Origin of the sequence: Methylomonas sp. MS20 (assembly GCF_050275925.1) — a bacterium.
Lineage (GTDB): Bacteria > Pseudomonadota > Gammaproteobacteria > Methylococcales > Methylomonadaceae > Methylomonas > Methylomonas koyamae_A.
On record NZ_CP189962.1, the window covers coordinates 4882070 to 5112755 of the forward strand.

General features: G+C 57.6%; 216 protein-coding genes, 2 tRNA genes, 2 other RNA genes and 1 riboswitch (2 of these 221 cut by a window edge). Of the genes, 109 read left to right on the top strand and 111 right to left on the bottom strand.

What is annotated here, in order from left to right; genetic code table 11:
* The 5 genes in view from tldD to ACQE3D_RS21705 are tightly spaced (at most 53 nt apart) and all read right to left on the bottom strand, a layout consistent with a single transcriptional unit that may run on beyond the window.
* Window positions 1-931, bottom strand: the 5' portion of a protein-coding gene (gene tldD / locus ACQE3D_RS21685) for a metalloprotease TldD (protein ID WP_313730489.1). It extends 509 nt beyond the left edge of the window; 931 of the gene's 1440 nt are visible here — the first part of the coding sequence; its start codon is at window positions 929-931; its stop codon lies beyond the left edge, outside the window.
* A gap of 39 nt (window positions 932-970) precedes the next feature.
* The gene (locus tag ACQE3D_RS21690) at window positions 971-1435 is read right to left on the bottom strand and encodes a hypothetical protein (RefSeq protein ID WP_064031489.1); all 465 of its coding nucleotides are present in this window, start codon (window positions 1433-1435) and stop codon (window positions 971-973) included.
* 4 nt (window positions 1436-1439) lie between these two features.
* On the bottom strand, window positions 1440-2306 hold the full coding sequence (locus ACQE3D_RS21695; protein ID WP_313730488.1) for a 23S rRNA (adenine(2030)-N(6))-methyltransferase RlmJ: 867 nt from the start codon (window positions 2304-2306) through the stop codon (window positions 1440-1442).
* A 53-nt stretch (window positions 2307-2359) separates the two neighbouring features.
* Window positions 2360-2710 (bottom strand): DMT family protein, encoded by a 351-nt coding sequence (locus tag ACQE3D_RS21700; protein ID WP_071158755.1) that lies wholly within the window; start codon window positions 2708-2710, stop codon window positions 2360-2362.
* Complete coding sequence (locus ACQE3D_RS21705) at window positions 2707-3957, bottom strand: multifunctional CCA addition/repair protein (protein WP_313730487.1); 1251 nt, start codon at window positions 3955-3957, stop codon at window positions 2707-2709. Before ACQE3D_RS21705 ends, ACQE3D_RS21700 begins: the two co-directional genes overlap by 4 nt.
* Before the next feature lie 242 nt (window positions 3958-4199).
* On the opposite strand from ACQE3D_RS21705, the gene pqqA reads away from it, so the two are divergent.
* The 7 genes from pqqA to pqqE all read left to right on the top strand — a co-directional run bounded on the left by pqqA (window position 4200) and on the right by pqqE (window position 8466).
* Complete coding sequence (gene pqqA, locus ACQE3D_RS21710) at window positions 4200-4274, top strand: pyrroloquinoline quinone precursor peptide PqqA (protein WP_054760176.1); 75 nt, start codon at window positions 4200-4202, stop codon at window positions 4272-4274.
* Between the two features lie 106 nt (window positions 4275-4380).
* Entirely contained in the window at window positions 4381-5292 is a 912-nt protein-coding gene (pqqB, locus tag ACQE3D_RS21715) for a pyrroloquinoline quinone biosynthesis protein PqqB (protein WP_313730486.1), read from the top strand.
* Between the two features lie 12 nt (window positions 5293-5304).
* Entirely contained in the window at window positions 5305-6033 is a 729-nt protein-coding gene (gene pqqC / locus ACQE3D_RS21720; RefSeq protein WP_071158761.1) for a pyrroloquinoline-quinone synthase PqqC, read from the top strand.
* Window positions 6033-6590 (top strand): Uma2 family endonuclease, encoded by a 558-nt coding sequence (locus tag ACQE3D_RS21725; protein ID WP_313730485.1) that lies wholly within the window; start codon window positions 6033-6035, stop codon window positions 6588-6590. Before pqqC ends, ACQE3D_RS21725 begins: the two co-directional genes overlap by 1 nt.
* Before the next feature lie 9 nt (window positions 6591-6599).
* On the top strand, window positions 6600-7076 hold the full coding sequence (locus ACQE3D_RS21730; protein WP_071158765.1) for a Uma2 family endonuclease: 477 nt from the start codon (window positions 6600-6602) through the stop codon (window positions 7074-7076).
* Window positions 7077-7085: 9 nt separating this feature from the next.
* A complete protein-coding gene (gene pqqD / locus ACQE3D_RS21735) occupies window positions 7086-7358 on the top strand; it encodes a pyrroloquinoline quinone biosynthesis peptide chaperone PqqD (protein WP_313730484.1) in 273 nt (90 codons plus the stop codon).
* Window positions 7336-8466 (top strand): pyrroloquinoline quinone biosynthesis protein PqqE, encoded by a 1131-nt coding sequence (pqqE, locus tag ACQE3D_RS21740; RefSeq protein ID WP_313730483.1) that lies wholly within the window; start codon window positions 7336-7338, stop codon window positions 8464-8466. Before pqqD ends, pqqE begins: the two co-directional genes overlap by 23 nt.
* A gap of 18 nt (window positions 8467-8484) precedes the next feature.
* Here pqqE and ppa read toward each other — a convergent pair whose 3' ends face one another.
* Entirely contained in the window at window positions 8485-9030 is a 546-nt protein-coding gene (ppa, locus tag ACQE3D_RS21745; protein ID WP_064031479.1) for an inorganic diphosphatase, read from the bottom strand.
* A 70-nt stretch (window positions 9031-9100) separates the two neighbouring features.
* Between ppa and ACQE3D_RS21750 the strand changes: the two genes are divergently transcribed.
* The 6 genes from ACQE3D_RS21750 (at window position 9101) to ACQE3D_RS21775 (ending at window position 17688) form a co-directional block, all read left to right on the top strand.
* On the top strand, window positions 9101-9916 hold the full coding sequence (locus ACQE3D_RS21750) for a DUF2797 domain-containing protein (RefSeq protein WP_313730482.1): 816 nt from the start codon (window positions 9101-9103) through the stop codon (window positions 9914-9916).
* A gap of 467 nt (window positions 9917-10383) precedes the next feature.
* On the top strand, window positions 10384-10827 hold the full coding sequence (locus ACQE3D_RS21755) for a hypothetical protein (RefSeq protein ID WP_313730481.1): 444 nt from the start codon (window positions 10384-10386) through the stop codon (window positions 10825-10827).
* 468 nt (window positions 10828-11295) lie between these two features.
* Window positions 11296-15141 carry a CHAT domain-containing protein gene (locus ACQE3D_RS21760; protein ID WP_313730480.1) on the top strand — a complete coding sequence of 1282 codons (3846 nt, stop codon included), beginning with the start codon at window positions 11296-11298 and terminating at the stop codon, window positions 15139-15141.
* 462 nt (window positions 15142-15603) lie between these two features.
* A complete protein-coding gene (locus ACQE3D_RS21765) occupies window positions 15604-15951 on the top strand; it encodes a hypothetical protein (RefSeq protein ID WP_313730479.1) in 348 nt (115 codons plus the stop codon).
* Window positions 15952-16362: 411 nt separating this feature from the next.
* Window positions 16363-16515 carry a hypothetical protein gene (locus ACQE3D_RS21770; RefSeq protein ID WP_175463718.1) on the top strand — a complete coding sequence of 51 codons (153 nt, stop codon included), beginning with the start codon at window positions 16363-16365 and terminating at the stop codon, window positions 16513-16515.
* Between the two features lie 36 nt (window positions 16516-16551).
* Window positions 16552-17688, top strand: coding sequence for a SpoIIE family protein phosphatase (locus ACQE3D_RS21775; protein WP_313730478.1), 1137 nt, complete (start codon window positions 16552-16554; stop codon window positions 17686-17688).
* 19 nt (window positions 17689-17707) lie between these two features.
* On the opposite strand, the gene ACQE3D_RS21780 is transcribed toward ACQE3D_RS21775, so the two are convergent.
* The 6 genes from ACQE3D_RS21780 to ACQE3D_RS21805 form a co-directional block, all read right to left on the bottom strand.
* Window positions 17708-18931, bottom strand: coding sequence for a heme biosynthesis HemY N-terminal domain-containing protein (locus ACQE3D_RS21780; protein ID WP_064023972.1), 1224 nt, complete (start codon window positions 18929-18931; stop codon window positions 17708-17710).
* A gap of 12 nt (window positions 18932-18943) precedes the next feature.
* Window positions 18944-20113 carry a uroporphyrinogen-III C-methyltransferase gene (locus ACQE3D_RS21785; RefSeq protein ID WP_168028113.1) on the bottom strand — a complete coding sequence of 390 codons (1170 nt, stop codon included), beginning with the start codon at window positions 20111-20113 and terminating at the stop codon, window positions 18944-18946.
* The gene (locus tag ACQE3D_RS21790; protein WP_313730477.1) at window positions 20097-20879 is read right to left on the bottom strand and encodes a uroporphyrinogen-III synthase; all 783 of its coding nucleotides are present in this window, start codon (window positions 20877-20879) and stop codon (window positions 20097-20099) included. The genes ACQE3D_RS21785 and ACQE3D_RS21790 overlap by 17 nt, the downstream gene beginning before the upstream one ends.
* The gene (gene hemC, locus ACQE3D_RS21795) at window positions 20876-21802 is read right to left on the bottom strand and encodes a hydroxymethylbilane synthase (RefSeq protein ID WP_313730476.1); all 927 of its coding nucleotides are present in this window, start codon (window positions 21800-21802) and stop codon (window positions 20876-20878) included. The genes ACQE3D_RS21790 and hemC overlap by 4 nt, the downstream gene beginning before the upstream one ends.
* A gap of 167 nt (window positions 21803-21969) precedes the next feature.
* A complete protein-coding gene (locus tag ACQE3D_RS21800; RefSeq protein ID WP_313730475.1) occupies window positions 21970-22689 on the bottom strand; it encodes a pentapeptide repeat-containing protein in 720 nt (239 codons plus the stop codon).
* Window positions 22690-23117: 428 nt separating this feature from the next.
* Window positions 23118-23321 (bottom strand): hypothetical protein, encoded by a 204-nt coding sequence (locus tag ACQE3D_RS21805; RefSeq protein WP_064023976.1) that lies wholly within the window; start codon window positions 23319-23321, stop codon window positions 23118-23120.
* A 532-nt stretch (window positions 23322-23853) separates the two neighbouring features.
* Here ACQE3D_RS21805 and ACQE3D_RS21810 point away from each other — a divergent pair.
* On the top strand, window positions 23854-24537 hold the full coding sequence (locus ACQE3D_RS21810; RefSeq protein ID WP_313730474.1) for a hypothetical protein: 684 nt from the start codon (window positions 23854-23856) through the stop codon (window positions 24535-24537).
* Window positions 24538-24676: 139 nt separating this feature from the next.
* Window positions 24677-27775: an efflux RND transporter permease subunit gene (locus ACQE3D_RS21815; RefSeq protein ID WP_313730473.1), complete on the top strand. Its 3099-nt coding sequence runs from the start codon at window positions 24677-24679 to the stop codon at window positions 27773-27775.
* A 41-nt stretch (window positions 27776-27816) separates the two neighbouring features.
* On the opposite strand, the gene ACQE3D_RS21820 is transcribed toward ACQE3D_RS21815, so the two are convergent.
* On the bottom strand, window positions 27817-28146 hold the full coding sequence (locus ACQE3D_RS21820) for a hypothetical protein (RefSeq protein ID WP_217631690.1): 330 nt from the start codon (window positions 28144-28146) through the stop codon (window positions 27817-27819).
* Window positions 28147-28402: 256 nt separating this feature from the next.
* Here ACQE3D_RS21820 and ACQE3D_RS21825 point away from each other — a divergent pair, with 256 nt between their 5' ends.
* Window positions 28403-28774 (top strand): hypothetical protein, encoded by a 372-nt coding sequence (locus ACQE3D_RS21825; RefSeq protein ID WP_071158798.1) that lies wholly within the window; start codon window positions 28403-28405, stop codon window positions 28772-28774.
* A 90-nt stretch (window positions 28775-28864) separates the two neighbouring features.
* Here ACQE3D_RS21825 and ACQE3D_RS21830 read toward each other — a convergent pair whose 3' ends face one another.
* From ACQE3D_RS21830 to ACQE3D_RS21870, 9 genes are all read right to left on the bottom strand, one after another.
* Window positions 28865-29341 (bottom strand): NifB/NifX family molybdenum-iron cluster-binding protein, encoded by a 477-nt coding sequence (locus ACQE3D_RS21830; protein WP_064024409.1) that lies wholly within the window; start codon window positions 29339-29341, stop codon window positions 28865-28867.
* A 292-nt stretch (window positions 29342-29633) separates the two neighbouring features.
* On the bottom strand, window positions 29634-29987 hold the full coding sequence (locus ACQE3D_RS21835; protein ID WP_197471687.1) for a hypothetical protein: 354 nt from the start codon (window positions 29985-29987) through the stop codon (window positions 29634-29636).
* Between the two features lie 1177 nt (window positions 29988-31164).
* Window positions 31165-32055 carry a hypothetical protein gene (locus tag ACQE3D_RS21840; protein WP_139306275.1) on the bottom strand — a complete coding sequence of 297 codons (891 nt, stop codon included), beginning with the start codon at window positions 32053-32055 and terminating at the stop codon, window positions 31165-31167.
* Between the two features lie 521 nt (window positions 32056-32576).
* Window positions 32577-33332, bottom strand: coding sequence for a hypothetical protein (locus ACQE3D_RS21845; protein WP_313730472.1), 756 nt, complete (start codon window positions 33330-33332; stop codon window positions 32577-32579).
* A 236-nt stretch (window positions 33333-33568) separates the two neighbouring features.
* Window positions 33569-34504 carry a flagellar motor protein MotB gene (motB, locus tag ACQE3D_RS21850; RefSeq protein WP_064030895.1) on the bottom strand — a complete coding sequence of 312 codons (936 nt, stop codon included), beginning with the start codon at window positions 34502-34504 and terminating at the stop codon, window positions 33569-33571.
* Window positions 34505-34517: 13 nt separating this feature from the next.
* Window positions 34518-35363, bottom strand: a complete 846-nt coding sequence (gene motA, locus ACQE3D_RS21855) for a flagellar motor stator protein MotA (RefSeq protein WP_064030896.1) — start codon at window positions 35361-35363, stop codon at window positions 34518-34520.
* 70 nt (window positions 35364-35433) lie between these two features.
* On the bottom strand, window positions 35434-38112 hold the full coding sequence (locus tag ACQE3D_RS21860; protein WP_313730471.1) for an MMPL family transporter: 2679 nt from the start codon (window positions 38110-38112) through the stop codon (window positions 35434-35436).
* Between the two features lie 2 nt (window positions 38113-38114).
* Window positions 38115-39098 carry a calcium/sodium antiporter gene (locus ACQE3D_RS21865; protein WP_313730470.1) on the bottom strand — a complete coding sequence of 328 codons (984 nt, stop codon included), beginning with the start codon at window positions 39096-39098 and terminating at the stop codon, window positions 38115-38117.
* Window positions 39099-39143: 45 nt separating this feature from the next.
* A complete protein-coding gene (locus ACQE3D_RS21870; protein ID WP_313730469.1) occupies window positions 39144-39971 on the bottom strand; it encodes an undecaprenyl-diphosphate phosphatase in 828 nt (275 codons plus the stop codon).
* A gap of 281 nt (window positions 39972-40252) precedes the next feature.
* Between ACQE3D_RS21870 and ACQE3D_RS21875 the strand changes: the two genes are divergently transcribed.
* From ACQE3D_RS21875 to ACQE3D_RS21885, 3 genes are all read left to right on the top strand, one after another.
* Window positions 40253-41833 (top strand): AAA family ATPase, encoded by a 1581-nt coding sequence (locus tag ACQE3D_RS21875; RefSeq protein WP_313730468.1) that lies wholly within the window; start codon window positions 40253-40255, stop codon window positions 41831-41833.
* Complete coding sequence (locus tag ACQE3D_RS21880; RefSeq protein WP_064030901.1) at window positions 41830-42819, top strand: zinc-dependent alcohol dehydrogenase family protein; 990 nt, start codon at window positions 41830-41832, stop codon at window positions 42817-42819. The genes ACQE3D_RS21875 and ACQE3D_RS21880 overlap by 4 nt, the downstream gene beginning before the upstream one ends.
* 187 nt (window positions 42820-43006) lie before the next feature.
* Window positions 43007-43441: a hypothetical protein gene (locus tag ACQE3D_RS21885; RefSeq protein ID WP_071158810.1), complete on the top strand. Its 435-nt coding sequence runs from the start codon at window positions 43007-43009 to the stop codon at window positions 43439-43441.
* 397 nt (window positions 43442-43838) lie between these two features.
* Here ACQE3D_RS21885 and ACQE3D_RS21890 read toward each other — a convergent pair whose 3' ends face one another.
* The 3 genes from ACQE3D_RS21890 to nikR all read right to left on the bottom strand — a co-directional run bounded on the left by ACQE3D_RS21890 (window position 43839) and on the right by nikR (window position 48085).
* Window positions 43839-46049, bottom strand: coding sequence for a TonB-dependent receptor (locus ACQE3D_RS21890; RefSeq protein WP_071158812.1), 2211 nt, complete (start codon window positions 46047-46049; stop codon window positions 43839-43841).
* 108 nt (window positions 46050-46157) lie between these two features.
* Window positions 46158-47444, bottom strand: a complete 1287-nt coding sequence (locus tag ACQE3D_RS21895; RefSeq protein ID WP_313730467.1) for a HupE/UreJ family protein — start codon at window positions 47442-47444, stop codon at window positions 46158-46160.
* 173 nt (window positions 47445-47617) lie between these two features.
* Complete coding sequence (gene nikR, locus ACQE3D_RS21900; RefSeq protein WP_313730466.1) at window positions 47618-48085, bottom strand: nickel-responsive transcriptional regulator NikR; 468 nt, start codon at window positions 48083-48085, stop codon at window positions 47618-47620.
* 111 nt (window positions 48086-48196) lie between these two features.
* On the opposite strand from nikR, the gene ACQE3D_RS21905 reads away from it, so the two are divergent.
* The 5 genes from ACQE3D_RS21905 to ACQE3D_RS21925 all read left to right on the top strand — a co-directional run bounded on the left by ACQE3D_RS21905 (window position 48197) and on the right by ACQE3D_RS21925 (window position 50799).
* Entirely contained in the window at window positions 48197-48775 is a 579-nt protein-coding gene (locus ACQE3D_RS21905; RefSeq protein ID WP_313730465.1) for a hypothetical protein, read from the top strand.
* Window positions 48776-48791: 16 nt separating this feature from the next.
* Window positions 48792-49196, top strand: a complete 405-nt coding sequence (locus tag ACQE3D_RS21910) for a hypothetical protein (protein ID WP_313730464.1) — start codon at window positions 48792-48794, stop codon at window positions 49194-49196.
* Between the two features lie 19 nt (window positions 49197-49215).
* Window positions 49216-49599: a copper resistance CopC family protein gene (locus ACQE3D_RS21915; RefSeq protein ID WP_313730463.1), complete on the top strand. Its 384-nt coding sequence runs from the start codon at window positions 49216-49218 to the stop codon at window positions 49597-49599.
* Window positions 49596-50216, top strand: coding sequence for a hypothetical protein (locus ACQE3D_RS21920; protein WP_313730462.1), 621 nt, complete (start codon window positions 49596-49598; stop codon window positions 50214-50216). The genes ACQE3D_RS21915 and ACQE3D_RS21920 overlap by 4 nt, the downstream gene beginning before the upstream one ends.
* Window positions 50217-50307: 91 nt before the next feature.
* Window positions 50308-50799, top strand: coding sequence for a hypothetical protein (locus ACQE3D_RS21925; RefSeq protein ID WP_313730461.1), 492 nt, complete (start codon window positions 50308-50310; stop codon window positions 50797-50799).
* 190 nt (window positions 50800-50989) lie between these two features.
* On the opposite strand, the gene ACQE3D_RS21930 is transcribed toward ACQE3D_RS21925, so the two are convergent.
* From ACQE3D_RS21930 to katG, 3 genes are all read right to left on the bottom strand, one after another.
* Complete coding sequence (locus ACQE3D_RS21930) at window positions 50990-51358, bottom strand: hypothetical protein (protein WP_064030911.1); 369 nt, start codon at window positions 51356-51358, stop codon at window positions 50990-50992.
* A gap of 135 nt (window positions 51359-51493) precedes the next feature.
* Window positions 51494-52054 (bottom strand): HupE/UreJ family protein, encoded by a 561-nt coding sequence (locus tag ACQE3D_RS21935; RefSeq protein WP_313730460.1) that lies wholly within the window; start codon window positions 52052-52054, stop codon window positions 51494-51496.
* A 761-nt stretch (window positions 52055-52815) separates the two neighbouring features.
* Window positions 52816-55038: a catalase/peroxidase HPI gene (gene katG / locus ACQE3D_RS21940; RefSeq protein WP_313730459.1), complete on the bottom strand. Its 2223-nt coding sequence runs from the start codon at window positions 55036-55038 to the stop codon at window positions 52816-52818.
* A gap of 374 nt (window positions 55039-55412) precedes the next feature.
* On the opposite strand from katG, the gene ACQE3D_RS21945 reads away from it, so the two are divergent.
* Window positions 55413-56288, top strand: coding sequence for a LysR substrate-binding domain-containing protein (locus ACQE3D_RS21945; RefSeq protein WP_064030914.1), 876 nt, complete (start codon window positions 55413-55415; stop codon window positions 56286-56288).
* Between the two features lie 212 nt (window positions 56289-56500).
* Here the strand turns inward: ACQE3D_RS21945 and ACQE3D_RS21950 are convergent, their stop codons facing one another.
* From ACQE3D_RS21950 to ACQE3D_RS21975, 6 genes are all read right to left on the bottom strand, one after another.
* Window positions 56501-56797, bottom strand: coding sequence for a type II toxin-antitoxin system RelE/ParE family toxin (locus ACQE3D_RS21950; RefSeq protein ID WP_313730458.1), 297 nt, complete (start codon window positions 56795-56797; stop codon window positions 56501-56503).
* A complete protein-coding gene (locus ACQE3D_RS21955; RefSeq protein WP_168028170.1) occupies window positions 56791-56979 on the bottom strand; it encodes a hypothetical protein in 189 nt (62 codons plus the stop codon). The genes ACQE3D_RS21950 and ACQE3D_RS21955 overlap by 7 nt, the downstream gene beginning before the upstream one ends.
* 206 nt (window positions 56980-57185) lie before the next feature.
* Window positions 57186-59522, bottom strand: coding sequence for a TonB-dependent receptor family protein (locus ACQE3D_RS21960; protein ID WP_313730457.1), 2337 nt, complete (start codon window positions 59520-59522; stop codon window positions 57186-57188).
* Window positions 59523-59629: 107 nt separating this feature from the next.
* Window positions 59630-60955 carry a sensor histidine kinase gene (locus tag ACQE3D_RS21965; protein ID WP_313730456.1) on the bottom strand — a complete coding sequence of 442 codons (1326 nt, stop codon included), beginning with the start codon at window positions 60953-60955 and terminating at the stop codon, window positions 59630-59632.
* On the bottom strand, window positions 60952-61617 hold the full coding sequence (locus tag ACQE3D_RS21970) for a response regulator transcription factor (RefSeq protein ID WP_071158834.1): 666 nt from the start codon (window positions 61615-61617) through the stop codon (window positions 60952-60954). The genes ACQE3D_RS21965 and ACQE3D_RS21970 overlap by 4 nt, the downstream gene beginning before the upstream one ends.
* A 57-nt stretch (window positions 61618-61674) precedes the next feature.
* The gene (locus tag ACQE3D_RS21975) at window positions 61675-62076 is read right to left on the bottom strand and encodes a hypothetical protein (RefSeq protein WP_064030919.1); all 402 of its coding nucleotides are present in this window, start codon (window positions 62074-62076) and stop codon (window positions 61675-61677) included.
* Window positions 62077-62186: 110 nt separating this feature from the next.
* On the opposite strand from ACQE3D_RS21975, the gene ACQE3D_RS21980 reads away from it, so the two are divergent.
* From ACQE3D_RS21980 to ACQE3D_RS21995, 4 genes are all read left to right on the top strand, one after another.
* Entirely contained in the window at window positions 62187-63587 is a 1401-nt protein-coding gene (locus ACQE3D_RS21980) for a 3'-5' exonuclease family protein (protein WP_313730455.1), read from the top strand.
* A gap of 108 nt (window positions 63588-63695) precedes the next feature.
* The gene (gene lexA, locus ACQE3D_RS21985) at window positions 63696-64322 is read left to right on the top strand and encodes a transcriptional repressor LexA (RefSeq protein WP_071158838.1); all 627 of its coding nucleotides are present in this window, start codon (window positions 63696-63698) and stop codon (window positions 64320-64322) included.
* 14 nt (window positions 64323-64336) lie between these two features.
* Window positions 64337-64486, top strand: coding sequence for a hypothetical protein (locus ACQE3D_RS21990; RefSeq protein ID WP_157197959.1), 150 nt, complete (start codon window positions 64337-64339; stop codon window positions 64484-64486).
* A 22-nt stretch (window positions 64487-64508) separates the two neighbouring features.
* Window positions 64509-64841 carry an NGG1p interacting factor NIF3 gene (locus tag ACQE3D_RS21995; RefSeq protein ID WP_313730454.1) on the top strand — a complete coding sequence of 111 codons (333 nt, stop codon included), beginning with the start codon at window positions 64509-64511 and terminating at the stop codon, window positions 64839-64841.
* Between the two features lie 597 nt (window positions 64842-65438).
* Here ACQE3D_RS21995 and ACQE3D_RS22000 read toward each other — a convergent pair.
* The 4 genes from ACQE3D_RS22000 to ACQE3D_RS22015 form a co-directional block, all read right to left on the bottom strand.
* Window positions 65439-65978 carry a hypothetical protein gene (locus ACQE3D_RS22000; protein WP_313730453.1) on the bottom strand — a complete coding sequence of 180 codons (540 nt, stop codon included), beginning with the start codon at window positions 65976-65978 and terminating at the stop codon, window positions 65439-65441.
* Between the two features lie 108 nt (window positions 65979-66086).
* The gene (locus ACQE3D_RS22005; RefSeq protein WP_313730452.1) at window positions 66087-66929 is read right to left on the bottom strand and encodes an endonuclease/exonuclease/phosphatase family protein; all 843 of its coding nucleotides are present in this window, start codon (window positions 66927-66929) and stop codon (window positions 66087-66089) included.
* 30 nt (window positions 66930-66959) lie between these two features.
* Window positions 66960-67172, bottom strand: a complete 213-nt coding sequence (locus tag ACQE3D_RS22010; protein WP_313730451.1) for a DUF6447 family protein — start codon at window positions 67170-67172, stop codon at window positions 66960-66962.
* 125 nt (window positions 67173-67297) lie between these two features.
* The gene (locus ACQE3D_RS22015; RefSeq protein WP_313730450.1) at window positions 67298-68458 is read right to left on the bottom strand and encodes a PilT/PilU family type 4a pilus ATPase; all 1161 of its coding nucleotides are present in this window, start codon (window positions 68456-68458) and stop codon (window positions 67298-67300) included.
* A 118-nt stretch (window positions 68459-68576) separates the two neighbouring features.
* Between ACQE3D_RS22015 and ACQE3D_RS22020 the strand changes: the two genes are divergently transcribed.
* From ACQE3D_RS22020 to ACQE3D_RS22035, 4 genes are read left to right on the top strand one after another with little or no spacing between them, the layout of a single operon-like run.
* Window positions 68577-69620, top strand: coding sequence for a tRNA (5-methylaminomethyl-2-thiouridylate)-methyltransferase (locus ACQE3D_RS22020; RefSeq protein ID WP_427551283.1), 1044 nt, complete (start codon window positions 68577-68579; stop codon window positions 69618-69620).
* A complete protein-coding gene (locus tag ACQE3D_RS22025) occupies window positions 69617-69841 on the top strand; it encodes a sulfurtransferase TusA family protein (RefSeq protein WP_281021539.1) in 225 nt (74 codons plus the stop codon). Before ACQE3D_RS22020 ends, ACQE3D_RS22025 begins: the two co-directional genes overlap by 4 nt.
* 45 nt (window positions 69842-69886) lie before the next feature.
* The gene (gene argJ / locus ACQE3D_RS22030; RefSeq protein ID WP_313730448.1) at window positions 69887-71101 is read left to right on the top strand and encodes a bifunctional glutamate N-acetyltransferase/amino-acid acetyltransferase ArgJ; all 1215 of its coding nucleotides are present in this window, start codon (window positions 69887-69889) and stop codon (window positions 71099-71101) included.
* 1 nt (window position 71102) lies between these two features.
* Window positions 71103-72059 (top strand): Nudix family hydrolase, encoded by a 957-nt coding sequence (locus tag ACQE3D_RS22035; protein WP_313730447.1) that lies wholly within the window; start codon window positions 71103-71105, stop codon window positions 72057-72059.
* Here ACQE3D_RS22035 and yacG read toward each other — a convergent pair.
* The 7 genes from yacG to thiC form a co-directional block, all read right to left on the bottom strand.
* Window positions 72044-72247: a DNA gyrase inhibitor YacG gene (yacG, locus tag ACQE3D_RS22040; RefSeq protein ID WP_064030930.1), complete on the bottom strand. Its 204-nt coding sequence runs from the start codon at window positions 72245-72247 to the stop codon at window positions 72044-72046. The genes ACQE3D_RS22035 and yacG overlap by 16 nt on opposite strands.
* Complete coding sequence (zapD, locus tag ACQE3D_RS22045) at window positions 72247-73017, bottom strand: cell division protein ZapD (RefSeq protein ID WP_082885650.1); 771 nt, start codon at window positions 73015-73017, stop codon at window positions 72247-72249. The genes yacG and zapD overlap by 1 nt, the downstream gene beginning before the upstream one ends.
* A complete protein-coding gene (gene coaE, locus ACQE3D_RS22050; RefSeq protein WP_313730446.1) occupies window positions 73014-73625 on the bottom strand; it encodes a dephospho-CoA kinase in 612 nt (203 codons plus the stop codon). The genes zapD and coaE overlap by 4 nt, the downstream gene beginning before the upstream one ends.
* Window positions 73625-74491, bottom strand: a complete 867-nt coding sequence (locus tag ACQE3D_RS22055; protein WP_313730445.1) for a prepilin peptidase — start codon at window positions 74489-74491, stop codon at window positions 73625-73627. Before ACQE3D_RS22055 ends, coaE begins: the two co-directional genes overlap by 1 nt.
* Window positions 74492-74539: 48 nt before the next feature.
* Window positions 74540-75757, bottom strand: coding sequence for a type II secretion system F family protein (locus ACQE3D_RS22060; protein WP_313730444.1), 1218 nt, complete (start codon window positions 75755-75757; stop codon window positions 74540-74542).
* Window positions 75758-75759: 2 nt separating this feature from the next.
* A complete protein-coding gene (pilB, locus tag ACQE3D_RS22065) occupies window positions 75760-77475 on the bottom strand; it encodes a type IV-A pilus assembly ATPase PilB (protein WP_313730443.1) in 1716 nt (571 codons plus the stop codon).
* 148 nt (window positions 77476-77623) lie between these two features.
* Complete coding sequence (gene thiC / locus ACQE3D_RS22070) at window positions 77624-79492, bottom strand: phosphomethylpyrimidine synthase ThiC (RefSeq protein WP_071158861.1); 1869 nt, start codon at window positions 79490-79492, stop codon at window positions 77624-77626.
* Between the two features lie 36 nt (window positions 79493-79528).
* Window positions 79529-79637: riboswitch (TPP riboswitch) on the bottom strand.
* A gap of 132 nt (window positions 79638-79769) precedes the next feature.
* Between thiC and recD the strand changes: the two genes are divergently transcribed.
* Both recD and ACQE3D_RS22080 read left to right on the top strand, forming a co-directional pair.
* Complete coding sequence (recD, locus tag ACQE3D_RS22075; protein WP_313730442.1) at window positions 79770-81404, top strand: exodeoxyribonuclease V subunit alpha; 1635 nt, start codon at window positions 79770-79772, stop codon at window positions 81402-81404.
* The gene (locus ACQE3D_RS22080; RefSeq protein ID WP_313730441.1) at window positions 81401-81820 is read left to right on the top strand and encodes a hypothetical protein; all 420 of its coding nucleotides are present in this window, start codon (window positions 81401-81403) and stop codon (window positions 81818-81820) included. Before recD ends, ACQE3D_RS22080 begins: the two co-directional genes overlap by 4 nt.
* 111 nt (window positions 81821-81931) lie before the next feature.
* Here the strand turns inward: ACQE3D_RS22080 and ispB are convergent, their stop codons facing one another.
* Window positions 81932-82936: an octaprenyl diphosphate synthase gene (gene ispB, locus ACQE3D_RS22085; protein ID WP_313730440.1), complete on the bottom strand. Its 1005-nt coding sequence runs from the start codon at window positions 82934-82936 to the stop codon at window positions 81932-81934.
* Between the two features lie 209 nt (window positions 82937-83145).
* Here ispB and rplU point away from each other — a divergent pair, with 209 nt between their 5' ends.
* From rplU to proB, 4 genes are all read left to right on the top strand, one after another.
* Window positions 83146-83457 (top strand): 50S ribosomal protein L21, encoded by a 312-nt coding sequence (gene rplU, locus ACQE3D_RS22090; protein WP_064030963.1) that lies wholly within the window; start codon window positions 83146-83148, stop codon window positions 83455-83457.
* 19 nt (window positions 83458-83476) lie between these two features.
* Window positions 83477-83734, top strand: coding sequence for a 50S ribosomal protein L27 (gene rpmA / locus ACQE3D_RS22095; RefSeq protein WP_064030940.1), 258 nt, complete (start codon window positions 83477-83479; stop codon window positions 83732-83734).
* An 82-nt stretch (window positions 83735-83816) separates the two neighbouring features.
* Window positions 83817-84863 (top strand): Obg family GTPase CgtA, encoded by a 1047-nt coding sequence (cgtA, locus tag ACQE3D_RS22100; RefSeq protein ID WP_313730439.1) that lies wholly within the window; start codon window positions 83817-83819, stop codon window positions 84861-84863.
* On the top strand, window positions 84850-85971 hold the full coding sequence (gene proB / locus ACQE3D_RS22105) for a glutamate 5-kinase (RefSeq protein ID WP_313730438.1): 1122 nt from the start codon (window positions 84850-84852) through the stop codon (window positions 85969-85971). Before cgtA ends, proB begins: the two co-directional genes overlap by 14 nt.
* Window positions 85972-85988: 17 nt before the next feature.
* Here proB and apbC read toward each other — a convergent pair whose 3' ends face one another.
* The gene (apbC, locus tag ACQE3D_RS22110) at window positions 85989-87077 is read right to left on the bottom strand and encodes an iron-sulfur cluster carrier protein ApbC (RefSeq protein WP_313730437.1); all 1089 of its coding nucleotides are present in this window, start codon (window positions 87075-87077) and stop codon (window positions 85989-85991) included.
* A gap of 224 nt (window positions 87078-87301) precedes the next feature.
* Here apbC and ACQE3D_RS22115 point away from each other — a divergent pair, with 224 nt between their 5' ends.
* A complete protein-coding gene (locus ACQE3D_RS22115; protein WP_313730436.1) occupies window positions 87302-88591 on the top strand; it encodes a L,D-transpeptidase family protein in 1290 nt (429 codons plus the stop codon).
* 7 nt (window positions 88592-88598) lie between these two features.
* Here ACQE3D_RS22115 and ACQE3D_RS22120 read toward each other — a convergent pair whose 3' ends face one another.
* The 4 genes from ACQE3D_RS22120 to ACQE3D_RS22135 all read right to left on the bottom strand — a co-directional run bounded on the left by ACQE3D_RS22120 (window position 88599) and on the right by ACQE3D_RS22135 (window position 92387).
* Window positions 88599-90869 (bottom strand): EAL domain-containing protein, encoded by a 2271-nt coding sequence (locus ACQE3D_RS22120; RefSeq protein ID WP_064030945.1) that lies wholly within the window; start codon window positions 90867-90869, stop codon window positions 88599-88601.
* Window positions 90866-91204 (bottom strand): hypothetical protein, encoded by a 339-nt coding sequence (locus ACQE3D_RS22125; RefSeq protein WP_064030946.1) that lies wholly within the window; start codon window positions 91202-91204, stop codon window positions 90866-90868. Before ACQE3D_RS22125 ends, ACQE3D_RS22120 begins: the two co-directional genes overlap by 4 nt.
* Before the next feature lie 263 nt (window positions 91205-91467).
* Window positions 91468-91731, bottom strand: coding sequence for a hypothetical protein (locus ACQE3D_RS22130; RefSeq protein WP_064030947.1), 264 nt, complete (start codon window positions 91729-91731; stop codon window positions 91468-91470).
* Window positions 91732-91988: 257 nt separating this feature from the next.
* Window positions 91989-92387, bottom strand: coding sequence for a hypothetical protein (locus ACQE3D_RS22135; RefSeq protein ID WP_064030948.1), 399 nt, complete (start codon window positions 92385-92387; stop codon window positions 91989-91991).
* A gap of 225 nt (window positions 92388-92612) precedes the next feature.
* Here ACQE3D_RS22135 and metG point away from each other — a divergent pair, with 225 nt between their 5' ends.
* The 3 genes from metG to ACQE3D_RS22150 all read left to right on the top strand — a co-directional run bounded on the left by metG (window position 92613) and on the right by ACQE3D_RS22150 (window position 95502).
* Window positions 92613-94673 carry a methionine--tRNA ligase gene (gene metG / locus ACQE3D_RS22140; RefSeq protein ID WP_313730435.1) on the top strand — a complete coding sequence of 687 codons (2061 nt, stop codon included), beginning with the start codon at window positions 92613-92615 and terminating at the stop codon, window positions 94671-94673.
* On the top strand, window positions 94639-95241 hold the full coding sequence (locus ACQE3D_RS22145) for an RnfABCDGE type electron transport complex subunit B (protein WP_313730434.1): 603 nt from the start codon (window positions 94639-94641) through the stop codon (window positions 95239-95241). The genes metG and ACQE3D_RS22145 overlap by 35 nt, the downstream gene beginning before the upstream one ends.
* Before the next feature lie 184 nt (window positions 95242-95425).
* Window positions 95426-95502: transfer RNA gene (locus ACQE3D_RS22150), tRNA-Arg, on the top strand.
* Between the two features lie 331 nt (window positions 95503-95833).
* Here the strand turns inward: ACQE3D_RS22150 and rsgA are convergent.
* Together rsgA and ACQE3D_RS22160 are read right to left on the bottom strand one after the other, a co-directional pair.
* Window positions 95834-96733, bottom strand: coding sequence for a ribosome small subunit-dependent GTPase A (gene rsgA, locus ACQE3D_RS22155; RefSeq protein ID WP_313730433.1), 900 nt, complete (start codon window positions 96731-96733; stop codon window positions 95834-95836).
* Entirely contained in the window at window positions 96733-97983 is a 1251-nt protein-coding gene (locus tag ACQE3D_RS22160) for a M48 family metallopeptidase (protein WP_281021561.1), read from the bottom strand. The genes rsgA and ACQE3D_RS22160 overlap by 1 nt, the downstream gene beginning before the upstream one ends.
* A gap of 93 nt (window positions 97984-98076) precedes the next feature.
* Here ACQE3D_RS22160 and orn point away from each other — a divergent pair, with 93 nt between their 5' ends.
* From orn to ACQE3D_RS22190, 6 genes are all read left to right on the top strand, one after another.
* Window positions 98077-98622, top strand: a complete 546-nt coding sequence (orn, locus tag ACQE3D_RS22165) for an oligoribonuclease (RefSeq protein WP_313730432.1) — start codon at window positions 98077-98079, stop codon at window positions 98620-98622.
* A gap of 125 nt (window positions 98623-98747) precedes the next feature.
* Window positions 98748-100019, top strand: coding sequence for a serine--tRNA ligase (gene serS, locus ACQE3D_RS22170; RefSeq protein WP_313730431.1), 1272 nt, complete (start codon window positions 98748-98750; stop codon window positions 100017-100019).
* A gap of 192 nt (window positions 100020-100211) precedes the next feature.
* Entirely contained in the window at window positions 100212-100601 is a 390-nt protein-coding gene (locus ACQE3D_RS22175) for a group I truncated hemoglobin (RefSeq protein ID WP_064030956.1), read from the top strand.
* 149 nt (window positions 100602-100750) lie between these two features.
* Window positions 100751-102946 (top strand): bifunctional 23S rRNA (guanine(2069)-N(7))-methyltransferase RlmK/23S rRNA (guanine(2445)-N(2))-methyltransferase RlmL, encoded by a 2196-nt coding sequence (rlmKL, locus tag ACQE3D_RS22180; RefSeq protein ID WP_313730430.1) that lies wholly within the window; start codon window positions 100751-100753, stop codon window positions 102944-102946.
* Window positions 102943-103215, top strand: coding sequence for an acylphosphatase (gene yccX, locus ACQE3D_RS22185; RefSeq protein ID WP_064030954.1), 273 nt, complete (start codon window positions 102943-102945; stop codon window positions 103213-103215). Before rlmKL ends, yccX begins: the two co-directional genes overlap by 4 nt.
* 200 nt (window positions 103216-103415) lie before the next feature.
* Window positions 103416-103634, top strand: coding sequence for a GNAT family N-acetyltransferase (locus ACQE3D_RS22190; RefSeq protein ID WP_409521125.1), 219 nt, complete (start codon window positions 103416-103418; stop codon window positions 103632-103634).
* Window positions 103635-103800: 166 nt separating this feature from the next.
* Here the strand turns inward: ACQE3D_RS22190 and ACQE3D_RS22195 are convergent, their stop codons facing one another.
* Entirely contained in the window at window positions 103801-104382 is a 582-nt protein-coding gene (locus tag ACQE3D_RS22195; protein WP_313730429.1) for a TetR/AcrR family transcriptional regulator, read from the bottom strand.
* 162 nt (window positions 104383-104544) lie between these two features.
* Between ACQE3D_RS22195 and ACQE3D_RS22200 the strand changes: the two genes are divergently transcribed.
* From ACQE3D_RS22200 to ACQE3D_RS22210, 3 genes are all read left to right on the top strand, one after another.
* Window positions 104545-104961: a 4-oxalocrotonate tautomerase gene (locus tag ACQE3D_RS22200; RefSeq protein WP_313730428.1), complete on the top strand. Its 417-nt coding sequence runs from the start codon at window positions 104545-104547 to the stop codon at window positions 104959-104961.
* A 150-nt stretch (window positions 104962-105111) separates the two neighbouring features.
* Window positions 105112-105600: a cupin domain-containing protein gene (locus ACQE3D_RS22205; RefSeq protein ID WP_313730427.1), complete on the top strand. Its 489-nt coding sequence runs from the start codon at window positions 105112-105114 to the stop codon at window positions 105598-105600.
* A gap of 51 nt (window positions 105601-105651) precedes the next feature.
* Window positions 105652-106068 carry a GlcG/HbpS family heme-binding protein gene (locus ACQE3D_RS22210; protein WP_313730426.1) on the top strand — a complete coding sequence of 139 codons (417 nt, stop codon included), beginning with the start codon at window positions 105652-105654 and terminating at the stop codon, window positions 106066-106068.
* Between the two features lie 120 nt (window positions 106069-106188).
* On the opposite strand, the gene ACQE3D_RS22215 is transcribed toward ACQE3D_RS22210, so the two are convergent.
* Complete coding sequence (locus tag ACQE3D_RS22215; protein ID WP_313730425.1) at window positions 106189-107187, bottom strand: IS5 family transposase; 999 nt, start codon at window positions 107185-107187, stop codon at window positions 106189-106191.
* 391 nt (window positions 107188-107578) lie between these two features.
* On the opposite strand from ACQE3D_RS22215, the gene ACQE3D_RS22220 reads away from it, so the two are divergent.
* Complete coding sequence (locus tag ACQE3D_RS22220; RefSeq protein WP_427550980.1) at window positions 107579-108040, top strand: helix-turn-helix domain-containing protein; 462 nt, start codon at window positions 107579-107581, stop codon at window positions 108038-108040.
* A complete protein-coding gene (locus ACQE3D_RS22225; protein ID WP_313728407.1) occupies window positions 107959-108555 on the top strand; it encodes an IS630 family transposase in 597 nt (198 codons plus the stop codon). The genes ACQE3D_RS22220 and ACQE3D_RS22225 overlap by 82 nt, the downstream gene beginning before the upstream one ends.
* Window positions 108556-108994: 439 nt before the next feature.
* Here the strand turns inward: ACQE3D_RS22225 and ACQE3D_RS22230 are convergent, their stop codons facing one another.
* From ACQE3D_RS22230 to ACQE3D_RS22240, 3 genes are all read right to left on the bottom strand, one after another.
* Window positions 108995-110962, bottom strand: a complete 1968-nt coding sequence (locus ACQE3D_RS22230) for a methyl-accepting chemotaxis protein (protein WP_313730424.1) — start codon at window positions 110960-110962, stop codon at window positions 108995-108997.
* A 56-nt stretch (window positions 110963-111018) separates the two neighbouring features.
* The gene (locus ACQE3D_RS22235) at window positions 111019-112668 is read right to left on the bottom strand and encodes a methyl-accepting chemotaxis protein (protein ID WP_281021567.1); all 1650 of its coding nucleotides are present in this window, start codon (window positions 112666-112668) and stop codon (window positions 111019-111021) included.
* A gap of 361 nt (window positions 112669-113029) precedes the next feature.
* On the bottom strand, window positions 113030-113560 hold the full coding sequence (locus ACQE3D_RS22240) for a hypothetical protein (protein WP_313730423.1): 531 nt from the start codon (window positions 113558-113560) through the stop codon (window positions 113030-113032).
* 171 nt (window positions 113561-113731) lie between these two features.
* Here ACQE3D_RS22240 and ACQE3D_RS22245 point away from each other — a divergent pair, with 171 nt between their 5' ends.
* The 10 genes from ACQE3D_RS22245 (at window position 113732) to ACQE3D_RS22290 (ending at window position 122340) form a co-directional block, all read left to right on the top strand.
* Window positions 113732-114214: a YajQ family cyclic di-GMP-binding protein gene (locus tag ACQE3D_RS22245; RefSeq protein WP_064030771.1), complete on the top strand. Its 483-nt coding sequence runs from the start codon at window positions 113732-113734 to the stop codon at window positions 114212-114214.
* Between the two features lie 7 nt (window positions 114215-114221).
* Window positions 114222-114890 carry a TlpA disulfide reductase family protein gene (locus tag ACQE3D_RS22250; protein WP_313730422.1) on the top strand — a complete coding sequence of 223 codons (669 nt, stop codon included), beginning with the start codon at window positions 114222-114224 and terminating at the stop codon, window positions 114888-114890.
* 53 nt (window positions 114891-114943) lie between these two features.
* Window positions 114944-116419, top strand: coding sequence for a helicase HerA-like domain-containing protein (locus ACQE3D_RS22255; protein ID WP_313730421.1), 1476 nt, complete (start codon window positions 114944-114946; stop codon window positions 116417-116419).
* Window positions 116420-116500: 81 nt separating this feature from the next.
* Window positions 116501-116875, top strand: a complete 375-nt coding sequence (locus tag ACQE3D_RS22260; protein WP_064030748.1) for a VOC family protein — start codon at window positions 116501-116503, stop codon at window positions 116873-116875.
* 18 nt (window positions 116876-116893) lie between these two features.
* Entirely contained in the window at window positions 116894-117580 is a 687-nt protein-coding gene (locus ACQE3D_RS22265; RefSeq protein ID WP_313730420.1) for a helix-turn-helix transcriptional regulator, read from the top strand.
* A 116-nt stretch (window positions 117581-117696) separates the two neighbouring features.
* Entirely contained in the window at window positions 117697-118938 is a 1242-nt protein-coding gene (locus ACQE3D_RS22270) for an AAA family ATPase (RefSeq protein ID WP_313730419.1), read from the top strand.
* 1 nt (window position 118939) lies between these two features.
* A complete protein-coding gene (locus ACQE3D_RS22275; protein ID WP_313730418.1) occupies window positions 118940-119545 on the top strand; it encodes an RloB family protein in 606 nt (201 codons plus the stop codon).
* A 22-nt stretch (window positions 119546-119567) separates the two neighbouring features.
* Window positions 119568-120989: a phosphomannomutase gene (locus ACQE3D_RS22280; protein WP_313730417.1), complete on the top strand. Its 1422-nt coding sequence runs from the start codon at window positions 119568-119570 to the stop codon at window positions 120987-120989.
* Between the two features lie 63 nt (window positions 120990-121052).
* Complete coding sequence (locus ACQE3D_RS22285) at window positions 121053-121496, top strand: hypothetical protein (RefSeq protein WP_313730416.1); 444 nt, start codon at window positions 121053-121055, stop codon at window positions 121494-121496.
* A 244-nt stretch (window positions 121497-121740) separates the two neighbouring features.
* Window positions 121741-122340: a hypothetical protein gene (locus ACQE3D_RS22290; RefSeq protein WP_313730415.1), complete on the top strand. Its 600-nt coding sequence runs from the start codon at window positions 121741-121743 to the stop codon at window positions 122338-122340.
* Between the two features lie 49 nt (window positions 122341-122389).
* On the opposite strand, the gene cysN is transcribed toward ACQE3D_RS22290, so the two are convergent.
* The 8 genes from cysN to cysD form a co-directional block, all read right to left on the bottom strand.
* On the bottom strand, window positions 122390-124015 hold the full coding sequence (gene cysN, locus ACQE3D_RS22295) for a sulfate adenylyltransferase subunit CysN (RefSeq protein WP_313730414.1): 1626 nt from the start codon (window positions 124013-124015) through the stop codon (window positions 122390-122392).
* A 37-nt stretch (window positions 124016-124052) separates the two neighbouring features.
* A complete protein-coding gene (locus ACQE3D_RS22300) occupies window positions 124053-124430 on the bottom strand; it encodes a type II toxin-antitoxin system death-on-curing family toxin (protein WP_313730413.1) in 378 nt (125 codons plus the stop codon).
* Between the two features lie 3 nt (window positions 124431-124433).
* Window positions 124434-124637 carry a DUF2281 domain-containing protein gene (locus ACQE3D_RS22305; protein ID WP_313730412.1) on the bottom strand — a complete coding sequence of 68 codons (204 nt, stop codon included), beginning with the start codon at window positions 124635-124637 and terminating at the stop codon, window positions 124434-124436.
* Between the two features lie 231 nt (window positions 124638-124868).
* Window positions 124869-125396, bottom strand: a complete 528-nt coding sequence (locus tag ACQE3D_RS22310) for a hypothetical protein (protein WP_313730411.1) — start codon at window positions 125394-125396, stop codon at window positions 124869-124871.
* Window positions 125393-126469 carry an AAA family ATPase gene (locus ACQE3D_RS22315; protein WP_313730410.1) on the bottom strand — a complete coding sequence of 359 codons (1077 nt, stop codon included), beginning with the start codon at window positions 126467-126469 and terminating at the stop codon, window positions 125393-125395. Before ACQE3D_RS22315 ends, ACQE3D_RS22310 begins: the two co-directional genes overlap by 4 nt.
* Window positions 126470-126502: 33 nt before the next feature.
* The gene (locus ACQE3D_RS22320) at window positions 126503-126841 is read right to left on the bottom strand and encodes a type II toxin-antitoxin system HicB family antitoxin (protein ID WP_313730409.1); all 339 of its coding nucleotides are present in this window, start codon (window positions 126839-126841) and stop codon (window positions 126503-126505) included.
* The gene (locus tag ACQE3D_RS22325; protein WP_313730408.1) at window positions 126828-127163 is read right to left on the bottom strand and encodes a type II toxin-antitoxin system HicA family toxin; all 336 of its coding nucleotides are present in this window, start codon (window positions 127161-127163) and stop codon (window positions 126828-126830) included. The genes ACQE3D_RS22320 and ACQE3D_RS22325 overlap by 14 nt, the downstream gene beginning before the upstream one ends.
* Window positions 127114-128022, bottom strand: a complete 909-nt coding sequence (cysD, locus tag ACQE3D_RS22330; RefSeq protein ID WP_313730407.1) for a sulfate adenylyltransferase subunit CysD — start codon at window positions 128020-128022, stop codon at window positions 127114-127116. The genes ACQE3D_RS22325 and cysD overlap by 50 nt, the downstream gene beginning before the upstream one ends.
* Before the next feature lie 86 nt (window positions 128023-128108).
* On the opposite strand from cysD, the gene ACQE3D_RS22335 reads away from it, so the two are divergent.
* Both ACQE3D_RS22335 and ACQE3D_RS22340 read left to right on the top strand, forming a co-directional pair.
* Window positions 128109-128522 (top strand): hypothetical protein, encoded by a 414-nt coding sequence (locus ACQE3D_RS22335; protein WP_313730406.1) that lies wholly within the window; start codon window positions 128109-128111, stop codon window positions 128520-128522.
* Window positions 128523-128646: 124 nt separating this feature from the next.
* Window positions 128647-130005, top strand: coding sequence for a UDP-N-acetylglucosamine-peptide N-acetylglucosaminyltransferase (locus ACQE3D_RS22340; RefSeq protein ID WP_064030757.1), 1359 nt, complete (start codon window positions 128647-128649; stop codon window positions 130003-130005).
* Between the two features lie 111 nt (window positions 130006-130116).
* On the opposite strand, the gene trxC is transcribed toward ACQE3D_RS22340, so the two are convergent.
* Genes trxC through ACQE3D_RS22360 form a run of 4 tightly spaced genes read right to left on the bottom strand, consistent with a single transcriptional unit; the run spans window position 130117 to window position 132776 of the window.
* Window positions 130117-130554 (bottom strand): thioredoxin TrxC, encoded by a 438-nt coding sequence (trxC, locus tag ACQE3D_RS22345; protein WP_313730405.1) that lies wholly within the window; start codon window positions 130552-130554, stop codon window positions 130117-130119.
* A 21-nt stretch (window positions 130555-130575) separates the two neighbouring features.
* Window positions 130576-131520, bottom strand: a complete 945-nt coding sequence (locus tag ACQE3D_RS22350) for a zinc metalloprotease HtpX (protein ID WP_313730404.1) — start codon at window positions 131518-131520, stop codon at window positions 130576-130578.
* Window positions 131521-131522: 2 nt separating this feature from the next.
* The gene (locus ACQE3D_RS22355) at window positions 131523-131828 is read right to left on the bottom strand and encodes a chaperone modulator CbpM (RefSeq protein ID WP_064030760.1); all 306 of its coding nucleotides are present in this window, start codon (window positions 131826-131828) and stop codon (window positions 131523-131525) included.
* Window positions 131829-131831: 3 nt separating this feature from the next.
* Complete coding sequence (locus ACQE3D_RS22360; RefSeq protein ID WP_064030761.1) at window positions 131832-132776, bottom strand: DnaJ C-terminal domain-containing protein; 945 nt, start codon at window positions 132774-132776, stop codon at window positions 131832-131834.
* A gap of 465 nt (window positions 132777-133241) precedes the next feature.
* On the opposite strand from ACQE3D_RS22360, the gene ssrA reads away from it, so the two are divergent.
* From ssrA to ACQE3D_RS22395, 7 genes are all read left to right on the top strand, one after another.
* Window positions 133242-133622, top strand: a transfer-messenger RNA (tmRNA) gene (gene ssrA / locus ACQE3D_RS22365).
* A 175-nt stretch (window positions 133623-133797) separates the two neighbouring features.
* Window positions 133798-133950: a Fic family protein gene (locus ACQE3D_RS22370; protein WP_396642746.1), complete on the top strand. Its 153-nt coding sequence runs from the start codon at window positions 133798-133800 to the stop codon at window positions 133948-133950.
* A 124-nt stretch (window positions 133951-134074) separates the two neighbouring features.
* Window positions 134075-135112 carry a 23S rRNA (adenine(2503)-C(2))-methyltransferase RlmN gene (gene rlmN, locus ACQE3D_RS22375; RefSeq protein ID WP_168028264.1) on the top strand — a complete coding sequence of 346 codons (1038 nt, stop codon included), beginning with the start codon at window positions 134075-134077 and terminating at the stop codon, window positions 135110-135112.
* Window positions 135113-135250: 138 nt separating this feature from the next.
* A complete protein-coding gene (locus ACQE3D_RS22380) occupies window positions 135251-136591 on the top strand; it encodes a peptide MFS transporter (protein ID WP_313730403.1) in 1341 nt (446 codons plus the stop codon).
* Between the two features lie 124 nt (window positions 136592-136715).
* A complete protein-coding gene (locus ACQE3D_RS22385; protein ID WP_313730402.1) occupies window positions 136716-137042 on the top strand; it encodes a hypothetical protein in 327 nt (108 codons plus the stop codon).
* Between the two features lie 136 nt (window positions 137043-137178).
* A complete protein-coding gene (locus tag ACQE3D_RS22390) occupies window positions 137179-137700 on the top strand; it encodes a hypothetical protein (protein ID WP_313730401.1) in 522 nt (173 codons plus the stop codon).
* Window positions 137701-137720: 20 nt separating this feature from the next.
* Window positions 137721-139010 carry an MFS transporter gene (locus ACQE3D_RS22395; protein WP_313730400.1) on the top strand — a complete coding sequence of 430 codons (1290 nt, stop codon included), beginning with the start codon at window positions 137721-137723 and terminating at the stop codon, window positions 139008-139010.
* Between the two features lie 44 nt (window positions 139011-139054).
* Here the strand turns inward: ACQE3D_RS22395 and ACQE3D_RS22400 are convergent, their stop codons facing one another.
* The 5 genes from ACQE3D_RS22400 to ffs form a co-directional block, all read right to left on the bottom strand.
* Window positions 139055-139393 (bottom strand): histidine triad nucleotide-binding protein, encoded by a 339-nt coding sequence (locus ACQE3D_RS22400; protein ID WP_064030767.1) that lies wholly within the window; start codon window positions 139391-139393, stop codon window positions 139055-139057.
* Between the two features lie 8 nt (window positions 139394-139401).
* The gene (gene recR, locus ACQE3D_RS22405; protein WP_168028270.1) at window positions 139402-139998 is read right to left on the bottom strand and encodes a recombination mediator RecR; all 597 of its coding nucleotides are present in this window, start codon (window positions 139996-139998) and stop codon (window positions 139402-139404) included.
* Between the two features lie 3 nt (window positions 139999-140001).
* On the bottom strand, window positions 140002-140325 hold the full coding sequence (locus tag ACQE3D_RS22410) for a YbaB/EbfC family nucleoid-associated protein (RefSeq protein ID WP_064030769.1): 324 nt from the start codon (window positions 140323-140325) through the stop codon (window positions 140002-140004).
* Between the two features lie 13 nt (window positions 140326-140338).
* Window positions 140339-141994 carry a DNA polymerase III subunit gamma/tau gene (gene dnaX, locus ACQE3D_RS22415; protein ID WP_427551291.1) on the bottom strand — a complete coding sequence of 552 codons (1656 nt, stop codon included), beginning with the start codon at window positions 141992-141994 and terminating at the stop codon, window positions 140339-140341.
* Window positions 141995-142027: 33 nt separating this feature from the next.
* Window positions 142028-142124, bottom strand: an RNA gene (gene ffs / locus ACQE3D_RS22420) — signal recognition particle sRNA small type.
* Between the two features lie 190 nt (window positions 142125-142314).
* Here ffs and ACQE3D_RS22425 point away from each other — a divergent pair.
* Window positions 142315-143421, top strand: coding sequence for a two-component system response regulator (locus ACQE3D_RS22425; RefSeq protein ID WP_313730398.1), 1107 nt, complete (start codon window positions 142315-142317; stop codon window positions 143419-143421).
* A 35-nt stretch (window positions 143422-143456) separates the two neighbouring features.
* Window positions 143457-148187: a PAS domain S-box protein gene (locus ACQE3D_RS22430; RefSeq protein ID WP_313730397.1), complete on the top strand. Its 4731-nt coding sequence runs from the start codon at window positions 143457-143459 to the stop codon at window positions 148185-148187.
* A gap of 242 nt (window positions 148188-148429) precedes the next feature.
* Here ACQE3D_RS22430 and sppA read toward each other — a convergent pair whose 3' ends face one another.
* The 3 genes from sppA to rluC are packed head-to-tail and all read right to left on the bottom strand — an operon-like array spanning window position 148430 to window position 151001.
* Entirely contained in the window at window positions 148430-149398 is a 969-nt protein-coding gene (gene sppA / locus ACQE3D_RS22435; protein WP_313730396.1) for a signal peptide peptidase SppA, read from the bottom strand.
* Window positions 149399-149410: 12 nt separating this feature from the next.
* A complete protein-coding gene (locus ACQE3D_RS22440; protein WP_313730395.1) occupies window positions 149411-150058 on the bottom strand; it encodes an HAD family hydrolase in 648 nt (215 codons plus the stop codon).
* Window positions 150042-151001 carry a 23S rRNA pseudouridine(955/2504/2580) synthase RluC gene (rluC, locus tag ACQE3D_RS22445; protein WP_313730394.1) on the bottom strand — a complete coding sequence of 320 codons (960 nt, stop codon included), beginning with the start codon at window positions 150999-151001 and terminating at the stop codon, window positions 150042-150044. The genes ACQE3D_RS22440 and rluC overlap by 17 nt, the downstream gene beginning before the upstream one ends.
* A gap of 413 nt (window positions 151002-151414) precedes the next feature.
* On the opposite strand from rluC, the gene ACQE3D_RS22450 reads away from it, so the two are divergent.
* Window positions 151415-153583 carry an Rne/Rng family ribonuclease gene (locus tag ACQE3D_RS22450; protein ID WP_064024912.1) on the top strand — a complete coding sequence of 723 codons (2169 nt, stop codon included), beginning with the start codon at window positions 151415-151417 and terminating at the stop codon, window positions 153581-153583.
* Between the two features lie 84 nt (window positions 153584-153667).
* Here ACQE3D_RS22450 and ACQE3D_RS22455 read toward each other — a convergent pair whose 3' ends face one another.
* Both ACQE3D_RS22455 and ACQE3D_RS22460 read right to left on the bottom strand, forming a co-directional pair.
* The gene (locus tag ACQE3D_RS22455) at window positions 153668-154552 is read right to left on the bottom strand and encodes a carbon-nitrogen hydrolase (RefSeq protein WP_313730393.1); all 885 of its coding nucleotides are present in this window, start codon (window positions 154550-154552) and stop codon (window positions 153668-153670) included.
* A gap of 71 nt (window positions 154553-154623) precedes the next feature.
* Window positions 154624-155658, bottom strand: coding sequence for an agmatine deiminase family protein (locus ACQE3D_RS22460; RefSeq protein ID WP_313730392.1), 1035 nt, complete (start codon window positions 155656-155658; stop codon window positions 154624-154626).
* 677 nt (window positions 155659-156335) lie between these two features.
* Between ACQE3D_RS22460 and ACQE3D_RS22465 the strand changes: the two genes are divergently transcribed.
* The 5 genes from ACQE3D_RS22465 (at window position 156336) to ACQE3D_RS22485 (ending at window position 164273) form a co-directional block, all read left to right on the top strand.
* Window positions 156336-158372, top strand: coding sequence for a TonB-dependent receptor plug domain-containing protein (locus tag ACQE3D_RS22465; protein WP_313730391.1), 2037 nt, complete (start codon window positions 156336-156338; stop codon window positions 158370-158372).
* A 36-nt stretch (window positions 158373-158408) separates the two neighbouring features.
* Window positions 158409-159500: a lipocalin family protein gene (locus tag ACQE3D_RS22470; protein ID WP_064024917.1), complete on the top strand. Its 1092-nt coding sequence runs from the start codon at window positions 158409-158411 to the stop codon at window positions 159498-159500.
* A 180-nt stretch (window positions 159501-159680) separates the two neighbouring features.
* Window positions 159681-160331, top strand: coding sequence for a YfiR family protein (locus ACQE3D_RS22475; RefSeq protein WP_082885330.1), 651 nt, complete (start codon window positions 159681-159683; stop codon window positions 160329-160331).
* A gap of 4 nt (window positions 160332-160335) precedes the next feature.
* A complete protein-coding gene (locus ACQE3D_RS22480; protein ID WP_313730390.1) occupies window positions 160336-163356 on the top strand; it encodes a response regulator in 3021 nt (1006 codons plus the stop codon).
* A complete protein-coding gene (locus ACQE3D_RS22485; RefSeq protein ID WP_064024921.1) occupies window positions 163353-164273 on the top strand; it encodes a diguanylate cyclase domain-containing protein in 921 nt (306 codons plus the stop codon). Before ACQE3D_RS22480 ends, ACQE3D_RS22485 begins: the two co-directional genes overlap by 4 nt.
* A 6-nt stretch (window positions 164274-164279) precedes the next feature.
* On the opposite strand, the gene ACQE3D_RS22490 is transcribed toward ACQE3D_RS22485, so the two are convergent.
* The 6 genes from ACQE3D_RS22490 to ACQE3D_RS22515 all read right to left on the bottom strand — a co-directional run bounded on the left by ACQE3D_RS22490 (window position 164280) and on the right by ACQE3D_RS22515 (window position 173667).
* Window positions 164280-165128, bottom strand: coding sequence for a VPLPA-CTERM sorting domain-containing protein (locus tag ACQE3D_RS22490; RefSeq protein WP_313730389.1), 849 nt, complete (start codon window positions 165126-165128; stop codon window positions 164280-164282).
* A gap of 248 nt (window positions 165129-165376) precedes the next feature.
* A complete protein-coding gene (locus tag ACQE3D_RS22495; RefSeq protein ID WP_313730388.1) occupies window positions 165377-167407 on the bottom strand; it encodes a methyl-accepting chemotaxis protein in 2031 nt (676 codons plus the stop codon).
* Between the two features lie 135 nt (window positions 167408-167542).
* Window positions 167543-169330: a sigma-54-dependent Fis family transcriptional regulator gene (locus tag ACQE3D_RS22500; protein WP_313730387.1), complete on the bottom strand. Its 1788-nt coding sequence runs from the start codon at window positions 169328-169330 to the stop codon at window positions 167543-167545.
* Between the two features lie 97 nt (window positions 169331-169427).
* Window positions 169428-172094: a hybrid sensor histidine kinase/response regulator gene (locus ACQE3D_RS22505; protein ID WP_313730386.1), complete on the bottom strand. Its 2667-nt coding sequence runs from the start codon at window positions 172092-172094 to the stop codon at window positions 169428-169430.
* Window positions 172073-172537, bottom strand: coding sequence for a hypothetical protein (locus tag ACQE3D_RS22510; RefSeq protein WP_313730385.1), 465 nt, complete (start codon window positions 172535-172537; stop codon window positions 172073-172075). Before ACQE3D_RS22510 ends, ACQE3D_RS22505 begins: the two co-directional genes overlap by 22 nt.
* Window positions 172534-173667 carry a hypothetical protein gene (locus ACQE3D_RS22515; RefSeq protein WP_064024933.1) on the bottom strand — a complete coding sequence of 378 codons (1134 nt, stop codon included), beginning with the start codon at window positions 173665-173667 and terminating at the stop codon, window positions 172534-172536. Before ACQE3D_RS22515 ends, ACQE3D_RS22510 begins: the two co-directional genes overlap by 4 nt.
* Before the next feature lie 770 nt (window positions 173668-174437).
* Here ACQE3D_RS22515 and ACQE3D_RS22520 point away from each other — a divergent pair.
* Together ACQE3D_RS22520 and ACQE3D_RS22525 are read left to right on the top strand one after the other, a co-directional pair.
* A complete protein-coding gene (locus tag ACQE3D_RS22520) occupies window positions 174438-174617 on the top strand; it encodes a hypothetical protein (protein ID WP_168028295.1) in 180 nt (59 codons plus the stop codon).
* 50 nt (window positions 174618-174667) lie between these two features.
* Window positions 174668-174829 (top strand): hypothetical protein, encoded by a 162-nt coding sequence (locus ACQE3D_RS22525; RefSeq protein WP_157197825.1) that lies wholly within the window; start codon window positions 174668-174670, stop codon window positions 174827-174829.
* Window positions 174830-174932: 103 nt separating this feature from the next.
* On the opposite strand, the gene ACQE3D_RS22530 is transcribed toward ACQE3D_RS22525, so the two are convergent.
* The 5 genes from ACQE3D_RS22530 to ACQE3D_RS22550 form a co-directional block, all read right to left on the bottom strand.
* A complete protein-coding gene (locus ACQE3D_RS22530) occupies window positions 174933-175064 on the bottom strand; it encodes a hypothetical protein (protein WP_313730384.1) in 132 nt (43 codons plus the stop codon).
* A 331-nt stretch (window positions 175065-175395) separates the two neighbouring features.
* Entirely contained in the window at window positions 175396-176289 is an 894-nt protein-coding gene (locus ACQE3D_RS22535; protein WP_313730383.1) for a formylglycine-generating enzyme family protein, read from the bottom strand.
* 254 nt (window positions 176290-176543) lie between these two features.
* Complete coding sequence (locus ACQE3D_RS22540) at window positions 176544-179549, bottom strand: formylglycine-generating enzyme family protein (protein WP_313730382.1); 3006 nt, start codon at window positions 179547-179549, stop codon at window positions 176544-176546.
* The gene (locus ACQE3D_RS22545) at window positions 179546-180505 is read right to left on the bottom strand and encodes an AAA family ATPase (protein ID WP_313730381.1); all 960 of its coding nucleotides are present in this window, start codon (window positions 180503-180505) and stop codon (window positions 179546-179548) included. The genes ACQE3D_RS22540 and ACQE3D_RS22545 overlap by 4 nt, the downstream gene beginning before the upstream one ends.
* Before the next feature lie 29 nt (window positions 180506-180534).
* Window positions 180535-181872 carry a TIR domain-containing protein gene (locus tag ACQE3D_RS22550; RefSeq protein ID WP_313730380.1) on the bottom strand — a complete coding sequence of 446 codons (1338 nt, stop codon included), beginning with the start codon at window positions 181870-181872 and terminating at the stop codon, window positions 180535-180537.
* Between the two features lie 345 nt (window positions 181873-182217).
* On the opposite strand from ACQE3D_RS22550, the gene ACQE3D_RS22555 reads away from it, so the two are divergent.
* A complete protein-coding gene (locus ACQE3D_RS22555; RefSeq protein ID WP_313730379.1) occupies window positions 182218-182649 on the top strand; it encodes a hypothetical protein in 432 nt (143 codons plus the stop codon).
* 218 nt (window positions 182650-182867) lie between these two features.
* On the opposite strand, the gene ACQE3D_RS22560 is transcribed toward ACQE3D_RS22555, so the two are convergent.
* From ACQE3D_RS22560 to ACQE3D_RS22570, 3 genes are all read right to left on the bottom strand, one after another.
* A complete protein-coding gene (locus ACQE3D_RS22560) occupies window positions 182868-184721 on the bottom strand; it encodes a hypothetical protein (protein WP_313730378.1) in 1854 nt (617 codons plus the stop codon).
* A 47-nt stretch (window positions 184722-184768) separates the two neighbouring features.
* Window positions 184769-185203 (bottom strand): putative lipoprotein, encoded by a 435-nt coding sequence (locus ACQE3D_RS22565; RefSeq protein ID WP_064026690.1) that lies wholly within the window; start codon window positions 185201-185203, stop codon window positions 184769-184771.
* Between the two features lie 286 nt (window positions 185204-185489).
* Window positions 185490-187877, bottom strand: coding sequence for a TonB-dependent receptor plug domain-containing protein (locus ACQE3D_RS22570; protein WP_313730377.1), 2388 nt, complete (start codon window positions 187875-187877; stop codon window positions 185490-185492).
* Between the two features lie 601 nt (window positions 187878-188478).
* Between ACQE3D_RS22570 and ACQE3D_RS22575 the strand changes: the two genes are divergently transcribed.
* Both ACQE3D_RS22575 and ACQE3D_RS22580 read left to right on the top strand, forming a co-directional pair.
* Window positions 188479-189246 carry an exodeoxyribonuclease III gene (locus ACQE3D_RS22575; RefSeq protein WP_313730376.1) on the top strand — a complete coding sequence of 256 codons (768 nt, stop codon included), beginning with the start codon at window positions 188479-188481 and terminating at the stop codon, window positions 189244-189246.
* Window positions 189247-189299: 53 nt separating this feature from the next.
* Entirely contained in the window at window positions 189300-189848 is a 549-nt protein-coding gene (locus tag ACQE3D_RS22580) for a uracil-DNA glycosylase family protein (RefSeq protein ID WP_409521131.1), read from the top strand.
* Here ACQE3D_RS22580 and leuA read toward each other — a convergent pair.
* Window positions 189829-191490 (bottom strand): 2-isopropylmalate synthase, encoded by a 1662-nt coding sequence (gene leuA, locus ACQE3D_RS22585; protein ID WP_313730374.1) that lies wholly within the window; start codon window positions 191488-191490, stop codon window positions 189829-189831. The two genes, ACQE3D_RS22580 and leuA, sit on opposite strands and share 20 nt — an antisense overlap.
* A 159-nt stretch (window positions 191491-191649) precedes the next feature.
* Here leuA and ACQE3D_RS22590 point away from each other — a divergent pair, with 159 nt between their 5' ends.
* Window positions 191650-192123, top strand: coding sequence for an Lrp/AsnC family transcriptional regulator (locus ACQE3D_RS22590; RefSeq protein ID WP_313730373.1), 474 nt, complete (start codon window positions 191650-191652; stop codon window positions 192121-192123).
* Between the two features lie 17 nt (window positions 192124-192140).
* On the opposite strand, the gene ACQE3D_RS22595 is transcribed toward ACQE3D_RS22590, so the two are convergent.
* The 3 genes from ACQE3D_RS22595 to rluD are packed head-to-tail and all read right to left on the bottom strand — an operon-like array spanning window position 192141 to window position 194669.
* Complete coding sequence (locus ACQE3D_RS22595; RefSeq protein ID WP_064030968.1) at window positions 192141-193013, bottom strand: ZIP family metal transporter; 873 nt, start codon at window positions 193011-193013, stop codon at window positions 192141-192143.
* A complete protein-coding gene (gene pgeF / locus ACQE3D_RS22600) occupies window positions 193010-193738 on the bottom strand; it encodes a peptidoglycan editing factor PgeF (RefSeq protein WP_313730372.1) in 729 nt (242 codons plus the stop codon). The genes ACQE3D_RS22595 and pgeF overlap by 4 nt, the downstream gene beginning before the upstream one ends.
* Window positions 193719-194669 carry a 23S rRNA pseudouridine(1911/1915/1917) synthase RluD gene (gene rluD, locus ACQE3D_RS22605; protein ID WP_064030970.1) on the bottom strand — a complete coding sequence of 317 codons (951 nt, stop codon included), beginning with the start codon at window positions 194667-194669 and terminating at the stop codon, window positions 193719-193721. The genes pgeF and rluD overlap by 20 nt, the downstream gene beginning before the upstream one ends.
* Window positions 194670-194751: 82 nt before the next feature.
* On the opposite strand from rluD, the gene ACQE3D_RS22610 reads away from it, so the two are divergent.
* The 3 genes from ACQE3D_RS22610 to ACQE3D_RS22620 all read left to right on the top strand — a co-directional run bounded on the left by ACQE3D_RS22610 (window position 194752) and on the right by ACQE3D_RS22620 (window position 197583).
* Window positions 194752-195594: an outer membrane protein assembly factor BamD gene (locus ACQE3D_RS22610; RefSeq protein ID WP_313730371.1), complete on the top strand. Its 843-nt coding sequence runs from the start codon at window positions 194752-194754 to the stop codon at window positions 195592-195594.
* A gap of 4 nt (window positions 195595-195598) precedes the next feature.
* Window positions 195599-196819 carry a hypothetical protein gene (locus ACQE3D_RS22615; RefSeq protein ID WP_313730370.1) on the top strand — a complete coding sequence of 407 codons (1221 nt, stop codon included), beginning with the start codon at window positions 195599-195601 and terminating at the stop codon, window positions 196817-196819.
* Between the two features lie 209 nt (window positions 196820-197028).
* Window positions 197029-197583: a DUF2058 domain-containing protein gene (locus tag ACQE3D_RS22620; protein ID WP_071159014.1), complete on the top strand. Its 555-nt coding sequence runs from the start codon at window positions 197029-197031 to the stop codon at window positions 197581-197583.
* Between the two features lie 4 nt (window positions 197584-197587).
* On the opposite strand, the gene ACQE3D_RS22625 is transcribed toward ACQE3D_RS22620, so the two are convergent.
* Window positions 197588-198553, bottom strand: coding sequence for a helix-turn-helix transcriptional regulator (locus ACQE3D_RS22625; protein WP_313730369.1), 966 nt, complete (start codon window positions 198551-198553; stop codon window positions 197588-197590).
* Window positions 198554-198816: 263 nt separating this feature from the next.
* On the opposite strand from ACQE3D_RS22625, the gene ACQE3D_RS22630 reads away from it, so the two are divergent.
* Entirely contained in the window at window positions 198817-200796 is a 1980-nt protein-coding gene (locus ACQE3D_RS22630; protein ID WP_313730368.1) for a TonB-dependent receptor, read from the top strand.
* 113 nt (window positions 200797-200909) lie between these two features.
* On the top strand, window positions 200910-202130 hold the full coding sequence (locus tag ACQE3D_RS22635) for an amidohydrolase family protein (RefSeq protein WP_313730367.1): 1221 nt from the start codon (window positions 200910-200912) through the stop codon (window positions 202128-202130).
* A gap of 2 nt (window positions 202131-202132) precedes the next feature.
* Here ACQE3D_RS22635 and trmB read toward each other — a convergent pair whose 3' ends face one another.
* The 3 genes from trmB to ACQE3D_RS22650 form a co-directional block, all read right to left on the bottom strand.
* Complete coding sequence (gene trmB, locus ACQE3D_RS22640) at window positions 202133-202822, bottom strand: tRNA (guanosine(46)-N7)-methyltransferase TrmB (RefSeq protein WP_313730366.1); 690 nt, start codon at window positions 202820-202822, stop codon at window positions 202133-202135.
* 144 nt (window positions 202823-202966) lie between these two features.
* Window positions 202967-203290, bottom strand: coding sequence for a hypothetical protein (locus ACQE3D_RS22645; RefSeq protein WP_168028322.1), 324 nt, complete (start codon window positions 203288-203290; stop codon window positions 202967-202969).
* Window positions 203291-203372: 82 nt separating this feature from the next.
* Entirely contained in the window at window positions 203373-204470 is a 1098-nt protein-coding gene (locus ACQE3D_RS22650; protein WP_313730365.1) for an AI-2E family transporter, read from the bottom strand.
* 135 nt (window positions 204471-204605) lie between these two features.
* On the opposite strand from ACQE3D_RS22650, the gene moaB reads away from it, so the two are divergent.
* From moaB to ACQE3D_RS22730, 16 genes are all read left to right on the top strand, one after another.
* Complete coding sequence (moaB, locus tag ACQE3D_RS22655; RefSeq protein WP_427501036.1) at window positions 204606-205160, top strand: molybdenum cofactor biosynthesis protein B; 555 nt, start codon at window positions 204606-204608, stop codon at window positions 205158-205160.
* A complete protein-coding gene (locus ACQE3D_RS22660; RefSeq protein ID WP_313730363.1) occupies window positions 205157-205537 on the top strand; it encodes a DUF423 domain-containing protein in 381 nt (126 codons plus the stop codon). The genes moaB and ACQE3D_RS22660 overlap by 4 nt, the downstream gene beginning before the upstream one ends.
* Complete coding sequence (locus ACQE3D_RS22665) at window positions 205530-206075, top strand: phosphate-starvation-inducible PsiE family protein (protein WP_313730362.1); 546 nt, start codon at window positions 205530-205532, stop codon at window positions 206073-206075. The genes ACQE3D_RS22660 and ACQE3D_RS22665 overlap by 8 nt, the downstream gene beginning before the upstream one ends.
* A gap of 2 nt (window positions 206076-206077) precedes the next feature.
* On the top strand, window positions 206078-208714 hold the full coding sequence (gene pepN / locus ACQE3D_RS22670) for an aminopeptidase N (protein ID WP_313730361.1): 2637 nt from the start codon (window positions 206078-206080) through the stop codon (window positions 208712-208714).
* A 48-nt stretch (window positions 208715-208762) separates the two neighbouring features.
* Window positions 208763-209356: an imidazoleglycerol-phosphate dehydratase HisB gene (gene hisB, locus ACQE3D_RS22675; RefSeq protein ID WP_064029236.1), complete on the top strand. Its 594-nt coding sequence runs from the start codon at window positions 208763-208765 to the stop codon at window positions 209354-209356.
* A 46-nt stretch (window positions 209357-209402) separates the two neighbouring features.
* The gene (gene hisH / locus ACQE3D_RS22680) at window positions 209403-210044 is read left to right on the top strand and encodes an imidazole glycerol phosphate synthase subunit HisH (protein WP_064029234.1); all 642 of its coding nucleotides are present in this window, start codon (window positions 209403-209405) and stop codon (window positions 210042-210044) included.
* A 54-nt stretch (window positions 210045-210098) separates the two neighbouring features.
* Window positions 210099-210845: a 1-(5-phosphoribosyl)-5-[(5-phosphoribosylamino)methylideneamino]imidazole-4-carboxamide isomerase gene (gene hisA / locus ACQE3D_RS22685; protein WP_064029231.1), complete on the top strand. Its 747-nt coding sequence runs from the start codon at window positions 210099-210101 to the stop codon at window positions 210843-210845.
* A 10-nt stretch (window positions 210846-210855) separates the two neighbouring features.
* Window positions 210856-211629, top strand: coding sequence for an imidazole glycerol phosphate synthase subunit HisF (gene hisF / locus ACQE3D_RS22690; protein WP_313730360.1), 774 nt, complete (start codon window positions 210856-210858; stop codon window positions 211627-211629).
* A complete protein-coding gene (gene hisI, locus ACQE3D_RS22695) occupies window positions 211626-212012 on the top strand; it encodes a phosphoribosyl-AMP cyclohydrolase (protein ID WP_313730359.1) in 387 nt (128 codons plus the stop codon). The genes hisF and hisI overlap by 4 nt, the downstream gene beginning before the upstream one ends.
* Window positions 212013-212022: 10 nt before the next feature.
* Window positions 212023-212098: transfer RNA gene (locus ACQE3D_RS22700), tRNA-Thr, on the top strand.
* 131 nt (window positions 212099-212229) lie between these two features.
* Complete coding sequence (locus ACQE3D_RS22705) at window positions 212230-214398, top strand: type I restriction-modification system subunit M (protein WP_313730358.1); 2169 nt, start codon at window positions 212230-212232, stop codon at window positions 214396-214398.
* Window positions 214399-214403: 5 nt separating this feature from the next.
* On the top strand, window positions 214404-215420 hold the full coding sequence (locus ACQE3D_RS22710) for a virulence RhuM family protein (RefSeq protein WP_313730357.1): 1017 nt from the start codon (window positions 214404-214406) through the stop codon (window positions 215418-215420).
* Entirely contained in the window at window positions 215417-216853 is a 1437-nt protein-coding gene (locus ACQE3D_RS22715) for a restriction endonuclease subunit S (RefSeq protein WP_313730356.1), read from the top strand. The genes ACQE3D_RS22710 and ACQE3D_RS22715 overlap by 4 nt, the downstream gene beginning before the upstream one ends.
* Window positions 216850-217245, top strand: coding sequence for a type VII toxin-antitoxin system MntA family adenylyltransferase antitoxin (gene mntA / locus ACQE3D_RS22720; RefSeq protein ID WP_313730355.1), 396 nt, complete (start codon window positions 216850-216852; stop codon window positions 217243-217245). The genes ACQE3D_RS22715 and mntA overlap by 4 nt, the downstream gene beginning before the upstream one ends.
* Window positions 217235-217657, top strand: coding sequence for a type VII toxin-antitoxin system HepT family RNase toxin (gene hepT, locus ACQE3D_RS22725; protein ID WP_313730354.1), 423 nt, complete (start codon window positions 217235-217237; stop codon window positions 217655-217657). Before mntA ends, hepT begins: the two co-directional genes overlap by 11 nt.
* 8 nt (window positions 217658-217665) lie before the next feature.
* The gene (locus ACQE3D_RS22730; protein WP_313730353.1) at window positions 217666-220752 is read left to right on the top strand and encodes a type I restriction endonuclease subunit R; all 3087 of its coding nucleotides are present in this window, start codon (window positions 217666-217668) and stop codon (window positions 220750-220752) included.
* A gap of 198 nt (window positions 220753-220950) precedes the next feature.
* On the opposite strand, the gene ACQE3D_RS22735 is transcribed toward ACQE3D_RS22730, so the two are convergent.
* The 6 genes from ACQE3D_RS22735 to ACQE3D_RS22760 form a co-directional block, all read right to left on the bottom strand.
* Window positions 220951-221850 (bottom strand): phosphoribosylaminoimidazolesuccinocarboxamide synthase, encoded by a 900-nt coding sequence (locus ACQE3D_RS22735; RefSeq protein ID WP_071159031.1) that lies wholly within the window; start codon window positions 221848-221850, stop codon window positions 220951-220953.
* Between the two features lie 203 nt (window positions 221851-222053).
* A complete protein-coding gene (locus tag ACQE3D_RS22740; RefSeq protein WP_168028338.1) occupies window positions 222054-222215 on the bottom strand; it encodes a hypothetical protein in 162 nt (53 codons plus the stop codon).
* A 236-nt stretch (window positions 222216-222451) separates the two neighbouring features.
* Complete coding sequence (locus ACQE3D_RS22745) at window positions 222452-223015, bottom strand: IMPACT family protein (protein ID WP_313730352.1); 564 nt, start codon at window positions 223013-223015, stop codon at window positions 222452-222454.
* Between the two features lies 1 nt (window position 223016).
* Window positions 223017-223760 (bottom strand): ABC transporter ATP-binding protein, encoded by a 744-nt coding sequence (locus tag ACQE3D_RS22750; RefSeq protein WP_313730351.1) that lies wholly within the window; start codon window positions 223758-223760, stop codon window positions 223017-223019.
* Window positions 223757-224515, bottom strand: coding sequence for an ABC transporter permease (locus ACQE3D_RS22755; protein ID WP_313730350.1), 759 nt, complete (start codon window positions 224513-224515; stop codon window positions 223757-223759). The genes ACQE3D_RS22750 and ACQE3D_RS22755 overlap by 4 nt, the downstream gene beginning before the upstream one ends.
* A 2-nt stretch (window positions 224516-224517) precedes the next feature.
* Window positions 224518-225483, bottom strand: coding sequence for an ABC transporter substrate-binding protein (locus tag ACQE3D_RS22760; RefSeq protein ID WP_313730349.1), 966 nt, complete (start codon window positions 225481-225483; stop codon window positions 224518-224520).
* Window positions 225484-225676: 193 nt separating this feature from the next.
* On the opposite strand from ACQE3D_RS22760, the gene ACQE3D_RS22765 reads away from it, so the two are divergent.
* Window positions 225677-226819, top strand: a complete 1143-nt coding sequence (locus tag ACQE3D_RS22765) for a hypothetical protein (RefSeq protein ID WP_313730348.1) — start codon at window positions 225677-225679, stop codon at window positions 226817-226819.
* Here ACQE3D_RS22765 and ACQE3D_RS22770 read toward each other — a convergent pair.
* The 3 genes in view from ACQE3D_RS22770 to ACQE3D_RS22780 are tightly spaced (at most 30 nt apart) and all read right to left on the bottom strand, a layout consistent with a single transcriptional unit that may run on beyond the window.
* Window positions 226812-230093, bottom strand: a complete 3282-nt coding sequence (locus ACQE3D_RS22770; RefSeq protein ID WP_313730347.1) for an EAL domain-containing protein — start codon at window positions 230091-230093, stop codon at window positions 226812-226814. The genes ACQE3D_RS22765 and ACQE3D_RS22770 overlap by 8 nt on opposite strands.
* 30 nt (window positions 230094-230123) lie before the next feature.
* Window positions 230124-230597, bottom strand: coding sequence for a HugZ family protein (locus ACQE3D_RS22775; protein ID WP_313730346.1), 474 nt, complete (start codon window positions 230595-230597; stop codon window positions 230124-230126).
* Window positions 230594-230686 carry the end of a DNA-3-methyladenine glycosylase I gene (locus ACQE3D_RS22780; RefSeq protein ID WP_313730345.1) on the bottom strand. 483 nt of this gene lie beyond the right edge of the window, so the window shows 93 of its 576 coding nt (coding positions 484-576); its start codon lies off the right edge, out of view; it ends in the stop codon at window positions 230594-230596. Before ACQE3D_RS22780 ends, ACQE3D_RS22775 begins: the two co-directional genes overlap by 4 nt.

Here is a 230686-nt window from a genome sequence, read left to right on the forward strand (position 1 = left end):
CGTCGTCGATACTGAGCGAACCGCGCCGCCCCGGCAGTGTGCCGTCGTCGACGACCGTGCATAAGTCCGATGCCACCCTTTCGCCGACCCGCCCACTGAAAGCGGAGGTGCCCTTGCGGTTAAAGTCGCCTTCCAGACCGTGTCCGATCGCTTCGTGCAGCAAAATGCCCGGCCAGCCGGCCCCCAACACCACCGTCATGTTGCCGGCCGGCGCCTCGCCGGCTTGCAAATTGACCTGAGCCTGGCGCACCGCCTCCCGGCCGTAATCGAAGGCGCGATCGCCCTCCAGAAAATAGCCGTAATCGCTGCGACCGCCGCCGCCCATGCTGCCTTGTTCGCGACGACCGTCTTCGACCATGATCACCGACACGTTCATTCTGACCAGCGGCCGAACGTCGGCAACCAAGCCGCCATCCTGATCCGCGATTAACACCGTGTCGTAGGCCGCCACCAGACTGACCATGACCTCCTCGATCCGGCTGTCCAGTTTGCGGGTTTCGCTATCCACCCGTTTCAGCAGATCGATCTTGGCCTGGTCGTCGAGCGATTTCAACGGATTCATCGGCTGGTACAAACTCGGCCAAGCCGCGGCGGTGTCGATGCGGTGCCGCGTATTTTGCCCTTGCCGGACGATGGCTTTAACGTTGTTGGCCGCTTCCAGCAAGATCGGCAGTTCGATACGGTCGCTATAGGCAAAACCGGTTTTATCGCCGCTGACCACCCGCACGCCGGCGCCGTGCTCGATCGAATGACTGCCTTCCTTGACGATGCCGCCCTCGAGCGACCAGGATTCGAAATGGCTGGATTGAAAATAAATATCGGCGGCATCGACCGGCGCGCCCAGCAGAGCGGCCATCACCCGGTCTACGTCTTGAACTTGCAGGCCGTTTGCGGCCAGGATGGAGTCGGTAACTTGATCGAGTAGGGACATGAATGAGTTAAAGTTTATAGGTTCCGGCGGCCGGGCTGCTCAGATGACGAAAAAAGAAGCAATATAACCGACCGCGACCACGACCACCAGCAACGCGGCTTTATGAGTCAGCGTCAACGATTGCCAATACAACTCGTATTCGGTTTTCCGGCGAACCCAGCATTCGCTCAGCCACAGTTTGAACGTCAGCCAAATCCTCGGCATGATTTTCCACAAACGGTACAAGGCGTAACCGATCATGGACATCAAAATGTAAAAAGTCACGACTTGACTGCCGTGACGACCGGTATCGAACAGAAACTCGACCACCTCCCCGATATTCAGGATGTGAAACGCCACCTCGACCGCTTCTTCGATACCCAGTTCTATCCATTCGAACGCGCCGTGCAGCAATTCGAACAACAAATGAAACAACTCGCCCAACAACTCCAGCGTGATGTCGTACATGACGATCGCCAGCACGATGAAACCGACGATGATTAAGTCGAGATGTCTTCTAAGCATTGATTCAGTTCCTGTCCGCCGCCGATGCGACCGTTTCCGGCACCTGCCAATCCACCCGCCACTGGCCTCGCCCGGCCGCCAGCACGCCATCCAGCCAAGGCAACAATTCCTCGGCCTGCCGATCGAGTTGCCAGGGCGGATTAAAGAAGACCATTCCGGCCCCGGTCATCCCTCTGCCCGCCGTATCGGCTGCGACACAATGCTCGATGCGCAATTGCTTGGGAATGCCGGTCGTGACCAAAAGCCGCATAAAGCGCTCGGTTGCGTCTCTATCGATCACCGGATACCAAAGCGCGTAAACGCCGCCGGCAAACCGGTGGTAAGCGGCCGCCAGCGCTTGAACCACGGCTTGATATTCGCTCTTCAGTTCGTAACTCGGATCGATCAGAATCAGGGCGCGCTTCTGAATCGGCGGCAATTTTTTGCCCAACATTCGCAAACCGTCTTCTTTTGCCACCGTCACCTGATTGTCTCCGGCATATAGTTGTTGTAAGACCTGAAAGTCGCTGGTATGCAATTCCGACAATGATAACCGATCTTGCGACCTGACCAAGCGTCTTACCAGCTGCGGAGAGCCGGGATAGCGCGCCAGACGGTTTCCGGTATTTTCGGCCCTGACCGCCGCCAAATAATCGCGCAGCAAGGGTAACGGTTGTTTTTCGTCCCAAAGTCGGGCGATGCCCTCGCGGTATTCACCGGTTTTCTGGGCAAACTCCGATTTAAGCGCATATTTGCCGGCCCCGGCGTGCGTGTCGATGTACACGAAGGGCTTGACCTTTTGCTTGAGCGCGGCGATCGCCAGACTAAGCAAACTGTGCTTTAAAACATCCGCGAAATTGCCGGCGTGAAACCCGTGGCGATAGCTGAGCATGCGCTAACCTAAAAAGAGAACGGGAAGGGACTCCGGCAAACCGCAACCATCGCCTATCCCAATTTGGAACGAAACATGAAATACACCGCGCCCAGCAGACACAGACCGGCCCAGAGGTAATCGAGTTTCAGCGGTTCTTTCAGGTAATAAACGGAGAACGGCACGAACACGCTCAACGCGATCACTTCCTGAACGATTTTCAACTGGCCGACGCTCAAGGCGGTGTAGCCGATGCGATTGGCCGGCACTTGAAACAAATACTCGAACAGCGCGACGCCCCAACTGACCAGGGCCGCCAGCAACCAATGCCGACCGTTCAATTCCTTCAAATGGGCGTACCAGGCGAAAGTCATGAATACATTGCTGCAAACCAGCAACCCGGCGGACGTTAAAATCGCGTTCATGCGCTTAGCGGCTGCTCCGCGGCCAAGCGCCGCTGTTTGAATTGCTGGATTCCGGCAATGCGCAGCTGCCGGATCGCCGCGCCGATTTGCGGGCCGGATACGCCGTTTTGAGTAGCCGACGTCGTATCGACCGCCATCGCGGCGGCGGCGGCCTCGCGCAGATAGGCGGCTTGGGGATAGTCGCGCTGTTCGAAACCGGTTCGGCCGCGCGCGTCGGCTTCGCAAGCCAGAATAAAATCCTCCAGGCAGCTGTCCGGCTTGAACGCGCCGATCGCCTGCAACATGTCGACCAGCGTGTCGGGCCGCAACTCCAAGACTCTGTGGCAGTGGGTATGGTAAGCCATCACGCGGGCCGCCAGCGTTTTGTGGACCTTAGGCACCCGCAAACGTTCGCAAAAACGCTCCAGCACCGGCAAACCTTTTTGTTCGTGGCCGTGATGGCTAGGCCAAAAATGGCTGGGCGTCAGCGCCTTACCCAAATCGTGCAGCAAGGCCGCCAAACGAACCTCGGCGCTGGTGGACAATTTGGCCGCTTGTTCCAACACCATCAGAGCATGGATGCCGGTATCGATTTCCGGATGATGTTTTTCCGGCTGAGGCACGCCAAACAAGGCCTCGATTTCCGGAAAAATCGCCTTCAATGCGCCGCAATCGCGCAACACTTGAAAAAACGCCGCCGGACGCGGTTCCACTAAAGCCTTGGACAATTCCGCCCAAACCCGCTCGGCTACCAAATAATCGGCCTCGCCGGCCGCGACCATGTCCGCCATCAAGGCCATCGTCTCGTCGGCCACGACAAAGCCCAAGTGAGCGTAACGTGCCGAGAACCGCGCCACCCGCAGAATCCGCACCGGATCTTCGCAAAACGCCGGCGAAACGTGCCGCAACAAACGATTTTGCAAGTCGCGTTGGCCGTTGTAGGGATCGATCAACCGGCCGTCGGCGTCCAGCGCCATCGCATTGACCGTCAAATCGCGGCGTAATAAATCTTCGTCCAGCGTCACTTCGGGCGAAGCGTCGATGGCAAATCCTTTGTAACCCGGCGCGGTTTTGCGCTCGGTGCGAGCCAGGGCGTATTCCTCGTGAGTCTCGGGATGCAAAAACACCGGAAAATCCTTGCCGACCGGTCGAAATCCTCGCGACAACATGGCCTCGGCGGTTTCGCCAACCACCAGCCAATCGCGCTCCGTCACCGGAAGATCCAGCAAACGATCACGCACCGCGCCGCCGACCAGATAGGTTTTCATGCACTTGAAACTCACCGCTTAATGACCAGTGCAACAGTATAAAGGACTCCCGCCGAGAGCGTCTGGCTTATTCCACCGCAAACACCCCGGCGCCGGGAACTTACGCGGGGTAGCGCGCTCGAAAAGCCCGCTACCCGAGGACGATTTGCGTCAGTTGCGGAATAAAACGCTTCATCGTATACTTCGGGCAGCTTTCTTGATCAAGCTAGCACACTACAACAAAGCCTCTGGAGGGTATACAAATGAAATGGGAAACACCTGCTTACAATGACATGCGTTTCGGCTTCGAAGTCACCATGTACATCTACAACCGTTAATCGCAACGGTTGTTCCTAAAAAGGGGCAATTTTCCTGCCCCTTTTTTTTGCCTGGCGTTTTTGAATCCCGTATCATGCGGCGCTCTTTCATTCACGCGAATCACTCATGAAAATCAGAGTTCTCGGCGCCGGCGCCGGCGGCGGTTTCCCGCAATGGAATTGCAATTGCGACAATTGCGGCCGTTACCGCAGAGGCGAATTCAACGGCAAGGCCCGCACCCAATCGTCGATTGCCGTCAGCAGCGACGGACGCAACTGGTTGCTGTTCAACACCTCGCCCGATATTCGGGCCCAGTTGGAAGCCTTTCCGGCCATCCAACCCAAAACCGGTATCCGCGACACCGGCATCAAGGCCGTTTTGTTGATCGACAGTCAAATCGACCACACCACCGGCATGCTGATGCTGCGCGAAGGCAAGCCTTTGGAAGTGTATTGCACCGAGATGGTCAAGCAAGATCTGACCAGCGGTTTCCCGCTGTTCACGATGCTGAAAGACTATTGCACGATCAACCATCATCCGATTGCCTGCGACGAAACGCCGTTCGAGATTCCCGGCATAGACGACATTCGCATTTACGCCCATGCCTTGAAGAGCAAAGCGCCGCCGTATTCGCCGCACCGCCACGATCCGCATGACGGCGACAACATCGGCGTCGTCGTCGAACAAATTTCCACCGGCAAGAAGCTGTATTACGCACCGGGCCTCGGCGAAATCGAACCGCAGGTCATGGCGGCGATGCAAAACGTCGATTGCCTGATGGTGGACGGCACTTTCTGGACCGACGATGAAATGGTGGTGCGCAACATCAGCCACAAACACGCCCGCGAAATCGGCCACTTGCCGCAATCCGGCGCCGGCGGGATGATCGATGTATTGAACGGCGTGCCGAACGCCCGCAAGATTTTGATACATATCAATAACACCAACCCGATTCTCGACGAAGATTCGCCGGAGCGTAAAACCCTGGATGCCAACGGCATCGAAGTGGCTTACGACGGACTGGAAATTGACTTATAACCAAGGTGTTACATGACTGCAGATAATCAACCCTGGAGCCGCGAAGAATTCGAAGCCAAACTGCGCGGCATGGAAAAGTTCTACCACATTCATCATCCGATGCACACGCTGATGAATGAAGGCAAGCTGACCAAGCAACAATTGCAAGGCTGGGTCGCCAACCGCTTTTATTACCAGGTGATGATTCCGATCAAGGACGCCAATATCATGGCCAACTGCCCGGACCGCGAAACCCGCGCCAAATGGGTACAGCGCATTCTGGACCACGACGGCCATCCCGGCGACCCAGGCGGCATCGAGGCCTGGATACGTTTAGGCATCGCAGTCGGCTTGACTCGGGAAGAGATTACTTCGCTGGAACACGTGCTACCCGGCGTGCGCTTTGCCGTGGACGCCTACGTGAATTTCGCCCGCCGCGCCGAATGGCACGAAGCCGCCAGTTCGTCGCTGACGGAACTATTCGCCCCGAAAATTCATCAACAGCGCCTGGACAATTGGCCGGACGTGTATCCTTGGGTCGAACAAGAGGGTTACACTTACTTCCGCAAGCGCCTGACCGAAGCCCGCCGCGATGTCGAGCATGGACTGGAATTGACCCTGGACTGGTACAAAACCCGCGAACAGCAAGAACGCATGGTGCAAATTCTGAAATTTAAACTGGATGTATTGTGGAGCATGGCCGATGCGATGTATCTGGCTTATGTCGCCGACATGCCGCCGTATTTCAATATCGAGCAATAATGCAAACAGCATTGCAGCAGCACCTCACCGCCGAAGACTACCTAGCCTGGGAGGAAACCCAAGTCGAGAAGCATGAATTCGTGGCGGGAGAAGTGTTTGCGATGGTTGGAGCGCGGCAGGACCATGTGGTCGTCTGCGGCAATATCTTTGCAGGCTTGAAGCAACGCTTGCGCGGCACGCCTTGCCGGCCTTATGTCGCAGACCTGAAACTACGGGTTGATGCTGCCGACGCCTTTTTCTACCCCGATGTGATGGTATCCTGCCATCCCGGCGACTTGAGCAACCAGCAATTTATTTCTAACCCCTCGCTGGTCGTAGAAGTGCTGTCGGACTCTACCGCCGCTTACGACCGCGGCGGCAAATTCGCCGCCTACCGTAAGCTCGATTCGCTGAAGGAATATTTGATCGTCGACATCGAAGCCCGCCGGGTCGAATGCTTCCGCCGCGCCGCCGACAACGATTGGTTGCTGCATGATTACGTCGGTGAAGTCGATTGCCTACTAAGCAGCCTCGGCATTCGCATACCGACGAGCGAAATTTTTGAAGATATTGCTTAGGAGGCAATCATGCGCTGGCAAGATGTACTCGCAGATCCATCGCTACAAAATCTGCCTTATAAAATCGAATTGAACGAAAAGGGGGTCATCGAAATGTCACCCGCATCATTCAGTCATAGCCGGTTGCAAGCCAAAATCGCCGTGCAATTATCGCTACAATTGGGCGGCGAAGTATTTACCGAATTGGCGATCCAAACCAGCCAAGGCGTCCGGGTTCCCGATGTCGCCTGGGGATCGGAAAGCTATACCCTGATGCATCAAGCCGAATTGTGGGCGTCTTCCGCCCCCGAACTGTGTGTCGAAATCCTGTCGCCCTCAAACACCGCCAAAGACATGCTGGAACGGGTCGAGCTATTCCTGCAAGCGGGTGCCATCGAAGTCTGGTTGGTCGAAGAAAACGGCACCGTCAGCCAGTACGACAGCACCGGCCAGATCACGACATCCCGATTTGCGGCCAATTTACATCATTGCTTTGCCAGCCATTGACATTAACCCATGAGCCTTAACCCCGACCAAATCCTACAATTCTCGCCGCTGCACCGCCTGCAATGGGAAGAAGCCCAACAAAAATACGTGATTCTTTATCCCGAGGGCATGGTCGAACTCAACCAAAGCTCGGCGGAAATCCTCAAGCTGTGCGACGGCAGCCGGCTGTTGCCTCAAATCGTCGCCGAACTGGAGGAGAAATTCGCTACCTCCGGGCTAACCAACGACATCCACAATTTCCTGAACATCGCGCTGCAAAATGGCTGGATCAAACAAGGCTAACATTACCCCGCCGCGCTGGCTGCTGGCGGAGCTGAGCTACAAATGTCCGCTGCAATGTCCGTATTGCTCGAATCCGCTGGATTACGCCAAATATCCGGACGAGCTGAGCACCGACGACTGGAAGCGGGTGCTCAGCCAAGCCCGTAAAATGGGCGCGGTGCAACTGGGTTTTTCCGGCGGCGAGCCGCTCACCCGCCAAGACTTGGTGGAACTGGTAGGCCACGCCCGCGAGCTGGGTTATTACTCCAATCTGATCACCTCCGGCTATGGCCTGACCGAGCAGAAAATCGTCGACTTGAAACAGGCCGGCCTTGATCATATCCAGATCAGCATCCAGGCCAGCACTCAAGAGCTCAACGACCACATCGCCGGCACCGCGACCTACGAACATAAACAGGAAGTCGCTCGCCTGATCAAGAAACACGGTTACCCGATGGTGTTATGCGTGGTCATCCACCGCGAAAACATTCATCAAATGCCGCAGATTCTGGAAATGGCCGAAAACCTGGGCGCCGATTATCTGGAACTGGCCAACACCCAATACTACGGCTGGGCCCATATCAATCGCGACGCGTTGCTGCCGACCAAGGAACAGTTCGAGGAAGCCGAAAAGATCGCCCAGGCCTACAAGGAAAAAGTCGCCGGCAAGATGAAGATTTACTACGTCGTGCCGGACTTTTACGAAGACCGCCCCAAAGCCTGCATGAACGGCTGGGGCACCACGTTTTTGACCATCGCCCCGGACGGCACCGCGCTGCCTTGCCATTCCGCCCGCGAACTGCCCGGCCTGGATTGCCCCAACGTCAAGGATTACAGCATCGAGCAGATCTGGAACGAGTCGAAAACCTTCAATTTCTTCCGCGGCAGCGAGTGGATGCAAGAGCCCTGCCGCAGTTGCGACGAGAAAGGCAAGGACTTCGGCGGTTGCCGCTGTCAGGCTTTCCAGTTCAACGGCGACATGTACAGCACCGACCCGGTCTGCGGCAAATCGCCGGAGCGGCACCGCATCGATGCGGCGATCGCCTCGGCACGAGAACTGACCTTATCCGGCGACGAAAAACCGCTGGTGTTCCGCAACAGTAAAAACTCGAAAAACCTGTTCGGTTAATCCGTCAATCGCCGGCGCTCAGCGTCGGCTGCTATGCGAGTTTTTGTAACGTTCGATACCTTCCAGGATTTCATTTCTGGCGTCCTCGACGCCGCCCCAACCTTCCACCCTGACCCATTTGCCGTCTTCCAGGTCCTTGTAATGCTGAAAAAAATGGGTGATTTTCGCCAGCTTGTCCGGCTGCAAGTCCCGGTAGTCGGTCACGTGATTGTAAAACGGCGTTAGCTGCGGCATCGGCACCGCCAACAGCTTCGGATCGGGTCCGGCCTCGTCCACCATCTTCAATATCCCGACCGGCCGGCAGTGGATCACGCAGCCGCTCAGCAGCGGCGCGGGGGTGATAATCATCACATCGACCGGATCGCCGTCCTCGGACAAGGTTTGCGGAATGTAGCCGTAATTGCAGGGATATTGCATCGCGGTACCCATGAAGCGGTCCACCGTCAACGCACCGGTGTGTTTATCCACTTCGTATTTAACCGGATCGCTGAAAGCCGGAATCTCGACCACTACATTCATTTCAAACGGTACGTTGCCGCCGGCGGCGACTTGCATAAACGACATCAAATCCTCTTTGAGCACGTGGGAAAGGCTGTCATTATAGTCGCTGTTCCCCAGTCTTCAGGATAAACAGGTGATAGGCAGTCTGGAAAAAATGCGCGGCGCACTGGCCAATCCGGTGCAGTACAGCTTGCCGGTCGGCGAGCAACAACTCCCGTTAAACCCGCTGATCGGCAAAACTTTGACGCTACGTCATACCGGAAAAATCTTTTGCGTGCATTGCGGCACTAAGACCAAGAAAAGCTTTAACCAAGGCTATTGCTACCCTTGTTTCATAAAGCTGGCACAATGCGATATGTGCATCGTCAAACCGGAAACCTGCCATTACGCCGCCGGCACTTGCCGCGAACCGAGCTGGGGCGAAGAGTTTTGCTTCCAACCGCACATCGTCTACCTGGCCAATTCGTCCGGCATCAAGGTGGGCATCACCCGCCGATCGCAAATTCCGACCCGCTGGATAGACCAGGGCGCCGTACAAGCCATTCCAGTATTCGAAGTCGCCTCCCGCCACTTGTCCGGGCTGATCGAAGTCGCGCTGGCCGAACACGTCAGCGACAAAACCAGTTGGCAGCAAATGCTGAAAAACAACACCGTCGAACTGGACCTGCCGGCCTTGCGCGACCAACTGCTGGATAAATGCCAAGCCGAACTGGCCGCCATTAACGAACGTTTCGCCGAGCAGCCGCCGACGCTGCTGTCCGACGCCGAAGCGGTGCAGTTGGAATATCCGGTGCTGGAATACCCAACCAAGGTCAAATCCTTCAATATGGACAAAGACCCGAGCGTGGCCGGCACCTTGCTCGGCATCAAAGGCCAATACCTAATTTTCGACAACGGCGTCATCAACATCCGCAAATACGCCGGCTACGAAATCGAAGCCGAAACCTGAGGCTCAAAACGGCAGGTCCTCGCCCGGCAACCCATGCCGTTATTAACCCGGCTCTTAAATACCGTTCGCCTGTCGAAGGGCACGCCAGCCGGGGCTTCGCTGAGCTCGTCCCGAACGGAATAGCAGTGACCGATAAGGACCAAGTTAATCAGTTAAACCTTTCGTGGCGAGCTTGTAAATCGTTCCTGATGAACTCGTAAACCGTTCGCTACGAGCCTGTAAACCATTCATGGCGAACTGGTAAACAGTTCGTGGCGGGCTCGTAAACCGTTCGTGGTGAGCTTGTCGAACCATGGACGGTTACCAGTTCGCCCTTCCACCGCACTCCGGACCAACGGTTAACGTTACCGCATCGTCCCGGCGACAAGCGGCAAGTTGCGGCCCGCCGGCTCGGCGGTTTACACTGCGGCCGTTAGCCGCGCCGCCGTCCGGGCGCGATTTTTGTTCGCCACGCTCAAGGATCTTGCATGACAGCGTTAAACCCCGACACCCTCACCGAACTGGCCGAGCAAGTGGAAACCCAGCTCGCCGCATTGCGCCTTGCCGGCAGCGCAGCCGGATTGGCCCGAACCAAAGAAGCCGAACCGTCAGGCCGTCCCGACGACGCCGAACAACGCGCCGTAGTCGAACAAGCCGCCGGCGAAAGCTTTGGCGTATTCTGGGAAAAGTTTCGCGGCAAGCTGCGCGACGACCTGTGCCTGGAAGGCGGTTATCTGCACGGCCAATGGCAAAAATGGCAAGACCTCAGCGCCAAGGACACCGTGGAACGCAGTTACTTCTGGCTGGCCGCGTTGGGCATCGCCGGCTCGGCATTGAATCCGGCGGCGGTGGCGATTTCGGTGATCGTGCTCAACACCCTGACCAGCATCGGCATCAAAGCCATTTGCGACGATTGCGGCAAGGCCGATTGATTCGCTCCGCTGGCATGCAGCCGTTAGCAACAAGCTGGTCGCGGTTCGAGGCGGCGCGCCCTTCGACGGGCTCAGCGCGAACGGTTATTGAAGGCCGTTTGATGGTTCAGCGCGCTGTTCGCGGCCGGCACAACCAAGCGCTTGCAGCGCGTCTGCCCCGCCGCACCCGGGAAACTTGTCAATCCGCTTCCGGCGGCAACAACCCGCTCGCGGCGAGCTCGGCAATCCGTTCGTGGTGAGCCCCGCAATCCATTCGCGGCTAGCCCGGCAATCCACTCGCGACGAGCCCACAATCCATTCGCGGCTAGCCCGGCAACCCACTCGCGACGAGCCCGGCAATCCGTTCGCGGCGAGCTCGCCAATCCGTTCGTGGTGAGCCTGTCGAACCACGAACCGCTCGACGCCAATGACCGACAGACACCACCCAACCGCCACATTTAACTTAACCCGACCGCCCAGGACGCCGCGATGAGTTTGGAACTGAACCTGCGTTTCCCCAAGCCCGACCAGGTCATCGTGCGCCTGGGCGACAACGAAACCGAATCCCTGCCGTTTAGCAACCCGATCACGGCCAAGGACCGCGACGACTTGCGCTGGTACGTGGAAGTCTACGCCGCTCATGCCCTCGGCGATCCGGACGACCGGGAAGCCCTACGCATCAAGAACCGCTTGCCGCTGCTGGGCAAGGCCTTGTTCGACGCGGTATTCGGCCAGCGCGAAGCCCAACGCCTGTTCAACGAGTTTCAGGATGCGCGCGGCGCCACCCGACTGCTGACCGTCGGCGCCGACCACCCGGCCATCCTCGGCCTACCCTGGGAACTGCTGCACGACTCCAGCGCGCCGGACGGCACCTTTCTGTACCACGAAGCCCTCAGCATCCGCCGCCGCTATGCCGGCGCCGCCAAGGGCCGCCCACCCCACAAAATCCAAACCAAGGATCAACTGCATTTGCTGATGGTGGTCAGCCGGCCGCAAGGCGCCGGCTTCATCGACCCGCGCGCCGACGCCGAAGCGGTACTGGATGCCATCGATCAACACGCGCCGGGCCGGATTAGCGTGGAGTTTCTGCGTCCGGCCACATTGGATGCCTTGCTGGAGCGCCTGGAAGACGACTGGCGGCCGGCCATCGACATCCTGCATTTCGACGGCCACGGCGTGTTCGATAAAAGCGGCGGCATCCTGAATAAGGCCAAAACCGCCGGCGGCGGGCACGGCCCGTTCAAAGAAGGCGAAGCCGGCGGCGCGCCCAACACCGGCTATTTACTGTTCGAAGACAACGACGGCAATTCGGCGCTGCTGTCGGCGGCGCAACTGGGGCAAAACCTGCATCGCCAACCGATCGGCCTGGTGATCCTGTCCGCCTGCCAATCGGCCGCCCACGGCGACGGCGACGAACCGCTGGGCAGCGTCGCCGCCCGGCTGACCGCCGCCGGTATACCGGCGGTATTGGCGATGAGCCATTCGGTGCTGGTGCCGACCACCCAGGCCTTATTCGGCGAGTTCTACCAACACCTGGCAAAAGGCCGCGGCCTGGGCGCCGCCTTGGACAAGGCCAGACGCCATCTGGACAACCACCCGGAAAAATACCGACTACAACTCGGCGAGCGCAGCCTCGCGCTGAACTTACACGACTGGTTCATTCCCACCCTCTACCACGCCGGCGCCGACAGCCCGCTGCTAAGCGCCGTGCCGGCCGCGGCGTCGGCGGCGGAAATACCGAACGACTTGCCGGACCGGCCGGAAGCCGGCTTCTTCGGCCGCCGCCGCGAGCTGTGGCAAATCGAACGCGGCTTTGCCGGACAGACCCGCCGCATCAGCATTAGCGGTTTCGGCGGCCAGGGCAAAACCGCGCTGGCCTTGGAAGCCGGCCGTTGGCTGTTGCGCACCGGCTTGTTCAGGCGCGCCGTGTTCGTCAATTACGCCGAAACCGCCAGCCGCGACCCGGTCGCCGTCGCGGTGGCGGCCTTGGCGGTGGTGTTGCGGCACAGCTTGAGCGATGCCGACGCCGCCACAGCGGCTCTGCGCAACGCGCCGCCGTGTTTAATCATTTTGGACAATCTGGAAAGCCTGGAGCCCGACGCGTTAAAAGCGTTGCTGGACGCGGCGCAGGCCTGGTCGGAGGCTGGCGCGAGCCGGCTGTTGCTGACCAGCCGCCGCCCGGACTTCAACCATCCGGGCTACCCCGGCCAGGGCAGCTTAAAGCATATCGCCATCGCTCTCGGCGGCCTGGGCAGCCGGGCCGAACCGGACGATGCCTTGGCCTGGCACGCCCAACTCAATCGGCTGCCGCCGGCGCCCAGCCAGCCGCCGCCGGCCCGTAGCACCTTGGTGGAACTGTTTGCGCTGGTGGATTTTCACCCGCTGTCGATCCGGGTACTGAGTGCGCAATTAAAAACCCGCCGCATCGCCGAGCTGGGCGGCCGGCTGGAACAACTGCTGAATCAAACCAACCCCGCCGGGCTGGATCAAGACCACCCGGCCGCGCTGGTGGCCTCGCTGCAGTTGTCGCTGGAAAAACTCGATGCCGCCGCCCGCGCGCTGCTGCCCCGGTTGGGGGTGTTTCAGGGCGGGGCAATGGAACCCGACTTGCTAGCGATCAGCGAAATCCCGACCGCCGACTGGCCGGCGCTGCGCCAACAACTGCAAGCCGCCGCGCTACTCAGCGCCGAAAACCTGCCCGAGGTCAATCCGCCGTTTCTGCGCTTTCACCCGACTTTGGCGCCCTTACTATGGCAGGAGCTGGACCAGGTCCAACGCGATGCGCTGACCGCCGCCCATCGCCAGCAATACTACGGTTTGGCGAATGATTTGTACGACGAAGACAAGCGTAACCCGCATGCGGTCCGCGCCATCGCCCGCCGCGAACTGCCCAATCTGCTGTTCGCGGTACGCGGGGCTTTGCAAGCCGGCGAGCCGCAAGCGGTGAACTTCGTCTATAGCCTGAACCTTTTTTTACATGTCTTTGGCTTACGCCGGGAACAGGCCGAATTGGCGCGGCTGGCCGAACGGCAGGCCGGCGCGGCCGGATCGGATAGCTGGTATCTGGCGCAAACCCAGCGCGGCGAGCAATTATGGGCCGCCGGCCAAATCGGCGAAGCGATCGCAGTGTTCGAACAGCTACTGGCCGGATTGGGCGATACCGCCAATTATCGGCGGGCGAACACCTTAGGTTGGTTGGGTCGCTGTTTTAACGCCGGCGGCCGACCGGATTTGGCCGCCGACTATCAGCAACAATCCTTGAGCGTACTGGCCGAACTGCCGCCCAGCGATAGCGTGCAACGGCAAACCGGCATGTGTTGGATCGATCTAGCCGATGCGCTGACAAATCTGGGTCGCTATGCCGAGGCCCGTCAGGCCTATTTGGACGGTTTGGCAATAGCCGAAGAATTGCAAGACTTACGAACTCAAGGCGTGACGCTACTCCAGTTAGGCACGTTGGCGATACGGGAAGGCCTACATGACGAAGCACTGCAACGCTATCGTGACGCCTTGCACCTATTCCAAAGCCTGAACGAACCAGCGACTGAAACGGCGGTTTGGCATCAACTGGGCATGGTTTATCATGAAACCCGGCAATGGCAAGACGCCGAAGACTGTTACCGCAAGTCGGCCGAGATCAAGGAAACCTTGGGCGATCAGAAAGGCGCGGCAAGCACCTGGAATAATTTGGCCCAGGTCAACCGGAGCCTAGGCAAGCCGGCGGCGGCGGAAACCTGGTATCGCAAGGCGATAGCTCAGCGTCGCCAGGATAATGACAAGTTGGGCTTGGCGATCAACTTGAACAATCTTGCCGATCTGTTGCAAAACCAGAGCAAACGGTTGAACGAAGCCCGCGTGCTGGCCGAAGAAGCCTTGGCGCTGAAACAAACCCTGGAACCCGGCGCCGCGATGATCTGGACGACATACCATGTGTTGGCCGAGATCGCCGCCCGCCAAGCTGCGGCCAGCGGGGATGTGGCAGTCCTGCTGCGCCAAGCCCAAGTTAACCGCCTCCAGGCACGCGAGGCCTATCGGGCCTATCCCGGTAATAGGGTGTTTTTACAGAAATACGCGTTCTTGATCCTGGCCTGGTGCGACGGCGATGCGGCCACCCGAGCCGACGTGCTGGCATGGTTGGGCCAAGCCGATTTCACCGCGCTGGCCGAGGCTCTGAGCCGCCTACAAGCCGGCGAACGCGACGCCGAGGCCTTGCTGGACGCATTGAATTACCGGGACGGCCTAATCTTCGGCACCATCCTGCAAGGCCTGGCCGAGCCGGCTAGCTTGGACGGGTTGCGCGGGTTGCCGGATGGTGGCTCGGCGGGTGACGGGTGAGGCCCCCTTCGGCTCCGCTCAGGGCGAGCCCTTAGTTTCGCGCTCAGGGCGAGTTCTTCGGCTTCGCTCAGAACAGGCCCTTAGACCACGCTCAGGACAGCCCTTCGACTCCGCTCTGGGCAAGCCCTTAGTCTCCGCTCGGGGCGAGCTCTTTGGTCTCGATCGGGGTAAGTTCTTCGGTTCCGTTCGAGACAGGCCCTTAGACCCCGCTCGGGACAGCCCTTCGGCTCCGCTCAGGGCAAGCTCTTCGGACTCGCTCGGGGCACGCCCTTACCGTAATGGACATTCCGGACGGGCGTTCGCACGGTCCGGGCGAATAACAGGGCGAGCTGAGGCTGCAACGGCCGATGGCCTTGAAAAAACTCCGCGTCGCTTATCGTAAACCGGCCGCAACATTCGACCGTCGATGCCAACGACTCGGCGGCCCCCACCAGCAATCCGGCGATCCGCGTTAGCGGCTCGGTGGAACGCGGCATCGAATCATCCAACCGTGCCAACGACTCGCCGGAACGTACCGTCGAACCATTCGACCGTGCCAACGACTCATCGGAACGCACCGTCGAACCATTCGACCGCGCCAACGACTCATCGGAACGCACCGTCGAACCATCCAACCGCGCCAACGACCCGCCGGAACGTACCGTCGAACCGTTCGACCGTGCCAACGACTCGGCGGAATGTGCCAACGACCGAAAATCCCGCGCGGTGCAGCGAAACGTCGGCGTCACGGGAGCGTTTTGTAGGGCCGTAGGGTGGATATGCGAAGCGTCATCCACCATACAACTTTTATTATTTGAATGGCTGATTTGAACTGGAATAGACATTTCCAAACTCAGTTGACCGATTTTCGCGGGTAGGGCTTGCAGACCGCCCGTCAGCGATTCGGACTTGGCGGACTTTCCGCATACCTCGGCCACCCGCTCGCTTCACGGCTTTTGTCTATCGACCATCCGATGCTAATCAACCTCGAATGCCTGAGTTCATTGGGCCTGAATTTTATCGCCGGCCAAGTCCCGAACGCCACGCCGGCTTCGAAGGCCGGTGAATGTTTTCTTCTCGGTTTTTTGGACGTTTTCCGCGCCGTGGCGCGGTCCGGGCGGACGTTCAAAAGTCGCAAAGTTTTTCGCTTAATTTTACCTTGTCAGGTTCTCGGTAGTGCTCGTCATTTCGGCAGGGATTGCCGAAATCCAGACCCCACGGACGGATCGAAGCTTGCCATCCATGGCACTGGATGCCCGCATCCCGGCGGGCATGACGGCGTTGTTTAAATCCGACAAAGTAAAATTAAGCGGCTGTTCAATTTTTCTGGGCCGGCTACAGGATGAAGATGTGATTAAAAAGGTCGATGGGATGTGGGATCGCTGGTTGGTTTAGGCTAGACTTCCCGCTTTACCGCCAAGCCCACCGCCGATGAAAATCCTGGTCGCCGACGACATTCCGGAAAACCGTATCTTGCTGCAAAAACTGCTGGCCAGGATGCAGCACCAAGTGGTGTTGGCCGAGGATGGCGAACAAGCGGTTGACGTGTTCAGGCGCGAAGCCCCCGACCTGATCTTGATGGACATCATGATGCCCCGAATGAACGGCCTGGATGCGATCCGGGCTATCCGCGCCGAGGCGACCGACCGTTGGGTGCCGATCTTCGCGATCAGCGCGCTGGCCGAAATCAACGACGTGGTCAATGGCCTGCAGGCCGGCGCCGACGACTATTTGCCCAAACCCTTCAACCAAGCGGTGCTCAGCGCCAAACTGCTGTCGGCGCAACGCTCGGTGGCGATGCAAAAGCGCATCGTCGAAGACAGCCGGCAACTGCAGGCCTATCGCGACCAAAACGAAGCCGAACAGCAGTTTTTGCAGGGTTTGATCGAGCGCATGACCCGCCAAAACGATTTGAACGACCGCAGCTTGGCGGTGTGGCTGATGCCGGCCCAGCGTTTCAGCGGCGACCTGCTGTCGGCGCGGCGCATCAGTAGCGGCCAAATCTATTTTCTGCTGGCCGACGCTTGCGGCGAAGGCTTGGCGGCGGCGCTGCCCACGGTCATCATTCACCAGGCTTTTCAATCGATGACCAAGAAAGGCTTGTCGATTACCGTGATTATTCGGGAAATCAACCGCTTGCTGGGTGTGCAGATGCCGCCGGGACATACCGTTGCCATCGCGGTCGGCATCGTCGACTGCCAGCGGAATTCTATCGAATTGTGGAACGGCGGATTGCCGGACTTACTGGCGCTGGACGGCGACGGCCAGCCGTTGTTCCGCTTCGAGTCGCGCCACCCGCCGGCCGGAACCGTCAACGACAGGGAGTTCAGCGACCGCTGCGAAGTCTGGCATTGGCCGCAAAGCTGCCAATTGTTGATGTATTCGGACGGTTTGATTGCCGCCGAAAACAGCGAGGGTCAGCCCTTCGGCCGGGAAAGGCTGCTGGAAATTGCCGCCGCCACGCCGCCGGCGCGCCGGGTGGCCGAATTGACGCAAGCGTTGACCGCGCATATCGGCGACCGCAATGTCGCCGACGACATTTCCTGTATGACGATTAACTGCGGATAACGCCGAGGCCGATTGGCAGTCAGGCGTTCAAGCCCCTGATCATTTCGTTGGCCGCCAGTTCGATACCGTGTTTGAAGTAGTCGCAAGCCTGATCCTTGTCACCCTTGGCGAAAAACACTTCGCCGAGCAACTGGTAAGCGGCCACGCTGGCCTCGATATGCAGGCTTTTCAATAGATACTGCTCGGCCTTTTCCATCTGGCCGGCTTTCAGCGCCAATCGGCCCAACACCTGGAACAATACCGCGCTGTTCGGATAGACCGCCAGCCACTGTTCGACGCCTTGCAATTGCTTGGCGTCGTCGCCGGTGTCTACCGTCGCGTACAAGGCCAGCAAGGTTTCATCCCAATGCTTGGCTAATTGCGCCATGATGGCGTCCTCGACGCGAACGCCGGCACCGACGGCGATCATCGCCGCGAAATAGATATTGGCGATACCCGGCACGACTTTGATGTGGTTGGGTACGTCGGCCCAACAGGCGGCGATCGCGGGTTCGTCGTTGCTGGCGGCGGCCTGCTTCAACAAACGGCTGTAGGTTTCGGTTTCCAACAATTTGACTTCGGCTTCCATCAGGATTTTATGCTGCTGCAAGGTCGGCAACAGTTTGCTCAAGCCTTCCCAGTCGCCCAAATGCTGATAGGCCTGATGCATCATTTTCAACACTCTGGCGTGGCCGGGATTGATCGAATGCAGCTTGCCCAACGCTTGTAGCGCTTGCTCGAACTGTTTCTCCGACAAATGCAGTTCCGCCTGGGTCAGGCCGACGATCAAATCGCTGTCGGCCGATTGCTCGGCGGCTTTCTTCAGATATTCGTCGCGTTTGTCCATCGCCCCGCGCGAATGGGCGGCCCGCGCCGCGGTCAAATAGTGCAGCAACGGCGCGCCGCTGTGCGCGGCGTGCTTGATCAAGACTTTTTCGGCGCTTTCCCAGTTACCGTCGGCCGCATCGACCAAACCGGCGACCAGTGCCTCTTGCGAGCGATTGAAGCGAATCGTCCGCCGGCGCTTGCTAATTTGCGCCGGCATCCGAACGAGCACGCCCAACAACCTGAACAGGCTGTACAACACGAAAAACCCTAAGACCTGGCCGACGGTAAACACGGTCAGCGAGGTTTCCAACGACCAATGCCCAAAGCCGATCAGTACGTAACCCGGATCGTTGTGCTCGGCCAGCCAGCTATGCAATAAAAACGCGACCAGAACGGCGGTCAGCAGCGAACCGAGAAAATACATCAGATTCTTCATGACTGTACTCGCTTATGGCTGAGCGTTGCCGGAGGCGGGTTGGGCGGCCGATTCGGCGGGCGCGCCGGTGATAATAGCCTTGTCGGTTTCCAGGCGCAGCTTGCCGATGTCTTTCAGCAGTTTCAACGAGCCGGAAACGTCCGGATATTGGCTGCGGATTTGCACGGCGGCGAGTTTGTCCAATTCGGCGACGAATTGCTCGGTCTTTTGGCCCTCGGCAAAGTTTTTCTTCAGCCATTGCTTGGCGTCGGCGATGCTACTGGCGAACAAGGTGTCGTTCTGCTGAACCAAGGCGATTTCGATCATTTCCAGCCGGACCTTCAACTGCTGCTTGAGAAAATGCGCTTCCTCGGGCGTCAGGATGGCGTTGACCGGTTGCTCGGTATGGCGTAACACGACATAACCTTCCAATTGCTTGGCGACTTGCTGGAGAATTTCATGACCGTTTTCGGACAAGTCATTATTCGGCTCGGCCTTTTCCGGCTGCTTGCCGGCATGCGGCAAAAATACCGACAGACCTTCGACCGCGTCCTGCAAGTGCTGGATACCGGCGTAAATGCCGACAATGTCCGGCACTGTCGCGCTATTCAGCAGCGCCAGTTCCTTGGCGATTTGCTCGCGTACTTTGAAAACCGCCGCGTCGCCGCTTTCCCGCAAACGTTGGTCGGCGGCTTCCAGCGCTTCGCGAGTGGTGTGGACGTCGCCGACCAGATGCAGACGCTGGTTGGCGACGGTCAGCAAGTATTCGGCGTCGGCCAACAACCAGTCGCCACGCGTCTTACCCAATTGCCGTTGCAAAACTTGAATCGAAGCTTCCAGTTCCTTGCGGGCGGTTTCCAGCCTTTCCTCATGGAGTTTGGAGAAATCGGTCAGCGTTTGAGTAAAGTGATTGTCCTTGCCGGTCATTTCGGCGTTCAGATTGGCGAGCTGCGACTGCAGGCCGGACAACTGATCCTGCAAACCGTTGATTTCCTTATCGACTTCAATCAGTTTCAGATTGTCCTGATTGTTTTCGGTGTCCTGGCTGGCCCGCAATTGCTGAAAGAAATAAAAGCCGGCCGCCGCCAAGCCAATCACCAATAGAATCGCGACGATACCTATCCACAACCCGGCGAGAGACTTTTTTACCACCACGGTGGGGGTTTGATTTTCTTGTTGTTGTTCTTCAGTTACTTCCGCCACTGTTTTCCCCGTTCAATATCGTCGTCAAGGTCTCTAAAATCGCCGCGTCGGCCGGTTGCCGACACACCGCCACGCTGGAAAATCCGAGTTCCGTCGCGGCCGCGCCTATCCTTTCGCTGACCACTACCAACGGCAAGGCCCGCAACGCCGCCACCGAGGTTTCGTCCAACATGGCCAGCAGATTCTCCAAGGCTTCCAGGCTGGTCATCGTTGTGGCGCTCAAGCGGCCCGCCGCCAACGCCGCGATGAGTTCCGTCGTATCGGTAGCGGGTCTGACCCGCCGATAAACCTCCAAATACGCCACCTCGGCACCGCGAGCGCGCAATGCCTCGGCCAGTTTTTCGCGACCGCCGACTCCGCGCACGATCACACATCGCTGCTCGGCGACCGCCTGCATCGGCGCCTCGGCCAGCAAGCCCTCGCTGCTGAAATCGCTGGCCGGCACGCAGTCGACGGGCCATCCCGCCGCGCGCAAAGCCCCGGCAGTCGCCTCGCCCACCGCGGCAATCCTCGGCCGATGCAAGCCGGGCATTTTGCCACCGAACGCGGCGATAGCAAAATCCACAGCATTCGTACTGGTAAAAATCAGCCATTCGCTAGCGGCGGCCAATTGCAGACTAGGCTCGGCCAACGCCTCGGCGACTATTTCCAGGACCGGGAACCGGATAGCCTGTCCGCCGGCGCTTTCGATCAAACCGCATAAACGCTGGGCTTGCGCGGTCGGCCGGGTGACCAAGATTCGGGCGCCGCGCAAACCCGGCGTCACTGATACAGCTCGCGTAGAATTCGGTCCGCGCCCTGCGCCAGCAATGCGTCGGCGACTCGTTCGCCCAGCGCCGTGGCGTCCGCCAAACCGCTTTCGGCTTCGGCACGGTAAAGCACCGAACCGTCCGGACTGCCGACCAAACCGCGCAGCACCAGGCTTTCGCCGCGAATTTCGGCAAACCCGGCGATCGGTACCTGACAGCCGCCATTCAAACGGGCATTCATCGCTCGCTCGGCGGTGACCCGTATGCTGGTGGTCTCGTCGTGAAGGACTTTTAAATAGTCGTGTATTTCGACATCGTCGCTGCGGCACTCGATGCCTATCGCGCCTTGCCCCATCGCCGGCAGACTTTGCTCCGGCGTCAGCGGCGCCCTGATCCGTTCAGCCAATCCTAAGCGTTTCAGGCCGGCCGACGCCAGAATGATCGCGTCGTATTCGCCGGCATCGAGTTTAGCCAGCCGAGTGTTGACGTTGCCGCGCAGGCTGAGAATCTCGGCCTTCGGGAATTTTTCCTTGATTTGGCATTGGCGACGCAGGCTGGAAGTGCCGATGCGAGCGTCGGCCGGTAATTCGGCCAAATCGCGGTAGCGATTGGAAACGAAGGCGTCGGTGGGGTCCTCCCGCTCCAAAATCACGGCGAGATGCAGCCCTTCGGGAAATTCCACCGGTACATCCTTCATCGAATGCACCGCGATGTCGGCCGCGCCGTCCAGCATCCCTTGCTCCAATTCCTTGACGAACAAGCCCTTGCCGCCCACTTTGGCCAACGGCGCGTCGAGAATTTTGTCGCCGCGCGTCACCATCTTGACCAATTCGGTACGCAATCCGGGAAACGCTTGTTGGAGCCGGGCCGCGACATGTTCCGCCTGCCACAAAGCCAGCGGACTTTGTCGAGTCGCGATACGAATGATTCTGTCGGCCAATTGCGCTCCTGACTATCGGCATCGGCTGGGCGATACCGGGGTTAAACGTAAATAGCCGCTATTGTAATCCGATTCGAACGGGAAGGTCTTTAGAAGTTGCTTTCCGGAACACGAGCAAACGTGCCGCCGGAGAGCGTCGAGAGGAATGTAAGCGAGCGAGGGACGCGTTAGTCCATGCCCGCCGCGGAACCGGCGCCCTTGACGCCGCGCAGGCTGGTGCCGTCGAAATTGGCGTTACGGAAATCGGCGCCGTCGACGTCGGCGTCGCTCAGATTGGCGCCCGCTAAATCGGCCCAGCGCAGATTGGCCCGGCGTAAATTGGCGCCTTGGAATTGCGCGTAGCTCAAAATCCCGTGCATCAGGTTGGCATCGCTGAGGTCCGCGCCGCGCAGTTTGGCGTTGTTCATTTCGACCCGAGCCGGTGCCATGCCCTGATTCGCCATATCCGCGCCCAAATTGGCACGCCTCAGCAGCGCACCGCTCAGATTTACGCCGTTCAACAAACCGATGATACGGCTGCCACTCAGATCGGCGCCGCTTAAGTCGGCACCGTCCAACACCACCGCGTAAAGGCTGGCTCCAACCAACGTCGCTTGGCGCAAGCTCGCTCCGCGCAACTGCGCGCGGTTTAAATTGGTATTCGCCAAGTTCGCGCCATCCAAGCGGCAAGCGTCCAGATTGGCGGAAAATAAATCCGCGCCGCGAAAATCCAAGCCGGACAAATCCAGTCCCGACAAATCCTTGCCTGTCAATTTCGGACGCTGCGTAGCGCCGGAAATCTCGGCCGCCACTTGCTCGCGTGTCATCTCGGCGGCGACCGCCAAGTCGGGGATAAACACCGAACAAGCGACCGCCGCAAGCGCGACACGCCAGACCCCAATCGTCATATGCCCACCTGTTCCGAACGCCCGCCATTCGGGCCAGCCAACCCTAACAAGCGCCAGGACCACTGGCAAGGGAAAAAATCCCAGTATCGCCTTTGACCGCATCTCGGCGCCGCCCAAACCTACTTTCGGGCAGCCAGCCTTCGCGAACCCCAAAGCATCGCGCCGGCCGCGATGGATTCGCAGGCTGCGGACCTGGCATTGAACCCGGCTTTCCGCTCGGCCGCGAAAGCTGTAGCCGGCCAATACCAGTCGGCTAGCAATCCCGAAATCACTGCATCGCCCGGCGAATGGAAGTCAACGGCGCAAGCGGGGCTTTAACCATGATCGCTAGCGCTCCGACACCGGCACAGCCTCGGCATTTCCAACGACCTTCATCGCATAAAGCGGCTTAAACCCGCTTCGCGCGGCGATTGCGGCCTGCAAATCCGCTAAGCTCCGCGTATCCAAGGCCTGACCATGTCGCGTATCGAGGCGCCGTGCTGGCGGTAGTCGTCGAACAGGCGGTGTATGTCCTGCGGATTGAGGTAAACGTAAACGCCGCAACCGGTGCGCGCGATGAATTCGCCGCTCAACGCGTCCAAAAACGCGGCATGGGAAATATCGTTTTGCCGAAATGACGTTAAGGTTGACATGATTGCATCCTCCGAATTGTTATTTTCTAAGGCTCCGCCGGCGTGGCGAGGTTCCCATCCTTGCCGCCTCCGTCGCGAGGCTTAGCGCTCGCGATCGGGATTCCCCCCACGCTGACAGTCTACGGTCGCCCACATTGTTTACGCTGTCTGATTTTTCACTGACAAACTGTCGTATTTTCGGCACTTTCTCCGAACGGCCACCGAGCCTTTCGGCTGAAACCCCTCCGGCTCAATACCTGGGAAGCGCGGGCGGCCTCTTAGAGCCGGCATCACGTAAAACGATGGCTCGCGGCGATTTCAACACCGGCGGTTTTATCGCGGTGAAAAATAAGATCCCTCGATTCCGCGCATGCTTGACCGCCCTTGCCGTGCGGGCCGCGCACGAGGGGCCGACTAAACGCCCAGCCCCTCAACGGCGCCCGGTTGTTATACATCCTCCCAGTCTCTTCTAAACTATCAGAACGCACGACTCGGAGCGCAAACCCGGCGCCTGACGAGTCGCACTGTTTCCGTCCATTTAGCAAGGATACCCATGAAGACATTAAGCGCCGCCGCGCTGTTACTCTCGTCGACACTCACCGCATCGCCAACCTCGGCCTCCGCTATATCAGGGCCCAACGGGCAAGATTTCGGTCCGCTAGGCTGCGACCAAGTGTTCCCGTGCGACGTTCTGGAACTGACTCAAACCCTGTTCGGCGGTAAGCACGGCACGTTGATGTCTGTGGCCGACGACAACGCCGATAACGACAATCTCAGCTTGAATTTCGATTATCGGCTCGATACCGTCTATATCGAACGCGCCCGCTTGCGGGTCTGGCTGCGCGACGATACCCGATTGGTCGCGGACGCGTTGTTGTTCAATTCCGGTCTGCTGGACACGCGCGAATATGCCGCCATCACCTCGATCAACGGCGAGCCGATCAGCGCCGACTGGTTTGAAGTGGGCGGTTTGAAACAATACCTGGAATTGGACATTACCGACTTTTTATCCTTGAGCGGGGCCAACACCTTCAGCGCGACGTTGGGCGTCATGGACACCGGCAGCCGGGACTATCTATTCGCGGGTGCCGAATTTTTCGTCAAATACTGCGACCCGGCCACGCCTATCGATAACGGCGGCATCGGCACGGTGCCGTTGCCCGGCGCGATCTGGTTAATGGGCTCGGCGCTACTTGGCATCGGCGCGGTTAACACCAAATCGCGCCGGGCCGCCTAGCGTTTTCGAGCGGTTTCCCGCTGAACGATCCATTTAGCTCGGAACAAGCCACCGCGCCGGTCAGCGATTACGCGCGGCTGGCGTGGACCAAATTCGATCGGACAGGCAAAATAGCCGATTCGCCAACCGCCGCTCAAACATGCTCGCACTCCTGGTCCGTTTTTCCATCCGCTATTCCGGCATCGTCATCGCGCTGGCCCTGCTGCTATTCGGCTACGGCGGCTATCGCTTCGCCAATGCCGGCCTGGACATTTTTCCGGAGTTCGCGCCCAAGCAAGTCATCATCCAAACCGAAGCGCCTGGCCTGGCCGCCGAGCAAGTGGAAGTGTTGGTCAGCCAGCAGATCGAACAGGCCGTTAGCGGCCTGATCGGCCTGAAAAACTTGCGCTCGCAATCGATACAAGGCCTGTCCATCGTCACCGCTACCTTCGAGGAAAGCAGCGACGTGTACCGCAACCGGCAGTTGGTCGGCGAGCGATTGACCGGCATCGCTCAGCGCTTGCCGGCCGGAGTCGGTACGCCGATTCCGCTGCCGCTGTCGTCGTCGTCCGCCACCGTGATGACGATAGGCTTGCGGGCCGGCGGCAAATCGCTGCTGGAATTGCGCAGCCTGGTGGATTGGACCTTGGTGCCGCGCCTGCTGGCGGTACCCGGCGTCGCCGATGTCAACGTGTTCGGCGGCGACATTCAACAATTGCAAATCCAGCTGCTGCCGGCGGCCTTGCAGCGTTACAACTTGTCGGTCGACGAAGTGGTCAACGCCGCCGCCAGCGCCAGCGAAATCAGCGGCGCCGGCTTCATCGACAACGGCAATCAGCGCTTTTCGCTGCAGCTTAGCGGTCAACCGAGCAATCCGCGCCAATTCGAACAGTTGGTGGTCAAGCGTTTGAACGGCAGCAACATTTTGCTCGGCGATGTCGCCGAGGTCGGCTATGCGCCCGCCCCGGCCATCGGCGCCGCGCAAATCCAGGGCCAGCCAGCCATCGTGATGATGATCATCGGCCAGTACGGCGCCAACACCTTGTCGGTGTCGCGGCAAGTCGAAACGGTGCTCGAGGAGTTTCAACCGCTGTTCGAGCAACAAGCCATCGCCTTCCACGCCCATCTGTTCCGGCCGGCCGACTACATCGAGACCTCGCTGCACAATCTAGCCGGCCATTTGTTGCTCGGCGGCGCCTTCGTGTTGTTGGTGCTGTACGGCTTTTTGTTCGATTTGCGCAGCGCGCTGATCGCCGCTACCGCGATTCCGTTGTCCTTACTGACCGCCGCCCTGGTGTTGCTGACTTGCGGCGTGAATTTAAACATCATGGTGCTGGGCGGACTAGCCATTGCGTTGGGCGAAGTCGTCGACGACGCCATCATCGACACCGAAAACATCTTCCGGCGCCTGCGCGAAAACCGCCTGAAGATTCACCCCGACCCCAGCGACGAAGTCATCTACCACGCTTCCTTGGAAGTACGCGGCTCGGTGGTTTACGCCAGCTTCATCGTCGCGCTGGTGTTCGTGCCCCTGTTAACCCTGGCCGGCGTTAGCGGCCGTTTGTTCGCGCCGCTGGGCGTGTCCTACATTCTGGCGATCATGATGTCGCTGCTGGTGGCGCTAACCCTGACCCCGGCGCTCTGCCACCTGCTGCTGCGGCGGCGCCTGCCGGACACCGCCGAGCCGCCGTTGATCAAGCGCCTGAAACCCTGGTACGCCAAACATTTGCTGTGGACCACTCGCCATTTCAACGCCGTGGCCGGCATCGGCCTGATCGCTTGCGCGGCCGGTCTGGCGGCGTTTTTACAGTTGGATCATCAATTTCTGCCGGAATTGCGCGAAGGTCACTTCATCGTCCATACCGCCAGCGCGCCGGGCACTTCGTTGCAGGAATCATTGCGGGTGGGCGCCTTATTGAGCGAACAATTCGCCGACATCGAAGGCGTCGAGTCGGTGTCGCAGTGGGCGGGCCGGGCCGAACGTGGCGCCGACACCTACGGTAGCCATTACAGCGAATACGAAGTGCGATTGAAACCGCTGTCCGGCCGCGAGCAACAACGGGTTTTGGACAGCCTGCGCGACGTGCTGGAACAATTTCCCGGCATCGGCTTCGAAGCCAACACCTTTTTAACCGAGCGGGTCGACGAAACCATTTCCGGTTATACCGCACCGGTGGTCGTGAATCTGTACGGTAACGACTTGAACGAACTCGACGGCAAGGCCCGACAATTGGCGGCCTTGATCGCCGGCATCCCCGGCGCCGCCGACATTCAGATGCGCTCGCCGCCGGCCACCGCGACGCTGCAAATCCAACTCGACGGCGAGCGCCTGAAGTTTCGCGGCATCAGCCCCGCGCAAGTGATGACGACCCTGCAAACCGCCTACGAAGGCCGCATCGTCGGCAAGCACATCCAGGGCAACCGGATCTTTAACGTGGCGGTGACCTTGCCGCCGGACAAGCGCAACGACCCGGAATTCCTGCGGCAACTGCCGTTGAAAAACGCCGACGGTCAGCGGGTGTTGCTCGGCGACATCGCCGACATCCGCCACGGCGAAGGTCGGTACAACATCCTGCATCAAGGCGCGCAGCGTATACAGACCGTGACTTGCAAGGTCGAGGATAGAGACATGGACGAGTTCGTCGCCGAACTGAAACGCCGGGTCAACAGCGAAATCGCCTGGACCGGCAGCGCCCATCCGCAATTCGTCGGCGCGGCCATGGAGCAGGCCGACGCCCGCGAGTCGTTGGTCGTGCATGCCTTGCTGGCCGGAGTCGGCGTGCTGATTTTCGTGTACATCGCCCTGGGCAGCCTGCGCCACATGCTGCTGACCTTGCTGAATCTACCCTTCGCACTGTTGGGCGGCGTCGCGGCCGTCGTCGTCACCGACGCCACCCTGTCGGTCGGCTCCTTCGTCGGCTTCGTTACCTTGTTCGGCATCACCGTGCGCAACTGCATCATGCTGATTTCGCATTACCGGCATTTGATCGAATTCGAAGGCCAGGTTTGGAATCAGGCGACCCTGGTCCGCGGCGCCCAGGAGCGCCTGCCCGCGATTTTGATGACGGCGCTGGTCACCGCGCTGGCAATGTTGCCGATTGCCTTCGACAGCGACAACCCGGGCCGGGAAATCATGGGACCGATGGCAGCGATCATCATCGGCGGCCTGGCGTCATCGACGCTATTGAATTTACTGTTGATGCCGGCGATCCTGCAACGCTACGGCCGCTTTTCGGTGGAATTCGAGCCGCAGGTTTAACGGTTGGTCGACGGCGGACCGGCGCGGTCATTCTCGCACCCTCAACCGCCGTCGATTTCCTGTTCCAGCAGGGTCCGCAAGCCTTCCGGCATTTCCAGCGTCAGCGGGTCCCAGCCCTCCAGGCTCAACACATCCTGCAGGCAATCCTCCATGATCCGATGCGCGGCCAACGTGGCCTCGGCGATGCGTTCGTGCACTTGGCTTTGCAATTCGCTACGGCCGCGCTCGGCGCAATCGGCTTGATATTCGTACAGCTTGCGCAGGCTGTCGATCTGCACGCCGACTTGCGACGGACAGGAACACAGATAGAGAATCGATTGTAAATTGATGCGCCGCAACTGCGCATTGCTGAACTTGGTTTCCAAACTCATGAATCCAAACCTCTCGGTTGCTGTTGTTATTATAATTTTTCGGTCGCGCGCAACCGCTATAAGACGGGTAGTCCGGAGAATGGCCGTCTAAACCCAACGCGCGTACCCGCTTGAAATCGAAACGATTTCAGCGTCGCCAACTTTACAGGGATTGCCTAAAGATGCAAGTTCGGCACCGTCGATACGCGGACACAACCGCCCGGAACACTTGTATCCGGGCACGCGGGGTTTTGGGCGACGGACAAACCCAAAAGACATGGCATGGGCTTTGCTTTTGCAATATCTCCAAATCCATAGAGCCAGCCATTATTTCCGCCTCATGAGCAACAGTCATAACGAATTAAGCCCGGTACAAATCGAACATTTATCGTCGTTGCGATATATCAACCCAATCGATGAACACATGAAAATCGTATCCAGCGTCAAGGTGCTCGATAACGCTCACCCGCACGACACGTCGGCGCTTTTGATACTGGACATTTTTATTGACGACAAGCAAATCGACCGAATCAGTTTCAATTTACACCATTATGCCTATGAAGAAATCATAGAGCTTGCCCGGCATATTCGCGACAATGATTATATTTTGCGAGCGGTGGACGCCGCTCTGGCGGGAGATATTGAATAAATTCAGCGTTGCCACGCTAGCGATCAACTCGAAAGCGTGGCAAATATTAGAAGTTTAAAAGGCATTTAATTCAAATGACCGGACGTCATTTTATTCATCCCATTCTTCGTCCGCCATCTCGTCAAAACGGCCCTGATCTTTACCGGATTTTTGTTTAAAAATGCGCTCCAGCAGCGGAGACAAGGTACCGGCCAATTCTTTTTGTATCTCGGCAACCACTTCTTCAATATCCGGCCCGCCTTTAACGATGACTGGATGCGCGCCCAATTTGATCAACTCGTTGGTCGCGGAGCCGCCAACCGAGCCGCAGTAGACCAAATCGCAGCCGTTCAACCAAGCCAGTTTCGGTTTCAGCTTGTCTTCGTTACCGTCGCGTAGCTCCTTGCCGAACGATTTAGCCGCCAACGGAATCGCGCTATCGGCATCGATACTGTACACGTGAAAGCCTGACGACGAGCCGAAATGCTGATTGATAATTTCCCCATCCGAGCTTGCAAACGCCACCAGCAACTTATCGGCTTCGACATCAAGCTCCGCAACACAATTTACTTCGGCAAGTTGACTCATATAACACTCCTCAAAGACTATTTTGACTCGAAAACGATTAACCTAAAAAGGACAGTTGGCGTGTATTGCGGGCCGTTCGTGCTGAGCAACGTCGAAGCATGGACGGCTCGCAATACACTCGCCAAACGGGTGAATGAAAAATCCCGCGCGCCCTTCGACAAACTCAGGACGAACGGAATTTTTCATCGCCAAACTGCTCTTTTTAGGATTAAGTTAATATCCTGCTATCGACGATAATTAGTATTAGCAATCGCCTCCAAAATAACAGGTGAAATTACCAAAAATCACCAGATTACTTTCGCTGGCGATATTCCGCGACCAGCACTTTAATCTTTAAGCGCATAATTTCTTTCAGCATACGCATTTTTCGATCATGTTCCTGATGCGCAATATCGTAGATTTGTTTTCTCAACGTTTCATCGCTATCTTCAGGCAAACTCAAAGACCACTCGGTGAAAAAGGTATCGAAGCCGTCTATCGTTTTAATCAATTCAAATCTCAGTTTCTCTCTGTCGTTCTTCGGAATGGCCTTTAGCGCATCGTCGATAACCGCATCGAGCTCCGATTTTTGTTGCCTGTCCGGAACGGGGAACAGAATGATTTCAGACATAAATACCGACAATTGATAAGCAAGCGAACGCAACATTATTTTTGCATAACGTGCTTAATTCATATTTTACACCACTTTATAAGCGATTGATTTAACGACAAAAAGATTGCATTTGTTTGTTGTGTTTGTAACAAACAAGAGCCGGCCGCGAGCGCGATGTTTGAATGGTTACAGTGGCGGGTGAGTCCCGAGTCGCCACCCGTTTTGAAATGCGGCCGGAGGTGCCGAAGTCCCGATCGCCCAGGCAGAGGATAGACAGCAGAGGGAGCAAAGCCCGCATCGGGGCGGCGGAGTTTGTCCGCCGCGGACGGCAATTGCCGGACCACCCCATTCCCCCAATCGGCGACTCCGGACTCCGCGCGATACCAAGCGTTCAAGTTCGCGCGGTTTCCCATTGCCGCGCGAGAACCTCTATCGCAAGGCCACGAATTCCGCCCGCAACGATAACCGTCCGAATAGCGGCGCTCCGAGCAGGCGACGCTTCACGCGACAATAAACTCAACTATCAGCGCCTTGCAAGCGGAAACTAGCCGAGAACCATGCAATCCAGTTTAGCCAACCCAGCCTATGACCGACATTCCGTTCATCCGGTCGAAACCCAACGCGGTACGCCGTGTGGCAGTCTCAGGGCAAGGAAAAGGTAAGGCTCTGATCGACCAAAACCCTCCCTTCGCTTTACAAGCCAAATGGCTGTGAATGAGCATATTGTTGTCATTCACGGAACGAATCCGCCAATATTTTCCAACGATCAAAGCGATCGAACAGGTAATACCAACGTGGGACGGTTAGCGTCAGGTAATAGGTGCCGGCATTCAGTTGGCTGGATACGCGGCGAGATGGCATTGGATGGTTTGTCTATAGAAAAACATCATCAATAACCGCTCATAACTTGGCGTGGGATGCAGAGCCGGGATGCGGGACGGATTATTCAATCCGTCCGTAACGTTCAACTGACTTTCAAACTGGCTTGAAACGTTCAGGACGGGGTACATACCCCGTCCCGCTCAGCGAAGCGCCATCCACCATAGGAACGCAAATAGGTGGATGGCGCTTCGCTTATCCACCCTACGGCCCTATGACGATGTGGATTGGAAAAGACCACATACCCCTCAACTTATTGCTAAGCGCTTAGCACCTAAAAGCAGCCGCTTAACGACGAGTTAAAGGGCAGTGTAATATTTGTGGGTTGTATAATATCTCATGGTGCGATTTGTTAAATATTTTCCGCCGTGATCTCTGAGTTTGGTTGGAAATGAAAAATACCTTTCGCTTCAAGCTCATCTCCTACGAAGTGAGGAATTCTTATTGAATTTTTTACATAGTCTTCAGCATCGCCTGGAACTTGATATTTGCAAAGTTCATGTGAGTAATTTGGCATTATGTCGCAAAATCGCAATATGGATGATTTTTTATCTAAGAGCCTGTGCGGATTTGAGAAAACTAAGTTAAATGATTTATCGAGGAGCCAATGGTTAGATATTTTGTCTTTGCTCCTATATAAATAATGCCGATGGTATAGATTTGTTATGAATACAATATCAACAAGATTGTAATTTTCCTTTTCATAAAAGGAATCATTAGTAAAAAGCCCTTGATTTTCATACATGTATCCAAACCATTTCTGTATATCCAGTGGCGTGTCGCAGCAAATGGCTAAAACATTCAAATGGTCTTCTCTTAATTGCTGAGAGAATTTTCCGTGTGCAGACTGAAGATAGTCTTTTAATTTGTTGTCCATGTGCTGCTGCTTTATTAAAGGCTTTCCATCAGGAATTGCTTGAAATGCACCGGCAAGATCATTGAATACTGCGTCAACGTCTGGATTTCGGCCAAGAAACCCAATTTTATAACCGTCTTCTTCGTTAATTCGGTTGCTCTTTGAGAAATCCGCACACTTAATCTCTACGTTGAACTGGATGCCACTCTCAGTAAATGAGCAATCAACATCCTTTGGCGGGTTTACTTGTAGCTCATACTTAAACGCATTTTTATATAACTTTGCTAGATATGAGCAAATGACTAGTTCACATGCCGATTGCAAATATTGCGGCTCATTAAGTGAACTAGAAAAGAGTTGTAGTTTGTTTTTTATTAAATCTTCCATTTCCCTTTCATTTAGGCAATTTGAAAGATCACTAATGGCAGATATCATGCCATTCTTGTACTGATTTGAGGCGCTGTCATTGCCAGAGAAATAGGGATTAAGTATTTCTCTATTTTTTAGGAGCATATGTTTTCTCGCAATATCATCAAGGTAGAACAGCCAGTTGCCCGACTGCCCCCTCACAAATCCCGGCGTGCGGAATTACCGCACCGGGCTTTTCAAAGTTGTTCGCTTCGCACACAGCATAGAAGTACTTAGAAATCATGACAAATACGGGGTTTGGGTAGGTTAAAGTCATTGATCAGGGCCGTAGGGTGGATAAGCGAAACTCCATCCACCATAGGAACGCAAATAGGTGGATGGCGCTTCGCTTATCCACCCTACAACTTTTATTATTTGAATGGCTGATATAAATTTTAAACCGGCATTCAAGATAAATACACGAACTTTCGCCTTGGGTCGAAACCCGCCATCCCCAAAATTCAGCGCGGCTCTAAAACGTCATCGGCGTAACTCACCGTTTATGTTACTCCTCCCGGTCCACCAAGCTCGGGCAGGCGGTAGCAGTATAGGCGGGTGCGGTGGGGATCGGAGAGTTCGACGACGGTTTCAGGCAGCCAATCCGGAATAGCGAACGACGAGGAAACGAACAGGCTGCCGGGGCGCATTTCCGCGTGGACTTTGCCGCCGATTTGGATCATCACGGCCGGAGACAGAAAGGCGTAACCCAAGTCGTATTCGGCCAAGGACTGTTGCCAGAGGTTGCAACGTTGGACCGCGACATTGGCTTGACCGCGACAGCGCCAGCGGGCCAGCAGCCAGGGCAGTGGCGCTCGCTCCCAGGCGGCAATCCTCAGTTTGGGACACTGCCGCGCCAGCGGCAGCGCGACGCTACCGACGCCCGCGCCGATTTCGACGCAGGTTTTCGCCCCCTCTGTTTTTGCAATGTCCGCCAGCGCCAGCGCCACGGCCGGCGAGGACAAGAACAACGGCACGTCGCCGCGAAACGTCCCCCAAAACACCAGCAGCATGACCAAAAATCCGGCCAAGTACCAGACCGGCGACAATTGTAGAGTCGTAGCGAGTACCAGCGCCGGCAGGAAGACCAAATGGATAGGCAGCCACCACTTGGGTTGGCGAAGCAGACGAGAGAATACTCCGGCGGCGGCGGCCTGGATCAGTAACAGCCAGCCTAGCGGTTGCGGCCAGTAGCGATTTAACGAAGCGGCCAGGACGAGTGCGGCGGCTTGGCAGGCCAGAGCTTTGAGCCATTGCATTGCGACCTACTTCAGCCGGATTTCGCGTGGAAAGTCAGGACGGGAACGACGCTTTGTCGAAATTGGGTGTTGTTCTTCGGCACGAAGCTTCATTTTCCGGGGCGATGCAGCGGCGTCATAACGGGTGGCCCTAAAAATCCGTTGCAATACACGGTTCGGCGCCGGAACGTCTTCGATCCCGGCTGAAGTCGCTTCGCCCCTCTTTTCATACTTCGGGACGAAAATCCGTTCGGCCGTCAGGAAGTCGGCCCGATCTTGGTATTTTGCTGTATCGCCGGAGATACATTTTGCAAGGCCGGCAGGTCCTCCGCGCCGTCGTGCAGCACCTGGTTTTCGGTCTTCTTGTTCATAACGATGATCGAAATACGCCGGTTCATCGGATCGGTCGGGTCTTGCACGTTGTAGGAAATACTCGATGCCAGCCCCACCACCCGCAGTACCTTCTCCTCGCCCAACCCCCCTTGGGTCAGCTCCCGGCGCGCCACGTTGGCCCGATCGCTGGACAGCTCCCAGTTGGAATAGCCACTCCGGTTGCTGGGAAACGGCAAGGCGTCGGTGTGACCGTTGATCGTCACCTTATTCGGCAATTCGTTGATCACCGGCGCCAATTCGCGCAGGATGGCCTGAGCATAGGTTTCAATCCCGGAGCTGGCCAGCTTGAACATCGGCCGGTTCTGAGCATCGATGATCTGGATTTTCAGGCCTTCCGGCGTGGTTTCCAGTTTGATTTGATCCTTGTATTCGGCCAGTTTGGCATTGGCATCCAGCATGGATTCGATTTTTTCCTGCAATTTTTCCAGCTTTTGCTTTTCCTGTTCCTCGGCCAATTTTTCGATGTCCTCGGGTGAAGGCGGCGCCGGCGGTGGCGGCTTGTCCTCGCCCATGTGAACCTGACCGACATCCTTGGAGGCCAAATCCGAGCCGCCGGCCTTGATGATGTTGGCGCGGTCGCCGACGCCGGAACCGCTCATCGCCACGCCGAACGGGTTTTGGAAATACTCGGAAATCCCTTTCTTGGTGGCTTCGTCGGTCGAACCCAGCAACCACATCAACAAGAAAAACGCCATCATCGCCGTCACGAAGTCGGCATAGGCGATTTTCCAGGCGCCGCCGTGGTGGCCGCCGTGACCGCCTTTCTTGACCTTCTTGATGATTATCGGTTGTTCGGCCATCGCGGATTACCCTTTACTTGCCGGCTTTCAAGGCCGCTTCGAGTTCGGCAAAGTCGGGCCGAGAGTGGTGCGGAATCGTGGTACGCATAAATTCGACGGTCATGGCCGGCGACGTACCTTTCGCGCAATTCAGCAAGCCCTTCTGGGTGCATTTGTAGGCATTGCTCTCTTCTTCCAGGCGGGCTTCCATCACCGACGCCACCGGGCCGATAAAGCCGTAAGACACCAAGATACCGAGAAAGGTACCGACCAAGGCCGCCGCGATCAATTTACCCAGCTCGGCCGGCGGAATACCGACCGACTCCATCGTATGCACCACCCCCATCACCGCCGCGACGATACCGAAGGCCGGCATGCCGTCGCCGACTTTTTGGACGGCCTTGATCGGTTCGTTGCCTTCGGCATGATGGACTTCGATCTCGGCATCCATGATGTCCTCGAGCTGATTGACGTCGACGCCGGTCAGAATCAAGCGCAGTTTGTCGCAAATGAATTCCATCAAATGATGGTCGTGGACGATTTTTTCGCCGAAGATCGAGCTGCCTTCCGGATCGTCCACCACTTTTTCCAGGGATAACAAGCCTTCCTTACGGGCTTTTTGACTCAGCGCGTTAAAGCTCATCAGCAGCTCCATGTAATATTCCTTGGTATAGGTGCTGCCCTTCAAGGTGGCGGTACCGCCGGCCATGGCCGCCTTGCTGACCGTCAGCGAGTTGCTGGCCAGGAAGGCGCCAAACGCCGAACCGACGATGATCAACACCTCGACCGGCTGCCACAGCACCCCGAGATGTCCGCCGGCCATCAAGAAACCACCCAGTACGCAGCCCAGGATGATTACATAACCAATGATTACGAACATTGTTGCCCCTAAAAGTTAACTAGAACATTCAAGCGATGGATTTTGCCGGCTACGCGTTGGCCTCGCCCCGCTAAACCGATGGCGCCGGCAGCGGTTCGACCGGTTTCAACACCAATTTGCTGAGGGCCGGCAACACCACGAAGGTGCAGGTCATGATCCAAAAAATGCCTATCGTGATGACCAAGCCCATGCTGGCGATGCCTTGATGCGGCGAAAACGCCAGACCGATGAAGCTGGAAATCGTCGTCAACGCACCGTAGAACATGCCGCGGGCGGTACTGGACTGATAAATGTTTTGCTCCTCGGACAAGGAGTGGTGCAGTTTCTCGACCATGTGTATTCCGTTATCGACACCCAAGCCCATTAATAAAGGCAGTGCGATGATATTGGCGAAGTTGATCGGCGTGCCGGTAAACACGGTGGTCGCCATCGTGAACAAGCCGGCCAAGACCAGCGGCGCCATGACCAGCAGCGTATCGACGATGCTGCGCCGAATAAACAATAGCAGCAACGCGATGGCGGTCAATGCGATGATGATGGCTTCCTGGAACGAAGCGATAACGGCCTTCATCGACTCCCAATACATCACCGGCAGGTCGGTGGCGTCGGGCGCGACGGCCTGCACGTCGGTGATAAAGGTTTGCAAAGCGTCGAGATCGTTCAAGTCTTCCTTAGGAAAAATCTGGATCCGGTACAGCCCGTCCTTGCTCAGCCAGCGTTCGCCGATTTCCGGCGGAATGCTGGCCATCGTCACCGATTCGGCGTGAAAGCCGGTCAGCAACTGGTTCATCACGGTCGGCAAGGTCCCGAGCAGCGATGTCTGAATTTTTTCGATAAACACACCGCGATCGGGCTGCAAGCGGGCATCCAGCTCGACCAACACGTCTTGCAACTCGCTTTTAAAGGTTTTTAGCGACTCGATTTCGGCGGGTTTGGTCTTCTTCGGCAAATTGGCGTCGATCGCCGCAATCATTCGCTTGATGGCCGGCAGCGGATCGGAGCCGACTTTCAATTGCGGAAAAGATTGGCTTTGCGGCCCCAAGGTCAGCATCATGTCGTCGATGATCGCCAATTTATCGTCCTGATCCTCCGGCACGAAATCGAACAGACTAACGGTCTTGTCGACGGTTTTCAGCGCGGTCAATTTCTTTTGCATGTCGCGGGCCTCGGCTTCGTTCTTGGCCAGCACGGTCAGCGTCATCGGCGAGGTATCGCGCTCCTTCATCAAATCCTTAAAGGCAATGACCGATTCGGTATTCGGGTCGCGCAGATTCAAGGGATTGAAATCGGTCTGCACCTGGAAGACGAAATAAATCGCGGCCGCCGCCAGAACCAGCGTCGCGAACGCGATAGGCTTGGCGTAATGCAGCGTAAAGGTTGCCAAGCTGGCGGACAGCTTGGAGGCGCCGGGTTGTTCGCCGTGCAGATCGTGGAACGGCGGCGCCGGAATGACTTTCAGCAATACCGGCAAGACGGTCAGAGTCACGAACAAACAGATGAACAAACTGGTACCGGCCAACAAACCCAATTCCGAGATGCCTTGGTAGTCGGTCGGAATAAAGGCGTACAAACCGATCGAGGTCGTGCCGGCGCACAGCATCAGCGACGGACTGGTCGCCAGCAGCGCCGAGCGTATCGCCTGGGTCTTGTCCTTGCCGTGCAGGTCCAGATTGTCGCGGTAGCGCAGGCAGAAATGGATCGCGTATTCAACGCCCAAGCCGATGTTCGACACCGCGAAGGCCACCGAAATCAGGTTGAGTTGCTTGACCGCGACCGACGCGAACAATCCGCAAAATACCATGCCCAAGGCCAGCGTCGCCAGCGTCGCCAACATCAGCAGCCAGGAGCGGTAAGCCACCAGCAGGATGCCGCACACCAACACCACCGAGAAGATGCTGGCCGTGAACGTGCCTTCGCTCATGCCGGCCATTTCGTCGTGTTCCAGGCCGACTTCGCCGGTGATCCAAACCTTGACCTTGGGCAGATTGGGGTCCTGGATCTTGTCTACCGCCCGGCGTATCGTGTTGATGGCCGGCTCGACCGGCAGAATCTGGCTGAAATCGAATTTAGGCGTAACGAAGATGAAGGCCTTGTCCGATTGCTCTTCGCTGATCTTGTTTTCGGCGATCAATTTTTGCCAGGACAGCAGGTCGGTTTCGCCGTTCAGGGTTTTGTGCAGAGAGTTGCTGACCTTGTCGATCAACGAAATCAGGTCGATGGGCACTTCCTCGGTCTTGGTTTCGGCGTTCAACGCGTCCTCGAAAATCGAGAAAAACCCGGTCAGGCTGGGATCGGTGGAAATTCGGCCGATAAAGGGCTGGGCCTGGGCCAAGGTGACCGAAAAATCCTGTAGCTTGTCGGTATCCAGATAGAGCAAGCCGTTGCGTTGGAAAAATGCGTTTTCGTCGGGCCGGTAAACCTTGGTGAAATGCTCGGTGTCGGACCGCAATTGACGCGCCAAACGCGCGGCGGCCGCCTTGGTCAATTCCGGGCTGGAGGACTCGACCACCAGCAGCATCGTATGAATTTCCTGACCGAAGGCCTTCTCGAAATTGCGGCGATTTTGCTGAAACCGCGACTCCGGCGCGATCAACTCGGCGGTATCGGTATTCACGCTCAAATGCGTGCTGGTGTATTCGATCGCGCAATAGGCCAACAGCACCGCCACCGTTAACAGCAGCCCCGGCGAATACATCAGCCAATTGCCCCAGCGGAACACCGCGTTGCGCAAACCTTGTTCCCAGTTCATATTCAAGCGCTCACCACGGTTTCGATCAGGTACAAGGTATAACCGACGTAAACGGCCAGCAACAAGCCGCCTTCGACCCGGTTGATACGACCCGAGCCGCGTTTGCCGGCGTAGCCGAGCGCGAACAGCGACAACGTTAGCAAAGCCATGACCGGCCAATCGCGATTGACGATTTCGACCGGAATCGCCATCGGATGAATCGCGCCGGCCAAGCCGACCACGGCCAGGGTATTGAACAAGTTGGACCCTATGATGTTGCCGACCGCCAGGTCGTGCTCGCCCTTGCGAGCCGCGACGATAGACGAGGCCAACTCCGGCAGCGAAGTGCCGACCGCGACGATGGTCAGACCGATAATCAAATCGCTGACGCCCAAATCGTGGGCGATCGACACCGCGCCCCACACCAGCAAGCGCGAACTGATCACCAACAAAATCAAACCGCTGACCAACCAAATCATGGCTTGAGCAAACGACATCCGGTGTTCGTCCAACTCGTCTTCGATTTCGCTTTCCAACACATCGGCCTGCCGGGATGGGTCCTTGGCGCTTTGCCACACCATCCAGCCCATCACCGCCGCGAATACCGCCAATTCCAGGAAGGCGTCGCTACGCGACAGATCGCCGTCGTAAAGCTGCCCGAACGCAAACAAGGTCACGCCGAACAGAATCGGCAATTCCTTCTTGATGATTTGCGACTGAACCACGATGGGACTGATCAACGCGGTCACGCCCAAAATCAACGCAATGTTGGTGATGTTGGAACCGTAGGCGTTACCCAGCGCGATGCCCGGATTGCCTTGCAAGGCCGACAAGGCCGACACACTCAGTTCCGGCGCCGAGGTGCCGAAGCCGATGACGACCATGCCGATCAGCAACGGCGACATGCCCCAAAACCTCGCCAGCGCCGCCGCGCCTTCCACGAACAAATCGGCGCTCCAAACCAATACGATCAGCCCGATGACTATCATCAACAACGGCAAAGCCATAAACTACCCTTATAAAACAAACATTAAAACGACGAAAAGGACCGATCAATCGACGGTCCAGTTGACCCAGCCGCCATAGGCGGTGGCGATGACGACGATACCGAACACGATTCGGTACCAAGCGAAAATGATGAAATCGTGGTGACTGATGTAACGCAACAAGCCCTTCACCGCCAGCAGGGCGCTGAAAAACGCCGCGATCATGCCGACGCCGATCAAGGCCACGTCGCCGTCGGTTTTCAGCAAATCGCGAAATTTGTAGAGTTTGTAGGCGCTAGCCGCGGTCAGCGTCGGAATCGCCAGAAAAAACGAAAACTCGGTCGCCGCCTTGCGCGACAAACCGAACAACAAACCGCCGATAATGGTCGCGCCGGACCGGGATGTGCCGGGAATCAACGCAAAGGCTTGGGCCAAACCCAGCTTCAACGCATCCAGCGGGCTAAGCTCGTCGACGCTCTCGACCCTGACAACGTGTTCGCGCTTCTCGGCCCAAATGATCACCAGGGCGCCGACGATAAAGGCCAACGCCACCGGCACCGGCCGGAACAACACCGCCTCGATTTGCTTGCCGAACAACAAGCCCAGCACCGCCAGCGGCATAAAGGCGATCGCCAGGTTCAACACGAATTTCTGCGAAGTTCGCTCGGTCGCCAGACCGGCGAATACCGAAACGATCTTGGCCCGATATTCCCAGCAAATGGCCAGGATGGCGCCCACCTGAATCACGATCGTGAACAGTTTGGCCTTGTCGTCGTTAAAGTCGAGCAGATCGCCGGCCAAAATCAAATGGCCGGTACTGGAAATCGGTAGAAATTCGGTCAACCCTTCGACGACGCCGAGAATCAGGGATTTGATGAGCAGGGTAATGTCCATGGTTTAATCAGGCTCCGCGCCTTGTCGACGCTAGAAAGGCTATCAGCATGTGGAAGGGATGTATCGAAAGACGACAAACGACTTTAAAAAAGCCACGCAAATGCGGCGGGATTATAGTCGAAAACTCCGCGGCGAGTCAGCATGGCTACTCCGCCGCGCCGGCCGTGCATTTCCAGATTTGGCGACCCGGTGGACCCGAGCGGCGAATTCGCGGTGCCGCGACTTTGCGCCGCGCCCGCCGATCTGCCAGAATGCGGCGTCGGCCGCTTCCGAGGCAATCCATGAACGCTACCCGCGAATACCCGCCGCTAATCGCCGCCTTGCTGAATCCGGCGATGTACCCGCATCCGGTCAAAACGGTGGCGATTCTGGAAACCCATATCTCGTGGGTCGTTCTGGCCGGGCGCTACGCCTATAAAATCAAGAAGCCGGTCGATTTCGGATTCTTGAATTTCACCGACTTGGCGCAACGCGAGTTTTTCTGCCTAGAAGAGTTGCGCCTGAACCGACGCCTGGCGAAATCGCTTTACTTGGACGTGGTGACGCTGGGCGGCACGCCGGGACACCCCGGCTTTGGCCTGAGCCCAACGGTGGAATACGCGGTAAAGATGCGCCGCTTCGGCGCCGGCAGACTATTGGATGAGTTGCTGAATCAAAATCGGCTCACGCCGACGCACATCGATCATCTAGCCGACATCATCGCCCAATTCCACGACGGCCTGCCGCCCGCGCCGGCAACATCCGCATTCGGCACGCCGGACGCCGTCGCCGGGCCAGCCCGGCAGAATTTCCAACAGTTGGCCGAAACGGCGGCGGGCCGGAAATTCGCCGATCTGACCCAGCTGGCGGCCGCCAGCGCGGCCGAATTCGCCGCCGACGCTGACATCTGGCCGCGCCGCCGCCAAGCCGGCCGGATTCGCGAATGCCACGGCGACCTGCATCTGGGCAATATCGTGTTGCTGCGCGACCGGCCGGTCGCCTTCGACGGCATCGAATTCGCCCCCGAACTGCGCTGGATAGACACGATCAACGACAGCGCGTTTTTGGTTATGGACTTGCTGCATCGCGGCCGCGCCGATCTGGCCTACCGGTTTCTGAACCGCTACCTGGAAACCGGCGGCGATTACGCCGGCTTGGCCGTGCTGCGTTTTTACTTAAGCTACCGGGCTACGGTGCGCGCCAAAATCGCCGCGTTCCGCGCAGAACCAAGCGGCGACCCGATCCACCAGTCCGAATGCCACGCCTACCTAAAGTTGGCCGAAGCCAGTCTGCGGCGGCGGCGGCCGGTACTGCTGATCACGCACGGCCCGCCGGGCTGCGGTAAGACCGCGATTTCGCAGCTGTTATTGGAAGGTTTCGGCCTGATCCGACTGCGGTCCGACGTCGAGCGCAAACGCCTGTTCGGCTTAAGTCCCACCCAGGCCAGCGGCTCCGGGCTCGACGCCGGCCTGTACGCGGCCGAAGCCGGCCGGCAAACATACGTCAAACTTGCCGACACGGCCGGCGCGTTGCTGCGGCTGGGCTACCCGGTCATCGTCGACGCCGCATTTTTGAAACTGGAGCAACGCCGAGCGTTTCGCGATCTGGCCGCCGAACTCGACGCCGCCTTCATGATCGTTGCGGTGACGGCGGAAACCAGCCTGGCGCGCAGCCGCATCGAACGGCGCCTGACAACAGGCGGCGACGCTTCCGAAGCCGATCCGACGGTGCTGGCCCATCTCAGCGCCTCCGCCGAGGCCCTGACCGACACCGAGCTCGAACATACGCTGGTCTGCCGCAACGACACCACCCCACCACAGCTCCCCGAAACCTTATCCGCCAGGCTGCGGACTTTACTGAACCCGGAGGCGACCCAGCCATGAAAGCCATGATTTTCGACCGTCCCGGCCTGCCGCTCCGGGCCGCCGAGCGGGATATTCCGGAATGCGGCGCCGAACAAGTGTTATTGAAAGTCAGCGCCTGCGGCGTTTGCCGCACCGATCTGCATATCGTCGACGGCGAACTGACCGAGCCGAAACCGGGATTGATCCCCGGCCACGAAATCGTCGGCCGGGTCGTTGCCAAGGGCGCCAGCGTCGAACGTTTCGCGATCGGCCAGCGCCTGGGCGTGCCGTGGCTGGGCCAGACCTGCGGCCACTGTCGGTATTGCCTCGGCGGACGGGAAAATCTGTGCGACCAGGCTCGCTTCACCGGATACACGCTGGACGGCGGCTATGCGCAATACGCGGTGGCCGACCAGCATTATTGCTTCGCGCTGCCGGACGATTACAGCGACGCCGAAGCCGCGCCGTTGTTGTGCGCCGGCTTGATCGGTTACCGGGCGCTGGTCGCGGCCGGCGATGCCGAAACGGTCGGCATTTACGGCTTCGGAGCCGCCGCCCACATCATCAGCCAGGTGATGGTCTGGCAGGGCCGCAGCTTGTTTGCGTTCACCAAGCCCGGCGACGACGCGGGCCAGCGCTTTGCCCGGCAACTGGGCGCGTCCTGGACCGGCGACTCGAATAGCGCGCCGCCGCGCGCCATGGACGCGGCCATCCTGTTCGCGCCGGTCGGCGCGTTACTACCGCAAGCCCTGGCACATACGGTCAAGGGCGGCCGGGTGGTTTGCGCGGGCATCCATATGAGCGAGATCCCGGCGTTTCCGTATTCGATCTTGTGGGGCGAACGTAGCATTCAGTCGATCGCCAACCTGACCCGCCAGGACGGCGAGGCATTTTTCGAGATCGCGCCGCGCGCCGGCGTACGCACCAGCGTGGAAACCTTTGCGCTCGGCGATGCGAACCTAGCGTTGGCTAGCTTGAGAGCCGGATGCATTCAAGGCGCGGCGGTATTGACGATGCCGGATTGAACCGTTTCAACCAATCGCGGCCTATAAACCGGCTATTCCCGACTTCGCCGAAATTTTCGTTTGGCGCTTGGCTAAGCGCAATTTCCGGGTAAATTAGCGGCCGGATAACCGCATTTCCTAGCAAGGGCCAACTTTGCTAAAATCACGCTCCCGCCTTCACGATAATAACTATTACTATTCAAGAGCCATGAACAAAAAGAAAATCATCATTTTCGCCGCCTGCCTCGCGGGCTTGCTGGCGATCCAAATCAAATTCTTCCTGCCCTTTATGTACGATATCGCCGCATCCGACCTGTTCTTGGTCGAAAGCAAGGACGCCGCCAACCCGATGCCGGTCAGCAACGATATGACCGCGGTAGCCTTTGCGCACTGCAACAACTACATCAAGGCCGACGCGGACGAAGATCAGAATTTTAATTTCGCCGGCCAACCCACCAACGTCTGGAGCTTGGGTAATTACGAATACATCGTCAACGCCGATGTCGAGATCAGCGGCAAGGACACCGCTCCGGTACTGCGTCACTACGCTTGCCGCATTCAATACACCAAGGGCGACGATACCTCCGGCGCGGCCGACATCGAAAACTGGTCGTTGGACGGCATCAGCGGCTTGAAGGACTAAGACGTCGGCCCAATCCTAATCCCAATCCCCCCGCTTTAACCGTTTGCCCGACATTAAACCGGGCGGACGGTTGTTCAAGCTCCCCAACGACGGCGTTCGCCGTCAATCGATCCGCTTTAAGCCGACCCGCATCCGCCGATAGCTAAGCGGATAGTCGGAAATTACGCCGGCCCTTGCCCAAACGGCCGTCCGGCCGGTTCGACCGGAACAGTCCGCATAACCGACGAATAGAGACAGCGGCTCCGCTAACCGAAGTAGGCGGCGCTTAAACTGCCGCCACCACTTGGAATCTCGGCTTAAGCCTTACTCAACGGCCGCTACCATCCGTGTCAACGAAACGGGTTCCCAAACCATCCCCAGCCGAATCCGCAAGACTCGGCCGAGCGGCCGGGACCCGCTAAAAGTTGATCGTGATGGTGCCGCGTACCATGCGCGGCTCGACCGGATGCTTCAAAATGCCGGTGCCCGGATTATTGTAGGGATAGTTGTAATCGTAGGCGTAGGCGATGTCGTTGCTTTGCGAGCCGAGCAGGTTGAACACGTCGATTTCCAATTTATATTGCTTGCGCTTGATACCGGCGCCGAGATTGACGATGTTGGTATCGCCGGCCCAAAAGGTGCCGGATTCGTCCAGCGGTACGTGGCCGAAGTGGCGGAAGCGAAGCGTGCCGAACAAGCCGGTGCTGCCGGTCGGATCTTCGACGGTAATCCCGGTGCTAATCACCCGGCCAACCGAGTTGGGGACGAAGTTGTCGGTCGCGCCGTCCGGCCGCTCGGCGAAACGGGCCGTGGTCAACGCATAGTCGGCGTCCAGCGTCAGCCAATCGGTCGGCTTGTAGTAGTTGGTCCACTCGATACCATAGCGGTGCGACTTGCCGTTGACCTCGGTAGTGCCTTCGTCGCCGACGAACACCAGCTCCTGGCTGGACTCCAGCCACCATAACGCGAAGGTGCTGTTCAAGCCGGGAATGAAATTGCTGCGGATGCCGGCTTCGCCGCCGCGCGACCACGCCGCCGGCGTAATCCGCGCCGAGGAACCCGATAGCAAGGCGCCGCTGGTCGGCTCGTAATTGAGCGTCGTGCCTCTGGCATCGTTGGAATGGTAGCCGTAACCGATATTGAAGAAATACTCAGTGTTGTACCAGGGACCGATCACCAAGCTGAGTTTCGGGCTGATCATCGCCTTGCCGCGACTGCCGGAGTTGGCGGCGGCCACGTTGGCCGAACCGCTGCCGGTATCCAACACCTCGACGTCGTTATTGATGAAATCGCCGCGCAGGCCGGCAATCGTTCGCACTTTATCGTGCCAGTGGGTCGTGTTCTTGAAATAAGTGCCTATCGTGGTCACGCCGACATTACTTTTGCTGACGGTATTGACGATTTGGCGCGCTTCGGTTTCGTACAAGCCCAGGCCCATGATCTGATCGTTACGGAATTGCAAGCCGACGCTGTTATCCATATCGAAGCCGAACCATTTGTTGTAACGGGTATGTTCGAAATGGCCGCCGGTCTGCACCCGCCGCTCGGTTTGCAGGATTTGATCGCCGCCGGGACCGCGCGTGAAACCGCTGAAGTTGGAATACAAATTCAAGTCGGTGTACAACACGTACAGATTGGCGTCGTTTTTCCAGTCGCTGCCTTGGTTCCAAAAACTGCTGGAAACGCTGTAACGGTTGGTTTCGCCGCCGTCGGTCGGGTCCATGCTGCCGTAGAGTCCGATGCCGCCGTTGTCGACCGCCGCCTGCGGAATCTGGTTGGTCGCGGTCCAACTGTTCGAATAAGCCTTGGCGTTTAATGCCAAGCCCCAATCCTCGCCGCCCAGCGAGTAGCGCAGTTGGCCGTTGAATTTTTTGGAGTCTTCCGGCACCTGCCAGACGCCGTTGTAAAGGTTGAACTCGCCGGCATACAGCAAGTCGCCGTCGCCCAGCTTCATCGAGTCGGCGACCAAGGTCCGATAGTAATCGTACTGGCCGGCGGTGAATTTCAATATGCCTTGCGACAATTTATCCATCGTGTACATCTTGGCGTAACCGGCCGCCGAGAAGTCGCCGACTTCCGCGTAGTAAGGCCCCTTGCCGTATTCGACTTTCTTAACCAACTCGGGAATGATGCTGTTGATGTCCATATAGCCCTGGCCGTGGGCGTGGGTGGTCATGTTCATCGGGATACCGTCCACATAGGTCGTGAAGTCGGTGCCGTGGTCCAGGTTGAATCCGCGCAGGAAATATTGATTGGCCTTACCGGAACCGCTGTGCTGGGTGGCGACCGCCCCGGGTATGACTTCGACCAGCTCGCCGTTACGGGACAACGGACGATGCTCGAATTGTTTTTGGCTGACCTCGCCCTGCGAGGCCGATCCGGCAATGCCGATCAAATCCTTGGCGCGGCCGGGTTCCTCGACCTCGACGGCTTCCATCTCTTCAATCTTCTCCTGTTTGGCCTTGGTTTTGCGCTTGACGGACTCGGCGCGCGCCGGCACGGCCTCAGCGGTTTGCACGGTCTGGTCCGGTTCCGCCGCGAAGCCGAGCTCGGCAAGACCCAATCCTAAAACCAACTCCAGGCCGATGGCCAAACGGGTTTTTCCTAATTTTCTGTTGTAACACTTCATGTCAGCTCCGTGCATATTGCCGAGAATGTAGATTTGACGCCGGCCAATCCTGACCAGCGCGATGGGCGGCGCATGGCGCCAATGATTGCGAATGCTTCATCGTCTTCCTCAAGTGTCGAAATTTTCGTTATTTTTATGGTTTTGGTGTTGACCTTGACCGGAACCGGCCAGAGTTTGGCTAACGCGAGCGGCGACTTGTCGGAAATAAGCCGGCGCGAACGAAACTTGAAATCCACCGATACGACGCGCTTCGGGACTACGAGAAGCTAGGTCCGGTGCGATCGCGAAACGCAGCGATGGGACAGGCAGGAGATCGACAGGGCGATACCGGCTATCGGAAAATGTTACGAAGGTAAGGCCGCCGGATACGGCAAGCAGTGCGCGAAAACAGTGGTTTTCGGCGGGAAAAATCGGGAAGGTATCTAACGGGGCAAAAACGAAGCGAGCGGAAACGACGGGCAAGGCAGGCGGCGAAGTCAGGCCGACGCCGTTACTCAGCAGCGATTTGCCTGGCGTGTGATTAATGCTCGGAAAAAAATGCTTGAAGCGGATATGAGCGGAACCGCCGTCGTCCGGCGCAATCAGGGCTAAACCCGATTCGGGCCACCCGCCACCGTCGGCGGTTTCGGCTAATCCGCGAAGGAGTTCGCAATCCGCCACCGCTTGAGCCATGCCGCGCCGCGCCGATGCCGACACCGCCTCCGACACGCGTTCGACCGATTGCCAAGCCGGGAGATGCCCGGCCTCGAAGCCCTCGATTGCCAAGCTTTCGGCCGCGAAAGCAGGCGGTGCGGCTTTCGCGAGCGCTATGTTCGAGAAACAGGCCGTCAGCAGAAAGGCAGCAACCAGCACCGCCAGCTTAGCGACCAGGAAGCCGGCGCCGTGCAGCAGCAGGGTCGCCAACATGAAACCTGCGGTATAGGACAATAAGCTTGCCGAAGCCGAAATTTCCTGGCCGTGAGCCAGCCCGTGGAAAAAAGCGAAAAACGCCACGATGGCCAGATTGACAGTCGTGCCGTAACTGACCCGCCGGCCAATCAACACCGCGAATACCCCGCAGGACAGCAAAATCAGCCCTTCCATGCTCGGAATCGCCAACCCGGCCGCGCCGGCCAAACCGCCTAAACTCATCACGCCGACGAAAGCCAACGGCAACATCCAGACGGCACGGCCGCGTAGTTGCGCGGCCCAGATACCGACGGCCAGCATCGTCACCAAATGATCCCAACCCTTCCAGGGGTGGTTGAAGCCGCTGCTCCAGCCGCCGATGTCGGCGCCGGCGAATGGTCCCGCCCAAAACCCCAAGCCCACCGCCGACAACAAGCCCAACGCCAACCAACGCGCGAGCACGGGTCGCTGGCGATAGGCAGCGGTTATGCGAGTAGTGGGCGACATCGGAGATACTCTGAGAGTGGTTAGGGCTTAAAAAATATTTGTAGGATGAATTGACAATCTATCATACGGCAGATCATACTGCTTTCCGAATATGAATTTTAAAAAAAACATCCTATCGCTACGGTAATCGAATGTTGCTGCTCGATTTACGCGCCGCCAAAACTGTATCGCCTTCAACTATGCGGATGGAAATGGGTGTGGGTTTGCCCGTGATGGCTATGTTGATGCTGCACGGCCGCCAGTTTGACCGGCACCAAGTTCAGCGCGCTATGCCTAACGCCGGTTTCGGCGGACAGTTTGTCGGCGAAACCGCGGATGCGCTGGGTCAAGCCGCGCAAAAACAAAGTCTCCAGGCAATCGTCGTGGTCCAGATGGACGTGCATCGACGACACCACCAAATCGTGGGCCTCGTGTTGATGACTGGTCAGGCGTTCGGACAAATTCCGCTCGTGATGGTTGTAAACGTAGGAGAGCGTCGCGATGCTGTAGATGGCTTCGTCTTCGACCAGGCGCTTGGTTTCGATTTCCTTGCGCAACAAATCACGCACGGCTTCCGAGCGGTTGGAGTAACCCCGAGCACTTATCCATTGGTCGAATTCGACGGCCAATTCGTCGCTCAAAGAAATGGTAAATCGTTCCAAGACCGGCTCCTGTCGTTATTGTTATCGGAAACGCCCGATTATAACCCAAGCCGACCGGTGCCCGATCTGCAACCGGAAACACGCCGGCCTTGTCTCGTCAACGGAGCCTGAATGTCCGCCAGCCCCTACACTCACGATCATTTCAGCAAGATATTGATTCGCGGCCAGGCGGCGATTGCACTGCTATTGCTGCTGCTACTGCCCGCCGCCAACTTTTTTTATCCCACCGCTTACAGCCTGAAGGCCGGCCTGCACGGCGTCTGCGCGATATTGGCGGTCGTCGCCGGCACCTATTTGACCCACCGCGCGCTGCCTCTGGTTCGCGGGCTTCATGTCGACCTGACTTCGCTGCGGTATTGGCTGGTGGCAGCGACACTGCTGAATCTGGCCGGCGCGATCAGCGGCAACTGGATCTACATGCGTTATCGCGGCCAGCACGGTCCGCGCGACTGGATATTGCAACAGGTGCCGGCCTTCCACAACGTGCTGATGGAATTCAAGGAATTCGTTTCGCTGTTTCCGTTTCCGCTAATGTTGTCGGCCACCTTTCTGTTGTATTACTACGGCCTGCCGAACGCGCTACGCCGCGACGTCGCCCGCTTTGTCGGCGTGACGATCTTGGTGTCCTGGAGTTTTCTGCTGCTGGGTTTCGCGGCCGGCCTAATCCTGGCGAAACTCCGCTTCGTTTGACCTTTACGAGCCGACCATGACAGATTCCACCGAAAACCGAACCGCGTACTCCGGCCCGGCTGTCGCCGCCAGCCTGTCCTTGCTGCTGGCTTTTTTAACATTGATGATCACCCACCACATCTCGCGCCTGACGCCGACGCTGGATAAATGGGTGCATGGCTACGGCTACTGGATACCCGGCTCGCGCGGCAGCGGACCGGACGGCGCGATCGGCTCCTATTCCGGCAAGGAAACCCTGGCGCTCGGGGTCTGGCTGGCGAGCTGGCTGATTCTGCATTTTCTGTGGCGAAAACAGGAACTGGCTCTGCAAGCGTGGACGCGCCTGTTCGTGATTGGCTTGGCCCTGATCACCCTCGGCTTCTTCCATCCGCTCGCCGACCCCATCGTGTTGTTCATCGCCGGCTGGTTCGACCTCCCCTAACGCCATGCGTACAAAATTCATGCTTCGCTACACGCTTACCGCCATTCTCGGCTTGGCAATCAATGCCGCCAGCCAGGCCGAAGGTATCCTGCTGAAATCCGATCCCAAGAACGGCGCCGAAATCGGCGAGTTCGACGGCACGGTCAAATTTTGGTTTAGCGGCAATGTTGGCGGTCGCTCGCCTTCGGTGGTGGTCGTCAACGGCAACGGCCAGCGGGTCGACAACGGCGATGCCCGCTTGGTTCTCGGCGAACGGCATCGACTAACCGCCACCACCAAGCCCTTGCCGCCCGGCCCTTACGCGATGCGTTATCGGGTGATTACCGAAGACGGCCTGATCGTCAGCGGCGTGTCGAAATTCGTGATCGCCGCAACCCCAGCCGCCCCGGAGAAACATCCATGAATCGCGCTCGACTGATTTTCGGTCTCATCCTGTGCGCGGGCGGCATCGAACAAGCCGCGGCGTCGGTGCCGCTCGGCGGCAACCGCAAGGGTGCCGGCGGCAGCTACGACCTGTACGGCTGCATGCTCAGCAACGATTACTACGTCGTCAATTTTGCCGCCTATCAGTTCGACCCGACCCAGGCCAAGGACAGCAAGGCCTTACCTCAAGCTGAATGCGTGGACATTCCGGCGACCGGCAAGACTCAGATCAGCGTCGATCTGCTGGATCTGGACGTTCGCAAGAAACCGGTAGCCTTGAAAATTCTACGCGAGGACGGCCAAATCATCGTCGAGCTACCAATGACGGTCGCCAAGCAAGGCGTGCTGACCACCACCGTGGATTTCAAAACCCCCGGCAAATACCAAGCAATACTCAGTGTCGACGACACCGATCTACATACCGCGCCCGAGGTCGGCGCGCTGCACATGCCGCTGACGGTCGGACTAGCCGTGGAAAGCACCGGCCCCGCTAGCCGCCTATCCGTTCTGATCGGCGCCGTCGGCATCGCCATTGCCGGCGCGGCCTATTTTGTGCCGCGCCTATTAAAACCTCGACCGGCCGATTCGACCGGCTGAGCCGCGCTCATCATCCGGCCGACAAGGGTACCGCAAAATCCCGCTAAGGCAGGGACATCCACCGCTTATTCAACCGTCACAGGAATCGACGATGAAAACTCTGATTTTTCCACTGAGCTTGGTCGCGGCCTCGGCCTTGCTGTCCGGCTGCGCCCATCGCCACGACGAACACCCCGCCGCCCAAGCCCACCCACACTTCGCGCCCGGCCTAGGCGAATTCATGGCCCAGACCGCCGCCCGCCACGCCAAACTCTGGTTTGCCGGCCAAGCCCGAAACTGGCCGCTGGCCGCCTACGAAGTGGAGGAACTGCACGAAGGTTTGGAAGATGCCGGCCGCTATCACCCGAGCCACAAACAGATCAAGGAGCCGATTCCAAGCCTGATTGCCGCGCATATGGATCAACCGTTAGCCAAACTGGAGCAGGCTATCGCCGCGCGGGACCCGCAAGCATTTATCGAACATTACGATAAGCTGACCGAAGCCTGTAATAGCTGCCACCGGCAAACCGAGTTCGGTTTCAACGTGGTCGTCCGTCCCACAAGCAATCCGTTTACCAATCAGGCGTTCGGCACGTCCGAGTAATGACGAAGGTGGTGCCCAGCGTGGCGCTATCCCCAAACGCTTTCTACCTTAAACCTGCCCGTTCAAGACAAGAATGCTAATCTCCGCCGGGCCCGGCAACACCTAAACAATAAAAAGCCGTCAGTCCAACGGACTTGACGGCTCAATACCAGGCATCGACCGAACATCGCTCGATGCCAAAAACCCCCGTTTATTGGTATTTCGGCAGATTCGCGAAACCTTCCTTGGCAGTCTTCAGCTCTTGTTCGGCGCCGGCAAAATCGGATTTTTTCACCAGCTCCCTGGACTTTTTCAGCTTGAGTACCACTTTGTCGCGTTCGAATTCGAATTTGTAGTTGGCGCTCAGTTCGCTGGCAATTTCAGACGCATCCTTGATATGGGTCGCGATTTCTTGAGCATTCCCGGAAGGTAGCGCGTCCAATGCCGCCTGAATTTTCACATCGACTTCTTTCAAAATCTCGGGGATCGGTTTTTTTACTTCTTTCGCGAACGTCGAGCCGGTAAAGCCCAATAGAGAGAAAAACAGCGCGAAGGCAACAAACATTTTTTGAAACGACATGGGGTCTAAACCTCTAAATATAACTGACTGATAATTAAAATTATTGTTTCGGATACATCATTAATTGCGCACTTACCTAAATACTCCTTTTTTATCAAACGTAAAAAACGGCGAATGGAACTCTCCGCTAACGATCTAGCGCGCCATCGGCCTTGCTTGCCGATACTTTCGCGCTAAACGACCGAAGCAATGCCCGGTCGCGACGCCAACAACCAGCAAGATCAACGTCGCCAGCGCAAAGCCCCCTGAATACGCGACGGCGTCGGCATCCAGCCACATGTCATAGGCATGCAAGTAACCGTGCAGCACTGCCAACAGCTCGATGCTCAACAGTCCGACGCCCACCGGCACTCTCGCGCCCAAAACCAAGAACAAGCCCAGCATCGATATCGAAGCGACCATGACCGCTTCTGCAAAGGGAATTTCAACGGGGATCAGCGTCAAGCCGCAACCGACTGCCATAGCTGCCACAAACCCCAGCGGCAGTAAACGACTCCAAGCACCAGGGGTTTGAGAAATCCACAATCCGACGGCCAACATCGTCAGCAGATGATCAGTGCCGGTCAACGGATGAAGTAAGCCACCGACAAAGCCGACGGATTCAGCCCCCCAGTGAAACGGATGGGCCTCGACAACCAGCGGCTGTAACAGAAGGACCGGAATCGTGCGTTGTAAAAAATCTGCCCTGCCATTCATCGCTACCTCCAATCAAGGCGGTTGAATATTGACCGATACCCCAGGCGTCTTGCCGGAAAAGGCGAAAAACTCGGCCAGGCCGAGCGGATTCAATCCAGGCAACCGCGCCAAGAGCGGACTATGACAACTGTGAAGACATGGCGGGGGCCGAGAAAACCGGCACTTGGACAGCAGTCCAAAATAGGCCGCCCCCCTAACCATTAGGGTATCGCTATGCCTTACCCAACCAAGCCTGGAATGCCTCAAGGCTGAGCGGATGAATAAGACGAGTTCATTTTAGCAGAGATAGGAATAAATAAAAATATTTCATAACAGCCTGATTTTTTTGCCGACCCAGCTCAACGCCGGCGTGCGAAGCGGCCTCAACCGGTCTCGGCGGATGCCGTCGGTACGCTTTACCAACCGGATTTACGATGGGAAATTAAGTTGAGCTGTTCTGCGACAATCCAATTGCGGCAACCACTTATTGACGATGGAGGAGTGGGAATTACGTCGATTTGCGGCGTAACTCCCTGTATCCGAACGCTAGAAACAATCGCAGTGACTGACCCGTGCGCTCGGCATTCCCGGTTTGGACACGAAAGTCAGCCTGAAGCTTGACGGCGATTATGGTCGCGGCGATTGATCAAATCGGCCGACAAATTCAGGACCACTCGCCGCAATGATCTGAAACGTCGGCGGTTAACATTAAGAAACTCAAGCTTAGTAACACGCCCCACTTGCCCGAGCACGGGACAAGCGAGGCCGCGAACAAACGCTACTCAGCGGGCGTCGAACCGATCCAAGTCCATCACCTTGGCCCAAGCCTTGGCGAAATCCTGCACGAACTTTTCCTTGGCATCGTCGGATGCATAGACTTCCGCGACTGCCCGCAATTCGGAGTTGGAGCCGAAGATCAAATCCACCGGCGTTGCAGTCCATTTAAGTTGGCCACTAGCCCGGTCCTTACCGTCGTAAACGCCTTCGGTCGCCGACTTGCCCCATTGCGTGGACATATCCAGCAAATTGACGAAAAAGTCGTTAGTCAACGTGCCGGGCCGACTGGTGAACACGCCGTGCTTGCTATGGCCTGCGTTGGCATCCAGCGCGCGCATACCGCCGATCAACACCGTCATTTCCGGCACGCTCAATGTCAGGTAGTTGGCGCGCTCGACCAGCATTTCCGCCGGCGAATGGGCGTTATCCTTGCCGAAGTAGTTACGAAAACCGTCGGCTTTGGGCTCGAGTACCGCCGCCGAGTTCACGTCGGTTTGTTCCTGCGAGGCATCCATCCGGCCCGGTTTGAAGGGTACCTGTACTTTAAAACCGGCTTTTTTCGCCGCTTCTTCCACGGCCGCCGAACCGCCGAGCACGATCACGTCGGCCAGCGAGACTTTCTTGCCGCCTTTCAAGGAACGGTTGAAGTCGGTTTGGATGGTTTCCAGGCGAGCCAGCACTTTGGTCAGTTCGGCGGGATCGTTGGCTTCCCAGTCCTTCTGCGGCGCCAAGCGAATTCTGGCGCCATTGGCGCCGCCTCGCATATCGGTGCCGCGAAAGGTCGCCGCCGATGCCCAGGCGGTTCTGACCAATTCCGGTATCGTCAAATCCGAGGCCAGGATGGTTGCTTTCAATTTGGCGGTGTCCTTGGCGTCGATCAGCTTGTGATCGACTTTCGGGATCGGGTCCTGCCAGACAAAATCCTCGGCCGGCACTTCGGCACCGACGTAACGGGCCTTGGGCCCCATGTCGCGGTGCAACAGCTTGAACCAAGCCCTGGCAAACGCGGCTTCGAATTCTTTCGGGTTATCCAGAAAGCGCTTAGAAATTTTTTGATACTCCGGGTCCATTTTCAACGCAATATCGGTCGTGAACATGATGGGCGCATGACGTTTGTTGGGGTCGTGCGCGTCCGGCACAAAGTTTTCGCCTTTGTTATCCTTGGGAATCCATTGGGTGGCGCCGGCCGGACTCTTGGTTTGCTGCCAATCGAAGGTGTACAGCCAGGTCAGGTAGTCGTGGGTCCAACGGGTCGGATTGGTAGACCAGGCGCCTTCCAGACCACTACTGACGGTGTCGGCGCCATGTCCGGTTCCGCATTTATTGGCCCAGCCCAAACCTTGCTGTTCTATACCGGCGGCGGCCGGTTCCTTGCCGACGCATTCGTCGGGTTTATGAGCGCCGTGGGCCTTACCGAAGGTGTGGCCGCCGGCGATCAGCGCCACGGTTTCTTCGTCGTTCATCGCCATCCGGCCGAAGGCCTCGCGAATATGCTTGGCGGCCGCCAACGGATCGGGATTGCCGCCAGGACCTTCGGGATTGACGTAAATCAGCCCCATTTGCGTGGCGCCCAACGGTTTCGCCAGTTCGCCGTCGGCGTCATGGCGTTCGTCGGCCAGAAATTTCTTCTCCATGCCCCAGTTGACGACCTCGGCTTCCCAGTCGTCGGCCCTGCCGCCGGCGAAACCGAGGGTTTTGAAACCCATATCTTCCAACGCGACGTTACCAGCCAGCACCATCAAATCGGCCCAGGATAATTTAGCGCCGTACTTCTGCTTGACCGGCCACAACAAGCGGCGGGCCTTGTCCAAGTTGACGTTATCCGGCCAACTGTTGAGAGGCTCGAAGCGTTGCTGGCCGCCGGAAGCGCCGCCGCGGCCGTCGAAGATACGATAAACGCCGGCGCTATGCCAGGCCATCCGGATGAAGAACGGACCGTAATTGCCGTAATCGGCCGGCCACCAGGGCTGAGAGGTATGCAACACGTCGGCGATGTCTTTTTTGACCGCTTTCAGATCCAGGGTTTTGAATTGTTCCGCGTAGTTAAAGGCCTTGCCGAGCGGGTTGGACTCGGCCGCATTCTGGCGCAGCGGTTTCAAATCCAGTTGCTCCGGCCACCAGAAATTGTTGGTGGTGGGCTGTATGTCGGCCTGTACCGGCGCGACATGCAAGGCCGTGATAATAGCGACCGCCAAAGCGGAAGCCAGGAAGGTTTGTCGGGTTTTCATGATGCACCTCTAGTCCTGATGATGATTGGTCGAAAATGCTTGCCGTTGCCCGCTCGGTCAACTTCTCCGCTATCTGGCCAAACGAAGGCAAGCAAAATTGTAGAGCCGATGTCCGGAATTGACCGACTCGGCCTTCGGCGGCGACGGCATTGCCGAACCGGTTAAACGTTATGCAAGGACGTGCCATCGAATTTCGCGCTCGCCTTGTGATGTTGTCGGCGAGACTATTCAACCGAATTCCGCCATCGGACTGAAATTGATTTCTTGGATGGGCCGATAGTTCGCATCAATAGCAGCGGAACCCGCGCAATCATGGATAATGTTTCCGGCCGTCGGTTCCTTTCGGCACATCTTAAATACACGGGTCACCACGAATGAATTTGCGCGATTTAAGCTATCTGGTCGCGGTAGCGGATTTAAGAAACTTCAGTCAAGCCGCCGAACATTGTTCGATTAGTCAGCCCACCCTCAGCACGCAGATCAAGAAGCTCGAGGATTATCTGGGCGCGGACTTGTTCGTGCGGGAGAAAAACCATGTGGATTTGACCGAAGCCGGCCGCGAGGTTCTACCCCTCGCCCGCCGCATCCTGGACGATGCCCGCTCGATCCGGCAAATCGCCGCCCACGCCGGCGGACGGTACCGCAATCACTTATCGCTGGGCGCGTTTCCGTCGCTGGCAAGTTACGTACTGCCGGAATACGTGTTTCGCATCAAGCAACATTATCCGGAACTGAAACTGCAGTTGGTCGAGGAAAAAACCCAGGCTCTGATCGCGCTTCTGCTGAGCAAAAAGCTGGACGCGGCGCTGCTGGCCCTGCCGGTGGCCATCGACGCTCTGGAACAACGCATCTTATTCGAAGATCCGTTCACGCTGGCGGTTTGCGCCGACCACCCGTTGGCCGAGTTGGACGAAGTGGAGTTGGGCATGGCGGCCCAAGAGAATCTGCTATTGCTGGACGAAGGCCACTGTCTGCGCGACCAAGCGCTGAAGCTGTGCGATCCGTCCCGATTCGTCGAACACGATTTCCGGGCCTCCAGCCTGGAAACCCTGCGCTACATGGTCAAGAACGGCGTCGGCGTGACGCTGATGCCGTCGGTAGCGGTGCAGCCGGACGACAAGGACATTCGCTACATCGCTATCCGCCAGCGGCCCAGCCGCACCATTGCGCTGGTGTGGCTGAAGGCCCATCCCCGCGCCGGCTTGCTCGAGGACTTGGCGGGACTATTGGCTTACAAACCGCTGGTCTGAGATTCGTTCCACCGCCTTCGCGCGCCGATCTGCCGCGCGGAAGTCCCGCGAGTGCCTCTTGCTCGACGCGCCCAATATGTGTTGACAAATTACCGCACTCGCACCACCGGGCTGGAAGTCTTTGCGTTGTAGGTAACGGCCAGCAGCGCGCCCTGAACCGGCAACCGCTAGTCTGGAATACGGCACCACGCGCCGGACTCGCTTCGTTATTACTACTCGCGTAGAATCTCGTCCGTCCGTAAGTCGCGGCGCTTGTGAATGACTGCTAACACTTCAATATGGGAGGGTTTGATCTCGTAAAGGATGCGGTAGGAGTAAAGCGAAAGTTCGCGTACTGCCTCGTCGCTCAACTCCGGTACCATGCGCCCAATACGGGGCAGTTGATCCAAGTCAAGCGTTTTAGCGACCAACGCTTCGGCCACCCGTTTGGCATAAATCGGTGAGTCCTGTGCGATGTAGTCGTGAATGTGACGAAGCTGGCCCAATGCGTGATCGGTCCACTTCACCACGCTTGAATATCTCTCAGCACCTGTTCGGCGGGTACGGTTCTGCCCTGTTCGGCGTCTTTCCGGCCGCGACGGATATTTTCGAGCACATAGAGCCGGTACATGATTTCTTCCATGTCGGCGGTATCGGGTAAGCGCTGGATGATGGCAAGGGCTTCTTGTTTAGTGGTCCGTTGTCGTTGCATGGTGTACTTCTCCTTTGGTCGCTGACGGTTTTAGACTTATCCGGCATGGCCCGGAGCACTGATATAGTGTGCATTGGCGACCACCATTCTACCGGTTGGACGCGGTAACCACCATCGTCGAGAAACAGGGCTCTTCAACACCGTCCGCGCAAGCCAGTTCAAGGTGAAGCGGAAGACAAGATACACAACGTTGCGAGGTCGCCTCGCTAAAACTCGTACTTAAACCCCGCCTGCACCAAACGCGGCGCGCCGGGTTGGATGCCGCGCACCCGGTCGACGATGTAGGTGTTGTCCAGCATGTTTTTCATCGAAACGAACAGGGTGAGGTCTTTGCGTACCTTGTAGGAGCTGGCGAAGTTGACCACCACGTAATCGTTAATCTTGCCGAACTGGCCGGACTTGATCAGCGCGTTGCGTTGAGCAGTGGTGCCGACATCCAACGGCAGGTCGCCGGCGCTGTTCAGGTTCATGAAGTCGGCGAATTGCTCGCCGACGAACACCGCTTCCAAGTGTGCATCGAAGCCGCTGGCATGCGAGTAGCCCAGCGTCGCGGTCAGCAGGTTTTCCGGCGCGTAGGGCGCGCGTTTGCCTGCCGCCGAGCCGAATACGTTCCCGCCCGGACAGAATCGGGTGAAGGTCGCGTTCTGGCTGGAGCCGGTCGCCTGGCCGCTGTCGGTCAGGCAATGAAACGGCGACGTGGTTTCTGCGGTCGGCAGCCAGGTGTAGGCGACTTGCGCGTAGGGATTGTGCGCCCAGCCGAACACGTCGCCGAGATCGGCCCGCGCCATCAATTCTAAACCGTCATACAGCGCTTTGCCCTGCGCCACCGGGGTATCGACGCCGCCAACCGTACCCAAGGCAGTCAGGGTATCGAAATCGTTGTGGAAATAGGTTACTTCGGCTTTAACGCCGCGCGCCGGTCTGGCCCGGACGCCGAATTCGGCGTTCCAACTGATTTCCGGGCCAATCTCCACCGCCGCGCCGTTGGCATTGTTGACGCTGTCCTCGACGCGCGGCGGCGCGAAGCCGCGATGGATGCCGAAAAACAACGTGGCCTGATCGATTGGACTGTAGGTCACCGCGAACGACGGCAGGATTTCGGTCATGCCGTTGCCGCCGGCGATCCCGGTTCGCACATCCTTACGCTGGTAACTCACCGACTCGACCCGAACGCCGGGGGTCGCCGTCCAGTTTCCCCAAATGAATTGATTTTGGAAAAAACCGGAATAGGCATCGGCGAAACGCTGGTTGTTTTCCAGCAAGGTGCCGTCGCGCGCGGTCGGCGAGCTGCCCTGGATTTGCCGGCGGTACTGGTTCTCGAAGTGCGCGCGAAAACCCGCATCCAAATGGCTTTCGACGCCGAACAGATCGTGCTTGGCATGTAGAGTCGGGGCAATGCCCCAGGTTTCGTAATTGCGCTTGCGACCGATGTTGTAGTTGCAGTCGTTCATATCCACCGCGATGCCGTTTTCGCGATTTTGCACGTAATTGGCGATGCCGAGGCTGCTGCATTGGTTTTCGGTCGGGAACTGATTCTGCTGCCGCCACCAGTTGCGTTCGTAGGCCGACCAGTAAAAGCTGGTTTCCAAGGTCACGTCCTTATTGAAGTTGTGCTCGTAGGTGGCCGAGGTGGACCAGCGGTCGTTGATGAAGCTGGCGTTCTTATCCGGATTGTAACGAGCGCCCAGCTTGCGGTATTCGGCGTCGGTCAAGCCGAAGGCCGCGCCTTGCTCGTCCTGGTGGTAAAAATCGCCGCGTAGCGTCAGGCGATTGCGCGCGTCAAAGTCGATGATGCTTTTCAGGTTGGCGTCGTCCACCACGGCGAAGGTGTTGTCGCGATTTTCCATGCCTTCCTTGTGAATGTAATCGACCACGCCGCCGACCGCATCCAGGCCTTGCACGTTCTTGACCATGCCGCCGTAACGGGCATGGCCGTTCAGATAATCGCGGTTGCCGCCGGTAAAGCTGACGAAACCGCCGGGCGTGGTCGGTACCTTGGGCGTCAGATAATTGATCGCGCCGTTGATGGTTTGTGGGCCGAATTGGGTCAAGTCGGCGCCCTTGTAAATTTCGATGCCATCGTAGCGCTCGATCGGCGGATGGTAGTAGATGTCGTTATCGCCGTAGGGCGCGAAGTTGAACGGAATGCCGTCCTCCAAAAACAACACCTTGGTGGAGCGAAACGGGTTTTGGCCGCGAAACGCGATATTCGGCCGCAAACCAAAGCCTTCCTCGTCGCGGACATAAACGCCGGGGGCCTTGCGCAAGGCCTCGTTGACGGTGAATACCTGGTCGCGCTCCAGGGTTTGCTTGTCGATCACCGAGGTGGAGCCGGAGAAGGTCGCGGCCTTCTCGACGCTTTCGGCGACTTCGACGCTGGGCAAGGCCTCGTTTAGATCGGCCTCCGCCGTTTGAGTTCGAGTCGACTCGGCGGTTTCGCCGGCAAACACACCTTGGGCCAGCGCGCCGACGATCAGCGCCGGCCATACTCCGCATTTATTCTGCATGTCGTTCACTTCCCGTTCGAATTTGAGTTGGCACATCCTCCGCCCCGGCCGGCTTTCCCGCCGGAATCCACCAACCGAAGCGAAGGATGCTTAACGCAATTTAACGAACACGCGTGAATCGAAACTGAAAATCGGCTCTGGATTTAGCGGCTCAACGGTAGACGCACCGTCGCCAGAAATCCGCCCAATGCCTTGCTGCGGCCGAGGTGCAGGCTGCCTTTGTAACTATCGACGATGTCGGCGACGATACCCAAACCCAGGCCGTGACCTTGCACCGACTCGTCCAGGCGTGCCCCGCGCCGGGTTAACCCCGGCAATTCGGTTTCGCCGCAACCCGGCCCGTCGTCGGCGACCCGCACCAACACCTCGTCGGCAAAGGCCAGCTCAACATCAATGCGCCGCCTGGCCCATTTGCAGGCGTTGTCCAGTAGGTTGCCGAGCATTTCCATCATGTCTTCCCGGTCGAAATGCACCGATGCGTCCGGGGCGGTGATCTGAATATCCAGGTCCTTCTCGGCATGGATCGCCCGCAGGGTTTTTTTTAACGCCACCAATTCCTTGCGGGGATTGAACGCGGCGCTGGCCTGCTGGTCTCCGGCGATCCGGGCACGTTTCAGTTCCCGCTCGATGCAGCGCCGGATGGTTTCGGTTTGGCCCCGCACTTGCTCGCGCAAGTCGGGATGGTCCAGAAACGCCGGTTCTTCGGCAACCCGAAACAGCAAGGCCAGCGGCGGCTTCAGCGCGTGCGCCAGATTGCCGATCGCGGTACGGGACTGCTGCAAGCGCCGGGCAACCAGTTCCAGCAAATGATTGATCTCGTTCACCAGCGGTTTGATCTCGTCCGGCACGTCCAATTCGATACGCTGGCGCCGACCAGCGCAGACTTGTTCCAGTTCGCCGCCGACCAGCGTCAGCGGCCGCAACGCGCGTCCGACATCCCAACTCAGCACGCCGATCGCAGCCATCAGAATCGTCAACGTCAGCGCAAAGTAGGCGGCGCGTATCCAGGTGATATCGTGATCGACCGCCGACAAATCCTCGGCGATATGAATGTTGATTCTATGACCAAAGCGCACCGCGCCCAGGCTCAACACCAGTAACGGTCGATTTTCCGGACCGGACAGATGATAGAGCGTCTGCTGTTCCGGCCCAACGGCTTGAACCGGTAACGGAAAATCCAGCAGCGACGGCGACGGATGGGCTTCGGCGTCGATTTTGACCAGATAGTAATGGCCGGACAGCGGCCGGCTGTAGACCGAGCTGATCCGCAAGCGGTTGAACGAGAGTTTATCGTCGTCGGCAGAGGCCAGCGATTCCAGTAAGGAATAACCGTCGTCGGCCAATCGATTCGCCATCTGGCTCTCGGCGACGGTGCGGATGACCCAATCCGCCGCGATCCAATGCACGACGAAAATCACGCACAGCGCGGCGATCAGGCCGCGGCCCAGGCGCTCGCGCAACGCCATCATGGCCGGCTTCCGAACACGTAACCCTGGCCCCGGCGAGTCTGGATCAAATCGCTGCCGACAATCTTGCGCAGGCGCTTGACGTAGACTTCGATGACATTGCTGTCTGGCTCGTCCGATTCGCTGTAGATATGTTCGCCTAATTGCGACTTGGTCAGGACTTTGCCGGCGTTCATCATGAAATAGCGCAACAGCCGAAACTCGATCGCGGTCAGCGGGTAAGCCTCCCCGCCATTGACCGCGGCGGTTTGCTCATCCTCGTCGAGCAGGACGCCCAACACCTGCAACGTAAACTGATTATGGCGGTGAACCCGTTTCAAAATGGCTTGCAGCCTGACCAGCAATTCTTGCGGATGAAACGGCTTACCCAAATAATCGTCGGCACCGGCCTTGAAGCCGTCCACTTTCTCGTACCAGGCATCGCGAGCGGTCAAAACGATCACCGGCGTGGCATTGCCGGCATCCCGCCAGCGTTTCAAAACGTCGAGGCCGGCCAATTTGGGCAAGCCTAAATCGAGTATCGCCGCGTCGTAATCTTCGGTAGCGCCGAGAAACTCACCGTGCTCGCCGTCCGCGGCCGTATCGACGACGTAGCCGGCCCGCTCCAAGTCCATCTTTAGCGGCGCCGCTAATGCAACGTCGTCTTCAACCAACAGCAATTTCATCGCCTAAGCTCCATGCTCCGCGTTTGCCGGGACAAGCGCCGACTCGGCGCGCGCCGATCATTGAATCCGCAATAAATACCCGTCGGTTTTCTCGCAACCCGGCTTGCTGTGCGCGGTGACGTTGAGCCGCGCGAAACCGTGCTCGATCGGCCGAGGCAATTTGCCCCTGACTTCGGTCTGACCATTTTTCAGCGGAAAAAACTTCAACTCCTTGGCGGATAAATGGTATTGAATAGACCCTGAACTGATATTGGCGACGATAGACGTCGTCGTGGTATTGGACGAAACGATAAAGCTGAACTCGGTAAACGATTGCAGGTATTTATTCGGCGCCGGTTGAAACTCAGTGAATATCGGTTTGTCGCAATGGCCGGAACTGGAAGAACTGCCGTATGCCAGCGCATCGCCGGCCGCCAAGCCCAACGCCAACGCGATAACGGTCTTGATTGAAGCCTTCATGTCTTACTCTCCCGTTTAGTTATTATTTTGGACATAGCTTATCAACAAATTCGCGACGAGCGGATGAATTCGACCCTGCTGCCCTTACAGTATTTTAGCGACTCAATACCATGCCAGCCCTAGCCTTTGTCGATTTGGAGACCACCGGCGCCTCGCCGCGACAAGACCGGATAACCGAAATCGGTATCGTCTTGGTCGATGCCGACGGCGTCCGGGAATGGAGCCAACTGGTCAACCCGCAAATGCGCATTCCGCTGTTCATCGAACAAATGACCGGCATCAGCAACGAGATGGTCTCAGGCGCGCCGCCGTTCTCCGCGATCGCGCGCCAAGTCTGGGAACTGTTGGAAGATCGAGTATTCGTCGCTCATAACGCCCGTTTCGATTACAGCTTTCTGAAAAACGAATTCAAGCGCCTGGACCTGCCGTTTCAGCCGCAAGTGCTTTGTACGGTCAAATTGTCGCGCGCACTCTATCCCCAATACCACCACCATAATCTGGACAGTCTGATCGAAAGGCACGGCCTGACCGCCAACGATCGGCATCGCGCCTTGGCCGACGCCCAATTGATTCATCAGTTTTGGGAGCATCTGCATCGCGAATTCCCGGCCGAGCGTTTGACCGACACGGTGGCCGGTTTGCTCGGCAAATCCAGCCTGCCCTCGCGGATCGACCCGCTGTTGACCCACGAATTGCCCGACGTACCGGGCGTCTATTTGTTTTACGGCGAAAACGATTTGCCGCTCTACATCGGCAAAAGCGTGAATATTCGGCAGCGGGTGCTCGCCCACTTCGCGGCCGACCACCGCCACGACAAGGAAATGAATCTTTCGCAACAACTCAGGCGCATAGACTGGCTGGAAACGTCCGGGGAATTGGGCGCGCTGCTGACCGAAGCCAAGCTAATCAAACAAATGATGCCGGTCTATAACCGCCGTCTGCGCCGCAAGAATGCGCTGGGCGCTTGGCGGCTGGCGCAACACGGCGAACAAGTCCGCCCCGAACTGGTCTGGGCGGACGCGCTGGATTTCGGCGGTCAGGACAATCTGTACGGCCTGTACCACAGCCAGCGCGACGCCCAAAAAGCCTTGCGCGGTCTGGCCGAGCAACACGGCCTTTGCCTGAGCGTGCTGGGCCTGGAGAAAACCGTGCCGGGACGACCCTGCTTCGGCTATCAATTGAAAAAATGCGCGGGCGCCTGCGTCGGGGCCGAACCACACTTGGCGCATGCCGGCCGCTTATTCGTTGCGATGCAAAAACTTAAATTGGCGACTTGGCCCTATCCCGGCCCGATAGGCGTTCGGGAAGGCGACGACATGCACGTCATCGACCGCTGGTGCTACCTGGGCAGCGCCCGCACCGAAGCCGACGTCGCCGAACTGCTCGAGGCCGGCCGGCCGGCTTTCGATCGCGATACCTATACCTTGCTCGCCAAGATGCTGAAAAAGGCCCGGATTATTCCGCTGGCAAGCCGCTCACCCGCTGGGCTCGATCTGGCCGACAACTTCTAAACTACTGCCCACCGAACCGCCGCCCGGCACGAGAATAGAACCAATAAAAAACACTTGTTCTTGATTTGTTTTGTTTGTATAGTCTTTCAAAACAAACACAGAACAACCATGACACTGACCCGTAAACAACAAGCGCTTTTCGACTTCCTGCTGCAAAACCAGGACAGCTTCACCCATCCGCCGACGCTGGAAGAACTGTGCGCGGCAATGGGCTTGAAATCGCGCGGTTCGCTGCATAGCCAAATCAAGGCCCTGATCGACGCCAACCTGGTCGAAGCGCCGGAACGCAAGCAGCGCGGCATCCGCCTGACCGATTACGCCAAATCGTTGGCCGCCCCGACCCAGGATTCCAGTCTGCTGCCGCTAGTCGGCTATATCGCCGCCGGCCGGCCGATCGAAGCCATCGAAAACATCGCCTACATGGCGGTGCCCGAACCGCTGAAAACCGACAAACCTTGTTACATCCTGCGGGTCAAGGGCGACTCGATGCAGGAAGCCGGCATCTTCGACGGCGACTGGGTCGTCATCGAGCAACGCAGCCACGCCCGCAACGGCGAAATCGTCGTGGCCTTGGTCGACAAGGCCGAGGCCACCTTGAAATTTATCGAGCAATACCCCCACGAAACCCTGCTGGTTCCCGCCAACTCTCAGATGCAGGCTATGCGTTTTCGGCCCGAGCAAGTGGAGATACAAGGCGTACTGGTAGGCCAGATGCGCAGTTACACCCACCCTTAAAACCGGAGGCAATCATGATTCGTCACACCGTCCATATGCGCGACCAAAAAGCCAACCAAGTCGCGATGCTGAACCGGGTCGCCCGCCAGTCGGCGATCAATATGCTGGAAGAAATCACGTTGGTGATCGTATTGTGGGGTGTGTTTTTGCTGGCGACCGGTTGACGCCAGCCTACGGATATTGACGATGTATAAGCTGTGCTTTTTCGTACCCGCCAGCCATCTGGAGCCGGTCAAAAGCGCGCTGTTCGCCGCCGGCGCCGGCCATGTCGGCGATTACGACCGATGCTGTTGGCAAACCCTCGGCATCGGTCAATTTCGGCCGTTGCCCGGTAGCGTCCCCTATTCCGGCCGAACCGGCGAGGTGACGCAAGTCGAGGAATACAAAGTCGAAATGGTTTGCAGCGCGGCCTCGATACGTCCGGCGCTGGCCGCGCTGCTCGCCAGTCACCCCTACCAGCAACCGGCTTACGAAATCCATCGCTTGATCGATCCCGACGCGCTACCCGCAGCCGATTAGGCGACTCGCCAACCAGCCTCGCTCCTGCTCGAGGCGTCGCCAACGCCGCATTTTTCGATTTTAAAACGGCTTGAAGACGTTGCCGGCGTTTTTTCAGACTTCCGGCACAGCCGCCCGCGCTTCCGCCGACGGTTATCGCATGCTAAACCGTCCCGACCGGATATAAAAATCTCCGGAAGGCAGTTACCGGAGTCTCGACCACACCCGCGCCACCCTCGGGGGGCGCTAAACGTCGGCCACGGCGCCGCAGCAACCGGTGGCAGCCTCGCCGAAGCTGCTGGAAGGGTCCGGCGCTTTTTGTACGCCTCCGGCCTGGATTTATATCCGGTCCATGTCAATGGAAGTATGGTCCAAGCGAATTTTGAGCTGTTATTCGTCGTCAAGCACGCGGACTTCGGCTCCTTCTCGCAAAAGGGTAGCCGAACCCAAACACGAAGATCGTTCGCATCCGTTATGCTGCACGGCGCTAACTCTTCCCCGGCTCAAGCTTCTTGGCCTTTCAGGCTTTCCGCAGATGGATGGCGCCCCCAGTCCTAGCCGAATTGGACGCTTCTCCGAGGCGGATCGATAGCGGGGCTATCTGGGGAAAACCGGTCTTCAATGAATTTCATTGAGCACATCGTCAACGATGTAAAAACGGTTTTCGGTAATCACATCCGCCGCGATTCGACTGTTTAGTAGGTTGTCCACATCATCCAGCACGCGGTCGAGTACGCTCGGGAGTTCGGCGCGTTCGGCCGATTTGCGCAAGGCTTCGCCCCATATCGCGATATGCCGGGTCGTGATGCGGCGCACCGTATTATCCTTGGCCCACTCCGCCGCGATGGCGGACCCCAACAGCGCCAACTTCGTCTGCATCTGGCTTTTTAGCGAGGGATCGGCAAGCTTGGTCGTCAAATCTAGGCTAATTTCAATCCAGCCCGTCGGATACAGTTCCCAACCCCGGTAAAAACGTTCGACCCAGGTCAGATATTCCTGCAAACTTTGCAACTCGGCATTTTGGCGGTCTCGCTGGTACTGTTCGGCAAACCCGACCGGCGCCGGCATGTCCTCGGGCCAAGCGGATCGGTGGAAATCGGCTGTCGAGCAACCCCAAAGCAAACCCATCGTCAAGCAAATCAGAACGCGGACTTTCATTGCATTGCTTCCAGTTCGGAAAGGAATGCGGGGATTGTAGAGCGGCGCCGATGACAGGACGATTAAGGTCCTGTTACCGCAATTTGACGACAGCGCCGCCAGCCCGACTCAGAACAGCTCGAATCGAGCCAAGTAGCCGAAGTGGTCCGACACCGTGGGATAAAATTCGTCGTTGAAGATGGGTGTCATCTCGCGGATGCGCAACGGATGCCCGTTACGTTTGAAGATGTAATCGATACGCCGGGGCGGACTATGCCGCCAGCCGTCGATCTGCCCGCGAAAGGTCGGTTCGTGAAACCGGTGCGGATGCAACTCGTAATATTGATCGACGTATTCGCCATTGCCGACGATATGGCAATAGGCGTGGTCGCCGGCCGGCGCATTGAAATCGCCGACGATCAAATCACCTCTGACGCCGAAATGCCGGCGGGAAGCGATCAACTGTTTCAAGCGGGCGTATTCCTCGTGGAAGCCATGATGCGCCCAACTCAGATGCACGTTGGCAACGTGCAGCAAGCCAAACCGAGGCAGGTCGATGCAGCTGACGGTCACATTGCGCGACATATAGTTATCTTTGCCGCGATCGTGAGACACGTAAGCGGCATAGTTATGATGCAACGGGTAGCGGCTCAGGATGGCCGTGCCCTCCCGCCATAGCTGAAAGCCGATATGACTCCAGTCCTGGTGAATGTGAAACCACTGCCCCCATTCCCGCAAACGCCGGCATATTCGAAATGCCATATTCGACGGCGACTCGCCATAGGGATGCGTAATCGGATCGTAGCGGTATTCGCCGACTTCCTGAAAACAGACAGCGTCGATACGCTGCTGGGCGATGGCTTCGGCGATGATTTGCACTTCTCGCTCGTGCAAATGCATGGTTTCGAAGCAATTTTGCCGTGGGTGTTGCTGATAGGTATGCAGATTCAGCGTTAACAGTGCGAACGCCATGGTTCTGGTCGGCGGCCGATGCCGATGGCGTTAACCCAATTTGGCGAATTCGGCCTGCAAGGTTACGAGAAAGGTTTCCCGCGCGACCTGGGCGATGCCCAACTGTTGTTGCAGCCGTTGGATTTCGGCGTCGACGATTTGCAGATTGGACAATTGAGTCTTGGCGATGTCGCTAAGGCTGTCGATCGGGTGAGTTTTGTCGCCTATCGTCAAGGTTGGAATGCTGGTGTTTGGATCGGCCATCGAATATTTCCGGAATAGATCAAAGTGAGCGGTTCGGCCCGCACGGCCGACCGTATGCGAGTTTAATCGGCGAATATGACAAATTCGTTTCGACGGCGCCGCCATTCCGGGAGTCAAACCGCCGATCAATGCCCGCCCTCGTCTTCATTTTCCTCAGGCTTGACGATTTCCTGCAACGACAAGGTATCGGCCAGGCTGGGTTTGTCGTCGCCGGTCGCCGAACCCAGGCCTTCGCTGAGATTGATTTTGAGTTTTAGGTTGTTCGGCGAGTCGGAGTTGCGCAATGCTTCGTCCAGCGAAATCACGCCGCTTTTGTAGAGCTTGAGCAAATGGCTGTCGAAGGTTTGCATGCCGATGTTTTCCGATTTTTCCATCGCTTCCTTGATCGCGTGCACGTCGCCTTTCTGAATCAAATCGCTGACCAGTTTGCTACCCAGCAAAATCTCGATCGCCGCCACCCGCTTGCCTTCCACGGTCGGCACCAAGCGTTGCGACACGAAGGCCTGCAAGTTCAGCGACAAATCCATCAACAATTGCGGACGGCGCTCTTCCGGAAAGAAATTGATGATCCGGTCCAAGGCCTGATTAGCGTTATTGGCATGCAAGGTGGACAGACACAGGTGGCCGGTTTCGGCGAAGGCCAGCGCATGCTCCATCGTCTCCTGACTGCGTATCTCGCCGATCAAAATCACGTCGGGCGCTTGGCGCAGCGTGTTTTTCAGCGCGTCTTCATAGCTGAGCGTATCGACGCCGACCTCGCGCTGATTCACCAGCGATTTCTTGTGCGGATGGACGAACTCGATCGGATCTTCGATGGTAATGATGTGGCCGGACGCATGGCTGTTGCGGTAATCGATCAAGGCCGCCAGCGAGGTGGATTTGCCGGAGCCGGTGCCGCCGACGAACAAGATCAGGCCGCGCTTTTCCATGATTTTGTCTTTCAGCACCTGCGGCAAGCCCAGGGTGTCGGCGTTGGGAATATCGACCTTGATGTTGCGGATCACCAGCGCGTAATTGCTGCGTTGCTTGAAAATATTCACCCTAAACCGGCCCACGCCTTCCTCGGCGATGGCTAGATTCATTTCCGGTACCTGTTCGAAGGCCGCGCGCTGATCGGCATCCATGATGGCATGGGCTATCTCTTTAAGTCTTTCGTTGGTCAGTCGAATGTTTTCCAGCGGCCGCAGCGTGCCGTGAAATTTAGCGACCGGCGGCGCGCCTGCGGTCAGATATAAATCCGAACCGTCTTGTTGAACCAAAATTTTCAGGTAATCTTTAAATTCCATTGCACAGCCTCGCGTCGGGAAATCCGCCCAAGTGTAGGCCAAGCCCTCAACAAGTTGAAGCCCCGCCGCCCCGAACCGGTATAATGCCCGGCTTTTTCTCGATTAGACGTTTGCGGTTATGAGTCAACAACGTAAGGCAGTAGCGTTGATTTCCGGCGGCCTGGATTCCATGCTGGCCGCCAAGGCTATCCTCGAGCAAGGCATTCATGTCGAGGGCATCAATTTTTTCACCGGATTTTGCGTCGAAGGCCATACCCACGCCATTCGTAAACAGGACGAAGCCAAAACCAAGCGCAACAATTCGCTGTGGGTCGCCGAGCAACTGGGCATCAAGCTGCATATCATCGACATCATCGAAGAATACAAGCAAGTTCTGCTGAATCCCAAGCACGGCTACGGCGCCAATCTGAACCCCTGTCTGGACTGCAAGATTTTCATGGTCAACAAGGCCAAGCAATGGATGGCGGAAAACGGTTTCGACTTCATCATCACCGGCGAAGTCGTCGGCCAACGGCCGATGTCGCAACGCAAGCAAACCATGCCCATCGTCGCCGCCGAATCCGGCGCCGACGACTTGCTGGTAAGGCCCTTGTCCGCGCAAAACCTGCCGGCGACCTTGCCTGAGCGCGAGGGCTGGATCAGCCGAGAAGCATTGTTCGGCTTCAGCGGCCGCTCGCGCAAACCGCAGATGGCGCTAGCCAAGCAATACGGTTTCAGCGATTACGCCCAACCGGCCGGCGGCTGCTGCTTTTTGACCGACGCCGCCTATTCCCAAAAATTGGCCGACTTATGGCAGGCGCGCGGCAAGCGCGACTACGACTTGGACGACGTGATGCTGTTGAAAGTCGGCCGGCATATTCGGCCCAAGCCGCATTTCAAACTGATCGTGGCCCGCGAGGACGGCGAGGCCCGTTTCATGAGCGGCTATAAAAAAGAATTCGTCAGCATGAACTGCGCGAGCCATCGCGGCCCGTTGGTGCTGATCGACGGCACCCCGGACGAAGACGATCTGCATTTGGCTGCCCGCATCCTGGCCCGTTACGGTCAAGGCCGAGATGCCGAGAACGTGGACGTAACCATCCGCGACCGGCAGGGCAACGAACGCCAAATCAGCGTGGCCCCGTTGGCGGCCGAGCAAATCCCCGAGGCATGGTTTGTATGAACGAATTCACGCTAAACGCCCGCCGCCTGCTCTGCCCGTTGCCGGTGATTCGCACCCAGGATAAAGTCAAAACCCTGCAAAGTGGCGACGTACTGACCGTGGAATGCACCGATCCCGGCGTGATGCAGGACATCCCGGCCTGGTGCCGGATCAACGGGCATCGGGTGTTGGAGACTCGGGCGGAGAATGGCGAGTATGTTATTGTTTTACAAGTGGGCTAAGTTCCACGTCAGAGTTTTCGGACCACAGTGTTAACAGGATAGAAAATGGCAGTAGGTCACACCGAATTTCCGATCATGCACGCCATCCAGGGCGTCAAACTCGGCACCTGCAACGCGGGGATCAAGCAAACCGTGCGCGACGACATTCTGGTCGTCGAAATGGCCGACGGCGGCAGTTGCGCGGCGGTATTCACCCAAAACGCGTTTTGCGCCGCGCCGGTTCAATTAGCCAAATCCCATCTGAGCATGGCGCCGCGCTGGCTGTTGGTGAACTCCGGCAACGCCAATGCCGGCACCGGCAAGCAAGGCCTGCAAGACGCCTTCGCCTGCTGCGCCAGCCTGGCCGGCGAAGTCGAGGGAATCGCCCAACAAGTGCTGCCGTTTTCGACCGGCGTCATCGGCGAACCGCTGCCGGTCGCCAAGTTAACCTCCGCGCTACCTAAGGCGGTCGCCGATCTGGCGGAGACCCACTGGGACCAGGCCGCCCGCGCGATCATGACCACCGATACGTTCCCGAAAGGCGCATCGACCGTCGTCGACATCGGCGGCCATCCGGTCGCGATCACCGGCATTTCCAAGGGCGCCGGCATGATCCAACCCAATATGGCGACGATGCTGGGCTTCATCGCCACCGACGCGACCATCGACCAGTCCCTGCTGCAACAATGCCTAGCAGCGGCGGCGGAAGTCTCGTTCAACCGGATTACCGTCGATGGTGATACATCGACCAACGACGCCTGCGTACTGCTGGCCAGCGGCGCGAGCGCCGCTCCGGAGATCCTGGCCGACAGCGAGCACTACGCAAAATTCGCCGACGCGGTCACCGCCGTGTGCAAGCGGCTGGCCGAACTGATCATCCGCGACGGCGAAGGCGCCACTAAATTGATCCGCATCCGGGTCGAGCAAGCTTCGAGCGCCGCCGAAGCGTTACAAGTCGCCAAAACCATCGCCCACTCGCCGCTGGTCAAAACCGCGTTCTTCGCCAGCGATCCCAACTGGGGCCGCATTCTGGCGGCGGTCGGCCGGGCCGGCGTCGTAAACCTGGTACTGGAAAACATCGAAATTTATCTGGGTACCGTCTGTATCGTCGAGAACGGCGGCCGCTCCCCGCTGTACACCGAACAAGACGGCCAACGCGTGATGAACCAGCAAGAGATTCTGGTCACGGTCAGATTGGGCCGGGGCGAGGCGTGCGAGGAAGTGCTGACCTGCGATTTCTCCTACGACTACGTCAAGATCAACGCCGAATACCGTACCTGAGATGACCGGCGTCAGCCGTCCCCTGCATGTCGCGGTCGGCGTGATTCGCGGCGGCGGCGGCCGAATCCTGATCGCCGAACGCGCCAAGACCGCCCACCAGGGCGGACTCTGGGAGTTTCCGGGCGGCAAGGTCGAAGCCGGCGAAACGGTGCTGGAAGCCTTGCGCCGCGAGTTGCACGAGGAAATCGGTATTCGCGTCGCGGATGCCACGCCGCTGATCAAAATCGCTCACGATTACGGCGACCGCCAGGTGTTGCTCGATGTGTGGGATATTCGGCGATTCGAAGGCCTAGCCCACGGCCGCGAAGGTCAGGCCATACGATGGGTAGCCACCGAACGACTGAACGAATTCGCCTTTCCGGCCGCTAACCGCCCCATCATTGCCGCCGCGCGATTGCCCAGACACTATGCCATTCTGGAAGCCGCCACCCAACGACAAGCCTTGGACCGCTACCGCCTGTTGATCGACCAAGGCATCCGGCTGATTCAAATCCGGCTGAAATCGCTGCCGACGGCCGAATTGGCCGCCACTCTGGAAGGCATCGCATCGGAAAGCAGCGGCACCGACACCACGTTGATGATCAACGCCGATCTGCCGATATCCGACGCCGGCTACGCTGGTTTGCACCTGAGCAGCCGGGCATTGCGCGCCTGCAAGGCTCGGCCGGCCGGCTATCGCTGGGTCGCTGCGTCGTGCCACGATTTGGCCGAGCTGCGCTTGGCGGAAGATTTGGGCTTGGATTTCGCGGTGCTGGCACCGGTCCAACCGACCTCCTCGCATCCGGGTGCTGCTGCGTTGGGTTGGGAACGCTTCGAAGCGTTGGTCGAGCGGGCCGGTTTACCGGTTTACGCGCTGGGCGGCTTGCAACGTGAAGATGGCGCCCGTGCCGCCCACGCCGGCGCGCAAGGCATCGCCGGCATCGGCGCGTTTTTGAACGCCGCTCAATCGCCGGGATAAGCGTCGTCGTCGGACGGGTCGTCGACTAGCGGTTCGCCTGGAATCTTATGGGCCTCGGTGGCCCAATCGCCCAAATCGATCAGCTTGCAACGCTCGGAACAGAAGGGCTTGAATGCTTCGGCGGCCACCCAGGCCACCGGTTTTCGACACGTGGGGCAAGCCACTGTCGTCGTGGAACGAGTGCTCATCAGAACATGCAGCGGGTCAATTGGAAATCGATATCGTCGAGAATTTGGTTGGGGCGGTTTTCGTCGGTGGACGGCTTCATGAAGCGGATGCTGAAACGGTGTTTGCCGCCACTGATTTCGGCGAAACACGGCAAGGCGGCCGCAATGCCGACCCGCAGCAATTGCACCGGATGGCTTTTATCCAACGCCAGTTGAAAGAATCCAGCCTTGGCGACTTCCTGAGTCGGCACGTGGCTTTGACGAATGAAACCCAGGATCAGGTCTATCGCTATCCGGATCGCCACGAAAGGCTGGGTCCAGCGTTCCAAGTCCTTTTGTTGCTCGGCCTCGTCCTGCTCCAACCAATAATGAAACGCCGGCAAATCGAACGAACAACTGCCGCCCGGTATCGAGTTGCGCTGGGAAATGCTTTGAAACAAATCGCTTTCCATGACACTGATGCCGATCTTGCCGTTGGCGCTGTATAGGCTGCGGCTGGCCTGACTGACCTCGGCCAAAATCTCCTGGAGCTTTTCGCCGTCGACACCCTGGCTATTAGCCAGCTGATTCAAAACCTTGGTATGCCTGTCCAGCTCCTTAAGCAATTCGGATTTCAAATCGCTACGGCTGAAGATGGTCAATATATCCAACAGGACGGAGATCGCGGCGCGTTTGTCGAACACCGAGGCGCCCAACATGAAGTGACTAAGTTGTTGAAAGAGCTGCTCCAAGCGCATAAACACACGAATTCGTTCATTCAGAGGGAATTCGTAGATGGTGAGTGTATTCAAGCCGTGGGTGTCCTAACAGAGGCTAATAAATTATAGGAATTGTGCAGGCTTTTAACCTGTTCTGCAAGCCGGTCGGGATCGCCGCCGTTGTCCAAAACGTCGTCGGCCCGCGCCAGGCGCGCCTCTCGGGAAAGCTGACTGGCGATAATCGCCCGCGCCTGATCGATCGCCAATCCGTCCCGAGCCAGCACCCGTTGCAGTTGCTTCTTCGGCGGGCAATCGACCACCAACACCCTATCCACCCGACGATCGCCATCGGTTTCCAGCAATAAGGGCACCGCGACGATGACGTAGGACCCAGTCAAACCCTCGACTTGTCTAGCGATTTCGGTATAGACCAAGGGATGCAATATGGCTTCCAAACGGCATTTTTGCTCCGGATCGGCAAACACCTTGGCCCGCAAAGCGGCTCGGTCCAGCGCGCCGTCGGCATGTAAAACCGCGCTTCCGAACGCCGCGACGATGTCTTGCAAGGCCGGCTGACCGGGTTCGACCAATTGCCGGGCAATCAGATCGGCATCGACGATGGGCACGTCCAGCGCTTCGAACAGCCGGCAAACCGTGGATTTGCCGCAGCCGATGCCGCCGGTCAAGCCGATCGTCAACATCAATTCAATCCGGCAAAATGCAGATACCAGCGGTTGATGTCGTCGCCCCACAGCATGGCGATCCAACCGGCCGCCGCCAGATAAGGCCCGAACGGAATCGGCTTGGACGCTTCGCGCCGCCCGGTCGCGATCATCGTCACGCCGACCAACGCGCCCAACAGCGACGACAGCAACACAATCTGCGGCAGATACTGCCAACCGAACCAGGCGCCAAGTAGGGCCAATAACTTGAAATCGCCGAAGCCCATACCTTCCTTGCCGGTCAGCAATTTAAAGCCCTGGTAAACGCTCCACAGCGCCAAATAGCCGGCCGCCGCGCCGATGATCGCATCGCGCGGTTCGGCATAGACACCGAACAAACTCAGCAACAAACCCAGCCACAACATCGGCAAAGTGATGCTGTCGGGCAACAATTGATGGTCGAAATCAATGAAACTCAACGCAATCAAGCTCCAGGTCAGCAGCAAGCCAAATGCCAACCCCAGCCCGAAGCCCAACTTCCAGGCCACCAGCGCGGAACACAATCCGGTTAACGCCTCGACCAGTGGATAGCGCCAAGCGATCGCGGTGCCACAGTGCGCGCACCGGCCGGCCAACAACAAATAGCTCAGCACCGGAATGTTTTGATAGGCCTTGATCGGCGCGTTACAGGCCGGACAGTGCGAAGCCGGCCACATCAGATTGAAGACCTCGGCGGACTCCGAATACGGCAGTTGCAAAAACTCGTGACAATCGCGCCGCCAATCGCGTTGCAGCATTACCGGCAACCGGTAAATCACCACATTCAAGAAGCTGCCGACCAGCAGACCTAGCAGCAGCGCCACACCCATCAGTAGCGGCGGAAATTGTTCCAACAACGTCAGCATAAAATCTCGCGGAAATCCCGCCCGGCCAAACCGATCAGCGGAGGACGCCTATATCGCGGCGCCGAGCTTGAAGATGGGCAAATACATTGCGACGATCAGGCCGCCGACCAACACGCCCAAGATGGCCATGATAATCGGCTCCATCAGGCTACTGAGATTGTCGACCAGATTGTCCACCTCTTCTTCGAAGAAATCCGCCACCTTATCCAACATCGCGTCGATAGAACCGGATTCCTCGCCGATGGCAACCATTTGCACCACCATATTCGGAAACATGCCGGTTTGTTCCAATGCCACCTTCAACTGCTGACCAGTGGAGACTTCGTCGCGGACGTTCATTACCGCATCATGAAACAGAATGTTGCCGCAAGCGCCCGCGACCGACACCAAGGCCTCTACCAGCGGCACGCCGGCCGCCGACATCGTCGACAGGGTGCGGGCGAAACGGGCGATCGCCGATTTTTCCAAAATCATGCCGACCACCGGAATCTTTAATAACGACTTATCCAGAAAATGATTGAACGCTTTCGAGCGTTTTTTAAAGTAACTGAAGGTGTAACCGCCACCGCCGACCACCAGCAATACCGCCCACCACCATTCCTGTACCCAGGCGGACAAAGCGATCACGAATTGAGTGAAGGCCGGCAGGTCGGCGCCGAAACTTTTAAACAAGTCCTCGAACACCGGCACGACAAAGATCAGCAAAATCGCGGTCACGATGAAGGCAACCACCAACACCGCGACCGGGTAGGTCAGTGCCTTTTTGACCTTTTTCTTGATCGACTCGGTTTTTTCCTTGTAGGTGGCAATCTTGTCCAGCAAGGTTTCCAACACCCCGGCATGCTCACCTGCGGCGACCAAATTGCAGAACAAATCGTCGAAATAGATAGGCCGTTTCGCCAAGGCCTGGGCCATGGTGTCGCCGCCTTCGATGTCGGCCTTGATCGCCAGCAACAGCTCGGCCATGCTGGGATTGTCGTGGCCGCGGCCGATAATGTCGAAGGACTGCACCAGCGGCACGCCGGCTTCCAACATCGTCGCCAACTGTCTGGCAAATATCGCGATATCCGCGCTGGTGATTTTCTGCACCTTGGCGCCGAATAGCGGCTTAGCCTTGCGCTTGATGCCGACGACGCGTATCCCCATCCGCCGCAGCTCGGTTCGGGCAATCACTTCGCTTTTGGCCATGATCGTGCCCCTGGTTTTTTTGTTTTGCTTATCGAAACCGTCCCAATTGAACTCGATTTGCTCGTCTTGCTTTGCCATGTTTATTCCTTGGTGACGCGGTCGATTTCTTCGAGCGACGTAATACCCTGCCGTATTTTTAATAAGCCGGAAGCCCTAAGGTCGTTGATGCCTTCGGTTTTGGACAGCGCGGCCATGTCCATGGCATTTCCGCCACGCAAAATCAACGCGCGCATCGCTTCGCTGATCGGCATCACCTGATAGATACCCACCCGCCCCTTGTAGCCATTGTTGCAATGCTCGCAACCGACCGGTTCGTAAATTTTGAAGGTGCCGATTTCTTCCTTACTAAAGCCGGCCGACAACCAGATGTTTTCCGGAAAGTCGGCCTCCTTCTTGCAATGCTCGCAAAGCCGCCGCGCCAAGCGCTGGGCCATGATCAGATTCACCGCCGACACGATATTGAACGGCTCTATCCCCATCTGCACCAAGCGATTGATGGTTTGCGGCGCGTCGTTGGTGTGCAGGGTCGACAATACCAAGTGACCGGTTTGCGCTGCCTTGACCGCGATGCTCGCGGTTTCCAGGTCGCGGATCTCGCCGACCATGATGATATCCGGGTCTTGCCGCAAAAAAGCCCGCAAGGCTTCGGCGAAGGTCAAGCCGGCTTTGGCATTGACGTTGACCTGATTGATACCTTCGACCGTGATCTCGACCGGATCTTCGGCGGTCGAAATGTTCCGCTCGACGCTGTTCAGGATGTTCAAGCCGGTGTACAGCGACACCGTCTTACCGCTACCGGTTGGCCCGGTCACCAACACCATCCCGTATGGCCGGTGAATGGCGTCCAAAAAGTTTTTTTGTTGAACAGGCTCGAAACCCAATTTTTCGATACCGATCTGGGCGCTGGTGGGATCGAGTATCCGCATCACCACTTTTTCGCCGAACAGCGTCGGACAGGTATTCACCCGGAAATCGATGGCCCGATTCTTGGAAATCTGCATTTTGATCCGGCCGTCCTGGGGCACCCGCCGCTCGGCGATGTCCATTTTCGACATGACCTTGATCCGGGATATGATCCGATTGGCAATGCCGACCGGCGGACTGGCGACTTCGGACAAAATGCCGTCGGCCCGGAACCGGATCCGGAACTTCTTCTCGAACGGCTCCATGTGTATATCCGAGACGCCGCGCTTGATCGAATCGAGCAGGATTTTGTTGACGAAACGGACGATGGGCGCATCGTCGATGTCCGAACCGCCGACTTCCTCGGCCGGCTTGGCTTCGTCGCCGGCCGAAATATCGATGTTATCCAGATCGTCGTCGAGCAAATCCTTCATTGATGTATCGGCCGCTTCCAGCGCGGTATCGATCATCTTCATCAATTTGTCTTCTTCGACCAGAATGTTCTCGGTATTGTGCCGAGTATGGAACTTGATCTCGTCCAGCGCCTGGAAATTGGTCGGATCGGCGGTCGCGACGAACAAGCGGTTACCGCGTTTGAACAGTGGCAGAGCGTGATGTTGGCGGATCAGCTTTTCGCTGACCATTTTGATAGGCAGCGACACCACGTCTATCGCATCCAGATCAAAAAACGGCACGCCGAACTCGGCGGAAGCGATGGAGGCCACTGTCCGACTATCGAGCACTTTATGCTCGACCAGATAACTGACGAAGGCTTGCTTGCGTTTTTGGGCTTCTTGCAGATAGGCGGCGGCAGTCTCTTCAGTCAACAGGCCTTTTTGGATCAGGCACTTGGCCAAGCCGCTGAAATGAATATTGGAAGGAGCTGTCGCCATGAAATCGAGTCGGGAATGGATTTACTGGAAGTTTAGGCTGCAACTATAGATGATGTAAGGATTTAATCCAAACTCCACGTCGCGCTCAAATCGACTCCGCAGGCATCGACACCCCCGGCCCGACTGACAGGGGGGTGCCTAAATAGCCTTAAACTTCGTGGTAAATTGCCGCGCCTTCCTTCAGGAATTGCTCGGACTTTTCTTCCATGCCTTTTTTCAGCGCCTCTTCTTCTTCCAGGCCTTTTTGCTCGGCGTAGTTGCGCACGTCCTGGGTGATTTTCATCGAGCAGAAATGCGGGCCGCACATCGAACAGAAGTGAGCAACCTTGGCCGATTCCTTGGGCAGCGTTTCGTCGTGGAAGGAGCGGGCTTTTTCCGGGTCCAGCGCCAGGTTGAACTGGTCTTCCCAGCGGAATTCGAAACGGGCCTTGGACATCGCGTTGTCGCGAATTTGCGCGCCGGGGTGGCCTTTGGCCAAGTCGGCGGCATGCGCGGCGATTTTGTAGGTGACGATGCCTTCGCGGACGTCCTGTTTGTTGGGCAGGCCCAGGTGCTCTTTCTGGGTGACGTAGCACAGCATCGCGCAGCCGTACCAGCCGATGTTGGCGGCGCCGATTGCCGAGGTGATGTGGTCGTAGCCGGGAGCGATGTCGGTGGTCAAAGGTCCTAGGGTGTAGAACGGTGCCTCGAAGCAGTCTTCCAGCTGTTTGTCCATGTTGACTTTGATCATTTGCAGCGGCACGTGACCGGGACCTTCGATCATGGTTTGCACGTCGTGTTTCCAGGCGATCTGGGTCAGTTCGCCCAGGGTTTCCAGCTCGCCGAACTGGGCAGCGTCGTTGGCGTCGTAGATCGAGCCCGGACGCAAGCCGTCGCCCAAGGAGAACGACACGTCGTAGGCCTTCATGATTTCGCAGATTTCTTCGAAATGGGTGTAAAGGAAGCTCTCGGTGTGGTGAGCCAGACACCATTTGGCCATGATCGAGCCGCCGCGCGAAACAATGCCGGTCAAACGCTTGGCGGTCAACGGTACGTGCTGCAGGCGCACACCAGCGTGTATCGTGAAGTAATCCACGCCTTGTTCGGCCTGCTCGATCAGTGTGTCGCGGAAGATTTCCCAGGTCAGTTCCTCGGCCTTGCCGTCGACTTTTTCCAGCGCCTGGTAAATCGGCACGGTGCCGATAGGCACCGGAGAGTTACGCAAGATCCATTCGCGGGTTTCGTGGATGTTCTTGCCGGTCGACAAGTCCATGATGGTATCCGCACCCCAACGGATGCCCCACAGCATTTTCTCGACTTCTTCCTCGATCGAAGACGTGATCGCCGAGTTGCCCAGATTGCCATTGATTTTGACCAGGAAGTTGCGACCTATGATCATCGGCTCCAATTCCGGGTGGTTGATGTTGGCCGGAATGATGGCGCGGCCCCTGGCGACTTCGGAACGCACGAATTCGGGCGTGATGAAGGACTGAATATTGGCGCCATAGGAAAAGCCCGGATGCTGGCCTTGGTAACGGTCGCGCATCGCTTCCAGGTTCTGGTTCTCGCGGATCGCGATGTATTCCATTTCCGGCGTGATGATGCCTTTGCGGGCATAATGCATCTGTGAAACGTTGTGGCCGGCTTTGGCGCGGCGCGGATGACGGGTTAGCTCGAAACGCAGGTGCGCGGTTTTGGGGTCGTGCAAACGTTCATGGCCGAATTTGGAGGTTGGTCCGCTCAGCAATTCGGTATCGCCGCGTTCTGCTATCCATAGTCCGCGTACCGAGTTCAAGCCTTGGTGCAGGTTAATGTCGACGTTGGGGTCGGTGTAAGGGCCGGAAGTGTCGTAGACGAAGATCGGCGGATTCTTCTCGGCTCCGAAATGCGCCGGGGTATCCGACAGGTTGATCTGGCGCATCGGTACTTGCATATCGGGTCGGCTGCCGGCGATATAGACTTTTTCCGAAGCCGGGTAGGAATCGATCCGGATGCTACTGCCGGTATCGGTCGTAATTTCGTTGCGGACAGCGCTCATGCTTATCTCCAAAAATCAGAATAAATCGCGAGCGCAGGGAAAAGATTTGGGCTTTCCTACGCCGGCATTAACCGGTTCAGGTTCGAAGGGTTTTTCTCAGCTTTCCGGATTAAAGTTTCGACGGAAAGCACCCCTAGCCTTTCAGGTGGTCGCTTACGGTATATGATTATGTTTGGAAATGCAAGTCCGCCAAGGACTAATCCCAACACAAAAAGCTTATAAAACAATGGGTTTTAGCCTTTTGCACCCAACAAGCCAGCTAAATTTAACCGCCTCGATGACTTCGCCCGAAACGCCTCACGACAAGCTGGCCAGCCACTTCGCCGACTTCCTGACCTCGCGCAGCGTTGTCTCAAGCGCCGACAACACCCGCCTTTACGCGCTGGCGAAAACGCTGGCCGAACAACAAGCCGCCGGCCATAGCTGTATCGAGCTGGACCCGGCCGACGCCGATTTGCTGCTGGCGTCCGGCCTAGCCTCGAATAACGCATTGACGCCGTTGATCGTTGAATCCCAGCGCCTCTACCTGCGCCGATATTGGCAGTATGAAACCCGACTGGCCACGCAACTGGCAACGCTCGCCGCTATTAAAATAGACATGCCCGATCCCGAACCCGCGCTGGCGCGGTATTTCCCGACGGACCGACAGGAGTCCGACGCGCAGCAACAGGCGGCGCGCGCGGCGTTAACCCAGGCATTGACGGTCGTCACCGGCGGACCCGGCACCGGCAAGACCACCACGGTTTTGAAAATCCTCGCCTTATTGCTGGAACTGAACCCAAACCCGCCATTCATCGCCTTGGCGGCGCCGACCGGCAAGGCGGCGATGCGTCTGCAACAAACAATCGTTGCCAATAAAGCCCATCTGAATTGCCCGGAAACGATCAAGCAAGCCATACCAGAAAGCGCCTGCACACTACACCGCCTACTCGGCGCCCAACCACCATCCCCGTACTTCCGTCACAATGCCGACTTTCCGCTACCCTACGACGTGGTCGTAGTCGACGAAACGTCGATGGTCGACCTCGCCTTAATGAGCAAACTGGTCGACGCGCTAAAACCGGGCGCGCGCCTGATTCTGCTCGGCGACAAGGACCAACTCGCGTCGGTCGAAGCCGGCGCGGTGTTGGCGGACATTGCTCGCGGACTACCAGAGCAAACCGTCGAGCTACACCACTCGCACCGTTTTCAAGGGCAAATCAAGGAGCTGGCCGAGGCCGTCCATCGCGGCGACGCCGAACAAGCCTGGCAATTGCTGCTGACCGGCGACGACGCGATCCACCGACTAAAACACGACCCGATCAGCTATATCGGCGAGCGCTATCGCCGCTATTTCGAACTGATAACGACCGGGGCTGGGCTGAACGAAATATTCACCGAGTTCCAGCGATTCCAGGTGCTATGCGCCAATCAACAAGGTCCGTACGGGGCAGAAGACATCAACCGTCGCGTGGAACGCGCCGCCGCCCAAGCATGGCCGCAGAGCATCGGCCATACCTGGTACCCCGGCAGGCCAGTGATGATTTCCCGCAACCACGCGGCTACCCAACTATACAACGGCGATATCGGCATCTGCCTGCCGGACCCCGCCGACGGCCAACCGCGCGTCTATTTTCCGGACCGTGACGGATTTCGCGGTCTGCGCCCTGCTCGGCTGCCCGCGTGCGAAACGGTTTACGCAATGACCATTCATAAAAGCCAGGGCTCCGAGTTCGACGAGGCAATGCTGGTACTGCCGGAACGCGCCAATCCGGTGCTCAGCAGGGAATTGCTGTACACCGGCATCACCCGGGCGAAACGCCGAGTAAGCGTGTTCGCCGAGCGCGACATCTTCGAAACCTGCGTCGCCCGCCCAAGCGTCAGACACAGCGGCTTGGGCGAAAAGCTAATCGCGACCGGGAGCCAAGCATGAAAACGACCAAAAAACGCGGCAAACAACTATTGAGAGACATTGAGGGACAAGCCGGCGAATTGGCGATGCTGACCGACGGGCTGAGCTTGCTGAGCGAACTCCACACTCTGGCGCGACGGGTCTTGGAGTTGGCGAACACGCTGACCGTGCAAACCGAAGATCTGAAGAAGAAACACTACCTGAGCGCGCTAATCTCGTCCGAGGCCTTAGGCGAACTGGCCGAAATCGCCGACACCGACGCCGCCAGCCAACTCGAAGACCGGCTGTTTGCGGCAAACGCGGACTCGCCGGTGGCAAGCGACCGATTTTTTCAGGAGTTATTGGAGAAAATCGACGCGCGTTTCGCGCGTCTGACCGATGCGATACAGGATTTACTACATCTGGCCCAGCCGGATCCAGACCGGGACGACGATTAGAAGGCTATCCCGGTCCGGAATAGCCGTACGGCCTGACTGGGACAGCCCGCCCTCAAAACCAGGCCAACAACCGAAAAACTAGCAGCCGGAAAGATTCATCGCCGCGCGACCTTAATGACTGCGCTGCACCGAGAAATGAGCCAAGGTTTCCAAGGCGCGCTTGTAAGCCGAGTCCGGCAAGCATTGCAGCGCCTCAATGGCGGCCGCGGCGGCTCGATCCGCGCAACGCTCGGTGTATTCGATCGCGTTGGTCGCCTTGACGACTTCGTAAACGTCGTTGAATGCCTCGCGAGAACCCTGGCGAATCGCATCGACCACCACTTTGGCCTGGCGCTCGTCGCCGTGTTGAATCGCATAGATCAGCGGCAAGGTCGGTTTACCCTCGGCCAAATCGTCGCCCAGGTTTTTACCCAGTTCCTCACTGTTAGCCTTGTAGTCCAGTGCATCGTCGATCAATTGAAATGCCACGCCCAATTGTTGCCCATAGACCGCCAAGCCATTTTCGACGACAGCGTCGGCGGCCGAAACCACCGCCGCCAACCGAGTCGCCGTGCTGAACAGGATCGCGGTTTTGCGGGCAATCACTTCGAGATATTTAGCTTCGCTGGTTTCGGGATTGTTGCAATTCAACAGTTGCAACACTTCGCCCTCGGCGATGGCCGTGGTAGTTTTGGACATGATGTCCATCACCCGCATGTTGTTGGTGCGGACCATCATTTCGAACGCACTCGAATACAGATAATCCCCGACCAAAACGCTGGCGGCATTACCCCAGACCGCGTTGGCGGACTCCTTGCCGCGTCGCATCGCCGATTCGTCGACAACGTCGTCATGCAATAGCGTCGCGGTATGGATAAATTCGATGACCGCCGCCAGTGTCAAGTGATGATCGCCAACCTCGCCCAACGCCTTCGCGGCCAACAACAACAACATAGGCCGCAAACGCTTACCGCCGTTACCTATGATGTAATGCCCGATTTGATTGATCAGGACGACATCCGAACTTAATTCTTGCAAAATTAAGCGGTCGACAGCTTGAGACTCCTCGCTGGTCAAATTTTTGATCGAATCAAAATCTATGGCACCGCTAGTCGGCGCTGAATCTGTGGCTATCATGGAAAGAGTCTGAACGCTGATCACTACGGCAAATTTTGTCTGGTTAGCCGGTCATGCTATGAATAATACCGAATAGTGTCAATAGTACCAGTCCGAACATGGCTTTAAACCGTTAGTGCTAAAAGCATTTTTTGTTTGACGTAACTTGCCGCCAAACATATAATCCGCTGTTCACTATTAACAGTTTATGCTTGATGGAGCTTACGCCGATGTATGCGGTAATTCAAACAGGTGGCAAACAGTACCGTGTCGCAGAAGGTACTACCTTAAAAATCGAAAAACTGGAACTAGGCGCGGGCGACAGCGTGGAGTTCGACAAGGTATTGATGGTTCAATCAGGCGACTCTGTAAAAGTTGGTCAGCCTTACGTTGAAGGCGGAAAGGTCACCGCAACCGTGGTTTCTCAAGGCCGCCACAAAAAAGTCCGTATCATCAAATTCAGAAGACGCAAGCACCACATGAAAAAACAGGGGCATCGTCAATATTACACGGAAGTCCAGATCACTGGTATTTCCGCATAACATTCACAGAGGTTAGATCATGGCTCACAAGAAGGCAGGCGGTAGTACCCGCAACGGTCGCGATTCCAATGCACAACGCCTGGGCGTCAAACGTTTTGGCGGCCAAGTGGTTAAAGCGGGCAATATTCTGGTTCGCCAACGCGGCACTCAATTTCACCCTGGCACCAATGTCGGCATCGGTAAAGACCACACCTTGTTCGCGACTGCGGACGGCAAAGTGGTTTTTGAAGAAAAAGGCCCGAAAAACCGCAAATACGTTAGCATCGCAGCAGCGTAACATCGCCAGCAGTGCTGCAAGGCACCACTGAAAGGAAAAGCCTCGTTGTTTAGCGGGGCTTTTTTGTTTATACCGGTACATTATGAGATTTGTTGACGAAGCGGAAATCCGCGTGGAAGCAGGCGACGGCGGCAACGGCAAGGCGTCGTTCCGCCGAGAAAAATATATTCCGTTGGGCGGCCCCGACGGCGGCGACGGCGGCGACGGCGGCAGCGTTTATCTGGTGGCCACGGAGAACGTTAACACCCTGGTGGACTTTCGCTATCACTCGGTGCACCGCGCCCAACGCGGCCAAAACGGCGGCAGCCGCGACTGCACGGGTAAAAAAGGCGATGATTGCTTCGTCCCGGTACCGCCCGGCACGATCGTTTACGAAGCCGACACCGGCGAGAAAATCGGCGACCTAACCAAGCCCGGCCAACAACTGCTGGTCGCCAAGGGCGGCTTTCACGGCTTGGGGAACACCCGCTTCAAAAGCAGCATCAACCGCGCGCCTCAGCAAACCAGTAAGGGGACGCCGGGCGAACACCGCATGCTGCGTCTGGAATTGATGGTGATTGCCGACGTGGGCCTGCTCGGCATGCCCAATGCCGGCAAATCCAGCCTGATTCGGGCCGTCTCGTCGGCGCGCCCGAAAGTAGCCGACTATCCGTTCACGACGCTACATCCCAATTTGGGCGTCGTTCGGGTCGACGACATGCGCAGCTTCGTGATCGCCGATATTCCGGGCGTCATCGAAGGCGCGGCCGAGGGCGCCGGGCTAGGCCTGCAGTTTCTAAAGCACTTGTCGCGCACTGGCTTGCTGCTGCACATCCTCGACATCGCCCCCTACCAGAGCGACGAAACGCCGGTTTCCGCCGCCCGGAAAATCATTGCCGAAGTCGAAAAATGGAGCGACGAACTGGCCGAAAAGCCGCGCTGGCTGGTATTGAACAAAATCGACAACGTCCCGGACGACGAGCTCGACGCCCACTGTCAAGCTATCCTCGACGAACTGGACTGGGATGGCCCGGTATACAAGATTTCCGCGCTGAAAAACCAGGGCACCCAAGAACTGATGTACGCGATCATGGATTTTCTGGAAGCGCAACGCAATTCGCTGGAGCCCATCCCCGATGAGCCGGTCTGATTTCTCTAAAGCTAAACGCGTCGTCGTCAAAATCGGCAGCTCACTGCTGACCGACGGCGGCCGCGGCCTAAACAAGCCCGCGATCGCCGGCTGGGTCAAGCAAATGGCGGCGCTACGCCAGTTGGGCGTCGACGTGGTATTGGTCTCGTCGGGATCGGTGGCGGAAGGCATGAGCCGCCTGAAATTAAAAACCCGTCCGAAAACGCTGCACGAACTGCAAGCCGCTGCCTCGGTCGGCCAGATGGGCCTGGTGCGCCGCTTCGAAGACGAATTCCAGACTCACGGCCTGCTGGCGGCCCAGGTCTTGCTGACCCACGACGACCTATCCGACCGGCAACGTTACCTCAATGCCCGCAGCACCTTGCTAACCCTGTTGGATTTCGGCGTTGTTCCGGTCATCAACGAAAACGACGCGGTGGCCACCGAAGAGATCCGTTTCGGCGACAACGACACCCTGGGCGCGCTGGTCGCCAATCTGGTCGAAGCCGATTTGCTATTGCTATTGACCGACCAGCTTGGTCTGTTCGACGCCAATCCCAGCCTGAATCCCGCCGCCCAATTGATTTCCGAAATCAGCGTCAACGAAAGCCTGCTCGACGAAGTGGCCGGCGGCAGCATTAGCGGCCTAGGACGCGGCGGCATGTTCACCAAGGTTCGCGCCGCCCGGTTGGCGGCCAGATCCGGCGCCGCCACCGTCATCGTCTCCGGCAAGCTGGACCAAGTCGTCAACCGAGTGTTCGCCGGCGAAGCGCTCGGCACCTATATGATCCCGAACATCGCCCCGCTGGCGGCCCGCAAGCAATGGCTAGCCGGACAACTGCAGCTTAAAGGCAGCGTTACGCTGGACGACGGCGCCGTCAAAATCCTCAAGGCCGCCGGCAAAAGCTTGCTGGCCGTCGGCGTCAAGACGGTGAGTGGCTCATTCCAACGCGGCGACTTGGTATCTTGCCTGGACGCCCACGGCCAGGAAATCGCCCGCGGCCTGATCAACTACGGTGCCGACGATGCCGCCAAAATCGCCGGCAAACCCAGCAGCGAGTTCGAAGCCTTGCTGGGCTATGCCGATGACGACGAACTCATCCACCGGGACAATCTAGTTCTGGTCTAGCCGGCCCGAGCTCCGGATCAAGTATTCTGAATCACGATATTCGGGAATCGGCCGCTGAAATCCTTGGCTCTCATCGCCAGTTTCGCGGCCATTTTGCGGGCGATGGCCTTGTAAATTTGCGCCGGCCGCCCGTCCGGATCGGCAACCACCGTCGGTCGGCCACTGTCGGCAAACTCCCGGATTTTAATATCCAACGGTAACGCACCCAACAGATCCACCCCGTTTTTGGCGGCCATCGCCACGCCGCCGCCTTGGCCGAAAATAGCCTCTTCGTGACCGCAGTTGCTGCAAATATGCAGGCTCATGTTTTCGACCAAACCCAGAATCGGCACATTGACCTTCTCAAACATGCCCAAACCGCGCTGGGCATCGATCAGTGCAATATCCTGGGGAGTGGTGACGATAACCGCGCCGCTGACCGGAATCTGCTGAGCCAGCGTCAACTGGATGTCGCCGGTACCCGGCGGCAAATCGATGATCAAATAATCGACGTCATGCCATTGGGTTTGACCCAACAATTGTTGCAATGCACCGGTTACCATCGGGCCGCGCCAAATCATCGGTTGATCGGGATCGACCAGATAACCAATCGACATGGTCTGGACGCCGAAAGACAACTTGGGTTGCAACATCTTGCCGTCCTCACTGTCCGGCTGACCGGACAAACCCAGCATGGTAGGAATGCTGGGGCCGTATATATCAGCATCCAAAATACCGACCTGAGCGCCCTCCGCTGCCAGCGCCAGCGCCAGATTCACCGAAGTCGTCGATTTACCGACGCCTCCCTTGCCCGACGCCACCGCGATAATATTTTTCACATTCGGCAAGGGCTTCAAGGTCTTTTGCACGGCGTGCGACACAATCTTGAAGGACACTTCGACCTCCAGCTTCCCAAGCCCCGGCAACGCGCGCAAGCGTTGCTCCAACTCGGCGCGCAGCTCGCCAACGTAACTCTTGGCCGGATAGCCCACTTCGACGACGACGCTGACCGCGTCGCCGTCCACCGTAATCTTTTTGACGGCCTTAGCCGACACCAAATCGGTCTCGACATTCGGGTCAATGAAATTTTTCAATATATTTTCGACAGCCGCTTTTTCAATAGCCATTCACAACTCCTACAATAAGCCAATAACCAAGCAAAATAGTGGGGGAAGATACCATCTTCCGGGAAGCCAAGAAACCCGGACAACCAAATCCACGGGCTTTCTTGCCAGGCCGCGCCAAACGCGCTACTCTCCGGGCGGAAACAACCATCCGACGCCCCAGTCCCGTCACCGTCATGATCGCCTTAACCCGTCCGCCTATCCGCCGTTCCCCGGCCCACTCTCCGTTGCTTATACCATTCGCGCTTATACTGGCGTCGTTGCTAAGCGGCTGCCAAACCTTAGCCTTCTTTTCCGAACCGCAATCGGAAAAAGTTACCTGGACGGTCAAACCCAACGAAGTCGTCGAGACTCACCAATTCAGCCTCTCCGCCGACTTGAACATCGTCGGAGGCCTGGCCACGCTCTCCAGCCGGGAAAACGATACGCTCTCGGACATTGCTCGCCATTACGGCCTGGGATACAACGACATTACCCTCGCCAATCCCGGCCTGGATCCCTGGAGCTTACAGAACGACAGCACGGTATTGCTGCCTTTGCAATTCATAATCCCCGACGCGCCGCGCCAAGGCATCGTATTGAACCTAGCCAACATGCGCATGTTTTACTTTCCGAACACCCGATCGGTCTGGACCTATCCGGTCGGCATCGGTCGACAAGGATGGAATACACCGCTGGGTCAGACGCAAATCGTCGCCAAGAAAGCCAATCCGGCCTGGACCGTGCCGGAATCGATCCAACGCGAACACCAAGCGCTGGGCGACCCACTCCCCAAAGTCATCCGCTCCGGCCCGGACAATCCTCTCGGCTATTACGCAATGCCGCTGGGCTTTAAGGGCTATTTGATACACGGAACCAACAAGCCCTACGGGATCGGCATGCAAGTCAGCCACGGCTGCGTACAGCTCTACCCGGAGGACGTGGAAAACCTGTTCAAGCAAGTCGACATAGGCACGCCGGTACGCATCGTCCACCAACCCTTCTTAGCCGCCTGGGCGGGAGACACGCTGTATCTGGAAGCCCACCAACCATTGGATAAATGGGAAAAGCAACGCAAGCAACTGGAAAAAGACCTGCGCGGCAAATTGAAGCAGCTCGCCGCGGAACGGCAAGCCACACTGGATTGGCCCAAGGTGGAAGCCACGCTAAAGCGCGTCGACGGCGTGCCGACACCGGTACTCGTCAACAGTCCGAACCTTGCCGAACTGAGCGCCGCCGCGCCGCAGCTCGAACATCCGGAACGACTGTTCGGCCAACCGGAAATCGGCGAACTGGACGCCGACGCCTGGTCGACGATCATCGCCGATGTGTTCCAGAGCGAAACCGAAGCGCAAAAGCTGGCGGCCATGCTCAATCACCAAGGCCCGCCGATCCCGGCCCGCAAGATTGCCAGCAACGGCAATTACCGAGTCTTGGCCGGGCCTTTCAAAACCAAATCCGAAGCCAGAGCGGCGGCGAAACGCATCAAACAGAACTTCGATATCGACGCGATGCCGCAAGCACCGTCGGCAAACTAAGCCGCCGTCATTCCGACAAGGCCCCCGGCTTCAGCAACGCGGTGGCTTGCTCCACCGGCACCGGCTTGCTGAAGTAATAGCCTTGGCCGTAATTGCAACGCTGCCCGGACAGGAAGACCAACTGCTCCAAGTCCTCTATGCCCTCCGCGACCAACTCCAATTTCAACTGGCCGGCCATCGCGGTAATCGCGGCCACGATCGCCCGGTCGCTGTCGTCGGTGGAAACGTCCTTTACAAAGGCCTTGTCGATTTTCAACGTGTCGAGCGGAAACCGCTTTAAATAGCTCAGCGACGAATAACCGGTGCCGAAATCGTCCACCGAAATACGCACGCCCAAGCGCTTTAAGCCTTGCAGAGTGGCTAACGTGGTATCCACATCGCGCATCATGATGCTTTCGGTGATTTCCAACTCCAATAATTCCGCCGGCAAGCCGGTTTCGGCCAACACGGTCGCAACCACGTCCAACAAGCCGCGTTGATGTTGAAAATCCTGGAACTGCCGGCCGGATAGATTGACGGCGACGCGCACCGGCGTACCTGTCTCGCGCCAGCACTGGGCCTGTTCGCAAGCGGTCCGCAACACCCATTCGCCTATCGGCACGATCAACCCGGTTTCCTCGGCCAAACCGATAAACTGATCCGGCATCACCATGCCCAAGGTCGGACTATGCCAGCGCAACAGCGCCTCCATGCCGATTACCGCCCGGCTATCGATTTGCACTTGCGGCTGGTAGTACAGCGACAGCTCGCCCTGACCGAGCGCGCAACGCAAATGATGCTCAAGCTGCAGATACCGCTGCGCGGTACTGTTCATTTCCGACGTAAAAAACTGATAGTTGTTCTTGCCGAGCTTTTTGGCGTGGTACAGCGCGGAATCGGCCTGCGCCAGCAGTTCATCCAGATTGCCCGAGTTCTCCGGAAACACGCTGATGCCGATGCTGGCCCGCGAATAAATCTGGTGTTGGTTAATGACAAAGGGTTCATTCAGTAACCCCAAAATCTTGACCGCCACCTTGGCGGCATCCAGGCTGTCCTTGATGCCGGGCAACATGATAATGAATTCGTCGCCCCCCATGCGAGCCGGCGTGTCGCCTTCACGCAAGCACGAGGCGATGCGCTTGGCCACCTCTCTGAGCAATTCGTCGCCAACGGTATGGCCGAACGAATCGTTGATAGTCTTGAAATTGTCCAGATCGAGAAACAAAAAAGCCACCACCTCGCGTTTGCGCTGCGCCCGCGCGATGAATTGCAAGGCGCGGTCGGTCAGCAGCGTGCGATTGGGTAGATCGGTCAGCGCATCGAAATGCGCCATGTAATCCAGGCGCTGGCGAGCCCGCTTGACCTCTTCCATCTCCCTGGCGTTGTCTATCACCAACGATAACGAATGCGCGAAACTGGCCGCCAACTCCTCGTCGTTGGCGCTAAACGCCTCGCCGCCGACTTTGTCGCACAAATAGATCCGCCCGTACACCCGACCGTGCCGGGAAATCGGCACCGCCAACAGCGATTTCATCGGCGGATGATGCGGCGGAAATCCGATGCTACGCGGATCGGAGCGCATATCGCTCAGGCGCAGCGAAATATCCTCTTCGATCACGACGCCCAACAAACCCTTGCCTTGCGGCAGCTCGCCGATTTGCTTGGCCTGAGCCTCGCTGATTCCGGAATAAATGAATTCAGCCATCCCGCCGTGCTCATCGACGATACCAATCGCCCCAAAATCGGCGTCCAACAGCTTACGCAAGGCATCGAGCCCGGCTTGCAGCAATTCGGTTTCTATCGACGTCCGAGCCAACACCCCCAACAAGCTTCTGGCGGCCTCGTTGAGGGCGGCCAAGCGCTCGACCCAAATCACGGTCTGGCGATGGTTTTCCTCGGCAATGTCCCGCAAACGCACGCTTTCGAGTAACAACTGCCGATCGCGTTCCAGCAAGGCCTGCAAAATGCTTTCCCGGGTCACGACGCCGACAAACTCGTCGCGGCTCATCACGGCCAACACTTCCATGCCATGCTTCCGCATGGTTTTCAACGCGGTACGGATACCGGCACCGACCGGCACGGCCGCGAGCTTGCGATGCTCGACCAAGTCGGCAAAAATCCAGCCAGGGTGCAGGGAAATGTCATGGTGGGTAGCCACGCCGCAAAAATCGGCACTAAGTTCGCCATCGCGAAATACCGCGTACACGGTACTGCCATTCGCCCGCCCCTTTGGCCGGTCTTCTTCCCGGACCCTAACCACATCGGGCCAAAGACAGGCCTTTACCGTCAATTCCTTCATACCTTGGCGCTCAAGCGCACCGAGACGTCCAAATCGGCGTGCAAAATCTCGTCGATGCTCATCAGCGGCTTAACCTGACCTATCACAAACTCAATCAATGCCTCGCGCGAAGCCCGGTTCAACAGGCTTTTTCGGACCAAGATATCGCTGATGATTTCGTCGTCGCACTCGATATGCTCGAACGGCGCTTTCACCAATAATTCAATGGCGCGGCGCATCGCGATACAGCCGATTGGCGAATCGCGCCCCAAAATCAACATGTCTTTCAGTGGAGGAATGGTGTATTCGCCAAGCACGGCGGAGATATTGACCTGATTTTGAGTTTGCTTGAACATGCCGGTAACCTTATTTCCCTAAGTTTGACCGGTAATTTAGCAGAAATTAAGCACTCTCAGGACTGGGCCCAAGGACGGAACTCACCGGAGCGGGTTAATCATTACGGAACAACGGAAAGCCGAACCGCCAGGCAGACGGCTTGCAAGAACGAAAGACAGCAACGCCAATCCAGATTGGCGAAAGTGAAAATTGAGAGTTGGAACACAAAAAACCGGACGGTAAGGCTACCGCCCGGCTGACAGAGAAAACGCCGGCAGAGAAATTAGTTTCCGCCCTTGAAGCTGATTTGCAAAGCGTGCAGCGAATTCACGCAATCCGCGCTGGCTTGAAGGTTAGGATTATCGTGGCAGGTTTGGTTTTGCGCCTTCGCTTCCTTGATATTGGCCACATACCAAGCAACGGATTTACCCTCGGTAGCCGCCTTGTCTTCGTTAACCTCGGAACTAGCATTGGTTACATTCAGGATCGCGGCTCCCCCGAGTACCGCAATCGCGGCGGCAGCTATAAATTTGTTGGCGTTTTTCATAAAGACTCCTTCGCTATCTGTTACCGGAAATTTGGAATCCCGTATTGGCGGGACACCGGTAATCTAACAAAAAAGTCTAGCGTTAAAAATGTGGCGGATTGCCGCGCGACAATCTGTCCGAATATCACGGCAAATAACATAATTCAATTAAAGCATCGGATCAGTCAGCAAAGCAAAGACCCTAGCCGACTGTCTTAAGATTAGCCCGCGAGTAGCGGCGCACGGACCTTGCCGATCGCGCCGCGAAGCGGACTGGCTTATTTGATTTTCAACAACTCCTTGCCGTCGCTAGCGAATTTACAAATCCCGGCCGCAAAATAAGTACATTCTTCGGATTGCTCCAGCTTGGCGCCGTTTGGGGTCAAATGCACTTTTACCGAGCACGAACGCGCCTCGCCCTCGATATGCTTTTTCAAAACCAACTCGTTTTCGGCAATGACTTTAGCTTCGCCAGAAATTAGAGCAGAACATGCGTGCTTGCCGGCCTCGTCGGGATTCGGTTCGAAATCCACATCCACGGTGACATTGGTATCGTTACCGACCGTATTAATCTTCAAATGCTGAACGTGGTTACCGTCGCGCAACAGATAGTGATCGGTCGCCGCCATTACGGAACCGGACATTAGCGCGATGGCCAAGAACAAGGTTTTTTTCATGATGTAGCCTCTTTTATTGTGATTTGAAATCGGGCAAGCCCCACGCGGAAAAATCCCGATCGGCACCCCGGCGTCGCCGAAGCGTCGAGCTTGGCGGCGATTGTACCCTACTGCCCGACGTTGCCCAAGAACCCTTGCCCGCCGCCGGCTTGTCACGCCTTGCAATGAAAGCCCAGGCGATTTATGCCATAATCGCCGGCTCCTTTTTCCGGCCGTTTTACCGCCATGTCGAAACGAAAAATCCTTGTCACCAGCGCCTTGCCCTACGCCAATGGTCCGATCCACCTCGGCCATCTGGTCGAATACCTTCAGACCGACATTTGGGTGCGTTTTCAAAAACAACGCGGCCACGAATGCTACTACGTCTGCGCCGACGACACCCACGGCACACCGATCATGCTGCGCGCCGACAAGGAAGGCATCACTCCGGAACAACTGATCGCCGGCGTCGAGCAAGAACACCGCGCCGACTTCGACGCCTTCGGCGTGGCGTTCGACCAATACCACAGCACCCATTCGCCCGAAAACAAGGCTTGCGCCGAACTGATTTACCTCAGACTACGCGAGGGCGGCCATATCAGCAGCCGCAGCATCACTCAAGCTTACGACCCGGTCAAAAACATGTTTCTGCCGGACCGTTTCATCAAGGGAGAATGCCCCAAATGCGGCGCGCCCGACCAATACGGCGACAACTGCGAAGCTTGCGGCGCCACCTACTCGCCAACCGAATTGAAAAACGCGGTGTCGGTCGTGTCCGGCGAACAACCGATCGAAAAAGACTCGGAGCACTATTTCTTCGAACTCGGTCACTTCGCCGAAATGCTGAAAGACTGGACCACCGCCGGCCACTTGCAAGCGGAAGTCAGCAACAAAATGGCCGAATGGTTGCAAAACGGCTTGCAACAATGGGACATCTCCCGCGACGCGCCGTATTTCGGCTTTGAAATCCCGGATGCGCCCGGCAAATATTTTTACGTCTGGCTGGATGCGCCGATTGGTTACATGGCCAGTTGCCGGCGCTTATGCGAGCGCACCGGTCTGGATTACGACAGTTTTTGGAGCCCGGACAGCGACGCCGAGTTGTACCACTTCATCGGCAAGGACATCATTTATTTCCACGCGCTATTCTGGCCGGCGATGCTGCACGGCGCCGGGTTCCGCACCCCCAGCGCGATCTTCGCCCACGGCTTTTTAACGGTCAACGGCGAGAAAATGTCCAAATCGCGCGGCACCTTCATCAAGGCCCGCACCTATCTGGACCATCTGAACCCGGAATACTTGCGCTATTACTTCGCCGCCAAACTCAGCGCCGGCGTCGACGACATCGACTTGAACTTCGACGATTTCACGCTCCGGGTCAATGCCGACCTGGTCGGCAAAGTGGTCAACATCGCCAGCCGCTGCGCCGGATTTATCGCCAAACGCTTTGAAAACCGGCTATCCGCCGCCTGCGCCGAACCGGAATTGTTCGGCCAATTCGTCGCCGCCCATCAAGCCATTGCCGACCTTTACGAAAGCCGCGAATTCGGCAAGGCGATGCGCGAAATCATGGCCCTGGCCGACAAGGCCAACCAATACATCGACGAAAAAAAGCCCTGGCTGATCGCCAAGGAAGACGGCCGCGACGCCGAGTTGCACGACGTTTGCAGCATGGGCCTGAACTTGTTCCGCTTGCTGGTGGTTTATCTGCGCCCGGTGATACCGACGCTGGCCGCCAACGCCGAAGCCTTCTTGAACATCCCGCCGCAAGGCTGGCCGGCCGACGCCCAGCCGCTGACCGACCACGCCATCAACGCATTCACGCCATTAATGACCCGAGTCGAGGCCGACAAAATCGCCGCGATCGTCGAAGCCTCCAAGGACAACCTGGAGAAGACTCCGTCGGTCAAGGCCAAGCCCGCCAAGACCGTCGGCGAAGCCGCCAAACCCGCCGAAAACCAAAAGCTGGAGCCGATCGCCGAAGCCATCGAAATCGAGGACTTCGCCAAAATCGACTTACGCATCGCCCGTATCGTCAAGGCCGAAGCGGTGGAAGGCGCCGAAAAACTGCTGCAGTTGACCGTCGACCTCGGCGACCACACCCGCAGCATCTTTGCCGGCGTGAAGTCGGCCTACGCACCGGACGATTTGGAAGGCAAGCTGACCGTCGTCGTCGCCAATCTGAAACCCCGCAAAATGCGCTTCGGTACCTCGGAAGGCATGATGCTGGCGGCCGGTCCAGGCGGCAAGGACATTTTCGTACTGTCGCCGGATGCCGGCGCCCAACCCGGCATGCGCGTCAAATAAAACGGAACCGAGCATGCTGGCCGACAGTATCGACGCCTTGCTGCCGCAGACTCAGTGCCGAAAATGCGGTTTTAACGGCTGTCTGCCTTACGCCGAAGCGATCGCTCGCGGCGAAGCCGACATCGACCGCTGTCCGCCCGGCGGCGATGCCGGTATCGCAAAATTGGCCGAGTTGCTGGGCATCGCGGCCAAGCCGCTGAATCCCGCCTACGGCCTTGAACGGCCGCGCCTACTTGCGATCATCGACGAAGACGCGTGCATCGGCTGCACCAAATGCCTGCCGCCCTGTCCGACCGACGCCATTCTAGGCGCCTCCAAACACATGCATACGGTCATTGCCGACCTGTGTACCGGCTGCGAATTGTGCATCGCGCCGTGTCCGGTCGCCTGCATTGCCATGGTTCCCGCGCCCAACCTCACTTGGACCGAGACCGACGCCGACCGCGCCAGGCTGCGCCATCTCACCAAACAACAACGCCTGACAAAACTGGAAGCCGAAAAGGCCGAGCGCTTGCAACGCCAGAAGCAGCTATTGTCAAAAGCCAAATCCGCGAAAAACCAAGATTAACGCGATCGGCCATGACTTTAGCCGCAATTGCTTTTATAATAAGCAGCTCTGCAATACACGCCCGTAGCTCAGATGGATAGAGCCCAGCCCTCCGGAAGAAACAGTCAGCCGGATTTAGGTTTCTAGGGAAACGGTCAAAACCGTTTGACCGAACAGACTGTATCGTAAGACCGCAAATCCCATTGCGCCCGTAGCTCAGCTGGATAGAGCGCAGCCCTCCGGAGGCTGAGGCCAGAGGTTCGAATCCTCTCGGGCGCGCCATTTTGACATCTTCCCCAAACTGCCATTTTCCCCTGGTTTGGCATAGGCGGCCATTCAGTGGCCAGCTAAAATTGATGTTATTTGTCGTCACCCAAATTTGACATTTGCCCTCAATGACCAAACATCCTTAATCTTTAGGGTTTAGAAACCTCATTTTTGAACAGTCTTGGCGGGCAATGGGGAGAAATCCGCCCTTGGGCCTAACGCTCATGCAACGGCTGCGTTGCCCCTGCAAATGAAAGCCAATGGTGTGGGAGCGGCTTTAGCCGCGATTGACAGCGCTCCGACACCGAATTGGGTAACCGCGTCCGGTGACTTTCATAGTAAAGATCTATCCGCCACGCGACGGCGGCGGCATTTTTTCCCGCAGTTTCAAGAAACGCCGGTAGCGCGCCAGCGGGATTTCGCCGGCTTCCGCGGCGGCGCGGACCGCGCAGTCCTTGTCGGTGACGTGCTTGCAATCGTTGAAGCGGCATTGGCCGATGTAGGGTTGAAATTCTCGATAGCCCCAGGCCAGTTGCGCCTCGGTCAAACCGGCCAGACCGAAAATCGCGACGCCGGGGCTGTCGATCAAATCGCCGCCGCCGGGCAAGTGGTAGAGCGTGGCGGCGGTGGTCGTGTGGCGGCCGTGTTTGCTGATCGCCGAAATGGTATTGGTGCGTAGCGTCTTGTCCGGCAGCAGCGCGTTGGTCAACGACGACTTGCCGACCCCGGATTGACCTGCAAACAGACTGGCGCGGTTTTGCAGCGTATGAGCCAGTTCGGCGATGCCGATTTGGCGGTTGGCGCTGACCGGGTGTAGCCGGTAGCCCAGCGTTGGGTAATAGTGCAACTCGGCGTCGATATCGGCCGGCAACGGCAGGTCGATCTTGTTCAGGATCAGGTCGGCGTCGATATTACTGTTCTCGCAGACCGCCAGATACTGATCCAGCAACAGAAAATCGCAGGCCGGCTCGACCGCCAACACCACGTACACGCTGTCCAGATTGGCGGCCACCGGCCGGCTTTCGTTGCCGCGCGCCGGACGAAACAGCGTGGAACGTCGCGGCAGGATCGCTTCGATGCGGCCTTGCTCCGGCGACGACAGCGTTAGTTTGACGCGGTCGCCGACGACGACGGTATCCAGTTTGCGCAGGGTTTGGCACAGGACGGGCGGCGTGGCGTCGTCCAACTCGACAGCGATGCCTTTGCCGAGATGGGCGACGACCAGGCCTTCCCGCTGAGCACTCATCAAGCGGTTTGTATCTTTTCTTCGATATGGGCGATGCGGATCGCGGCGGGCGGATGGCTATAGTGGAAGGCCGAATACAGCGGGTCGGGCGTCAGCGTGCTGGCGTTTTCTTCGTATAGCTTGACCAGGCCGCTGATCAGTTTGCCGGCCTCGGCGTTGCGGGTCGCGAAATCGTCGGCTTCGAACTCGAATTTGCGTTGAAAGAACGCGCTGATCGGTTGCATAAACGTGGTGAATACCGGCGACACCAGCATAAACAACAGTAAGGCCGCCGCATTGGAGTGAGTGCCCACGCCGAGTCCGTCGAAAAACCAGTCTTGGGTAATCAACCAGCCTAGAATCGCGAAGCTGATCAAGGTCATCAGCGACGAGGCGATCAGCATCTTGATCGTGTGTTTGCATTTGAAATGGCCGAGTTCGTGGGCCAATACGGCTTCCAGTTCCGATTCGTCGAGGGACTTGACCAGCGTGTCGAAAAACACGATGCGTTTGTTGTTGCCCAGGCCGGTGAAATAGGCATTGCCGTGGCCGGAACGGCGCGAGCCGTCCATGATGAAAATGCCGTTGCTGTTGAAGCCGCAACGTTCCAGCAAGGTTTGAATGCGTTGCTTCAACGAGCCGTCCTGCATCGGTTCGAACTTGTTGAACAAGGGTGCGATCAGGGTTGGGAACAGCCAGCTCATCAACAGCGAAAAACCCATCATGATGGCCCAGGCATACAGCCACCACAGGTCGCCGATACTGTCCATTACCCATAGAATCAACGCTAAAATCGGCAGACCGATGCCGAGCGTCAGCGCGACCGACAACAATTGATCCTTGACGAATTGCGGCAGGGTGTTTTTGTTGAAGCCGAATTTTTCTTCGATGACGAAGGTTTGATAGAGGCTGAACGGAATTTCGACGACGGTCATTAACAAAAAGACGCTGGCCATCGCCGCCAAGCTGGCTTTCAGCGGCGACAAATCGAAAGTCGCCCAGAAGTCGAATACCAGGCTGATGCCGCCACCCAAAGTCAGCGCCAGCAGAAATACAATGCCGACCACGCTGTCCAAGTCGCCCAGTTTGCTCTTTTCCACCGTATAGTCGGCGGCTTTTTGATGGGCGGCCAGCGATACCCGGTCGCGGAAGGCCGCCGGCACTTGGTCGCGATGTTGCAGCACATGGGCTTTCTGGCGCATTGCCAGCCAGAATTGGACGCCGTAAGACAGGACGAGGGCGACGAGAAATAGGACGGTAAAGGTGTTCATCAAGGCCGTGAGGTTGGGGGTTAACGATTAGCGGTACAGATTAGCTAATGCTACAATTTGCCGCAACTTTATAAATAATCTAGGGAATAGCCAATGGCTCAGGATGCAAACAATCTTATCTGGATAGACCTGGAAATGACAGGGTTGGATCCGGATAACGATTTGATCATCGAAATCGCAACCGTCGTTACCGATCCAAATTTAAACATCCTGGCCGAAGGCCCGGTGATAGCCGTCCATCAATCCGACGCGGCGTTGGCGGCGATGGACGACTGGAATCAACAGCATCACGGCCAATCCGGGCTCATTCAACGGGTCAAGGATTCCCGCATCGATGCCACCGCCGCCGAAGCCGAAACGTTGGAGTTTTTGCGGCAATGGTTGCCGGAACGGTCGTCGCCGATGTGCGGAAACAGCATTTGCCAGGATCGGCGTTTTTTGTACCGTTACATGCCCAAGCTGGAAGCCTTTTTTCATTACCGCAACCTGGACGTATCCACCGTTAAAGAACTGGCGGCGCGTTGGGCGCCCAAGGTCAAGGACGGTTACAACAAGCAAGCCTCGCATAAGGCGCTGGACGACATTCTCGAGTCCATTGAGGAATTGCGGCATTATCGCGAGCACTTTTTTAAATATTAATCCGTCCACTTGGGTTGGCTCGCTGCATTAACGACGGAGTTTGGCCCAGCGATACGGAATCAATAGATCGGCTTGCCAGATGCCTGGCTCGCCCCACGCCCTTTAATTTCAGGTACCACACAGCCATGCTAGACCCCCGTTTATTTAGAAGCGAACTGGAGACGGTTTGCCAGCAATTGCAACGCCGCGGCTTTCAATTCGATGCCGCCGCCTATCAAGCCCTGGAAGACCGCCGCAAGGACATTCAGGTCAAGACTCAGGATTTACAAAACGAACGCAACACCCGCTCGAAGGCCATCGGTCTAGCCAAGGCCAAGGGCGACGACATCCAGCCCTTGCTGGATCAAGTGGCCGATTTGGGCGACCAGCTCAAGGCCGCCGAAGCCGAATTGAACGACGTGCAAAACCAGTTAAACGCATTGATGGCCGGCATACCGAACATCCTCGACGCGGCGGTGCCGGACGGCAAAAGCGATGCCGATAACCTGGAAGTCAGCCGTTGGGGCGAGCCGCGCCAGTTCGATTTTCAACCCAAGGACCACGTCGATCTGGGCGAGCCGTTGGGCATGAACTTCGAATGGGGCGCCAAGATCGCCAGTGCCCGTTTCGTCGTGCTGGCCGGCAAACTGGCGACATTGCAACGGGCCATCATTCAACTGATGTTGAATACCCACATCAACGAGCACGGCTACCAGGAAACCTATGTGCCGTTCTTGGCCAACGCCGACAGCCTGCGCGGCACCGGCCAGTTGCCGAAGTTCGAGGCCGATTTGTTCACGGTGCAAAATGAGCCGACCTTCTACCTGATTCCGACCGCCGAAGTGCCGGTCACCAACATCGTCCGCGACGCCATTGTCGAAGCCAAGCAGATGCCGCTGAAGTTTGTCTGTCATTCGCCCTGCTTCCGCAGCGAGGCTGGCGCTTACGGCAGCGACGTGCGCGGCATGATTCGCCAGCACCAGTTCGAGAAGGTCGAGCTGGTGCAAATCGTGTCCGCCGAAACGTCCGCCCAGGCGCACGAGGAACTGACCGGCCACGCCGAGAAGATTTTGCAACTGCTGAATCTGCCTTACCGCAAAATGCTGCTGTGCGCCGGCGATACCGGCTTTTCGTCGGCCAAGACCTACGATCTGGAGGTCTGGTTGCCGGGGCAACAAAAATACCGGGAAATTTCGTCCTGTAGCAACTTCAAGGATTTCCAGGCCCGGCGCATGCAGGCGCGCTGGCGCAATCCGGACACCGGCAAGCCTGAGTTGGTGCATACCTTGAACGGCTCGGGACTGGCGGCCGGCCGTACCTTGATCGCGGTCATCGAAAACTATCAAAACGCCGACGGCTCGATCACGGTACCGGAAGCCTTGCGGCCTTATATGGGCGGACTCGCGGAAATTCGCTAAGCGATTAGGGCCGGACACCGCAAGCCGGGGTAGCGATTCAAGCGCTACCCCGGCTTTTTTATGCCCCTACTGGGATTGGCAAAATAGTTTTGAACCAAAACTAACCTGGAGTATCATCGCCGCCGGAGTTGCGGAGGGCTCTTTAGTTCTGCTCGGCTCCGACCATAATTTTAATAATTGACTGGGGTTAACATGAGCGAGAACAATCAAGTACAAGAGCCGTCGTTGTACGAACGTCTGGGCGGCGAAGCCGCCGTCAACGCGGCGGTCGATGTGTTTTACGGTAAGGTGTTGGATGATTATCGAATTAACCGCTTCTTCGAAAAAACCGATATGGCTAAACAAGTCGAGCACTTGAAAGCCTTCATGACCGTCGCTTTCGGCGGTCCCAACCAGTATACCGGTCGCTCCTTGCGCGACGGCCATGCCAGATTGGTTCAAAAGGGTTTGAGTGACAGCCACTTCGACGCCGTGATGGAACACCTGGGCGCGACGATGCAGGAACTGAACGTGCCGGCCGAGTTAATCGGCGAAGCGGCCGCCTTGGTCGAAAGCGTTCGCGGCGAAGTCCTCGGCCGTTGACGGAACCGTGCCGCCATGCGCGCGGTTCGGCGCGTGGCGGCAATCCTGGGGATGGCTCATCCTCGGCGCTACCTCGAGCCTTACAAATTTTCCGCCGCCCCCGTCCGGTTTTAGTATCCTAGCCGACCATTCCGTATTCGGTCGTCGTCATGTCGCTACATTCTCTTTACGCCACCGCGCCTAAGGCGCTGGAAGGCATCCTCGCCAACGAAATCCGCGCCCTCAGTGGCCAAAACGTCAAGGAAAAACTGGCCGGCGTGGCCTTCGACGGCGATCTGGCGCTGGCTTACCGGGTGTGCTTGTGGTCGCGAGTGGCCAACCGGGTGTTTCTGCCGCTGAGCAGTTTCGAGGTCAAATCCCAGCAGGACCTGTACGACGGCGTCAAGCGCATTAATTGGTTCGAGCATATCCAGCCCGACGCCAGTCTGGCGGTATCCTTCAACGCCAAGAACAGTCCGGCGATCAACAACACCCACTTTGGCGCGCAAAAGGTCAAGGATGCCATCGTCGACCAGATGCGGGCCAAGTTCAACAAGCGCCCCAGCGTCGATACCGACCGGCCGTCGCTTCGCGTCAACGTTTATCTGCACAACGACCTGGCGCAACTCAGCCTGGACTTGTCCGGCGAAAGTTTGCACAAGCGCGGCTTCCGCGACATCAGCATCGCCGCGCCGATCAAGGAAAACCTGGCGGCGGCGATTTTGTTGCGCGCCGGCTGGCCCAAGATCGCCGAGCAAGGCGGCAGTTTGCTCGATCCGATGTGCGGTTCGGGGACGATGTTGTTGGAAGGCGCTCTGATCGCCGCCGACATCGCGCCTGGCTTGCAGCGCGATTACTTTGGTTTTCTGGGCTGGAAAAAACACGATGCCGGTTTGTGGCAAAGCTTGCTCGACGAGGCCCGCCAACGCCGCGAAGCCGGAATAAACAAAATGCCGACCATCGTCGGCTTCGACCAGGACCGGCGTACCGTCGCCACTGCGGTTCAGCATGTCGAAAACGCCGGACTGTCCGGCAAGATTCATATCGAAAAACGCGACATCGGCGATGCGGCTGCGGCGGAAAGCTGGCCCAAGGGCTTGATCGCCTGCAACCCGCCCTACGGCGAACGGTTGGGCGACGAAGCAGAAACCGCCGCGCTGTACCGTCGCTTCGGCGAGGTGCTGAAACAGCGCTTCGCCGGCTGGCAGGCGGCGATGATCATTAGCGACCCCGAATTGGGTTTTAGGCTGGGCATTCGTTCGCAAAAGCCGATCACCTTGTTCAACGGCGCGCTCGAATGCAAATTGCTGCGTTTTAACATCGAGGAAAAAGCCTTCTTCGAGCCCAAGGCCAAGTCGCAACAGGAGCGTGCCGAATCGATCTGGCGCCGCGCCCAAGTCGAACAAGTCGACCCGCAAGCCGAGATGTTCGGCAACCGCTTGCGCAAGAATCTGAAGAAACTCGCCAAGTGGGCCAAGCAAAACCGGGTGAGTTGTTACCGCCTGTACGACGCTGACCTGCCGGAATACGCGGTCGCGGTGGATGTTTACCAGGGAGAGCAGCTTTGGGTCAATGTGCAGGAATACGAATCGCCGAAAACCATCGATCCGGCCAAGGCCAATCAACGCCTGGCCGGGGCAATGGCGGAGATTCCGAAAGTGCTGGAAATTCCGGCCAACCAGGTGTTTCTGAAAATCCGCCGCAAGCAAAAAGCCAGCGACCAATACGAAAAGCTCGGCGAACAAGGCCATTTTCACGTGGTCGAGGAAGGCGGCTGCAAGTTCTGGGTCAATTTCGAGGATTATCTGGATACCGGCTTGTTTCTGGATCACCGGCCGATGCGCTTACGCATTCAGCAAGAAGCCAGGGGCAAGCGCTTTCTGAATCTGTTCGCTTATACCGGCAGCGCGACGGTGCACGCGGCGGTCGGCGGCGCGGCGGCGTCGGTCACGGTCGACATGTCCAACACCTATCTGGACTGGGCCAAGCTCAATTTCGAACTCAACGGCTTCCGCGGCGACCACAAGCTGGTGCGCGCGGATTGTCCCAAATGGCTGGCCGAGCAGGCGGCATTAAAAAACAAGCCGCAATTCGATTTGATCTTTCTCGATCCGCCGACTTTTTCCAATTCCAAGAAAATGGACGACGCCTTCGACATTCAAAGCGATCACGTGGCTTTGTTGAAAAACGCGTCCGCGTTGCTGGCGCAGGGCGGCGTGTTGTATTTCTCGACCAACTTCCGCCGCTTTAAACTCGACCGCGAGGCCTTGGCCGGCCTGGACATCGAAGACATCAGTGCGACGACGATTCCCGAGGACTTCGCCCGCGACCAAAAAATTCATTATTGCTGGAGAATCACGCGATGAAGGATTGCCTGCACATCATCGTCAAGGGGCGGGTACAGGGCGTGTATTTTCGCGCCTACACCCAAAAGCAAGCGGTCAAACTGAATCTGTCCGGTTTCGTCCGAAATCTGCCAGACGGCAGCGTCGAAATCGTCGCTTCCGGACACCCGGACGATTTGCAAAAGCTGGTGGCCTGGTGTCACAAAGGGCCGCTATTGGCCAAGGTTGCCGAGCTTGTCGTCAATGCCCATCAGCCCGACGAACATTGGCAAGCATTCGAGATTCGTTGATATTGAGCTGAATCAACCTCGAACGTCTAACGTTGATGACAGCACTCAGGCTACATTTGTCGGATCAGACGCGATTTGTCGTACAAATCCTGCGCCAATTTCAGGCGGGCTATCATCTCTCAGGGTTTTACGAATTCGGTTGGCAAGGCTTGGTCGGCTAACGATTCAGCGAGAATCTGCGCTATGCTCGCTATCTGTATGTGGATGATCTGGTCGTCAAGGGTAAGCGGCAAAATCAGGGTATAGGCAAACGTCTCATTGAATATGTCAAACAGGCAGCCCAATTTGCAAACTGCAATAATCTGGTTCTGGATACCCGCTTATACATGCCGCTAGCACAACGACGCTATTACCGACAAGGCTTGTCGGCGAAGGGTATGCATTTTGTTGAACACCTAAATGGCGGATTTGTTGCCTAACCCCGCTGCGCCATAATCTATGTGTCTGTAAACTGAGTGCCGTATCGCTTCGCGAGGTGGGCTTCAAGCTGCATCGTTCTCGGCGTACTTTGGTTTCGTTTTGTGACGGCGGTTGGGTTGGGTAAGCGTGGATGGAATTCGGACGACCGGACGAACTCCAATGAATTTAAGTACCCTTTTGTCGGGTGATCACCGCTTGCTGAACGGCCGTTGCAATTTCATTGGCGATTTTTTCGTCGGTAACCGCGCGCGCTAACGTTACGCCGCCAATCAGCATTGCAAAGTTAGCCCACGCATTATCAATAGCCGCCTGATCGGTTGTTTTGGATGTACCCTCTGCCGCAAGTTTGACTATCTTTAGCAACTCCGACTCAAATGCAGCTCGTATCGCTTCTTCGGAACGACAGACTTCCGGAGTTACACTTTGAAGTATGCAACTGTCGCCCAGATCGCAGGTGCGTTTTGGACCCATGTAAAACGTTGCAAATTCTTCCCACCAGTTTTCGCCATATTTCTGCTGAAAAGTGCCGATCCCGGATTTCAAGTCCTCCATTCCGGCAATGATCGCCGCTTTAAACGCCTCGGCTTTGGAGCTGAAGTGTCCGTAGAACGCCCCTGACGTCAGGCCGGCTTCCTTTGCCAAGCCATCGACGCCGATGCCACTGTAGCCGCCTTTTCGAAAGCAACGCCCGGCCGCCTCAATAATGCGCTGGCAGGTTTGTTGTTTTTGGTCTGCTGTATATCTCACGCGGGTATATCTAATGCTATTTGGGATTGACATTGTATCAAATGGCCAGCATCGGCATCTTTGACAAGATAACGATCGTTATATAATATTGTATAGCGATCGTTATTTAATGTTCGTCGCGTAGCTTCCGCTACGCGTAACCCCAAACAACAGGAAACCGACATGCCGCTTACTCTTACGCTAACAGAAGGTGTCTTACCCGCGGGAACCGAAAAGCTCGCTTTTCGCAGAATTTGCGATTCAATGTTGAAATGGCACGGGCTATCCGGCAATAAGGTGATGACGCCCAATGTCGTTGGCGCTATCCATCTGCTGCCCAAACATCAAACCTATTCAGGATTGCAAGAAACCGATGTCGTATTTATCGAATGGAAGGTGCCGTCATTTGCGTTTAACACACCAGAAATTCAGCAGGGACATATCGAAGAAGCCACCAACATTATTCATGAACTATCGGGCGGCAGCCTGCCTAAACACCAAATCTGGGCTAATGTCGTCCATGCTGTTGATGGCGCCTGGGGAATCGCTGGTCAGGCGTTGACCAATAAACAGTTAGGCGAGGCACTTTCCACAGGTTAAATTTAGATCCCTTCGCGGGTCGATTTCTCATCGCCCGCGAGTAGCTGTGTTTATTCACTCGGCAGGCGGCCCATGCCCAAAAGCCGCCCGCAAAGCTGCGACAACATCACGTTAGCGTCTAGTAAACGCACATTGATAAAAGGAAGAGATATGTCAAACGGTTATATCTCGAAAGCTGTCGAAGTCATGACACCTAACATCGAATGCGATATCAAACGACGGCTGTTGCTGGCTGGGATGGTCGGTGCGGTAGGCGCATTCACCGCGACGCCGTTGTTCGCACAAATCACATCGCAGGGCAATACGACAGTCTCCAGCGACGGTATCGTTCGAACTATCCTGCAAAGTCATGAAGATAATGAAGGCAACGAATTTCGTTTGGTCATGACCACCTATCCTCCAGGAGTGGGCTTGCCAGTTCACCATCATCCCTCAGTCGGTTTCAATTACATTCTTGAGGGGATAGCGGAATCGCAGTACGTTGACGAGCCAATACTAACCTTCAGAGCAGGGGATAGCTACCAAGACAAGGCCAACGCTCAACACCTGATTTTTCGCAATGCCGACAGGATTAATCCGCTGAAATATTTAATCACTTATACCACCCAAAAAGGCCAACCATTTTTGATGGTTCCTTAATGCCAAAGCGCTTATTGGGCATTTGGGACATCACGTCACCGGAAATACGCTATGAATAAACAACGAAAAGGTTTGCAGGTCATTTCGATACTTTTGTTATTGCAAGCCAATGCGCATGCTGCGGGAAATAGTTATACGCTTCCGCTTACTTTAGCGGTCGAAGCTGCCAGCGAAACGGTACGCTCCTGCGAAGCTTTGGGATATAACGTTTCGGTGGCTTTTGTCGATATGTTCGGTCAGCCCAAAGTTCAGCTAAAAAGCGACAAGAGTACGCCGCATACCTTCGAGACAGCCTATCGAAAAGCCTACACTATCGTGACGTTTGGCCCCAACTATCATTTAGAAACCAGCGGTCAAGTGGCCGAGCTAATGAGCAAAAACCTGGCATTTTATAATGCCGTACTCACTATCCCCAATGTCACGCTATTGCCCGGCGCATTAGCGATAAAAGTGCAAGGGAACCTCTGAAAAACTGCCGTTTTGAGTAGCAGTCATTTCGAAAGCAGCTCAAAAAATTCAATAATCGCCCGTTTTTTCCATCAAAACAGTCGTTATTTGTCGAAAACAAGCCCTTTTCCGGGCCTATTTTCAAATTCCAGACGCAATCAGGCTGCGACGTTCATACGCATCGCCGCGCAGTACATTGGCAATGGCCGTCAAAAAGGTCAGTCGGGCGGCGTTTTTAGCCAAGCCGCGATAGCGGTTCTTGGCATAACCAAACCGAATTTTAATATCCCGAAAGACGTGTTCGACCTTGGCGCGGCGACTGGCCAGTTCGCGCGCGGCTTGGCGAAGGCGCTGGGCCTGTTCGCTCTCGTCTTTCGTGAGCTTGGCCAGTTTGCCTGGACGCATCGCGATCACGCAGTCTGGCGGGTTGTCGCTGGACATCTCGGGGCGTTTATCCAAACCTTGATAGCCGGCATCGCCGTGGACGAACTGTTCTTCACCGTGTAGCAAAGAGGCGGCTTCTGCTATGTCGCTGACGTTGCCCGAGGTGACTTTGAGGCTATGCACTAAGCCGGTTTCGCTATCGACGCCGATGTGGAATTTGCTGCCGAAAAACCATTGATTGCCTTTCTTGCTGGCATGCATCTCGGGATCGCGCGCTTTGTCTTGGTTTTTGGTCGAGGTCGGCGCGGCAATCAGGCTGGCATCGACGAGGGTGCCGGCTTTTAAAAACAGCCCTCGCTCTCCCAAGGTTTGGTTGATCGCCTGAAAGATCTGCTCGGTGAGCCCGTGTGCTTCCAATAGGTGCCGGAACTGCAAAATCGTACTTTCATCTGGCACGCCTTCCAGGCGGACACCGCAAAAACGTCGCAGCGATTCAATCTCGTAGAGCGCATCTTCCATTCCAGGATCGGAATAGTTGTAGACAATCTGTGCGACATGCACGTGTAGCATGGCATTCAAGGGAAACGGCTTGCGCCCGCGTCCTTTACCAGACGCATAATGCGGCTCGATCACCGCCACCATCAGCGACCACGGCAATAAGCCCTCGAGCTGGTCGAGAAACTTCTCGCGCCGGGTGACTTTGCCTTTGTTAGCGTATTCGGCATCGGCAAAACTGAGTTGTTGGGGCTGGTCCATGGGTGTCGTCTCTACCGCGATTTCGTTGAAATATTATACCGCTTGCTGTTTTTGGGAATTAATCAGAGGTTGCCTAACGCACAGAACATGAAAAAAGGAGATAGGATGTGAACTAGCGTGCTTAGTGCCGGCGCTACATAACTTAAAAACAATGAAAAAGTCGCGGCACACCCGGTGAGCCATCCCATCGCGACTACCTCTGCTTTTCGAAGTTCTGTGAAGTAGCTCATTGCAACAATGAATTAGATGGCTTGTATATGTCGAAACAATCTCGTCTACAAGATTATTTATTGGTCCGAATATTAAGCGCTTAACAACAAATCACCATGCATTAAAATAGCGAGATTTCAGGTGTGGTGGTAGCGACAGAATGCGGGCAAGAGCAATAGAATTGAACGAAAGCGAACGAGAGCAGCTCCAGCAAATTATCAAAAAAGGGAGCGATTGGCGAGAACGGGAGCGGGCACAGACCATTTTGATGTTAGCCAATGGCCAGACAGTCATTGCGATTGCAGAACAGCAAGGCGTGAAACCGGAAGCTATACGGGAGCGGCGGCGGAAGTGGTGGAGAAATGGGCTGAACAGTTTACCGGATCAACCCCGCAGTGGTGCACCAAGTAAATTGACTGACGCGCATCGATGCCGGCTCAAAGAATGGATCGATGCGGAACCTTTAAACTGCCGGGCATTGGTCAGTCGTCTAACGACGGAATGCGACGTGACGATTAGCGCCAGCACCTTGCGGAACGAGTTAAAACGGATGGGCTATGTATGGAAGCGCACCCGTTACAGTTTAAAAAAAAGCGTGATCCCGAGCGCTTCGAGCGGGCCCAACACGACATTGCCGCACTGATTCAGCAAGCGCAAGCCGGCGAAATCGAATTGGCCTATGTGGATGAGGCCGGATTTGCACCACAACCACCGAATCGTTCGGCTTGGACCAAAAGCGGAGAAGTTCATGCCATTACCGCTAAACGCGCGCAGCGGATGAACGTCATTGGCGCTTTGCTTTCATCGGGTCGATTAATGCTGACTAAGCTGTGGCAAAGCGTCAATGGTCTGTGGTTTTTTGGCTTTCTGATGGCATTGGTCCAACGCGTCAGCAAGCCATTGGTGGTGATTTTAGATAATGCGTCCATTCATACGGCCAAAAAACTGAAGCCGTATTGGGATTTGCTGGAAGAGAAAGGTATTCGATTTTATTTCCTGCCGCCCTATAGCCCTGAGTTGAATCGGATTGAATTGCTGTGGCATAAAATGAAATATGAATGGCTGCCATTCAAAACATTTATGCCGGATGAGCTTGAGCAGGCTATTGACGAAATTGGCCGAGGGTTTGGCTCACAATACACGCTAACTTTTTGCTAAGAGCTTATTTTACTTTCCGTATATCTTCGGTGATATACAGCAAAGGCCTAAATTGATCATATTTCTGCCATTGAATCCAATTAAGTGATAGACGTTAGAGCCGTAGGGTGGATAAGCGAAGCGCCACCCACCTATTTGCGTTCCTATGGTGGATGGCGCTTCGCTTATCCACCCTACAACTTTTATTATTTGAATGGCTGATTTAAATTTTTAACCGACATTCAAGATAAATACACGAACTTCCGCCTTGGGTCGATTTCGGCAATTGGCGACTTCCAGAAAAACCTCATTCCCTACTGGCGCAATCATATCGAAATTGATGGCGGTTTTTCGACCGGAATCGGTGGTCGACCTTGTATTGGAACAGATGGCCGATTTCAATTGGAATGGCTGGCTGATTTGGGTCGGAATATCCAATAGCCGGCCTCTTGATGCTCCCTCACGCCACCTTGAATTGCGCGATCAGGTTTTGTAGGTTTTGATTGACATCGGAAATCGCCGAAGCGCTGAGTTTGTTGGTCTGGGCTTCTTGCGTGGTTTGTTTGGCCAGTTCGGCGGTATGCGAGAAATTGTTGGCGATTCGTTCGGCGACTTGCGATTGTTGCAACGAGGTCGCCGCGATCACCCGGCTTTGGCTCAATACCTCGCCTATCGACGACTTGATCCCGGCGAATACCTGATGGACATGATCGACCGCCTCGGCCGTGGTTTTCGCCGCCGCTTGTTGTTGATTCATTAGTTTGACCGTGGTTTCGGTGGCCCGATTAAGCCTCTCGATCAAGCCGCGAATCTGCTCGGCGGAGTCCGCTGTGTTCGACGCCAGTTTACGAACCTCGTCGGCGACCACCGCGAAGCCTCGCCCGTATTGTCCGGCCCTGGCGGCTTCGATCGCGGCATTCAAAGCCAGCAAATTAATCTGGTCGTTGAAGCCCTGAATCACGCCGAGCACGGTTTCGATGCCGGCGGCGTCGCGGCGCAGATGTTCCAACGACGCGGCGGTTTCGTCGGTGGCCTTGGCCAGTTCGGCGACTTGGACCTGAGTATGTCGCATATAGGCCACACCACTGTCGATCAGGCCGTGCGCCGAAGTGGTCGCATGTTGGCTGTCGGCCGCGCTGTTGGCGACATTCACGAAAGAACTGTGTAACTCGGTCATTTGTTGGGCGCCGGCTTCGGTGGCCTGGCGTTGGTCGGCGGTAATCGATTCCAGGCTTGCCGCGACCAGCAATATGTCTCGTCCGTATTGGTTCAAGGCCGAGGATTCCTGATTGATGTGGCGTATTAGCGACTCGAAATAATCATGCAATTTGTGTAGAGATTCCTTGACCAAATTGATTTCGGCGATTCGGCTGCGCAACGAAACCGAGCCGCGCAAATCGCCGCGCGCCAGCAGATCTACATGGTTGCTGATATGGGCGATGACATCGGCAAGATGGCGTTTGATATAAATCATCAGCATACAGATAGCGATCAAGATCGCGGTGCAGATCGCGACGATCGTGTACAGGATATGTTCGTAATACTGATATTCGCCGGCGATTTCGGTTTGCAGATCGGCGAACCGTTGTTGCAGCGTTTGCAGTTGCACGGCGGCTTGCGTCCGGCTGGCGGCTTTTTGGCGCGCGAACTGTTCGGCGCTACCCAGATCGATGTCGTAACGCCGAATCAGCGCGCCGATCTCGCTGATGGGTTCCTCGGCGAGGTCGCGCGCCTCGGCCACTCGCTCGGTCAACCCCAGACCGAAGTCCGGCTCCGCGTTGGCGGAGTCACGCATCACGCCCAGCAACGGCAACTGTTTATAACGATCGGCTAGCGCCAGCAGTTGGCGCTGATAACGCTGAATGTTCTCGGCCGAAACCGCTTCGCGGGCCGCGAAAAAGCTTTGTCTCGCTCGAGACAAATTCAACACTGCCGCTTGGGTTTGGCCTATCAATTCCCAGTAGGGTTGTTTGGTCTTGGCATCCACCGGCGCGCGAGACGCGTAGTCGATTAAGCCTTGCAAATGCCCGGACATTTGCTGTTCGTTGTTAATCAGCAGGATTTGCGGATCGGCCAATTTCCCGGCCGAGGTCAACTCGACGACGATGGATTGTTGAACGGTCCGCAACAAATCCAGGAACGGCGCTTTCAGCCGTTCGTCCACCTCGCGATTCGCTTCGATGTCGCGCACAGCCCGACCGACATTGGTATCGATGTCGGTTAACAAGGTGGCATCGCCGCTGGCCAGGTAATTGAAAACCGGCTGACTGATCCGGGTGTAAAACTGGTTCTGCTGTTGACCGACGAATTCGACGGCCTTGAAAGCGTGGTTAAGGTGTTGCAAGGAGCGAACCACCGCAACCGTGAAGCCGGTCAGGGTGAGGACCAACAAGAGACTGACAATTTTGGAGATACGGCTGATTTTCATGATGTCTGGCTTGGAACCCAAGAGGAATATGTACGGTTTAGCGTTCCGACGGATGACTAGGCTTTGAACTGCGATGCCATCGCGCGCATATCGCCGGCCAGCGTATCCATCCGGCCGGCCGCGTCTTTCAGGCGCGCCAGCGAATCGTTGTTTTTGTTACTCATCAGTTCGATGGCGGCCACTTTGCTGGCTATGCTCTCGCTAACCACCGACTGTTCGGCCAACGCCGTCGCGATCGTGTTGGTGGCGTCCACGACGCGGATGCTGCCTTCGCGAATGCCGCCTATGGCCTCGCCCGCCTGATGGGCCAACGCGACGTTTTGATCGACGCCCTGCACCACCTTACCGATATTGACGACGGCATCCTGCGCGCTGGCCTGGATGCGATCGACCAACTGCGTGATGTTTTCAGTCATCCGGGTGGTTTTTTCGGCCAGCGTGCGGACCTCGTCGGCGACCACCGCGAAACCGCGGCCTTGCTCGCCGGCACGGGCCGCTTCGATCGCGGCATTGAGTGCCAGCAGATTGGTCTGATCGGCGACATCCTTGATGGTTTGAACGATGCCGGAGATTTCTTGGGATTGCTGGCCGACCCGCTCCACGACTTTGGCGGTTTCCATCACGCCGTTCGAGGTGTTTTGCATCGCCGAGACGGTTTTTTCGATCACCGAGCTCCCGTCGGCGGATTGGCGGGACGAGGTGCTGGAAATGGTGTTGGCGTTTTGCGACGAATCGGAAATATGCGCAATGCTGGCGGTCATTTCTTCGATAGCGGCGGCCATTTCCGTGGTCGCCGCTTTCTGCGCGCCGACGCTGTAAGACAACTCGGCAACCGACGCCGTCATGTCGCGCGCATAGCTGGCGACCGAATCGGCGCTACGCTTTATTTGGCCGATCGCATTCTGCCAAACCTGCAACAAGTCGTTGAAGCTTTTGCCGATCGCCGATATTTCGTCGTCGCCGGCGGCCGGCATCCGCAAGGTCAGATTGCGATTGGCGCTAATGCCGGAGATGACTTGCTGAAAGTCCGCGACCTGCCGCGCGATATGCAGCGCGGTGAACAATACCAGGCTGCCGCAGATCACCAACAGCGCGGCGAAGATCGCCAACTGAGTATTGCGGATTTGCCGAAACTCGTCTTGAGAGCTTTGGATTTGCCGGTTCAGGCGATCATGCTGGCCGGTTTCGAACGCTTCCACCAACTTGTTAATGCTGTCGGTGGTGCTTCTATCCATGCCCTTGACCAGCGCATCGGTTTTCTTGCCGGCTTCCGGGTCGGCCTGATCGAATTGCGCCAAGGCCGATCGGTATTTCTTGCCCATCTCCCGATGCTCGCTCAGCAGATTTTCGATATCGCGCGCAAACGGCGACCCCACCGCGCGTAGCGCCTCCAATGCCTGAGTCAGTTTGGTGCCGACCAAGCTTTCCGAAGCGGAAAAACCCTGGGAATATTTTTCGAAATTGGCCGCATCGTTACCGCGCAGCAAGATGTTTTTCCATTCCTGCACCTGGGTCTTGAACGCGATGTTAGCGCTCTGAATCAGCACCAGCGTATGCATGCCGCTTTCGAAACTGCTGTAGTCTTCCTTAACCTTGCCGTGGATTTGTTCGATCTGATACAGGCTTCCCAGCCCCAGAAGCATAAATCCGCTGACTGCCGCGGCCAGGATGACGTAGAGTCGAGCTTTAATCGTTAGATTAGCCATAAGCCTATACTCCTGTGAGAATTGCCGACGTCGGATCGCCGGAATATTAAACGGTGTTTATGACAGTTTTGTTACAAGCGGGCCGGCAATCCGCCGCGTTATTTGCAGTTGCGTCAAGCTGTAACCCAGCTAGAACAATTGGCGCGGTTCATCAGAGTTGACTGCATGACGCATCGCTAGTATTGCAACTTAGCCGATCAAGATTTTAGTGTAGAGCGTTTTGCAAAAACGGGCGCTTAATTTCCAAGCTTGCCGCTCAGGTATCGCGACGACTGGAAAATACGGCGATATCGCGCTGAATCAAGAGCTAAAATCGACCGGATTTTGGCCGGTCGAACGGTAATACCGAAAGCGGCTCCGGCTAGTGCCAGCCGCCGTACTGCGTGGTGGGATCGCCGCGAAAACCGGCGGTAGTTTTGTTGGCGTCCGGAACGTGAGCGGTATTTTCGGCGGCGCGTACCAGATTGTTGTGGTTGTATCCGCCCATCGCCTTCGCGCTCTTGGCGATCGCGGTCGTGGTTGGGTTGATGTCGTATTTGCTGATTTCCGGATAAATCACCACGCTGGTCATCGTGTCGCCGGATTTTCCGGGTGGCGGGGCGTAGGTCAGTAATACCGGTAGCGGCGTTCCGGCCGGCGCGTCGATTTCGTAACGCTGGCTGTCTTGCAATTCAAGGCTGGTCAGCACCTTGCCGGCCTCGGTCGACAGCGTAACCGTACCGGCCTTAACCGGCCCGGTATTGTCGCTGACCGTGCCGCGCAATGTCGTGGCCCGCGGAAAGGTTTTGAGCGGCGCGTTCGCCGCGATGGCGGTTTGGGCTTGCTCCTGGCCGCAACCGGCCAGCAGGATGCCGGCCAGGATTGGGCCGCTTAGGTAAACAATAGCTCTCATAGTGGTTTTCCCCCGTTGCAATGCGCCGGCTCCGTTCGACGAATGGCCGGCTTAGCCACAAGATAACGGCTTCTCCGCCGGCGGACAAGTCCGCCGCGACACCCGCCACAGTTGAATAATGGTCGCGACGCCGTTATAGTGGCGCGACTTTTATACTTGCAAATCAACGCCATGCCATCTTTCGACATCGTTTCAGAACTCGACGCCCACGAAGTGACCAATGCCGTGGACCAAGCCAACAAGGAAGTCTCGACCCGCTTCGATTTCAAGGGCTCCAACGCCAATTTCGAACAATCCGACGACGGCATTCAGATGAAGGCCGAATCGACGTTTCAATTGCAACAAATGTTGCCGATTTTATACGCCAAGATGGGCAAGCGCGGCATCGACATTTCCGCGCTGGAAAGCGGCAAAATCACCGACACCGGCAAGACCGCGACTCAAACCATTACGTTGAAGCAGGGTATCGGCAGCGACGCGGCGAAAAAAATCGTCAAATTGATCAAGGACAAGAAAATGAAAGTGCAGGCGGCGATTAACGGCGACAAGGTGCGGGTTACCGGCAAGAAACGCGACGACTTGCAGGAAGTGATTCAGATGCTGCGCGCCGAGGACTTGGAACAGCCGTTGCAATTCAACAATTTTCGCGATTGAAGCCGGTTTGGACACCGCGATCAGCGAAGCCCGCATCGGCCTAACCGCGCCGCCTCTGGCGGTCGACGCCTGGCTGAAAGGCGATCCCTCCACGCTCAGCGATCTGGCCGGCCGCGTGGTGTTGATCGCGGTATTTCAAGTCAATTGCCCCGGCTGTTTTTTGCACTGCCTGCCGCGCGTCGAAGGCCTGTATCGGCGTTACCGGGAACAAGGCTTGACGGTGTTGGGCCTGGCGACCGCCTTCGAGGATTTCGATAAAAATACCGTCGCCAACCTGCGCCTGTTGTTGGAAGAAGGCCGAGTCATCGGCGAAACCGAAAAACTGCTGAGCCAATACGGCTTACTGGAGCGCGGCACCTGGCCGTATCGCTTGAGTTTTCCGGTAGCGATGGACCATTTGACGCCGCGCGAAACGGACGGGACAGCCGCCGAAGTCGAGCGCTTCATCGAACAACGGATCGACGATTTTCAGGCGCGGGCGCCCGCCGAGCAGCACGCACTGCGCGCCCATTTGCGCGACTATTTTTCCAGGCAACCCTTCCGGCCGGAAAGCTTCGAGCGTTACCGGTTACAAGGCACGCCATCCTACCTGCTCATCGACCGGAACGGCCATCTGGTCGCCAGCCGCTTCGGCGCCTACGAGACGCTGGAAGCGGACTTAATCGCGTTGCTGTAAACCTTCTCGAGTCAGCTCCGGGCTGATCCGACCTTTTTTCTCCAGGACTCGCCATGACCACACCCTTGCTGATCGCCAAAGCCGGCACCGCCGAATTGAACCTGCTACCGGCGATGGCCAATCGCCACGGCCTGATTGCCGGAGCGACCGGTACCGGCAAGACCATTACGCTGCAAACGCTGGCCGAGGCCTTTTCGGACATCGGCGTGCCGGTATTCGTGGCCGACGTCAAGGGCGATCTGGCCGGCCTGAGCCGGGCCGGCGGCGGCAATCCCAAAGTGGTAGCCCGCTTGGCGGACTTGGCTATCCAGGATAGCCGGCCGGCCGCGGCGCCGGTGCTGTTCTGGGACGTGTTCGGCATGAAGGGCCATCCGCTGCGCGCCACGATCTCGGATATGGGGCCGCTGCTGCTGGCGCGGATGTTGAACCTGAACGACGTGCAGAGCGGCGTATTGACCGCCGCGTTCAAGATCGCCGACGACCAGGGCTGGCTGTTGCTGGATCTGAAAGACCTGAAGGCGATGCTGCAGTACGTTGCCGAGCACGGCGCCGAACTGGCCGACGACTACGGCAAACTCTCGGCGGCCAGCGTCGGCGCGATTCAACGCGGCTTGCTGCAACTGGAGCACGAGGGCGGCGAACACTTGTTCGGCGAGCCGGCCCTGGATTTCAACGATCTGCTGCAAACCGACGGCTCGCGAGGGGTGATCAACATCCTAGCCGCCGAAACCTTATACCAATCGCCGCGCGTTTACGCGACGCTGCTGCTGTGGCTGTTGTCGGAATTGTTCGAAAACCTGCCGGAAGCCGGCGACTTGGACCAGCCCAAATTGGTATTTTTCTTCGACGAGGCTCACCTGTTATTCAACGACGCCCCGGCGGCCTTGTTGCAGAAAATCGAACACGTCGTGCGCTTGATTCGTTCCAAGGGCGTCGGCGTGTATTTCGTCAGCCAAAATCCCCAAGATATTCCGGACATCGTTCTCGGCCAGCTCGGCAATCGCATTCAGCACGCGTTACGCGCCTTTACGCCCCGCGATCAAAAAGCCGTCAGGGCTGCCGCCGAAACCTTTCGCGCCAATCCCGGACTGGACGTGGCCGCCGCGATCGGCGAGCTGGGCGTCGGCGAAGCCTTGGTGTCGTTGTTGGACGAACAGGGGACGCCGCTGCCGGTCGAACGCGCCTTGATCAAGCCGCCGCGCTCGCGGATCGGCCCGGTCAGCGACGCCGAGCGGCGCGAGACGCTGGCCGCATCGATCATCGCCGGCCATTACGAAAAACAGATCGATCGCGAATCGGCCTACGAAATCTTGAAACAACGGGCGGGAAAGGCAGAAGCCTCGACGTCCGGCGGCGGATTCGATTGGGGCCAAGTGCTGCCGGGCGGCGGCCAATCCGGATCGCGGCGGCGCGGCGGCCAAAGCGTCCTGGAAGCCGCCGCGAAAAGCGCCGCGCGCAGCATCGGCCAGGAACTTGGCCGCCAAATCATCCGCGGCGTACTGGGCTCGTTGCTCGGCGGTCGGCGCTAGCGCTAAAACACTGCTGACACCACGCTGTCAGTAGCGCTGGTTTAGCATGACCGCTCTTTTAACTGCAACGAGGAGAGCATCATGAACAACAATCTAGCTACTTGGTTCGAACTACCCGCCGCCGATCTTGGCCGCGCCCAGGACTTTTACCGTCACGTGTTGAATTCGACGTTCAAGCTGGAAGAGATGAATGACATGAACTTGGCGATTTTCGAAGCCGAGGAAGGCGCGGTCAGCGGCATGTTGGTGCAGGGCGAGTGCTATCAACCCTCCGAGACCGGCGCGGTGGTGTATTTCAACGGCGGCGCCGATTTAAACGAGCCGCTGGCGAAGGTCGAAGCCGGCGGCGGCCGGGTGCTGGTGCCGAAAACGCCGATTCACGACGGCGACTGCGGTTACTTCGCGCTGTTCATCGACAGCGAAGGCAACCGGGTCGGCTTGTATTCGCCGGCTTAGCGAGGCCATCGACCGCACATGCGCCGAGCGGACCGCCTATTTCAGATCGTCCAGATTCTGCGCAACCGACGTTTGGTGACCGCCAAGGCGCTGGCCGAGCGGCTGGAAGTCTCGGAGCGCACGATTTACCGCGACATCCAGGTGCTCAGCCTGTCCGGCATTCCGATCGAAGGCGAAGCCGGCGTCGGCTACGCGTTACGGCACGGCCTGGATATTCCGCCGATCATGTTCAGCGCCGCCGAACTGGAGGCGCTGGTGGTCGGCGCCAGGATGGTCAAGACTTGGGGCGGCACCGAACTGGGCCGCTCCGCGCAGTCGGTGCTGGACAAGGTCGCGGCGGTCGTGCCGGCCGAATTGCGCGACCGCCTGGATCGCTCAAAACTGTTCGCGCTACGCTTCTCGCGGCGCGACGATTTGGATGTGACCTTGGACATTTGCCGCAAGGCCTTGGACGAGAAACACGTATTACAGATCGATTACCGGCGCGGCGACGGCGAATTCAGTCAACGCCGGATTCGGCCGCTGGGCTTGTATTTTTGGGGCAACGTCTGGACCCTGGTCGGCTGGTGCGAACTGCGCGGCGACTTCCGCAACTTTCGCTTGGACCGCATCGAGCTAGCGCGGGTACTTGAGGAGACCTTCAGCGAAGACCCCGGCCAAACCTTGCAGGATTTCATCCGCCGGATGCATAGCCAGCCGCAGTGACACTTACCAATCAAACCCGCATAAGCAGTTGAGGCTGAGTGCAGTTTTTCTGCAGATAAATTGACAAGTGGCTATATTACTCAGCAAATAACGCCGTCTAGTTGCGAGTTTTCTGCATGTTAATTGAATTTTCCGTCACTAACTTTCGATCCTTCCGCGAGAAGCAGACCTTTTCGATGGTTGCTGCGCCTAGATTGCGGAAGCGTGAAAATGTGTTCAAACCTGCCGTCAAGGGCGAAAAACTGCCGGATTTACTGAAAGTTGCGGCGATTTATGGCCCCAATGCCTCTGGCAAGAGCAACTTGGTTAAAGCTTTTAGGTTGGTGAGCCAAATAGCCAATAAGCAACCGACTGCGCAATCCGTATCGCTTCCGGTGAGTCCATTTCGTTTTGACCCAGAGCTCAGCGACAAACCCAGCCGATTCGAACTGAATTTTGTGTGTGCAGGACAGCGCTATCAGTTTGAGTTAGGTTTAACGTGTGAAAGGATTGTTGAAGAACGATTGCATGTGTTTCTGGCTGGAAAAGAGATTTTGTTATATGAGCGATTGCATCATTCTTCTGGTGATGCGTTCTCCTTTGGGGAAGCTTTGGAAGGGGGGAATGAGTTGCATCAGATTTGGCAAAACTTGACAGGGCCTCAAGTTTTGTTCATCGCACAGGCAGTCGCCAACAGCAGCGAGCAATTGGGTCAATTGAGGCAGCCGTTCCATTGGTTAAAAAGGGGGCTTTTGGTTGTTTCGGGTAGTATGGAAACATGGGCAAGCAGTAGTCAGAAACTGGCTGAAGAGCATCCGATTTTAGCAAAAGAAATTTCCTCATTTTTGCAAAATGTGGATGTGCCGGTGACTAAAATTCGTTTTGATCGGAAGGAAGCTACCCCTGTGTTATTAGGTTCATTGTCAAAGCCTGAGCTAGAAAGCAAAATGGTTTTAGTTCATGAAACCGCACTCGGGGAAGTTGAGTTCGATTTCAATGACGAATCAGACGGTACCAAAAATTTAATCGGGTTTTGGTTGCCATGGAAAGTTCATAGTAGCTATGGTGAAATCAGCGATAGCACTGCTTTAGTGATCGATGAATTTGACAGTAGTCTGCATCCAGAAATTGTTAGATCCTTGGTGGCCAAACACTTGGAATCTGACTTGCTCTCCCAGTTGATCTTCACCACCCACGACACCCATTTAATGGACACGAAGCTATTACGCCGCGACCAATTCTGGCTAACAGAGCGCGACGCCAACGGTGCAACTCAACTCCGTTCCATCCACGATTTCGAGGGCCGGGAAGGCGAGGATTTGGAAAAACGCTATTACGAAGGCCGCTACCGTGCTTTGCCGATAATCCGCCGGAGTTAAGATGGCTCGCAACGCCGCGTCGTTTAATCGAGCCAAGCCGCGTTTCAAACCGCAACCGACGGTATTGGTGATTTGTGAAGACAGCAAATCCGGTAAGCGCTATTTGGAAGATGCCTGTGGGTATTTTCGGATAAAGGTGCAAGTCGAAATCCGTCACTGCGGCAAAACCGATCCGACGAGTATCGTCAACGAAGCGATTGGCAGAAAAGGCAAATTCGACAGGGTGTTCTGCACGATAGACCGCGATGCCCATGCCAACTTCGAAAATGCTTTGGACGCAGCGAAAAGCCAGCCTAAGATTGATGTGGTGGTTTCCTATCCCTGTTTCGAGTTTTGGTTGTTGCTGCATTTCGGATATAGCCGAAAGCCGCATTCGCCTGACTCTTTGCTCAAGGACTTACGCGCTTATCCTGAATTCGCGGACTACGATAAAGGCAATGAACGAAATATCTTCCGGAGCCTGGAAAACCGCCTTCCTGAAGCCAGACGTTTAGCGCCAAAAGTCTTAACCGAAGCAATCGACAGCGGCGAGATGAATCCGAGTACTCGTTTGCATGAGTTGCTGGCGTATTTTGAAGAATTATCTCAACCGCAAAAAATCCGTTAATTCAAACCTATCTCAATATCCCATGACAACAATCAACATCCAACAAATGATGGCCGACAGCGGCGTGGCGTTCGGCACCAGCGGCGCGCGCGGCTTGGTTAGCCAAATGAGCGGCGAAGTCTGCGCCGCGTATACGCTGGCGTTTATCCACGGCTTGCAGCTGACCAAGCCCGGCCAAAAAATCGCGCTGGGCATGGATTTAAGGCCGTCCAGCCCGGCAATCGCCCAAGCGTGCGTGGCCGGCATTCGCCAAGCTGGCTGCGAAGTGGATTTTTGCGGGGTATTGCCAACGCCGGCGCTGGCTTTGTATGCGCTGGCGCAAGGCTTGCCGGCCATCATGGTCACCGGCAGCCACATTCCGTTCGACCGTAATGGCATCAAGTTCTACCGGGCCGACGGTGAAATCAGCAAAGCCGATGAGACGGCGATGACCGGCGCGACCGTGGAAGTCGTAGTGGTGGACGCTGAATTGCCGGCCGTCAATCCGGCCGCGCTGGCGCAATTTCAGCAGCGCTATACCCGTTTGTTCGCCAACAATTTGTTGGTCGGCTGGCGAGTCGGCGTTTACGAGCATTCCAGCGCGGCCCGCGACGTGTTGAAGGAAGTCTTGGCCGAATTGGGCGCCGAAGTCGTCGGATTGGAGCGCACCGACACCTTCGTGCCTATCGATACCGAAGCGGTCGGCGAGGCGGATCGCCAGCGCGGCCGCGACTGGGCGGCACAATACCAGTTGGACGCGGTCATTTCGACCGACGGCGACGGCGACCGGCCGCTGATCGGGGACGAGACCGGCGAGTGGCTGCGCGGCGACATCGTCGGCCTGCTGTGCGCGAAATTTTTGGGCGCCGATACCGTCGTCACGCCGGTCAGTTGCAATACCGCGATCGAAGCGTCTGGCTGGTTCAAGCAGGTGATTAGAACCCGAATCGGTTCGCCCTACGTAATCGCCGGCATGGAGCAGGTCGCGACGGGCGGCGTGGCGGGTTTCGAGGCCAACGGCGGCTTTTTGGCCGGCAACGGTTTATCGGTAAACGGCAAGCCCCTGGCGGCCCTGCCGACTCGGGATTCGCTGTTGCCCGCGTTGGCGTTGCTGGCAATGGCGCGCGGCCAAGGCGTCAAGCTGTCCGGCTTGCTACAAGGCTTGCCGCAACGCTTCACCGCCAGCGACCGGATTCAGGAATTCCCGACCGCCAACAGTCGCGCCTTGCTGGATCGCTTGCAGGCCGACGCCAGCGCCTATCGCAGCCTATGGGGCGATAGCCTGGGCGCGCCGGTCGATAGCGATACTACCGATGGCCTGCGGCTGACCTTCGCCAGCGGCGACATCGTCCACCTGCGGCCGTCCGGCAATGCCCCGGAATTACGCTGCTATGCCGAATCCGACTCGGTGGACCGGGCGGGCCAGTTGGTCACGGAAACCTTGCGCCGCATTGCCGGACGTTAATCGTCGGTTAAGTTGGGACGGCTAATCTGCAAGCTCCTAATAATGAACGACCAGGATAAATCCATGAAAACCAGCATCGTTGTATTGAGTTCCTTCGTATTGGCTTCTTCAGCCGCCGTGGCCGACACCGGCTTGTTGGAAGCGGTCGGCAAGCAGGCGGTCCAAAACAGCGCGAACGCCGTCGCGCCCGACGCGGTCAAGGGCGTCGAGGCGGCCGGCGCGGCGGTCGATAGTGCGAAAGCGGTCAAAGCCGGCGTCGAAAACGCCCCGGCCGCCGCGAAACAGCAAGCCGAAGACGCCGCCAAACAAGCGGTCAAACAAAAAATCGAGCAAGCCACGCCGGAAGAATTGAAACAAGGCGCGCAACTCTTGAAAGAGAAAAAACAAGCCGTTAAACAATTGAAAAGCCAGGTAGAGCAAGCGCCAAACGCCGAACAAGCGATCAAGGCCGGCAAAGCCAAGGCCAAGCAAAAAGCGGCCGAGAAGGCGTTGGATTTGTTGCAATAACCGGCCAACGCCTCGGCTACGCGGAGCCTCGGTGCTTAACCACCGGGGCTTTTTTGTGTTGGATCGACCGCGCCGCTCGCCACACAGCCCCCTACCCGAGGCATAAATCCCCGCCGAAACTCGCGCGCCGAGCGCAGCCAAGAGCAACAAAGAATGTGCGGACTTGATCGATCGCGGCATCGGTCATCGTTCTGACACAATCGCCAGGCACACTTATCTGAATTACTAGACTAAGGAGATAGTTATGCGCTTGAACGGCTTATTCGTGGGACTCTTGGTTTTGTCGACGTCCACCGCCTATGCGTCGGCAACGTCCGAAGTGGAAGACGTTCAACGCTTGGACCTGCGGTCCTCAAGCAGTCGAGCGATCAACCTCGGCCCCAGTACCTCGTTGACCAGCGTCTTTACCAGGGTAATCTTTCCTTATCAGTTGACTAAGACTGATCTAAGTCAAGCAGCGCCCGTAGAAATCAATCCCGCGCCGGCCGCGACCATTCTCACGGGCGGAAGTATCGATTTGACTACCGTGACGCTGACGGGCGCCAGGTCATCGGCCGGCTGGAACATCTCCGCGAGAAACGATATAGATTTGACGGCAAGGCTTGCGCCCTCGATCACGATATTCACGCCAATCTATGTCCCGGTGGGCGGCAATGTAAACCTATCACCGGAGCGGGCGATAGACTCCATCAAGATTACCCAACTCTATCCTGAAGTTCGCTTTCAAATAACCGGCTCCCCAATCACACCGACCAATATTCCGCTCCCAGCTTCGTTTTTACTGTTTTTAAGCGGGTTGACGCTGCTGAGGTCAAATTCCGGTCAGCCAATTCGCGGCGCATAACAAACGGCCTTTCGCGTTCCCATGCGACGCATGGGAACAGCCGCGCGGCTTAGTGAACCACGCTACGATTCTTCAATGCGTCGTAGATTTCGTCGATGGTTTGCCGGTCGGCATCGAAGGCCAAATCCGCATGCTCGGCAGCCAAGCCCGCACACAGGCAGATTAGGCCGGCATGCTTGATCGCCGCGGCCAGATATGCGTCGCCGTGTTCCAACACCGTTGCGGCGTGGCCGGTATCGAACAAGCGACGCTCCAAATGATAAGCCATGGTTTTAGCGTCGGCACCAATTAAAGCGACGATGTTGGCGGATTGGCCGAAACGGCTGGCGCGTTCCTCGGCGCTAACCGGCGTCCAATCCTCATCATTCGCTTCGCCGACAATCATACCGGCGCCGACCGTGACGTTGGTCAAGCGGTCTATGACAATGAACGAACCGGTGGTTTTATTACGCTTGTAAGGTTCGAAGACCACCGGCGCATTAACGGCTACCGTGCACAGGCCGATTTCGTTCAGCTTCAATTCGTCGGCGTCGTGATGTTCCAGCGTGTTGACGTCGATGCGGTGGTGTATCGTCGCCACCGAACCGGACACGCCGCGGGTCGCCAGTTTGATCACGTATTGACGGCCGGGCAGCATGGCTTGTTCGGTCATCCAGACGATGTTGGCCTTGAATTTGTCGGCGACGCTAGGCGCGGTTTGCTGTCCGCCGAGCACCACGTCGCCGCGGCTGATGTCGATTTCGTCGTTCAGGGTCAAGGTCACGGCCATCCCGGCGAAAGCTTGCGGCAAGTCGCCGTCGAAGGTGACGATGGATTTAATCGTGCTGGTCTTGCCGGACGGCAACACGGTAATCGGGTCGCCTTGCCGAAACAGGCCGGACGCGACGGTGCCGCAAAAGCCGCGAAAATCCAGGTTTGGACGGTTGACGTATTGCACCGGAAAGCGCGCGTCGGCGAAATTGTGGTCGCTGGCGATTTCGATGCTATTCAGCAACTCCATCATTGGCAAGCCGGTAAACCAGGGCATGTTGGCGCTGGGGTTGACCACGTTATCGCCGTCCAGCGCCGACATCGGAATGAAATGAATGTCGTGCAGATCCAGGGTTTTGACGAAGGCCATGTAATCGTCGCGAATCTTTTCAAAAGTTTCCTGACTATAGCCGACCAAGTCCATTTTGTTGACCGCGACGATGATGTGCTTGATGCCCAATAGCGAAGCGATGAAGCTGTGCCGCTTGGTCTGGGTTTGCACGCCGTAGCGGGCGTCGATCAAAATCACCGCCAAATCGCAGGTCGAGGCGCCGGTAGCCATGTTGCGAGTGTACTGCTCGTGGCCTGGGGTGTCGGCGATGATGAATTTGCGGGTCGAGGTCGAGAAATAACGGTAGGCCACGTCGATCGTAATGCCTTGCTCGCGCTCGGCTTGCAGACCGTCGACCAGCAAGGCCAAGTCGATCTTGCCGGCGCCGGTGGTGCCGGATTTGACGCTGTCGGCCTGCACGGCGGCCAACTGGTCTTCATAGATCATTTTCGAGTCGTGCAACAAACGGCCGATCAAGGTGCTTTTGCCGTCGTCGACGTTGCCGCAGGTCAAAAACCGCAGCAATTCCTTACGTTCATGTTGCGCCAAGTAGGCGTTGATGTCAGTGGCGATGAGGTCTGATTGGTGAGACATGGGTTTCCTGAATGCCTAAATTTGTTCGAAAGTTGTGTTAAGCGACATGCTGTTTTAAAAAGTCGGCCAAGTCTTCGCGACTGAGTTGCCGGGCTACAGTATTAATGACCCATTCGTAAAGCCGGGCGTTATCCATTGTTGGTTGTTTTTGGTTAGCGACCAGAAACACCAACATACAGGCGGCTGCTACCCGTTTGTTGCCGTTCAGAAACGGATGGTTATTGGCTGGCGAATAGCAATATTGGGCGGCAGTGTAAGAAACATCGCCGCTGTAATCCCAAGTTTGCCGGACCGCACCGAGTACCGACTCCAAAAGCGCTAGGTCTCGGATGCCTAAAGTGCCGCCGAAGCGCGCTATCTGCAGACTATGTATCTGCAATGCCAGTGATTTCGAGATGAAAAACAACTCGGCCATTCACTATTGAGCCAGTTTGGCGAAGGTGTCGGTGTAGCGGTCCATCAATTGTTGATGAATTCGCAGGGCTTCTTCTTCGTTTACTGTCTGATCTGGCTGTCGCTTCTTTTGTTTTTCTTCCAGGAACAGCACGAAATCGAGTACCTCGGCTTGCAGGCCGGGTTCAAGATTCACGATGTGTTGCTGGATTTCTTCGTGTAATTGCATGGTTAGAACCTGCCAAAATTTTGCTAGCTTATATCAGCCGGCGAACTGATACTTTTGCCGAGCATCATTCATTATGCAAGAGTGCTCTTGCCGTCGTCGACATTGCTGCGGGTTAATAACCGCAGTAATTCCTTGCGTTCGTGTTGCGCCAGATAGGTGCTGATGAGGTCTGATTAGTGGGACATGGGGAGTTCCGAAAATTCAAAGTTTATTTATAATTCAGTTATAGCGTTACAGTTTGGTAGTATTAATCAACCCATACTTTTTCGCGCCCTCTAAATCAACAACAATTACTGAATTAATGTCTATATTCCAAATATTCATTGTTTTTTGCATTTTATGTTTAAGCTTTTCTTGCAAAGACTGTATCCATGATAGTTCAATCTTCTGAATAGCCAAAATGAATCTAAACTCAATGGCAGCAAGTTTTAACTCACTAAACTTAGTTGGCAATAGGGTCTCTCTGTTCCGGCCAACATGGATGGATATAAATAGAGCCAAGCTGTTGACAAATTTCTCTGTCACATCACTGACAAGCTTTTCATCGATTGGAGGATCAATTTTAGCTTCTATAACTTGCACGGTTTGATTTATTGAGTTTTCGGAAAGAAGTAAAAATTCTGCAATTTTTACACCTTCATTCTTCTTGGCTTTTTTATTGATTCTTAGTAACGTTTGACAGGCCTCAATTTCAAAACAACTTCCGTCTGAGTACGGGCCAAACATTTTTTCAAAATCATTTCTTGGCGTGCTAATCATTTGAAAGCCAATTCCACTTCTTGCTCATAAAGCCGGATTGACTCATCAATAATCGGATTGTCGGGGAAATCGTCCAATAAATCCGATTGCACCCAATCATCGCCTTCTTTCGATAGAACAGAAATGGAAACTTGCTGTTGCTGGGCGATTAAGTATAGTTTTTTGACCACAGCATAAGAATGGCTGGCTAGGAAAAACTGGAGACCTTGTTGAGCAAGTAAAGCAATAATATCTAAAAAATCAGAAATTGCTTTTGGGTGTAAATTTGACTCAGGTTCATCAATAAAGACAATAGAGTCTTTATCTAATTGCCCATTACCCAGTAATGTATCAAGAATGGCAATTTTTTTTATACCTTCCGCAGTTATGCCTATAGAGAATCGTTGCCTGCCTTTTTTGAAATACCAGCGACTTGAGGTTTTGTCGTATTCAATTTTACCATCGAGCAAGAGTTCTAATTTATTGCGTGACTCCTCGAATTCTTTCGAACCATATCCTTTTGCAGGGCTTTGATGCTCACTAATAGTCACGCCTGTTTTTTCAAAATTGTTTATAAATCCTTCAAGTTCAGTAATTGTTAAAGCTTTTGCTAGATCAAAGTAAGTATCATCGAATCCAAAACGCTTGCCGCGCTCCCTTGTCTCTAAAATAATTTGATGTATCGATATAACTTCTTTGGCGGGCAAAAATATAGAGTTGCTTTCACGGGGCGTAACATTGTTTTCTACTGAATTAATTGCTTTAGACGTGTCTTTTCCAAACGAATAATTAAATGCTAGCTTGTCGATCATTAAGCCAAAATATAGGGATGCGTCGCTTTGCTTCGAAACAAGGTCGCCTATTTTTTCTGTCTGAAAAGTCCAATACAATTTATTGAATAAAATATCCGAAGCATCTTCGGGATTATCTCCTCGTTTATAATCCTCTAATGTCCGCACAGCGCTATATATCGCCTTCAACAAAAACGATTTCCCGCAGCCGTTATTGCCGATCACCAAATTGATCGGGCCTAAGTCTTGCCAATCAATTTCGGTGAGAGGGCCAAAGTTTTTTAGCTGGACGCTGTTAATCATCAGTGGTTTTAGTCATTTTGATAAAAACTATTATTAGGCATGCGATTCGGTGTCTTTCTGCACAATATCCTTTATATACTCATTCAGGGACTTGCCGATTTCGCCGGCTCTTTTGCTGGCTTTTTCGTGAAGTTCCTGACCGATTCTGACATTGAAGGAGCCTTTGAACGGTTTTTTAGGCGGTTTATTTTGCTGTTTGCAGTGCTCCAGATAATCGTCTACCGAGGCTTTAAAATTTTGCTCCAGTTCATCTACGGTGTTGCCTTCGTAGAGAATTAGATCGGTAATGTTAAGCAATTTGCCGTAGAGGCATTTATCCTGAATGCTGGTTTCAACCGAGCCTTGATAGCCCTTGTAGCTAAAGCAATTCATCTTTTAACCTCGCTAAAATTTCTTTTCGAACATAGTGCTTGATCGATTTGTCGGGATGGGGTTTGTGGATGCTGATGGTTAATTCCGGTTTGTAGAATTTAACCCGCGACCCGTCGCCTTCCTGTTTTTCAAAGCCCAGTAGCAGCATCATTCTTTCCAATTCCTGCCAAGTGAATTCGGAATCAGATTTGAATTTCTCAATCAGCTTTTGCTTTTGCTCATGCCGCTTTATTCTATGGCAACTAAAAAACAGTCGCAATGCTGATCCGGTTCTAAAAATAACCTTCCCGCTTCTTCTGCTCCATCGACCCCGCTTGATCATGGTCGATCAAACGGCCTTGGCGCTCGGAAGTCGTGGTCAGCAGCATTTCCTGGATGATTTCCGGCAGTGTGGTGGCGGTCGACTCGACGGCGCCGGTCAAGGGGTAACAACCTAGCGTGCGGAAGCGCACCATCTTCATTTCGACTTTGTCTTCCGGGCCGATCGGCATGCGCTCGTCGTCGACCATGATCAGCATGCCGTCTTTTTCGACGACCGGGCGCTCTTTGGCAAAATACAAAGGTACGATGGGGATGTTCTCTAAATGGATGTATTGCCAAATGTCCAGTTCGGTCCAGTTGGATAGTGGGAAGACGCGGATGGACTCGCCTTTATCGACTTTGCCGTTGTAAATGTTCCAGAGTTCGGGGCGTTGGTTTTTCGGGTCCCAGCGGTGATTTTTATCGCGGAACGAATACACCCGTTCCTTGGCGCGGGATTTTTCCTCGTCGCGGCGGGCGCCGCCGAAGGCCGCGTCGAACTGGTATTTGTTCAAGGCTTGTTTCAAGCCGTCGGTTTTCATCACGTCGGTATGTTTTTTACTGCCATGGGTGAACGGGCCGATGCCTTGGGCAACACCTTCTTCGTTGATATGTACGATCAAATCCCAGCCCAGATCTTTCGCCATGTCGTTACGAAACTCGATCATTTCCCGGAATTTCCAGGTGGTATCCACGTGCAACAGCGGAAACGGCGGCTTGCCGGGGAAGAAGGCCTTGCGGGTCAAGTGCAGCATCACGGCGGAATCCTTGCCTATCGAATACAGCATCACCGGTTTTTCGAATTCGGCGGCCACTTCGCGGATGATGTGGATACTTTCAGCTTCGAGCTGTTTGAGATGGGTCAGTTTATAATCAGTCATCAAATCTCGGGGCGCGGGGCCAATAGAAGTCAGGTGTCGGCGGGTATTTTACGGACAAACCCCTAGCGACGCCATCGACAAAGCTTATGAGACACTACCACGGCTTGGAAACCCTTCTGGAGCAACTCCCCGGTCGGCCGACCACCGCGCGGCTGGCCGAAGCCTTACTAGCGGATTTGCAAACCTGCCGCTGCACGATTTACGGCTGTATCGGCGACGACGACCGCATTCTTCTGGCGGAACTAACATTGGTGACCGATAGCTTGGCTTACGATTCATTCGACCGGCGTATCGATCTAAGCGTGGCCGGCCCCATTCTGCGCGCCGATTGCGTACCGTTGACCTTCCGGCTGGTCGGTCGGCACTTCGCGATCACCGGTCGTTGTTCGGCCTTGCCGCACGTCTGCGGCCGGGATTTGTATCTGAGCGCTTACAGCGGCCGAATCGGCGACGTGGTTCGGCAACGCTTCGCGATACCGCTGAAATCCTTAATGAACTGATCGCCGCCGCAAGCGCCGGATTTCCTCGGTATTCCGGCTAAAGTGGGGTACGATGGCGCCATGCCCCCGGACTAGACGTCGGGCCTTCCCTGGCGGTTTGCGCCAACGATGGAGTGGAACCCCGATGAAACACTACGACCGCAGCCGCAAATTATGCGAATGGGAGCGTCTGGACGAATGGCGGAACAAGGTACGGGCCAGTTTGGCCGCCAATGAAAGCAGCCGGATTTCGCCTTTCCATTTGTTGTCCTTACCCGGCATCAGTGCCGCCGAACAGCGACAATGCGCCGATTTGTGGTTGCTGGCCCGGCTCGCCGCCAGTCAAGCCGAGCGGGACGACTTGGCGTTCCAATTCGTCGGCCCGGCCAGACCGAAAATTCGGCTGGGCTATTTATCCTGCGATTTCCACGATCACGCCACTGCGTATTTGTTGGTGGAAATGCTGGAAGCCCACGACAAGGACCGGTTCGAAATCTACGCCTACTCCTACGGCGCCGACGACGGCGGCGACATGCGCCAACGCCTGCTGCGTTGCTTCGACCGTTTCGTCGATTTGAGCGAGTTATCGATCGCCGATAGCGCCAAAGCCATTCATGCCGACCAAATCGACATTCTGATCGATTTAAAGGGCTATACCCGCGGCACCCGCACCGAAATCCTCACCTACCGGCCGGCCCCGATTCAGGTCAATTACCTGGGTTACCCCAGTACGCTGGGCGGCGATTTTTGCGATTACATCGTCACCGATCCCTACCTGACGCCGCCCGGCAGCGCCGCCGACTACAGCGAGGCCTTCGCCTACCTGCCGGACAGCTACCAGCCGCACGGTCGGCACGCCGAAATCGGCAAGCTATCCAGCCGCGTCGAGCAGGGCCTGCCGGAACACGGCTTTGTGTTTTGCTGCTTCAATCAGGCTTACAAGATCATGCCGGAAATTTTCGACGTCTGGTGCCGGCTGCTCTACAACACGCCGGGCAGCGTACTGTGGTTGTTGAAAAACGCCTCCGCCAAGGGCCGGCTCAGAAACGAAGCCTACCAGCGCGGCATTGTGCCCGACCGACTCATCTTCGCCGACGAGCTACCGCAAATCGAGCATCTGGGACGCTTGGGCCTGGCGGATTTGGTGTTGGATACCGCGCCCTACAACGCCCACACCACCGCCAGCGACGCACTGTGGGTCGGCGTGCCGATGATTACCTGCGCCGGCGACACTTTCCCATCACGGGTAGCCGGCAGTCTGTTGCGGGCGATAGGCTTGGACGAGTTGATCGCGACCGATCTGGATACCTATTACACGCTGGCTCACGATCTAGCCAACTGTCCCGAGCAGTTGGCCGACGTCAACCGCAAGCTGGCCGCCAATCGCCTGAACACCCCGCTATTCGATACGCTAGCCTATACGCTGCATCTGGAGGCGCTGTTTCAAGCCATGTGGCGGCGTCATCAGGACGGCCTGCAACCGATCACGATCGAAAGCCATTGATGCGCTGGACTTAGACCGGCAAGCAATGCCGGTGTGTTCCTCGAGCCGGATGTTCGACTACCCGCGTAGGCTGAGCGTAGCCGAAGCCAGCCCGACCAGCGGCGCCAACCGTCAAACCAAATGACTTCTCGTCCAGCGCAGGATGTCCTGTAGCGACATCGCGCCGGCTTCGCGCGCAATTTCTCGACCATTCTTGAACAAAATCAGCGTCGGAATGCTACGAATGCCGAAATCCTCGCTTAGATAGCGGTGACGGTCGGTGTCCACCTTACCCAAGAGCACCGCCGGCTCCAGCATTTGGGCGGCTTGGGCGAAAGCCGGCGCCATCATCTTGCACGGCCCGCACCAGGCGGCCCAAAAGTCCACCAGCAACGGAATTTGGCTTTGGCCCAGATACTTGGGGAAATTGGCTTCGGTCAACTCCAACGGATGGCCGGTAAACAAGGCTTGATGGCATTGGCCGCACTTGGGCTGTTGGTTCAGACGTTCCGTTGGAACGCGGTTGACGGCCGAACAGTGCGGGCAAACCAGATGTAAAGCGTCGCTCATGATGTCCTCGAAAAATGAAGCTTAATGCCAAAGGCCGCCGATCCGCCAACGTGGCAGGCGCGCGACCGGTTGCAGCGGATAGGCGAATATCGGGGCGTGAATTTGCCACGGCGCGGCTGGCGCCAGGGCTTGCAACCGGCGAATCCGTTCATCGGTCGGCGGATGGGTGCGCAGCCAGGACGGCTCCGGGTTGCCCCAGCCCGGAAACAGCACCGACAACCAGCCCCGGCTGGCTTGCTCGATATGGGCCAAGGCTTGCGCCAAACCCAGCGGATCGCCGGTCAGCGTCGCCGCCCGCAGGTCGGCATCGTATTCGCGGGTTCTGGACAACCCCAACTGTATCAACACAGCCAGATGCGGCGAAAACAACAACAATATCACTCCCGGCCAATTGACCGTAAACGCCACGTCGCCGAAAAACAGGGCCGGCAGGCTCAGCAACAAGAATAATTGGCCGGCGCTGGCGAACAGCGCGGTAATCCGGCTGACCGCATCGGCCAAGCCCATCACCCGCAGGTCGTTATTGGCGATATGCGCCATCTCGTGGGCCAACACCCCGGCCAACTCGCGGGTAGACAATCGTTGCAGCAAACCGTCGCTGAGCGCGATCGCCGCCTGCTGCCGATTGCCAACCGCGAAGGCGTTGATGATCGGACTGGGCACGTAGTAGGGTTGCGGCACGGTCGGCAATTCGGCGCGTTCAGCCAGCGTTTCCAAAAGTTGCCACAACACCGGCGCCTGGCGCGGCGAGATCGGCCGGGCCCGGTAAAAACTCAAGGTCAGGCGCCAAGCGGCAGCCGGCGTGATGACCAAGCCCAACCCGGCGGCGATCAACGCCATCCAGATGCCGTCTTCACCGAGCAGCAATTGGCCAGCGAACGCGCAAATGCCCAGCAATGCCGCGATCAACAGAACGGTTTGCAGCCGATTGGCCCAGCGGTGATTGTGGACGATGGTGTTTTGCATGCTCACTCCAAACCGGCTCGACGCAAACGGCGGCGTAGTCCGTCGATTTCTTCCTGCATGTCGGCCACGAGCGCCGCCAGTTCCGGAACCGCCTCGAAATCGCGCTCCAGCGCGGCGATGCGCCGAACCCGTAGCAGCATCGCGCTGGAAAACCGCCATTCGCCGCCATGCCGCTGCGGCGCGAGTTGGCCTTCGGCAATATGCCGGCTGACCCATTCCAGATCGACTTCGCCAAGCGAAGTTAGTTGTTGCAAGGTCAGGCCGTGTTCTTCGAGAACCGCATCGAGTGGGGACAGGGCTTGAGACATAGCTTAACTCCTGTGGCTTGCGCGCGGGTCGAAGGCCAGTTCGCGCGCCATGGTTTCGTAAAGTTGCTTGGCCTTGTCAGAGTTGGCGGGCGGCAGCACGATTTGAATATCCAGCAACAAATCGCCGGGTGTGGCGCAGGGAATACCCTTGCCTCGCAGGCGCAATTGTTGGCCGCTTTGCAGGCCTTGCGGAATCCTAACCTTCAATTCGCTATCGAATAGATTAATCGTTACGACGCCACCCAGCGCGGCTTCCCAGGGCGCGACCGGCAAACTCATGTGCAGATTGCTGCCGTCCACCCGGAAGCGCGGATGCGGATTGAAATGGACTTCCAGCAACAAATCGCCAGCCTTGCCGCCACCCAGGCCCGGTGCGCCCTGGCCGGCAAGGCGAATGATTTGGCCTTCGTAAACGCCTTTCGGGATTTTGACGTTCAACGTGCGATTGTTCAAAACCACCCGGCCGTCGGCATCCATCGTCGGCACCCGCAGGCTGATTTGCCGGGAGGCGCCGCGAAAGGCGTCTTCGACATCCAGCAACACCTTGGCGTGATGGTCGTCGCCCTGCGCCCGAAAACCACCGGCTTGCGCCTCGAACGGCCCACCGCGCCGGCCGGCGCCCATCCGGCCGAACAATTGGCTGAAAAAGTCACCGAAATCGCCGGCATCGCCGCTGGAAAATTCGAAGCCGGCATCCCAATTCGGCGGCGGATGAAATTCCTGGCCGGACCGGTAACCGCGGCCCAGTTGATCGTAGGCTGCGCGCTTTTCGGTGTCGGACAACACCGCATAAGCCTCGTTGACGTCCTTCATCCGGGCTTCGGCGTCCGGCTCCTTGGAAATGTCCGGGTGGTATTTGCGCGCCAGCTTGCGATAGGCCTTCTTGATTTCCGGCAAGGCCGCTTCGCGTTCCACGCCTAGAATCTGGTAGTAATCTTTGTATTGCACGCTGCTCTCCGTCGGCGCACAAGGCCGGCAAGGATGGATAGCTGTTCTTAATCCGAATTACTTCTACTTTGTCGGATTTGTTCAGACCGTCATGTCCGCCGGGAAGCGGGCATCCAGTGCCATGGATGGTATGGCTTAAATCCGTCCATAGCGTCTGGATTCGCTCCGCGCTCTAACGGGTCCGGCCATCCGTGCCGGAATGACGATGCTTATTTGTAATCTGACAAAGTAGAATTACGCAAGACATGAAATGGGCGCGTCAATCCAAAATTGTAAGCCCCAATGAGCTGCCTGCCTTACCGGGCGGCACGCTAGCCGATTTATAGCGAATCGTACCGGTGAGAACAACTACAATTTCGCCGAGCGAAATTCGCGATTGCCACGACCGGCGGGGACTTGAATTTGCCGGACCCGCATCCATATTGTTAGCAACTGTCCCGCCGCTTTGATAGAATGACCGCTCTTGGGGGTGACATGGCTTCGACGTGGGTAGCAAAACCTCAGGTGCATGCCGAGCACAGTACCGCTCGTAAAACCTACTGAAAAAAAGTATTCGCAAACGACGAAAACTACTCAGTGGCTATCGCAGCTTAAAACCTGCACCACTTCTCTGACCAGATGTACTTATGCGTCTGGAGTTCCTCTCGGGGAGCGCTCAGGGATCATATTACATAAGATCGCGCCAGGGCTTAGTTCGGAGCCTAAAGCGCTAAATCCAATCGAAATCGCTGTTGATCCTCTTGGCCCGACGGGTAGTCAACAGTTAAATTAAAAGCGCGGGATAAGCATGTAGAGCTTGTGGCGGAGTGCTTGCGGACGCGGGTTCAATTCCCGCCACCTCCACCAAACACCAAACCCCAGTCGGGTGACCGGCTGGGGTTTTTTATCGCCTGTCGCCAGCCGAATCAAATACTGTAGACTCCAACCTCACCGGCGGGATTTGCAAATGATATATTGCCTCGGTTTGTTGAACGGTTAACTGAACCGCGGCCGGCAAAGAATCTGCTTGAGAGTTCCGCATATGAAAACATCTTTCCGTGAGCGTTACTTGAAACCAACGCTTGCTCTGGGACGGATCGAAATGACCGTTCCCGACAAACCTAACAGCCGCTCGCAACCATATCGTTTGACCGACTCTAGCTGGACATTTGCCGCCACGAAACTCGGTCAATAAATCTCGGCACGGCAACGATTGATCGACAAGGTAAACGCCGTTGGTGGTTTGGCCGGGGATAATCGGCTTTGAATATTTATAACGCACCGATATTGGCCGGTATTTATAGCGCGTGGAGAACTCGTTGAAACCCTCTTTTTACGATCTAACGTATACCGACTTAGAGACGATAGTCGAACGGCAGGGCTTTAATAACTCGGTGACGCCGACGCTATTTAATTGGTATTACAAGAAAAAGCAGAACTCGCCTTGTCATAATCTAATATCCAAGCCGGCCTTGGCGTTTTTTGAACGGTATTACGACTTTTCCTTGCCTGAAATCGATACGGTTTACGAATCCGAAAAAGACCGGACCGTGAAGTTTCTGTTTAAGTTGAACGATGACCAAAAAGTCGAGACGGTGCTGATTCCGTTCAATAACAAATATTCGATTTGTCTGTCGTCGCAAGTCGGCTGCGCGATGAATTGCGCTTTTTGCTTTACCGGAGAACAAGGCCTTAAACGCAATTTGACCACCGGCGAAATGATCGGACAATTCTTGAAAGCCTGGCAGTGGCTAGCCGAAAACCGGCCTGGAGAAGAACGCATATTAAATATCGTGTTTATGGGCCAGGGCGAGCCCTTGCATAATTTCGATGCGGTTAAACAAGCTTGCGAAATATTTTTATCGCAATTCGGATTTTCAGTCGGCGTTCAGAAAATCACGATTTCGACGGCGGGTTATCTTCCGGGACTCAAACGTTGGAACCGGGAAATGCCTGGCGTCAATCTGGCTCTGTCGCTGCATTCGCCGTTCTCGGAAAAACGCGACGAGTTGATTCCGATCAATAGAAAATATCCGCTGGACGAAGTGTTGGCTTATATCGACCGCATAGCATTAAACAAAAAGCAATTCGTGACTTACGAATATATTTTGATCAAGGATTTCAACGATGCTCTGCTCGATGCGGAGAAACTGGGCACCTTGCTGGCGGGAAAAAGCGCTTATATCAGTTTGATTCCGTTCAACCCCTTCCCCGGATCGCGTTACCGACGACCGGATATGCAAACCGTGGAAAGGTTTAAGGCGGTATTGGATACCTTCAGGATTCCAACCTTGATTCGCGGGGTTAAAGGCGACGACGTGCTAGCGGCGTGCGGGCAACTCAATTCCAATGGGTGATCGGATTCAGCGCCGGCACGGCGGAGGCCGTTTTATCCTGGCCGATTGCGCGAGGTAAAGACCGTCATCGGCGCGACCGTATGGGCGCTAAAATTCGCCGCGACGTCACTTTATAACGACCGATTTTTTCGAGCGACGATGCCTAAGCAGCTTTTCGGCCACCCGCCGGGTTTGTATGTCTTGTTTCTGACCGAGATGTGGGAGCGGTTTTCCTATTACGGCATGCGGACCTTGCTGGTGTTGTACATGATCCAGTATTTGATTCCGGCGGTGAACGACGGTGCCGATATATTCGGCTTCGCGAGCTTGCGGGCCGGGCTGGAATGGCTTTACGGCGGCTTGGACATACAGCCGCTGGCTTCGCAAATCTACGGCTTGTACACCGGCCTGGTCTATTTGACTCCACTGTTGGGCGGCTACTTGGCCGACCGTTGGTTGGGGCCGCGCAACACGGTTGCACTCGGCGCGGTGTTGATGACCGCCGGGCATTTTCTGATGGCACGGGAAGCCTGGTTCTTGCCGGCGCTGGCCTTGCTGATCGCGGGTAACGGTTGCTTCAAACCCAATATTTCGACCCAGGTCGGCAGCTTGTATCCTCCCGGCGACCCGCGCCGCGACGGCGCGTTCACGATTTTTTACCTGGGCATCAATATCGGCGGTTTTTTCGCGCCGTTGGTCTGCGGCACGCTGGGCCAGCGCTACGGTTGGCATTACGGTTTCGCGGCGGCCGGTGTCGGCATGACGATAGGCTTGTCGATTTATTTGGCCGGCCAACGCTTTCTGGGCGGCGATGCCGCCTGGCGCGGGACTCGGACGCCGATACCGGAAACGCCGATCAGCGGCGAGGAATGGCGGGCGATTTTAAGCTTGGCGGTGTTGGCGACGATCAACGTGGTGTTTTGGGCGGTCTACGAGCAGCAAGGCAATACCTTGCAATTGTTTGCCGAGCAGCGGGCCGATTGGCGGGTGTTGGGTTGGGATATGCCGTCCACCTGGTTTCAATCCTTGAATCCGGCCTTCATCTTTTTGTTGACGCCGCTGATGGGCGGCATGCTCGGCAAGCCCTCCAAGCCGCGTTCCAGCGTCGTGAAAATGGCTTGGGGTTGCGCTTGGCTGGCGGCCTCGTTTCTGGTGTTGATCGTCGCGGTGTCGCTACACGGCCCGGACCAAAAAATCAGCGGCCTGTGGCTGGCCTTGTGTACCCTGATTTACACGGTCGGCGAGCTATATCTGTCGCCGGTCGGCTTGTCGCTGGTCAGCAAGGTCGCGCCGGCCAAGGCGGTCGGCTCGGTGATGGGACTGTGGTTTTTGTCGGTGTTCTTAGGCAATTATTTGGCCGGCTATATCGGTAGCTTTTACTCGACGATGTCCCATGCCGGCTTCTTTCTGTTGTTGGCTGGGCTGGCCTGCGGCGCCGGTTTGGCGATATTTGGATTAAGAACGTTTTTGGAAAGCCGACTGGCCGGCAAGGACTGTTGATCCGGCCGGCATGGCATTGTGGCGGAATTGGCTTTATAGTCTGAACCGAAGACCCGCTGCCCGCGCGAAAAACCGCTGGACGCGCATCTATATATCAAACGTTTGGCGATGACAGGAGATTCCCGTGGCGACCACAAAACCCCAAACTTGGCATAGGATCGCCCTGACCCGACACGAATACGAGTCCGGGGAGATAGGTGTTTTGTTCGGCTCGTTTCGGGCCGCGTATATCGCCAAGAACGGGCCGGCCGGCATGGCGATGTTCGGGCATTGGACGGAAGACGGCGAGCGCTATTTCGTCTATCTCTCGCCGGCGGCGGGCCGCTATATCGTCCCGTTACTGATGGCCTATTCGGCCCATCCGACCGACGCGCCCGACCCCGCCGGCCTGACCCTGCTCTACGGCGACGAAACCAGCCGGTCGGCGTTCATGGCGGGCTTCGAAGCTTAAAGGCCTTGACTGCCGATGCCGGCGGATCGGCCGACTGACTCGTCGGAGCAAACCGGCTCCGACATTTTCGAGGCATTCAATTCGAGGCGATGCGCTGACCATAGCCGCGATTTTCACTTTTCCATACTCACTCAACATGCGCGAATTTACCGATAAAGAACTTTACTTGGGCTTGGAATATGCCAAAAGCCTGGATCAAAACGCCGGGCATACCATCCTGACCCGGTTTCAGAACGAGCAACCGGTATTGGCGCAAACGCTGTTTGGGGTGTTTCCTTCGCTAATTGCCGAGCAGGATCAAAACGTCGCCCATCTGTTCATGGATCTGGTGTTCGACGTTATTTGCGTGTTCGAAAAAACCTCCGGCACCCTGCCCAGCCAACAAACCCTGGGCATGGCCTGGCTACAGGAAAAAGCCGCGTTGGTGGACGCCGAAATGACCGCGATGATGTCCGGCAAACCGCATTCGGAAAGCGTATTCGAAACCGACGAGCAACAGGGCCTGGTGCAATTTCTCCACGACTGCATCGATGAATATCTGGCCGAACATCCGGCACCCGGCGACGCGGTGCGGATGATCAAGACCTTGATATTCGTCACCGTGCAATTGTTTTGCAGCCTGCACGACGCCGCCGGCGCCTCCAAGACGCTGCATTGAGCGGCGGGACGGCAACCGACATGACCAATCGATCAGCGCTCTCGCACCGCGCCCGCCTGCGGAATATCTTCAGCGGCTCGATCGGCAATCTGGTGGAATATTTCGACTGGGCCATTTACGCCGCTTTCGCCCTGTACTTTGCGCCGGCTTTCTTTTCGGAAACCGACCAAACCGCCCAATTGCTAAACAACGCCGCGATCTTCGCGGTCGGCTTTGTGTTTCGGCCGCTGGGCGGCTGGTGGCTGGGCGGTTTGGCGGATCGCAAGGGCCGCAAGAGCGCACTGCTCTTGTCGGTCGGCCTGATGTGCCTGGGCTCGTTAATCATCGCCTGCACGCCGGGCTATGCGGTGATCGGCGCCTGGGCGCCGGCCTTGCTATTGCTCGCCCGGATGTTGCAGGGTTTCAGTATCGGCGGCGAATACGGCAGCTCCGCCACCTACCTCAGCGAAATGGCCAGCGCCGACCGGCGCGGCTACTACTCCAGCTTTCAATACGTCACTATCGTCTTGGGCCAAATCCTGGCGCTGGGATTGCTGATGCTGTTGCAGCGCTGTTTCTTGAGCGACGCGCAACTGCACAATTGGGGATGGCGGATCGGCTTCGTGGTCGGAGGCTTGCTCGCTGTTGTCGCGGTCCGGTTGCGCGGCAATATGGCGGAAACCAGCGCTTTCGTCGAGCAACACACCGAATCGGCCAAGCAAGCCAATCCGCGCGAGTTGCTCAACTATCCCAAGCAAATCTTCACCGTCGTGGCCTTGACCGCCGGCGGCACCTTGTCGTATTACACGTTTACCGTCTACATGCAGAAGTTTTTGGTGAACACCACCGGCTTTGCAAAGGACGACGCCACGCTGATCTGCGCCATCGCGCTGTCGGTATTCATGCTGGTACAGCCGCTGTTCGGCCTGCTGTCCGACTTCGTCGGCCGCCGCTGCATGTTGATCGGCTTCGGCGTCCTTGCAACGCTGTTCACGGCACCGATCCTGAACCTTTTGTCGCAGCCGCAAAGCCTGACTTCGGCGTTGTTCTGGTACATCTGCGCGCTGCTGATCGTTTCCGGCTACTCGTCGGTCAACGCCATCGTCAAAGCCGAACTGTTCCCGGTACACATTCGGGCGCTGGGCGTGGGATTTCCGTATGCCGTGACGGTGGCCTTATTCGGCGGCAGCGCCGAATACCTGGCGCTATCGATGAAAAGCCACGGCCATCCGGAATGGTTTGGCTACTACGTCAGCGCCTGCGCCGCCTTTTCGCTGATCGTCGCGATCGCGATGAAAGAACCGATGCGGGTCTCAAGCTTGAATCGGTAAATCGCGCCGGCCGCCGACCAGGTAGGGCTTGCGAAAGCGGCGTTCTAACCCGGCGGCCAATGCATTGCTCGGCCGGCCAGCAGGTGCAGGTGCAGGTGGAAAACGGTTTGGCCCCCGTCGGCGTTGCAGTTCAACACGGTGCGATAACCGCTGTCGGCATAGCCCAGGTCCTTGGCGATTTTCGCGGCGGTTTGCAGCAGGTGTCCGCCCAACTCGGCATCGTCCAGATCGTTTAAGTTAGCAATGTGACGTTTCGGAATCACCAACACATGCAGCGGCGCTTGCGGGTGCAAATCGCGGAACGCCAACACCTTATCGTCTTCGTAAACCACGTCCGGCTTGATCTCGCCGGCGACCATCTTGCAGAACAAACAATCGCTCATCTTGCCTCCTAAAGTTCTCTACGCCCGTTAAAAGCCGCCGACAGCGTGCCGCTGTCGATGAATTCCAGCTCGCCGCCCATCGGTACGCCGTGGGCGATGCGGGTGGCTTGTATCCCATGTTTGGCGGCAACTTCGCCGATAAAATGCGCGGTGGCCTGGCCTTCCACCGTGGAATTGGTTGCCAGGATGATTTCCTTTAGCGTGCCGGAGGCCATGCGCTGCTCGAGCAAGTCGAAACCGAGCTGGTCGGGCCCGATGCCGTCCAGCGGCGACAAGCGGCCGTGCAACACAAAGTATTTGCCCTTGAACGTGGTGGCCTGATCGACGACCCAAACGTCGGCGGCGCTTTCGACGATACACAGCGTATCGTTCTCCCGGAGCGGATTGGCGCAGACTTCGCAAATCTCGGCTTCGGTCAGGGTGCGGCAGTCGCGGCAATAGCCGATTTCGGCAACGGCCTTTTCCAGCAACTGACCGAGCTGGCGGGCGCCTTCGCGGTTGCGCAGCAGCAAATGAAACGCCATCCGCTGCGCCGACTTGGGTCCGACGCCGGGCAAACAGCACAGGCTCTGGATCAGTTCCTTCAGCAGCCCCTGATTAGCCATGATTTAGAACGGCATCTGAAAACCGGGCGGAATCGGGATGCCGGCGGTGACATCGGCCATTTTTTCTTTCTTCATTTTGCCAACCTTGTGGACGGCGTCGTTGATTGCCGCCGCCACCAAATCTTCCAGCATATCCTTGTCGTCGCCGACCAGCGACGGATCGATACTGACCTTACGCACTTCGCGCTTGCCGGTCATCAGTATCGTCACCAAGCCGCCGCCGGATTCGCCCAGCACCTCCATGTTTTCGAGTTCTTCCTGGGCCTTTTTCAAGTTTTCCTGCATTTTCTGGGCTTGTTGCATGATGCCCGCGAGTGCGTTTTTCATAGTGTCTCCGAAATCAATTAATAGGCTCTATGCTGCCAGGCAACACCCTGGCGCCGAAGGTATCTTTTAAGGCCTGCACGGTAGGATCGGTCTGGATGCTCTCCACCGCCGCCTGTTGGCGATCTTCCTTGGCTTTTTGCATCTGCAGCGCCGGCGTCATCAGATCGCCGGCCCGAGCGGCGATCACCAGCTTGATCGGCCGACCGAAATACTGTTGCAGCGCGGCGCGCAGCGTGTCCTCGGCCCGAGTGCCGACTTGATGAAAACTCGGGTCCAGCAACAACCGGCAAGTGTGATCGTCGATGCCGTCCAGCACGCAGTTGTTGGCCAACTCCCTGGCTCGGCCGCCGATGTTCAATGCGGCGATAATCTCCGGCCATTGTTCCGGTCGGAGCGAGTCCGGCGAAACCGAGCGCATCTGGGGCTTCGACTCGACGGCGGCCGGTGATTCCGCCGCAACCGGCGCCGCGGCGGGTGTTACGACAGCCGCCACCGGATCAGAAGCCGGCCCAGATTCCTTGGCGGACGTTGACGGCCGGACCGTAGTTATCACCGGACCGGGCGGCGTCTCTTGCCGCTGGTCCACCGTTTTCGGCCGGAAAGCCAGCATTCTCAGCATCGTCATTTCGAAGCCGGTACGCGGATCGGGCGCCAGCGGCAGATCGCGCTGGCCGAGCAAGCCGATCTGATAATACAGTTGTACGTCCTCGGCGGTCAGCGTCCGCGCCAACAGACCGATCAATGCTTGATCGAACTCGGCGTCGACGAAATCGGGAATTTGCTGCAGCAGCGCGACGCGGTGCAGGACCCTGAGCATTTGCTGCAAGATGTCGGCGAAATCCGGCGACAGTTCGGCGATATCGCCGATCTTGACCAGCAAGCCTTTGGCGTCGCCGGCCGCCAGAGCCTGCAACAAATCGTCGACCGGCTGTTGCGCCACCGTACCCAGCATGCCGGTTACCGCCGCATGTACCACGCTGCCGCCGCCATAAACGATGGCCTGGTCCAACAGGCTCAAGCCGTCGCGCAAACTGCCGTCGGCCGCGCGAGCCAAGATTTTCAAAGCCGGGATTTCGAAGCCGATCTGTTCCTGCTCTAAAATGAACTGCATCTGCGCGGCGATTTGATCCGGCAGCAGACGCTTCAGATTGAACTGCAAGCAGCGAGACAATACCGTCACCGGAATTTTGTGGGGATCGGTGGTAGCCAGCAAAAACTTGACGTGAGGCGGCGGCTCTTCCAGCGTCTTCAATAGTGCATTGAAGCTGTGGCCGGACAGCATATGGACTTCGTCGATCAAATAGACCTTGTAGCGCCCCTGATTCGGCGCGTATTGGACGTTGTCGAGTAAGTCGCGAGTGTCTTCGACCTTGGTGCGCGATGCCGCATCCACTTCGATCATGTCCATGAAGCGGCCCTGCTCGAACGCCAGACAAACCGGGCATTCGCCGCAGGGATTGAAATCCTGGAGGTTTTCGCAGTTTATGGCCTTGGCGAGAATTCGAGCCACCGTGGTTTTACCGACGCCGCGGGTACCGGTGAACAAATAAGCGTGATGCAGGCGGTCGTGGCGCAGAGCGTGTATCAGGGAATGGCTGACATGCTCCTGGCCGACAAGCTGGGAGAAGTTGCTGGGACGCCATTTTCTGGCGAGGACCTGATAAGCCATTGGCAGCGCGGGTAGGCTAGGTTTGGGCGGCTACCGTGCCAGCCGCATCCCGGCACACGAATCCGCTGCTACCGTTGCTTCCTTCCGGACCTGGCGGGGTTTACAGCGTATCGTTGCGAGAGGACCGACACAGTAACCATAAAACATCAGCCGTGGGCTGAAGAGCTGCGCATTATCCTTAAAACCTCCGGCCAACGCAACACCCCGAACGATATTTTCCGGCAAGCCGAACCCGGCGACCGTCATTTGCAATTCGGGGACGGACGCGGTAGTGTTGGCCACCTAAACTTCGCGTTACCGCGTTCCGACCGAGGCCTCACGTGATAACACCCGCCAGCGCAGAACCCGCCACGATACTGATCGTCGACGACATGCCAGAGAACCTGCACATCCTCGGCACCTTGTTGCAGGGCGCCGGCTATCGGGTCAAGGCCGCCAATTCCGGCGCCACCGCGCTACGCTATGCCAACCAAACCCCGAGCCCGGACTTGATCCTGCTGGACGTCATGATGCCGGAAGTCGACGGCTACCAAGTATTGACCCGTTTGAAGGCCGCACCCGGCAGCGCCGACATTCCGGTGATCTTCCTGACCGCGCTCGACGACGCCCGCGACGAACAGTACGGTCTGCAACTCGGGGCCGCCGACTACATCGCCAAGCCCATCCAGCCCGCCGTGGTGCTGACCAGGGTCGCGGCCCAGCTCGAAGCCAAACGAGCGCGCGACTGGCTAGCCGATCAAAATGCCTTTCTGGAAAATGAAATCGGCAAGCGCATGGCGGAAAACGAACTGACCCAAAACGTCAGTATTCTGGCCTTGGCGCATCTGGCTGAAACCCGCGACCCGGAAACCGGCCAACATCTATTGCGCACCCAAGGCTATGTCCGAACCTTGGCCGAATGCTTGCGGGATCATCCTCGCTTCAGCCAGACGCTGACCCCGAATTATATTAAATTGTTAACGCGTTCCGCCCCGCTGCACGACATCGGCAAAGTCGGCATTCCCGACTATATTCTTACCAAACCCGGCAAGCTGACCGCCGCCGAGTGGGAAATCATGAAAACCCACGCCAAGCTCGGCAGCGACGCCATCGAACGCGCCGAACGCGACGTTCGCGCCTCTGCGGCGTTTTTGGCGCTGGCCAAGGAAATCGCCCACTGGCATCATGAAAAATGGGACGGCAGCGGCTACCCCGAAGGCCTGCAAGGCGAGGCGATACCGGTGTCGGCCCGCATTATGGCGTTGGCCGACGTCTTCGACGCGCTGATATCCCAACGCAGCTACAAACCGCCGATCGATTTCGGCGAAGCCGCCGACATCATCATGGCCGGCCGGGGTCGGCATTTCGATCCCGATATTGCCGACGGCTTCGCGCACTGTCTGGAGAACTTCAAAATGATCGCAACCGAATTCCGGGACCCGCTTTAGCGCCAACCGGCGGCCCAATCCAACCGGACAGCAGCATGCCTCCCAACGCCGCCAGACCCTTCTCGCAAACCCAACCCGCAGTGTTGAGCCGGGGCCAGATCGGCAAAATCGTCGGTTTATACGCGCTGACTGGGTTCTTATGGATACTGTTCTCGGACGAAGCCATCGTCGCGCTATTTCCGGAGCCAGCGCGATTCGCCTTCGTCAGCACGGTAAAAGGCTGGATTTTCGTGGCCTTGACCACCTTGCTACTCTACCTGCTATTGACCCGTTACGGCCGCCACGCCGACGCTTTAGCCCCCGCGCCAGCCGAGGTTCGCCCTGGAGCGCTTCGCTTAGTACTGGCCGGTTTGTTACCGGCCCTGGCGGCCGGCGTCCAATGGAGCCTATGGAGCATCGTTTCGCCCTATGTCTGGTTTCTGATGTTTCCGGCCGTTTTCTTTTCCGGCTGGCTGGGCGGCTGGCTCAGCGGTTTACTGGCGACGCTGCTCGCGATCGGCCTAGTCTGGTACATCTTCATCCCGCCGCCATTCTCGTTCGAATTGGCCGAGCCGGCCCAATTCGTATCGATGACCTTGTTTCTGACCATGGGTGTTTTATTCAGTTACTTCCACCATCGTCTACACCAGCTGATCGCCACCAACCGCCAATTGTTAAACGCCAGCGAATCCGGCTATCTGACGACCTTGCAAAGCATCGGCGACGCGGTCGTCGCGGTCGATGCGGCCGACCGAGTCGAATTGCTGAACCCCGCCGCCGAAGCCCTAACCGGCTGGCGCGCGGCCGACGCCGTCGGCAAGCCGCTGGCGGCGATCATGACCATCGTCACTGAATCCGGCCGGAGCCCGCTGAATTTGACGCCGGTGTTGACCGGCAGTGGTTTCGTCTCCGACAGCGGCGACTGGCTGCTATTCCGTCCAAACGGCGCGGATCGGCCGGTTCGCCTGTGTTGCGCACCGATTCTCGGCACGAACGGAGAACGGCTGGGCGCGGTGTTGACGTTTTCCGACCAAAGCATTCAACGCGCGGCCGAACGCGAGCGCGAAGCCAAATTACGTTCTCTGCAATTGCTGGACGCGATCGCCAACGGCTCGAGCGACGCCATCTTTGCCAAGGACTCGGACGGCCGTTACCTGCTCTTCAACCGCGCGGCGGAAATCATTACCGGCAAAAGCGCGGCGGAAGTGATCGGCCGCGACGACGCGTCGATTTTTCCCGCCGACCTGGTCGCCGAACTTAAATCCAACGACCGTTTAATTCTCGACGCCGGACAGCGGGTCACGGTTACCGAACACCTACCCACCAATGACGGCGAAGCAATTTTCATGACGACCAAGGGGCCTTTGCTGGCCGACGACGGCCGAATCGTCGGCCTGTTCGGAATTGCCAGGGACATCACCGAACTGAAGCGCAACCAGGACGAACTGCGCCAAGTACACGACCGCAACCAACGTTATTTGGATACGGTGCAAACCTTGATGCTCGCGCTGGATATGGAAGGCCGCGTCAAGATGATTAACCGGGCCGGCTGTGCGCTGCTCGGCCGCGCCGACACCGACATGGCCGGCCGCGATTGGTTTTTGGACTGCGTTCCGCAACCGCGGGGCCAGCGCGATCTTTACCCGCGCTTTCGGAAGGTATTGACCGGCGTGCAAGACGCGCGCTTGGACGACGAATACCCCATTCTGACCAAAACCGGCGAAACCCGAACGATACGCTGGCATCACAAACTATTGACCGACGCGGACGGCCGGGTAACCGGCCTGCTCAGTTCCGGCGAAGACTTAACCGAGCGCTTGCAAACTCAATCGACCCTCGACGAAAAAGAAACCTTGCTGCGCAGGCTCGGCGCGATGGCTAAAATTGGCGGCTGGCGCTATACGCCGGCTTCCGGCGCATTGACCTGGACCGACGAAGTCGCCGACATCCTGGCCTTGGCGGCCGACGCAAAGCCCGAGCTGGATACCCTGTCGAGCCGTCTGGCACCGGCCGAACGGCACATCCTCGATCAAGCGCTGCGCGACGCGGCTCGGCACGATACCGCGTTCGATTTGGAGTTGGCCGCCACCGGCACCCACGGAAACACCCAATGGTTCAGAGTTACCGGCCAAGCGCTCCGCGACGGCACGCAAATCGACGGCACCCTGCAGGACATCACCGAACGCAAACACGCCGAACTACAGCTGCTCAAACTATCGCAAGCCGTCGAACAAAGTCCGGAAAGCATCGTCATCACCGACCTCAACGCCAACATCGAATACGTCAATCAAGCTTTCGTACAGGCCACCGGCTTCGAGCGCGCAGAAGTCCTCGGCAAAAACCCCAGGATTCTGCAATCCGGCAAGACCTCGCCGGCGGTATTTGGCGACCTGTGGCAGGCCCTGCAACAGGGGCAGAGTTGGCAGGGCGAATTCATCAATACCCGCAAGGACGGCAGCGAATACGTCGAGCTCGCCAGCATTAGCCCGATTCGCGACGCCAATGGTCGGATCAGTCATTATCTGGCTATCAAGGAAGATATCAGCGACAAAAAACGCCTGTCGGAGGAATTGTCGCGCCACCGCCGCAACCTGGAAGAATTGGTCGCGGAACGCACCGCCGAACTGCGGCTGACCGGCAATTACCTGCAAGCGCTGATCGACAACATTCCGCAACTGGCTTGGCTGAAAGACATAGACGGTCATCTCCTGGCCGCCAATCGCGCGTTGGCCGACTTCAGCGGCATGTCCATCGTCGACATACTCGGAAAAACCGATGCCGAACTGTACCCTCCCGAGATTGCCGAACGCAATCGCCATATGGAACAGCGGGCCATCGAAACTCGCGCCCGCCAAACGATAGAAGAATATTTACCTTGGCAACCCGGCCGGATCCACGAAACCAGTCGAGCTCCGGTCATCGATGCCGACGGCCGGGTCCTGGGTACAGTCGGATTTTCCCGGGACATCTCGTCCCAAAAAAACCTGGAACGCGAACGCGAGCGAGCACGCCTGGCCGCCGAGGCCGCCAACCGCGCCAAAACTGCGTTCCTGGCCAACATGAGCCATGAAATCCGCACGCCGATGAACGCCATCATCGGCTTGACCCACTTGTTGCAAGCCGCCGAACCGACACCGAGCCAATCGGAACGGTTGACTAAGATCAACGCCGCCGCCGACCATCTGCTGAATATCGTTAACGACATTCTCGATCTGTCCAAGGTCGAATCCGGCCGGATGACGCTGGAACAAACCGAATTTTCGGCACACGCGCTGCTCGACCATGTCTATTCGTTGATTTACGACAAGGCCAAAACCAAGGGTTTGGCCGTTTACATCGAATGCGATCCCGTGCCGGCATCGCTGTCCGGCGACCCGACCCGGTTGCGCCAGGCCTTGCTGAACTACGCCGGCAATGCCGTCAAATTTACCGAGACCGGCCAAATTACCTTGCGTTGCCGGCTGTTGAAAACCGACGCCGACCGGGTTTTATTGCGTTTCGAAGTGGAAGACACCGGAATCGGCATCGATAGCGCCAACCCCGGCAAGCTATTCGATGCATTCGAGCAGGCGGACGCCTCGACCACGCGCCGCTTCGGCGGTACGGGTCTGGGACTGACCATTACCCGCCGCTTGGCCGAACTGATGGGTGGCGAGGTCGGGGTCGATAGCCGGCCGGGCCTGGGCAGCCGATTTTGGTTTACGGCTTGGCTGAACCTGGGGCGCGGCGTTGTTCAGCAGGAGCCCGACCAACTCAATGGCGTTCAAACCCGCCAGAAGCTCAGCCAAGTCAACGCCCGCGTATTACTGGCCGAGGACAACGCCATCAATCGCGAAGTCGCCGAGGACTTGTTGCGCGGCGCCGGACTAAGCGTCGACAGCGCGGAAGATGGCGAAGCGGTTGTCGCGAAATTCGCCGCCGCCGACTACGATTTGATCCTGATGGACATGCAAATGCCGAAAATGAACGGCCTGGAAGCCACCCGCATCATCCGCGCCAGCGACAAGGGCCGCACGGTGCCCATCGTCGCCATGACCGCCAACGCGTTCAATGAAGATCGTCACACCTGTCTCGCCGCCGGTATGAACGATTTCATCGCCAAGCCGGTCGAGCCCGACACGCTGTATGCCACGCTGTCGCGCTGGCTGCGCGCGCCGCTGCCGCTACCCGACGCGACCAACGCGGAAGCGGCAGCCGACTTAGCGGCGCTTACCGACCTTGACTGGCAACGCGGCCTGGCTCTGTTGCACGGAAACCTGGAAAAATATCGGCGACTGCTGCGATTGTTCGCGGACAACCACCGCGCCGATCCAGCGGCTTTACTGGCTTGGCTGGAGGCCGGCGAAGTCGCCAAGATCGCCGATCTTGCCCATCTGTTGAAAGGCAGCGCCGGCTCTCTGGCGCTGATCGGAATCGCCGACCCGGCGGCCGACTTGCTGCGAGCGGCCAGAGCACGCGAACCGGCCGAAGCCCTACTTGCGCGCATCGAAAGTTTGAACGCGGCCCTGCAGCGCTTCGTTGCCGAAGCCGACACTCGGTTACCGCCGCCGGCCATCGAGCCGACGCCAAGCGGTATCTCGGCCGCCGACTTGTTGCCCCGCTTGCGGTCGCTGTTAGCGTCCGGCGACATCCAAGCCAACGAACTGGCTCTGGAGCACCGCGCGGAGTTAAGAACCGCGCTCGGCGATCAGGTCTTACCGCTACTGCGCGCGATTGAAAACTTCGATTACGATGCGGCGTTGACACGGTTGGAAAGTTTCGACCAACCTCCGCGGGACCCGGATTAAATCCCGGCATGACGCTAGATGCCGCGCGATTGTCGCGAACGTATGACTATAAGCTTAGCCGGAGTAGCGTCAAGGCCGACCTCAGGTGCGGCACTTCACTTTATGAGGCGACGACGCGATAATCGATACGCTAAACGCCGGCGAATCCGCGCCATGCCCAGTGGCGCGCCGACACGCCTGAAGCAAACGCCGCGCTGAGATCAGTGATAGTCAGTCGCCATCGCCCGCCCGACGCGCAGCGATCAACGCAGTTGTCCCAACCCCAGACTGGTCGCTATCGAATGGCCGAAATAAGCGCCCATCCGGCCGGCCAAGCGGTCCAGTAAACGCTCCTGCGGCGTGAAGTTCAGCGTGTGCTCGGTATCGAGTTGATCGCGGGCAACCGAATCGACGTTGCCGAAGTCGTCCGCCAAACCCAGTCTGACGCCCTCGGCGCCGGTCCAGACCAGCCCTGAAAACATGTCCGCCGTTTCTTTCAGTCTGTCGCCCCGCCCTTTGCGGACCGCGTCGATAAATTGCTGGTGAACCTGATCCAACATCGATTGCATGTGCTTGGTTTCCTGGCTGTTGGCCGGGGAAAACGGATCGAGCAAGGCTTTGTGCTCGCCGGCGGTCAAGGTCCGCCGTTCTATCCCCAGTCGATCGAGCACATTGGTGAAGCCGAAGTTATTCATGATGACGCCGATCGAACCGATGATACTGGCTTGATTGACAAAAATCTTGTCGGCCGCGGCGGCAATGTAATAGCCGCCCGACGCGCAAACATCGCCGACCACCGCATAAATCGGCAAATCGGGATGTTCGGCCTTGATCCGGCGAATCTCGTCGTAAATGTAACCGGCTTGCACCGGGGTGCCGCCGGGCGAATTGACGTTCAAAATAATGCCCTTGGTGTTTTTGTCTTCGGCCGCATCCTGCAAGCCTTCGATGACTACGCTCGCCGAACTGGCCTCGCCGTCGGCAATCACGCCGACGATATCGACGACCGCCGCGTGCTGGCGATCGGAGCTCATTTTTTCCTCGAAGCTGGGATAGGTCGCGACCAACAATACCGCCGACAAATACACAAAGGTCAAGACCTTGAAAAAGATACCCCAACGCCGCGCGATCTTCTGCTCGTTAATCGCGGCGAACGCCAGTTTCTCCAGCGTCTGCCGTTCCCAACCGCCATCCTGGCCTTCCGGTTCCTGATTTTGATTTTGCGTGTCCAAGGACCTGCCTCCTTAAAGTAGACCGAGCAACTCGGTCGGATAATTCAAACAATACAACGGCGAATAGCGCTTAAGCGTCTCAGCCGGATGCGCGCCGCAAGTCACCGCCACCGACGCGACGCCGGCGTTCAACGCCATTTGCAAATCGTGAACCGAATCGCCGACCATCAAGGTTCTGTCCTTGGCAACGCCCAACTCGGCGACGATTTCGTCGATCATCAGCGGATTCGGCTTGGACGCGGTCTGATCGGCGCTACGGGTCGTGCAAAAGCTGGCGGTCAAACCGGTACCGGCGATCACTTCCCGCAAGCCGGCGCTTTTCTTGCCGGTGGCCACCGCCAAACGGTAACCGGCCTCTCGAAAGCATGCCAACATTTCCGGCACGCCGGGAAACAAGTCGTCCCTGCTCATTTCCCTGGAAAAAAACGTTTGGGCGTAATCGCCGGCCAAGCGCCGGCCCTTTTCTTCGTCGAGTCCTGGAAACAACCGGGCCACGGCGTTTTCAATACTGAGCCCTATGATGTCCTTGACGGCTTGAGGTTCCGGTACCGGACAGCCCTGTCTGGCGGCGGCTTGGCGGATGCAGTGCACGATCCAGTCCACCGAGTCGGCCAAGGTGCCGTCCCAGTCGAAAATAATCAAATCAAAGCGTTTCTTCATGCTCGAGCAAGGTTTGTAAATCGGCCGGCAGCGGCGCATTGAAATGCAGCGGGGCGCCGGTCAGCGGGTGTGCGAAACGCAGTTGCTCCGCGTGCAAGAATAAGCGCTTATAGCCGCGTTGCTTGAAAGCCTTGTTGACGTTGTCCTCGCCGTAGCGGTCGTCGCCGACGATGGGATGCCCGAGCCAGGCGGCATGCACCCGAATTTGATGGGTCCGGCCGGTCTTGGGCGCCGCATGCACCAGTGTCGCTTCCCGAAACGCCTTCAAGCGGGTAAACAAAGTCTCGGCCGGTTTGCCGGCCTGACTGACGACCACCATGCGTTCGCCACCTTGTGCGACGTTCTTCAGCAGCGGCACATCGACACGCTGACTTTTTCGTTTGAATTGACCGGCCAGCAGCGCCAAATAAGTCTTTTGGATGCCGTCACCGCGAAACATTTCGTGCAAAACCCGTAGCGCCGAGCGCTTCTTGGCGATCAATAAACAGCCCGAGGTTTCCTTGTCCAGCCGGTGCACCAGTTCCAGAAACTTCTGTTGCGGACGGATTTGCCGCAGCGCTTCGATGATGCCGCCGCTGACGCCGCTACCGCCGTGCACGGCAAAACCGGACGGTTTGTTAAGAACGATGAAGCCGTCGTCCTCGTACAGAATTTGATTTTCCAGGCTGAACTTCAAGGCCGGCTGCACGATGACCTCGTCGGCGGCTTCGGCCACCCTGACCGGCGGAATCCTGACGATGTCGCCAATGACCAGTTTGTAGCTGACGTCGACACGCCCCTTATTGACCCTGACTTCGCCCTTCCTAACCATCCGGTAGATGCGGGTCTTGGGCACACCCTTGAGAAAACCGATCAGGAAATTGTCCAACCGTTGTTCGCTGTTCGCGTCGGTGACTTCCAGCCATTGCACACTCGGGCGCGGCGTTTCGCTTACTTGATTCATGGCGGAAATAATAGCAACATCCAAGCCGGCCATGTTTAAAATTGCTGCCTCTGGTAAAGATTGCTATATTAGGCTAGTTTATCTATCGATAGACTGGGCGATGGAAATTGATTATCGGGCCACGCGGCCGTTTTCCTCGCTAAATTAATAACAAGAATTTTCGGGTTTTATCGCTCGACCCATGATGAGCGACTTGCATCCTAAAGCATAGAGTTCGGTATAACAGATTCCCCGCACGACAAGCGCCACCCTCGGTCCATCCGATATTCGCTGCTATAACTACTACTATTCATTGCAGTTTTCAGTCAGTCCGGCCGCTCACTTGGTAACGCATCGGGAACCCGCCGCCTTTATCCGCGACAAACCAACCTGTTTAAACTCTAGGTGGGATACACAACAATAAGGATAATTTAATGAAAAGAATGCTTATCAACGCCACGCAACCCGAAGAGTTGCGAGTGGCCTTGGTAGATGGTCAAAAACTCTATGATTTTGACATCGAAGTCCCTTCCAAAGAACAGAAAAAATCCAATATCTATAAAGGCATCATCACCCGGGTAGAGCCCAGCCTGGAAGCCGCTTTCGTCAATTACGGCGCCGAAAAGCACGGCTTTCTGCCGTTTAAGGAAATCGCCCCGGAATACCGCACCGGCGACGACGGCGAAGGCAAGTCTTCGAAGTCGAATATTCGGGAAGGTCAGGAAATCGTCGTCCAGATCGAGAAAGAGGAGCGCGGCAACAAGGGGGCCGCGCTGACCACTTACATCAGTCTGGCCGGCACCTATCTGGTGCTGATGCCGAACAATCCCAAAGCTGGCGGCATCTCCCGACGCATCGAAGGCGATAATCGCAGCGAATTGCGCGAAACCATGGCGGCGCTGGAAATTCCGGACAGCATGGGCCTGATCATTCGTACCGCCGGTTCCGATAAAAACGTCGAAGAGCTGCAATGGGACTTGAATTACCTGATGCAACTTTGGGAAGCGATCGATCGCTCCAGCCAGGAACAAGCCGCCCCCTTCCTAATCTTCCAGGAAAGCAACGTCATCATCCGCGCGTTGCGCGACCACTTGCGCGGAGACATCGACGAAATCCTGATCGATCAGGAAGGCGCCTTTAAACTGGTGCAAAACTTCCTGAAGCAAGTGATGCCGCACAACCTGCATAAGGCCAAGCAATATCAGGACACCGTTCCGCTGTTCAGCCGTTACCAAATCGAAACCCAGATCGAGATGGCCTACAAGCGCGAAGTCTCGTTGCCGTCCGGCGGCTCTATTGTCATCGACCATACCGAGGCGCTGACGTCTATCGACATCAACTCGGCGCGCGCCACCAAAGGTAGCGACATCGAAGAAACCGCGCTGAATACCAACCTGGAAGCCGCCGACGAGATTGCCCGCCAACTGCGGCTGCGCGATTTGGGCGGCCTGTTCGTGATCGACTTCATCGATATGATGTCGAACAAAAACCAACGCGAGGTCGAAAACCGCCTGCGCGATGCGTTGAAAATCGACCGCGCCCGCATCCAGACCGGCCGTATTTCGCGCTTCGGTCTAATGGAAATGTCGCGGCAACGCTTGCGGCCGTCGCTGGGCGATTCCACCCAACTGACCTGCCCCCGCTGCAAGGGCCAAGGCACGATCCGCAACGTGGAATCGGTGACCTTGTCGGTGTTGCGCCTGATCGAGGAAGAAGCGATGAAAAAAGGCACCGAGCGCGTCATCGCTCACCTGCCTATCGACTGCGCCACCTTCCTGCTCAACGAAAAACGCGCGGCGATTCAAGAAATCGAAGCCCGCCTGCATGTCGGCATCATTGTATTGCCGAGCAAACACCTGGAAACGCCGGCCTACGATATCGAGCGGATTAAAACGGTGGAAGGCGACGACAAGGCCAGCCACCTGCAATTGAAGGAAGAGGAAATCGCGGTACCGGAATTCGCCAAACAAGCCGGCCCGAAATCGGAAAAGGCGGCGATCAAGGAATTCCTGCCCGACTCGCCGGCACCGGTACAGAGCAAGAAAAATTCCGCCAGCCTGATCCAGCGCTTCTGGCAACGCTTGATCGGCAAGGACAAAATCGCCGAAACTCCGGAAGCCAGCGGCGAAGGCAAACCCGGCGAAGAAAGAAACCGGCCCAACCGCAACGTCCGCAAGGACCGCCCCGGTGCCGGCCGGAACGGTCGCCGCAACAACAACAATCGCCGCGGCGGCCCTAATCCGCAAGCGACGACGGACAACGCCATCACCCAAACCGCCAGCCCGGCCGCGGAACAACCATTGCCGGCGGCGTCAGGCGAACAGGAAGGCGAAGGCGCACCGCGCCGTAACGGTCAGGAGCGCAGCCGCCGCAACCGTAACCGTCGCCGTAACCCACGTAACTCGGCCGAGCGCAAAACCGAACAGAATTACAACGGCGAATCAGATCAGTCGTCCGCCGAGGCGCCCAGCAACCGCTACGTCAGCAACGACTCGATCGCCCCGGCGAATTCATATGCCAGCGAGTTTGCCGAGCGCAGCAGCAACCGCTCTCAAGAAAGTGCCGAGCCGCAACCTCGCCCGCAAAGCTCGGCCGAGGAATAAAAAAACGGAGGCCCGTCGCTTGCCGGGCCTCCGTTTTCAACAGGCTAGCAGACCGATCCGCCTTAAAAACGGATCGAACCTCGATCAATCGATGTAACGCCTCAAAATATCCCCGTAAGCATCGATGCGCCTATCCCGCAGAAACGGCCAAATCCGCCGCACATCCTCGCTCCGTTTGGGATCGAGTTCGGCGAACAGCAAGCAATCCTCAACGTCGTCGGCGCTCGCCAGCACTTCCCCCTGCGGTCCGGCGATGAAGCTGTTGCCCCAGAACTGAATGCCCGGCACTTGGTCCGGCGCGGCTTCGAAGCCGATCCGGTTGCAGGAAATCACCGGCAAGCCGTTGGCGACGGCGTGACCACGCTGCACAGTGATCCAAGCCTGCAGTTGACGCTGCTTTTCCGCCGCCTCATCTTCCGGGTTCCAGCCTATCGCGGTCGGATAGATCAACAGATCGGCGCCGGCCAGCGCCATCAGTCGCGCCGCTTCCGGATACCACTGGTCCCAGCAGATCAACACGCCCAATTTTCCCAGCGAAGTCTGGACAGGCTTGAAGCCTAGATCGCCGGGCGTGAAATAAAACTTCTCGTAAAAACCCGGATCGTCCGGAATATGCATTTTCCGAAACGTGCCGGCAATGCTGCCATCCTTGTCGAACACGACGGCGGTATTGTGGTAAAGGCCGGGCGCGCGCTTTTCGAATATCGTCGAGACCACGACGACCTGATTGGCTCGCGCGGCATCCGCCAAAGACTCGCAACTCGGGCCGGGGATAGCCTGAGCCAGGTCGAAACACTCGGTGTCCTCGCTTTGGCAGAAATAGTGATCCAGATGCAGTTCCGGCAACACCACCAACTCGGCGCCCTGTTGGGCGGCGGCTTGGATCCGGCTCAACGAATAGGCCAGATTGGTATCCCGGCCACGATTACAGGGCTGCTGAACGGCGCAGGCGATTATCGATTTTTTCATGGCTGGCTAGAGATCTAAGGACTGTGGACAGAGGAATCGCGACAACGGACTTGCCGCGCGGGTCGCCGAGTTTAAAAATTCAGCTTGACGAAAGCCGGCACCTGCATGCTGGCGCAGTGCAGACTGCCGTATTGGTGCACCAAGGGTCGGCAGGGCACCGCGACCGCTTTTCGATCCGGGAAACAGGCCGCCAAACGCTCCAACGCCAACGCGTCCATCGCATCGTCATAGACCGGCACCAACACCGCGCCGTTGATCAACAAGAAATTGGCATAGTTAGCCGGCAAGCGTTGGCCATCCTCGTCGTAAATCGGTTTCGGCAACGGCAACGCCACCAATTTGTAAGGCTGGCCGGCTTCGGTACGGAAAGCCTGCAATTGCATTTCCATATTTTTCAGGCTGGCGTAGTGCGGGTCTTCGCTATCGTCGCAACTGGTGTACGCAATGGTTCCGGCATCGCAAAAACGGGCCAGGGTGTCGATGTGAGCATCGGTATCGTCGCCCGCCAGATTAGTTTGTTCGACCCATAGAATTCGTTTGGCGCCCAGATAATTTTGCACCTGCCCAGCAATCGCCGTTTCGCCTAGATCGGGATTGCGGTTCGGATTGAACAAACAATTCTTGGTGGTCATCACGGTACCCTGCCCGTCCGACTCGACGCTCCCCCCCTCCAGCACCAGATCGACTGTCGCGGTCGGAAAGCCCTTGAAGATCGGGTGAGCAAACAGCGCCAGATTCAACCCGTCGTCGTCAGCATGCGGGTATTTGTTGCCCCAACCGTTAAAGCGGAAATTCACCAATTGCAATGCGGCCTTGGGGTGTTGCCATTCCAACGAGATGAACACGGTATCCCGCACCCAAATGTCGTTGTAAGCCGCTTGGACAAAATGCAAATTAGGATTGGGCGCCGTAAACTGCGCCTGAATGTGCTGCTGATGCTCGCCGTCCTTGCAAATAATCACCAGCGGTTGATAGGCGCTGATCGTCGAAGCGATGAAGTGGTAGCTGTCCTCGACCGAAGACAAATTGCGAAAGTCGCCGCTAGCGTGCGGCCAGGCGATGATAACGGCCGATTGCGGCTCCCATTCGGCTGGAAAGCGAATCATGAAATACTCCCTGGATGTGGTAGCGATTGATAGTATAGGTATGGCTTATTGTATCAATGCTGACCGGATAAGACTTATCCGAGGGAAGATAATCCGGTACCGGCGACCCGGAACTGCCCAGACAGCCGGGCCAGGCCGGCGAACAATACAGGTCGCGGGGATAAGCGGACGCAATGGCTAAACTGGCGGCTTCCGAAAACGACTTCGCGCGCCCCGCTTGCTCGCCAAGCGGCGTTTCATCCCGTTCTATATCAAGTTTCACGAACACCGACTCTTGCATAAGGCCTCCTTCGAATCGACGAAACAGAAATGCCGGACGACCGGCACGGCCAACTCCAGACATATTCTAACCTCTAATCTGACCTTCCTCGTTCGAAAAATTCAAAACTTTTGCTTGTTTTTTCGTTAGTTTTTCAAGAAATATCAACTAACACGCATCAGGGTCGGCGTAATTTTAAAACCGTAACCCAGCCCCCGACAATGGTTCATTTTCTCCTTGCCTTGCTCGTCGAATTCGCGACATTTCCGATGATTTCCGGCTAAAAGATTGATTTTTGGAAATTCTCGTCATACTTGTTGCGTTACGCGAATCTTTAATCAACACATTCGCCAACCGCAATCGCCGAAGCGACCAGCAGCGCTGGTCAGGCCAAAAAATAACAACAACGGAAATGACCATGCCGTCCAATCGCCGGTTTCCTCTAACCGCCCGCCACGTTGTTGGCAACTTGTTCGTCCTGACGGCGCTCGCGCCGTTGCAATCGCCCCAGGCAGCCGAGCCGCCGCCCAATCTGGAAGACTTTTCGATCAACGACTTGATGCAAATGGAAGTTTCGTCGGCATCCCGCAAATCGGAAACGCTGTCCGATACCGCCGCCGCGGCCTTCATTATCAGCCAGGAAGACATACGCCGCTCCGGCGCGACCAGCATTCCCGAAGCGCTGCGGATGGCGCCCGGCATCGACGTGGCTAGAATCGACTCCAGTGCTTGGGCTATTACCGCGCGCGGCTTCAACGGACGATACGCCAACAAGCTGTTGGTCTTGATCGACGGGCGCAGTATTTACACGCCACTGTTTTCCGGCGTGTTTTGGAACCTGCAGGACACCTTGATCGAAGATATCGATCGCATTGAAGTGATCCGCGGCCCCGGCGCGGTGATGTGGGGCGCCAACGCCGTCAACGGCGTCATCAACATCATCACCAAGAAAACCAAGGACACCCAAGGCAATCTATTCGCCGCGGGCGGCGGCAATCAGGAACGCGGTTTCGCCGGTTATCGCCACGGCGGCCAGTTCGGCGACGACGGCAATTACCGGGTCTACGCCAAAACCTTCGAACGGGAAAGCTTCGTCAACTCGGCCGGCGAGCGCATTCACGACGACTGGCGTTCGGTACAAGGCGGCTTTCGGATCGACGGCCGAATCTCCAACGACAACCGCTACACGCTGCAGGGCGACGTATATCGTAAAACCGTCGGCAACACCGTCGAACCGATTACCATCGCGCCGCCCTACAACACGCGGTTTTCCAACGACGACCACGCCAACGGCGCCAATCTGCTGGCGCGCTGGGAAGGTAACTTGGCCGACGGTTCCGAATTCAAATTGCAAACCTATTACGATAGGGTCGAATTCAATGCGGCTGAGCTTTCCGATTCCCAGGACATGTTCGACATCGACTTTCAGCACCGCCTACACCCTGCGGCCGACCACGACCTGATGTGGGGCCTCAACTATCGCTTCATTCATAGCGCCGTCACCAATACCGGCGCGATTTCGTACATCGATAGCGACCTTGGCTATCATAACGGCGGCGTATTCGCCCAAGACGACATCACGCTGATCGACGACACGCTGCGCTTGACCCTAGGCACCAAACTGGAGGAAAGCCACTTCGGCAACACTCAAGTCCAACCGAATGCCCGCCTGCTGTGGACGCCTAGCGCGCATCATTCGGTTTGGGCGTCGGTGTCGCGGGCGGCGCGCACCCCGTCCAGAGGCGAAGCTCAGGCCAATATCGCGCTGGGCACGACGCCGACCGGCTTGCCCGCGCCCTACGACCGCCTCCAGGTTCGCGGCCAGTACAATTCCAACCTACGCGCCGAAAAAGTCGTCGCGGCCGAAATCGGTTACCGCGCCCAATGGACGGCACATTTCTCCACCGACGTCGCCGCGTTCAGCAACCACTACACCGACTTGATCATGTTTCGCAGAGGCAGCGTCAACCCGCTGGCCCCGCCGCCGCTGATCCTGCCGATGATCTGGTACAACAATAGCCGGGAAGTCACCACCCGCGGCATCGAGTTTTCGGCGGAATGGCAAGCGCTGGACTGGATGCGCTTTACCGGCAATTACAGCCACATCAAAATCGAAATGCCGTTCGACGCCAACAATCCGGACACGGCCGGCCTGTCCCCCCGCCATCACGGGTCTTTGCGCTGGCAGATGGATCTACCGGAAAACCTCAAACTCGATTTGACGCTACGTCATGTCAGCCGGCTAAACTCGGTCAGCCAGGCCATACCGGCCTACACCACCTTCGACGCCCGCTTGGCCTATCAGCCCGTGCCGGACATCGAACTGTCCTTTGTCGCGCAAAACCTGTTTTCGCCGCGCCACCCCGAATACCACGACTCATCGGCGATCTCGCTACCCGGCTCCGCGATGGAAATTCCCCGCTCGCTTTACGGCAAGATCGACTGGCGTTTTTGATTTTTCAAATTTTTCAACCCCATTGGAGTATCTAAGATGAGTAAACACTGGAAAAAACTGCCCTGGATCATTGCCGGGATCCTGGTGCTGATAGGCCTGCTGAATCCGCCGTTGCTGCCTTGGATATTGTTGATCCTGGTCTCGGCCGCCTACTGGTTTTTGCCGCGCCGAGGCTTGATCGGCCCGGTAACCCTGCCGGCCGACGACGCATTTTTGCCCAGCCAGCAAGTCCAGTGGTGGTATTGGACCGGTCATTTGTTCACCGACGACGGCCGCCGCTTCGGTTTCGAAGTGGTATTTTTCAGCTTCGACGCCTTCGTCATCATGCGCGACCAACTGGTGCAGGCGGCTATTACCGATGTCAACGGCCAGCGTTTCGAATTCGAGGAGTTTCTGCGCCTGCATCTGCCCAAACGGGTCAAGGACGGCTTCGATCTCAGCTCCGGCGCCGGCAACCAAGTCACCGCGGTCGGCGGCGACGGCCACGACCGCCTGCACGCGCAAATCGGCAACTACACCTTGGACTTGAAACTGGATTCGACCCAGCAGCCCGCGCTGCACTACGGCGGCGATGCCCATCCCTACCGGTTCGGCGGTTACACCTACTACTATTCGCGACCAAAAATGGCGACCACCGGCACCTTGACGATAGACGGCCAAACCTTCCAGGTCACCGGTAACAGTTGGTTCGACCGCCAATACGGCGAACTGTTTCAAGCGATTCGCCAAGGTTGGCAGTGGTTTGCGATCGAACTGGAAGACAACCGGCAGATCATGTTGTTCGATTTCAAGGGTAACGACTCCTCGGTCGAAAAATCCGGTTCGATCACAGACGCCAACGGCCTGACCACGACGTTGGCCGCCCACGAATTCGAAGTCACCGTCACCGGCGAGTGGACCAGCCCCAATACGGGCTGCACTTACCCGTCTGGCTGGGAAATCGTGGTTAAGGGCGAAAAATTCACGGTCGAACCCTTGGTCAAAGACCAGGAACTGCGCGCCAACCACGATCTGTGGATAGGCCCGGTCTATTGGGAAGGCGCGTGCGGCGTCGGCGGCGCGGTAGCCGGCCAAGCCTACGTAGAACTGAACGGCTATTGCAAATGCCTGGCCGCCAAATTACCCTAGGAAATTCGACAAGAATGGATTTGGTGCCTAGACTACACGCCGACATTCCACATTACTAATCGTTATCACCGCCGCTTGGCCGCGACGGCGCCCGGCCGACACCGGGTCCGGCGCGAGCCGGCGGACTGCGGCTTACGCCGCGTTAAACCTTACGGAACCCGCGGCCCAAACCACTCCCCAATGAAGGATCAAGGACTTAGAACCGCGACTTACCGCGCCGGCCGGCCACGGCCGTGCCGCATTTTCGCCACCGGACCTTCCGCACGCCTCGCCGGCTGCGGCCGGCGTTGCTGGACCGGCCTGAGGACCGGCCTAATCGCGCTGACATTGCTGACATTTCCGGTCGTGCCGACACCGAAGGCCGAAGGCCTATCCGAAGCCCAAATCAAGGCCGCGTATCTCTACAACTTCGCCAAGTTCATCGAATGGCCCGCCGACACCGTGGCGGCCGACGCGACGTTAACGCTGTGCGTGGTCGGCAACAACGTGTTGGAAGGGGCCTTGCAGGCCCTGGACGGACGTAAAGCCGGCGAGCACGATCTGCGCATCGAGGTCCGCGGCTTCGCCGATTTCAATCCGACCGGCTGCCACCTGCTGTTCGTCGGCGCCACCGAACAACCGCGCTTTTTGGTGACGCTGAAAGCCGTCGGCCGCGCCCCGGTATTAACCCTATCCGACATCGCCGATTTCGCCGAAAAAGGCGGCGGCATAGCCCTATTGTTCCGCGACAACAAAGTGGTATTCGAAGTGAATTTGGAATCGATCCGAAACGCCGGTCTGCGCCTGCCGGGCCAGTTGTTGAACATCGCCACTTACGTTTACGGGAGATAAACCGATGCGTGTGTTACCCGACTTCGCGAACTGGTCGCTGCGACGCAAACTGGTCACCATCATCATGTTGAGCTGCGCGGCCTGCCTGCTGGTCAGCTTGTCGGTGATGGCGGTCAGCTCGGCGGTCAGCCGATACCGAAGCGCGTTGCAGCAAGTCTCCGGCCTGGCCGACGTGCTGGCGGAAAACGGCCAGGCCGCGCTGGTTTTTTCGGACCGGACCGAAGCCAAGCGCCTGTTGGCCTCTCTCAAGGATCACACCGAAATACTGTCGGCCTGGATGATCGCCGCCGACGGTACGGTGCTGGCCAACTGGAATCCGCGCGGCGAAGTCACCGCGCCACCCGCCGACTACGGCGTCCCGACACAGGAAATGCGTACCAACTTCTGGGAGAGACGCGCCGACCTGTATATTCCCGTCGTGCGCAAAAACGAACAGATCGGCTACCTGCTGCTGCAAGCCGATTTCACCCAGCAATGGAACGAACAACTGACCGATTTGGGCAAGGGCTTGGCCGGCGCCGCCCTGGCCTTGACCGTGGTGTCGCTGTTGGCGCTTCGCCTGCAACGGGTGATTTCCCGACCGATCGAAGAGCTGGCGACCACGGCCCGATTGATCGCCCACGAAAAAAACTACAGCTTGCGCGTGCCGCGACACGGTCGCGACGACATCGGCGAGTTGGTATTGGCTTTCAACAGCATGCTGGAAGAAATCCAGTTACGCGACAAAACGCTGACCGACCATCGCGACCGCCTGGAAGAAGAAGTCGCCCAACGCACCGCCGAATTACTGCTGGCCAAGGATCAGGCGGAAGCCGCTTCGCGCTCCAAGGGACTATTCCTCGCCAATATGAGCCACGAGATCCGCACGCCGATGAACGCGATCATCGGCCTCTCCGATCTGGCCTTGAACAGCAATCCATCGACCAAACTGCGCGACTACCTGCACAAAATCCATACCTCGTCGCTGGCCCTACTCTCGATCACCAACGACATCCTCGATTATTCGAAAATCGAAGCCGGCCGGATGGAACTGGTCGTCGAACCCTTTAATATCGAGGAAGTACTGGAAAACGTCCTGAATCTGTTCATCGTCCGCGCCGAGGAAAAAGAACTGGAAGTGGTGCTGGAACTCGACCCCGCCACGCCGCCTTACCTGAACGGCGACGCGTTGCGGCTCGGCCAAGTGTTAAACAATCTGGTCGGCAACGCGGTCAAGTTCACTCAACGCGGCGAAATACACATCAAGGTCACACTGGTCAGCGCCGAACCCGGCCGGGTCATGTTGAATTTCGCGGTACGCGATACCGGCATCGGCATGACCGAAGATCAGGCCGCCAACCTATTTCAAGCCTTCACCCAGGCCGACGGCTCGATTACCCGCCGTTTCGGCGGTACCGGTCTAGGCCTGACCATCAGCAAACGCCTGGTCGAAATGATGGGCGGCGATCTGTCGGTACACAGCGAAATCGGCCGCGGCAGCCAATTCGAATTCTCGCTGTGCTTCGACTATCCGCGGGAACCCGGCGCCGCGGTGTTGTCCGGCAACCTGCACAGCATGCGGGTGTTGATCGTCGACGACCTAGACATTTCCCGGCAGATGCTCAGAGAGATTCTGCAAGCCTGGGGTTTCGAGGCCGCCGAAGCCGCCAGCGGCGACGAGGCCTTGTTGTGCCTGCGCAAAGCCAACGACAGCGGCCGCGACTTCGAACTGGTGTTGCTGGACTGGAAAATGCCGGGACTGGACGGCGTTCAAGTCACCCGCGCGATCAAGGACATGGTGAAGCGTTCCGAAATCCGCCACGCGCCGGTGGTCATCATGGTGACCGCCTTCAGCCGCGAAAGCCTGTTGAACGCGGCCGGCGACGCGATACCCGACGACATTCTGGTCAAACCGGTCATGCCTTCAATGTTGTTGGATGCCGTCACCCGCCTGCAAGGCGGCAAAGTCTTTCCGACCGCCGAGCAAGCCCGGCCGCAATTGGCGACGCTGGCCGCGCCGATCCGCGGCGCCAAGCTCCTGTTGGTCGAAGACAACGAAATCAACCAGATCGTGACCTGCGAATATTTGCAAAATGCCGGCCTGGAAGTCGACGTCGCCAACAACGGCCGCGAAGGCGTCGCCGCGCTGAGCAACAAGCGCTACGACGCGGTACTAATGGATTTGCAGATGCCGGAGATGAGCGGCATCGAAGCCACCCGGCTGATTCGCCAAAACCCGGCTTACGCCGACCTACCGATCATCGCGATGACGGCCGCGGTCCAGGAGCGCGAGCGCAACGAGTGCTACGCGGCCGGCATGAACGATCACGTCGGCAAGCCGGTGCTGCCGCAGACGCTGATCGCCGCGCTATTGCGCAATATCAAGCCATCGGCGGCATCGACGCAGCCCGACGCAAAGTCGCCGGACAACTGGCCGGACGACAACCTGGCCGCCGAATTGCCTGGTTTCGACCCGGAATACCTACACTTGGCCATCGGTAGCGACGCCAAACTGCGCCGCTTGCTGGAGCACTTCGCATCGGCATTCGCCGGTGCGGCCGGCCAGTTCGATCCGCTCTGGCAGGATGACGCGACCGCCGCCGCGAATTGGTTACACCATTTGAAGGGCGCGGCCGGCGCGGTTGGCGCGATCGAATTGAGCCGCGCCGCCGGTCGGCTGGAATCCGATTTACAACAGGAGGTCAAGAGCGCCGCCGCCAAAGCGGAGTTCGAGCAAACCTTGGCCGCCACCTTACAAACCATTGCCGACTATCTCACCGACGAAAGCGATGCAATGAACGCGAACGGCGATTACCCTACCGCCGCCACCCTGGCCGCCCGCTTGCGGGCTTTGTTGGAGGGCAGCGATTACGTGCCGCGCGATTTGATCGAACACCTGCGCTACACGGTGCCGAGCGCCGACGGCCGCAGGCTATTGAAGCAAATCGAGAAACAAATCGAACTGATAGACTACCGGCTAGCGCTCGCCGCGCTGACCGACCTAGAAACCCTGGTCCAGCGCCATTTGACCGGAGAACATCGATGAACGCCGATACGCCCAAACCGCTAATTCTGATCGTCGACGACACCCCCACCAACATCCAAGTGCTGGCCGAAAACCTGATCGGCGATTATCGGATCAAGGTGGCGGCCAGCGGCGCGGCGGCGTTGGAAGCCGTCGCCAGCCAGGGACCGCCGGACTTGATTTTGCTGGATGTCATGATGCCTGACATGGACGGCTACGAAGTCTGCCGCCATCTGAAAGCCAATCCGCAAACCAGCCGAATTCCGGTGATCTTCGTCACGGCCTTGAACGGCGCGAACGACGAGGAACGCGGCCTGAACCTGGGGGCGCTGGATTACATCACCAAGCCGTTTTATCTGCCGGTCGTCAAGGCTAGAATCCGCAACCACATCCGGTTGAAACAAGCCACCGACCTGCTGGAAACGATGGCCTGGATCGACGGCCTGACCGGCATACCCAATCGGCGCCGCTTCGATCAAGCCTTGGAAAGCGAATGGAAACGCGCCCAACGCAACCAGACCCCATTGGCCGCCGTGTTGGTGGATGTGGACTTTTTCAAGGCTTATAACGATCATCACGGCCACGGCGCCGGCGATTTGTGTCTGAAGCGGGTCGCCGGCGAACTGGCCGACGCCACCGGCCGCTCCGCCGATCTGGTCGCTCGCTACGGCGGCGAGGAATTCGTCGCGCTACTGCCGGAAACCGACGCCGACGGTGCTCGCGCCCTGGCCGAGCATTTTCGTCAGCGTATCGAAGCCCTGCACATCCCCCACGCGCAATCGGAAACCTCGCCGTGGATTACGATCAGCGCCGGCAGCGCCGCATTAATACCGCACACCGAGCAAGCCCCGTCCGAACTGTTGGACGAAGCCGACCGCAGGCTCTACCAAGCCAAGGCCGCCGGCCGCAATCGGGCCGAGGGCGGCCCAGCGGCCTGAGTGCGATCAAGCGACCGCAGCCCCACGCCGAGCCAATCCGCCCAACCAGGCTAGACCGACCAAGCACAGCCCGCCGGCCGCCGGCAACGGTACCGCGCCGACGTAGTAATCGCGGTTGTGGTATGAATAGCCATATTGGCCGTTATAGGTTGTGTTTTCTACGTACAACTCCCGCTGCATATCGTCGGCGGCAAATTGCAGCACCCAGTTCGCGCCGTCCCACGCATAATTAACACCAACCAGATGCAAGGCTTGGTAAGTTCCGCATCCCTCGGATATGCAAACCAGAAGCGGCTCGTCGGCCACCAGATCGCCAGCTTCGACGCTACCTTCCGAATTCAGCGCCACGCTGCGATAAGCCCCGCCGGCCGCCAATGCCTGATCGTTCAACTGAAAATTCAGCACATCCGGATAGGTCGTGTCGCCAAGATGCATCAACACGGACTTGTCCACGGGTGTCACGTGCTCAAAGTACAACGCCGCGCTCCCGCCGCCCGCGCCGTAGCGCGAAGCCAGCTTCAGCCAAACCGTCCCGGCCAATGGCGTGCTTTCGTTGATTTGCGCCTGGGCCGCGGCTTCTTGAAGATTCAACACCGGATAATCCGAAATATCGACCGCGGCGGACGGCGCGATCAGCGAATAGCGCAGCAAGTAACCGTCGAAGGTACCGGCCTGATAGCGAAACGCGGCGATCCCGGCCAAATCGAAATCGCTTTGGTCCACGACGCTGCAATCGGCCTCCTGCAGGCAGTCCTGGATAGCCGACGGCAGCGACTGGAGGTCGCCGAGCGTGGCCGCTTGCAGCGGCGCGTGCAGCCAGCAAAATCCGGCGACAATTGATAATTTCTTAAGCATGTTCCACTCCTGTTGATGTCCTTGTTCGAATCGGTATGCCCACCGCTGTGTTCGGCGCCCGCCGATCGCTCTAGCAGGCCAGACCAGTGTAGAGTCATTCCGGGCATTCCGCCAGCGCCCCGCGAACATCCGGTTCCATCAAGAATCGGCCACGATGAAAAACCGGGCAGGGAGGGAGTTTGGCCGGGATTATCGGCGTTCCGGCGCGGGACATCCGCGCCATGTCCGACGCCGTCCATGACAAGGGCTTAGCCGCGATAGGTGGACGCGTGATTAAAGAAGTCGAAGCAGGTTTTCAAGCCGTTAACCGCCGCCGGCGATAGCGATTCCGGGAACTTGACGCCGTAATGATGTTCGTCGTCGACGACTTTATACCAGACGATCCGGCAATCCAATTCCAGCGGCGCCTGGTGCGCGTACTGATCGATGTTGTCGTACGGAATACGCAACTGAACGGCGATGGTTTCATTCTCCCCGCACGGCAGCGGCAGCGGTAAACGCAGACAAGCACCACTCATGCTGAAATCGGCGGTAACCCCGTCCAGACTTCTATTCTTCGCATCGATATGCGCCAGTAGATAATGGCTGGTGCGAGGAAACCGGCGGTGTTCATTGGGGATGGGCGTCGTTTTCCTGTTGGCATCGAAACTGAAATGCTCCAGCATGGCCCGCAATTTTTCGGTAACCACATACAGGTCGTCGCTGACGGTCCGGGTGATATGCACTTTGGATTCGTTTTGACCCAAGGCTTCGAACAAAGCCTCGACACGGGTCTGCAACCGGGACACGTTGTCCAGTTGATTGCGGGTGACGTCGGATATTTGTTGCGCGGTCGACGCGTTTTCCTCGATCTGGCCGACAATCCGGTGTATCACCACGCTGGTCGACTCGGCTTTTTCCATGCCTTGTTGAGTGGCCTGAATGATCGACGTCATCGCTTGAGTGTTTTCTTCGATGATCTGGGTCAGTTCGGCGATAATGCCGGCGATTTCGGCGGTCGCGCCGGACGCGTTTTGGGCCAACTTCCGCACTTCGTCGGCGACGACGGCGAAACCGCGGCCGTACTCTCCGGCCCTGGCCGCTTCGATCGCGGCGTTGAGCGCCAACAGATTGGTTTGCTCGGTGATGTTGCGGATGGTCGTGGTAATGTCCTGAATTTGCCGATTAGCCTGACGCAACGCATTGGTTTTGGCCTCGGCGCTTTCCACTTCGCTGACGACCCGCCGCATCTCGTCGAGATTTTCGCTGACCGCCAATAGCCCTTGTTGCGCGGTGTCTTGGGTTTCCAAGGTGCGCTGGCGAATGGTAAGCGTAAAGCGCTCCACTTCCTCGGTGGAAGAGCGCAACGCATCGGTCGCCTGCCTTACTTCGGTGGAACGGGCCTGCTCGGAACGATTGGCGTTGGAAATATCGCCGGAGATGTTGGAAATCTGATAGGACGATTGGCCTATCTGCTTACTGGCCATGCTGATTTCCCGCATGTGACTGGCCAGGGAGGCGCCCATCATCTTCATGACCGCCAATAAACTCGCGCTATCGTGTCGCGCGGTTCGCACCTCGATATCCAAATGGCCGCCGGCAATCGTCCGGGCAATGTCCGTCGCGTAGCTGGGTTCGCCGCCCAGCACCGCGAACAGTCTGCGCATCAGCCAATAATTGGCCAGTACGATCAGCAACAAGGCCAGTCCGGCCACCGTCGCGCTGACGGCGAACATGCGGCTTTGCATGTCCCTTTGCCGTACCGATGCGGCATTGACGCTTTGTTGCAAGCGCTCAGCCAACTGGTCCAGACTCGTGGCCAAACTGGCCGAAGCGGCATCGAAGCCGTCGTTCGGCGCTTTCATGATCAGATTGCCGGCTTCGCGGCCATCGCGAAAATAGGCATTGGCCATGCGTTCGCCGGTGGCATACAGATTTTCGGCCGAGCGATCGGCATCGTCGATCGCCGCGCGCAACTCCGGCAGCATCGTCGATAACTCGGCAAGTTCGACATGCGCGGCGGATTTTTCTTCCCGCGCTACGCCGTAATCGTCTTCACCGACCACCGACGCATCGGTCAGGAATTGTTGTATTTGCACGACGTGGTAACGCACATCCTTGAACGCCAACGACGCACGCATCAAGCGCTGGTTGTCGGTTTCGGCGCTTTGCAGTCCCTCGTGGGTGATCCAGACCACGGCATTCCCAACGATTAGAATCAACGCGACGCCGGCGGTCATCGCCACCAGCAATTTGCGCAACGAAAAAGCTTCGGTCCCGGAATGGCCGTTCCCAGTCATAGTGCAGAGCCCAATTAAAATGCGTCGAGAATATCAGCGAACAAGTGTAGTCCGAGAAAGCCGAGTCGCTAAAGCGACCTGCCGACGCACTAAGGGCTTAGTCCGCCGAACCGGGCTACGCCTAGCCGATCACCGTTAACGCGGCAGCGGTTTAACGATACCGAGCCTTTCCATTCGCGAGCGCAGCGTCGTGGACGGCACGCCGAGAATTTTGGCGGCGCCCTGATTGCCGGCGATCCGCCACGAGGTAGCGTCCAGCGCGCGCAGAATATGGGCGCGCTCGGCGTCGTCCAGCGTCGCGATCGGCGCGTTGGCCTGCACCGCACCGCCGCTAGCGTGCACGCATTCGACGTTGGCCAGTTGCGAACCGTTGGTCAGGATGACCGCACGCTCGATGATGTGTTGCAATTCGCGGATATTGCCGGGCCAAATGTAGCTTTGCATATCCGACATCAAACGCTCCGGAATCGCGGTGATTTTCTTGCCGAACTTGGCCGCGTATTTGTTGATGAAATGCTTGACCAACGGCGGTATGTCTTCCTTGCGTTCGCGCAGCGGCGGCAAATGGATCGGGAACACGTTCATCCGGTAATACAAGTCGGCTCGGAATTTCCCTTCCTGGGAAAACTGGGCCAGATCGCGGTGGGTCGCGGCAATCACCCGCACATCGCACTTCAAGGTTTGAGTGCCGCCGACCCGCTCGAATTCGCCCTCCTGCAACACGCGCAGCAGTTTGGCCTGAATTTCCAGCGGCAATTCGCCGATCTCGTCCAAAAACAAGGTACCGCCGTTGGCCAGTTCGAAACGCCCCAATTTGCGGTTGATCGCGCCGGTAAACGCGCCTTTCTCATGGCCGAACAATTCGCTTTCGGCCAAATTTTCCGGGATCGTCGCGCAATTCAGTTTGACCAGCGTCTTGGATTTGCGACCGCTCAGATTATGAATGGCCCGGGCGATCAACTCCTTGCCGGTACCGGTTTCGCCGGTAATCAACACCGTCGCGTCGGTGGCGGCCACCTGCTTGACCAACGCCATCGCTTGGCGCAAGCCGACCGAATTGCCGATCAACTCCTCGCCGTCACGACTGGCCAGCACTTCTTCCTGCAAGTACAGATTAATGCCGCGCAAGGTGTTGCATTCGGCTTCGGCCTCCTCGCGGGCCTTGCGCTCGTTAATGTCGCGCAGAATCAGGATATACAACTGCTGGCCGGCGGCTTCCACCCGCGATATCGTCGCTTCGATCGGGAAATTGCCGCCATCCGCCCTGACCGCCGCCATCCCTTCGGAAAGCCAGATGGCCTGCTTGTCCGGTACGCCGTTACGAAAATTGGTCAGGGTTTTGTTCAGTTCCGGCGCTAAAAACCGGTCGACCGAGCGGCCTATCGTATCGGCGGCCTGACAGCGAAACATTTGTTCGGCGGCCGCATTGAACAGCGTGATTCGGCCCGCCTGGTCCAGCGTCAGAATCGCATCCATCGCATTTTCGAAGATGCGCGACAAGCGCTCTTCCTTTTCCTGCAACTCCAGTTTCAGCTTTTGCAGCGTCAGATGGGTTCGCACCCTCGCCAGCACTTCTTCGTGCTGAAACGGCTTGGTGATGTAATCGACCGCGCCGACGTGAAAGCCTTTGACCTTGTCGGCGGTATCGGCCAGCGCGGTCATGAACAGCACCGGAATATCCCTGGTCGCCGGAATCGCCTTCAAGTTTTCGCAGGTAGTGAAGCCGTCGATGCCTGGCATCAACACGTCCAGCAGAATCAAATCGGGGCGCTTGGCCACCGCCTGATCGACCGCCGCGTCGCCGGTTTCGGCGCTCAACACTTGGTAGCCGGCGTCCTCCAGCAATGCCGCCAATTCCACCAGATTGATCGGATTGTCGTCCACCAACAGCACGCAAGTGGCGGCCGCTAGATCGTTGTTCATGTCAATCCCCCCTGCGCCCACCGTTTACCCGCCGGGCCGGCGGCTCGCCGAGGAATCGCTCGGCGCGTTTCGATGAACGTATCTTCAAACGTAAACCTCATTGCGGATTTTCGCTCAAGTATTCCCGAATGGCGGGCTCCAAACGCGCGCCGGCCTGTTGCAGCAACGCGAATTGGGCGGCCGCGTCGGCAAACTCCGCCGCCTGACCCTGGAGTTCCAGTTGCTGAGCGATCTTACCGAAACCGAACGCACCGATGCTGTTGGCCGAGCTTTTCAAGGTATGCGCCGACATCCGCAACTTGGCGGCGTCCTGGCTGTGAATCGCGCTTTCAACGTCGGCCAACAATTGCACCGATTGTTCCTGGAACATCGTCATCATTTTGCCCAGCAAGTTCTGGCGACCGCTGACGCGCTGCAGCGCTTCCCGCCATTCCAAGGCCGGTTCGGCCATCGGCTCGGCCACGGCGACCTCGCCCTCTTGATCGGTTTGCGCCAAATCCCAACGCTCGACCGTCGCCAGCAATTCCTGCTCCTGCACCGGCTTGGAAATATAGTCGTCCATGCCGGCGGCCAGACAGCGCTCGCGGTCGCCCTTCAACGCGTGGGCGGTCATCGCCACGATGCGCAGGTGCCGGCCGCTGTCGCGTTCGGATTCGCGAATCGCCGCCGTGGCCTGAAAACCGTCCATCACCGGCATTTGTACGTCCATCAACACCAAATCGAAGGGCTTGCCGGTCGCCAGGATGTCCAGCACTTCACGGCCGTTGTTGGCGACTTCCAACTTATGACCGCGCTCTTCCAGCAGCACCACCGCCATGTATTGATTGACCGGATTGTCCTCGGCCAACAGGATGCGCAGCGGCCGGGGCGGTTGGGCCAGCGCCGGCGGCGCGCTATCGGCGAAACGGGCTTCGGTTTGACTCAGCGCGGACTGGATCGCGTTCCACAGCTCGGAATGCTTGACTGGCTTGCGCACGTATAAATTGACGCCCAAGTCGCGGCAGCGCTCAAAGTCGTCCGGCCGGTCCGCCGACGACAGCATCATGATCGTGACCGGGTCGAAGCGGTGATCCTCGCGGATGCGTTGGGCCACGGTAAAACCGTCCATCATCGGCATCATCGCGTCCAGCAGTACCATCGCGTAGCGTTGACCGCTATCGGTGGCCCGCGAGCAGCGGAGCGCATCGATCGCCGCCTGGCCGTTATCGACGGTAGTCGGCAGCATGCCCCAATGGCTCAGGGTTTCCGAGAACACCCGCAAATTGATCAGGTTGTCATCGACAATCAGCACCGGCAAGCCCTTAACGTCGATTTCCGGCACTTGGACGTCGTCAGCCGCCCGAACGTGGCGCTCGAATACCGCCGTGAAAAAGAAGGTACTGCCGCGATCCAGTTCGCTTTCCAGAGCCAGATGGCCGCCCATCAATTCCACCAGCCGCGACGAAATCGACAGCCCCAAGCCGGTGCCGCCGAATTTGCGGGTCGAGGACGCGTCGATTTGGGCGAAGGCCTCGAAAATCAGGCGCTGCTTGTCGGCCGGAATGCCAATGCCGGTATCCTGCACCGCGAAGTGCAGACAAACCCGCTCGGCGTCGTGGTGTTCGGGCTTGACCTGAACCACGATTTGGCCGTGCTGGGTAAATTTGATCGCGTTGCCGACCAAATTAATGATGACCTGGTTCAAGCGGCCGGTGTCGCCGATCAAATCGTCGGGCACTTCCGGATCGATGCGCAGCATCAACTCCAGGCCTTTTTCGTGGGCGTGGCCGGCCAGCAACTTCAAGGTATCTCCCAGACTTTCGCGCAAGCGGAACGGCGCGTGGTCCAGCTCCAGTTTGCGGGCGTCGATTTTGGAAAAGTCCAGAATGTCGTTGACGATGCGCAGCAAGGCATCGGCGGAACTGTTGGCCATCGCCAAAAACTCGCGCTGGCGGGGCGTCAAGTCGGTCCGCAGCGCCAAGCCTATCATGCCGATGATGCCGTTCATCGGCGTGCGAATTTCGTGGCTCATATTGGCCAAGAACTCGGTCTTGGCGCCGGCGGCCTGCAAGGCCGCGTCGCGGGCCGACAACAGCGCCTGGCGCATTTTTTCCAGATGTTCGGCCAAGGCCGCGACTTCGGTGATCCGGGTGCCGGTGCTGAAACTGCCGGTATGATTGCCTTCGGCGATTTGCTCGGCTTCGTCGCGCAACCGCTCCAGCGGCAGCACCAGCTTGCGGCCGAACAAACCGACCACCAGCAAGGTCAAGCCCATGTAAGCCGCGACAAAATAACCGCTACGCTGGTAAATCGTGTAAATCTCGCGACGAATCTGACTTTCGTCGAAACCCAGCCGCAAGGTCGCCGATTGGCCGCTGTCGGCGCTGACCGGCACCGCGACAAAGTAAATTCCGTCGCCGTGTTCGCCGAAGAAAAAATCCTCCTGAAACGCCTGCCGCGCGTTCAAAGCCACGTCGGCATGGACCTGCCCCTGTTCGGTGGCGATTTCGGCATAGGCCAGCCGGCCGTTCAGCAAAAATTCGCCCAGCAAGCCCTGCAATTCGCCGATGTCGCCGCGCGACAATCGCGGCGACACCAGATTGCCGAACATCAATGCGTCGGAGCGCACCTGGTTGACGAATTGGGCTTCCATGCTGGGCTTGATGACCCGATAAATACCGAACAACAAAATCGGCACCAGCAATAAATGAATGCCGACCACCGCGACGATCATTCGACCGTTAAAACTATTAAAAAAGCGGCCTACTCGAGAGATCCTTGCCATAGTACGTTAACGGATTTGATGCGTTGGTTTGCCTTCACCTGATCTTCCCACAAATAAGTCACGGTGCCGGGGTGTTGTTGCAAAGCCTCGACCAGATGCTGGTAATCGTCGTAGCGCTCCGGCCGTTTGCCGCCCAGGCGGAACACCACCGAGATGGTTTGGTTTTCGTAGGCGGTCGCCGACATGAACGCGACTTTTTGCAGAAAGACTTGATAAATCAAAGGATCGCTGGCATTGACCAGCGGCACCGGATGCTCGCCCTCTTTTTCCAGCGGCACACCCAGAAACAGTTTTCGGGCTTCCTGAACCGTCAGTGACGGTACCGCCGAATCGATGCTGGTCGCCAATACCAGGGACTGCCGGCTGATCGCGCCGGACCGCGCCGCGCCGAACAGCAGAGCCGCCGCCAAACTCGACCAAAATAAAGCGCGCCGGAGTCTCATGGAAATACCGCGCTCCACTGAAACATCACCTGGCCGTAACGGTCGTCGCGGATATGATCCTGCGAAGCTTCCACCTTCAGCGCCATATTGCTGTTGACCCGGTAGCGCAAGCCACCCAGCAGCCTGTCCCGCACGTAGCGCGGAAACAGCGCCAAATAAGGATCGTTTTGACCGCCGCGCGTGCCTTCGATCCGGCCGATCAAGGTCCAATCGTCGGCGAACGCCCATTCGGCTTGCGCGTAGGCGTTAAAGAAACTGCCGCCGTTACGCAAGCCGGCGTCGTGCTCCAGGCGGCTGTTGGCGTAGACCACTTCGCTCAACAGATGCACGCTGTCCTGTTGCCAGTTGGCATAAGCGCCGGCCACGAATTGCTTCACTTCGCGCACGTCGTTGAGGTCGGACGGAATCTCGGTATAGGCACCGGAAATACCGAACTCGTTGACGCCGAAGCTAACCGGCTGGTACCCCAATCGGAAAGTGGCGCCCGGCCGATGCGAACCGCCCGGCTCGATCACGTTGAAGGCCGACAAACCGCGCTTCAGATACGGTCCGGCGCCGGCGCCGACCGAGTAATACAGGCCGGCTTCGTCGAATTGATGCACGCCTTCCCAGAACAAACCGGTCAAATGATTGGGAATCACGCCGCCCTGAGTTTCGAAGGCCATGATACCGGGCCGGCTGGCGGTGTTCTGCAGAAAAGCGCCGTGATGGTACTGCATGTTCCAATAGCCGATCGGGTTGTGAAAGCGGCCCAGCCACAAACTGGACTCGCCCAAGTGCAAACCGAACTGAATCCGCTCCAGGTTGTGAGTCTTGGTCGACACCAGCCACTCGCCCAGAAAGCGAAATTGCTGGTAATCAGCGGTGTAAAAGAAGTTCATCTCCGGGATCACTTCGCTGTTGGCCGGTTTCTTTTTCGGGCCTTGATCGTAGCGGTCGATCACGGTCACGGCCGGGAATAACAGCATCTCGCCCCGGAAATCGCTGGAATCCGGAATCGCCAATTGTTCGGCATGACTGTGCCCGGCGGCACGGGCTGTCTGAGGAAACCCGCTCGGGCCGGCCAACAACAGTAGTCCGGTGTAACACCAGGCTAGGCGGATTCGAGTGATGAACGATCGGTTTCGCATGCGTTTTTGTTATTAGGCGGGTAATCCGGCATTCCATTGCTGGCGTTCTGTACGGCACCTGATTTTAAAGTCAATAGAATTTAGCACAATTCGCTAACAACTCGACGATATTTCGTAGCTCGCCGAGCCAATATCCTAACGAGCACGCTCTCTTTTCGTCCCGAAAAGTCAACCTCAAGGCTGAGGGAATAGTTTTAGCAGCGATAGCCGGCGTTGCGAAATCGAAGTATCGGTACCAAGTCCACCGACTTTCAGCGTAAAGTGGGCGATGGATTTCGCCGAATCGCGTTTGCCGAGGCCGAATCGCATTGGCTGAGCGGAGCTGCGTTGACTGAGCCGAACCGCGTTGGTTCAGCGGAGTCGCGTTGGTTCAGCGGAGTCGCGTTGGCTGAGCGGAGTCGAAGCCCACGCATTCGCTATCGAGCGGTTTCAGCTACCCTCAGCCCAACCCAATCGCCCCCTATTCGAACCCGACGACTTCATCGCCCAGACCAAAGCAGGTCGCCCTCCGGCGAAAATTCGGCGCAATCGGCATCGGCGGGACACGATATTTCGTATGCGTTACGAAATCCGGTAACCCTTTTCTCCGCCGACAAGCGTTTTCATCTAACCCGGCTACCCACACAAACACACAAAATACAAAAATATCAAACAGTTAAAAAATACCCAGCATTTCGGTCAAATTTGGCACTCGTCTTGCGTTAACAGTACCGACAGACTTAACCAGTCTTCCAGACTATCGACAAACTGACATCGAGAGAGAAACCGCCATGAAAACCCAAGCCAAAACCAAATGCTGCCGCCGTTGCGGCACCCGTTTATCCCGCTGCGAACAAATCTACCTGGAAGGCGATCTGTGCGCGCTGTGCGACCAAATTCTCAGCGAAGCCATGGACATCTTCACCGCGCCGCGTCCCAAAACCAAGGGCGTGCCGGTACGCCACCTGTAACGCGCCCTATCCGGCGCTCGCTGCCACCAAACCATTTTCGGAGAACAACCATGCCGCTCGACAAAATAGCCAAGACCGCCGCTCTTGCATTCAAACGCTACGGGATTACCGCCATCATGATCGTGATCGGCGTGTTTCTGGCGACGATGAACGCCCCGGCCGCCACGGCAGACCAACCGACTGGCCAGAAGAATGTGAAAACCAGCACATAAACCGGCAAAATTTAACGAATTCAAGCGAGTAGACCTAACGATTGAAACGGGTCCGGCTAGACTCTAACTCAAACGGCACGTCGCTCCGATTCGCGTCGAAGCGTCACCGGCCCGAAGCAACATCCACCGATTCATCCAAGGACGACAGCCTTAAGGCGACCTCCAAGCGGCGGCCGCCTTTTTTTTGCGCCCGGTTCGCCTGGGCCGACAACCAGCCCCATTGCACGACAGCCATTCGCCACGCGTGGTCGGAGTACAAACCTAGGTTTGTACTCCAGTGCGCCAAACCGGTCGGCGCGTCTAAACCTCGGGGCTCGCTCCGCTGGCCCAACCCGGCGATCCCGCCGGGACACTCGCTGCCTCACCGGGCCGGATGGACATCAGGCATAGCCGAAAGCCTTGATTGCTCCTAACATAGGCGGGGTGAACACCACGGAGGCCGCCTTTTTTAACGCCCGGTTTGCCTGGGCCGGTCGCCATCCCACAGCGCACGACAGCCATCCCCCACGCGTGGTCGGAGTACAAACCTAGGTTTGTACGCCAGTGCGCCAAACCGGTCGGCGCGTCTAAACCTCGGGGCTCGCTCCGCTCGCCCGGCCCGGCGATCCCGCCGGGCCACCCGCTGCCGGACCCGGCCGGATGGACCTCAGGCAAAGCCGAAAGCCCAGGCTGCTGTCGGCGTCGCCGGGCCGGACCGCGAGGCGGCTGGCCGAGCGCGACCCCCTCCCCCTGGCTCCGTTGTTCCAAGAGCCGCCGCGAATCACACGGGGTAAATCTTGGCCCGTCGGCCCGAGCGGATCGATCTGCATTGCACTGTAGTCGCGCCGCCCATCCTTACACCACTCCCATACATTGCCATGCATTTCGTACAAGCCCCACGGGTTGGCCGGCAGGCTTTTGACCGGCACGGTCCGTTGCCGGTACTCGCCTGGCTCGCCGCCGGCATACGGAAACTCTCCGTCATAGTTGGCTTGCGCCGGCGTGACGTTGGTGCCGAAGCTAAACGGCGTGGTGGTGCCGGCCCGGCAGGCGTATTCCCATTCCGCTTCGCTGGGTAAATCGGCCTGGCAACCGGGCAGTAACACTTGCAGTTTTTCCAAAAACTGTTGCACGTCCAGCCAACTGACCGACTCCACCGGCCGGTTAGGATCATCGTTGAACGCACTGGGGTTATTGCCCATCACCGCCAGCCACAAGGTCTGGGTACAAGCCGTGTCTGCAAGCCAGAAACCCTGGCTAATCGTCACTGGGTGTTGCGGGCCCTCGTCGCTAGACCGCTCCAGCTCGTAGTCCGGCGAGCCCATCCAGAAGCTGCCGGGTTCGATCCAACGCAGGATTTGCGTCAGCGCCTCGGCCCCACCATCAACCACGATGGCCGCCCAAAGCCCATAGCGATCATCCCCCCAGACATTGGCGAACGGCGGCGGAAACGGGTCGGGGAAGCGGGCGGGGTCTGTCATCGCGAATTACCGGGCTGGAAAATTGGTCGGTGACCCATGCAACGTGGAAGAGGCTTCAGTCGCCGCTAAAGCGCCTCCTACGGGGGCCGACGGCACTCGCAACGCGGAAGAGGCGCCTGCTAAAGCCGGCGGCAGCCGTTGCGGTTTGCCGGCCGGCAGCGGATAGGCAAAAACCGGGGGTGCATCGATCGCGGTTGCGCGGGGGTTAAACTCGTGTTGCGGCTGCAGGGCCGGTATCGCGAAAAAGTGCAGGGTCATGATCGGCGTTTCGGTTTAGGGTCCGGTTTGAAAATCGCGGCCAGTTTGTCGGCAAGCCAGCCCCGGCCAGTCTCACCCACCCGAGGCGCGCGGGGGCTCGCTCCGCTCGCCCGGCCCGGCGATCCCGCCGGGCCACCCGCTGCCTGACCGGGCCGGATGGACCTCAGGCAAAGCCGGAAGCCCAGGTCGTTGCTGGCGCTGTCGGGCCGGTCCGCGATGCGGTCGGCCGAGCGAGACCACCTGGCGTGGAAGTCCCAGGAGCCGCCGCGAATCACACGGGATTGATCTTGGCCTGTCGGCCCGAGCGGGTCGGTTTGCGCCTGCGCGCTGTATTCGCGCCGACCATCCTTACACCATTCGTAGACATTGCCATGCATTTCGTACAAGCCCCACGGATTGGCCGGCAGGGTTTTGACCGGCACGGTCCGTTTCCGGTACTCGCCTTGCTCGCCGCCGGCATACGGATAATGGCCGTCGTAGTTGACTTGCGCCGGCGTGATGTTGGCGCCGAAACTAAACGGCGTGGTCGTGCCGGCCCGGCAGGCGTATTCCCATTCCGCTTCGCTGGGTAAATCAGCCTGGCAGCCCGGCAGCAAGGCTTGCAGCGTTTCCAGAAACTGTTGCACGTCCAGCCAACTGACCTGTTCCACCGGATTGTTCGGGTCGCTTTTGAAATGACTGGGGTTATTACCCATCACCGCTAACCACAAGGCTTGGCTGCAGGCGGTGTCGGCCAGCCAGTAGCCCCGGCTGAGCCTCACCCAGTGTTGCGGGCCTTCATTTGCTGCGCGCTCCGGCTCGTCGTCCGGCGAGCCCATCAAAAAAGTCCCCGGCTCTATCCAGCGGAAGGATTGCGCTGCGGTGCCATGCGGGGTGACCACCAGCAACTCGGCCAATACGCCGTATTCGTCCAGATAGTAGGTCACGCCGGAGGCGTATTGGCCTTCCTGAAAGATGCGCCCTTGGTCCTTAACATGCGGGGCCAGCGATTTGCGGAGCTGCTTTTCGACCAGCACGTTTTGGCCGTTCGGGCCTTTGACCACTTTCAAGTCGTCATCCCGCCATCGCCATTCCTTACCGCAAAAGTCCGGCGCTACGACGGTCAGACAACTGGATTCCACCAACCAAGCCGCCGCCCCTCGCGGCCTGCCGACCCGCACCAGTTTCAAGGTCTCGCTGCTGGTGGTCAACGTGATTTCGTTGGCGTCGTTCAGGCTGCAAATCCGCGCGGACACCGCAGGCAACGGTAACCAGGCGCTACGCCCGGCGCAATCGATCCGCACGCCGCCGCTGTCCACGCTGAGCGGATCGCCGAATGCGGTTTGCCTGGGCGGATTCGCCAGCACGGGCTTAAGCGTGATCGCCTGTTGCCGGGCGTCGCGGACCAATCGACAAGGCACCGACCCGACGCCGCGCAAACCGGCCAGCACGGCCGGATCTAGCCAATCCGGCGCGCTCGACAGGTCGCCGGTCGCCTCGGCAATCGCCGAAACCAACGGCGTCAACAGTTGCGGGTAGGTTTCGCCCATGCGCCGGTCGGCGCGCTTAACGATGTCTTGCGCAACCTGCCACCAGACCCCGGCGGTTTCGAGCGCATTCGGCTGAGCCAGGGTTTTCGCCAGTTGTCGCATGAAGGTTTCGGCGGCTTGAGCTCTTTGCCGCGCGGCTTTCGGTAAATCCGCGTCGTCGCACGCCGTATGCGCCCGCCACAACAAGGTTTCTTCGTGATTCAACACCGCACGCAAATGGGCATGGTGCTTAAAGCGCAGTGCTTCCAGAGCCAGATGGCTATTTGCCAGGTGTTCGGAAAAGTACGCCAGGTGGCCGGCTTGGGCTTCGCTACGGATATTAGCGGCCGCGCCGGCTTCGACGTCGGCATGGCACCAAAACGCGCCTTCCAAGCCGGCGTTCAGCGGCGCACGCGGATTGAGTTGGCGCATCGCCCGCAGCAAGGGCGGATCGACGCGGCGGGTGACGGCGGCCATCGCCAGCAGCTCGGCCAAGCCGGCCGGCTCGGCCAGGCCGCCGCCGAAGGCGCGTTCCGGGTGCATCCGGGCGTCCGGACTCCAGCGCAACAGCGACAGTGCCTTGGGCAAATCGCGGTCGAGCTGGTCCGCGCCCAGCGGCAGCAAGGCCCAGGGCCGGGTTTGCGCTTGGCTCAATTGGCCGATGAAGCGCAGCCACGCGTGATGGGTGGACGACTGCGCGCCTTCCAGCAGGCCCAGGTCGCTGACCAGCAACACCGGCGTGCCGGCGGCCGGCATCCGCCAAGGCCGTTTGGCCGGCGGCGGGCCGTGGCTGCGCTGTTCTTCCAACCAGTCGCTCCAGGGATTCAGCGGCCCGTGGTTGACGATGCGCAGCGAGATGCCGCTCTCGCCGCACTGGCGAAGCAAACGCTCGGCCAGCCGGTGCATGTCCTGCCGGTAAGGCCACAGCCGCTGGCAAAAATCCAGCACCACCACCCATTGCGGATGCCAGGTTTGCAGACGCCGGCGCGGCAAATGGCGTGGCAATCGCTGCCCGGCGATTTGCCGGACCAGCGTCGAAACATCCAAACCACCCAATTGGTCGTGGGCCAGATGGCGTTTCAAGGCCGGCAGCAGGCGAGCCTTGGGCACCAGGTCTTCATAATCGACCAGTCGGCGTTCGGCCAAGGGTTTGGCGTCGTCTTCGCTAATCGGCTCGACCGCAAGTCGCGGCGTTGGGTCCGGCTCGACGGCCGGCGGCTCGCGGGTGTGCCGTTCGGCTACCACGTGCGCGAACGGCATTTGCAGCGGGAGTTTATAGGGGCTGGCCGAGATCGCGGCCGGCGGGTTGCGGTCCGGTACGACCAGGTTTTCCACAGCGAGCGCCGGCTCGGCAGGCGGTTGTTCGCGGTAGGCCAAGCCGTGTTCGCCGGCGTCGTCCAACACCAACAGCGGGCGCGGCGCGGCCGCCAACAGCCGCAGCAGATCGGCGCGGGCCACTGCGCCTTGGGCAGGCGCAAAGCCGGCAGGTTTCACTCGGCGTCCGCCGCCGGCTGGCTGGCGGCTCGCGGCGTGCGGCCTTGATCCTGTTCGGCATGCTTGACCAGCGCGTAGGCGCCCAGGCGTTGCAGCCAGTCGATTTGGCTTTGCTGGCGTTGTTGCGGGTCCGCGATGGCTTCAGTCAGTTCGTGCAACGCGGTCAGCAAGTCGATGTACTCAGCCAGACCGACTTTCGGATAGCCGGCCGATTCGGCCACTTGCCGGTCGGCCAGCACTTGCTCGGCGGCCTGCAAGCGGGCTGCGTCGGTTATCGCCAGATGGCGATGCACCCGGCCGCGCTCGATCAGCCAATCCTTGAAGGCCCCATCGGCTTTGGGCGGATTCAGGTTCAGCACCGCGCAGCGGCGGATGAAGGCCGGCGGCAGTTCGCGTTCTTCGTTGGTGGTGATGACGATCAGCGGCCAGCGCCGGTCGGGCGCGCGCACCGTCAAATCGGCCAGTGGCGGCACCTCGAAGCTGCGGTTGCCGAGCACGTCCAGCAAGGCGTTGGGCAAGTCGGCATCGGCCTTGTCGATTTCGTCGATCAGCAGTACCGGAATCGCATCGGCGTGGTCTTGCAGGCATTGCACCGCTTGCCACAAGCGGCCGGGTTTGACGTATTTTTTGTTGGTCTTGTCCAACTGTTGGATTTGCGCATCGGCCAGGCGCTCGACCACATCGACCCGGTACAGCAAGTCCAGGGCCTCGAAGCGCGGATGTATCACTTCGACCCAGGGTTCTCCTCCGTTCAAATGCCGGGCCGCCGCCCGCGCGATCTGGCTCTTGCCGCTACCGGCCTCGCCGCGCACCAACAACGGCCGCCGCGCCGCGAACGCGAAAATCAACGCATCGATTTCCGGCTGGCTCCAGTAGTGGCCGGCGGCGGGGAAGCGGTCGCTGGACGCTAATTCAACAGCGGATTTTTCCACCAAATTTAAGAAAGGGTTCGTCATTTACAATTTCCTATCGCTTGTAGGTCGGGCTAGATGTTTTCCATCAGTTCCCATAATTCGAATATATGCGCGATCAGCGTGTTGGCATCCATTGCCAGTATTTCATTGCAGATTTCTTTGGACGGTAAGAATAAAGGCAAACTGTAATTCTTAGAAACCTCAACAGCGACGCCGGATGGCGGCGAGCCGCGCACCACCAGGGCAAGGCTCAAGTTCCGTTTTTTGATGTCTTTTATTCGGTTTTTTAACAAAGCCTTTTGTTGATCAGTCAGGCCATCAGAATCCAAACACAGTTGAGGGCTGAGTTTGGAGTTTTTGAATAGTGCGTTAAATACCGCGCATTCCAGCGATCCAGTCAGGTTCTCGCCATTGGGTAAGGCGTCGGTGTCGAGCACCCATTCCGGTCTTGGTAAGCTTGGAATATCGGCAGGGTCCGGCGCCTTCAGAATTAGCGTCCCGCCGAACAGCGCATTGACGATGACCGCGCACACGATGTTCTGATCATACGGAACCTCAATGACCTCGGCACCCAGACGTTCCATATTTGCCTTGGCGACTACCGCATCCACCGCTTGACGCGCCGCGATACAGTAAAGCAAAGCAGCCGCCTCTTCCGCCGCTGTTCTGTTCAGAGTTGGCGGTTGTTCCCGTAACGCCTCCCGAACCACAAAGAAGAGCTCGCCGATTTCGTCCTCCCCGCTACGACTTGCACAAAAGAACCGAATTAAATCCGCCGGTTTTCGAAGGGTTGGAACGCTCGAAAAATATTGGGGAAGGAATTTCTGAATACTCTGGACGAAAGATTCTGCTTCTTTAGTTTCCAACTTTTTAAGGGTTGTCGCGTCATGAGCGCAGACGGTTGGAGACGGCGTTGGAGCGACTTCTGATGCAGCCTGGAAATTTAGGTCTTTGGTGTAATGATCTTTGGGCTTGCTTTCGTTGAGCGCCAAACGTCTTAAAATCTTAGTGGCGAATTGCTCGGGTGACTTATCATCAAGCTCTGTGTAACCCGCATCGTACAGTTCGGCAATTTCCGCGCGGTCAAACCGAGTCAACATAACGTCGTCGTCACGGCGCTTCTTTATCAGATCGAATATGGCGTCCCATTCCAATCCCGGCCATTCTTTCTGTAAATAATCTTGGCAAAGAACAACAACGACCAAATCAGACTCATCGTGATAAAACCTAGGTAGATAGCGCCCGAGTCTTGCCCGACTAAATTCTTCCTCATGATATTCGTCATACAGGATTTTCTCTTCGCCAAACCTCTCCGCCAAGATCCGAGCGGTCTGTTGGACAAAATCGCGCTTTTCGCCAGCGAACGAAAAAGCGATGCGAAAACGTTTGGGAGGAATGTCGGTGACCATGACGCTGAAATTTCCTGGATTCGAATGGGCCGCATTCTAGCTCAAGTCTAGCCAGCCCGATCGGTTTACAGCCCGGCCTATACTCAACCCCCTCCGCGCTTTTTTTAACAGACTACGGAGAGGTTTACGGCAGCGCTCGCTCGGCCAAAATCCAGGCATCGCCCGCCGCAACGGCCGATCGAGTGAATACTTCACAGACAACGCGGGACTTGGGCTTATACCCTAAGTTGCGAGGCTAGGCCGTCGCGTTGGCGAGTTTAGTTTCCGTTGCTCGAATCTTACCGACGCGATGCAACGCTCATCACGCCCTGAAAACCCAAATTTTGCTTTTGACGAGGTATCACGATGAACAGATTAGCTGGCGGGATATTGTCCTTACTCTTGATTAGTCCGGTGGGCATGGCCATGGAAAGCAATGGTTGGTGTGCGCCGGAATTCGCTAGCTGCGACGGCGGCGGAGACTTTGGCGGCTGGAGCAGCGGCGGTGGTGATTTCGGTGGCTGGGGCGGCGGAGGTGGCGGCGGAGGTGGCGGCTGGGGGGACGGTGGCGCTTCTTGGTTACCCGGTTGCCGCGATTCCGCCGATTACAATCTGGCTCGCGCTGCCAAGTCTGTCGCGACCCGTTGCCAAAACGACGGCGGCGAGGTGTATCTCGATGGGGCTAACGGCTGGATATACGGCGTGGAGTGCACGATCGACGGGGTGTCGGACTACACCAGCCTGGGCACGCCGGCCGAATGCTATATCTCGTGCGCCTATGACGGCAGCTGTCAATAACGAGTCTAAGCAGCCGTTCGACGCAAACCTAGGCTAGGCTAACCGCTGATCCTAAAAAAAACCGTTCGAACGCGTCAATCCGTTCGTGCCGAGTTTGTCGAAGCACGAACGGATATTAAACCTCGCCCATTTGGCGAGCATTCCAAATCCCGCCTACCCATCGGCTGGGCTCGGAACGGGGTTTGGAATGCTCGACTGATTTTTCTAGGCTGATCCACTCACTCCGCCGCCGCGTCGGCGAGCGCATCGGCGTCCGGTAACAAACCGGGAAACGAGCCTTTGCGGATGTTGAAAAACACCAGTTCGGGCAGGCTGACGGCGGCGCCCTTGAGGCCGTTGCGCAGATTTCGGCCGCTGTCCCAGGGCCAGCTCAACAAGCCGAGCGCCGCCTGTCCACCGGCGGCGGCCAGATTGAAGCCGGCTTGCAAGGGGCGGGGCCAGACCGCATCCTGGGTGAAAAACACGAAGACCGCGTCGTTGCCATGCCAAGCGTACACCGTCGAAGTCAGCGCATTGGATTCGCGTAACGCCACCCGCCAGGCCGGCTCGGTTTGGTATTGGCGGTTCAGTTGGCGTTCGCGATACGGCGGTAGGCGCTCGCTGGCAACTACCCGGTAGCTGGCGCCAACGCTGTCGTAAGCCGCGAACGGAATCCGGTTGGCGCCGCTGTCGTCCAGATAGCCGCCGAGCAGCGTCCGCGAGGCATCGGCCAGCGCCTCGGCCGATCTCGCGCCGCCGGTTCGGCCGACCGTGGCGTTGAGCATCCGAAACAGCTCGGTCACGCAATTACGGCCGAGCAGGTCGTAACGGTACAACTCGGTCAGTTGCGCGCGGTATTGGTTCAGGCGCCGTTCGGCCAGCGCCAGCTCGGCCGCCAGTTGCTCCGTTGCCAGCGGCAAGCTGAGCAATTCGGCGGCGGCGGGCTTAGCCGGCGTGGCTGTCAGTACCGCCAACGGTTTGGGCGGCGTTTGCCGCAGCGGCTCCGCCACTTGCAGCAGTGCGGTGGCGCCGCGTTCGATTTCGGCGTAACCGCGTTCGTCCAGCGCCTCGCCGTCCGTCAAACGGCGGCTGGCGGCGGCGAGCAAGGCCCGGCCGTATTGCAACGCGACCGGTAAATCCGCTTCGGCCAAGGCCGGCGCGGATTCCCGCTGAAGGCTGCGATCCAACACGCTCAGTTCGCCGGACGCGATGCTGGCATCCAGCGCGTGCAGTCTGGCCATGCCGACCAGCAGCGGATAGCCCCAATCCGGCCGCCGGCTGTCGAGCAAGGCTAATAGATCGGCAATCAAGTTTTCCCGAAAGCTCGCCAAGGTCCGAATTTGCGCCGCGTTTAAGGCCAGCTCGGGCAAACGCGCTTGCAACAGCGTCTCCGGGCGCGGCGACAGACCGGCTTGCAACACGTCGAGCGCGGCCAGATTCAGCAGTTGGTTTTCGTAACGTTGTCCGAAGCTAAGTTCGCCGACCTCGAAGCGTTCGGCGGAGATTGGCGGATTTTGCGCGGGCCGGGCCGGCGTCAGTGCATGCAGTTGTTCGCGAATCCGCCGCCGTTTGGCAGCTAAAAAGTCCGCGCCGTAACGGTCCGCCGCGAGTTGCCGCAACTCGGCCAGACGCGGACTGGGCCGATCCGCCGGCATCGCTTGGGCTGGGCGGTAGCGTTCCAGAAAATAGCCCAAGGCCTTCAACGCCAAACTCGGCCGGACCTCCTCCGGTTCGAGCAATCCTTGCAGCAAATCGCGGTCGGCCGCCAGCGCGCGCAAGCGGTCGAAATGCTGGGTCTGTATCAATTGCGTGCGGTTGAAGACTTGTTGCAAGTCCTGGAAAAACCCTTCGGATACGGCTATGCGGTGGCTGTGTATGGCGCGGTTTTCTTGAAAGCCGTAGGCAAAACGGAAGGCGGCGAAATCGTCGCGGTACAGGCGCAGCCAGCCCGGTTCGACATGCTGAAAGTGATAGACCGCGTCGTCCAGGCGAAGCGCGGCGTGGCCGCCGCTGGCGCTGCCTTCGTTGGCTTCGATGTACAGAAACTCGAACTCGCGCGCCGCTGCCGGCGCGGCGATTGCCAGGCAGATCAATGCCGCCGCCCAGCTTCGGCGGCGGCTTAAGCCAACGTCGCGGCGATTTATTTTTTCAGCCCGTCTTCGATTGCCTGCTGCTTCATCGGGTCCTTGCCGCTCAGGCTTTCGGTGAAGGCGGAGATTTGCGGCTTGCCGAGATCGGCTTTTTTCAAGCCGCGGCCTATGCCCAGATAACTATGACGGTCGGCTTCCCAGTTGCTGATGCCGTATTTGTCGGCCAGTTCGCCGACGTGGGCGCGGAAGGTATCCAGCGAGCCGGACGAGCCGACCACGAATTCGGCGGTGTAGTCGGCGACCGAGTCTTCGAACTTTTCCTGGTCGGTGCGCGACGAGTCGGAACTGGAGCTGATCGGGCTGGACGCCATATCGGATACGCTGCCGGAGCTGTCCGACGAGCTTTTCGAACTGTCGGAGAACGAACAGGCCGCCAACAGGCAGGCGGTCAGGCTGGACAAAATCAATGCTTTTACGGGTGTCATTTGCGGGTCATCCCAGATTGCCGGAGTGGCCGCCAGTATACCGGTTGGCTCGGCAGGATTTAAGCCCTCTGGTGAAAGTCGCGGGAGCCGGTGAACCTTTGGCTATTCGCGCGTTTCGATCGGTGCCAACGCCAGCGGCTGGCTGAACCATAAGCCGCTGGCTGAGCGGAGTCGAAGCCAGCCGTTCACTTCGACTCCACTCAGCGAACGGCTTAAAACTGAACGACATTGCTCCCGGAGGGGCTATTCGAACTGTTACGGCAACTAAAAAAGAGTGTCGCCGGCCTTAGTATCGGATCGTGACGCCGACGTAAGCCGAGCGGCCCAGGCCGGCCACGTTGCGGCCCCACGGCACGGTGACGTTGGATGCGGCGGTCGGGTTCATGCCGTAACGGTCTCCCAAATAGCTGCCGGCCAGCGGTTGGTAGTATTGCTTATCCAGCACGTTATCCAGACCGATGTCGAAGCGGACCTTGCCCCATTCGTAACCGGTGCGGGCGTTCAACAGGATGTAGGACGGCGTGGTGGTTTCGTTGCGGATGGCCTGCACATCGTCCTTGCCGTCGACAAACTGCATTTCGATCGCGCTTTGCCAGCTTTGCAAACGGTGATCCAGGCTCAACTTCATGTTGAACGGCATGATGTGATAGAGATTGCCGCCGTCCATGCGTTCGCCGCGCACATAACTCATCGTGGTGTGAGTAGCGAATTCGCCCACGTTATTGTCTTTATACAAGCGGGTCCGGCCTGAGACATCCACGCCCCACAAGCGAGCATCGTGGTTGGCGAACTTCAGGTAGACGAAGCTATTGGTCGCGGTTTGCGGGGCCGTACCGCAACCGGCCGCGGTACCCGGCGTGCCGGAGCAGCGGTCGGCGTCTATAAAGTTATTGACGTAGCTGATGTACGGCGTGGCGCTGATTTCCCACAAGTTATTGGCCGGTTCGTGAAAGGCGGCGGTCAGGCTGACGGTATGGGCGGTTTCCTCGGTCAGATTCAGATTGCCGGTGTAGCCGTTGCCGTCGCCGAACCAGCCTATCATTGCCATGTCCATTTTGCGCGGCCCCCAAGTGTAAAGCTCGTACATGTTCGGCATCCGGTTTTTGCGGGCGTAACCGAATTCGAACTGGCTCATATCGTTGTGGGTGTATTGCAATAGGGCCGTGATGTCGTAGGTGTCGAAATTGCGCTCCTTGTCGCGGGCATTGAAGGCATTCGCGGCGTTCAGCGCGGTGATCGCGCCGGCCCGGTCTATCGAGAACGTCGGCCCGGTATTCAACAGGTCGGGATTATAAGGGTGGACGTTTTCGGCATTCATGTTGGTGTGGTCGTAACGCAGGCCCAGCAAGCTCTTCCAATGATCGTCCCAACGCGCTTCCCATTCGCCGAAAAAACCGACTCGGTCGCGCACGCCGTTGTGAATGTTCAACATCGCTTCCGGCGCCATCATCCAGTAAGCGCTACGGGCATCGTTGTTGTTGGCCGCGATGGCGGTATCGCCATGCACCGCCGGCCAATAATCGTTGATTTTATTGCCGTGAAATTCGTTGCCGACCCGGAAGGTGTCGCGTTTGTTGAACGGAATCTCGGCCATGATTTTATAGCCCAGATTGCGACCGCGGGTTTCCATCGGCATCCGGTCGTTGGGTGGTGCGAAGGCGCCGCCGGAGACGCTGCCGTCCAGGAAGTGATTGTGCTTGTCCTCGCCAATGTCCATGCTGTGCTGGGTGCTTTCGTAGTAAAACCGGCTTTCCAACGTGCCCCAGTCGAATTCGCCCTTATGGCTGATATTGCCGAAGATGCTGTCGTTATTGGTCAAGTCCATCCGTTGATTGGGAAAGCCCTGAAACGGAATATGCTGCTGGCCGCCGCGTATCACCAGCAAATGCTTGTCGAATTTGAACGACAGCGCCGCCGAGTGGTTTTGGTTTTCGTAGGCGGTGGAACTGACGATGTTGCCGTTACCGTCGTTGTAATTCATGCTCTCGGTGTGCGAACCGGTGTATTCCAGCCGAGCGTATTGGTTGGCCACCGCGGCGGCGATGCTGCCGCCGAACGCGTCGCCGTTGCTGCGGTAAAACGCCGAGGCACTCCCTTCCAGCAGTATGTCCTTGCCCGGTTCGGCAAACACCGGGTCCGGGGTTTTCACCGAGATGGTCCCGCCCAAACTGTCGCCGCCCAGGCTGACCGGCGCAATCCCGGTCAGGATTGTGATTTTGCCGATATTGCTGCGGTCGATGTAGGACAGCGGCGGATTCATGTGGTTGGCGCAGGCGGCGGTCAAGGTCATGCCGTTGATGTCTATCTTGACCCGGTCGTCGTTCAAGCCGTGAATCGCCGGCAGGCTGGACACGCCTCCGGCACCGTACAGACTGACGCCGGGCGTGTCTTCCAACAGTTTGGCGGTATCGCTGATCGCGGCGCGCTTGCTGGTGACGATGTCGGCTTCCATTTCCGAGGCATTCAGGGCTTTGACGCTGGGAAATTTGTCGGTGACGATAACTTGTTCGAGCACGGTCTCGCCGGGCATTTCCGGCTCGGCGACGGTTTCCGCCACCGTCGCGACTAGCGGTAACCAGCCGAGTGCGATACCCCATGCGGACGGGAATAATCTCCGTGGGGTTTTACGTTGCGAATCACAATGAACGGGAGATGGATAAGCTGGAATGTTCATGATCTAGTCCTTGTCTCGGGGCCTGGAAACAGCGGCTGTCTCGTGTCAAATCGCGACGGAATCCACGTCTAATGATCAGTTTTGGATGACGCGTCCGCGTGGTTCCCAAACGATTGGCATAAAGCGGTCCCCACTTGCCGCCGGGCGGGGTGAAGACAATCGGACAGCTAAAGCTGCCTTAAACTAACGTTAGCCGATTACTGGCGAATTTCCACACGTTTTTAACGTAATTTCATTCAAAAACCTCCTCCTGCGACAATAAGACACACTAACGCTATATATAGGCCGACAGCTTGCCTAGTGTCGCGTCGCCGACGACTAGCCGCTGATAGCAATAATGCAACGGCAGGAACGTATCGCTATATTTGTATATTAATGCTTTCTAATATTAAACCAATATGCCGCATGTCGCCACCTTGAAGAAACAAAAAGTCTGGCTACCTCGTGATTGTCGGACGAAGCGCGTTGCACAACCCGAATCGACGAGACCGATGGACCGCCGACAAGCCGAAGCTAGGCTAGGCCATGCCACTTCCGCCTGGCTTCCGCCCGCTACAGCCCTTAAAATAGGTCGATCTTCAACCGCCCTGGCTATTTACCGATGAAAATCGTCTCCTGGAACGTCAACGGCATCCGTGCCGTGCAAGGCAAAGGTTTTGCCGAAACCCTGGCTCGAATCGACGCCGATTGCATATTGCTCCAAGAAACCAAGGCCCAGGAAGACCAGGTCGCCCAAGCCTTGGCCGGCATAGCCGGTTACCACGTTCACGCCAACTCGGCCGAACGCAAGGGCTATTCCGGCGTCGCGCTGCTATGCCGACGGGAGCCATTGCAGATTCTGCGCGACATCGGCCAAGCCGAACACGACCTGGAAGGCCGGGTCATCGCCGCAGAGTACGAAGGCTTTTATTTGGTCAACGTCTACGTACCCAATTCCGGCGACGGGCTGTCCCGGCTGGAATACCGGCAGACCTGGGATCGTGCCTTCGGCGATTATCTGGCCGACTTGCAAAGCCGCAAGCCGGTCATCGTCGGCGGCGACTTCAACGTCGCCCACCAAGCCATCGACATTGCCCGGCCCAAGGCCAATTACAACAAGTCGGCCGGCTACACCCAGGCCGAGATCGACGGCTTCGGCGGCATTCTGGCGCGCGGTCTGGTCGACAGCTTCCGCCATTTCCATCCTGACGAAGTAGCTTACAGTTGGTGGAGTTACCGCGCCAACGCCCGCGAAAAGAACATTGGTTGGCGGATCGATTACCTGCTGGCTAGCGAGCCGTTGCTGCCCGGCATCCAAAGTGCTTTCATCCTGCCGGAGGTTACCGGCTCCGACCACTGTCCGGTCGGCATCGACCTTCAACTGGCTTGAGCGCGCTGCACGCGCATAGGGCAGCCTTATTGGCGTGCCGGCGCTGTCCGGACATGGTCGGCCCGGTAGTTTGTTGTCAGCCGGTGATGTCGAAGGTGATGCTGATCGGCCAAGCGCCGGGCGGTAAGGAAGGCCAGTTCGGCAAACCGTTCGCCTGGACCGCCGGCAAGACGCTGTTCGGCTGGTTCGGCCGCTTGGGCCTAAACGAAGAGCAGGTTCGGCAACGGGTGTACATGGCGGCGGTGTGTCGCTGTTTCCCCGGCAAGCAGGCCGGCGGCGGCGACCGGGTGCCGAGCCCCGCCGAAATCGAAAACTGCGCGGCGTGGCTGCGTGCCGAAATCGAACTGTTGCAACCGCAATTGATTATTCCGGTCGGCAAACTGGCGATCCGGCAATGGCTGAAGGCGGACAAGCTCAGTGCGATCATCGGCGAACAATATCGGATCGAAGCCTACGGCCACGCCGCCGACCTGATCCCGCTACCGCATCCCTCCGGCGCCTCGACCTGGCACCGCACCGAGCCGGGCATCGGCCTGTTGACGAAAGCGCTGGCCGCGATCGAGCGCCATCCGGCCTGGCAAGCTATCCGACCAAACGATTGATACCGCTGACCAGCGCCTTGAGCGAGGCCGTGACCAAGTTGTCGTCGATGCCGACGCCGTAGCCAGTGCGCGAGTCCGGCCCGGCCAGTTCGACGAAGGCGCAAGCGCGGGCGTCGCCGCCGTGCCGGCTGACGCCTAGCGAACGTTCCTCGTAACTACGCACAGTGAGCGTGTAGCCCAACACCGCCACCGCCGCAACCGCCGCATCCAGAGGGCCGTTACCCTCGCCGGTCAAATGGCGATCTTCCCCGTGCCATCGTACACCCAGTTCGACCCGCTGGCCGTCGGCGGTATCGGTCAAACGATGCCCGACATATTGCAACGGTTCGCTCGCCTCTAAATACGCCTCGCGCAACAAGCGCCAAACTAACTCGTGGCCGATTTCGCCGCCGGCAACGTCGGCGTGTTGCTGTACGATTTGAGCGAATTCAACCAGCAAGCGGCGCGGCAAAACGACGCCGTAATGGCGTTCCAGTAAATGGGCGACGCCGCCCTTGCCGGACTGACTATTGACCCGGATCACCGCGTCGTAGCCACGGCCGACGTCGGCCGGATCGAACGGCAGATACGGCACGTTCCAGTAAGCATCCGCCGTTCGCGCGGCAAAGCCCTTGTTGATCGCGTCCTGATGCGAACCGGAAAACGCCGTGAACACCAAGTCGCCGGCGTAAGGCTGGCGCGGCGGCACCGTCAAACCGGTACAAGCTTCGAAACTACGCGCGACGGCGTCGATGTCGGAAAAATCCAGGCCCGGCGCGATGCCCTGAGTGTACAAATTCAAGGCCAAGGTCACCAAGTCGACGTTGCCGGTACGCTCGCCGTTGCCGAACAAGCAGCCTTCGACCCGTTCGGCGCCGGCCATCAAGGCCAGTTCGGCGGCGGCCACCGCGGTACCTCGGTCGTTGTGCGGATGCACGCTCAGCACCACGCTGTCGCGACGGGCGATGCGGCGGTGCATCCATTCGATCTGGTCGGCGTAGACGTTCGGCGTTGCGTTTTCCACTGAAGACGGCAGGTTCAAAATGATCTTGTTATCCGGCGTCGCGCCCCAGGCTTCGACGACGGCGTCGGCCACCGCCAGCGCGTAATCCAGCTCGGTGGCGGTGAACGTTTCCAGGCTGTATTGCAAGCGCCAGTCGGTACCGGGTTGTGCGGTGGTCAACTCCTTGACCAAGAGCACTGCGTCTACCGCCATCGTCAGCACTTGGGCTTTGCTCATGCCCAATACCAGCTCGCGGAACGGTTGTGAGGTGGCGTTAACGATATGCACGATGGCGCTACGAGCGCCGTGCAAGCTTTCGATGGTGCGGCGCAACAGCGGCGCGCGGGCGTGACTGAGCACTTCTATCGTCACGTCGTCCGGGATTCGGTTTTCGGTAATCAGTTGGCGGACGAAGTCGAAATCGGTCTGCGACGCCGACGGGAACGCCACTTCGATTTGCTTGAAACCGATACCGCACAAAGTCTCGAACAATCGCAGCTTACGTTCGGCGTTCATTGGCTCGAACAGGGCTTGGTTGCCGTCGCGCAAGTCAGTGCTCATCCAGATCGGCGGCCGGGTAATGACGCGGTCGGGCCATTGCCGGTCCGGCAAGACTACCGGCGGGAAGGGTCGGTACTTTAAAGAAGGGTTGCTTAGCATCGCTGGTCTCCTGTGTTTCGGTTGGCGATACGATAGGCCAAGCCGACGCGCAGGCGATTGCGTTGTTAGTCTTGACTAAACGATAAATTGGAGGAATATTGCCAATTTAGTTTCATATGTTTAAATTAATTGCGCACTTTTAATGCTGAGCGGAATTTCATGGAATTGGATCGTTACGACCGACAAATATTGACCATCCTGCAAAGCGATGGCCGGATCAGCAATCAGGAATTGGCCGACCGCATCGGCCTATCGCCGTCGCCGTGTCTGCGCCGGGTGCGGGTGCTGGAAGAAGCGGGGCTAATCCTAGGCTACCGGGCGATTTTGGACGCGAAGGCCTTGGGCTTGAGTCTGACCGTCTTGGTCCAGATTTCGATGGACCGACATACCCCGGAGCGATTCGCCACCTTCGAGGCGGCGGTCGCCGAGATCCCGGAAGTCATGGAATGCCTGCTGATTACCGGCCAGGCCGCCGATTACCAGCTCAAGGTCGCGGTCAAGGACTTGGACGCCTACCAGGAGTTGCTGCTGAAACGCATCACCGGCATTCCAGGCGTCAGCGGCGTGCATTCCAGCTTCGTGCTGCGCCGGGTAACGGACCGCACCGCATATACGTTGGCCGCGGCGGAATAAAGCCGCTGAATCAGGCTCTAATCCGCGCGTTCCGAACTCGTTGCAAGCGGATGGGCGACTATTTTCGCTTCGTAGCGGTGAGCGATGTTTTGCATCGTCAAAATCAACACTACGCCGGCCAGGATGAAGCCGATTTGCTGCAGCGATGCCTTGCTGTCGGTCTTGCGATGCAGCGACGGAATCAGATCGGCCACAGCAATGTAGATAAAACTGGAGGCCGCTAGGGTTAGGAAATACGGCAGGATGTGATGCAGATCGCCCAGGCTGAAATAGGCCAGTATCCCGCCGATCACAGTGGTCAGGCTGGCGAGCATATTGTAGAACAAGGCTTTGCGGCGGGTGTAGCCGCTGTGCAGCAGGATGGCGAAGTCGCCGACTTCCTGCGGAATTTCATGAGCGGCCACGGCCAGGCTGGTGACGATGCCCAGTTGGGGATCGGTCAGAAACGCCGCGCCGATCAGTACGCCATCGACGAAATTGTGGATGCCGTCGCCCAGGATGATGAACATCCCGGCCACCCGGCGCCCGTGGTCTTCGCCGGCCGGATGACCGTGTTCGTGGTGGTCGTGCGAATCTTCGCCGTGCGCTTCGCAGGCATGGGAATGACAGTGGCGCCACACCAACAGCTTTTCCAACGTAAAAAAGCCGAGGATGCCGGCCAGAATGGTGGCGGACAATCCGGCAATGTCTTGCCGCGCCACGTCCTCGAAGGCGTGCGGAATCAATCCGCAAAACGCGCCGGTCAGTAAAGCGCCGATCGCGAAACTGATGCCGTGCGGCAGCACTTGCTGACGCGCGCGTTCCGGCAACAGCAAGAACACGCTGGCGGCCAACACGCTGAGCACGCCGCCGATGGCGGTAAAAATCACGATCAACAGCAGCGTGTTCAAACTTCTCTCCAAATCAGACTGGCCATCCGGCCGGTCGCGGCGCCGTCGCGGCGGTAGGAATAAAATCTGCCTGCATCGGCGTAGGTACAATAATCGCCGCCGTAGACTCGGCCGACACCCAGCGCCGCCAGTTGCCGGCGAGCCAGTTGGTAAATATCCGCCAACCATTTGCCGGTGCCACATTCGGTAAAGGCCACGGCGCTGCCGTTGTCTTCGGCTAAAAAAGCGTCGCGGACATCGTCGCCGACCTCGAAATGCGCCGGCCCGATCGCCGGCCCCAGCCAAACCGTGACGTCCGAGCAGTCCATCGCCGCCAGCGTTTGTTTGACGACACCTGCCCGCAGACCGCGCCAGCCGGCATGGGCGGCGGCAATGACCCGTCCGCCGTCGCCGCAAAATAACACCGGCAGGCAGTCGGCGGTCAACACCGCGCAGACGGTGGCGCCACGGTTGGTGAAGCTGGCGTCGGCTTCCGGCACGCCATCGACTTGATCGGCCTTGACCACGGTCACGCCGTGAACCTGTTGCAACCAGACCGGCTCGGCCGGCAAGGCCAACATATCGCGGATGATCGCGCGATTAGCGGCGACCGCGCCCGGATCGTCGCCGACATGGCTGGCCGGATTTAGGCTGGCATAGCCGCCGACACTGACCCCGCCGCTCCGCAGCGTAACGGCGGCGCGTACGCCGACGGGCAGCGGCCAATCAGGCTTGATCCAGCTCATTCTCGGCCAATAGCTTCAGCAGATTTTGCATATCGTCCGGCATCGCCACGGACCATTCGCAATACTCGCCGGTTTCCGGATGTTCCAGACCCAGCTTGGCGGCGTGCAAGGCTTGGCGCTTGAAGCGGCGCAGCGCTTCGGCCAAGTCCGGATTGCATTCGGCCGGCATTTGGAAGCGGCCGCCGTAAATTTGGTCGCCGACCAACGGGTAATTAATGTGCGCCATGTGTACCCGAATCTGATGGGTGCGGCCGGTTTCCAGTTTGACCCGAATCAACGTGTGGCGCTTGAATCGCTGCTCGAGACGGTAATGCGTGATCGCTTCCTTGCCGTCGCGCCGCACCGCGTTGCGCTTGCGCTCGACCGGATGACGCCCGATCGGTTCGTCGACGGTGCCGCCGGCGGTCATCCAACCCTTTACCAACGCCAGATATTCGCGCTCTATGCTGCGTTCCTGCAATTGCTCGACCAGACTGTTATGGGCTTGCAAGGTTTTGGCGATCATCAGCAAGCCGCTGGTGTCCTTGTCGATGCGATGCACGATACCGGCGCGCGGCAGCACGGCCAGATTCGGTTCGTGGTGCAGCAAGGCATTGACCAGCGTGCCGCTCCAGTTGCCGACCGCCGGATGCACGACCAGTCCCGCCGGCTTGTTGACGATCAGCAACGAGTCGTCTTCGTGAACGATGTCCAACGGAATGTCTTCGGCGTTGTCTTCGATGACGATCTCGGCTTCGGCATCCAGCTCGACTTCCTCGCCGCCGTCCAGCTTTTCCCGCCCCTTCAGCACCTCGCCGTCCACCAGCACCCGGCCGGCCTTGATCCAAGTTTGCAATTTGCTGCGCGAGTAATCCGGAAAAATCTCCGCCAGACACTGGTCCAAGCGCATACCCGCCAGTTCTTCGGGAACTCTAGCCGTCAATATCGTCATAGTCGTTTTTAAGTTATACTCGCGGCATTAGGCCGCCAAAAGCTGCAAAAAACCTGCAATATTACAACGTGTTGATAAACGCATGCGACTTCTTTTAGTAAAAACCGTTTTTGTCGCCGCCCTGGTCGGTTCGCTGCCGGGCTGCGAGACGCTGGAAGCCTTCTCGAGTAACAAGGATAAATCGCAGGAAGAAGAATACGCCGGCTGGGACGATAAAACCTTCCACGAAAAAGCCAAGGAAGCGCTGGACAACAAGAATTACCAAAAAGCCGTGACCTTGTACGAGGCACTGGAAGCCCGTTATCCGTTCGGCGATTACGCCGCTCAGGCCCAGCTCAACGTCGCTTACGCCTATTACAAGAACGACGATCCGGAAGCGGCGATCGCGGCGGCGGACCGCTTCATCAAGATACACCCGCGCAATCCGCATGTCGATTACGCCTATTATCTGAAAGGCCTGATCAACTATAACCGGGGGATTGGCTTCATCGACCGCTTTTTGCCGACCGATTCGTCGCAGCGCGATCCCGGCAACGCCAAGGATGCCTACGATAATTTTCAGGAATTGATCCGCCGCTTTCCCAACAGTCAATATGTCGATGACGCCAAACTGCGGATGGTGGCCTTGCGCAACAACATGGCGATGTACGAAATTCACGTCGCCGACTTTTACATGCGCCGCAAGGCTTACGTCGCCGCGGTCAATCGCGCCAACCACGTCGTCAAGGAATTCCAACGCACGCCGGCGGTACCGTTCGCGCTGCAGATCATGCAGGACGGCTACCGGAAACTCGGCATGGACGATCTGGCCGCCGACGCCGAACGCGTGTACCAAATGAACTATCCCAACGGCACGCCGGTCGCCAATTACAAGGAGTTGAGCACGATGGAACAAGTCTGGGACTCGTTGGGCTTGGACAAGTAAGCGATTGGCCCGCTTACCGAAAACTACCCTCTCCGTTCTGCTCTGGCTCGGTTGCTGTCACACGGCCGGATTGGCCGCTCAGCCGCTGTTTCAAAACCGTTTCTTCACGCTGTCGCAGGGTAACGAGTTGCTATGCGCGACCAGCGAGCAACAATTCCTACCGATCGACCGGCTGGCCGAGGTTATTCAGTTTTACGAAGCCGGACATCCCGATTTGCGCGGCCAAGCCGTGGCGGTGTTGACCGACCACAAAAACCCGGAACGTCTGGACGATTTAAGCGACTACCGCGCGGCCTGCGCCGGCCAGCCCGGCGGCGACTTGTGCGTGTTGGAGAAGTACTGGGGCGACCATGAAGCGGCTTGGCGGGCGCTGGCACTGTTTTACGACACCAAGACCGTCGTCAAGCACGCCGAAGATCCCAATTATTTGATCAAGCCGTTTAATGCCGATCATCTGCGGATTTTCGAAAAAGCCGTCCGCAAGATTCCGGCGTTTTTGCGGCACACGATCACCAAGGCCAAACCGGTCGAAAAACTCGAACAGGAAATCGCCGATCAGCCGGCGGCGATGCAAGCCTTGATCCGCGACGCCTACCAAGAAGATTACGACACCAGCATCTGGCAAGCCGACCACACCCATCCCTTGACCTTGGTGCCGGGCATTGGCTTTCGTTCGCAAACGGTGGCGCAAGTGTTCAGCGGCCAGAATCTGATCGTATTCACGGTCAAGGCCTTCGACAACGGCAAGGAAGGCTCGGTCTACCGCGACATCGGCGTCGAATATCTGGTGGATTTTCGATTGCCTATCGTGGTCCACGAAATCGCCCATACCATCGATAATTTTCATTTCTGGAACGGCGAGGACGATCTGTATTTTTTTTATAAATACCGCAAGATTTCCAACGACGCACAAACCCTAAAAATCATCGCCGACGCCAAATTGGCGCTGTGGCCGTCGAAATGGTTCGAAGCCTTCGAATTTCTGGCCGAGGTCAACGACGGCCGTTACGACGGCAACGTCCAGGAAAAACTGGCGGAACTGGTCGCCCAATACGTGCTAATTCCGGAACGCTTGCAACAAAGCGCGCCGGACGCCTACCTATGGTTGCGCGACGACGTGTTTCGCGGCATCGAATATCAAGGCTACGATCGCTGCCCGACTCCGTTGACCAAGCCGATTTCCTGGTGGCAGCGTTATGCCAGCGGCAAGCTGCTGGGACGGTGACAGTCTGGTATGCTTGCCCCTCGACCAAGCCGGCGACTTAGGATGTACGCCTATCTCCGGGAGGCTGTTATCGGCTGTATATCGGAAAAAAGACAAACGCGACAACTATCGAAACGCTCCGACTTAGCCGGACGACTTCCGCGGCGAGTCGAGCGACGGCCAGCGATACCTGATGCCGCCGGATTTAATTAACGAAGACGCCTGACACGATGAAAAAACCGCAACTCAATCCGCTGCAAGCCCAACTGCTGAAATCCGGCCTGGCCAACGACGCCAAGGCTCGCGAGGTGAAGGCCGAGAAACGCAAGCAAGACAAACTGAAACGCAACAACGGCGTGGAAATCGTCGACGAGATCAAGCTGAGCGCCGAACAGCAACGGCAACAGCAAATCGAGCGCGATCGGGAACTGAACCGCCAACGTAAAATGGCCGAAGAACAAAAAGCGCTGGCCGCCCAGATCAGACAAATCGTCGAAATGAACCGTATCGCTCAACAAGCGGACGGCGTGGCGTACAACTTTACCGACGACGGCAAGGTGAAGTCGGTGTATGTCTCCGACAAAGTGCGGACGGCTCTGGTGAACGGCCGGGCCGGCATTGTCCGCGTGGACAATCGCTACGAGATCGTGCCGGCCGAGGTCGCGCGGAAAATACAGTCCAGAGACGCCGGCCCTATCGTGGTTTTGAACCAAGCCACTCAGGACCTGCCGGCGGAGGACGATCCTTACGCCGCGTATCAAATCCCCGACGACTTGCTGTGGTGAAACCTTAATCGCGTCTGGCGATGCGTTTGGGCGGATAACCGAAATAGCGAGTGAAAGCGGTGCTGAAATTACTGGCGTGGTGATAGCCGACCAACTCCGCAATCAAGCCGATGGGCTGACGGCCCGCCTCCAGCAAACGGTGCGCTTCGCGCATCCGAATCTCCAGTAACATGCCGTAGGGTGTCGTTTCGAAATAGCGATGGAACAATTGCTTGAGCTTGCAGGGATTGGTGGCTAGCCGACGCGCCAGCTCCTCGACGGTCGGCGGATCGACAAATTCGGCGTACAAAATATCACGCGCCTGATGGGCGATTTCCCGATCGCGCTGGCCGCCTCCCCCAACGTCTGGGGCTTCGCCAAACAAATGATCCAATTCGGCCGCGAGTATCGCCAAAGCCTGACCGTGCCGAAACATGGATTTGGCGGGCGAAGACACCGGGCAACGCAATAAGGCCTGCGCCGCGGTCAGGCCGGCGCTCGAAATCGGCCTGAAGCTGACTTGCCGGGTACGAGCGGCCGGCTCGAACAAGGTCGGCAGCTTGTCCGCGCCGAAGGCCTGAGCCAACCAAGTCATGTTAACCGCGAAACGCAATTGGGTGACCACTTGATCCGCCGCGTATTCCCTGACGCCTTCGGAGGCGTTAAAAATCGTCACCGACGTATAACCTTCGCGAAAGACAATACTTTCGCCCTGCGTGGGGGTATAGCGCGACTGCCCTTCCAGCGCCAAAGTCACCACCATGCGAGGCTCCGCCGCGTCGGTACGCGCCCAAACCGCAAGATCGCGGCTGGGCCGGTAGCGGGTTTCGATGTAATTCAACGCGGGCGCCAAGGAATAAACGCTGGAGACGCCTAGCCCGAGATTGTCCGGCAATCGGCTGAGCGCGCAATTGTCCTCCGCCGAAAAATCGGCCGGCAAATCCTGGCTATCGATACGCCAGCAAGCGGAAGAGTGGGCGTTGCGGTTCATAAGGCAATTGCACAGTGGGCTAATTCCGAGCAAAAGCAATTTATACGCCATTGCGTCCACGACCCGAGCTCGCAGAGAAATTCACCCAATGCAGCGAGGAACATATTAATATCTATGTTATATAACTCAATTTCTTATTTAAATCGCGCCATATCCCGGCTTAATTAAAGAGTTCGTTTTTAATATAAAAAAAGCCGTTTTGCATAAAATAGATTTTAATTTGCCGAATATATTGGGAGCTTGTTTTTTGTTTGGAACACGCCATGCCTACTCCCGCCATTCTTCGCAAAACCCTGTTTTTAGCACTTAGCCAATCGCTAATCAGCACGGCGACAATCGCCGATCAGAAGCCAGAGGAATTAACCGGCACCGAGGTCATCGCCGACCCCATCATCGAAGAGAATCATGTCGACGAGTTTTCCAACGTGTCGGCGGTCACTACCGAAGACCAGATTCGCGACCAGAACGCCGTCGATCTGGCTTCTGCGCTAAAGCGCACGCCGGGCGTGCAGATTTCGCGCTACAACCCGGTCGGCGCGTTCGGCGGCGATCAGGGCGGCGCGGTGGCAATCCGCGGCCAAGGCGCCGGCCGTCCCGGTAGCGAGATCAAGACCTACATCGACGACATCCCGATGTATATGGCGACCTGGAACCACCCCTTGCTGGATTTGCTGCCGGTCAACGGCATGCATTCGATCACGGTCTATAAAGGCCCGCAGCCACATATCAACGGCAACAACTTCGGCTCGATCAATCTGCGGACCAAGACTGCGGTCGAAGACGGATTGCACGGTAGCGGCCGTTTGTCGGGCGGTTTTTTCGGCACCATCATCGAACAGGCCGACGTACAGGGCAAATACGGCGACTTCGACTTTTCGGTGGCGCAAGGCTACGCCAAGTCGGACGGCAACCGCCAAAACGGCTACGGCGAATTGCGCAATGTACTGGGCAAGGCCGGCTATCAATTCAACGCCAACTGGCGCTCGGACGTGACCTTTTTGTACGCCGACAACCGCGCCGGCGATCCCGGTCAATACGGGGTGACAGCGCCGATCGGCGAATACGACACCGTGGCCGGCATGGTGGCCGCCAGCCTCAGCCATCAGCACGGCAGTTGGCAGGGCAAATTCACGCTGTACCATAACGGCGGCGACGGCAATTGGCTGAACCAGGGGGTTTACTGGGCCGGCTGGACCGGCGCGGCATTCGCGTCCGCGCCGCGCGCCCGCTCCAATTTGTTGTCGCAATACAGCATGGACGGCTTCCGCTGGAAGGAGCAATTTTCGCCTTGGCAGGGCGCTACCTTGCTGGCCGGCATCGACAACGAATGGCTGAACGGCAAGATCAATAACTTGATTCCGGGTTCGGACGAGCAAATTTATCAGTTCACGACGCCAACCTTCCGACTGACCACGCCTTACGTCGCGCTTAGCCACGATCTGGTGCTGAACAAGGAATGGACCTTGGTACCTTCGGTCGGCGTGCGCTTTTACGACCACAGCCACTATGCCTCCAAGGTTTCGCCGCATGCCGGCTTGTCGTTGATCTCCGAGAACTTGACCTTGTTCGGCAACGTATCCAACGGCGTCAATTATCCGGGCATCGACGCCGCCGCCAATTCCGGCGCGCTGGCTAACGTGCCGTTCTTCAGCTTCTCGCCGCAAGGCTGGCAAGGCTTGGCGCCGGAAAGCGTCGATCACGCCGAAGTCGGCTTGAAGGCATCGCCTTTCAAGTCCACCCAAATCGATTTGAGCTTTTTTATCGACAACATCAAAAACCGCTATGTGTTCGACGTCAGCCAAGGCGCTTATCTGAACTATGGCGCCTATTGGATGCGCGGCTTGGAAGCCTCGATCAAACAGGAATTGATCGCCGACTGGAGCTTGTTCGCCGGCTTAACCTTGCTGAACCCGAGCATCGAAAACTTACCCTACACGCCAGAGCAAGCGGTCACCGCCGGCATCAACGGCCCGATCGGACCGTTGCGCTTCTCCTTCGATTTACAATACCAATCGCGGACCTGGGCGCTGAATCGTAGCCGTAACATCAGCGACGTGAACACCCAGCGCGTCGAAGCGTTCACGGTCGCCAATACTCGGCTGGCGCTGCCCATCTCCGAGCTGGGCAAAAAGGGCGAAGTGTTCGTCAGCGTCGAAAACTTGTTCGACAAACGCTACGTCTATCGTCCCGGCTATGAAATGCCGGGCATCTGGGGCCAAGTCGGCATCGCCGCCAGCTTTTGATCGCTAAGTCGGCAAGGGCGGCCGCTCGCCGCCCTTCAGCGCGTTCCCGCCCGTCGAGCCGGATATCCGTCGATGCCTGGATTCAACCGTAATAACCACCACAACCTGATTCGATGACCGCAACCACCGGATTTTTCATACGCCCTGCTTCGCTAGCGACAGCGTTGACCCTCGCATTGACGGCGCCGAACGCCGGCGCCGATCAAGCCTTGTTGATTCGCGCCGCGCGGATTTTCGACGGCTATACCGTGCATACCCATGCGGCGGTTCGGATTGAACAAGGCCGGATCGCCAAACTGGATAGCGCGGAAGCCGTACCCGCCGACGGAGCCAAGATCCTGGACCTGGGCGAAGCCACGCTGTTGCCGGGACTGATCGAATTGCACGCCCATCTCACTTATCGGCACGTGCCGGCCGACACGGTACTGAGCCACGGCATCACCACGGTGCGCGATGTCGGTGGCCCTTTGCATCCACCATACGGTGGCGACGGTCATCTAAGACTCATGACGTCGGGGCCGATTATCACCGCGCCGGCCGGCTACCCTATCCCCAGCCTCGGCGAGGCCGACATTGCCATTCCGGTCAGCGACGAACAACAGGCCAGGGCGACGGTCCGTGAGCTGATCGCCGGCGGCGCCGTCGTGATCAAGGTGGCTCTGGAGCCCGGCGGCGAAACCGGCGCCCCCTGGTCGAACCATCATGCGCACGGACACGCTCACCAGCACGACAAGACTCACTCGGCTGCGGCGAAATCCTGGCCGATGTTGACCCCGAACATTGTCAAAGCCATCGTTACCGAAGCACACGCGCTGAATCGAAAAGTCACGGCCCATCTGGCCGAGCCGCGCGGCGCGCAAATTGCGTTGGAGGCCGGCGTCGATGAATGGGCGCACACGCCTTGCGAAGAACTGCCCGAGGCCCAACTAAGGCGCGCCGTCGCTCAGGGCGTCAAGATGGTTTCGACGATAGATACCTTGGCGCAGTGCGCCGGTGTCGCAAAAAATGCCAGCCGCTTCGCGGCGCTGGGCGGCGAATTTTTGTACGGGGCGGAAATCGCCCATCCCGACATTCCTTGGGGCATAGACGCCCAGGAATTGCTGTACTTACGGCACCTTGCCGGCATGGATGCCCTGGAAGTCCTGCGCACCGCCACCTCCAAGGCGGGTCTACATGTAAACCAAGCCTTGCTCGGCAGTTTAATGCCGGGGGCACCGGCCGATTTGATCGCGGTGCGCGGCGATCCCACCGAGAATCTGAAATTGCTGGAATATCCGGATTTGGTGATTTCCGGCGGCAAGCTCGTGGTCGACCGGTTTAGCGACGCCCGCTAAACTCAAATTTTGGTGAAAATTAAGTCCCAAACCCCGTGGCCTAACCTTAGGCCGCGGTTCTCGAACTTGGTGAGCGGACGATAGTCCGGACGCGGGCAATAGTCCCCGGTCGGGCTGGCGTTTTTCAGTCCGGCATCGGCCGATAGGGTCGCCAACATGTCTTTTGCATATTCCCGCCAATCGGTCGCGGCATGAAAGTAAGCGCCGATCGCCAATTTCCGGTTCAGCAACGCTAAAAAACTCGGCCGAACGATGCGCCGCTTGTGGTGGCGGCGTTTATGCCAGGGATCAGGAAAAAACAGATGTACGCCGGCCACGCAATGGTCCGGAATCTTCCGCTCCAAAACCTCGATCGCATCGTGGTGATAAATCCTCACATTCGCGATGCCGCGCTGCTCCAGCAACATCATCAAATGACCGACGCCGGGCCGGTGCACTTCGATACCGAGATAATTCAAGTCGGGATTGGCTTCGGCCATCGCCGCCAAACTGTCGCCATTGCCAAAACCGATTTCGACAATCAGCGACGCGGCTCGGCCAAAAGCCAGCTCGGCGTTGAATTCGGCATCGGGTGATAGACAGTATTTTTCCCAATGGCTTTCCAAGGCCAACTTTTGGCCGGCGGTAGCCCGGCCTTGACGACGAATAAAACTTTTGATGCGGGCGGGGTCGATTTTTTGAGGAACGGTCATCAGTCAAAAACCAAAGTCAGTCGCGTCGATCACGGGCTAGGTGATGTGTGGAAAGTAAAATTAGCGGCGGTAATTATCCGATTTGGCAGTGGCTTTTACTATGGAAATCTGCCTCAATGCTCAAAGACATGCTCGACTCGCAGACTAGTCCAGACTTAACTTCTCTAGTCTGACTCGCGCCGCTTTACCGAACTCGCTGTCCGCTTCATCGACGGCAATTCGTTGCAGCACGGTGCGGCTCGGGTTTTCCAACAAGGCAATCGCTCTTAACCTGACCGAGGCGTGATGCGCCCGCAACGCGGCCAGCTCGGTCAGATAGGCGTTGCCGCGGCCCACCAGTTTTAGAATCACCCGTTCGGGATCTTCGGTCATCAGGTCGCGGACCAATTCGCCGTATTGTTCCTGCAAGCGAATCAGCTCGCGGCGGTCGAGTTTTTTCGGTTCGGTCGGATCGTCGCGACAGGCCATGGGCGTCGTCTTTTGGCAAACAGGTCGAATGGATATGCAAGCGCGATTGTAGAGGGCCGACGCCGATCTGAACAGTCGCGGCTTAAGCCTGGTCGTCTCCAGCCTCGCAAGGCGGCTTGTCGGATTCGGCAAGCGTTTCCTGTTCCGTGCGGATCAACCAATCCAGCAACAAAGCATAACTGGTGGCCAATAGCGTCGGCCCCAGAAAAACGCCGATAAAGCCGAATGCCAACAAACCGCCGAAGATGCCGAACACGATCAAAACAAACGGCAGTTCGACATCTCGACTGATCAGTAGCGGCCGCAACCAGTTATCGATGGTACCGACGAAGGCCAAAAACCAGACCGCGATAAAGACCGCCCAGCCGGTTTCGCCTTCCGCCAATAGCCATAACGAGATCGGCAGCCAAACCACGGTGCCGGCGGCCGGGATGATCATCAAAAAAAACGCGAACACGCCCAACACGAAGGCATAAGGCACGCCGGCAATCACAAAGCCGAGCATCGAAGCCAGCGCTTGTACCAGCGCGGTGCCGAGTATGCCGTAGACCACGGCCAGCAAACTGGTCCTGACGATGTGCAGAATCCGTTGGGTGCGCTCGCCGGCCAAACGCTCGACCGCGATCACCACGTGGCCGGCGACATGCTCGCCGTCGCGGTAGAAGAAAAACAACACCAGGATGCTCAGACCCAGATGCATCAACTCGCCGGCCAGACCGATGCTCTGTTGCAACAGCCAGCCGCCGGCCCCAAGGGCGTATTGGCGGGCAAAATTGACGAGGCGACTGGAGTCTTCCCCAAAAGCCAGCCAGCTATCGGCCGCGCTGTCGCCGATCAGCGGTAGGCCGCGCAGCCAGACCGGCGGCGCCGGCCATTCGTGAGGGCTTTGATTAAGCCATTGCAGCATCCGATTGATGTCGTCGGTAAATGTAAAACCCGCGGCGGCAAACGGCGTCAGCAGCAGCGCCCCTATCGGCAACACCATCGCCATCGCGGCGCGGTTGGCGCTCAAATTCCAAGCCCGCAAACGGCTGTACAGCGGCCAGGTCACGTAACAGAGGATAGCCGCCCACAACAGGTCGAAGAAAAACGGCCGCAACACTTGATAGCAGGCGAACAACAACAGACAGAACGCGGCCAGACTGGCCAGTTTTTCGTAGCGGGAAGTGGGCGGAAGCATGGCGGACTCGGATGCGGCGAGGGCATGGAAGGGCCGTCAATCGGCGGAATCGACAGCATAGCCGATTTTGAGGTCCGGGCATTCGCCAAATGTACACGGGAACGTCGCTTGCAGTGCCGGCGCGGGTTTCTTAGAATGCGGGACCATTGCCAATCCGGAGCAGGCGCCGTGACCGACAGCAGAGCATTCATTCCAATCAATATCGCGATATTGACCGTGTCCGACACCCGCACCGAAGCGGACGACGTGTCCGGCAAAACCTTGGTCGACGGCTTGCTGGCCGCAGGCCACAAACTTCACGAGAAACGCATCGTCCCCGACGACATTTATCAAATCCGCGCGGCGATCAGCCACTGGATCGCGGATGCCGACGTAAACGCCGTGATTACCACCGGCGGTACCGGCATCACCGGCCGCGACGGTACGCCGGAAGCGGTCAAGCCGCTGCTGGACAAGGTCTTGGACGGTTTCGGCGAAGTGTTCCGAATGATTTCCTATCAGGACATCAAAAGCTCGACGGTACAATCGCGGGCACTGGCCGGCGTTGCCAACGCCACTTACATTTTTTGCGTACCCGGCTCGTCCGGCGCCTGCCGTACCGCTTGGGAGACACTGATCAAAGACCAACTGGATTACCGCACCAAACCCTGCAATCTGGTGCAATTGATGCCAAGGCTGTTGGAGAAATGAGCCAACGCCGGTTTTTGTTTTACGCGGCGATTTGCGGTTTCCTCGGCGTCGGCCTGGGCGCGTTCGGCGCGCACGGGCTGAAAAACGTTTTGTCCGAACACGGCTTGGACATCTACAAGACGGCGGTAAGCTATCAAATGTGGCATACGCTGGCCTTGGCGCTGGTCGGCATCATGCCGGAACACCCAGGCTTACGCTGGGCGGGCTGGTGTTTGCTGATCGGCATCGTTTTGTTTTCCGGCAGTTTGTATCTGTTGGCGATTTTTAATCTAAGCTGGTTGGGCATGATTACGCCGTTCGGCGGCGTCGCGTTTTTACTGGCTTGGGCGGCCATCGCCAAAGCAGCACTACAATACTCTGGAGGTTCCGATGGATAAACCGCCCGTTCGCCCCAGCGCGCCCGCGCCGGCATCCCCGCCCCGCCCTAGCGGCGGCCGAAATTCCCGAGATAGCGACGGCGAAGTCAAATTGCCGCCGCCGGTAGAGGACGCGATGATCAAAATCTTGCACGCGGTGATCCATTTCGCGGTGCGCATCCTCGCGGTGTTGATGGTTTTGGTGATACTTTGGGGCGTCGCCGACGTCGCCTACGTAATGTTTCAAAAACTGGTCGAAGCGCCGTTCATGATGCTGACCGTCTCCGACATTCTGGTGATTTTCGGCTCGTTCATGGCGGTGCTGATCGCGATTGAAATCTTCGTCAACATCACCGTTTACATCAAACACGACGCATTGCCGATCAAAATGGTGATCGCTACCGCGTTGATGGCCGTGGCCAGGAAGGTCATCATGCTGGACTTCAAGGAACTCGAATGGCATTACATCGTCGCGATCGCGACGGTGATCCTGGCCCTGGGCTTGACCTATTGGCTGATTTCTCCTAAACCCCAACCGGTGAAAACCGACGACCGATAAGCATGCGCGACGCCACCCCGCAAACCGTTTACCTGAAAGACTACACCCCGCCGGACTATTTGATCGATCAGGTCGAATTGGTTTTCGAGCTGGACGAACAACGCACCCTGGTTCGCGCCGGCCTCGACGTTCGGCGCAACCCAGACAGCCGGAGCGCGAGCGAGGCGCTGACGCTGTTCGGCGAAGAGCTGCTATTGGTCGGTATCTTGCTGGACGGCCAAGCGCTGGCGGCCTGCGACTACACGCTGAGCGACGAAACGCTGACGATACACCGGGTGCCCGGCGATCGGCCGTTTCGAATCAACATCGAAAACATCATCGATCCTCAAGCCAACACCGCGCTGGAAGGCTTATATCTCTCCAGCAGCATGCTGTGTACCCAATGCGAAGCGCAGGGATTCCGCAAGATCACCTGGTTTCTGGATCGACCGGACGTGATGAGTCGGTTTACCACCAAGCTGATCGCCGACCGGGCCAAATATCCGGTGCTGCTGTCCAACGGCAACAAAATCGGCGCCGGCGACGTGGACGGCGGCCGGCATTGGGTGGCGTGGGAAGACCCTTTCGCTAAACCCTGTTATTTGTTTGCACTGGTCGCCGGACAATTGGAATGCGTCGCCGACGAATTTACGACGGTGAGCGGCCGGCGCATCGCGCTGGAAATCTTCGTCGAAGCTCATAACGTCGACAAATGCGGCCATGCGATGCAATCGCTGAAAAACGCGATGCGCTGGGACGAGGAGACCTACGGCCTGGAATACGATCTGGATTTGTACATGATCGTCGCGGTCGACCATTTCAATATGGGGGCGATGGAAAACAAGGGCTTGAACGTATTCAACACCAAGTTCGTGCTGGCCCGGCCCGATACCGCCACCGACAGCGACTACGAACACATCGAGGGCGTGATCGGCCACGAGTATTTCCACAATTGGTCCGGGAACCGGGTGACCTGCCGCGACTGGTTTCAATTGAGTCTGAAGGAAGGCTTCACGGTGTTCCGCGACCAGCAATTCAGCGGCGACCGCTCGTCGCCGGCGGTCAAGCGCATCGAAGACGTCAACATGCTGCGTACCCGTCAGTTCGCCGAGGACGCCGGCCCGCTGGCCCACCCGATCCGGCCGGAAGCCTATATCGAAATCAACAATTTCTACACGCTGACCGTTTACGAAAAAGGCGCGGAAGTGGTACGGATGCTGCACACCCTGCTGGGCGCGGCCGGATTTCGGCAGGGCTGCGACCTGTATTTCAAGCGCCACGACGGCCAAGCGGTGACTTGCGAGGATTTCATCAAGGCGATGGAAGACGCCAACGGCGTCGAGCTGACCCAATTCCGCCGCTGGTATTCGCAAGCAGGCACGCCGGTATTGGAGGTCGAGCAAGCGTTCGACGCAGGTCGGTTGACGTTGACCGTCAAACAAAGCTGTCCGCCGACGCCAAATCAACCGGAAAAATTGCCGCTGCACGTGCCGATCAAACTGGGCTTCTTGGCGGCGGACGGTAGCCCGGCGCGCTTCCAGTACCGAGGCGAATTTTGCGAAGAAGCGACCGTAAGCCTGACCGAAGCCGAACAACGCTTTGTGTTCGAGAGCTTGACCGAAAAGCCGATCGTCTCGCTGCTGCGCGGCTTCTCCGCGCCGGTCACCTTGAAGATCGACCGAGACCCGGAAGAACTGGCGTTTTTGCTCAGTTACGACAGCGACACCTTCAACCGCTGGGAAGCCGGCCAGCAGTTGGTTTCGCGGATTATTTTCGGATTGATCGCCGATATTCAGGCCGGCCGGACGCTGACCGCCAACCCGGTGTTGACCGAGGCATTCCGAGCGATTCTGGCCGACGCCGGCGCCGATCTGTCCTACCGCGCCCTGTTGCTGAGTCTGCCTGACGAAGGTTATTTGGGCGGCCAGATGGCCGTGGTCGATGTCGAAGCCATCCACCAAGCCCGCGAATTCGTACGTCTGTCGCTGGCCACCGCGCTATCCGCCGAATTCCAACGCGTGTACGCCGAACACCATCAGGACGAGTCGGGCTGTTTCGATGCCTCGGCAGTCGGACGGCGTCGCCTGAAAAACGCCTGCCTGAGCTATCTGACCGCGCTGGAAAAGCCGGATAGTTACGCGCTGGCCGAAACCCAGTTCCGTAGCGCCCGCAACATGACCGACCAGATTGCGGCGCTGTCGGCGGTCGTCAACAGCCGCAATCCGGCCAAGGCCGATTGTCTGGACAGTTTTTACCGGCAATGGCAACGCGAGGCGCTGGTCGTCGACAAATGGTTTACCTTGCAAGCCACCTGTCATATGCCCGAGACCTTCGCCACCGTGCAAAGCTTGATGCAACATCCGGCCTTCGATATGAAAACGCCCAACCGGGTGCGCTCGCTGGTCGGCGCGTTCAGCCAATCCAATCCGCTGCACTTCCATGCCAGAAACGGCGACGGCTACCGGTTTTTGGCGGATCGCGTCATTGAGTTGAATACCTTGAATCCGCAAATCGCCGCGCGGATGGTCGGCGGCTTCGCCCAATGGCGGCGTTACGATACCGACAGACAGGCATTGATGACACGCGAATTACGGCGCATCGTCGAAACCGAGCATCTGTCCAAGGACGTTTACGAAATTGCCAGCAAGAGTTTGGCGTAGCGGTCTTATTCACGTAAACTAATCGGCAATTACTCACGGTTTTCAGGCATGAACCCACGCACCGCCCAGGTCGAGCGCAACACGCTCGAAACCCAGATCACAGTCGCCGTCAATCTCGACGGAAACGGCAAGACCTCATTCCGGACCGGATTGCCGTTTTTGGATCACATGCTGGATCAGGTAGCCAGACACGGCTTGATAGACCTCGACATCGCATCTCACGGCGACTTGCACATTGACGCCCATCACAGCGTCGAAGATATCGGTATCACCTTGGGCCAAGCCTTCGCCCAGGCCCTGGGCGACAAGAAAGGCATTTTCCGCTATGGCCACGCGTACTGCCCGTTGGACGAATCGCTATCGCGCGTCGTAGTCGACTTTTCCGGCCGGCCCGGCCTGTTTTACGAAGTCGAGTTCAAACGGGCGCTGATCGGCAGCTTCGATGTCGATTTGCTCAAGGAGTTTTTCCAGGGATTCGTCAATCATGCCGGTGTCACGTTGCACATCGACAACCTTAAAGGCGGCAACGCCCACCATATTGCCGAGACCGTGTTCAAGGCATTCGGCCGCGCGATCAGAATGGCGATCAGCCACGACGAGCGCATGGCCGGCATCATGCCCTCCACCAAAGGCAGTCTATAATTCCGGCTTTCTCAGTCCAACCCGACCCCAAAACCTGTATCACATTATGTCGACAGTTGCCGTTATCGACTACGGAATGGGTAATCTGCATTCCATCGCCAAAGCGCTTCAGCATGCCGAACCGGCGACCGAGATTCGGGTGACCGCCGACCCGGCGATCATTACCGATGCCGACCGCGTCGTATTTCCAGGCGTTGGAGCCATTCGCGATTGCATGCAAGCCTTGAAAACCAGCGGTCTGGCCGATGTGATAGCCAGCGCGGCGGCCGAGAAGCCTCTGCTGGGTATTTGCCTGGGTATGCAAGCTCTGCTAACCGATAGCGAGGAAAACGACGGCGTGGCCTGCTTGGATGTGATTCAGGGTCGTGTTCGCCGTTTTGCCGACCATTTAACCGACGGTGCCGGCCAAGTGCTGAAAATTCCGCATATGGGCTGGAACCGAGTCCGCCAGCAGCCGCATCCACTTTGGGAAAGCATCCCGCAAGACAGCCGGTTTTATTTCGTTCACAGCTACTTTGCCGTACCCGACGTCTCCGAGCGGACGGCGGCAACGGCCGATTATCCGACTCCGTTCGCCTGCGCGTTGGCCCAGGACCGGATATTCGCCGTGCAATTTCACCCGGAAAAAAGCCAGACCGTCGGCCTGCAATTGTTGCAAAACTTTTTGCATTGGGACGGAACCGCCTAATTTCCAGCCTCGATGTAACTACAGACCCAGTGATTTAACCTCCGAGATTGAACTATGTTGCTGATACCCGCAATTGACTTGAAAGAAGGGAAGTGTGTGCGTTTGCGTCAAGGTCGTATGGAAGACGACACCGTATTTTCGGAAGACCCGGTCGCGGTGGCCGGACGCTGGGTAGAAGCCGGCGCCAAACGCTTGCATTTGGTGGATCTGGACGGCGCCTTCGCCGGCCGCCCGAAAAATGCCGAAATCATCCACGCCATCGTCGAAGCCTATCCGGAGGTGCCGGTGCAAATCGGCGGCGGCATCCGCGACGAAGACACGATTCAAGCCTATCTGGAAGCCGGCGTGCAATACGTGATCATCGGCACCAAAGCGGTCAGCGAGCCGCACTTCGTCCGCGACGTCGCGATCGAGTTTCCGGGGCATATCATCATAGGCCTCGACGCCAAGGACGGCCGGGTCGCGATCGACGGCTGGTCGAAGCTGTCGCGGCACGATGTCATCGACCTGGCGCAAAAATTCGAAGCCAACGGTGTCTCGGCGATCATTTATACCGATATTTCCCGCGACGGCATGATGCAAGGCGTTAATGTCGAAGCCACCGCGAAACTAGCTCGCGCCGTGAATATCCCGATCATCGCCTCCGGCGGCATTACCAATCTGGACGATATTCGCGCGCTCGGCGAGGTGGCTCACGAAGGCATCATGGGTGCGATCACCGGTCGAGCGATTTACGAAGGCACGTTGGATTTCGCCGAAGGCGAGAAACTGGCCGAATCCTTCAGTGGCGCCGATCTTTAATCGAAGCAGCATGAGCCTAGCCAAACGCATCATTCCTTGCCTGGACGTCGATAACGGCCGTGTCGTCAAGGGCGTCAAATTCGTCGACATCCGCGACGCCGGCGATCCGGTGGAAATCGCCCGCCGCTACGACCGCGAGGGCGCCGACGAAATCACCTTCTTGGACATCACCGCCACCCACGACGACCGGGCGACGATGGTACACGTCGTCGAGAAAGTGGCCGGCGAGGTCTTCATCCCGCTGACTGTCGGCGGCGGCATTCGCGTCCTGGACGACATTCGCCGCATGTTGAATGCCGGCGCCGACAAAGTCGGCATTAACAGCGCGGCGGTATTCCGGCCGGAATTCGTCAAGGAAGCGGCGGACAAATTCGGCTCGCAATGCATCGTTGTGGCCATCGACGCCAAAAAAGTCAGTCAGGACGGCGCAGCGGACCGCTGGGAAATCTTCACCCACGGCGGCCGCAAACCGACCGGCATCGACGCGGTCGAATGGGCCGTCAAAATGCAAACCTACGGCGCCGGCGAAATCCTGCTGACCAGCATGGACCGCGACGGCACCAAGTCCGGCTTCGATTTACCGCTGACCCGTGCCATTAGCGAAGCGGTGCCCATTCCGGTGATCGCCTCCGGCGGCGTCGGCAATCTCGACCATTTAGCCGACGGCATCCTCGAAGGCAAGGCCGACGCGGTGCTGGCCGCCAGTATCTTCCACTTCGCCGAATACACGATAGAGCAAGCCAAGCGCCACATGCAGTCGCGCGGCATCGAGGTCAGACTGTGAGCGGCGCCTGGCTGGACGAAATCGCCTGGACCGAGGACGGCTTGGTACCGGTCATTGCCCAAGACCATCTTAGCGGCCGAATTTTGATGTTCGCCTGGATGAATCGGGAATCGCTGGCGCTTACCGAACAAGAAGGATTTGCGGTATACTGGTCGCGTTCTCGTCAGCGCTTGTGGCGCAAGGGCGAAGAATCGGGTCACCGGCAGAAAGTCCTCGATATCCAACTCGATTGCGATGCAGATGTTGTGTTGATTAAAGTCGAGCAGGAAGGCGGCATCGCCTGCCACACCGGTCGGGAAAGCTGTTTTTACCGCAGCCTGAAAGACGGCGAATGGCAAGCCGTCGATCCGATCCTGAAAGACCCGAAAACCATCTACAAATAACCCATCACACGCCGGCATAGCTCAGCAGGTAGAGCAGCGCACTCGTAACGCGAAGGTCGTAGGTTCGATTCCTATTGCCGGCACCATCTGATTTGCAAAAACCCCTTCTATAGCCTATTTTCCTGGCTTTGGCCGCTGCTTGCGGCGGATCACGGAACGCTGTCGAATTCGGATTTTCGAACATCGGCTTCCGCCAATCAATCACGGAATAACAATAATGAACGGCGAAACTCATAGCCAACTAGCCAATTTTATTTGGGCCATTTGCAATTTGCTGCGTGGTCCTTACAAGCGCAACGAATACCGTAAAGTCATTCTGCCCCTGACCGTATTACGGCGCTTCGATTGCTTATTGGCACCCACCAAAAATGCGGCATTTGAAGAGTTTCAGTCCCTGAAAACCAAGCCTGAGCGAGTGATCCAGGCCAGACTGCAATCCATTACCGGCCACCGCTTCTACAATTTGTCGCGGATGCAGTTCGATAAGAATGCCGATCATTCCCTGCTCAACGATCCTAACAACCTGGCGCCCAATCTAAATAACTACATCAACGGTTTTTCTCCAAATGTCCGCGCCATCATGGAGAAGTTCAAGTTCAGTGAACAGATTGCCCACATGGCGGAAAAGAACATTCTGTTCGAAGTGGTCAAAGCCTTTGCCGCCATCGACCTATCGCCGCAATGGGTGGATAACGTACAGATGGGTTATGTCTTTGAAGAACTAATCCGTATCGGTGCCGAGCAATCGAACGAAGAAGCCGGAGAACATTTCACCCCGCGTGAAGTCATCAAACTAATGGTCAATCTGTTGTTGGTGCCGGAGCAAGATTTAGCGCAAAGTCATGTGGTCAAAACGATTTACGACCCGGCTTGCGGGACAGGCGGCATGCTATCGGTGGCCGAAGAGTACATCCGCAAGCTCAATGCTGATGCTCAGCCAAAACTATTCGGCCAGGATTTCAATGACGAAGCTTGGGCGGTCTGTAAGTCGGACATGCTGATCAAAGGCGAAGACGCCGACAACGTCATTCTCGGCGACACATTCACCCGCGACGGCTTCGACCGCGACAGTGATGGCAACAAATGGACTTTCGATTACATGCTGGCCAATCCGCCGTTTGGCGTGGAATGGAAACAGCAACAGAAATTCATCCAACAGGAAGCCGATACCTTGGGTTTTGCCGGTCGCTTTGGAGCCGGTACACCACGCATCAACGATGGTGCATTCCTGTTCCTGCAACACATGATTGCCAAAATGCGCTCAGTCGCAGCGGGTGGCAGCAGAATCGGCATTGTGTTTAACGGTTCGCCCTTATTTACAGGTGATGCGGGCAGCGGCGAAAGCGAAATCCGCCGCTGGATTATTGAAAACGACTGGCTGGAAGCCATCGTTGCGCTGCCGGAGCAACTGTTCTACAACACTGGCATTTCCACCTATATCTGGATCATCAGCAACCGCAAGGAGCCGCAGCGTAAAGGCAAAGTGCAACTGATCGACGCCCGTAATTTTTGGGTACCGATGGAGAAATCGCTGGGCAACAAACGCCGCCGTATCGGTGACCCCAGCGATAAAGCCAAAGACCCGGATCATATCGGCGAAATTACCCGCATCTACGCCAGCTTCAACGATGGCGAAACGCGCCGTTTTACCATCGACGGCAAAGACAAAGAACTGGTTGTCAACAAGGTGTTCGACAACGAAGACTTTGGTTATCACAAGATCACCGTTGAACGCCCACTGAGGCTCAATTTTCAAGCCAGCACCGAGCGCATTGCCCGCCTGGAAGAGCAAACCGCCTTCATCAACTTGGCCAGCAGCAGTAAAAAGAACGAAACCGTCCGCCAGCAGGAAATCGAAGCCGGCCGCGCTCGCCAGCAACAAATCCGCGACTTACTGGCCGCCTTTGCCGAACAGCATGGCAACACCCTGTTTATAGACCGCAAACAGTTTTTGCTGACACTGCGAGACATCGACCGCGCCCATGACGTGCGTTTGTCTGCTCCGGAACTCAAAGCCGTGTTGGCTGCGTTGAGCGAGCGTGACGACGCCGCACAGGGAAGTGCCAGTGTCGCGGAAGGCAGGATGCCGGGAGCGACGGCAAACATCTGCACCGACAGACAAGGCAACCCGGAGCCGGATGCCGACTTACGCGATACCGAAACTGTCCCGCTCAAAGAAAGCATCGACGAATATTTTCAACGCGAAGTGCTACCGCATGTCCCCGATGCTTGGATTGACCACAGCAAAACCAAAATCGGTTACGAAATTCCGCTGAACCGGCATTTCTACCGCTATGAGCCGCCTCGTGAGCTGGAAGCCATCGAAGCCGAAATCAAGGCGCTGGAAGGTGAGATTGTTGATTTGCTGAGAGAGGTGACGGCGTGACGGATATGCAGCCAATCCAAGGACAAGGCGAAGTCATTCTTTACCAAACCGACGATGGCCAAGCCAATATCAATCTCAAGGCTATTGAAGGATCGGTTTGGCTCACACAGTTGGAAATTGCCGAGCTGTTTGCCGCGACCAAACAGAACGTCAGCTTGCATATCAAAAACATTCTTAAAGAGGGTGAGCTTTTGGAAGCTTCAGTTGTCAAGGAATCCTTGACAACTGCCGCCGATGGCAAGAACTACAAAACCAAACTATTCAGCCTCCCAATGATCCTGGCCATCGGTTACCGGGTACGCTCGCCAAGAGGTACGCAATTCCGGCAATGGGCCAGCCGCCATTTATCCGAATACTTGGTCAAAGGCTTTGTCATGGACGACGAGCGCCTGAAAAATCCCGGCGGCTGGGATTATTTCGACGAATTGCTGGCGCGCATTCGCGAAATCCGCGCCTCGGAAAAACGCTTTTACCAAAAGGTGCGCGACCTGTTTGCCCTCAGCAGCGACTATCAGGGCAACGAAACCAACGCGCAACTGTTCTTTGCCGAAGTGCAAAACAAGCTGCTGTTTGCCGTCACCCAACACACCGCCGCCGAAATCATCGTCCAGCGTGCCGATGCCAACGCGCCCAACATGAACCTGACCACCTGGAAAGGCAGCCGGGTGCGCAAAGCGGATGTGATTGTCGCCAAAAATTACCTGAGTGCCGACGAAATCGACTCGCTGAGTCGCTTGGTGGTGATCTTTCTGGAACAGGCCGAATTGCGCGTCAAGGAACGCAAGCAACTGACCCTGGATTACTGGCGCACTAATGTCGACCGTTTGCTGGAGTTCAATGACCGGCCAATTTTACGGGGTGCTGGCTCAGTCAGTAAGGCAGCGATGAAATCCATTGCCGAACAACGCTTTGACGATTTCGACGCCAAACGCCGCGCCGACGAAGCAATGGCTGCCGATGCCGAAGACTTGAAAGCTTTGGAGCAATTGGAGCAGGAACTGGAAAAAGGCGATCGGCAATGACGTATCCAGCTTATCCGCAATACAAGGACAGTGGCGTGGTTTGGTTGGGAAATGTGCCTGAGCATTGGGATGTAAAGCGGCTAAAGTTGGCTGCTCATCTTTGTGACAAAAAAGTCGAAGCGAATGAGGAAAACCCTCTGCCCTACATTGGCATGGAAAATATCGAGTCTTGGAGTGGCAAACTGCTACCAGTTGACCCCGATATTGTGCCTTCAGGTATCGCAAATTATTTCTCAATAGGAACAACCCTGTTCGGCAAATTGCGGCCCTATCTAGCAAAAGCGTGTAATCCAGACTTCGACGGACTTTGCTCAACCGAACTTTTAGTCATTCAGCCCGAAGATTTTGATCGTCGAGCGCTTTTGTATTGGCTACTTGCCGATGGGTTTATCAAGTTAGTCGATTCTTCTACGTATGGCTCTAAAATGCCAAGGGCTAATTGGGATTTTATTGGCAATTGTGAATTGCCCGTACCACCCCTAACCGAACAAACCGCCATCGCTGATTTTCTAGATCGGGAAACCGGGAGGATTGATACGCTGGTGGCGAAAAAACGCAAGCTGGTGGAATTGCTCAAGGAAAAACGCAGTGCGCTGATTTCCCGCACCGTCACCCGCGGCCTGCCCGCCGACGCCACGCGCGAATTCGGCTTGAACACCGCCAATACCGCAGTCCGTGAAACGCCCGCCATTTACGGTAGGGGTGATTTCAATCGCCCGCAGGCCGAGGCGAATAAACTCGCCCCTACCAGCGAACGCCCTTCCGTCCAAGCCTTCAAGGATTCCGGGGTGGAGTGGTTGGGAGAAATCCCTTCGCATTGGCATGTTATGCCATTATTTCGAATTACATCATTAATTCAGACAGGGCCTTTTGGAAGTCAACTCCATGCTTCCGATTATGTTGAAGGAGGCATTCCACTAATTAATCCCGCGCAAATTGTTGGCGGTAAATTGGTCCCAGATGAATTATGTTGTGTTGATGAATCAACAGCGGATCGGTTGCAACGTCATAAATTGCAAGCTGGCGATATTGTCATGGGCCGAAGAGGTGAAATTGGCCGATGCGCATTGGTAACAACTGCTGAATCAGGCTGGATTTGTGGAACAGGCTCACTGCTGATTAGATTTATAAACTCCGACGCAACTTACTTTTCAAAGGTAATTTCAAATTCTGGATTTGTTGGAGTGCTTGAGTTGAACGCCGTTGGTACAACTATGTTGAATTTGAATCCAACAATAGTTGGCCGGATGCTTGTCCCCGCTCCAACTCTCCAAGAACAAACCGCCATCGCCACCTACCTCGACCGCGAAACCGCCAAGATCGACCGGCTGGTGGCAAAAGTCGAAACCGCGATTACTCGCTTGCAGGAATACCGTAGCGCGCTAATCACCGCCGCCGTGACCGGCAAAATCGATGTGCGGGGGGCGTTATGAATAGCGATGCCATCGTCGCCAAGCTACAATCCGAACTGAATAATCTGCTGGCGGTTTATGCTTTCGGCAGCCGGATTCAGGGTACGGCCGGGCCGGACAGCGATCTGGATCTGGCCGTGCTGGTGGCGGGTTACGCCAATCCGCAAACTTTATGGGCGCTAGCAGGCGACCTGGCGGATCTGGCCGGCTGTCCGGTGGACTTGCTCGATCTGCGTGCGGCCTCGACCGTGATGCAATACCAAGTCATTACCCAGGGCCAACGCTGGTGGGCGAGCGACACGCAAGCGGCACTGTACGAAGCGGCGATTTTGAGCGAAAAAACCGAACTCGATACCGCCCGCGCCGGACTATTAAACGACATTAGCGCCCGAGGCACAGTGTATGGCCGATGACGTACTGATCAACAAAGCCGCAACTATCGAACGTTGCGTGGCGCGGGCACGCGAGGAATACGCCGCCAACCCGGATGGTTTTGCAGCCGATTTCACCCGCCAGGATGCGGCGATTTTAAACATTCAACGCGCCTGCGAGGCGGCGCTGGACATGGGCCAGCATCTGATTCGCCGCGAAAAACTGGGCGTACCGCAAAGCGCCCGCGACGTGTTCGAATTGCTGGCGCGAGGCGGCTGGATAACTGCCGATTTGGCCGCCTCGCTAAAGCACATGGTCGGTTTTCGCAATATCGCCGTCCATGATTATCAGCAATTGCATCTGCCGATTACCGTCAGCATCATCAACCGGCATCTGGACGAATTTCTGGAATACAGCCGCGCATTGCTATTGCGCGATGCTAACTCACGTTAAGGACGACCATGAGCCAGACCACTGAAAAAGCCTTCGAAAGCTATGTCGAGCAAATGCTGCTGGCCAAAGGTTGGCAAGCAGGTTCTGTAAAGGAGTGGGATAAGGATCAAGCCTTATTCCCGGCGCAAATCCTCGATTTTATTGCGGCCACCCAAGCGCCGCTTTGGGACAGCATGAGCGAGCAACATGGCGCTAATCTACAAGCCCTGTTAATCAAAGAGCTGGTTAAGGAACTGGCGATTAAAGGCTCGTTGCATGTATTGCGCCACGGCTTTAAGTTTTACGGCAAAACCTTCCGGCTGGCCTATTTCAAACCGGCGCACGGCTTGAATGCAGAGGTGCTGGGACATTATCAACAAAACCGGCTGACGGTGACGCGGCAGGTGCCATGCCATCCGGGTGATCACAGTACGTTGGACATGTTGTTTGCGGTTAATGGCTTGCCGGTGGCAACTTGCGAGCTAAAAAATCCTTGGACCGGACAAAATTGGCGGCATGCGGTTCAGCAATACCGCAACGACCGTAATCCGCGCGCACCGTTGTTCGAATTTAAACAGCGGGCGCTGGTGCATTTTGCCGCCGACCCGGATGAAATCCATATGACCACACGACTGGCGGGCAAAAAGACCTTTTTCTTGCCGTTCAATCGCGGCAGCCATCCCGGTGAAGTGGTGTGCGGAGCGGGTAACCCTCAGCACCCGTCCGGTTACCGCAGTGGTTATTTTTGGGAAGAGGTGCTTGAGCGCGAGCAGTTTCTGGACATCCTCGGTAATTTTATTTTCATCGAACGCAAGGAAGAGAAAGTCGAAGATGGCAAGGGCGGCAGTCGCTTGCTGCAGAAAGAGGCGGTAATTTTTCCGCGCTATCACCAGCTCGATGCTACCAGGCGATTGGTCAATGCGGCGCAATTGGAAGGCACTGGCCAGAATTATCTGATTCAGCATTCGGCTGGCAGCGGCAAGACCAATTCGATTTCCTGGCTGTCGCATCGCTTGGCCAGTTTGCACAATGCCGATGAGCAAAAGGTATTTGATTGCGTGATTGTGATTACCGATCGGCAAGTGCTGGACAGGCAATTACAGGACGCTATTTACCAAATCGAACACGCGCAAGGCGTGGTCAAGGCCATCGATCAGGATTCCAAGCAGTTGGCGGCGGCGCTGATCGACGGCACCAAAATCGTGATTACCACCTTGCAGAAGTTTCCGTTTGTGTTGCGCGGTTTGCTGCATGCCGCTGGCGCCGATAATCTCGATGCAGCGGACGAGCTGGCAAAAACGCAAGCCAAAGTTTGGGAGCAGGAGATTGCCAAACGCCGATATGCGGTGATTGTCGATGAAGCGCACTCGTCGCAAACCGGGGAAACGGCCCGAGAACTCAAGTCGATTTTGGGTGCGAATGCCGCCAACGCTGAAGACGACGACGCCGATTGGGAAGATCGTTTGAATCAAGTAATGGCTTCGCGTGGTCGTCAACCCAACATCAGCTTTTTTGCCTACACCGCCACACCCAAGGGCAAGACTTTGGAACTGTTCGGCCGCGTTGGCCATACCGGCAAGCCGGAACCGTTTCATCTGTACAGCATGCGTCAAGCCATCGAGGAAGGTTTTATTCTGGACGTGTTACAAAATTACACGACCTACAAAACCTATTTCAAATTGGTTAAAGCCATGCAGGACGACCCGAACCTGCCCAAGAAAAAGGCGGCACGGGCCTTGGCCAAATTTCTGGTATTGCATCCAACCAATATTTCCCAAAAAATCGAAATCATCGTCGAACATTTCCGCAACCACGTTAAACACCATTTGGGCGGTCAAGCCAAGGCTATGGTGGTAACCAGTACCCGCTTGCAGGCGGTTAAGTACATGCAGGCCTTTCAGGCTTATATTGAGCAACACGGTTACCATGATGTGCAGCCCTTGGTAGCGTTTAGCGGCACGGTACTCGATCCTGAGAGTGGACAGGAATATACCGAACCGGGCATGAACATCGACAGTGTGAGCGGTAAACCGATCAGCGAAAAACAATTGCCCGAGCGCTTTAATTCACCCGATTATCAAGTGCTGCTGGTGGCTAACAAATACCAAACCGGTTTCGATCAGCCAAAGTTGATGGCGATGTATGTCGATAAGCGTTTGGATGGTGTGCAGGCGGTGCAAACGCTGTCGCGCTTGAATCGCATGTTGCCCGGTAAGGAGGCACCGTTCGTGCTGGATTTTGTCAATGAAGCTGAAGACATTTACCGCGCATTCAAACCTTATTACGACGCCACCAGTTTGCAGGAAACTTCCGACCCGGCTTTGCTGGAACAGGTCAAGCATGACTTGGACAGTATGCAGGTTTATTACTGGAACGAAGTGGAAGCGTTTGCCCGTATTTTTTACCGATCACCCAATAAGCAAAATCCGGCCGATCACGCCCATTTGCAACGCCATTTACAACCGGCAGTCGACCGCTTCAAGGCGATGGGCGATGAAGAGCAGCGCTCGGTGTTTCGGGACAAGCTAAGCGGTTATGTGAATGTGTATGCTTTTTTGAGCCAGATCATGCCTTATGCCGATCCCGATCTGGAAATGCTCTATAGCTTTGGCCGCTTGTTATTGCCGCATTTACCGCTGGATAGAGATAACACCAACGTCAAGCTGGGTGACGAAGTCGATTTACAGTATTACCGGCTGCAACGGGTGTTTTCCGGCGCGATTGATTTGGCGGATGGGCAAGGCGAGTACACGGTAAAAAGTCCGACCGATGTCGGCACCGGTAAAGCCAAGGATGAAAAAGCCCCGCTGTCGGAAATCATCGAGATATTGAACAACCGGTTTGGCACGAACTTTACCGAAGAAGACCGCTTGTTCTTCGAACAAATCAGAGAAAAAGCTACCAATACTCCCGAGGTGATACAGCTACGGCAAGCCAATCCGTTTGATAAGTTTCAGCTAGGTCTGCGGCAAATGTTGGAGGACTTGATGATCAAACGCATGCACGAAAACGACAAGATCGTCACTCGATACATGGACGACAAAGCGTTTGAAGATGCGGCGTTTGCGGTGCTGTCCAAGGTCATTTTCGACAGTATTCCTCAAGCCAAGGGTTAGGTAGAATTTGCCATGTTCGAAACCCGCTACATCCGCGCTGCATCTTGGCTTACCCGTAACCTGTTGTGTAAGAGCTATTTCGGCGAAGTATCGTAGTTTTTCGACTATCCGTATGATACGCGCCCTAGCTCGAACTATTCGAATCCTGAAAGCTCGGTCGGCCCGTCGATATGCCGCGCCGACCTCAGTATTGGCCTGCTAGACTCCGACCAACTTCAACTCTGCTTCCCGGTACTTTTCGGCGCATTTGCGGCTGACTTCCTCGGGGAGTTTTGGGCCGGGGGCGGTTTTGTTCCAGTCGAGGGTTTCCAAGTAATCGCGCAAATATTGCTTGTCGAAGCTGGGTGGGCTAATGCCGACTTGGTATTGCTCGACCGGCCAGAAGCGCGACGAGTCTGGCGTCAGCGCTTCGTCGATCAAATAGACCTTGCCGCTGTCGTCCTGGCCGAATTCGAATTTGGTGTCGGCGATGATAATACCGCGCGCCAGCGCGTATTCGGCGGCGCTGCTGTAAAGCCGGATGCTGACGTCGCGAATCTGGTCGGCGACTTCGCGGCCGACCAGGTTAACGGTATCGGCAAAGCTGATGTTTTCGTCGTGAACGCCGACCTCGGCCTTGCTCGAGGGCGTGTAGATCGGTTCGGGCAGTTGCTGCGCTTGTTGCAAGCCGGCAGGGAGCGCGATGCCGCAAACCTGGCCGGTGCGCTGGTAGTCTTTCCAGCCGGAACCGATCAGATAGCCTCGGACGATGGCCTCGATAGGCAATGGTTTGAGCCGTTTGACTATGATCGCCCGGCCTTCGACGGGTGCCCGCAAGGCCGGGTCCGGAATCACGTCGGCCAGTGACAAATCGTCGCTCAAATGGTTGGGAATGATGTCGCGCATCCGGGCGAACCAGAAGTTGGACACCCGTGTTAAGACTTGTCCCTTGCCCGGAATCGGGTCCGGCATGATCACATCGAAGGCCGACATCCGATCGGTCGTGACGATTAGCAAATGTTCTGCGTCGATTTCGTACATATCGCGGACCTTGCCGCGACCCAGCAGTTTAAGATGAGGCAGGTAAGATTCGTAAAGTGCGGCGGGGGCGGTCGTCATTGGTTTGGCGTGGTCTGCAGTGAATATTCGAAGATTTTACCATCAAGCGACGGAGCTAGGCAGCGCCGGCTTGGAGCGGCGAATAGAGAAACCAGTGGGGAGAGTAACGAAAAAGACCCGCCGCCCCGGAGTGAGGGGCAGCGGACAAGCACAGAGCTATGGAACGAACGGCTTAAAAAACAACGAGGAGGTACAACTAAAAACTAGGCGCGAAACGAGCCGTTGAAATCGAGGTTGCTCGAGATCGTGGCGGCTCCAAACAGCATCGTGGAAATCACGAATTCGCCGGACATAAAGCCAAACACGCCGGTCGTGAAAAACAGGCCGGTCAGAATGTCACGGTAAAGGTTTTTGGATGATTTCATTTGGACTCCTAGACTGAAACAGTCGAATGCAATGAACACGACTTCACTATAAGGCCCAAGCGTTTTATTTACAATACAGCAATCCGTAGATGCTTTGTTTCAAATTTGGATACAATGTTGCCATCAAGTTGTCATCTGTGCCAGATATAAATTGAATGTTGATGATTCGCAACAGAATAAGTTAGGTTGCGACCGGTATGATTCCGGCGTCCACGCGTGGCCATTTGATTGACGGGCTAAATCCGAATCAGCGCCTGAAGCGCGGCGAGTTGGTGTTTGGGTAGCTTGACGCGCAACGTCACCGAATCGGCGAAATCTTGGTGGACAATAACGCCGTCCAGCTTTTTCAAATGGTAGTCCAGCATTTGGAGACGCGAGTAATCCAGGGATAGTTCGCACTCGGCGAATTCGATATGTTCAACGATTTGCGCGGCGTCGATGACCTGCTTGGCGAGACTGCCATAGGCGCGGGTCAAACCGCCGGCCCCCAACTTGACGCCCCCGTAATAACGCACCACCGCGACGCACAGGTTGATTAATTGCTTACCGTCCAAGTGTTGAAAAATCGGCTTGCCGGCCGTGCCGCTGGGTTCGCCGGCATCGTTGCAGCGGCCGATCAGTCCGTCCGCTCCGAGAACTCGGTAGGCAAACGCGACGTGACTGGCGCCGGAATGTTGGACGCGCAAACGCTCTATAAACAGCAGCGCATCGCGTTCCCGGGAGCAGGGGCAAACGACGCCGATGAAACGCGATTTTTTGATGAGTTCTTCGACCGCCCATTCGGCGGCTACGGTTTTCACGCTACAGCAGGTCGGCGATCTGGGGATGCCGACTATACAAAGTGCCCCGGAAGGTTTCGATTTGAACTTCGTCATTTCGGAGCGGCCGGGGAATGTCGACCACGATGTCGGCGACGATGCGCATCGGCGATGGGGATAAAAAAATCAGCCTGTCGGCCAATGCGATGGCCTCGCGCAAATCGTGGCTGACGAACAACACGGTGTGCGGGCGCTGTTGCCACAGCGTGTATAACAGGTTACGGACCTGACGGGCACTCGGCGCGTCCAGCGACACGAAGGGTTCGTCCATCAACAGCAAGTCCGGATCGATCGCGAAGGCGCGTATGATCGCGACCCGACGTTGCATGCCGAGCGACAGGCGCTCGGGAAATTCGTGCTGAACATCGCGGAGTTGCATCGCGTCCAGCAAGGCATCGATCAATTCGATCGGCGGTTTGGAGGGAAAGACCAGTTCGATGTTGCGGCGCACGTCGTACCACGGCAGCAATCTGGGACTCTGAAACACGTAGCCGATTCTCGGCCGGCTCGCGAGGCGGCCGATACGAATCTGGCCCTGGTACTGGCTGTCCAGGCCGGCGATCATGTTCAGCAGCGTGGTTTTGCCGCAGCCGGACGGTCCCAGCAGGCAGACGAACTGGTCGCGCGCCACCCGAAGCTGCAAATCGGCGATGGCCTTATGCTGGCGGTCGTCGGCATGCTCGGGTCGGTAAGTCTTGTCGAGGACGCTGATTTCTATATCGGTCATCGCCGCCACCGTCGCGCCTTGGCATCCAGCGGTCTGAGCACCAGCCATTCCAAGAGTTGAATCACCGCGACGAACGCAATCGTATAAGCCAACAAGCTGGCGACATCGAACAACTGGAAAAACAGATGCAATTGATAGCCCATGCCGTTGCCGCGGCCGAGCAACTCGACGACCAGGATGATCTTCCAGATCAGCGCCAGACCGGAGCGGGTCGCGCTCATCACGAACGGATGCAGTTGCGGCCAGACGACGTGCCGCAGGGTTTTGGCGGGACTGAAGCCGTAACTGCGGGCCATGTCCAGTAAATCCCGGTCCAACGCGCGGGTGCCCTCGCGTATCGTCACCGCCACGTTGGGCAATTTGTTGATGACGACCGCCAGGATCGCCGCGGATTCGGACAGACCGAACCAGACGTAACATAGGATGATGGTGACCAGGGCTGGGATGTTCAAAAATAACACCAACCAGTTGTCGAAAAAGGCATCCAGCTGTTTATGCCGGCCGAGTACCAAGCCCAGTCCGCAGCCCAACAACATCGCGATCGTAAAACTGATCGACAGGCGTAGTAGCGTGACGCCTAAGTGATAAGGCAATTCGCCGGAAGCTACTGCCCGGTAAAGGGTGACAGCGACACGGCTAGGCGGCGGTAGGCTGGGATTGGCCGCCGCCGTGGCGACCAGACTCCACAGCGCGATCAGGAGCGCCAGCGAGGCCAGAGGCACCGCAATGCGGGGCAAGCGAAATGGTACCGCCACGGTCAGTCGGTCGACCAGAATGTCCCGGCTTGGAGACGATCGGCGCCGCCGGTCAACTTATTGCCGCTTAAGCCGTGCAATAGCGTGAAAATGGCCCGAGCAGCGTCTTGTTGCGGAGCGCCCCAGGCTTCCACCCGGCCTTGGCAATAGCGCTGACGCAAGCGGTCTTGCTCGGTCGGCGTCGCGGCGTCGGTGAGCGGTAGTATTTTTTGCCAGGCGGCATCGGAGCTGCACAAAGTATCGCGAGCTTGCCGGCTCAAGGTCAGAAACTGCAAGAAATCGGTCTTATGCGAATCAGCCCAGTCCTGTTTGAACACGTAACCCAGGCTGGGAACGGTTTCGGTAATGCCGAGTTTGGCGATGATGTCTTCGCCGCTAAGCAAGGCTCGGTAACCGAGGCTCTCCAGATGCGCGGCGAACTGCCAATAGGTCAACAAGGCGTCCAGCCGCTTGCTCTGCAATTGCTGGCCGAGCAACGGCGGAGCGGCGTAGACTTTCTCGACGCTGGCGTTCAAGTCGAGTTGCTGTTGCTTGCCCAAGGCTTGCAGTAACAGCCAGTTCTTATCGAGCTCGCCGCCGGCCACGCCGAGTTTTTTACCGGGCAAATCGGTTAGGGTTTTGATCGGGCTATCCGCCGGGACCAACAACACGCCGGAGGTATCGGCATAGGGATAAAAACTGTAGGCGTGGCCTTCCGCGCGCATTGCGGAAGTCCAAATCCAGTCCGAGACGATGACGTCGACCGCGCCGGCTTGCAATGCCACCTTGCCGGCCTGCTGATTGGCGATCGCCACCGCTTCCAGGCTGAAGCCGGCTTTTTCCAGCAAGCCCTGGTCGCGCATCGCCGCCAATTCCCAGTTCAGGGTACCGGCCGCCATGGTACCCAGGCGAATGGGCGTCTTATCGGCATACGCCGCATTGCCAATGCATAAAAACACTACGCTGAGTAAACAATTTTTGACGTTCATCGGTTTAAGTCGTAAGTTTTGTGTCGCGCGGATTTTAGCTCAGCCGCCGCCGATTGGAGAAGGTTTGTTGCGCGGGCATGCAACAAACGCGAATTTGGAGCGCCTAACATTAAATTTCGCGCTGTTTCGGGACAGCCGTCGCCGGAGTAGCCCGGCAGCCAAATGCAATTACAACGAAACATCAGGAGAACGTATGAATAAAACTAGGATACTTTGGGCGAGCGGCTTGTTGGCGATTCTAACGATAGCCATCGCCTGGCTGCTAGTGCCACCGGAATGGGATATGTCGATCGAACAACTCAATCAAGCTTCGCCGCCTTCCGCCGGCGCGACGATCGAACCCAAAACCTCGGACGGCGCGGTTTACGGCAAATTCTTAAAAGACAGTCTTTCCTTCATTACACCGGGTATTCCACCGACCGGTAACTACTTCCTGGGACGGAACTATCAATGGAACGGCATGTTCAGCCCGCGTTGGCAATTGTATAGCGGCAAGGCCACGCGCGCCTTGTTGGCGGCCGGACGCTTGGCCGACGCCCGCAAGGCTTTCATGGCAATGAAAGTGGGAGCCGATTCAATAGGCGTGGACGGCAGCGTGCCGTTCCAGTTGCCCGAATCGATGCGAGGCTACACGATCACGCCGGGTATCGTTGCTCAAGCGGCCAGTTTTTTTCTCGGCGAGTCCTGTTTGGCGGTTAAGGCGCTGAATCAATATCCGAGCGAAACAGCGATCCAAGTCGGAAGCGATGCCGAGCGCAAGACGGTCAGCGCCGCCCTGGCCCGGTCGCTGGCCTGGTTGGAGTCTCAAGACGAATCCTTGTACAACGCCGACCTTTACGCGGCAAATCGCTTGCTGTTCGATGCCGTGGCTTATCAAGCCTGCGGCTCCCTGTTCGAAGACGAATTCGCGCTGAATTTAGTTGAAGGCTACTTGGAAACCGCTTTGGAAAAGTTCGACGGTACCGCCGGCTATTTCATCGAGAAATCCGGTTGGGATACCCACTATCAAGCCGTAGCGATCAATCAGATCAATGAGCTGCTGATGGCGGGCTATGACGGCGTTCATACTGAGACCCTGCAAGCCGACTTGAAGCTGGCCGCGCAGTGGCTGGCCGCCCGAGTCGGCGACGACGGCGTGCTGCACTCGGACGGCAATACCCGCACGTGCTGGAGCGGCGAAACTATTTTGGGCGGCGACAAATTGGTGGATGCCCGCGAAGTCTGGCGGGCCTTGGCCTATAGCGGCATGCGTTTCAAGGACGACGCCATGCAAAGCGCCGCCAATCGCCTGGCCAATTGGTTGCGGACCAAGCCGACCACGACTTGCGTCAGGTAAGCGGCGCGGCCGGATGCGTTCGCCGGCCGAAGCTGTCGGCGGACGCCGGTCTTCCGGTATAAAACCCTTGGTAGGACAAGCAGCCCTTGGCCTGTAGAAACTCGATTTGCTCCTGGGTTTCGACGCCTTCGGCAATCACGTTCAAGCCCAGATTCTTGGCCATGTTGATGATGGTTTCGACAATCACCGCGCCGTTGGGATCGACGGCGATGTCGCGGACAAAGCTTTGGTCGATTTTCAATTGGGAAATCGGCAACTTCTTCAGGTAGTACAGCGATGAATAGCCTACCCCGAAATCGTCGATCGAGGTCAGGATGCCCATGCCTTGCAGGTCGCGCATTTTCTCGACGGTATCGTCGATGTCGCTGATGACGCAACCTTCGGTCAATTCGAGGACCAAGCGGCTGGCATCTATGCCGGTTTCGGCCAGAATGTGGCGAATGCGCGCGACGAAGCCGGCATGGCGGAATTGCCGGGAGCTGACATTGACCGCGATATGGCGTACCGGCACGGCTTGTTGATCCCAGCGGCGGATTTGCCGGCAAGCCTCTTCGATTACCCATTCGCCGATCGGCAGAATCAGTTGGGTTTCCTCGGCAACCGGAATGAATTCGGCCGGCGAAATCATGCCTTTTTCCGGATGCTGCCAGCGGATCAGCGCCTCGACGCTCAACACCCGGCCCAGGTGGTCGACCTGAGGCTGGTAATGCAGCAGAAACTGGCGGGACTTCAGCGCCTGGCGCAACTCCTTTTCCAAGGTCAGGCGCCGATCGGCCGACTGCTGCATCGACGGCCGGTAAAAGCTAATACTGTTGCGGCCGTTGGCCTTGGCGCGGTACATCGCGGTGTCGGCTTGCTGGATAACCGCCTCGGGTTGGTCGGTCGCCTCCGGAAATAGCGTGACGCCGATGCTGGTCGAAAAATGGTGTTCGCCGCCAAAGACTTGAAACGGTTGATTGATGGTCTGCAGAATTTTTTCCGCCAGCATCGCGGCGTGATCGCTGACCTGTTCCATCAAGTGATAACGGCCGGGCACCATGACGATGAACTCGTCGCCCCCCAGCCGGCAGGCAGTGTCTTCTTCGCGGATAATATTCCGCAAGCGCCGGGCCACCTGGGTCAGCAAGTCGTCGCCGACATTGTGGCCGAGCGAATCGTTCAAATGCTTGAAATGATCCAAATCCAGAAAAAATAGCGCGCCATAGGTCTGCTGACGTTTGGCGGCGGCGATTTCTTGTTTCAGCCTGTCCAGTAGCAAACGGCGGTTAGGTAAGCCGGTTAACGGGTCGTAAAACGCCAGCTCGTGAATTTCCCGTTCCGCGGCTTTTTGTTCGCTGATGTCCGAAAATATGGCCACATAGTTCAACAAGCAGTTTTGGTCGTCGCGGACGCCAGTCACGGTCAGCCAGCCGGGGAAGGGCTTGCCGTCCTTATGCCGGCTCCAAAACTCGCCTTGCCATTGGTTCTTGTCCGCCAGGGCGCGAACAATCCCGCGGCCAATCTTGCGCGCCGGCGTGCCGCTCAATAATAGCCTGGCATGGCGACCGACGATTTCCTCGGCCGGATAACCGGTAATATCCGTAAAGGCGTCGTTGACCCGAACGACGGCGCCGTGGGGATCGGCAATCAGGATGGCCTCGTGGGACTGAAACGTCGTCGCGGCGACGCGCAGTTCGTTCTCCTGCTGCTTGCGCCGCTCGATCTCGATGTTCAGGGCTTGATTGCTGCGTAGCAGGTCGCGGGTCTTCAGTGCCACCAGTTCCTCTACCCTGGCGGTACGGCCGGTGATCAGCATCAGACCGAACGCGGTCAAGGCCGAGAACACGAAGCCGCCAAGCAGCAGCCAACGCGCGTCCCAGGTGTGCTGAAGCGCATAGAACTCTGGCGCCGGCCGATAAATCAAGGTCCAAAGACGGTCCGCAAAAGCGATGGTTTCTCGTTTTTCGAAAGCAGGCAAATGCAGACTGTCGAAGCGGTTCTGGGTTTGATTGTCGAATAGCGGTGTATCGCCCTCCTTGATCGCCAGAACCAGCCGACTGTCCGGTAGTAGCGCGCGCGGATGGGCGATTTCGTCGCTCAACGTGAACACGCTGGCGAGCATACCGATTAATCCGGCTCGGCGTTCGGACGCGGACCGACCGACGCCGCTGGCGTATACCGGCGTATACAGCGCCCAAGCGCGATCTCCGCGGCGGGCCAATGTCGATTCGCCGCTGCCCGCCGCCGTCAGAATCGCGGCGGCGGCCTCGGGTTCGCTCGCGGCGTCGAAGCCATCGGGCTGGCTGGTGCCGACCCGATAGAGTTGGGGGAAATAGTATGGGCGGTGTTCGGCGGCCAACCAGCCGCCGGCGGAATACTCGAGTACATCTAGGCGATACTGGGCTTCGAAACCCAGTCGATCGTCAGCGCGCACCAGCGGCAACCATTCCAGCGCTAAAAACTCGGGATGCGCCTCGAGCAGCGCTTGGCCGAACACATTGAATTGCTCGCGGCCGATGAATTTATTGCTGTCGAATAGCGCCCGCAACGTGCGATTGACTGACAGGTGATCGGCGATGTGTTGGCGCAGCGTCGCGCTCAGCAATGCGGTTTGCTTGCCGAAGCCATCCCGGAGACGTTGAATCTCTTGGTGCCGGTTAAACTCGAAGGCGGCGGCGACCAAACCGACGCATACCAGGAGCGGCATCACCACCGACACCCGCCGACGCCGCCAAACGTGGCGCGGCGCGGCAATGAAGGGTAACAACAGCGGCGTGAAAATCACCGTGCCTATCGAATCGCCGACCCACCAAACGCCCCAATTGAAGGCCAGATCGGCCGGCGCGACCAATCCTCTGCTGAACAAGTAGGTACAGCCGACCGTCGCGGAAACCAGGCAACTGAGGATGGCCAATGCAAAAAAACTGACGATGTGCCGGCTATCCATCAAGGGATTGAATTGCCCCAGCCAGCGCCGGATCGAAAAAGCGCCCAGCAGGGCTTGCCCACAGGCGCCGAGCGCGGCGGTAGCGCCCAACCACAATGGAGCCAGATTATCTTCGAATAGCGTTGGGTTTAAAAAGGCGTGGACCTGCGCGGCCAACGCGCCGAGGAACAATCCGGGCAGGATGGTTTTGCCGTAAACCAGCGTCACGGCCAGGGCGATGCCGGCCGGCGGCCACACCGGGCTGGCGTAGTTGGGCGGCGTCGTTAGCAGGCCACCCAGGTAACCGCCAACGAAATACGCCAGCGCCACCGTCAAATTCGCCAATATAAGTTTCAGTGCGGCAGGCATGATAGAGGCGCTGTTTTAGGTCGAAAGCCTCTAATCAGCGGATTCGCCGAAACGGCGGGTATCCAAATCGTAAGCCTGGCCAAAGCCGGCGATATACCGGCCGTGGATAGGGGTCAGCGCCAGCAACCGAAAATCGGGCAAGCTTCGCAGCAATGCCACGGTCGCGCCCAAGCGTTGCTGCATCGAATCCAGCACGCTGCTGTATTCACCACTATCGGCCTCGACTTCCGCGACCCGACACTCGAAACTGGCCCGGCGCCGGGCGAAGGGATTCGCGGCGTCCGCTTCCGGTTCGATCAGCAGAACGCCGGCCCGACGATGCGTCAGCAGGTTGCCGGTATGACTGGCCAAGGCGCTAACGAAAATGTGGAACGCGCCACGATCGAACAGAAACGGCGCGTAACTGGCTTCAGCGTGATGTTGTTCGGAGCGGGTCGCCAGCATCAAGCTATCCAGACGCGCGATTAAGGCCAGGCATTCGGCGTCCGGTTGCGGTGAATTCATTGAAGGGCGGGCGAAAGTTGCGAGTGGCGAAAGCAATCGACGGTGTGGTCGTTGACCATGCCGACCGCCTGCATATAAGCATAGCAGAT

Coding starts and splice junctions, on each gene's coding strand:
- ACQE3D_RS21690 (WP_064031489.1), bottom strand. CDS start 1,435: ATGCTTAGAAGACATCTCGACTTAATCATCGTCGGTTTCATCGTGCTG.
- ACQE3D_RS21695 (WP_313730488.1), bottom strand. CDS start 2,306: ATGCTCAGCTATCGCCACGGGTTTCACGCCGGCAATTTCGCGGATGTT.
- ACQE3D_RS21700 (WP_071158755.1), bottom strand. CDS start 2,710: ATGAACGCGATTTTAACGTCCGCCGGGTTGCTGGTTTGCAGCAATGTA.
- ACQE3D_RS21705 (WP_313730487.1), bottom strand. CDS start 3,957: ATGAAAACCTATCTGGTCGGCGGCGCGGTGCGTGATCGTTTGCTGGAT.
- pqqB (WP_313730486.1), top strand. CDS start 4,381: ATGAAAATCAGAGTTCTCGGCGCCGGCGCCGGCGGCGGTTTCCCGCAA.
- pqqC (WP_071158761.1), top strand. CDS start 5,305: ATGACTGCAGATAATCAACCCTGGAGCCGCGAAGAATTCGAAGCCAAA.
- ACQE3D_RS21725 (WP_313730485.1), top strand. CDS start 6,033: ATGCAAACAGCATTGCAGCAGCACCTCACCGCCGAAGACTACCTAGCC.
- ACQE3D_RS21730 (WP_071158765.1), top strand. CDS start 6,600: ATGCGCTGGCAAGATGTACTCGCAGATCCATCGCTACAAAATCTGCCT.
- pqqD (WP_313730484.1), top strand. CDS start 7,086: ATGAGCCTTAACCCCGACCAAATCCTACAATTCTCGCCGCTGCACCGC.
- pqqE (WP_313730483.1), top strand. CDS start 7,336: ATGGCTGGATCAAACAAGGCTAACATTACCCCGCCGCGCTGGCTGCTG.
- ppa (WP_064031479.1), bottom strand. CDS start 9,030: ATGTCGTTTATGCAAGTCGCCGCCGGCGGCAACGTACCGTTTGAAATG.
- ACQE3D_RS21755 (WP_313730481.1), top strand. CDS start 10,384: ATGACAGCGTTAAACCCCGACACCCTCACCGAACTGGCCGAGCAAGTG.
- ACQE3D_RS21760 (WP_313730480.1), top strand. CDS start 11,296: ATGAGTTTGGAACTGAACCTGCGTTTCCCCAAGCCCGACCAGGTCATC.
- ACQE3D_RS21770 (WP_175463718.1), top strand. CDS start 16,363: ATGGCACTGGATGCCCGCATCCCGGCGGGCATGACGGCGTTGTTTAAA.
- ACQE3D_RS21775 (WP_313730478.1), top strand. CDS start 16,552: ATGAAAATCCTGGTCGCCGACGACATTCCGGAAAACCGTATCTTGCTG.
- ACQE3D_RS21780 (WP_064023972.1), bottom strand. CDS start 18,931: ATGAAGAATCTGATGTATTTTCTCGGTTCGCTGCTGACCGCCGTTCTG.
- ACQE3D_RS21800 (WP_313730475.1), bottom strand. CDS start 22,689: ATGACGATTGGGGTCTGGCGTGTCGCGCTTGCGGCGGTCGCTTGTTCG.
- ACQE3D_RS21805 (WP_064023976.1), bottom strand. CDS start 23,321: ATGTCAACCTTAACGTCATTTCGGCAAAACGATATTTCCCATGCCGCG.
- ACQE3D_RS21810 (WP_313730474.1), top strand. CDS start 23,854: ATGAAGACATTAAGCGCCGCCGCGCTGTTACTCTCGTCGACACTCACC.
- ACQE3D_RS21815 (WP_313730473.1), top strand. CDS start 24,677: ATGCTCGCACTCCTGGTCCGTTTTTCCATCCGCTATTCCGGCATCGTC.
- ACQE3D_RS21820 (WP_217631690.1), bottom strand. CDS start 28,146: ATGAGTTTGGAAACCAAGTTCAGCAATGCGCAGTTGCGGCGCATCAAT.
- ACQE3D_RS21825 (WP_071158798.1), top strand. CDS start 28,403: ATGGCATGGGCTTTGCTTTTGCAATATCTCCAAATCCATAGAGCCAGC.
- ACQE3D_RS21830 (WP_064024409.1), bottom strand. CDS start 29,341: ATGAGTCAACTTGCCGAAGTAAATTGTGTTGCGGAGCTTGATGTCGAA.
- ACQE3D_RS21835 (WP_197471687.1), bottom strand. CDS start 29,987: ATGTTGCGTTCGCTTGCTTATCAATTGTCGGTATTTATGTCTGAAATC.
- ACQE3D_RS21840 (WP_139306275.1), bottom strand. CDS start 32,055: ATGGAAGATTTAATAAAAAACAAACTACAACTCTTTTCTAGTTCACTT.
- ACQE3D_RS21845 (WP_313730472.1), bottom strand. CDS start 33,332: ATGCAATGGCTCAAAGCTCTGGCCTGCCAAGCCGCCGCACTCGTCCTG.
- motB (WP_064030895.1), bottom strand. CDS start 34,504: ATGGCCGAACAACCGATAATCATCAAGAAGGTCAAGAAAGGCGGTCAC.
- motA (WP_064030896.1), bottom strand. CDS start 35,363: ATGTTCGTAATCATTGGTTATGTAATCATCCTGGGCTGCGTACTGGGT.
- ACQE3D_RS21860 (WP_313730471.1), bottom strand. CDS start 38,112: ATGAACTGGGAACAAGGTTTGCGCAACGCGGTGTTCCGCTGGGGCAAT.
- ACQE3D_RS21865 (WP_313730470.1), bottom strand. CDS start 39,098: ATGGCTTTGCCGTTGTTGATGATAGTCATCGGGCTGATCGTATTGGTT.
- ACQE3D_RS21870 (WP_313730469.1), bottom strand. CDS start 39,971: ATGGACATTACCCTGCTCATCAAATCCCTGATTCTCGGCGTCGTCGAA.
- ACQE3D_RS21875 (WP_313730468.1), top strand. CDS start 40,253: ATGAACGCTACCCGCGAATACCCGCCGCTAATCGCCGCCTTGCTGAAT.
- ACQE3D_RS21880 (WP_064030901.1), top strand. CDS start 41,830: ATGAAAGCCATGATTTTCGACCGTCCCGGCCTGCCGCTCCGGGCCGCC.
- ACQE3D_RS21885 (WP_071158810.1), top strand. CDS start 43,007: ATGAACAAAAAGAAAATCATCATTTTCGCCGCCTGCCTCGCGGGCTTG.
- ACQE3D_RS21890 (WP_071158812.1), bottom strand. CDS start 46,049: ATGAAGTGTTACAACAGAAAATTAGGAAAAACCCGTTTGGCCATCGGC.
- ACQE3D_RS21895 (WP_313730467.1), bottom strand. CDS start 47,444: ATGTCGCCCACTACTCGCATAACCGCTGCCTATCGCCAGCGACCCGTG.
- ACQE3D_RS21905 (WP_313730465.1), top strand. CDS start 48,197: ATGTCCGCCAGCCCCTACACTCACGATCATTTCAGCAAGATATTGATT.
- ACQE3D_RS21910 (WP_313730464.1), top strand. CDS start 48,792: ATGACAGATTCCACCGAAAACCGAACCGCGTACTCCGGCCCGGCTGTC.
- ACQE3D_RS21915 (WP_313730463.1), top strand. CDS start 49,216: ATGCTTCGCTACACGCTTACCGCCATTCTCGGCTTGGCAATCAATGCC.
- ACQE3D_RS21920 (WP_313730462.1), top strand. CDS start 49,596: ATGAATCGCGCTCGACTGATTTTCGGTCTCATCCTGTGCGCGGGCGGC.
- ACQE3D_RS21925 (WP_313730461.1), top strand. CDS start 50,308: ATGAAAACTCTGATTTTTCCACTGAGCTTGGTCGCGGCCTCGGCCTTG.
- ACQE3D_RS21930 (WP_064030911.1), bottom strand. CDS start 51,358: ATGTCGTTTCAAAAAATGTTTGTTGCCTTCGCGCTGTTTTTCTCTCTA.
- ACQE3D_RS21935 (WP_313730460.1), bottom strand. CDS start 52,054: ATGAATGGCAGGGCAGATTTTTTACAACGCACGATTCCGGTCCTTCTG.
- katG (WP_313730459.1), bottom strand. CDS start 55,038: ATGAAAACCCGACAAACCTTCCTGGCTTCCGCTTTGGCGGTCGCTATT.
- ACQE3D_RS21945 (WP_064030914.1), top strand. CDS start 55,413: ATGAATTTGCGCGATTTAAGCTATCTGGTCGCGGTAGCGGATTTAAGA.
- ACQE3D_RS21955 (WP_168028170.1), bottom strand. CDS start 56,979: ATGCAACGACAACGGACCACTAAACAAGAAGCCCTTGCCATCATCCAG.
- ACQE3D_RS21960 (WP_313730457.1), bottom strand. CDS start 59,522: ATGTGCCAACTCAAATTCGAACGGGAAGTGAACGACATGCAGAATAAA.
- ACQE3D_RS21965 (WP_313730456.1), bottom strand. CDS start 60,955: ATGATGGCGTTGCGCGAGCGCCTGGGCCGCGGCCTGATCGCCGCGCTG.
- ACQE3D_RS21970 (WP_071158834.1), bottom strand. CDS start 61,617: ATGAAATTGCTGTTGGTTGAAGACGACGTTGCATTAGCGGCGCCGCTA.
- ACQE3D_RS21975 (WP_064030919.1), bottom strand. CDS start 62,076: ATGAAGGCTTCAATCAAGACCGTTATCGCGTTGGCGTTGGGCTTGGCG.
- ACQE3D_RS21980 (WP_313730455.1), top strand. CDS start 62,187: ATGCCAGCCCTAGCCTTTGTCGATTTGGAGACCACCGGCGCCTCGCCG.
- lexA (WP_071158838.1), top strand. CDS start 63,696: ATGACACTGACCCGTAAACAACAAGCGCTTTTCGACTTCCTGCTGCAA.
- ACQE3D_RS21990 (WP_157197959.1), top strand. CDS start 64,337: ATGATTCGTCACACCGTCCATATGCGCGACCAAAAAGCCAACCAAGTC.
- ACQE3D_RS21995 (WP_313730454.1), top strand. CDS start 64,509: ATGTATAAGCTGTGCTTTTTCGTACCCGCCAGCCATCTGGAGCCGGTC.
- ACQE3D_RS22000 (WP_313730453.1), bottom strand. CDS start 65,978: ATGAAAGTCCGCGTTCTGATTTGCTTGACGATGGGTTTGCTTTGGGGT.
- ACQE3D_RS22005 (WP_313730452.1), bottom strand. CDS start 66,929: ATGGCGTTCGCACTGTTAACGCTGAATCTGCATACCTATCAGCAACAC.
- ACQE3D_RS22010 (WP_313730451.1), bottom strand. CDS start 67,172: ATGGCCGATCCAAACACCAGCATTCCAACCTTGACGATAGGCGACAAA.
- ACQE3D_RS22015 (WP_313730450.1), bottom strand. CDS start 68,458: ATGGAATTTAAAGATTACCTGAAAATTTTGGTTCAACAAGACGGTTCG.
- ACQE3D_RS22020 (WP_427551283.1), top strand. CDS start 68,577: ATGAGTCAACAACGTAAGGCAGTAGCGTTGATTTCCGGCGGCCTGGAT.
- ACQE3D_RS22025 (WP_281021539.1), top strand. CDS start 69,617: ATGAACGAATTCACGCTAAACGCCCGCCGCCTGCTCTGCCCGTTGCCG.
- argJ (WP_313730448.1), top strand. CDS start 69,887: ATGGCAGTAGGTCACACCGAATTTCCGATCATGCACGCCATCCAGGGC.
- ACQE3D_RS22035 (WP_313730447.1), top strand. CDS start 71,103: ATGACCGGCGTCAGCCGTCCCCTGCATGTCGCGGTCGGCGTGATTCGC.
- yacG (WP_064030930.1), bottom strand. CDS start 72,247: ATGAGCACTCGTTCCACGACGACAGTGGCTTGCCCCACGTGTCGAAAA.
- coaE (WP_313730446.1), bottom strand. CDS start 73,625: ATGTTGACGATCGGCTTGACCGGCGGCATCGGCTGCGGCAAATCCACG.
- ACQE3D_RS22055 (WP_313730445.1), bottom strand. CDS start 74,491: ATGCTGACGTTGTTGGAACAATTTCCGCCGCTACTGATGGGTGTGGCG.
- ACQE3D_RS22060 (WP_313730444.1), bottom strand. CDS start 75,757: ATGGCAAAGCAAGACGAGCAAATCGAGTTCAATTGGGACGGTTTCGAT.
- pilB (WP_313730443.1), bottom strand. CDS start 77,475: ATGGCGACAGCTCCTTCCAATATTCATTTCAGCGGCTTGGCCAAGTGC.
- thiC (WP_071158861.1), bottom strand. CDS start 79,492: ATGAGCGCTGTCCGCAACGAAATTACGACCGATACCGGCAGTAGCATC.
- recD (WP_313730442.1), top strand. CDS start 79,770: ATGACTTCGCCCGAAACGCCTCACGACAAGCTGGCCAGCCACTTCGCC.
- ACQE3D_RS22080 (WP_313730441.1), top strand. CDS start 81,401: ATGAAAACGACCAAAAAACGCGGCAAACAACTATTGAGAGACATTGAG.
- ispB (WP_313730440.1), bottom strand. CDS start 82,936: ATGATAGCCACAGATTCAGCGCCGACTAGCGGTGCCATAGATTTTGAT.
- rplU (WP_064030963.1), top strand. CDS start 83,146: ATGTATGCGGTAATTCAAACAGGTGGCAAACAGTACCGTGTCGCAGAA.
- rpmA (WP_064030940.1), top strand. CDS start 83,477: ATGGCTCACAAGAAGGCAGGCGGTAGTACCCGCAACGGTCGCGATTCC.
- cgtA (WP_313730439.1), top strand. CDS start 83,817: ATGAGATTTGTTGACGAAGCGGAAATCCGCGTGGAAGCAGGCGACGGC.
- proB (WP_313730438.1), top strand. CDS start 84,850: ATGAGCCGGTCTGATTTCTCTAAAGCTAAACGCGTCGTCGTCAAAATC.
- apbC (WP_313730437.1), bottom strand. CDS start 87,077: ATGGCTATTGAAAAAGCGGCTGTCGAAAATATATTGAAAAATTTCATT.
- ACQE3D_RS22120 (WP_064030945.1), bottom strand. CDS start 90,869: ATGAAGGAATTGACGGTAAAGGCCTGTCTTTGGCCCGATGTGGTTAGG.
- ACQE3D_RS22125 (WP_064030946.1), bottom strand. CDS start 91,204: ATGTTCAAGCAAACTCAAAATCAGGTCAATATCTCCGCCGTGCTTGGC.
- ACQE3D_RS22130 (WP_064030947.1), bottom strand. CDS start 91,731: ATGAAAAACGCCAACAAATTTATAGCTGCCGCCGCGATTGCGGTACTC.
- ACQE3D_RS22135 (WP_064030948.1), bottom strand. CDS start 92,387: ATGAAAAAAACCTTGTTCTTGGCCATCGCGCTAATGTCCGGTTCCGTA.
- metG (WP_313730435.1), top strand. CDS start 92,613: ATGTCGAAACGAAAAATCCTTGTCACCAGCGCCTTGCCCTACGCCAAT.
- ACQE3D_RS22145 (WP_313730434.1), top strand. CDS start 94,639: ATGCCGGCGCCCAACCCGGCATGCGCGTCAAATAAAACGGAACCGAGC.
- rsgA (WP_313730433.1), bottom strand. CDS start 96,733: ATGAGTGCTCAGCGGGAAGGCCTGGTCGTCGCCCATCTCGGCAAAGGC.
- ACQE3D_RS22160 (WP_281021561.1), bottom strand. CDS start 97,983: ATGAACACCTTTACCGTCCTATTTCTCGTCGCCCTCGTCCTGTCTTAC.
- orn (WP_313730432.1), top strand. CDS start 98,077: ATGGCTCAGGATGCAAACAATCTTATCTGGATAGACCTGGAAATGACA.
- serS (WP_313730431.1), top strand. CDS start 98,748: ATGCTAGACCCCCGTTTATTTAGAAGCGAACTGGAGACGGTTTGCCAG.
- ACQE3D_RS22175 (WP_064030956.1), top strand. CDS start 100,212: ATGAGCGAGAACAATCAAGTACAAGAGCCGTCGTTGTACGAACGTCTG.
- rlmKL (WP_313730430.1), top strand. CDS start 100,751: ATGTCGCTACATTCTCTTTACGCCACCGCGCCTAAGGCGCTGGAAGGC.
- yccX (WP_064030954.1), top strand. CDS start 102,943: ATGAAGGATTGCCTGCACATCATCGTCAAGGGGCGGGTACAGGGCGTG.
- ACQE3D_RS22200 (WP_313730428.1), top strand. CDS start 104,545: ATGCCGCTTACTCTTACGCTAACAGAAGGTGTCTTACCCGCGGGAACC.
- ACQE3D_RS22205 (WP_313730427.1), top strand. CDS start 105,112: ATGTCAAACGGTTATATCTCGAAAGCTGTCGAAGTCATGACACCTAAC.
- ACQE3D_RS22210 (WP_313730426.1), top strand. CDS start 105,652: ATGAATAAACAACGAAAAGGTTTGCAGGTCATTTCGATACTTTTGTTA.
- ACQE3D_RS22215 (WP_313730425.1), bottom strand. CDS start 107,187: ATGGACCAGCCCCAACAACTCAGTTTTGCCGATGCCGAATACGCTAAC.
- ACQE3D_RS22225 (WP_313728407.1), top strand. CDS start 107,959: ATGGAAGCGCACCCGTTACAGTTTAAAAAAAAGCGTGATCCCGAGCGC.
- ACQE3D_RS22230 (WP_313730424.1), bottom strand. CDS start 110,962: ATGAAAATCAGCCGTATCTCCAAAATTGTCAGTCTCTTGTTGGTCCTC.
- ACQE3D_RS22235 (WP_281021567.1), bottom strand. CDS start 112,668: ATGGCTAATCTAACGATTAAAGCTCGACTCTACGTCATCCTGGCCGCG.
- ACQE3D_RS22240 (WP_313730423.1), bottom strand. CDS start 113,560: ATGAGAGCTATTGTTTACCTAAGCGGCCCAATCCTGGCCGGCATCCTG.
- ACQE3D_RS22245 (WP_064030771.1), top strand. CDS start 113,732: ATGCCATCTTTCGACATCGTTTCAGAACTCGACGCCCACGAAGTGACC.
- ACQE3D_RS22255 (WP_313730421.1), top strand. CDS start 114,944: ATGACCACACCCTTGCTGATCGCCAAAGCCGGCACCGCCGAATTGAAC.
- ACQE3D_RS22260 (WP_064030748.1), top strand. CDS start 116,501: ATGAACAACAATCTAGCTACTTGGTTCGAACTACCCGCCGCCGATCTT.
- ACQE3D_RS22265 (WP_313730420.1), top strand. CDS start 116,894: ATGCGCCGAGCGGACCGCCTATTTCAGATCGTCCAGATTCTGCGCAAC.
- ACQE3D_RS22270 (WP_313730419.1), top strand. CDS start 117,697: ATGTTAATTGAATTTTCCGTCACTAACTTTCGATCCTTCCGCGAGAAG.
- ACQE3D_RS22275 (WP_313730418.1), top strand. CDS start 118,940: ATGGCTCGCAACGCCGCGTCGTTTAATCGAGCCAAGCCGCGTTTCAAA.
- ACQE3D_RS22280 (WP_313730417.1), top strand. CDS start 119,568: ATGACAACAATCAACATCCAACAAATGATGGCCGACAGCGGCGTGGCG.
- ACQE3D_RS22285 (WP_313730416.1), top strand. CDS start 121,053: ATGAAAACCAGCATCGTTGTATTGAGTTCCTTCGTATTGGCTTCTTCA.
- ACQE3D_RS22290 (WP_313730415.1), top strand. CDS start 121,741: ATGCGCTTGAACGGCTTATTCGTGGGACTCTTGGTTTTGTCGACGTCC.
- cysN (WP_313730414.1), bottom strand. CDS start 124,015: ATGTCTCACCAATCAGACCTCATCGCCACTGACATCAACGCCTACTTG.
- ACQE3D_RS22300 (WP_313730413.1), bottom strand. CDS start 124,430: ATGGCCGAGTTGTTTTTCATCTCGAAATCACTGGCATTGCAGATACAT.
- ACQE3D_RS22305 (WP_313730412.1), bottom strand. CDS start 124,637: ATGCAATTACACGAAGAAATCCAGCAACACATCGTGAATCTTGAACCC.
- ACQE3D_RS22310 (WP_313730411.1), bottom strand. CDS start 125,396: ATGATTAGCACGCCAAGAAATGATTTTGAAAAAATGTTTGGCCCGTAC.
- ACQE3D_RS22315 (WP_313730410.1), bottom strand. CDS start 126,469: ATGATTAACAGCGTCCAGCTAAAAAACTTTGGCCCTCTCACCGAAATT.
- ACQE3D_RS22320 (WP_313730409.1), bottom strand. CDS start 126,841: ATGAATTGCTTTAGCTACAAGGGCTATCAAGGCTCGGTTGAAACCAGC.
- ACQE3D_RS22325 (WP_313730408.1), bottom strand. CDS start 127,163: ATGATCAAGCGGGGTCGATGGAGCAGAAGAAGCGGGAAGGTTATTTTT.
- cysD (WP_313730407.1), bottom strand. CDS start 128,022: ATGACTGATTATAAACTGACCCATCTCAAACAGCTCGAAGCTGAAAGT.
- ACQE3D_RS22335 (WP_313730406.1), top strand. CDS start 128,109: ATGAGACACTACCACGGCTTGGAAACCCTTCTGGAGCAACTCCCCGGT.
- ACQE3D_RS22340 (WP_064030757.1), top strand. CDS start 128,647: ATGAAACACTACGACCGCAGCCGCAAATTATGCGAATGGGAGCGTCTG.
- trxC (WP_313730405.1), bottom strand. CDS start 130,554: ATGAGCGACGCTTTACATCTGGTTTGCCCGCACTGTTCGGCCGTCAAC.
- ACQE3D_RS22350 (WP_313730404.1), bottom strand. CDS start 131,520: ATGCAAAACACCATCGTCCACAATCACCGCTGGGCCAATCGGCTGCAA.
- ACQE3D_RS22355 (WP_064030760.1), bottom strand. CDS start 131,828: ATGTCTCAAGCCCTGTCCCCACTCGATGCGGTTCTCGAAGAACACGGC.
- ACQE3D_RS22370 (WP_396642746.1), top strand. CDS start 133,798: ATGAAAACATCTTTCCGTGAGCGTTACTTGAAACCAACGCTTGCTCTG.
- ACQE3D_RS22380 (WP_313730403.1), top strand. CDS start 135,251: ATGCCTAAGCAGCTTTTCGGCCACCCGCCGGGTTTGTATGTCTTGTTT.
- ACQE3D_RS22390 (WP_313730401.1), top strand. CDS start 137,179: ATGCGCGAATTTACCGATAAAGAACTTTACTTGGGCTTGGAATATGCC.
- ACQE3D_RS22395 (WP_313730400.1), top strand. CDS start 137,721: ATGACCAATCGATCAGCGCTCTCGCACCGCGCCCGCCTGCGGAATATC.
- ACQE3D_RS22400 (WP_064030767.1), bottom strand. CDS start 139,393: ATGAGCGATTGTTTGTTCTGCAAGATGGTCGCCGGCGAGATCAAGCCG.
- recR (WP_168028270.1), bottom strand. CDS start 139,998: ATGGCTAATCAGGGGCTGCTGAAGGAACTGATCCAGAGCCTGTGCTGT.
- ACQE3D_RS22410 (WP_064030769.1), bottom strand. CDS start 140,325: ATGAAAAACGCACTCGCGGGCATCATGCAACAAGCCCAGAAAATGCAG.
- dnaX (WP_427551291.1), bottom strand. CDS start 141,994: ATGGCTTATCAGGTCCTCGCCAGAAAATGGCGTCCCAGCAACTTCTCC.
- ACQE3D_RS22430 (WP_313730397.1), top strand. CDS start 143,457: ATGCCTCCCAACGCCGCCAGACCCTTCTCGCAAACCCAACCCGCAGTG.
- ACQE3D_RS22440 (WP_313730395.1), bottom strand. CDS start 150,058: ATGAAGAAACGCTTTGATTTGATTATTTTCGACTGGGACGGCACCTTG.
- rluC (WP_313730394.1), bottom strand. CDS start 151,001: ATGAATCAAGTAAGCGAAACGCCGCGCCCGAGTGTGCAATGGCTGGAA.
- ACQE3D_RS22450 (WP_064024912.1), top strand. CDS start 151,415: ATGAAAAGAATGCTTATCAACGCCACGCAACCCGAAGAGTTGCGAGTG.
- ACQE3D_RS22455 (WP_313730393.1), bottom strand. CDS start 154,552: ATGAAAAAATCGATAATCGCCTGCGCCGTTCAGCAGCCCTGTAATCGT.
- ACQE3D_RS22460 (WP_313730392.1), bottom strand. CDS start 155,658: ATGATTCGCTTTCCAGCCGAATGGGAGCCGCAATCGGCCGTTATCATC.
- ACQE3D_RS22465 (WP_313730391.1), top strand. CDS start 156,336: ATGCCGTCCAATCGCCGGTTTCCTCTAACCGCCCGCCACGTTGTTGGC.
- ACQE3D_RS22470 (WP_064024917.1), top strand. CDS start 158,409: ATGAGTAAACACTGGAAAAAACTGCCCTGGATCATTGCCGGGATCCTG.
- ACQE3D_RS22475 (WP_082885330.1), top strand. CDS start 159,681: ATGAAGGATCAAGGACTTAGAACCGCGACTTACCGCGCCGGCCGGCCA.
- ACQE3D_RS22480 (WP_313730390.1), top strand. CDS start 160,336: ATGCGTGTGTTACCCGACTTCGCGAACTGGTCGCTGCGACGCAAACTG.
- ACQE3D_RS22485 (WP_064024921.1), top strand. CDS start 163,353: ATGAACGCCGATACGCCCAAACCGCTAATTCTGATCGTCGACGACACC.
- ACQE3D_RS22490 (WP_313730389.1), bottom strand. CDS start 165,128: ATGCTTAAGAAATTATCAATTGTCGCCGGATTTTGCTGGCTGCACGCG.
- ACQE3D_RS22495 (WP_313730388.1), bottom strand. CDS start 167,407: ATGACTGGGAACGGCCATTCCGGGACCGAAGCTTTTTCGTTGCGCAAA.
- ACQE3D_RS22500 (WP_313730387.1), bottom strand. CDS start 169,330: ATGAACAACGATCTAGCGGCCGCCACTTGCGTGCTGTTGGTGGACGAC.
- ACQE3D_RS22505 (WP_313730386.1), bottom strand. CDS start 172,094: ATGGCAAGGATCTCTCGAGTAGGCCGCTTTTTTAATAGTTTTAACGGT.
- ACQE3D_RS22510 (WP_313730385.1), bottom strand. CDS start 172,537: ATGAGACTCCGGCGCGCTTTATTTTGGTCGAGTTTGGCGGCGGCTCTG.
- ACQE3D_RS22515 (WP_064024933.1), bottom strand. CDS start 173,667: ATGCGAAACCGATCGTTCATCACTCGAATCCGCCTAGCCTGGTGTTAC.
- ACQE3D_RS22520 (WP_168028295.1), top strand. CDS start 174,438: ATGAAAACCCAAGCCAAAACCAAATGCTGCCGCCGTTGCGGCACCCGT.
- ACQE3D_RS22525 (WP_157197825.1), top strand. CDS start 174,668: ATGCCGCTCGACAAAATAGCCAAGACCGCCGCTCTTGCATTCAAACGC.
- ACQE3D_RS22530 (WP_313730384.1), bottom strand. CDS start 175,064: ATGGCTGTCGTGCAATGGGGCTGGTTGTCGGCCCAGGCGAACCGGGCG.
- ACQE3D_RS22535 (WP_313730383.1), bottom strand. CDS start 176,289: ATGACAGACCCCGCCCGCTTCCCCGACCCGTTTCCGCCGCCGTTCGCC.
- ACQE3D_RS22545 (WP_313730381.1), bottom strand. CDS start 180,505: ATGACGAACCCTTTCTTAAATTTGGTGGAAAAATCCGCTGTTGAATTA.
- ACQE3D_RS22550 (WP_313730380.1), bottom strand. CDS start 181,872: ATGGTCACCGACATTCCTCCCAAACGTTTTCGCATCGCTTTTTCGTTC.
- ACQE3D_RS22555 (WP_313730379.1), top strand. CDS start 182,218: ATGAACAGATTAGCTGGCGGGATATTGTCCTTACTCTTGATTAGTCCG.
- ACQE3D_RS22565 (WP_064026690.1), bottom strand. CDS start 185,203: ATGACACCCGTAAAAGCATTGATTTTGTCCAGCCTGACCGCCTGCCTG.
- ACQE3D_RS22570 (WP_313730377.1), bottom strand. CDS start 187,877: ATGAACATTCCAGCTTATCCATCTCCCGTTCATTGTGATTCGCAACGT.
- ACQE3D_RS22575 (WP_313730376.1), top strand. CDS start 188,479: ATGAAAATCGTCTCCTGGAACGTCAACGGCATCCGTGCCGTGCAAGGC.
- ACQE3D_RS22580 (WP_409521131.1), top strand. CDS start 189,300: ATGGTCGGCCCGGTAGTTTGTTGTCAGCCGGTGATGTCGAAGGTGATG.
- leuA (WP_313730374.1), bottom strand. CDS start 191,490: ATGCTAAGCAACCCTTCTTTAAAGTACCGACCCTTCCCGCCGGTAGTC.
- ACQE3D_RS22590 (WP_313730373.1), top strand. CDS start 191,650: ATGGAATTGGATCGTTACGACCGACAAATATTGACCATCCTGCAAAGC.
- pgeF (WP_313730372.1), bottom strand. CDS start 193,738: ATGAGCTGGATCAAGCCTGATTGGCCGCTGCCCGTCGGCGTACGCGCC.
- rluD (WP_064030970.1), bottom strand. CDS start 194,669: ATGACGATATTGACGGCTAGAGTTCCCGAAGAACTGGCGGGTATGCGC.
- ACQE3D_RS22610 (WP_313730371.1), top strand. CDS start 194,752: ATGCGACTTCTTTTAGTAAAAACCGTTTTTGTCGCCGCCCTGGTCGGT.
- ACQE3D_RS22620 (WP_071159014.1), top strand. CDS start 197,029: ATGAAAAAACCGCAACTCAATCCGCTGCAAGCCCAACTGCTGAAATCC.
- ACQE3D_RS22625 (WP_313730369.1), bottom strand. CDS start 198,553: ATGAACCGCAACGCCCACTCTTCCGCTTGCTGGCGTATCGATAGCCAG.
- ACQE3D_RS22630 (WP_313730368.1), top strand. CDS start 198,817: ATGCCTACTCCCGCCATTCTTCGCAAAACCCTGTTTTTAGCACTTAGC.
- ACQE3D_RS22635 (WP_313730367.1), top strand. CDS start 200,910: ATGACCGCAACCACCGGATTTTTCATACGCCCTGCTTCGCTAGCGACA.
- trmB (WP_313730366.1), bottom strand. CDS start 202,822: ATGACCGTTCCTCAAAAAATCGACCCCGCCCGCATCAAAAGTTTTATT.
- ACQE3D_RS22645 (WP_168028322.1), bottom strand. CDS start 203,290: ATGGCCTGTCGCGACGATCCGACCGAACCGAAAAAACTCGACCGCCGC.
- ACQE3D_RS22650 (WP_313730365.1), bottom strand. CDS start 204,470: ATGCTTCCGCCCACTTCCCGCTACGAAAAACTGGCCAGTCTGGCCGCG.
- moaB (WP_427501036.1), top strand. CDS start 204,606: ATGCGGGACCATTGCCAATCCGGAGCAGGCGCCGTGACCGACAGCAGA.
- ACQE3D_RS22660 (WP_313730363.1), top strand. CDS start 205,157: ATGAGCCAACGCCGGTTTTTGTTTTACGCGGCGATTTGCGGTTTCCTC.
- ACQE3D_RS22665 (WP_313730362.1), top strand. CDS start 205,530: ATGGATAAACCGCCCGTTCGCCCCAGCGCGCCCGCGCCGGCATCCCCG.
- pepN (WP_313730361.1), top strand. CDS start 206,078: ATGCGCGACGCCACCCCGCAAACCGTTTACCTGAAAGACTACACCCCG.
- hisB (WP_064029236.1), top strand. CDS start 208,763: ATGAACCCACGCACCGCCCAGGTCGAGCGCAACACGCTCGAAACCCAG.
- hisH (WP_064029234.1), top strand. CDS start 209,403: ATGTCGACAGTTGCCGTTATCGACTACGGAATGGGTAATCTGCATTCC.
- hisA (WP_064029231.1), top strand. CDS start 210,099: ATGTTGCTGATACCCGCAATTGACTTGAAAGAAGGGAAGTGTGTGCGT.
- hisF (WP_313730360.1), top strand. CDS start 210,856: ATGAGCCTAGCCAAACGCATCATTCCTTGCCTGGACGTCGATAACGGC.
- ACQE3D_RS22705 (WP_313730358.1), top strand. CDS start 212,230: ATGAACGGCGAAACTCATAGCCAACTAGCCAATTTTATTTGGGCCATT.
- ACQE3D_RS22710 (WP_313730357.1), top strand. CDS start 214,404: ATGCAGCCAATCCAAGGACAAGGCGAAGTCATTCTTTACCAAACCGAC.
- ACQE3D_RS22715 (WP_313730356.1), top strand. CDS start 215,417: ATGACGTATCCAGCTTATCCGCAATACAAGGACAGTGGCGTGGTTTGG.
- mntA (WP_313730355.1), top strand. CDS start 216,850: ATGAATAGCGATGCCATCGTCGCCAAGCTACAATCCGAACTGAATAAT.
- hepT (WP_313730354.1), top strand. CDS start 217,235: ATGGCCGATGACGTACTGATCAACAAAGCCGCAACTATCGAACGTTGC.
- ACQE3D_RS22730 (WP_313730353.1), top strand. CDS start 217,666: ATGAGCCAGACCACTGAAAAAGCCTTCGAAAGCTATGTCGAGCAAATG.
- ACQE3D_RS22735 (WP_071159031.1), bottom strand. CDS start 221,850: ATGACGACCGCCCCCGCCGCACTTTACGAATCTTACCTGCCTCATCTT.
- ACQE3D_RS22740 (WP_168028338.1), bottom strand. CDS start 222,215: ATGAAATCATCCAAAAACCTTTACCGTGACATTCTGACCGGCCTGTTT.
- ACQE3D_RS22750 (WP_313730351.1), bottom strand. CDS start 223,760: ATGACCGATATAGAAATCAGCGTCCTCGACAAGACTTACCGACCCGAG.
- ACQE3D_RS22760 (WP_313730349.1), bottom strand. CDS start 225,483: ATGAACGTCAAAAATTGTTTACTCAGCGTAGTGTTTTTATGCATTGGC.
- ACQE3D_RS22765 (WP_313730348.1), top strand. CDS start 225,677: ATGAATAAAACTAGGATACTTTGGGCGAGCGGCTTGTTGGCGATTCTA.
- ACQE3D_RS22770 (WP_313730347.1), bottom strand. CDS start 230,093: ATGCCTGCCGCACTGAAACTTATATTGGCGAATTTGACGGTGGCGCTG.
- ACQE3D_RS22775 (WP_313730346.1), bottom strand. CDS start 230,597: ATGAATTCACCGCAACCGGACGCCGAATGCCTGGCCTTAATCGCGCGT.